This is a genomic window from Paraburkholderia sp. HD33-4 (genome assembly GCF_021390635.1).
GTDB lineage: Bacteria > Pseudomonadota > Gammaproteobacteria > Burkholderiales > Burkholderiaceae > Paraburkholderia.
Map to the genome: position 1 here is coordinate 2,349,820 of NZ_JAJEJS010000001.1, position 230,686 is coordinate 2,580,505.

The 230,686-nt window shown below is 64.1% G+C and carries 199 protein-coding genes, 3 tRNA genes, 1 other RNA gene and 5 pseudogenes (1 of these 208 cut by a window edge); 105 read left to right on the forward strand and 103 right to left on the reverse strand.

The window, feature by feature from the left end; genetic code table 11:
• Positions 1 to 70: 70 nt before the first annotated feature.
• Positions 71 to 1,033 (reverse strand): annotated as a pseudogene (locus L0U84_RS10385) (SOS response-associated peptidase family protein).
• A gap of 142 nt (positions 1,034 to 1,175) precedes the next feature.
• On the opposite strand from L0U84_RS10385, the gene L0U84_RS10390 reads away from it, so the two are divergent.
• Positions 1,176 to 1,565, forward strand: a complete 390-nt coding sequence (locus L0U84_RS10390) for a response regulator (protein ID WP_233849678.1) — start codon at positions 1,176 to 1,178, stop codon at positions 1,563 to 1,565.
• Positions 1,566 to 1,917: 352 nt separating this feature from the next.
• Entirely contained in the window at positions 1,918 to 2,169 is a 252-nt protein-coding gene (locus L0U84_RS10395) for a hypothetical protein (RefSeq protein WP_233849680.1), read from the forward strand.
• A gap of 66 nt (positions 2,170 to 2,235) precedes the next feature.
• Here L0U84_RS10395 and L0U84_RS10400 read toward each other — a convergent pair whose 3' ends face one another.
• From L0U84_RS10400 to L0U84_RS10415, 3 genes and pseudogenes are all read right to left on the reverse strand, one after another.
• Positions 2,236 to 2,496, reverse strand: coding sequence for a hypothetical protein (locus L0U84_RS10400; RefSeq protein ID WP_233849682.1), 261 nt, complete (start codon positions 2,494 to 2,496; stop codon positions 2,236 to 2,238).
• Between the two features lie 396 nt (positions 2,497 to 2,892).
• A pseudogene (locus tag L0U84_RS10405) lies at positions 2,893 to 3,161 on the reverse strand (DUF1269 domain-containing protein); the annotation flags it as partial.
• A gap of 610 nt (positions 3,162 to 3,771) precedes the next feature.
• Positions 3,772 to 4,536: a hypothetical protein gene (locus L0U84_RS10415; RefSeq protein ID WP_233849686.1), complete on the reverse strand. Its 765-nt coding sequence runs from the start codon at positions 4,534 to 4,536 to the stop codon at positions 3,772 to 3,774.
• A gap of 885 nt (positions 4,537 to 5,421) precedes the next feature.
• Between L0U84_RS10415 and L0U84_RS10420 the strand changes: the two genes are divergently transcribed.
• The 3 genes from L0U84_RS10420 (at position 5,422) to L0U84_RS10430 (ending at position 7,189) form a co-directional block, all read left to right on the forward strand.
• Positions 5,422 to 5,781 carry a hypothetical protein gene (locus L0U84_RS10420; RefSeq protein ID WP_233849688.1) on the forward strand — a complete coding sequence of 120 codons (360 nt, stop codon included), beginning with the start codon at positions 5,422 to 5,424 and terminating at the stop codon, positions 5,779 to 5,781.
• 11 nt (positions 5,782 to 5,792) lie between these two features.
• Positions 5,793 to 6,428, forward strand: coding sequence for a hypothetical protein (locus tag L0U84_RS10425; protein WP_233849690.1), 636 nt, complete (start codon positions 5,793 to 5,795; stop codon positions 6,426 to 6,428).
• Between the two features lie 341 nt (positions 6,429 to 6,769).
• The gene (locus L0U84_RS10430) at positions 6,770 to 7,189 is read left to right on the forward strand and encodes a hypothetical protein (RefSeq protein ID WP_233849692.1); all 420 of its coding nucleotides are present in this window, start codon (positions 6,770 to 6,772) and stop codon (positions 7,187 to 7,189) included.
• A gap of 90 nt (positions 7,190 to 7,279) precedes the next feature.
• On the opposite strand, the gene L0U84_RS10435 is transcribed toward L0U84_RS10430, so the two are convergent.
• Entirely contained in the window at positions 7,280 to 7,999 is a 720-nt protein-coding gene (locus L0U84_RS10435; protein ID WP_233849694.1) for a hypothetical protein, read from the reverse strand.
• A gap of 1,615 nt (positions 8,000 to 9,614) precedes the next feature.
• Here L0U84_RS10435 and L0U84_RS10440 point away from each other — a divergent pair.
• Complete coding sequence (locus L0U84_RS10440) at positions 9,615 to 9,944, forward strand: hypothetical protein (RefSeq protein WP_233849696.1); 330 nt, start codon at positions 9,615 to 9,617, stop codon at positions 9,942 to 9,944.
• Between the two features lie 636 nt (positions 9,945 to 10,580).
• On the opposite strand, the gene L0U84_RS10445 is transcribed toward L0U84_RS10440, so the two are convergent.
• Entirely contained in the window at positions 10,581 to 11,060 is a 480-nt protein-coding gene (locus L0U84_RS10445; protein ID WP_233849698.1) for a hypothetical protein, read from the reverse strand.
• 67 nt (positions 11,061 to 11,127) lie between these two features.
• Positions 11,128 to 11,426 (reverse strand): annotated as a pseudogene (locus tag L0U84_RS10450) (HU family DNA-binding protein).
• Between the two features lie 226 nt (positions 11,427 to 11,652).
• Between L0U84_RS10450 and L0U84_RS10455 the strand changes: the two are divergent.
• The 11 genes from L0U84_RS10455 to L0U84_RS10500 all read left to right on the forward strand — a co-directional run bounded on the left by L0U84_RS10455 (position 11,653) and on the right by L0U84_RS10500 (position 21,215).
• On the forward strand, positions 11,653 to 12,327 hold the full coding sequence (locus L0U84_RS10455) for a hypothetical protein (RefSeq protein ID WP_233849700.1): 675 nt from the start codon (positions 11,653 to 11,655) through the stop codon (positions 12,325 to 12,327).
• A 513-nt stretch (positions 12,328 to 12,840) separates the two neighbouring features.
• Complete coding sequence (locus tag L0U84_RS10460) at positions 12,841 to 13,575, forward strand: DUF3577 domain-containing protein (RefSeq protein WP_233849701.1); 735 nt, start codon at positions 12,841 to 12,843, stop codon at positions 13,573 to 13,575.
• Between the two features lie 836 nt (positions 13,576 to 14,411).
• Positions 14,412 to 14,879 (forward strand): hypothetical protein, encoded by a 468-nt coding sequence (locus tag L0U84_RS10465; RefSeq protein ID WP_233849702.1) that lies wholly within the window; start codon positions 14,412 to 14,414, stop codon positions 14,877 to 14,879.
• 142 nt (positions 14,880 to 15,021) lie between these two features.
• Positions 15,022 to 15,462 carry a DUF6573 family protein gene (locus L0U84_RS10470; RefSeq protein WP_233849703.1) on the forward strand — a complete coding sequence of 147 codons (441 nt, stop codon included), beginning with the start codon at positions 15,022 to 15,024 and terminating at the stop codon, positions 15,460 to 15,462.
• Between the two features lie 105 nt (positions 15,463 to 15,567).
• Entirely contained in the window at positions 15,568 to 15,999 is a 432-nt protein-coding gene (locus L0U84_RS10475; RefSeq protein ID WP_233849704.1) for an antirestriction protein, read from the forward strand.
• Positions 16,000 to 16,219: 220 nt separating this feature from the next.
• Positions 16,220 to 16,738: a DUF1643 domain-containing protein gene (locus L0U84_RS10480; RefSeq protein ID WP_233849705.1), complete on the forward strand. Its 519-nt coding sequence runs from the start codon at positions 16,220 to 16,222 to the stop codon at positions 16,736 to 16,738.
• Between the two features lie 52 nt (positions 16,739 to 16,790).
• Positions 16,791 to 17,771, forward strand: a complete 981-nt coding sequence (locus tag L0U84_RS44005; RefSeq protein ID WP_326491168.1) for a pyocin activator PrtN family protein — start codon at positions 16,791 to 16,793, stop codon at positions 17,769 to 17,771.
• Complete coding sequence (locus L0U84_RS44215) at positions 17,768 to 18,097, forward strand: helix-turn-helix domain-containing protein (protein ID WP_442793991.1); 330 nt, start codon at positions 17,768 to 17,770, stop codon at positions 18,095 to 18,097. Before L0U84_RS44005 ends, L0U84_RS44215 begins: the two co-directional genes overlap by 4 nt.
• On the forward strand, positions 18,013 to 19,023 hold the full coding sequence (locus L0U84_RS10490; protein WP_442794032.1) for a tyrosine-type recombinase/integrase: 1,011 nt from the start codon (positions 18,013 to 18,015) through the stop codon (positions 19,021 to 19,023). Before L0U84_RS44215 ends, L0U84_RS10490 begins: the two co-directional genes overlap by 85 nt.
• A gap of 111 nt (positions 19,024 to 19,134) precedes the next feature.
• Complete coding sequence (gene ygfZ, locus L0U84_RS10495; RefSeq protein WP_233849708.1) at positions 19,135 to 20,202, forward strand: CAF17-like 4Fe-4S cluster assembly/insertion protein YgfZ; 1,068 nt, start codon at positions 19,135 to 19,137, stop codon at positions 20,200 to 20,202.
• 146 nt (positions 20,203 to 20,348) lie between these two features.
• A complete protein-coding gene (locus tag L0U84_RS10500) occupies positions 20,349 to 21,215 on the forward strand; it encodes an NRDE family protein (protein ID WP_233849710.1) in 867 nt (288 codons plus the stop codon).
• Between the two features lie 65 nt (positions 21,216 to 21,280).
• On the opposite strand, the gene L0U84_RS10505 is transcribed toward L0U84_RS10500, so the two are convergent.
• From L0U84_RS10505 to L0U84_RS10520, 4 genes are all read right to left on the reverse strand, one after another.
• On the reverse strand, positions 21,281 to 22,240 hold the full coding sequence (locus L0U84_RS10505; RefSeq protein WP_233849712.1) for an alpha/beta hydrolase: 960 nt from the start codon (positions 22,238 to 22,240) through the stop codon (positions 21,281 to 21,283).
• A gap of 94 nt (positions 22,241 to 22,334) precedes the next feature.
• Positions 22,335 to 23,216 carry an SDR family oxidoreductase gene (locus L0U84_RS10510; RefSeq protein ID WP_233849714.1) on the reverse strand — a complete coding sequence of 294 codons (882 nt, stop codon included), beginning with the start codon at positions 23,214 to 23,216 and terminating at the stop codon, positions 22,335 to 22,337.
• A 52-nt stretch (positions 23,217 to 23,268) separates the two neighbouring features.
• Positions 23,269 to 24,267: an NADP-dependent oxidoreductase gene (locus tag L0U84_RS10515; protein WP_233849716.1), complete on the reverse strand. Its 999-nt coding sequence runs from the start codon at positions 24,265 to 24,267 to the stop codon at positions 23,269 to 23,271.
• 83 nt (positions 24,268 to 24,350) lie between these two features.
• Positions 24,351 to 24,830 carry a PaaI family thioesterase gene (locus L0U84_RS10520; protein ID WP_233849718.1) on the reverse strand — a complete coding sequence of 160 codons (480 nt, stop codon included), beginning with the start codon at positions 24,828 to 24,830 and terminating at the stop codon, positions 24,351 to 24,353.
• A gap of 247 nt (positions 24,831 to 25,077) precedes the next feature.
• Between L0U84_RS10520 and L0U84_RS10525 the strand changes: the two genes are divergently transcribed.
• The gene (locus L0U84_RS10525) at positions 25,078 to 25,602 is read left to right on the forward strand and encodes an LEA type 2 family protein (protein ID WP_233849720.1); all 525 of its coding nucleotides are present in this window, start codon (positions 25,078 to 25,080) and stop codon (positions 25,600 to 25,602) included.
• A gap of 95 nt (positions 25,603 to 25,697) precedes the next feature.
• Here L0U84_RS10525 and L0U84_RS10530 read toward each other — a convergent pair whose 3' ends face one another.
• The 3 genes from L0U84_RS10530 to L0U84_RS10540 form a co-directional block, all read right to left on the reverse strand.
• A complete protein-coding gene (locus tag L0U84_RS10530) occupies positions 25,698 to 26,876 on the reverse strand; it encodes an acetyl-CoA C-acyltransferase (protein ID WP_233849722.1) in 1,179 nt (392 codons plus the stop codon).
• Positions 26,877 to 27,023: 147 nt separating this feature from the next.
• Positions 27,024 to 29,114 carry a 3-hydroxyacyl-CoA dehydrogenase NAD-binding domain-containing protein gene (locus tag L0U84_RS10535; RefSeq protein ID WP_233849724.1) on the reverse strand — a complete coding sequence of 697 codons (2,091 nt, stop codon included), beginning with the start codon at positions 29,112 to 29,114 and terminating at the stop codon, positions 27,024 to 27,026.
• 169 nt (positions 29,115 to 29,283) lie between these two features.
• Complete coding sequence (locus tag L0U84_RS10540; protein WP_233849726.1) at positions 29,284 to 30,954, reverse strand: 3-(methylthio)propionyl-CoA ligase; 1,671 nt, start codon at positions 30,952 to 30,954, stop codon at positions 29,284 to 29,286.
• A 210-nt stretch (positions 30,955 to 31,164) separates the two neighbouring features.
• On the opposite strand from L0U84_RS10540, the gene L0U84_RS10545 reads away from it, so the two are divergent.
• From L0U84_RS10545 to L0U84_RS10565, 5 genes are all read left to right on the forward strand, one after another.
• Positions 31,165 to 32,721: a protein adenylyltransferase SelO gene (locus L0U84_RS10545; RefSeq protein ID WP_233849728.1), complete on the forward strand. Its 1,557-nt coding sequence runs from the start codon at positions 31,165 to 31,167 to the stop codon at positions 32,719 to 32,721.
• Between the two features lie 73 nt (positions 32,722 to 32,794).
• Positions 32,795 to 33,217 (forward strand): peptide-methionine (R)-S-oxide reductase MsrB, encoded by a 423-nt coding sequence (gene msrB / locus L0U84_RS10550; RefSeq protein WP_233849730.1) that lies wholly within the window; start codon positions 32,795 to 32,797, stop codon positions 33,215 to 33,217.
• A 178-nt stretch (positions 33,218 to 33,395) separates the two neighbouring features.
• The gene (locus L0U84_RS10555) at positions 33,396 to 33,926 is read left to right on the forward strand and encodes a septation protein A (RefSeq protein WP_085481354.1); all 531 of its coding nucleotides are present in this window, start codon (positions 33,396 to 33,398) and stop codon (positions 33,924 to 33,926) included.
• Position 33,927: 1 nt separating this feature from the next.
• Positions 33,928 to 34,239 (forward strand): BolA family protein, encoded by a 312-nt coding sequence (locus tag L0U84_RS10560; RefSeq protein ID WP_233849732.1) that lies wholly within the window; start codon positions 33,928 to 33,930, stop codon positions 34,237 to 34,239.
• Positions 34,240 to 34,249: 10 nt separating this feature from the next.
• Positions 34,250 to 35,029 (forward strand): peptidylprolyl isomerase, encoded by a 780-nt coding sequence (locus L0U84_RS10565; protein ID WP_233849733.1) that lies wholly within the window; start codon positions 34,250 to 34,252, stop codon positions 35,027 to 35,029.
• 176 nt (positions 35,030 to 35,205) lie between these two features.
• Here the strand turns inward: L0U84_RS10565 and purL are convergent, their stop codons facing one another.
• The gene (gene purL, locus L0U84_RS10570; protein WP_233849734.1) at positions 35,206 to 39,288 is read right to left on the reverse strand and encodes a phosphoribosylformylglycinamidine synthase; all 4,083 of its coding nucleotides are present in this window, start codon (positions 39,286 to 39,288) and stop codon (positions 35,206 to 35,208) included.
• A gap of 313 nt (positions 39,289 to 39,601) precedes the next feature.
• Here purL and L0U84_RS10575 point away from each other — a divergent pair, with 313 nt between their 5' ends.
• The 3 genes from L0U84_RS10575 to pgi all read left to right on the forward strand — a co-directional run bounded on the left by L0U84_RS10575 (position 39,602) and on the right by pgi (position 44,685).
• The gene (locus L0U84_RS10575) at positions 39,602 to 40,897 is read left to right on the forward strand and encodes an FAD-dependent oxidoreductase (RefSeq protein WP_233849735.1); all 1,296 of its coding nucleotides are present in this window, start codon (positions 39,602 to 39,604) and stop codon (positions 40,895 to 40,897) included.
• Positions 40,898 to 41,075: 178 nt separating this feature from the next.
• Complete coding sequence (locus L0U84_RS10580) at positions 41,076 to 42,716, forward strand: NAD(P)H-hydrate dehydratase (RefSeq protein WP_233849736.1); 1,641 nt, start codon at positions 41,076 to 41,078, stop codon at positions 42,714 to 42,716.
• Between the two features lie 346 nt (positions 42,717 to 43,062).
• Positions 43,063 to 44,685, forward strand: a complete 1,623-nt coding sequence (pgi, locus tag L0U84_RS10585) for a glucose-6-phosphate isomerase (RefSeq protein ID WP_233849737.1) — start codon at positions 43,063 to 43,065, stop codon at positions 44,683 to 44,685.
• A 131-nt stretch (positions 44,686 to 44,816) separates the two neighbouring features.
• On the opposite strand, the gene L0U84_RS10590 is transcribed toward pgi, so the two are convergent.
• A complete protein-coding gene (locus L0U84_RS10590; protein WP_233849738.1) occupies positions 44,817 to 45,503 on the reverse strand; it encodes an ABC transporter ATP-binding protein in 687 nt (228 codons plus the stop codon).
• Between L0U84_RS10590 and L0U84_RS10595 the strand changes: the two genes are divergently transcribed.
• Positions 45,502 to 46,206, forward strand: a complete 705-nt coding sequence (locus L0U84_RS10595) for an arylesterase (RefSeq protein ID WP_233849740.1) — start codon at positions 45,502 to 45,504, stop codon at positions 46,204 to 46,206. The two genes, L0U84_RS10590 and L0U84_RS10595, sit on opposite strands and share 2 nt — an antisense overlap.
• 118 nt (positions 46,207 to 46,324) lie before the next feature.
• The gene (locus L0U84_RS10600) at positions 46,325 to 46,666 is read left to right on the forward strand and encodes a hypothetical protein (protein ID WP_233849742.1); all 342 of its coding nucleotides are present in this window, start codon (positions 46,325 to 46,327) and stop codon (positions 46,664 to 46,666) included.
• Positions 46,667 to 46,750: 84 nt separating this feature from the next.
• Here the strand turns inward: L0U84_RS10600 and L0U84_RS10605 are convergent, their stop codons facing one another.
• From L0U84_RS10605 to tig, 8 genes are all read right to left on the reverse strand, one after another.
• Positions 46,751 to 48,685 (reverse strand): SurA N-terminal domain-containing protein, encoded by a 1,935-nt coding sequence (locus L0U84_RS10605; RefSeq protein WP_233849744.1) that lies wholly within the window; start codon positions 48,683 to 48,685, stop codon positions 46,751 to 46,753.
• Positions 48,686 to 48,771: 86 nt separating this feature from the next.
• Positions 48,772 to 48,848 (reverse strand) — tRNA-Asp (locus tag L0U84_RS10610).
• 56 nt (positions 48,849 to 48,904) lie between these two features.
• A tRNA-Val gene (locus tag L0U84_RS10615) sits at positions 48,905 to 48,980 on the reverse strand.
• Between the two features lie 101 nt (positions 48,981 to 49,081).
• Positions 49,082 to 49,354, reverse strand: coding sequence for an HU family DNA-binding protein (locus L0U84_RS10620; RefSeq protein ID WP_018418077.1), 273 nt, complete (start codon positions 49,352 to 49,354; stop codon positions 49,082 to 49,084).
• 388 nt (positions 49,355 to 49,742) lie between these two features.
• Positions 49,743 to 52,163: an endopeptidase La gene (gene lon, locus L0U84_RS10625; protein ID WP_233849746.1), complete on the reverse strand. Its 2,421-nt coding sequence runs from the start codon at positions 52,161 to 52,163 to the stop codon at positions 49,743 to 49,745.
• Positions 52,164 to 52,364: 201 nt separating this feature from the next.
• Positions 52,365 to 53,636, reverse strand: coding sequence for an ATP-dependent Clp protease ATP-binding subunit ClpX (gene clpX, locus L0U84_RS10630; protein ID WP_013089402.1), 1,272 nt, complete (start codon positions 53,634 to 53,636; stop codon positions 52,365 to 52,367).
• A 196-nt stretch (positions 53,637 to 53,832) separates the two neighbouring features.
• Positions 53,833 to 54,486: an ATP-dependent Clp endopeptidase proteolytic subunit ClpP gene (clpP, locus tag L0U84_RS10635; protein WP_013089401.1), complete on the reverse strand. Its 654-nt coding sequence runs from the start codon at positions 54,484 to 54,486 to the stop codon at positions 53,833 to 53,835.
• 195 nt (positions 54,487 to 54,681) lie between these two features.
• Positions 54,682 to 56,028, reverse strand: a complete 1,347-nt coding sequence (gene tig / locus L0U84_RS10640) for a trigger factor (RefSeq protein ID WP_233849748.1) — start codon at positions 56,026 to 56,028, stop codon at positions 54,682 to 54,684.
• Positions 56,029 to 56,587: 559 nt separating this feature from the next.
• Between tig and L0U84_RS10645 the strand changes: the two genes are divergently transcribed.
• The 3 genes from L0U84_RS10645 to L0U84_RS10655 all read left to right on the forward strand — a co-directional run bounded on the left by L0U84_RS10645 (position 56,588) and on the right by L0U84_RS10655 (position 58,653).
• Positions 56,588 to 57,733: a glycerate kinase gene (locus L0U84_RS10645; protein WP_233849750.1), complete on the forward strand. Its 1,146-nt coding sequence runs from the start codon at positions 56,588 to 56,590 to the stop codon at positions 57,731 to 57,733.
• A gap of 63 nt (positions 57,734 to 57,796) precedes the next feature.
• On the forward strand, positions 57,797 to 58,246 hold the full coding sequence (locus tag L0U84_RS10650) for a MarR family winged helix-turn-helix transcriptional regulator (protein WP_233849752.1): 450 nt from the start codon (positions 57,797 to 57,799) through the stop codon (positions 58,244 to 58,246).
• A gap of 119 nt (positions 58,247 to 58,365) precedes the next feature.
• Positions 58,366 to 58,653: a hypothetical protein gene (locus tag L0U84_RS10655; protein ID WP_129957308.1), complete on the forward strand. Its 288-nt coding sequence runs from the start codon at positions 58,366 to 58,368 to the stop codon at positions 58,651 to 58,653.
• 118 nt (positions 58,654 to 58,771) lie between these two features.
• Here L0U84_RS10655 and L0U84_RS10660 read toward each other — a convergent pair.
• Positions 58,772 to 58,858 (reverse strand) — tRNA-Leu (locus L0U84_RS10660).
• A gap of 230 nt (positions 58,859 to 59,088) precedes the next feature.
• Between L0U84_RS10660 and L0U84_RS10665 the strand changes: the two genes are divergently transcribed.
• Positions 59,089 to 59,925: a squalene/phytoene synthase family protein gene (locus tag L0U84_RS10665; RefSeq protein WP_233849754.1), complete on the forward strand. Its 837-nt coding sequence runs from the start codon at positions 59,089 to 59,091 to the stop codon at positions 59,923 to 59,925.
• A gap of 144 nt (positions 59,926 to 60,069) precedes the next feature.
• Here L0U84_RS10665 and L0U84_RS10670 read toward each other — a convergent pair whose 3' ends face one another.
• The 3 genes from L0U84_RS10670 to L0U84_RS10680 form a co-directional block, all read right to left on the reverse strand.
• On the reverse strand, positions 60,070 to 61,341 hold the full coding sequence (locus L0U84_RS10670; RefSeq protein ID WP_233849756.1) for a DUF1501 domain-containing protein: 1,272 nt from the start codon (positions 61,339 to 61,341) through the stop codon (positions 60,070 to 60,072).
• A 71-nt stretch (positions 61,342 to 61,412) separates the two neighbouring features.
• Positions 61,413 to 63,044 carry a DUF1800 domain-containing protein gene (locus L0U84_RS10675; protein ID WP_233849757.1) on the reverse strand — a complete coding sequence of 544 codons (1,632 nt, stop codon included), beginning with the start codon at positions 63,042 to 63,044 and terminating at the stop codon, positions 61,413 to 61,415.
• Positions 63,045 to 63,225: 181 nt separating this feature from the next.
• Complete coding sequence (locus L0U84_RS10680) at positions 63,226 to 63,552, reverse strand: hypothetical protein (protein WP_233849758.1); 327 nt, start codon at positions 63,550 to 63,552, stop codon at positions 63,226 to 63,228.
• 227 nt (positions 63,553 to 63,779) lie between these two features.
• Between L0U84_RS10680 and ompR the strand changes: the two genes are divergently transcribed.
• From ompR to L0U84_RS10695, 3 genes are all read left to right on the forward strand, one after another.
• Entirely contained in the window at positions 63,780 to 64,514 is a 735-nt protein-coding gene (ompR, locus tag L0U84_RS10685; RefSeq protein ID WP_006048917.1) for an osmolarity response regulator transcription factor OmpR, read from the forward strand.
• A gap of 101 nt (positions 64,515 to 64,615) precedes the next feature.
• Positions 64,616 to 65,965, forward strand: a complete 1,350-nt coding sequence (locus L0U84_RS10690; RefSeq protein ID WP_233849759.1) for an ATP-binding protein — start codon at positions 64,616 to 64,618, stop codon at positions 65,963 to 65,965.
• A 76-nt stretch (positions 65,966 to 66,041) separates the two neighbouring features.
• On the forward strand, positions 66,042 to 66,590 hold the full coding sequence (locus L0U84_RS10695; RefSeq protein ID WP_233849760.1) for a peroxiredoxin: 549 nt from the start codon (positions 66,042 to 66,044) through the stop codon (positions 66,588 to 66,590).
• 41 nt (positions 66,591 to 66,631) lie between these two features.
• On the opposite strand, the gene ispF is transcribed toward L0U84_RS10695, so the two are convergent.
• Positions 66,632 to 67,111 (reverse strand): 2-C-methyl-D-erythritol 2,4-cyclodiphosphate synthase, encoded by a 480-nt coding sequence (gene ispF / locus L0U84_RS10700; RefSeq protein WP_018432029.1) that lies wholly within the window; start codon positions 67,109 to 67,111, stop codon positions 66,632 to 66,634.
• An 86-nt stretch (positions 67,112 to 67,197) separates the two neighbouring features.
• Positions 67,198 to 67,911 (reverse strand): 2-C-methyl-D-erythritol 4-phosphate cytidylyltransferase, encoded by a 714-nt coding sequence (ispD, locus tag L0U84_RS10705; protein WP_233849761.1) that lies wholly within the window; start codon positions 67,909 to 67,911, stop codon positions 67,198 to 67,200.
• A 120-nt stretch (positions 67,912 to 68,031) separates the two neighbouring features.
• On the opposite strand from ispD, the gene mfd reads away from it, so the two are divergent.
• From mfd to mscL, 4 genes are all read left to right on the forward strand, one after another.
• Complete coding sequence (mfd, locus tag L0U84_RS10710) at positions 68,032 to 71,511, forward strand: transcription-repair coupling factor (protein WP_233849762.1); 3,480 nt, start codon at positions 68,032 to 68,034, stop codon at positions 71,509 to 71,511.
• Between the two features lie 170 nt (positions 71,512 to 71,681).
• Entirely contained in the window at positions 71,682 to 72,914 is a 1,233-nt protein-coding gene (gene argE, locus L0U84_RS10715) for an acetylornithine deacetylase (protein WP_233849764.1), read from the forward strand.
• A gap of 89 nt (positions 72,915 to 73,003) precedes the next feature.
• A complete protein-coding gene (locus tag L0U84_RS10720) occupies positions 73,004 to 74,038 on the forward strand; it encodes a threonine/serine dehydratase (protein WP_233849766.1) in 1,035 nt (344 codons plus the stop codon).
• A gap of 100 nt (positions 74,039 to 74,138) precedes the next feature.
• Positions 74,139 to 74,585 (forward strand): large conductance mechanosensitive channel protein MscL, encoded by a 447-nt coding sequence (mscL, locus tag L0U84_RS10725; RefSeq protein ID WP_233849768.1) that lies wholly within the window; start codon positions 74,139 to 74,141, stop codon positions 74,583 to 74,585.
• Between the two features lie 122 nt (positions 74,586 to 74,707).
• Here mscL and L0U84_RS10730 read toward each other — a convergent pair whose 3' ends face one another.
• From L0U84_RS10730 to L0U84_RS10740, 3 genes are all read right to left on the reverse strand, one after another.
• Positions 74,708 to 76,681, reverse strand: a complete 1,974-nt coding sequence (locus L0U84_RS10730; RefSeq protein ID WP_233849770.1) for a hybrid sensor histidine kinase/response regulator — start codon at positions 76,679 to 76,681, stop codon at positions 74,708 to 74,710.
• A gap of 59 nt (positions 76,682 to 76,740) precedes the next feature.
• Complete coding sequence (locus L0U84_RS10735) at positions 76,741 to 77,232, reverse strand: response regulator (protein WP_233849772.1); 492 nt, start codon at positions 77,230 to 77,232, stop codon at positions 76,741 to 76,743.
• Between the two features lie 80 nt (positions 77,233 to 77,312).
• Positions 77,313 to 78,923 (reverse strand): sensor histidine kinase, encoded by a 1,611-nt coding sequence (locus L0U84_RS10740; RefSeq protein WP_233849774.1) that lies wholly within the window; start codon positions 78,921 to 78,923, stop codon positions 77,313 to 77,315.
• Between the two features lie 384 nt (positions 78,924 to 79,307).
• On the opposite strand from L0U84_RS10740, the gene L0U84_RS10745 reads away from it, so the two are divergent.
• Positions 79,308 to 79,799, forward strand: coding sequence for a hypothetical protein (locus L0U84_RS10745; RefSeq protein ID WP_129957323.1), 492 nt, complete (start codon positions 79,308 to 79,310; stop codon positions 79,797 to 79,799).
• Between the two features lie 314 nt (positions 79,800 to 80,113).
• On the opposite strand, the gene L0U84_RS10750 is transcribed toward L0U84_RS10745, so the two are convergent.
• Positions 80,114 to 82,585, reverse strand: coding sequence for an AsmA family protein (locus L0U84_RS10750; RefSeq protein ID WP_233849776.1), 2,472 nt, complete (start codon positions 82,583 to 82,585; stop codon positions 80,114 to 80,116).
• A gap of 239 nt (positions 82,586 to 82,824) precedes the next feature.
• Here L0U84_RS10750 and L0U84_RS10755 point away from each other — a divergent pair, with 239 nt between their 5' ends.
• Positions 82,825 to 83,565 carry an ABC transporter ATP-binding protein gene (locus L0U84_RS10755; protein WP_233849778.1) on the forward strand — a complete coding sequence of 247 codons (741 nt, stop codon included), beginning with the start codon at positions 82,825 to 82,827 and terminating at the stop codon, positions 83,563 to 83,565.
• Complete coding sequence (locus L0U84_RS10760) at positions 83,562 to 84,368, forward strand: ABC transporter permease (protein WP_129957326.1); 807 nt, start codon at positions 83,562 to 83,564, stop codon at positions 84,366 to 84,368. The genes L0U84_RS10755 and L0U84_RS10760 overlap by 4 nt, the downstream gene beginning before the upstream one ends.
• A 58-nt stretch (positions 84,369 to 84,426) precedes the next feature.
• Here L0U84_RS10760 and L0U84_RS10765 read toward each other — a convergent pair whose 3' ends face one another.
• On the reverse strand, positions 84,427 to 84,975 hold the full coding sequence (locus L0U84_RS10765; RefSeq protein WP_233849779.1) for a DUF6013 family protein: 549 nt from the start codon (positions 84,973 to 84,975) through the stop codon (positions 84,427 to 84,429).
• Positions 84,976 to 85,208: 233 nt separating this feature from the next.
• Positions 85,209 to 86,225 (reverse strand): zinc-binding alcohol dehydrogenase family protein, encoded by a 1,017-nt coding sequence (locus L0U84_RS10770; protein ID WP_233849780.1) that lies wholly within the window; start codon positions 86,223 to 86,225, stop codon positions 85,209 to 85,211.
• 113 nt (positions 86,226 to 86,338) lie between these two features.
• Here L0U84_RS10770 and L0U84_RS10775 point away from each other — a divergent pair, with 113 nt between their 5' ends.
• Complete coding sequence (locus L0U84_RS10775) at positions 86,339 to 87,307, forward strand: LysR family transcriptional regulator (RefSeq protein WP_233849781.1); 969 nt, start codon at positions 86,339 to 86,341, stop codon at positions 87,305 to 87,307.
• A 22-nt stretch (positions 87,308 to 87,329) separates the two neighbouring features.
• Here L0U84_RS10775 and L0U84_RS10780 read toward each other — a convergent pair whose 3' ends face one another.
• The 4 genes from L0U84_RS10780 to L0U84_RS10795 form a co-directional block, all read right to left on the reverse strand.
• A complete protein-coding gene (locus L0U84_RS10780) occupies positions 87,330 to 87,644 on the reverse strand; it encodes a hypothetical protein (RefSeq protein ID WP_233849782.1) in 315 nt (104 codons plus the stop codon).
• Between the two features lie 87 nt (positions 87,645 to 87,731).
• Positions 87,732 to 90,548, reverse strand: a complete 2,817-nt coding sequence (gene ligD / locus L0U84_RS10785; protein ID WP_233849783.1) for a DNA ligase D — start codon at positions 90,546 to 90,548, stop codon at positions 87,732 to 87,734.
• Positions 90,549 to 90,640: 92 nt separating this feature from the next.
• Positions 90,641 to 91,654: a non-homologous end joining protein Ku gene (ku, locus tag L0U84_RS10790; protein WP_233849784.1), complete on the reverse strand. Its 1,014-nt coding sequence runs from the start codon at positions 91,652 to 91,654 to the stop codon at positions 90,641 to 90,643.
• Positions 91,655 to 91,853: 199 nt separating this feature from the next.
• Complete coding sequence (locus L0U84_RS10795; RefSeq protein WP_233849785.1) at positions 91,854 to 93,089, reverse strand: cytochrome P450; 1,236 nt, start codon at positions 93,087 to 93,089, stop codon at positions 91,854 to 91,856.
• Positions 93,090 to 93,369: 280 nt separating this feature from the next.
• On the opposite strand from L0U84_RS10795, the gene serB reads away from it, so the two are divergent.
• Positions 93,370 to 94,209: a phosphoserine phosphatase SerB gene (gene serB, locus L0U84_RS10800; protein ID WP_233849786.1), complete on the forward strand. Its 840-nt coding sequence runs from the start codon at positions 93,370 to 93,372 to the stop codon at positions 94,207 to 94,209.
• Positions 94,210 to 94,580: 371 nt separating this feature from the next.
• On the opposite strand, the gene L0U84_RS10805 is transcribed toward serB, so the two are convergent.
• The 12 genes from L0U84_RS10805 to L0U84_RS10860 form a co-directional block, all read right to left on the reverse strand.
• A complete protein-coding gene (locus L0U84_RS10805; RefSeq protein WP_233849787.1) occupies positions 94,581 to 95,765 on the reverse strand; it encodes a cystathionine beta-lyase in 1,185 nt (394 codons plus the stop codon).
• Positions 95,766 to 95,849: 84 nt separating this feature from the next.
• Entirely contained in the window at positions 95,850 to 96,521 is a 672-nt protein-coding gene (locus tag L0U84_RS10810; protein ID WP_233849788.1) for a hypothetical protein, read from the reverse strand.
• A 61-nt stretch (positions 96,522 to 96,582) separates the two neighbouring features.
• Positions 96,583 to 97,767, reverse strand: coding sequence for a beta-ketothiolase BktB (gene bktB, locus L0U84_RS10815; RefSeq protein WP_233849789.1), 1,185 nt, complete (start codon positions 97,765 to 97,767; stop codon positions 96,583 to 96,585).
• Between the two features lie 87 nt (positions 97,768 to 97,854).
• Entirely contained in the window at positions 97,855 to 98,805 is a 951-nt protein-coding gene (locus L0U84_RS10820) for a sugar kinase (RefSeq protein ID WP_233849790.1), read from the reverse strand.
• 3 nt (positions 98,806 to 98,808) lie between these two features.
• Positions 98,809 to 100,203 carry a 30S ribosomal protein S12 methylthiotransferase RimO gene (gene rimO, locus L0U84_RS10825; protein WP_233849791.1) on the reverse strand — a complete coding sequence of 465 codons (1,395 nt, stop codon included), beginning with the start codon at positions 100,201 to 100,203 and terminating at the stop codon, positions 98,809 to 98,811.
• Positions 100,204 to 100,284: 81 nt separating this feature from the next.
• Positions 100,285 to 101,340 (reverse strand): tRNA dihydrouridine synthase, encoded by a 1,056-nt coding sequence (locus L0U84_RS10830; protein WP_233849792.1) that lies wholly within the window; start codon positions 101,338 to 101,340, stop codon positions 100,285 to 100,287.
• 434 nt (positions 101,341 to 101,774) lie between these two features.
• The gene (phaR, locus tag L0U84_RS10835) at positions 101,775 to 102,392 is read right to left on the reverse strand and encodes a polyhydroxyalkanoate synthesis repressor PhaR (protein ID WP_018432058.1); all 618 of its coding nucleotides are present in this window, start codon (positions 102,390 to 102,392) and stop codon (positions 101,775 to 101,777) included.
• Positions 102,393 to 102,529: 137 nt separating this feature from the next.
• Positions 102,530 to 103,270 carry a 3-ketoacyl-ACP reductase gene (locus L0U84_RS10840; protein ID WP_233849793.1) on the reverse strand — a complete coding sequence of 247 codons (741 nt, stop codon included), beginning with the start codon at positions 103,268 to 103,270 and terminating at the stop codon, positions 102,530 to 102,532.
• 167 nt (positions 103,271 to 103,437) lie between these two features.
• Entirely contained in the window at positions 103,438 to 104,619 is a 1,182-nt protein-coding gene (locus L0U84_RS10845) for an acetyl-CoA C-acetyltransferase (RefSeq protein WP_233849794.1), read from the reverse strand.
• A 198-nt stretch (positions 104,620 to 104,817) separates the two neighbouring features.
• Complete coding sequence (phaC, locus tag L0U84_RS10850; protein WP_233849795.1) at positions 104,818 to 106,632, reverse strand: class I poly(R)-hydroxyalkanoic acid synthase; 1,815 nt, start codon at positions 106,630 to 106,632, stop codon at positions 104,818 to 104,820.
• Between the two features lie 606 nt (positions 106,633 to 107,238).
• Positions 107,239 to 108,102, reverse strand: a complete 864-nt coding sequence (gene pgeF, locus L0U84_RS10855; protein WP_233849796.1) for a peptidoglycan editing factor PgeF — start codon at positions 108,100 to 108,102, stop codon at positions 107,239 to 107,241.
• On the reverse strand, positions 108,099 to 109,367 hold the full coding sequence (locus L0U84_RS10860; RefSeq protein WP_233849797.1) for an RluA family pseudouridine synthase: 1,269 nt from the start codon (positions 109,365 to 109,367) through the stop codon (positions 108,099 to 108,101). Before L0U84_RS10860 ends, pgeF begins: the two co-directional genes overlap by 4 nt.
• A 38-nt stretch (positions 109,368 to 109,405) precedes the next feature.
• Between L0U84_RS10860 and L0U84_RS10865 the strand changes: the two genes are divergently transcribed.
• Complete coding sequence (locus tag L0U84_RS10865) at positions 109,406 to 110,266, forward strand: outer membrane protein assembly factor BamD (protein WP_233849798.1); 861 nt, start codon at positions 109,406 to 109,408, stop codon at positions 110,264 to 110,266.
• 93 nt (positions 110,267 to 110,359) lie between these two features.
• Here the strand turns inward: L0U84_RS10865 and rlmD are convergent, their stop codons facing one another.
• The 6 genes from rlmD to surE all read right to left on the reverse strand — a co-directional run bounded on the left by rlmD (position 110,360) and on the right by surE (position 116,741).
• Positions 110,360 to 111,790, reverse strand: a complete 1,431-nt coding sequence (gene rlmD / locus L0U84_RS10870; protein WP_233849800.1) for a 23S rRNA (uracil(1939)-C(5))-methyltransferase RlmD — start codon at positions 111,788 to 111,790, stop codon at positions 110,360 to 110,362.
• A 153-nt stretch (positions 111,791 to 111,943) separates the two neighbouring features.
• Entirely contained in the window at positions 111,944 to 112,720 is a 777-nt protein-coding gene (locus tag L0U84_RS10875) for a 3'-5' exonuclease (RefSeq protein WP_233849803.1), read from the reverse strand.
• A 4-nt stretch (positions 112,721 to 112,724) separates the two neighbouring features.
• Entirely contained in the window at positions 112,725 to 113,807 is a 1,083-nt protein-coding gene (gene rpoS, locus L0U84_RS10880) for an RNA polymerase sigma factor RpoS (protein WP_233849804.1), read from the reverse strand.
• An 11-nt stretch (positions 113,808 to 113,818) separates the two neighbouring features.
• A complete protein-coding gene (locus tag L0U84_RS10885; RefSeq protein WP_129957351.1) occupies positions 113,819 to 114,769 on the reverse strand; it encodes a peptidoglycan DD-metalloendopeptidase family protein in 951 nt (316 codons plus the stop codon).
• A 5-nt stretch (positions 114,770 to 114,774) separates the two neighbouring features.
• Complete coding sequence (locus tag L0U84_RS10890; RefSeq protein ID WP_233849806.1) at positions 114,775 to 115,986, reverse strand: protein-L-isoaspartate(D-aspartate) O-methyltransferase; 1,212 nt, start codon at positions 115,984 to 115,986, stop codon at positions 114,775 to 114,777.
• The gene (gene surE, locus L0U84_RS10895; RefSeq protein ID WP_233849808.1) at positions 115,983 to 116,741 is read right to left on the reverse strand and encodes a 5'/3'-nucleotidase SurE; all 759 of its coding nucleotides are present in this window, start codon (positions 116,739 to 116,741) and stop codon (positions 115,983 to 115,985) included. The genes L0U84_RS10890 and surE overlap by 4 nt, the downstream gene beginning before the upstream one ends.
• Positions 116,742 to 117,084: 343 nt before the next feature.
• Here surE and L0U84_RS10900 point away from each other — a divergent pair, with 343 nt between their 5' ends.
• Positions 117,085 to 118,059, forward strand: coding sequence for an NADPH:quinone oxidoreductase family protein (locus tag L0U84_RS10900; RefSeq protein WP_233849809.1), 975 nt, complete (start codon positions 117,085 to 117,087; stop codon positions 118,057 to 118,059).
• A gap of 78 nt (positions 118,060 to 118,137) precedes the next feature.
• On the opposite strand, the gene L0U84_RS10905 is transcribed toward L0U84_RS10900, so the two are convergent.
• From L0U84_RS10905 to ffs, 8 genes are all read right to left on the reverse strand, one after another.
• The gene (locus L0U84_RS10905; protein ID WP_129957355.1) at positions 118,138 to 118,962 is read right to left on the reverse strand and encodes an ABC transporter permease; all 825 of its coding nucleotides are present in this window, start codon (positions 118,960 to 118,962) and stop codon (positions 118,138 to 118,140) included.
• Between the two features lie 72 nt (positions 118,963 to 119,034).
• Positions 119,035 to 119,847: an ABC transporter ATP-binding protein gene (locus L0U84_RS10910; protein ID WP_233849810.1), complete on the reverse strand. Its 813-nt coding sequence runs from the start codon at positions 119,845 to 119,847 to the stop codon at positions 119,035 to 119,037.
• A gap of 130 nt (positions 119,848 to 119,977) precedes the next feature.
• Complete coding sequence (locus tag L0U84_RS10915; RefSeq protein ID WP_129957357.1) at positions 119,978 to 121,015, reverse strand: ABC transporter substrate-binding protein; 1,038 nt, start codon at positions 121,013 to 121,015, stop codon at positions 119,978 to 119,980.
• Between the two features lie 163 nt (positions 121,016 to 121,178).
• Positions 121,179 to 122,420 (reverse strand): CaiB/BaiF CoA transferase family protein, encoded by a 1,242-nt coding sequence (locus tag L0U84_RS10920; protein WP_233849811.1) that lies wholly within the window; start codon positions 122,418 to 122,420, stop codon positions 121,179 to 121,181.
• Positions 122,421 to 122,769: 349 nt separating this feature from the next.
• On the reverse strand, positions 122,770 to 123,366 hold the full coding sequence (recR, locus tag L0U84_RS10925) for a recombination mediator RecR (protein WP_018418135.1): 597 nt from the start codon (positions 123,364 to 123,366) through the stop codon (positions 122,770 to 122,772).
• Positions 123,367 to 123,595: 229 nt separating this feature from the next.
• Positions 123,596 to 123,922, reverse strand: coding sequence for a YbaB/EbfC family nucleoid-associated protein (locus L0U84_RS10930; protein ID WP_027197578.1), 327 nt, complete (start codon positions 123,920 to 123,922; stop codon positions 123,596 to 123,598).
• A gap of 73 nt (positions 123,923 to 123,995) precedes the next feature.
• Complete coding sequence (locus L0U84_RS10935; protein ID WP_233849812.1) at positions 123,996 to 126,539, reverse strand: DNA polymerase III subunit gamma/tau; 2,544 nt, start codon at positions 126,537 to 126,539, stop codon at positions 123,996 to 123,998.
• 181 nt (positions 126,540 to 126,720) lie between these two features.
• Positions 126,721 to 126,819: signal recognition particle sRNA small type (ffs, locus tag L0U84_RS10940), an RNA gene on the reverse strand.
• A 510-nt stretch (positions 126,820 to 127,329) separates the two neighbouring features.
• Between ffs and trxA the strand changes: the two genes are divergently transcribed.
• The 8 genes from trxA (at position 127,330) to L0U84_RS10980 (ending at position 136,224) form a co-directional block, all read left to right on the forward strand.
• Positions 127,330 to 127,656, forward strand: a complete 327-nt coding sequence (trxA, locus tag L0U84_RS10945) for a thioredoxin TrxA (RefSeq protein WP_013089343.1) — start codon at positions 127,330 to 127,332, stop codon at positions 127,654 to 127,656.
• Positions 127,657 to 127,935: 279 nt separating this feature from the next.
• On the forward strand, positions 127,936 to 129,204 hold the full coding sequence (rho, locus tag L0U84_RS10950; protein WP_008921615.1) for a transcription termination factor Rho: 1,269 nt from the start codon (positions 127,936 to 127,938) through the stop codon (positions 129,202 to 129,204).
• Between the two features lie 175 nt (positions 129,205 to 129,379).
• Positions 129,380 to 129,934, forward strand: a complete 555-nt coding sequence (locus L0U84_RS10955) for a MerR family transcriptional regulator (protein WP_233849813.1) — start codon at positions 129,380 to 129,382, stop codon at positions 129,932 to 129,934.
• Positions 129,931 to 131,487 carry an MFS transporter gene (locus L0U84_RS10960; RefSeq protein WP_233849814.1) on the forward strand — a complete coding sequence of 519 codons (1,557 nt, stop codon included), beginning with the start codon at positions 129,931 to 129,933 and terminating at the stop codon, positions 131,485 to 131,487. The genes L0U84_RS10955 and L0U84_RS10960 overlap by 4 nt, the downstream gene beginning before the upstream one ends.
• A 14-nt stretch (positions 131,488 to 131,501) precedes the next feature.
• Positions 131,502 to 132,335 carry a zinc-dependent peptidase gene (locus L0U84_RS10965; RefSeq protein ID WP_233849816.1) on the forward strand — a complete coding sequence of 278 codons (834 nt, stop codon included), beginning with the start codon at positions 131,502 to 131,504 and terminating at the stop codon, positions 132,333 to 132,335.
• Positions 132,336 to 132,514: 179 nt separating this feature from the next.
• Entirely contained in the window at positions 132,515 to 132,778 is a 264-nt protein-coding gene (locus L0U84_RS10970) for a type B 50S ribosomal protein L31 (protein ID WP_233849817.1), read from the forward strand.
• Between the two features lie 306 nt (positions 132,779 to 133,084).
• Positions 133,085 to 134,842, forward strand: a complete 1,758-nt coding sequence (locus L0U84_RS10975) for an ArnT family glycosyltransferase (RefSeq protein ID WP_233849818.1) — start codon at positions 133,085 to 133,087, stop codon at positions 134,840 to 134,842.
• Positions 134,843 to 134,844: 2 nt separating this feature from the next.
• Positions 134,845 to 136,224, forward strand: coding sequence for an MATE family efflux transporter (locus tag L0U84_RS10980; protein WP_233851998.1), 1,380 nt, complete (start codon positions 134,845 to 134,847; stop codon positions 136,222 to 136,224).
• A gap of 121 nt (positions 136,225 to 136,345) precedes the next feature.
• Here L0U84_RS10980 and L0U84_RS10985 read toward each other — a convergent pair whose 3' ends face one another.
• Both L0U84_RS10985 and L0U84_RS10990 read right to left on the reverse strand, forming a co-directional pair.
• A complete protein-coding gene (locus L0U84_RS10985; protein WP_233849819.1) occupies positions 136,346 to 136,756 on the reverse strand; it encodes a carboxymuconolactone decarboxylase family protein in 411 nt (136 codons plus the stop codon).
• Positions 136,675 to 137,202: a MerR family transcriptional regulator gene (locus tag L0U84_RS10990; RefSeq protein WP_233849820.1), complete on the reverse strand. Its 528-nt coding sequence runs from the start codon at positions 137,200 to 137,202 to the stop codon at positions 136,675 to 136,677. Before L0U84_RS10990 ends, L0U84_RS10985 begins: the two co-directional genes overlap by 82 nt.
• Before the next feature lie 319 nt (positions 137,203 to 137,521).
• Here L0U84_RS10990 and L0U84_RS10995 point away from each other — a divergent pair, with 319 nt between their 5' ends.
• Positions 137,522 to 138,112 carry a ComEA family DNA-binding protein gene (locus tag L0U84_RS10995; RefSeq protein ID WP_233849821.1) on the forward strand — a complete coding sequence of 197 codons (591 nt, stop codon included), beginning with the start codon at positions 137,522 to 137,524 and terminating at the stop codon, positions 138,110 to 138,112.
• Positions 138,112 to 138,648 (forward strand): YidB family protein, encoded by a 537-nt coding sequence (locus L0U84_RS11000; RefSeq protein WP_442793992.1) that lies wholly within the window; start codon positions 138,112 to 138,114, stop codon positions 138,646 to 138,648. Before L0U84_RS10995 ends, L0U84_RS11000 begins: the two co-directional genes overlap by 1 nt.
• Positions 138,649 to 138,829: 181 nt before the next feature.
• On the opposite strand, the gene clpB is transcribed toward L0U84_RS11000, so the two are convergent.
• Together clpB and L0U84_RS11010 are read right to left on the reverse strand one after the other, a co-directional pair.
• On the reverse strand, positions 138,830 to 141,427 hold the full coding sequence (clpB, locus tag L0U84_RS11005; protein WP_233849824.1) for an ATP-dependent chaperone ClpB: 2,598 nt from the start codon (positions 141,425 to 141,427) through the stop codon (positions 138,830 to 138,832).
• A gap of 169 nt (positions 141,428 to 141,596) precedes the next feature.
• Complete coding sequence (locus L0U84_RS11010; RefSeq protein WP_233849826.1) at positions 141,597 to 142,127, reverse strand: Rrf2 family transcriptional regulator; 531 nt, start codon at positions 142,125 to 142,127, stop codon at positions 141,597 to 141,599.
• A gap of 252 nt (positions 142,128 to 142,379) precedes the next feature.
• On the opposite strand from L0U84_RS11010, the gene L0U84_RS11015 reads away from it, so the two are divergent.
• The gene (locus L0U84_RS11015) at positions 142,380 to 142,934 is read left to right on the forward strand and encodes a group III truncated hemoglobin (RefSeq protein ID WP_233849828.1); all 555 of its coding nucleotides are present in this window, start codon (positions 142,380 to 142,382) and stop codon (positions 142,932 to 142,934) included.
• Positions 142,935 to 143,007: 73 nt separating this feature from the next.
• Here the strand turns inward: L0U84_RS11015 and moaE are convergent, their stop codons facing one another.
• From moaE to L0U84_RS11045, 6 genes are all read right to left on the reverse strand, one after another.
• Complete coding sequence (moaE, locus tag L0U84_RS11020) at positions 143,008 to 143,484, reverse strand: molybdopterin synthase catalytic subunit MoaE (protein ID WP_233849830.1); 477 nt, start codon at positions 143,482 to 143,484, stop codon at positions 143,008 to 143,010.
• Between the two features lie 50 nt (positions 143,485 to 143,534).
• On the reverse strand, positions 143,535 to 143,792 hold the full coding sequence (moaD, locus tag L0U84_RS11025) for a molybdopterin converting factor subunit 1 (RefSeq protein WP_027197565.1): 258 nt from the start codon (positions 143,790 to 143,792) through the stop codon (positions 143,535 to 143,537).
• Between the two features lie 45 nt (positions 143,793 to 143,837).
• Positions 143,838 to 145,073: a molybdopterin molybdotransferase MoeA gene (locus tag L0U84_RS11030; protein WP_233851999.1), complete on the reverse strand. Its 1,236-nt coding sequence runs from the start codon at positions 145,071 to 145,073 to the stop codon at positions 143,838 to 143,840.
• A gap of 251 nt (positions 145,074 to 145,324) precedes the next feature.
• Positions 145,325 to 146,776 carry a threonine synthase gene (thrC, locus tag L0U84_RS11035; protein WP_233849832.1) on the reverse strand — a complete coding sequence of 484 codons (1,452 nt, stop codon included), beginning with the start codon at positions 146,774 to 146,776 and terminating at the stop codon, positions 145,325 to 145,327.
• Between the two features lie 8 nt (positions 146,777 to 146,784).
• On the reverse strand, positions 146,785 to 148,116 hold the full coding sequence (locus tag L0U84_RS11040) for a homoserine dehydrogenase (protein WP_233849834.1): 1,332 nt from the start codon (positions 148,114 to 148,116) through the stop codon (positions 146,785 to 146,787).
• A gap of 101 nt (positions 148,117 to 148,217) precedes the next feature.
• Entirely contained in the window at positions 148,218 to 149,465 is a 1,248-nt protein-coding gene (locus tag L0U84_RS11045) for a pyridoxal phosphate-dependent aminotransferase (protein ID WP_326491169.1), read from the reverse strand.
• Positions 149,466 to 149,921: 456 nt separating this feature from the next.
• Here L0U84_RS11045 and L0U84_RS11050 point away from each other — a divergent pair, with 456 nt between their 5' ends.
• From L0U84_RS11050 to L0U84_RS11105, 12 genes are all read left to right on the forward strand, one after another.
• Positions 149,922 to 150,296 carry an Mth938-like domain-containing protein gene (locus L0U84_RS11050; RefSeq protein WP_233849838.1) on the forward strand — a complete coding sequence of 125 codons (375 nt, stop codon included), beginning with the start codon at positions 149,922 to 149,924 and terminating at the stop codon, positions 150,294 to 150,296.
• Between the two features lie 119 nt (positions 150,297 to 150,415).
• The gene (locus tag L0U84_RS11055) at positions 150,416 to 152,257 is read left to right on the forward strand and encodes an ArnT family glycosyltransferase (protein WP_233849840.1); all 1,842 of its coding nucleotides are present in this window, start codon (positions 150,416 to 150,418) and stop codon (positions 152,255 to 152,257) included.
• Between the two features lie 24 nt (positions 152,258 to 152,281).
• Positions 152,282 to 152,653, forward strand: coding sequence for an SMR family transporter (locus L0U84_RS11060; RefSeq protein ID WP_233849841.1), 372 nt, complete (start codon positions 152,282 to 152,284; stop codon positions 152,651 to 152,653).
• Positions 152,654 to 152,829: 176 nt separating this feature from the next.
• A complete protein-coding gene (locus L0U84_RS11065; protein ID WP_233849842.1) occupies positions 152,830 to 153,981 on the forward strand; it encodes a DegT/DnrJ/EryC1/StrS family aminotransferase in 1,152 nt (383 codons plus the stop codon).
• Positions 153,982 to 153,987: 6 nt separating this feature from the next.
• The gene (locus tag L0U84_RS11070; RefSeq protein ID WP_233849843.1) at positions 153,988 to 155,031 is read left to right on the forward strand and encodes a glycosyltransferase; all 1,044 of its coding nucleotides are present in this window, start codon (positions 153,988 to 153,990) and stop codon (positions 155,029 to 155,031) included.
• The gene (locus tag L0U84_RS11075) at positions 155,028 to 155,957 is read left to right on the forward strand and encodes a formyltransferase (RefSeq protein ID WP_233849844.1); all 930 of its coding nucleotides are present in this window, start codon (positions 155,028 to 155,030) and stop codon (positions 155,955 to 155,957) included. Before L0U84_RS11070 ends, L0U84_RS11075 begins: the two co-directional genes overlap by 4 nt.
• The gene (locus tag L0U84_RS11080) at positions 155,954 to 157,000 is read left to right on the forward strand and encodes a bifunctional UDP-4-keto-pentose/UDP-xylose synthase (protein WP_233849845.1); all 1,047 of its coding nucleotides are present in this window, start codon (positions 155,954 to 155,956) and stop codon (positions 156,998 to 157,000) included. The genes L0U84_RS11075 and L0U84_RS11080 overlap by 4 nt, the downstream gene beginning before the upstream one ends.
• Positions 157,001 to 157,010: 10 nt before the next feature.
• Positions 157,011 to 157,904 (forward strand): polysaccharide deacetylase family protein, encoded by an 894-nt coding sequence (locus L0U84_RS11085; protein WP_233849846.1) that lies wholly within the window; start codon positions 157,011 to 157,013, stop codon positions 157,902 to 157,904.
• 174 nt (positions 157,905 to 158,078) lie between these two features.
• Positions 158,079 to 158,540 carry a peroxiredoxin gene (locus tag L0U84_RS11090; protein WP_233849847.1) on the forward strand — a complete coding sequence of 154 codons (462 nt, stop codon included), beginning with the start codon at positions 158,079 to 158,081 and terminating at the stop codon, positions 158,538 to 158,540.
• 355 nt (positions 158,541 to 158,895) lie between these two features.
• Positions 158,896 to 160,740, forward strand: a complete 1,845-nt coding sequence (locus L0U84_RS11095; RefSeq protein ID WP_233849849.1) for a PhoH family protein — start codon at positions 158,896 to 158,898, stop codon at positions 160,738 to 160,740.
• A 211-nt stretch (positions 160,741 to 160,951) separates the two neighbouring features.
• Entirely contained in the window at positions 160,952 to 162,109 is a 1,158-nt protein-coding gene (locus tag L0U84_RS11100; RefSeq protein WP_233849851.1) for a C40 family peptidase, read from the forward strand.
• A 51-nt stretch (positions 162,110 to 162,160) separates the two neighbouring features.
• A complete protein-coding gene (locus L0U84_RS11105; protein ID WP_233849852.1) occupies positions 162,161 to 162,967 on the forward strand; it encodes an SDR family oxidoreductase in 807 nt (268 codons plus the stop codon).
• A gap of 168 nt (positions 162,968 to 163,135) precedes the next feature.
• Here the strand turns inward: L0U84_RS11105 and L0U84_RS11110 are convergent, their stop codons facing one another.
• From L0U84_RS11110 to L0U84_RS11155, 10 genes are all read right to left on the reverse strand, one after another.
• Positions 163,136 to 164,146: an inorganic phosphate transporter gene (locus L0U84_RS11110; protein WP_129957386.1), complete on the reverse strand. Its 1,011-nt coding sequence runs from the start codon at positions 164,144 to 164,146 to the stop codon at positions 163,136 to 163,138.
• Complete coding sequence (locus L0U84_RS11115) at positions 164,146 to 164,772, reverse strand: DUF47 domain-containing protein (RefSeq protein WP_233849853.1); 627 nt, start codon at positions 164,770 to 164,772, stop codon at positions 164,146 to 164,148. The genes L0U84_RS11110 and L0U84_RS11115 overlap by 1 nt, the downstream gene beginning before the upstream one ends.
• Before the next feature lie 115 nt (positions 164,773 to 164,887).
• Positions 164,888 to 166,276, reverse strand: coding sequence for a replicative DNA helicase (locus L0U84_RS11120; RefSeq protein ID WP_233849854.1), 1,389 nt, complete (start codon positions 166,274 to 166,276; stop codon positions 164,888 to 164,890).
• Positions 166,277 to 166,442: 166 nt separating this feature from the next.
• Entirely contained in the window at positions 166,443 to 166,895 is a 453-nt protein-coding gene (gene rplI / locus L0U84_RS11125) for a 50S ribosomal protein L9 (RefSeq protein ID WP_233849855.1), read from the reverse strand.
• Between the two features lie 27 nt (positions 166,896 to 166,922).
• The gene (rpsR, locus tag L0U84_RS11130) at positions 166,923 to 167,198 is read right to left on the reverse strand and encodes a 30S ribosomal protein S18 (protein ID WP_013588504.1); all 276 of its coding nucleotides are present in this window, start codon (positions 167,196 to 167,198) and stop codon (positions 166,923 to 166,925) included.
• A gap of 2 nt (positions 167,199 to 167,200) precedes the next feature.
• Complete coding sequence (gene priB, locus L0U84_RS11135) at positions 167,201 to 167,500, reverse strand: primosomal replication protein N (protein WP_233849856.1); 300 nt, start codon at positions 167,498 to 167,500, stop codon at positions 167,201 to 167,203.
• 67 nt (positions 167,501 to 167,567) lie between these two features.
• Positions 167,568 to 167,942 carry a 30S ribosomal protein S6 gene (gene rpsF, locus L0U84_RS11140; protein WP_233849858.1) on the reverse strand — a complete coding sequence of 125 codons (375 nt, stop codon included), beginning with the start codon at positions 167,940 to 167,942 and terminating at the stop codon, positions 167,568 to 167,570.
• A 193-nt stretch (positions 167,943 to 168,135) separates the two neighbouring features.
• On the reverse strand, positions 168,136 to 169,218 hold the full coding sequence (locus L0U84_RS11145; protein WP_233849860.1) for an anti-sigma factor family protein: 1,083 nt from the start codon (positions 169,216 to 169,218) through the stop codon (positions 168,136 to 168,138).
• Positions 169,208 to 170,143: an RNA polymerase sigma factor gene (locus L0U84_RS11150; RefSeq protein WP_233849862.1), complete on the reverse strand. Its 936-nt coding sequence runs from the start codon at positions 170,141 to 170,143 to the stop codon at positions 169,208 to 169,210. Before L0U84_RS11150 ends, L0U84_RS11145 begins: the two co-directional genes overlap by 11 nt.
• Before the next feature lie 178 nt (positions 170,144 to 170,321).
• Positions 170,322 to 171,236 (reverse strand): LysR family transcriptional regulator, encoded by a 915-nt coding sequence (locus L0U84_RS11155; RefSeq protein WP_233849864.1) that lies wholly within the window; start codon positions 171,234 to 171,236, stop codon positions 170,322 to 170,324.
• Between the two features lie 172 nt (positions 171,237 to 171,408).
• Here L0U84_RS11155 and gcl point away from each other — a divergent pair, with 172 nt between their 5' ends.
• The 3 genes from gcl (at position 171,409) to L0U84_RS11170 (ending at position 175,108) form a co-directional block, all read left to right on the forward strand.
• The gene (gcl, locus tag L0U84_RS11160; RefSeq protein ID WP_233849866.1) at positions 171,409 to 173,184 is read left to right on the forward strand and encodes a glyoxylate carboligase; all 1,776 of its coding nucleotides are present in this window, start codon (positions 171,409 to 171,411) and stop codon (positions 173,182 to 173,184) included.
• Positions 173,185 to 173,313: 129 nt separating this feature from the next.
• Positions 173,314 to 174,123 (forward strand): 2-oxo-tetronate isomerase, encoded by an 810-nt coding sequence (gene otnI / locus L0U84_RS11165; RefSeq protein WP_233849867.1) that lies wholly within the window; start codon positions 173,314 to 173,316, stop codon positions 174,121 to 174,123.
• A 73-nt stretch (positions 174,124 to 174,196) separates the two neighbouring features.
• On the forward strand, positions 174,197 to 175,108 hold the full coding sequence (locus L0U84_RS11170) for a 2-hydroxy-3-oxopropionate reductase (protein WP_233849868.1): 912 nt from the start codon (positions 174,197 to 174,199) through the stop codon (positions 175,106 to 175,108).
• Between the two features lie 259 nt (positions 175,109 to 175,367).
• On the opposite strand, the gene L0U84_RS11175 is transcribed toward L0U84_RS11170, so the two are convergent.
• Complete coding sequence (locus tag L0U84_RS11175) at positions 175,368 to 176,414, reverse strand: asparaginase (RefSeq protein ID WP_233849869.1); 1,047 nt, start codon at positions 176,412 to 176,414, stop codon at positions 175,368 to 175,370.
• A gap of 551 nt (positions 176,415 to 176,965) precedes the next feature.
• Between L0U84_RS11175 and L0U84_RS44220 the strand changes: the two are divergent.
• Positions 176,966 to 177,046: pseudogene (locus L0U84_RS44220) on the forward strand (ESPR domain-containing protein); the annotation flags it as partial.
• Positions 177,047 to 177,415: 369 nt separating this feature from the next.
• Positions 177,416 to 179,707 (forward strand): annotated as a pseudogene (locus tag L0U84_RS11185) (YadA family autotransporter adhesin); the annotation flags it as partial.
• Positions 179,708 to 179,823: 116 nt separating this feature from the next.
• Here L0U84_RS11185 and L0U84_RS11190 read toward each other — a convergent pair.
• The 5 genes from L0U84_RS11190 to L0U84_RS11210 form a co-directional block, all read right to left on the reverse strand.
• The gene (locus L0U84_RS11190) at positions 179,824 to 180,750 is read right to left on the reverse strand and encodes a CysB family HTH-type transcriptional regulator (RefSeq protein WP_233849872.1); all 927 of its coding nucleotides are present in this window, start codon (positions 180,748 to 180,750) and stop codon (positions 179,824 to 179,826) included.
• 114 nt (positions 180,751 to 180,864) lie between these two features.
• Positions 180,865 to 181,923 carry a sulfate/molybdate ABC transporter ATP-binding protein gene (locus L0U84_RS11195; protein WP_233849873.1) on the reverse strand — a complete coding sequence of 353 codons (1,059 nt, stop codon included), beginning with the start codon at positions 181,921 to 181,923 and terminating at the stop codon, positions 180,865 to 180,867.
• Complete coding sequence (gene cysW / locus L0U84_RS11200) at positions 181,924 to 182,928, reverse strand: sulfate ABC transporter permease subunit CysW (protein ID WP_233849874.1); 1,005 nt, start codon at positions 182,926 to 182,928, stop codon at positions 181,924 to 181,926. It abuts the gene before it with no gap.
• Positions 182,925 to 183,821, reverse strand: a complete 897-nt coding sequence (gene cysT, locus L0U84_RS11205; protein WP_233849875.1) for a sulfate ABC transporter permease subunit CysT — start codon at positions 183,819 to 183,821, stop codon at positions 182,925 to 182,927. The genes cysW and cysT overlap by 4 nt, the downstream gene beginning before the upstream one ends.
• A 102-nt stretch (positions 183,822 to 183,923) precedes the next feature.
• Complete coding sequence (locus L0U84_RS11210) at positions 183,924 to 184,970, reverse strand: sulfate ABC transporter substrate-binding protein (protein WP_233849876.1); 1,047 nt, start codon at positions 184,968 to 184,970, stop codon at positions 183,924 to 183,926.
• 312 nt (positions 184,971 to 185,282) lie between these two features.
• Here L0U84_RS11210 and lexA point away from each other — a divergent pair, with 312 nt between their 5' ends.
• The 3 genes from lexA to L0U84_RS11225 all read left to right on the forward strand — a co-directional run bounded on the left by lexA (position 185,283) and on the right by L0U84_RS11225 (position 187,131).
• The gene (gene lexA / locus L0U84_RS11215) at positions 185,283 to 185,933 is read left to right on the forward strand and encodes a transcriptional repressor LexA (RefSeq protein ID WP_233849877.1); all 651 of its coding nucleotides are present in this window, start codon (positions 185,283 to 185,285) and stop codon (positions 185,931 to 185,933) included.
• Between the two features lie 116 nt (positions 185,934 to 186,049).
• Positions 186,050 to 186,394, forward strand: a complete 345-nt coding sequence (locus L0U84_RS11220; RefSeq protein WP_233849878.1) for a hypothetical protein — start codon at positions 186,050 to 186,052, stop codon at positions 186,392 to 186,394.
• 119 nt (positions 186,395 to 186,513) lie between these two features.
• Positions 186,514 to 187,131, forward strand: coding sequence for a DUF2939 domain-containing protein (locus L0U84_RS11225; RefSeq protein ID WP_233849879.1), 618 nt, complete (start codon positions 186,514 to 186,516; stop codon positions 187,129 to 187,131).
• 118 nt (positions 187,132 to 187,249) lie between these two features.
• Here L0U84_RS11225 and L0U84_RS11230 read toward each other — a convergent pair whose 3' ends face one another.
• Positions 187,250 to 187,717 carry a universal stress protein gene (locus L0U84_RS11230; protein ID WP_062122949.1) on the reverse strand — a complete coding sequence of 156 codons (468 nt, stop codon included), beginning with the start codon at positions 187,715 to 187,717 and terminating at the stop codon, positions 187,250 to 187,252.
• Positions 187,718 to 188,138: 421 nt separating this feature from the next.
• On the opposite strand from L0U84_RS11230, the gene nodI reads away from it, so the two are divergent.
• Positions 188,139 to 189,053 carry a nodulation factor ABC transporter ATP-binding protein NodI gene (nodI, locus tag L0U84_RS11235; protein WP_233849880.1) on the forward strand — a complete coding sequence of 305 codons (915 nt, stop codon included), beginning with the start codon at positions 188,139 to 188,141 and terminating at the stop codon, positions 189,051 to 189,053.
• Between the two features lie 19 nt (positions 189,054 to 189,072).
• Positions 189,073 to 189,900, forward strand: a complete 828-nt coding sequence (locus L0U84_RS11240; RefSeq protein WP_233849881.1) for an ABC transporter permease — start codon at positions 189,073 to 189,075, stop codon at positions 189,898 to 189,900.
• A 102-nt stretch (positions 189,901 to 190,002) separates the two neighbouring features.
• Here the strand turns inward: L0U84_RS11240 and L0U84_RS11245 are convergent, their stop codons facing one another.
• Positions 190,003 to 190,425 carry a hypothetical protein gene (locus L0U84_RS11245; RefSeq protein ID WP_013089291.1) on the reverse strand — a complete coding sequence of 141 codons (423 nt, stop codon included), beginning with the start codon at positions 190,423 to 190,425 and terminating at the stop codon, positions 190,003 to 190,005.
• A gap of 284 nt (positions 190,426 to 190,709) precedes the next feature.
• Positions 190,710 to 191,711: a LysR family transcriptional regulator gene (locus L0U84_RS11250; protein ID WP_233849882.1), complete on the reverse strand. Its 1,002-nt coding sequence runs from the start codon at positions 191,709 to 191,711 to the stop codon at positions 190,710 to 190,712.
• Between the two features lie 252 nt (positions 191,712 to 191,963).
• Between L0U84_RS11250 and L0U84_RS11255 the strand changes: the two genes are divergently transcribed.
• Entirely contained in the window at positions 191,964 to 193,388 is a 1,425-nt protein-coding gene (locus L0U84_RS11255) for a M20 family metallopeptidase (protein ID WP_233849883.1), read from the forward strand.
• A 180-nt stretch (positions 193,389 to 193,568) separates the two neighbouring features.
• Here the strand turns inward: L0U84_RS11255 and L0U84_RS11260 are convergent, their stop codons facing one another.
• Positions 193,569 to 194,621 carry an NADP(H)-dependent aldo-keto reductase gene (locus L0U84_RS11260; protein WP_233849884.1) on the reverse strand — a complete coding sequence of 351 codons (1,053 nt, stop codon included), beginning with the start codon at positions 194,619 to 194,621 and terminating at the stop codon, positions 193,569 to 193,571.
• 172 nt (positions 194,622 to 194,793) lie between these two features.
• On the opposite strand from L0U84_RS11260, the gene L0U84_RS11265 reads away from it, so the two are divergent.
• Positions 194,794 to 195,021: a DUF3820 family protein gene (locus L0U84_RS11265; RefSeq protein ID WP_233849885.1), complete on the forward strand. Its 228-nt coding sequence runs from the start codon at positions 194,794 to 194,796 to the stop codon at positions 195,019 to 195,021.
• A 247-nt stretch (positions 195,022 to 195,268) separates the two neighbouring features.
• Positions 195,269 to 195,514 (forward strand): hypothetical protein, encoded by a 246-nt coding sequence (locus tag L0U84_RS11270; protein ID WP_233849886.1) that lies wholly within the window; start codon positions 195,269 to 195,271, stop codon positions 195,512 to 195,514.
• Here L0U84_RS11270 and L0U84_RS11275 read toward each other — a convergent pair.
• Entirely contained in the window at positions 195,490 to 197,025 is a 1,536-nt protein-coding gene (locus tag L0U84_RS11275) for a tetratricopeptide repeat-containing sulfotransferase family protein (RefSeq protein WP_233849888.1), read from the reverse strand. The genes L0U84_RS11270 and L0U84_RS11275 overlap by 25 nt on opposite strands.
• 483 nt (positions 197,026 to 197,508) lie before the next feature.
• A complete protein-coding gene (locus tag L0U84_RS11280; protein ID WP_233849890.1) occupies positions 197,509 to 198,471 on the reverse strand; it encodes a LysR family transcriptional regulator in 963 nt (320 codons plus the stop codon).
• An 88-nt stretch (positions 198,472 to 198,559) separates the two neighbouring features.
• On the opposite strand from L0U84_RS11280, the gene ilvD reads away from it, so the two are divergent.
• From ilvD to L0U84_RS11320, 8 genes are all read left to right on the forward strand, one after another.
• Entirely contained in the window at positions 198,560 to 200,275 is a 1,716-nt protein-coding gene (ilvD, locus tag L0U84_RS11285) for a dihydroxy-acid dehydratase (RefSeq protein ID WP_233849892.1), read from the forward strand.
• A gap of 1 nt (position 200,276) precedes the next feature.
• Positions 200,277 to 201,641: an MFS transporter gene (locus L0U84_RS11290; protein ID WP_233849893.1), complete on the forward strand. Its 1,365-nt coding sequence runs from the start codon at positions 200,277 to 200,279 to the stop codon at positions 201,639 to 201,641.
• On the forward strand, positions 201,631 to 202,530 hold the full coding sequence (locus tag L0U84_RS11295; protein ID WP_233849894.1) for a TauD/TfdA dioxygenase family protein: 900 nt from the start codon (positions 201,631 to 201,633) through the stop codon (positions 202,528 to 202,530). The genes L0U84_RS11290 and L0U84_RS11295 overlap by 11 nt, the downstream gene beginning before the upstream one ends.
• Complete coding sequence (locus L0U84_RS11300) at positions 202,531 to 203,817, forward strand: aconitase X (RefSeq protein ID WP_233849895.1); 1,287 nt, start codon at positions 202,531 to 202,533, stop codon at positions 203,815 to 203,817.
• The gene (locus tag L0U84_RS11305) at positions 203,814 to 204,266 is read left to right on the forward strand and encodes an aconitase X swivel domain-containing protein (RefSeq protein ID WP_233849896.1); all 453 of its coding nucleotides are present in this window, start codon (positions 203,814 to 203,816) and stop codon (positions 204,264 to 204,266) included. Before L0U84_RS11300 ends, L0U84_RS11305 begins: the two co-directional genes overlap by 4 nt.
• A gap of 73 nt (positions 204,267 to 204,339) precedes the next feature.
• Complete coding sequence (locus L0U84_RS11310; protein WP_442793993.1) at positions 204,340 to 205,641, forward strand: FAD-dependent oxidoreductase; 1,302 nt, start codon at positions 204,340 to 204,342, stop codon at positions 205,639 to 205,641.
• 102 nt (positions 205,642 to 205,743) lie between these two features.
• Positions 205,744 to 207,114: an MFS transporter gene (locus L0U84_RS11315; protein WP_233849898.1), complete on the forward strand. Its 1,371-nt coding sequence runs from the start codon at positions 205,744 to 205,746 to the stop codon at positions 207,112 to 207,114.
• A gap of 84 nt (positions 207,115 to 207,198) precedes the next feature.
• Complete coding sequence (locus L0U84_RS11320; protein ID WP_233849899.1) at positions 207,199 to 208,389, forward strand: porin; 1,191 nt, start codon at positions 207,199 to 207,201, stop codon at positions 208,387 to 208,389.
• Between the two features lie 66 nt (positions 208,390 to 208,455).
• Here the strand turns inward: L0U84_RS11320 and L0U84_RS11325 are convergent, their stop codons facing one another.
• The 4 genes from L0U84_RS11325 to L0U84_RS11340 all read right to left on the reverse strand — a co-directional run bounded on the left by L0U84_RS11325 (position 208,456) and on the right by L0U84_RS11340 (position 211,783).
• Positions 208,456 to 209,280: an HvfC/BufC family peptide modification chaperone gene (locus L0U84_RS11325; protein ID WP_233849902.1), complete on the reverse strand. Its 825-nt coding sequence runs from the start codon at positions 209,278 to 209,280 to the stop codon at positions 208,456 to 208,458.
• The gene (gene bufB / locus L0U84_RS11330; protein ID WP_233849903.1) at positions 209,264 to 210,160 is read right to left on the reverse strand and encodes an MNIO family bufferin maturase; all 897 of its coding nucleotides are present in this window, start codon (positions 210,158 to 210,160) and stop codon (positions 209,264 to 209,266) included. The genes L0U84_RS11325 and bufB overlap by 17 nt, the downstream gene beginning before the upstream one ends.
• A gap of 34 nt (positions 210,161 to 210,194) precedes the next feature.
• Positions 210,195 to 210,458: a BufA1 family periplasmic bufferin-type metallophore gene (locus L0U84_RS11335; protein WP_233849905.1), complete on the reverse strand. Its 264-nt coding sequence runs from the start codon at positions 210,456 to 210,458 to the stop codon at positions 210,195 to 210,197.
• Between the two features lie 425 nt (positions 210,459 to 210,883).
• Positions 210,884 to 211,783, reverse strand: coding sequence for a LysR substrate-binding domain-containing protein (locus L0U84_RS11340; RefSeq protein ID WP_233849907.1), 900 nt, complete (start codon positions 211,781 to 211,783; stop codon positions 210,884 to 210,886).
• A 140-nt stretch (positions 211,784 to 211,923) separates the two neighbouring features.
• Between L0U84_RS11340 and L0U84_RS11345 the strand changes: the two genes are divergently transcribed.
• The 14 genes from L0U84_RS11345 to L0U84_RS11410 all read left to right on the forward strand — a co-directional run bounded on the left by L0U84_RS11345 (position 211,924) and on the right by L0U84_RS11410 (position 229,130).
• Positions 211,924 to 212,952 (forward strand): ABC transporter substrate-binding protein, encoded by a 1,029-nt coding sequence (locus L0U84_RS11345; RefSeq protein WP_233849909.1) that lies wholly within the window; start codon positions 211,924 to 211,926, stop codon positions 212,950 to 212,952.
• A gap of 107 nt (positions 212,953 to 213,059) precedes the next feature.
• Positions 213,060 to 214,121, forward strand: a complete 1,062-nt coding sequence (locus tag L0U84_RS11350) for an ABC transporter ATP-binding protein (protein WP_233849911.1) — start codon at positions 213,060 to 213,062, stop codon at positions 214,119 to 214,121.
• Positions 214,118 to 215,035, forward strand: a complete 918-nt coding sequence (locus tag L0U84_RS11355) for an ABC transporter permease (RefSeq protein WP_233849913.1) — start codon at positions 214,118 to 214,120, stop codon at positions 215,033 to 215,035. Before L0U84_RS11350 ends, L0U84_RS11355 begins: the two co-directional genes overlap by 4 nt.
• Entirely contained in the window at positions 215,032 to 215,826 is a 795-nt protein-coding gene (locus L0U84_RS11360) for an ABC transporter permease (RefSeq protein WP_233849915.1), read from the forward strand. Before L0U84_RS11355 ends, L0U84_RS11360 begins: the two co-directional genes overlap by 4 nt.
• Complete coding sequence (locus L0U84_RS11365; protein WP_233849917.1) at positions 215,823 to 216,926, forward strand: NAD(P)/FAD-dependent oxidoreductase; 1,104 nt, start codon at positions 215,823 to 215,825, stop codon at positions 216,924 to 216,926. Before L0U84_RS11360 ends, L0U84_RS11365 begins: the two co-directional genes overlap by 4 nt.
• The gene (locus tag L0U84_RS11370; protein WP_233849918.1) at positions 216,904 to 217,212 is read left to right on the forward strand and encodes a (2Fe-2S)-binding protein; all 309 of its coding nucleotides are present in this window, start codon (positions 216,904 to 216,906) and stop codon (positions 217,210 to 217,212) included. Before L0U84_RS11365 ends, L0U84_RS11370 begins: the two co-directional genes overlap by 23 nt.
• Entirely contained in the window at positions 217,209 to 218,642 is a 1,434-nt protein-coding gene (locus tag L0U84_RS11375) for an NAD(P)/FAD-dependent oxidoreductase (protein WP_233849919.1), read from the forward strand. Before L0U84_RS11370 ends, L0U84_RS11375 begins: the two co-directional genes overlap by 4 nt.
• 38 nt (positions 218,643 to 218,680) lie before the next feature.
• Positions 218,681 to 219,001: a RidA family protein gene (locus L0U84_RS11380; RefSeq protein WP_233849920.1), complete on the forward strand. Its 321-nt coding sequence runs from the start codon at positions 218,681 to 218,683 to the stop codon at positions 218,999 to 219,001.
• 227 nt (positions 219,002 to 219,228) lie between these two features.
• Complete coding sequence (locus tag L0U84_RS11385) at positions 219,229 to 221,754, forward strand: penicillin acylase family protein (protein WP_233849921.1); 2,526 nt, start codon at positions 219,229 to 219,231, stop codon at positions 221,752 to 221,754.
• A 182-nt stretch (positions 221,755 to 221,936) separates the two neighbouring features.
• A complete protein-coding gene (locus L0U84_RS11390) occupies positions 221,937 to 222,932 on the forward strand; it encodes an NAD(P)H-dependent flavin oxidoreductase (protein ID WP_233849922.1) in 996 nt (331 codons plus the stop codon).
• 254 nt (positions 222,933 to 223,186) lie between these two features.
• A complete protein-coding gene (locus L0U84_RS11395) occupies positions 223,187 to 224,341 on the forward strand; it encodes a CaiB/BaiF CoA transferase family protein (RefSeq protein ID WP_233849923.1) in 1,155 nt (384 codons plus the stop codon).
• Between the two features lie 54 nt (positions 224,342 to 224,395).
• Positions 224,396 to 225,145, forward strand: coding sequence for an electron transfer flavoprotein subunit beta/FixA family protein (locus L0U84_RS11400; RefSeq protein WP_233849924.1), 750 nt, complete (start codon positions 224,396 to 224,398; stop codon positions 225,143 to 225,145).
• 9 nt (positions 225,146 to 225,154) lie between these two features.
• Positions 225,155 to 226,099: an electron transfer flavoprotein subunit alpha/FixB family protein gene (locus L0U84_RS11405; RefSeq protein WP_233852000.1), complete on the forward strand. Its 945-nt coding sequence runs from the start codon at positions 225,155 to 225,157 to the stop codon at positions 226,097 to 226,099.
• 217 nt (positions 226,100 to 226,316) lie between these two features.
• Positions 226,317 to 229,130 (forward strand): LuxR C-terminal-related transcriptional regulator, encoded by a 2,814-nt coding sequence (locus L0U84_RS11410; RefSeq protein WP_233849925.1) that lies wholly within the window; start codon positions 226,317 to 226,319, stop codon positions 229,128 to 229,130.
• 91 nt (positions 229,131 to 229,221) lie between these two features.
• Here the strand turns inward: L0U84_RS11410 and L0U84_RS11415 are convergent, their stop codons facing one another.
• A complete protein-coding gene (locus tag L0U84_RS11415; protein ID WP_233849928.1) occupies positions 229,222 to 230,052 on the reverse strand; it encodes an enoyl-CoA hydratase/isomerase family protein in 831 nt (276 codons plus the stop codon).
• A 265-nt stretch (positions 230,053 to 230,317) separates the two neighbouring features.
• Here L0U84_RS11415 and L0U84_RS11420 point away from each other — a divergent pair, with 265 nt between their 5' ends.
• Positions 230,318 to 230,686, forward strand: the beginning of a protein-coding gene (locus L0U84_RS11420; RefSeq protein ID WP_233849930.1) for an acetyl-CoA C-acetyltransferase. Its footprint extends 831 nt past the window's final position; 369 of the gene's 1,200 nt are visible here — the first part of the coding sequence; the start codon lies at positions 230,318 to 230,320; its stop codon lies off the right edge, out of view.

Consider the following 230,686-nt stretch of genomic DNA (forward strand, 5'->3'; position numbering starts at 1 on the left):
AAGCTCAGCGCAGGGCACACAGGGTTGAATCCAGAGGTCCATTCTTCATCTGCCGACAATCTGCGAGTTATCACGCGGCCAATCGATGCTCGTAGTATGGCCGGTCCCTGTCATCAAGTATCGCGTATATTGCGTCCAGATTCTTTGGGTCCGGGTTGAGCCACGCGCCTATGTTTTCTGGCCTGATAGGAATAATGCAGCGGTCGTGGCCGGCGGCCGCGACCTCCTCCGGGGGCTCGTCCGTTATCGCCGCAAACGACAGCAAGTCCGGCTCGCCGGGCGCCGACCAGCGTGACCAAAGACACGCGACCAACATCAATTGGCCGTTGCTCGGACGAAATTCCAACACGATGTTTTCGTCTCGCTCGTGTGTCTCAGATAGCGTTCCCTCAAACTTCGCTTTGCTCACGTTTTCGTAGAAGACGTCAACAAGCATTACGCCGTGCGTGTACCCAAAACATGGTCGCCAAAAACCCTCAAGGTTGTCGCGACGAGCGTTGTATGTCCGGGGATATTTGACATCGTAGGCAGCCGGTTTGCCAGCAATACGACACTGATAACGCATTGGTTTCAAGACGCGTTGGCCGTCTTCGATGACCATGACTGGCGCGTAGTGGCCGGCGAAAATCCGCGAGTCCCGCGGCTTGGATTCGGTCCATTGCATGTCATCGAGCTTGCCTCGGGTCCAAGCAATCTTGTCAGTGGCGATTCGCTGGTTTTCAGTTGCGGCCTTGGTTGTCTTTGTCTGCAGTGTCCGTTCAGCGTCCGCGAGCCGCTTGCGCTACTTGAACAACTCCTGCTCGAGCTTTGTCACCTGGTCAGCGTCGAACCGGTCGATCACGGTCTTGATTTCGCGTTCTGCTTCAGTTGCCGGGGAGCTAAACGCATCTTCCATCGCCTTGGGTATCTTAGCTTTGCTAACGCCTTCTGCTCGTTCGAAGAATAGGCGCGCGAACTCATGGATGTCCATCGTCGCGCCAAACATGCGTACGAACCTGCGATAGTCAGCTTGAATCTGGGCCGAGTAGCACATCCTTGCGTCCGTTGGGTCTCCCCATGATACGCATCCTCCAAAACGACGCGAGCACGACGGACGTGAGACTTCGACGAGATTGGTGTGAACTTTGGCCGGTCTCCAGTTGCCGAACACATATGTTGCGGCTCGGACAACTGACATGACAAGCGTATTGCTCGTTGATGATGAGGTGGAAGCTTTGGCTGCCTGGAGCGCCATTTGTGCCGCAGATGGATTTGAGGTCAGGAGCGCGCCCGATGGTCAATCAGCGCTCGCAATGTTCATCGAACGCCCTGTGGACATTGTGGTAGCCGACTGGCGTATGCCGAACATGTCAGGAAGCGAACTCTGCCACCAACTGCGTACGCTCCCCGGATTAGCCGATGTTGTCTTTATACTGGTTTCAGGAGAGCCAAGCCCACCCGCCTTCGTCAGCTACGATGGTTTCCTTCGCAAGCCCGTGGATGGGCAAATTTTACTCGCCACAATGCGGCGACTGCTGACAGAACACGCAACTCATCGAGAGCAACGCGGCAGCTGGAAGAAGTAGTCAGCCGGCCATCTGTTTCCGCGCAAGACGCGAGCGCCAAAATCGTTGCCGGCCTCATCAACTGCCGGGGCAGCAAGAATTTCTGCTCGCCGTAGTTCCCGCGCCCACTCGCGCGGCGCCTGTACGCGCCCACTGTTGCATGTCCGTCATTTAGGCTTGTCGAAAAGCGAACCTTCTGCGAGGCGCCAATCAGGTTGCTCCGGTCTGATTGGGCAGGTTTTCGGTCCTCGCTTGCAAGGAGCTCCTTTTGACATCATTCTCCGGAGAGTCCCTGGCACGTACGTTGCATCGATACGTGTAACGAGGGGCGATAAATCTGAATGCGCCTTTTCCCTGGACCGAGAGGACAAAAATGGCCAGCACCGGAGAGCAATCCTTACGTGTCGTGGTGGAGAAATGGCTTGATTTCAACGCCCTCAGCGCCGCAAGAATCACTGCGTTTGGCCGTACGCGCTCGGCGGGAACCCGCTACGTCTGCGTTGAGACCATACACGACAGTGAGAAGGTCGCACTGTTTTTCTTTCGTCATGACGACGGCTGCTGGAGGGTTTTTCCTCCCGCTCCGACGTTGCCAGCGATGACCCTGGAGCGCCTGGCTGCGTAGCATGACTTTTTTGTCGTCTGCACCGAATAACACAACTCGCTCCAATAGCGTCGAGTCTTCGCTGGACTAGACACGAACCAAGAGCTTGCCAAGGTTCCGTCCGTCGAAGAGACTGTTGAGCGCCGCCGGCAACTCATCAAATCCGTCGACGTATGTCTCATGGAAAGTCGTCTTGACGATGCGGCCCCGATGTTCTTCGATTTTCGGATCGACGAGCGCTTGCCGGTGCCCCTTCAATTGGGCGAGCGTGCCTTCCTCGTCTGTGCCCATCAGACGGCTGTAGCCGGCTACATCAGCAGCCAGAATTGCTGCAAGCCTGCGCTCCACGATGCATCCTCCAACAGGCGTCCTCCGGAAGAAGGAAATGGATATTCTCCGGATGACCAAGGATACGCGCCGCTCTAAGAAGTAGACCACCAAAAATTGTAAGGGCGGCGCTCGAACAAACGTCCCGATGATCGAAGTGCCATTCTGCTTTCAGGAGCGGCCCAAATGCCCAGCACCTTTAAACCATAAGGATAATAGGTTCCAAGTGTGAATGGCCGTCTTTAATCCGCTTCTCCCCGTCATTGACTTCGCGAATTGAATGGCCGGTTCCTAAGTGGAACCGACGCCTGAATGTCCGAGCAACGGTGCACGCGAATGGCCCCTCATGGCCGCCCTCTGCCTTTCCGCATTCGCTCGCCGCCGCCCAAAGCTGGCGCCGACGGCCTCGACTGCTTCTCAGGGGAAGATCGGTGTCGCGGGTCCGCGCCTTCGAGATCGGCCCTCGGAAAATGCTTCGCGACCATCTGCTCGATCTCTTATTCTTGCGATCCCACCACGTCGGCCAAGATCAAGAGCTGGCCTTCACGCATGGCGCCATAAAAGCGCTCGAATCGTGCGTTCGGTTCGTCGGCGCCGATCATCGCGGCCGTCCAGGCTGCGAAGCCCGCACCCGCCAACGTCAATGCGACGGCAGCTCCGCCGGAAATAGCGGGCTCCGCTGGAGGCTCCCGGGCGAACTGAGCCAGATCACCGCGTCGCACGATCGCTCGCTGCGGCATCCGCGCATCTCGGAAAAGCCTGCTTGTCTGGCCGTGCCCACAACAGGCACGCCGGCTGCGAAAGGTACCCGCAAACGTCGACCACCTCCTTATCGAACTCCATCAGTCGTTTGCCGCCGTTGTCGGGATGCGAATAACCTCGAAGTCGCGAAAACCGCGACGGCGCGCTTTGCGAGTGGTTGGGTCAACGTGAGTTATAAACGTTGCTTCAGCTAACTCTGAACTTTCCGGCGCTGTGGTTCGTTCAACCTTCCGCTGAGAGAATCTCAAAAGCACAGTCCCGTTGGATGCGGCCCGCCTGCCGTTGATGTCAGTGGCACGGCTAGCGCCGCGGGTTGCCTGAAGGGCGCGCGGTGGGCGCCATCGCAGGGAAGTACGCGGTCATAGGTGCGGTAGGATGTCGTATCGTCGGCTGCCACCTTGCGAAGGAAAAGGCACAGAGCTAGGCCGCGCAGCGAAACGCAGCCCCCGCGGCCGCTCACTGATCTGGACTTGGTTCGACAGCCGGGTGCATACAGTTGCACCCGGCTGTCGTCATTCTGAGCCCGGCGTGAGATTAGCTCTTGAGGGCAGAGAACAGGAAGTCGTGATCCCGCCCGGAGGTGACACCGGCCGCAAGCAACCCTGTGGTTCCGTTCGAGTTTTTCGCTGTGACTGCCTCAAACGGCACTGAGGCGCCCGGCAGCACACAGCCCGTCGCGGCGAACGTCACCGTCCCGTCGAACACACCTTTGCCGCTCGAGCGCGGTTTCAGGGAACCGGTAAAGTTGCAGGTCGAGGAAAACCCCGTAAATTGCCCGGTTGAGTCGACCGTGATGGTCGTAGACCCAACGGCGCCGCCTGGGTTCACGATCGACGACCCTGTCCACGTGCCAACGGCTTGCGACAGTGTTGCTGGCGCATCGTAAGCAGTGCTATAGGTTCCATTGAACGAGATCGAATTACCTGCTTCGACGATCGTCCCGGAAATCGACTGTCCGGCCGACACCGTTCCAGTGAGCGAGCCGGAGACCGGATTGAGGCCGTTCTGGAAGTCGCGCGCTGAACTGTCAGAAATCGTATTCCCATTTACTGTGAACGAGCCCTCGACCATGCCGTAGATCACATTGTTAGAGGAATACACCGTGTAGTACTGACCATTCTCCAGTACCAGAGCCTGGATGGTCCTGCCATTATTTGTCGAGCCTTGCCAGAAGCCTTGCGGGCTGACGGAAGGTACCGCGGTTTGCGATGACGCTCCGGGCGATGAACCGCCGCCACCGCCACCGCACGCGCTCAATAATGCTGCGACGGCCAGACATACTGCGCTTGCTTTTCTCATTATTGCCCCTTGAATATTTGCTTTTTATAAGGTTACGGCCCCTCGATGCGGGCGCACCGATCGTAAAAGAGGTGTAAGGGGGCGTCAATAAGGAAAAGACACGAAGGAGCCCCTGCACACAAAAAAGCAGCCCTGACAAACAGGGTTGCGGTGAGGGTGGTGATTTGTCTTGCTAACAGTTCGACGCGTGCAGCGCATCGTTTCGCAGCTTCATCATGCAGGCAGCGTCAGCACGGGAGGCCTGGCTGTCTGGACCCAAGAGCGCAAACGTTAAACCACTGCCATCTTCAGCTTCGAGCACGAACCAAGGTAACCGGCTCAGATCGACCCGAAGCGACCCTTCATAGCGTCGAACCGAATAGCCGTTGCCCGCCCGAACGGCGGCATTCATTTCATAACAACGATAACTCGCGCTGTGGTGCGGTGTACCCGGATGACATAAGACTCAAAAAATAACTATCAAATTCATCAGAGTCGCTATTAAGTTTGGCCCGCCGCAGCCGTAGATTGAAATGCGAGGCCAGATCGTACAAATCGAGACGACTCGCTGATCGCGTACGAACCGGCCGCAGCCGGTATCGGCAAGACGACAATCGACGTGCGCAGGTGTCGCTCTGAGCACCTCCCCGCATCGCGATCCAACATATAAATATGCATAGCAACGCAATAACAGGGGAACCATCGATGTTGAGTAGGACTGTTGTGTGCGCAGCGCTAAGCTGCGTTCTCACTGCATGCGCGTCAGTCGACGCGGCCAAATATGCGCCGTCTGTCGACAACCTTCAGACGCTGAAGTCGTCGGGTGCGGTTGAAGCACGCATCAAGCCGTTCGATGCGCCAGAGACTCACGACAACCCTTATCCCGTGCACCTACGCGCCGCACGCATGCACTCGCCGGTCGGCGACTCGTTTGGTACGTACTTGTCCAACGCGATGGAGCAAGAATTCGCAGTTGCAGGCGACTTGTCCCCGAACGCGAAGTTCGAAGTCAGCGGCGTGCTGCTCAAGAACGATATCGACGCATCGGGTCTGTCGCGCGGAGAAGGGACCATCTCGGCGCGGTTTGTCGTGCGTCGCGGCGCAGACACCGTCTACGACAGCGTTAAAACCGCAACAGGCAGCTGGGACTCCTCGTTTATGGGCGTCGTCGCCATCAACAACGCAACAGCGGCGTATCCGCAGATCGTGCAGACCTTGTTGGCGCAGCTCTACGCCGATCCGGTTTTCATGAAAGCCATTCACTAGAGGGGACGCACATGCAGATTCGCCGATATATCCGCCTTGCCGCCCTGTGGGTCGGCGTCAGCCTCTTCGCGGGCTGTGCGCACAACATCACGATCGCACCCGACGCGGCGTCACTGACGCCCGCGAAGAAACCCGATCAAATCAACGCAACCGTTGGTTTGGTCATTACGAATGCAATGCGCACACAGGAAGTCGTGACGCCCGGCGGTGGCGGCGACAAGGTCGCGTACAAACCGTATCACGATCTTGAATTTCCAGTCTATCTCGCACTTTCGCAGACATTCAGGGATGTCGTGAAGCTCGATGAAACGCCGAGCGAAGCGGCTGCGCGCGCGAGAGGTCTCACGTACGTAATCACACCGGAGATCACGACGACTTCGTCGTCGCCGAGCATAGTCACTTGGCCGCCGACCGACTTTGGTGTCACGTTGACATGCACGGTCTCCGATCCGTCCGGCAAGGTTATCGCGAAGCCACGAGTCACTGGCAGCGGCCATGCCGAGTTCGACGAGTTCAAGCATAACTTAGGGTTATCGGCAGATCGCGCAACGATTGAGGCGGTAAAGAAGTTGCCCGATGCGATCGAGCAGGCACTTGGGACGAGTACCGCGCAGAACGGAACCAGGGCGCAGCCGGCGGTGCATTGAACGAAAACACTAGGCGGACCTGAGCCGCAAGGAGATGTTCAAGAAGGCCCGAATGGAAGAACAGCACATTTGTGTTCTTCAGACGGGCTAGTCCAAGAGGATATGCGATCAAATACAGACGTTCCGGGTGAACTCTCGAACGTCTCTTTGCGGCCCGGTCAGCAAGTGGTCGCTGACCGGGCCAAGAAGCGACATTCGACTACATCATCAAGATCGTCGACAATCGAGGCAACTACAAGCGCGCGAATGGCTCGCGCTGTGGCCGAAACGATGAAAGAACACATTGGCCATTGTCTGTGGCAGCCTCTACTTTACTGCATCCGAACGATGGATTCACTAAAATGATAGTAAAAGAAAAAGGCTCTATCCCACTTCTGCAGCCGGAAGCGCCACGACTAGTCAAGATAGCGGCCCTGCTGTTTGCACTTGTCTGGCTCAGGCAGATGATTTTTCTAGTCCCCCTGCTTTTAGAAGACTTGCGCCAAGGCATCTATGCGTCGCGGGTACAGCAGCAGGCCATTGCAACCTTGGCCTTCTGGCTCGCCCTTAATGCCACGTTGATACTTGCAATGATCTATCAAAAGAACTGGGCCCGAATTACACAAACACTATCGACACTGGTTGGACTACTACTTATTGTATGGGACATTATTTTTGGAAACGACTTTAATCCTGGCGTCGTGTATTTCTCTAATGCAGTAGCAACTGTTCTGCTCTTTCTGCCTTCCGCTGATGCCTGGTTCAAGAAGCGTCAGTATTAGTCCACTGTGGATCGGTTTCGGGCGCCCGCGTCGCGCAGTAGTCGGTCGGAAACGTCGTACGACACTGAAGCGTGTGTCGGTGACAATCGATTAATTCTGATTGCCCACTAACGTATCGACGGCATGAATCGATTGTACGAAGGGTGCGCCGAGCAAGCCAGGATTGACGTCCACATCATACGATCGAGACACTGGGTCTTCCCTGTAATGCGCCTCGCCGCAGGTCAAGGGCAGCGTTATCACGGTCGTACCGGATGCGATCGTCGTCGATGGCGTATCAAGACGCAACCAGCACGACATATGCTTCCCACGCTTGATATGGACGGTTCCAGTCAGGCGAAACCGCTGTGCGGGCAAAAAGCGCTCACCTATAACAGTATTTGCGAGTATCGCGATTGACGGACCTACAAAAAGCGACGAAGTCAGTGCAGCCGTAACCGCTGTTGATGCGATGGCCCCGCCCAGCGCGTGTTTGCGCAATGACACCGGAATCACGTGCAGCAACATCGCGGCAGCCACCAGGAAACCAAGCGTCAACCCATATCTACCTACCAAGAATGGCTGAAGTGTCGGCTCGGCAAGGGCGAGGCATAAGCCAAACACGAAGCCTGAGACGGTCACTAGAAAAACATATGGCCTAGTCAGGCGGGCGTTGCCGAGCTCAGCATTGAGGGGCGCGTATGCGAGCTTTTCGAATCTGAGGGCAATGGCCCGGAGATAGAACGTCACAATCTCTTTCGATTCGCTCGCCAGTTTGTTGAAAACGACCGCGGTTAGACTTCCCTTTTGCAGCGATACCGTGGCTTTCAAGTCTAGCAACGCTCCTACGGCTTTCACCAGTTCGTCGTCGGCCCGTAGCCGAGAAACCATCGCTTCGCTTAATCCGTACACGAGTACACCGCTGCTGAACGGCACCGGCGGGATGAGTCTTAACCACCGGACGAGACGCAAGCCTTTCCCGGATTGGGACGCACGCACGAAACTGACGGCACCCTCGATATCGCACGAAGTCGTAAATGTTGTCGTGCTTTTACCACGACTCTCGCGCACGTCTCGGGGCGGCTCATTAGTGATCGCGTCCGTGCACGCACTCAAGTCGACTCTAGAATTGCCCAAGCGCATCGCTCGTTTTCCTCTGCAAAAGGAGATGCTCACCGGGTTTACGGCACCACGCCTTGAAAACCTGAATTTTTATGGCAGAGATTGTGTTTTCTGCGATTGCGGCATGCTGCGTCGCGATTCGCAAGGCACGGTGTGGTTCATGCGACCACGTTTACCCGAATGCAAACGTTTCAAGCAAGCGACGACTTGCTTGAGAAAGACCGTATTCGTATGATCACTTCACTCTGTTTAATCTGGCCTGATTACCTTCAGTTCTCACAGAAACAACAGGCCGATCGAACGTGAGAACGATGACGGCAGCCGCGTCGGCTAAACCCTTGGTGCATGCTTTACGAGATTACCCAGTCTGATCATATCGACGGTTTTCATAGCGATGAATTTCGCGGGTTCAATCTGATTTATGCCTACTGGTCGTCCGTTTCGTAGACGCCCGATTGTCAATAGCAACGGAGCTTGTGCTTATTGAATTCCGAACATGCAAAGACCCTTGTCAACTACCGCTGCGGCCGGCTTTACTATATCCGCTAACGTTACAGATCTGTTGCGCTTTGCTGGCAGCGGCGTTGAGGACGGAAGTTCTTTCTGGAGCATCTTGGGATTCGTCGAATCGGGCGCCGCGATCATGGACAGGATTGAAGACGTGTAATCAATAGTCGTCACCTTACGCTTAAAGATAGTTGTTGCCATGCAGTTATTGCGATCGCCATCAACCTCATTATTCGAAAATGTATACGACACCCCGCTCAGAAATGCCGCTGCAGGTGAAATATGTCTTGGCAATTGTATGGCTTCAGTTTTTGCTTGGCGGCATGGTTTCCATCTTTCTTTTCAGATCCGTTCATGTGGACAGCGTTCGCAACATTCTTGAGTTTTTTGTCGAATTTGCTCTTCTGTTTCAAATTTTCGTAAATTATCGGTTGGCGACGGGAACTCGTTGGGCTTGCAAATACGTGTTGATCTGCACCTCTATTAGCGTAGTCAAATTTGTTTGGGGTGTTGCAATGAATCAAAAAATCACCTATTTCTGGAGCTTCAATTTCGCTCTGAGTGTCAGTCTCGTCTTGCTACTTCTAACGCCTCAAAGCAAAGAGTTTTACAGGCCGCGCGGCTAACCCCCGTCTCCGGGCGTCACGTGTGACCGATCTCCCAACCGATGAACGGCCGCTCCAGGCAGGTCAGACTGTCTCTCCTGGGTCCGATCAGATCCGACCGCCTCGGGCAGATGTCGGCCAATTTCGGCATTCGGCATCGCGGCGTATATGGTTGACAATCGCCTTCGGGGTCCAATAATACTGAACATTCCATGATCAAATCGAGGCTTGAACAGATTCGGAACTATAGTCTCGCAGCCGTGTTTTCGATCATCTTGGCGTTCCCGCTCTCAGGTGTGACCATAGCCGTCTACATGCTCGTATCCGATCCCTCGGCTATGTTCCAGCGCCCCTTGGCGATTTTGATCACGGCACTGTTCGTCGCCGTCTGGTATGGCGTAGCTATCCCGGTTTCTGGTGGCTTCCCCGTAACCGACGAGGGAGGGGTAAATCGCATGAATGCGTATCCTTTCATCATCGCGACGGCGGCTATTCTGTTTTTCATCTTTTGCCGGGGATGGCGCTGGGTTCGGCGAGCCTAATCCGAGTCGGATATAGCAAACTGCGTATAGATTGTTGGGCGCTGTTCAAGCGACCGCTTTGGAGTAGATCGAACGTCGCTTTCGGGTCGTGAGTACGCGTTCGCTGACAACGACATCTGAGATTCGTGGCTACCGAGATGGGAACGGCAGGACAGTGCCTTGAAGCTGCCCCACGGGCAGCGGCACCTGAACGTCAACTATGGCCGATCAAAAGTCTCTCGTCGATGCGTGACCAGGCCCCACCAAGGAGCTGCAATCCAACGCACCATGGCCGTCAATCCACGGCAAGGTAGCGATACGGAGAGAGGGAATTACATATTGAGGGCCGGCATGGCAGTGGTGCGAGTTCGAACGGCGCTCCAGATCGATTGTCGCCCCAGGGGGCGTGCCAATTCTCCCGAGTGAAGGTGACGACCCATGCCTGTCGCACAAGCGATCCACAGATGCTTCCTTCAATAGACATGCAGGAAGCGGATAACATCATGCACGCCTTACGTTTGCGTGCGCGGGAAGCGCGTCACATCCTGCGACATTCATGCCGACGGTAAAAGCATCGAGAGATGGGTAGCGCGCCATCGCAGCATCAATTCCAGGCAGATGCGCGGCGAGTCCAGGTGGCGAGAAACAGCGGCGATGTCAATGGTTCTCGGCGGAACCCCGATCCCGCTCAGGTATGGGCGAAGGAGCCGTTCCCGCGAGAAAGTGTAGGAGCTGTCGCTCAGCCTCAAGCACCTTGTGAAGAGGCGCGGTTGCCAGTTGTGAGTCATGCAGCGCAAGCAGCCTCTCGAAGACCGGAATTACGTCCTCAGCAAGAATCCATTGGTTTAACCTGTCCGCAAGTTCAAGCGCCGCCTCTACCGCGTATTCCGCCATCTTGTAGCATTCAACCCGTTCGTTCCCGTAGCCTGCCTGCTGAAGAAACCATGCGACGTAGACGACGCGAATGAGCTCATTGAAAAGATGGCCGTTTCCGTGGCCACCCCGGCATACGGCAAGTGCAAGATGGTACGACAGGGACTGCTCCCGTGCGGACGCCTGATCCATTGGAAGAAGCATCGCCTTGGTGAGGGGTTGCCGGGGGCGCGATACGCCCCTGCCACTACGCTTCGAACTCATGTGCTGTCTCGCCGCGCTTACAAAAGTCTCATATCAGCCGCCACCTGGTTTCGTGACTGGCAATTCCTCAAGCATTGACGGCGTCCTTGAACGCCTTGGTCCCCGTCAACGTCACCGTTTTTGCCGCAGGAATTGTGACGGCTCCTCCGGTTAAGGGATTTCGGCCACTATGCTCGGCGATACCCCAGTCGAAAATGAACCGAAACCAATCAGTTATACCGCATCCCCTCGCGTCACCGCCTGTGCGACCATCTCGATGATGGCGTCAACCGCCGCACCCGTATCCGCCCTGGTATTCCCGGAAGACGCCGCAACGCCGTCAATCAGTTCAGTGACATGCGACCCAGCCGCAAATCGACGAGTCAGAACTCTGAGGCACACAGCAAGAATCCAGAAGTTACTCAAGCATTTCGACCTATCCTTCCGGTGCCGCCTAATACCCGATGCAACAACGCTGACGAAATCAATCTGTCAAGCGGCGCGCCCTCGTGAAAATGCCTATGTGGCGAAAAAGCTATCATTCCTGTTCGTTCGCAATCGGGCGCAAACGATTGCTTATACTCTACGCACCTCTTTCTCCGAGGCGCGTCATATGTGGCAGGAATGGTTTGAACTGGCCCAGCTTTTCCGCTGGAACTCCCCAATGGCTCAGGCACTCGCGTCGGCCGCAGTCGGCTCCATCATAACGCTCGCGTGGATTTCGGCAAAGGACGCGAGGGAACGAAGACGTCAGCGGCACGATACCGCGCTGGAAGTGGCGTTATCTCTGGAAGGCTATGCCCGGACATGCCGGACGATGATGCACAAGGCCGCCTGGGCAGCAGCGGAGCCGACTCGTTCTATAAGCCACGAAGTCGTCCACTCTGTTTCCGTCCCGGCTTTCGTCTACCCGGACAGTGTTCGCTGGAACGTCTTTAGCCGCAAGGTTATCTCCGAACTGCGTGAATATCCGGCTACGGTACACGCCGTCCGCGAACATGTAGCGGCGTTCCGGGAGTTCGGTGAGCCGATCGACCTTTGCAGTCAGGTTGAGTACGAATGTGCGAAGACAGCGAAGGCCGCCTTGACGCTGGCTCGGGGCACGCGCCGCCGACACGGCGCTGCGAGGTGGAAACCGGGCGTCAATGATTCGGCGATGGAGCGAGAACTGTCAGACTTCATTGCGAGCGCGGAAGAAAAGCGCAAGGTATCGCTCGATCGTCGGAAGGAGAGCATGATCGACCGGCGCGCGGGCACACGACCGTTCGAAAGCCCACTGAGCGCCTAGTACCTCGACAAAGGGAGCGGAGATCGCTCCAAACGTGCAGTCGGCGTCCACGCGTGGAGCAACGTATCTGCCTGGGACCATTGAAGCTTCCTGAACGGAAGTTCGCATGCGCCTGTGTACGGACACCACACTCCCGATTCACTTAAAGCTGTGGACGCGCGAGACATACATCAAGCCCTATCGTCGAAGCCCCAGAGCTCCCATTACAGTTCGACTGCAGGGTGAAAGAGATTTGCACTGACAGGAGCTTGCCCGCAATGCAATGAAAACCGCGGGGCGGCGCGCATCGCTTGATTTCTGGCAAAGCCTGACTATCATAAAGAACTGATGTAGCCCGCTGGAGCTTGTCCAGCGCCCTTTGCAGTTCAGCAGCATCCTTGCGGCTTCGCTCCGTCCCATGTCTGGATGGCCGCAGGTCTGACGAAGACCCGGAGTTTCCTGTCTGCCCGGTTGGGGAATCAACGATTCCCGGCCGGGGATCCGCGATTCCCCTTTTTCTTTAGGAGAATCGCCATGAACCAGACTGAGCAACCCAGAAAGTACTTTGACCTGCATCTGACCGGCCTCGGTTATCTCTCGCGCGTGCGCGAAGTCACTTCGGCCGGGCAGGGGCGCGCCCGGGCCAGGCCATTTCTGGCCTGTTCGATTGCCGCGTTCCACGGAGATCCCGAGGTTCAGAACGGAATCGTCTACCTGAATCTCGACCTGATCGTCTCGGGCGGAAAGGCCAAGGATGCGATCCTGTCGGTAATGAATGACGCCAATGATCGCGACGTCAAGGTGCTGGTCGGCTTTCGCGCTGGTGATCATTACATCAGCACCTATGAGATCCGGCAGGGCGACCGTGCCGGCCAGATGGGCACAGTCCTGAAAGGCCGGCTGCTCAAGGTCTTCTGGATCAAGGTCGATGGGGTGTTCGTGTTTCAGGACGAACGGCAGGACGATCGTCATGAAGACCGGGCCGAAGATCCAGCCGATAACCCTGACGACACTGTCTTACCTGACGGGCATCAGCAACTGGATGCGCCGGTAACGGGTGATGGAGGCTTCGACGACCCAGTCACCGAAGGCGAGACACCCGATGCCTCCGCAAGCCATACCGTCAGTCGCGACGTGGCAAAGGTTCAGCGGTCGGACCGTCGACAGGATAACGTCGACGATCAACGCTCCGCAGGAAACCCTGCCGGGTATCGACGCGGGACCGGCTTCCTTCGACGCGCTGTCCGACGGACAGGCGCTGCAGGTTGAAGTCGGGTTATTGGTCGCTACGTGTGCTAGCCGTTGAGCATTCACGTGAAACAGGAGAATACCTGTTGATTCGGTATCCTATCTATCCAGATTGAAATTTTTCACCAGTTTTCGGGCGTTTGCGTGTTCGCCCTTCTAAAACACGCCTCGATCCCTGGTTCGTCCGCTTTAGAAAGGCCAGGTGCGATACCGGTTTGTCGGCATCAACATGCGGTTTTTTGATCCCTGCCTCAGGCGCCTTTGCGCTTTTCTCTCCTGAGGACCCACAGGACGCCCGTCGCAGCCGCGAAACCGGCTGCGACTTCTCCCTTCCCTACCCCGGCCACCGCGGGGCAATCTGTGCAGAGCTGCGTCGTCAGTCAGCTTGCTGCAGCGCGACCTCCTGTCATGCTGCGGCAAGCTGACTTTCCGTAGCTTCCCTCTTCGCGTTCCGATTTCCCTGATCTCCCGGGCCGACGGCGGCCTCAAAACGCCGTGCCGTTTGCGCTCGCCGCGCTACCCCCCTGGTTGCCTGCCCGCGGCCAGGGGACATTGGCAGCCGCCCTGCTGTCCGGACGCCTGCCAATGGACGTTTTACCGTTGATCTGCCGGCTGCAGATCCGTCAGGTTGCGGCGTCACTGTGACCACTCTCGCTGTAACCGCAGTTCTTTTCCGGCGCGTTGTCTCGGCGCGGCTGCGTGCCAGTTGGATCGGCATTCGGAATGTTCTCTGACCCGGCTGGCTCAGATCGGTTCACCTGCAGACATCAGGTGGCCAGAAATCTGATCATCCAGTTTTTCCACCCTGAGGGGATGTTCCCCTCAGGGGGCGTCCTCTCATTTTCCGGAGTCTCAAAATGGGCATGGACGTCTTTGGAAACATGCCCCGTTCGGACAAGGGCACTTACTTCCGCAACAACGTCTGGTGGTGGCATCCACTCTGGCACTACTGCGAGACGGTCGCGGCCGACATCATTCCAACCGGTAACCTCGGTCATTCAAACAATGGCTGGGGTCTGGACGACGATGGGGCCAGCGCGCTTGCAGAACGACTGGAGCTTGCCCTCCGCTCGGGTCACACACATAAGTACGCCGAACTGTACCACCAGCGGCTGCGCTCCTTACCGTATCAACCGTGTACGGTGTGCGGCGCCGCCGGTCATCGCGCCGAGCCACCTGCAACCGGGCCCGGACCCTTGTTGTGTAACGCCTGCGATGGCAAGGGCGAGGTACCTGATTTTGAGACGCACTATCCATTCGACGAGGACAACGTCCGCGATTTCGCCGGATTCCTTCGACTGTGCGGTGGATTCCGCATCTGTTAGGCCACGTGTGATCAGCAGTTGACCTTCGCGGTTGACGTTATCTACACCGCGGAACAACGGCCGGCCATTCCGATATTTCCCCCTGGGGCATTGCATCCCCCTGGGGAGCACATGCCCCTTTCACCCGTTCAAGGAGCATGTCATGTCTGTCTACTACTACGATGTCCCGGCTTCAGCTACGCCGTCTCCGGCCCTCGGCCTGCCATCACGCGAGCAGCGTCTGCGTGATGGCAGGCTGGTGGACCTGTCGCGCATTGCCTGCGAGACCGGCTTCAGGGCACCGGTTGCGATTTCAAAAGAGGGATTGGGTGCGTGCCTCGCCGGTCTTCCCGACGGGGATCACGATGCCATTCACGGCCCGTATTCGTCATCCGTTGCAGCGCGGCGCATGTGGTCCGTTTTGTGGGCCGCGGCCGCCGAAGTCATGCATCGGCACGAAGACAGGACAGTCTATTTCAGTGCGCGCCTCGAGTCAGACGATGCCAATGCAGCAACGGCCTCCGAGGTTCATCTGAAACTCGTCATCGATGCGGGGACCAATGACCGGCCCGTCGCAACCATCCTGCTGCCCGACCAGGACTAGTCACATCTGCCTCGGCAACGGACCGACCGCTTGCCTTATTCACCCGTCGCGGGGATGCCTCCCCGCCAGGGAGCATGCTCCGCGAATTTCTTGCTGGAGAACATCATGCAACCTGACTCTGAAGTCCTGACCTCGAGCGCCGTCGTCAAAGCCGCGCGTGTCCCTGAATCAAAGCGTATGAACACGCTGCCACGGTATTTCGGGCGGCGGTTGATGACGGGTGAGGCACTGGTCTACCAGTCGCTGCAATCCATTTGCGAGGTCTATTCAGGCGGCTTCTGGGACTTCTTCGAACTGTCGAACGGAGGTTTCTACATGACTCCCCGCCTGGAGGGGCCACTGCGCATCCAGTGTGCAGGCAACGGCTTCGATGGCGAGATGTCATGCGAAGCCGCCGGCATCGTGGCCTGTCTGATGGCATTCAATGCCCTTGCCTGGCAGACCCGCGAGGCGCACTTTGGTGAGCTGTTCTACCAGTTGCGCGACTTCGCTGCACTGCACGCGGAGGCGGCATCGATATTCGCCGCCATCGATTGACGCATTGACCTTTGGCTATTTGCTCCAGTAGCTATTGAATAGGCGCCCCTTACTGGGGCGCCGAACCAACAAATTCAAGGAGAGGCCCACGAAGCTTGCGGGAGGCAAGACTACGATGAGGGCAACGATAGTCCACAACGTCACACAAGCGGCAACGGCGATGGTCGAACCACGCAGCGACGGACTCGGAAGTGAAAAAGGAGGTGGCAGGATGAAATGCATGACCGACACAGACCGCACAGTCGAACGCGGCGCGCATCTGAGCGACTGCGGCACGTATCGGTACCGTCTCTGGCGCGAGTGGGACAAGTCACGTCCGACATTAGTGTTCCTGATGCTGAACCCGTCGACCGCAGATCACCGCGTCGATGACCCAACTGTAACGCGGTGCTTCGCACGCGCAGTTGCGAACAACTTCGGTCGCCTTGAAGTTGCCAACCTGTTCCCGCTACGTGCGACCAATCCTGACGAGCTCCTCACGCATACAGACCCGCTTGGCCCTCGCAATGCGGCCAACGGTGCGATCCTTGATATGGTCGATCGTGCGTCGATGGTCATCTGCGCTTGGGGCTCGCACAAAGCCGTGTCGACCCGTGCGCCTGACGTACTGCACCTCCTTCGCATCACCCGCATGTACGGGAAGCTGTTCCATCTCGGCCTGAACCTGGACGGTAGCCCCAAGCACCCGCTCTATATGGCCGTCAGCACCCGGCCCAGCCCCTTCGAATTCAAAGCCTGACCGAGACAGCAGCGCGAGTCATCAATGTGACCCGCAACATATGAGGTGTCAGATGAATATGGTTTTTCTATTGATGGCTCTACACGACTCGGCGACAGTTGCTCGGATCGATGTTGCCTGCCGGGACTATTTCGCGCCGCTGACCTTGCCGACGCTGGTCCGCAAAATTTTGGCCGGTGAGATCGAACCTCCGCTCGTTCGCATGGAAACATCGCGGAAAGGTTGCAAGGACGTCCACATCAAGGATCTGGTTAAGTACGTTGACACTCGGCGCTCGGGTACCGTGACGAAATGTCAGCAACTATGCGGGACCGGATACATGCAAATTGGCGGCACCGTTGGCTTGCACTTCTGCGGTGGCGCGCACGTAGCGAAAGCGGTACATCACTGCTACATGCCTTGTACTGAATGGTCCCGTGGCTTATTGCCCGATTTTAGCGACACGGAGATTGGCGATCTGTTCACTTGCGGAGACCGTTATCCTGCCTCTGAGATTCGTGGCAGCGTCATAGCAGAATGTGAGGGGCATCGCGCATATCACTGCAGGGGACAGCGGGCGGTTGCAGAGTACTCCTCCTGCGGCCGGCCAAACGATCGGCTTTGGATGCGCAAGAGCATCGCACCGACGCGTGACGAAAGCCTGATTTTCGTTGACTGGCGCTACGCAGCTGATGGTGCCAAGGTGCCGGGCGCTCCGCACTTTCGCCCTGAATTCAGCGATGCGATGGCTTTCGCGCATCTGGCGCGCACGTCCGTTCCATTGATCCACATCTCGCGCTGGGCTTCGCACACCACGCTCGATGTCACCGACGTGCGGGTCGAGCGACTTCGTGACATCAGCGAGGCGGATGCGCGGGCTGAAGGCATCACGACCCAGGACGGTGACATGAACTGCTGCTGTGTGGGCGCGTACCGGCCGCCAAGCATCCACGCGTTCGCGGAGGTGTGGGAGAGTCTCAATGTCATGCGCGGGCATGGCTGGGACGTCACCCACCGGGTGCGGCTGGTTGAATTCAAAAGGAGTTCACTATGACGGCCAGCGAGCGAGCTCTCAGTCTGAAGGAAGCCGCCGAACTGCTCGGCGTCTCTTACTCGACCGTGTATGCGCACAAGAAGGAAATGGGATTTTTCCAGATTGGTTCTCAGTGGCGTGTCTGGCCCGAGAAGCTGAGATTCGCCACGGAGTACAATTCGACCCGACCGGCGCGGACGGAACGAAGGAGCAAAAAATGTCAATCCGAAGGCGCAACGGCTCGGACATCTGGCACATCGACATCCGCACGCCAGGCGGCGACCGAGTTAGACAATCTACTGGTACGACCAACCGGAAGGAGGCTCAGGAGTATCACGACAAACTGAAGCATGACCTGTGGCGTGTCGGCAGGATGGGCGAGCGCCCGGCCCACACGTGGGATGAAGCAGCCGTCAGGTTATTGAAGGAAAGCGCCCATCTCGCGGATCACGGAAACCGCGTCATCCACATCCGGCATTTCAGGCAGTTTTTCTCCGGTCGGCCGTTGGCATCGATCACGAGGGACGATGTCTACAAGGCATTGCCAGAGTGGGATCAGCGAAGGAAAGAACGCCACCCGCTCGGCCGCGCGACCAAGAACAAATATCTCGCGACGATGCGGATCTTGTTCAGGCTCGCAGCCGACAAGTGGGAATGGATCGACCGGGCGCCGCACCTGGAGGATCTGAAGGTCGCGAACCGGCGTGTGCGATGGATCACGCGAACGGAAGCGCAGCGGCTGCTTTCGGTCATGCGGTCAGACTGGATGCGTGATGTGGCAACTCTCGGTTTTGCCACTGGACTGCGCCGCGCCAACCTGCTCGGGCTCGAGTGGTCACAGGTGGACCTGGTGAATCGGCGGGCATGGATACACCCGGATCAAGCGAAGGCGAGAAAGCCAATCGGTGTACCCCTGAACGATGATGCAGTCGCTGCAATCCGGCGCTGGATCGGTAAACATGAAACTTACGTATTTGTCAGGTGCGGAAAGCCGATTCCGACAAATAGTTGGTGTAGCGCGCAATGGGACCGCCAATGCGCCCGGGCTGGGATCGAGAATTTCCGGTTCCACGACGTGCGCCACACCTGGGCGAGCTGGCACGTTCAGGCTGGAACGCCGCTGAACAGGCTGATGGAACTGGGGGGCTGGGCGAAGTATGAGCACGTCCTGCGGTATGCCCACCTTGCGCCCGACCATCTGGCAGAGCACGCCAACAGGGTCACAATCTGGGCACAGCCGGATCGTGACAGGCCGCAGATCCTTGCCGCATAAGCCTCGGCAGAGGCCTTATTCAAGTAGGGTCATGCGAAACGTGACAGGGTTGGACTGAATATAATAACTGTTTGCCTTAGCCAAAGTCAGAATTGACTGTTCCCGGAATCCATGAACACACCGCTCGTGAACGCCCCAGGTAACGCTTCCGGTCTCGCTCCCGCCGTGGCGGCGCCCGCCGCCCTGCCCATCCTGCCTCGCCCGTCGGCCGAAGAATTCGCCGCCGTGCTCGAGCATGGCGCGTACATGCCGCTGCCGCAGTTCGGCGTGATCGACACGACCGGCGACGACGCGGCGAGCTTCCTGCACGCCCAGTTGACCAACGACGTCCAGCATCTCGACGCCGCGAACGCGCGCCTAGCCGGCTACTGCTCGGCCAAGGGCCGGCTGCTCGCATCGTTCCTCAGCTGGCGCAGCGGCGACACGATCCGCCTGCTGGTATCGAAAGACGTGCAGGCCGCGGTGCAAAAACGTCTGTCGATGTTCGTGCTGCGCGCGAAGGCGAAGCTCGTGGACACGAGCGGCGAACTCGCGGTGGTCGGCCTCGCGGGCGACGTGCGCGGGGCGCTGTCCGGCGTGTTCGACGCGCTGCCCGACGGCGTGCACGTGCAGGTCGACGGCACGGCGGGCACGCTGATCCGCGTGCCGGACGCGTTGGAGCGGCTGCGCTATCTGTGGATCGGGCCGAAGGCGCAGGTCCAGGCGCTGCTGCCGTCACTCGACGGCAAGTTGAAGCGCGTGTCGCCGGCGGTGTGGGACTGGCTCGACATCCGCGCGGGCGAAGCGCGCATCACACAGCCGGTCGTCGAGCAGTTCGTGCCGCAAATGGTCAACTTCGACGTGCTCGGCGCGGTCAATTTCCGCAAGGGCTGCTATCCGGGCCAGGAAGTGGTCGCGCGCAGCCAGTATCGCGGCACGATCAAGCGGCGCACGTCGCTCGCCAACGTCGCCGGCGAGCTGGACGCGGTCCGCCCCGGCACCGAGCTGTTCCACTCGGACGACCCGGGCCAGCCGTGCGGCATGATCGTCAACGCGGCATCGGCACAAGGCGGCGGCGTCGATCTGCTGGTCGAGATCAAGCTCACGGCGCTCGACACCGGCAGCGTGCATCTCGGCGCGGCCGACGGCCCCGCGCTGCGATTCCTGACGCTGCCCTATGGGTTGCCGGCCGAGGTCTGATAGTCCGACATGACAAAAAGCGGCGCAATCGGGCGCCGTTTTTTATTGGCTGCTTTATTCTCGGCTGATTTTTGCCGCTCTCTTTAGCTGCCTGCCTTTGCTGCATCAGCCGGCCGCCCCATGCTCTGAACGGGAGATGCTCCCCGATGTGCCTGATCGTTTTCGACTGGCGACCCGATGCGCTCGATGGTCCGCTGTTCACGCTCGCCGCCAATCGCGACGAGTTCTTCCGCCGCACGGCCGAGCCGCTCGGCTGGTGGCGCGACGCGCCGGCCGTGCTGGCAGGCCGTGACCTCGTGGGCGGCGGCACGTGGCTCGGGCTCTCGCGCGACGGCCGCTTCGCCGCGCTGACCAACTACCGCGCGCCCGGCGAAATGCGCGCCGATGCGCCGACCCGCGGCACGCTCGTCAGCGACTGGCTCACGAGCGCCGCGCGCGACGCCGACGGCCATCCGCACGAAACACCGCTTGCGTATCTGCAGCACGTCGCGCAAACCGGCGACATCTACAACGGCTTCAATCTGCTGGTCGGCGACTGGACCCGTCGCGAACTCGCGTGGTACTGCAATCGCGGCGCCGTCGATACAAACAGTGGCCCCGCGCTGCTCGCGCCGGGCACGCACGGCATCTCGAACGCGGTGCTCGACACCGCCTGGCCAAAGCTGGTCAGAAAGCGCGGCGAGCTCGGCACGCTGCTCGCACGCGACGCGATGCCGCCGCTCGAACGCCTGATCGATCTGATGCGCGATCCGCGGCTCGCGCGCGACGACGAACTCCCGTCGACCGGCATTCCGCTCGAACGTGAACGCGTGCTGTCGGCGGCGTTCATCGAATCGCCCGAATACGGCACGCGCAGCACCACCGCGCTGCGCGTTGCCGCCCATGGCGACGTGATCGGCGTCGCGGTCGCCGAGCGCAGCGACGACAACGGCTCGCACCGGATCGTGCGGCCCGGCGATTACGAGCGCAGCTTCGCGTTCAATGTCGAGCGCGACCGGATCAGCGTCGCGTGATCGTTTGATCACCGCATCGCCGGCGCATTCGCCGCCGGCCGCTCGCCGCTTCGCGTCGACCGCCCTCACCCGATGCCAAACGCCGCGCGCAATGCCGCCGCGGCATCCGCATGCGCCCGCGCAACTTCGGGCACGAAGCCGCCCATCTTGAAGAATTCGTGGATCATGCCGGCGTAGCGTTCGAGCGTGACCGGATTGCCGAGCGCGCGCAGTTTCTGCGCATACGCATCGCCCTCGTCGCTGAGCGGATCGTATTCGGCGGTCGCGACCCACGCGGGCGCGACGCCGCGAAAATCGGGCGCGCCGCGCTCGCCGTCGAGCGGCGCGAAACGCCAGTCGTCGCGATCGCCGGGCTCACGCAGGTACTGTTCGAAGAACCACTGGATCGTGTCGCCCGACAGCAGGAAGCCGTCGGCGAGGCGCGAGTGCGAGTCGGTCTGCTGATGGCCGGTCGTGCCCGGATAGATCAGCAATTGCAGCGCGAGCGCGATGCCGGCGTCGCGCGCGAGCACCGCGCAGACTGTCGCGAGCGTGCCGCCCGCGCTATCGCCGCCCACCGCGAGCCGGGTGCCGTCGATGCCGAATTCGGCCGCGTGCGCGTGCAGCCAGCTGAGCGCGTCGAACGCATCGTCGACCGCGGTCGGAAACCTGTGTTCGGGCGCGAGCCGGTAGTCGACCGACAGCACCGCGCAGCGGCCGTCGCGCGCGAACATCCGGCACAGCGCATCGTGCGTATCGACGCTGCCGACCGTGAAGCCGCCGCCGTGGTAGTACACGAACGCCGGCAGCGGCTCGGCCCAGTTCGGCTCGACCGGGAAGCACAGGCGCGCACGGATCGTCGCGCCGTCGCGCGTCGGCACGCGCAGGTCTTCGACGGAGAACATCGGCGCGCTTGGGATCTCGAGGATCGGCGCGCTTTTCTCGTACGACGCGCGCGCCGCTTGCGCGCTCATCTGGTGATACTGCGGGCGTTTGGCCCGCGCGATCATGTCGAGCACCTGCTCGATGGTGGGATTCAGCGGCATGGTTTCGGTAACGTGGTGCGCTTCGCGCATCGGGTGGCACGGAGTGCGCCGAAGGTTGGACGGGTGCCGGCGTACCGATCAACTAGCCTGGCCGCTACTGCGCGTCCTTCACCTCGGGCTTCAGCGACATCGGATCGGACGGCTCGCGCAACTGCTCGATATCCTCGTGGCGCAGCTTCACGGTCGCCATGATGCCCGGATGCGTGATGATATAGAAACGCCGCGCGGCGATTGCCTCGAACGCGATGTCGGCGACATCGTCGGCGCTGAGCTTGCCCGACTGCACCGCGCGCTGCAACTGCTTTCCGGCCGCGATCTGCGAGCGCGTCGGCCGGCTCGCGTTGCGCAACTCGTCGGGACGCGCGCGCTCGGCGTCGGCGATGCCGGTCGGCACGAACGCGGGACACAGCAGCGAACAGCCGACTTCGCCGGCCGTGCCGGCCTGCGCGAGCTTCAGGTCGTGATACAGCGTCTCGGTCAGCGCCACCACCGCATGCTTCGACGCGTTGTAGATGCCCATCGCCGGCGGCGCCAGCAGCCCCGCCACCGACGCCGTGTTGACGATATGCGCGGGCTCGTTCTGCGCAAGCATGATCGGCGCGAACACGCGCACGCCGTGCGCGACGCCCATCACGTTGACGCCGAACACCCACGACCAGTCGTTGGCCGAGCTTTCCCACAGGAAGCCGCCGGTGCCGACGCCCGCGTTGTTGAACAGCACGTGCACACGGCCGTACGCGGCGAGCGCCGCCTGCGCGAGCGCCTCGACCTGCTCCGCATTCGAGACGTCGGTCGGCACACCAATTGCATCAGCGCCGGCTTCGCGCAATCCGTCGACGGTTTGCGCGAGCTGGCCGGCGTTGACATCGGCGAGCACGAGCTTCATGCCTAGCGCCGCGCCCTTGTGCGCGAACGCGCGGCCGAAGCCGCTGCCCGCGCCGGTGATCACCGCCACCTTGCCTGCGAATTCGAACATCCTGTGACTCCCTGGTTGAGTGGCGGCTTGCCGTTGCATGACGACGTCGTGCTCAGATCAGCTTGACCAGTTGCTTGCCGAAGTTGCGGCCCTTCAGCAAGCCGATGAACGCATCGGGCGCGGCCTCGATCCCTTGCGCGATCGACTCGCGATAATGCAGCTTCTTCTGCGCGACGAGCGTGCCGAGTTGCTTGAGCGCCTCGGGCCACACGTCCATATGTTCGCTGACGATGAAGCCCTGCACGAGCAGCCGCTGCGTGAGCATCAGCGACGGATTCTTCAGCGGAAGCGGCTGGCCGTCATAGCCCGCGATGAAGCCGCACAGCGCGATGCGCCCGAATGCGTTCATGCGCGCGAGCGTCGCGTCGAGGCCCTCGCCGCCGACGTTCTCGAAGCAGCCGTCGACACCGTCGGGCGTCACGGCCTTCAGGTCCTTGTACAGATTGCCGGCCTTGTAGTCGACGCAGGCGTCGAAGCCGAGCGTCTCGACCACGTAGCGGCACTTGTCCGCGCCGCCCGCGATGCCGATCGCACGCGCGCCCGCCGCCTTCGCGAGCTGGCCGACCACGCTGCCCACCGCGCCGCTCGCCGCGCTGACGACCACCGTCTCGCCCGCCTTCGGCGCGATGATGCGGTTCAGCCCGTACCACGCGGTGACGCCCGGCATGCCGACCGGGCCGAGATACGCCGACAGCGGCACGTGCGTGTCGTCGACCTTCTGCATGCCCGCGCCGTTCGAGGTGCCGTACTCCTGCCAGCCGAACATCGCGACGACCTTGTCGCCGACCGCGAACTTCGGATTGCGGGTCTCGACGACCTCGCCGACCGTGCCGCCGATCATCACCTCGTTCAGCGGCTGCGGCGCCGCGTACGACTTGCTGTCGTTCATGCGTCCGCGCATGTACGGATCGAGCGACAGGTAATGATTGCGCACTCGTACTTCGCCGTCGGCGAGCGGCGCGAGCGGCGTTTCGACGAGCTTGAAGTTATCGGGCGTGGCTTCGCCTTGCGGGCGCGAAACCAGCAGCAACTGGCGGTTGATCTGGGCCATGACGTCGTCTCCTTGGGTTGTTCGGCGTACCTGCATCCGGGCGGATCCAGGTTTGATGTGCAATGGTTGGCTGCGACGGGTGTTCAGTCGCTCGGACCGGGCTTCGCCGCCGGGTCGCTGCGCAGACGCTGCCGCGTGACGTCGCGACCCACCGCGAGGCGGCGCATGTACTTGAAGGTACCGAGCGCTTTCGCGACGAAGTGGCCTTCGCTGTCGCGGATCTCGCCTTCGCAATAGGCCATCGTGGTCGATCGATGCAGTACGCGGCCGGTCGCGCGCAACTCGCCGCGGCCCGGCTGCATGAAGTTGACCTTCATCTCGACGGTGACGACGCCGACGCCGGCGAGACTGCGCGCGGCCATCGCGAGCGCGACGTCGGCGAGCGTCATCGTGACGCCGCCGTGCGCGACGTCCCAGGTGTTCATATGTTCATGCTGCAAAGGCAGCACGACTTCGCTGACGCCGTCGGCGGCGCACAGCAGTTGTGCGCCGAGACGGTCGACGAAGGGGCTTTCCGGCAACGAAGGGTTGCCTGGGGTGGCGCAAGGGGTTGGGTCGGTCATGGCGGTAGTCGGCGTGCGTGCGAAGTGCGTGCGAAGTGCGTATTGATGCGGCTCGTGCGTTGTGCATCCTGCCGGTGCCCGGCTCAGGTCCGGGCGCGCAGGCGCAGTCCATCGAAGCGATGCATTTTATCTCCGACCCGCGTGCGGGCGCGTTCAATCTGCCACCACCGCCAGGTTCGCCCGCTAGAATGCAGAACGAAGCCCGCCCGTTTTTGCCTTATTCCCACCTTCTTGCGAGGTACCGGCCATGTCCTCGTTTGCGTCGTTCCGCCTTGCGCTACTGTTCGCTCGCCGCTCGGCCCTGTCGCGGCTGTTCCTGCTCACGTTCTGCGGCGTGCTCGCCGCGTCGACGCTCGACGGTTGCGCGGGCTTCGGCAGCGATGCGCTGCGCGTCAGCGTCGCCGGCATCGAGCCGCTGGCCGGCGAAGGCCTCGAGATGCGCTTCAATCTGAAGCTGCGCGTGCAGAACCCGAACAACAGCGACGTGAGCTTCAACGGTGTCTCGCTCGATCTCGAACTGAACGGCAAGCCGTTCGCTAGCGGTGTCAGCGACCAGAGCGGCACCGTGCCGCGCTTCGGCGAAACCGTCGTCAGCGTGCCGTTGACCGTGCCCGCGTTCGCCGCGGTTCGCCAGGCGCTCGGGCTGATGGGCACCGCGCAGTCAGGGCAAGTCCCGTACCGGCTGCAAGGCAAGCTGGCGGCCGGCCTGACCGGCACGACACGCTTTACCGATCAGGGCACGTTGACGCTGCCGGGCATGGCGTCGCAGTAAGCACGAGCGCGGCGGACAAAAACAGGCGCCGCCGGTCCGCCGTTGCCACTCACGAACCCGCGGCGCCCGCTATTTCACGCGCGTTCGGACCCGCGTCAGGCGATCTCGAAAAGACCCGCCGCGCCCTGCCCGCCGCCGATGCACATCGTCACGACGACGAACTTCACGCCGCGCCGCTTGCCTTCGATCAACGCATGGCCGACGAGCCGCGCACCCGACACGCCATACGGATGGCCCACCGCGATCGCGCCGCCGTTCACGTTCAGACGGTCGTGCGGAATGCCGAGCTTGTCGGCGCAATAGAGCACTTGAACCGCGAACGCCTCGTTCAGCTCCCACAGGCCGATGTCCTCGACCTTCAAGCCGGCCTTCTTCAACAGCTTCGGCACCGCGAACACCGGGCCGATGCCCATTTCGTCGGGCTCACAGCCGGCCACCGCGAAGCCGCGGAAGATGCCGAGCGGTTGCAGCCCTTCGCGTTCGGCCAGCGTCGCGTTCATCACGACGCTAGCCGATGCGCCGTCCGAGAACTGGCTCGCATTGCCCGCGGTGATCACGCCGCCCGGCAGCGCGGTGCGAATCTTCGACACGCCTTCGAGCGTCGTGTCGGCGCGAATGCCTTCGTCGCCGCTGACGGTCACTTCCTTCGTATAGAGACGGCCGGTGGCCTTGTCGGCGACGCCGGCGAGCACCGTCAACGGCACGATCTCGTCCTTGAACCTGCCGGCAACGAGCGCGGCCGCCGCGCGCTGCTGCGAGCGCGCACCGTATTCGTCCTGACGTTCCTTCGAGATCGAGTAGCGCTTCGCGACGTTCTCCGCGGTCTGCAGCATCGACCAGTAGATCTCCGGCTTGTGCTCGGTGAGCCAGCCGTCGGTCATCATGTGGCGGTTCATCTCGTTCTGCACGCACGAGATCGACTCGACGCCACCGGCGACGTACACGTCACCCTCACCGGCGATCACGCGTTGCGACGCGAGCGCGATCGTCTGCAATCCCGACGAACAGAAACGGTTCACGGTCATGCCCGGCACACTGACCGGCAGGCCCGCGCGCAACGCGATCTGCCGCGCGATATTGCCGCCGGTCGCGCCTTCCGGATTCGCGCAACCCATGATCACGTCTTCGACGCGCGCCGGGTCGAGCTTCGCGCGCTCGACCGCGGCCTGCGTCACGTGGCCGCCGAGCGTCGCGCCGTGCGTCATGTTGAAGCCGCCGCGCCACGATTTGGCGAGACCCGTGCGGGCGGTGGATACGATTACGGCGTCAGTCATGCGTGTCTCCAAATGCAATGTCGAGAGCGGCGCGCCGGCTCATTGCCGCGCGCTCAAAAGCGCGTCACCGCGCCGCCTCAGTCGTTTGATGCGAGCGGTGCGAGGACAACCCGCACCGCTCAGTCCGTGCGCTGAACCCAGCCGTGCTCAGCCGTTGAAGCCGCGGCCCTCGGCGGCCAGCTTCGCGATGCCCGGCGCGAGCTTCCACGCGTCGCCGTTGGGCCGCGCCGCATAACGGCGAATCGCACGCTCGACGTTGTAGAGCCCGACCGTGTCCGCGTACAGCATCGGGCCGCCGCGATGGAGCGGGAAGCCATAGCCGGTCAGATAGACCATGTCGATATCCGACGCCTTCGACGCGATGCCTTCCTCGAGAATCTTCGCGCCTTCGTTGACGAGCGCGAACACCAGACGTTCGACGATTTCCTCGTCGCTGATCTTGCGGCGCTCGGAGTTGGTTTCCTTCGAGTACTCGCCGATCATTTCGTTGACGACGCCCGACGGATACGCGGTGCGATCGCCCGCCTTGTAGTCGTACCAGCCGCCGCCGGTCTTCTGACCGAAGCGGCCCATCTCGCACAGACGGTCGGCGATCTTCGAGTAGTGCATGTCCGGGTGTTCGAGATAGCGACGCTTGCGGATCGCCCAGCCGATGTCGTTGCCGGCGAGGTCGCTCATGCGGAACGGGCCCATCGCGAAGCCGAACTTCTCGATCGCTTTGTCGACCTGCGCGGGCAAAGCGCCTTCTTCGAGCATGAAGAGCGCCTGGCGGACGTACTGCTCGATCATGCGGTTGCCGATGAAACCGTCGCATACGCCCGAGACCACCGCAGTCTTTTTGATCTTCTTCGCGAGCTTCATCACGGTGGCGAGCACGTCTTTCGCGGTCTCCTTGCCACGCACGACTTCGAGCAGCTTCATCACGTTGGCCGGGCTGAAGAAGTGCATGCCGACCACATCCTGCGGACGCTTCGTGAACGCGGCGATCTTGTCGACGTCGAGCGTCGACGTGTTCGACGCGAGGATCGCACCGGGCTTCGCGACTTCATCGAGCCGGCGGAACACCTGCTCCTTCACGCCGAGCTCTTCGAACACGGCCTCGACGATCATGTCGGCGTGCTTCAGGTCGTCGTAGGACAGCGTCGAGCTCAGCAGCGCGAGGCGTTGTTCCATCACCTCGGGCTTCAACTTGCCTTTCTTGACGGTCGCCTCGTAGTTCTTGCGGATCGTCGCGAGACCGCGCTCGAGCGCTTCCTGCTTCGTTTCCAGCAGCGTGACCGGAATGCCGGCGTTGAGGAAATTCATCGCGATGCCGCCGCCCATCGTGCCGGCGCCGATCACGGCTACCTGATTGATCTCGCGCACGGGCGTATCGGACGGTACGTCGGGAATCTTGCTCGCCGCGCGCTCGCCGAAGAACGCGTGACGCAGCGCGCGGCTCTCCGGCGTCTGCACGAGCGCGATGAAGCATTCGCGTTCGAAGGCGAGGCCCTTGTCGAAGCCGTCCTTCACACCGGCTTCGACCGCGTCGATGCATTTATGCGGCGCCGGATAGTCCTTCGCGATGGCCGCGACGCTATTGCGCGCGAACTGGATGAAACCGGCCGCGTTCGGATGTTCGATCTTGCGCTCGCGCACCTTGGGATGCGCGCCTGTTTGCGCGCCGACCTTGCGCGCGAATGCGAGCGCGGCTTCGGCCAGTTCGGCGGGGTTCGCGACGAGCTGGTCGAACAGCCCCGAGTCGGCGAGCTTTTCGGAAAGCACCGGCGCGCCCGACACGATCATGTTCAGCGACGCTTCGAGACCGATGGCGCGCGGCAGACGCTGCGTGCCACCCGCGCCCGGCAGGATGCCGAGCTTCACCTCGGGCAGCGCGATCTGCGCGCCGGCCGCGGCGACGCGGTAATGCGCGCCGAGCGCCAGCTCGAGGCCGCCGCCCATCGCGACGCTGTGGATCGCCGCGACGACCGGCTTCGCGCTGCCTTCGACCGCCTTGATGACGGTCGCGAGCGTCGGCTCCTGGGTCGCCTTCGGCGTATTGAATTCGGTGATGTCGGCGCCGCCCGAGAAGGCCTTGCCTGCGCCTGTCAGCACGATGGCCTTGATGGCCGGATCGTTCTGCGCGCGCTCGAGCCCTTCGACGATGCCCGCTCGCGTCGACAGCCCGAGCCCGTTGACGGGCGGATTGTTCAGCGTGAGGACGGCCACGCCGTCATGAGTTGTGTAGTCCACTGCCATCTGCGTGCCTCCGTGCGATCCATGCATTGAGGCGGCGCATGATGCGCCGCCTGTCCGGTCCGTCGAGCCTGCTTATTGTCAGGCTTTTTCAAACGACGGTTCCGGGGTTAGCAGGCAGAATACACTTAAAAAGCACGAACGTTCAATTTATTATCGAGCAGGGTTTGCCCTAGGCCTCGGGTGTCAGCGGACAGTTGCGGCTGTCTTCGAGCGCGGACGGCAACACGTGGTCGCGGAACTGGTCGCGCAGCTTCAGCTTCTGCAGCTTGCCGGTCGCCGTGTGCGGCAGTTCGTCGACGAACACGACGTCGTCGGGAATCCACCACTTCGCGACCTTGCCCTCGTAGAACGCGAGCAGTTCTTCGCGCGTGACGTCGAGCCCCGCGCGTTTGACGACGACGAGCAACGGCCGCTCGGTCCATTTCGGATGCGCGCACGCTATGCACGCGGCCTCCGCGACCGCCGGATGAGCGATCGCGACGTTCTCGACGTCGATCGAACTGATCCATTCGCCGCCCGACTTGATCACGTCTTTCGAGCGATCGGTGATGTGCAGGAAGCTGTCGGGGTCGATCGTCGCGACGTCGCCGGTTGGGAACCAGCCATCGACGAGCGGCGACTCTTCCTTGCGGAAATACCGGTCGATGACCCACGGTCCGCGCACGTGCAATTCGCCGAACGCGACGCCATCCCACGGCAGTTCGCGGCCATCGTCGCCGACGATCTTCATGTCGACGCCGAAGATCACATGGCCCTGCTTTTCGAGCAGCTTGCGCTGATCGGCAAGCGGCCGCTGACTCTGCTCCCAGTTCAGCTTCGACAGCGTGCCGAGCGGCGACATCTCTGTCATGCCCCATGCATGAATCACCTGCAGGCCGTAGTCGTCCTCGAGGATGCGCAGCATCGCGGGCGGACAGGCGGAGCCGCCGATCACCGTGCGTTCGAGCGACGAAAACTTCGCGCCCGTCTCGCGCAGATGGTTCAGCAGTCCGAGCCACACGGTCGGCACGCCCGCCGAGCACGTGACGCGTTCGCTCTCCATCAACTCGTAAAGCGACTTGCCGTCGAGGTCCTTGCCGGGGAACACCAGCTTCGCGCCGGTCAGCGGCGCCGCATGCGCGAGGCCCCATGCGTTGACATGAAACATCGGCACGACGGGCAGCGCCGAGTCGCGCGCCGACAGGCTCATCGCGTCGGGCAACGCCGCGCCGAACGCGTGCAGCACCGTCGAGCGATGCGTATAGAGCGCGCCCTTCGGATTGCCGGTCGTGCCCGACGTGTAGCAGAGATACGACGCCTGGCGCTCGTCGAGCGCGGGCCAGTCGAAGCGGCCGTCCTGCCCGTCCATCAACGTTTCGTAGCAGAGCACCGAGGTCTGCATCGGCGGCCGATGCGCTTCGTCGCACAGCGCGATCCAGCCGCGCACGCGCGGGCACTGCGGCGCGAGCGTGTCGATGAGCGCGGCGAACGTCGTGTCGAACAGCACGTATGCATCGTCGGCGTGATTGACGATGTAGGCGATCTGGTCGGGGAAAAGCCGCGGGTTGATCGTGTGACACACTGCGCCGAAGCCGGTGGTGCCGTAATACGCTTCGAGATGCCGGTAGCCGTTCCACGCCAGCGTCGCGACCCGTTCGCCCGGTTCGACGCCGAGCGCGATCAGCGCCTGTGCGAGCTGTTTCGCACGCTTTTCGCAATCGCGGTAGGTATAGCGATGCAGGTCGCCTTCGATGCGCCGCGACACGATCTCGGTGCTGCCGAAATGCCGCGCGGCATGCGCGAGCAGCGATGACACGGTGAGCGGCACGTCCATCATCTGGCCCAGCAGCGGCGTCGTCATAAGGCGGGGTCTCCTCGGCTTGTTAGTATCGTTGGGTTGCGGTCGGGTTGGCCAGAAACGTGGTCGTGAAACGGGTCACGCGCCGAACAGCGCGAGGCGGAAGATCGTGGCGGCGTCGAACGCAGCAGCATGGTCCGAACGATGAAGGCGGCCGCCCTGCAGCGCCGCGGGCGCGGACTTACAATATCGGCTAATCCAGAGGCGCTCAACATGTCGTTTTCCCCAAGCTTTGCAGGGCTATCCGCAGCTTTGACGGATCTTTCCAACACACTCGCCACTCCCCCAGCCAACGCGTTCGCGCGGCTCGGCGGCACGTTCTTTACGCGCCTGCCTGCCGCGCCGCTCGATGCGCCCTACCTCGTCGGCTTCTCGGCCGAGACCGCCGCGCGGCTCGGACTGCCCGAGGGCATCGAGCGCGATCCGGGCTTTATCGAGCTGTTCTGCGGCAACGCGACGCGCGACTGGCCGGCCGACTCTCTGCCCTATGCGTCGGTGTACTCGGGGCATCAGTTCGGCGTGTGGGCCGGCCAGCTCGGCGACGGGCGCGCGCTCACCGTTGGCGAGCTCGAACACGACGGCGAGCGCAACGAGCTGCAGCTCAAAGGCGCGGGCCGCACGCCCTACTCGCGCATGGGCGACGGCCGCGCGGTGCTGCGCTCGTCGATCCGCGAATATCTGTGCTCGGAGGCGATGCATCATCTCGGCATTCCGACCACCCGCGCGCTGTGCGTGATCGGCTCGGACCAGCCGGTGCGGCGCGAGACGATCGAAACCGCCGCGGTGGTCACGCGCGTCGCGCCGAGCTTCGTGCGCTTCGGCCACTTCGAGCACTTCTACGCGAACGATCGCGTCGACGCGTTGCGGGCATTGGCCGATCACGTGATCGAGCGTTTCTATCCGCATTGCAAGGAGGCCGACGATCCGTATCTGGCGCTGCTCGCCGAAGCGGTGCGCTCCACCGCGGATCTGATGGTCGACTGGCAGGCGGTCGGTTTCTGTCACGGCGTGATGAATACCGACAACATGTCGATCCTGGGCCTGACGATCGACTACGGCCCGTTCGGCTTCATGGATGGCTTCGATGCCGGCCACATCTGCAATCACTCCGATACGCAGGGCCGTTATGCCTACCGGCTGCAACCGCAGATTGGGTACTGGAATCTCTTCTGCCTCGCGCAGGGACTGCTGCCGCTGCTCGGCGAGAAGCACGACGAGAGCGTGCGCGCCGACAAGGCGGTCGAAGATGCGCAGCACGTGCTCGCCGGCTTCAAGGAACGCTTCGCGCCGGCGCTCGAAAACCGCATGCGCGCGAAGCTCGGCCTCGAACAGCCGCGCGACGGCGACGACGCGTTGGTGAACCGGCTGTTCGAAGCGATGCACGCGAACCGCGCCGATTTCACGCTGACCTTCCGAAACCTCGCGCGCCTGTCGAAACACGATGCGAGCGGCGACGCGCCGGTGCGCGATCTGTTCCTCGATCGCGCCGCCTTCGACGCATGGGCGAACGACTATCGCGCGCGGCTCGCCGACGAGTCACGCGACGATGCTGCGCGCGCCATTGCAATGAACCGCGTGAACCCCAAATTCGTACTTCGCAACCATCTGGCGGAAACGGCGATCCAACGCGCGAAAGAGAAGGATTTCTCCGAGGTGGAACGGCTCGCGGCCGTGCTGCGTCGCCCGTTCGACGAGCAGCCCGAATCCGCGGCATATGCGGGCCTGCCACCCGACTGGGCAAGCTCGCTGGAAGTGAGCTGTTCGTCGTGACGCGCGAGCGCCGCTGAAGCGCCCGACCGCCCCCCATAAAACACTGAGACAAACCCGAGACAGGAACCCGACCATGAGCAACCCCGACGATCTCAAGCATGACGCTCCCGCCGTGCAGAAAACCGACGCCGAGTGGCGCGCGCAGCTGTCCGATATCGAATATCAGGTGACGCGCCACGCGGCGACCGAGCGCCCGTTCACGGGGCGCTATAGCGATCACTGGGAACGCGGCGTCTACGACTGCGTGTGCTGCGGCACGCCGCTGTTCGAATCGGACACCAAGTTCGACGCCGGCTGCGGCTGGCCGAGCTACTTCCGGCCGATCAACGGCGAGGTGATCGCCGAGAAGACCGACCGCTCGCACGGCATGCTGCGCATCGAGGTGCAGTGCAAGAACTGCGGCGCGCATCTGGGCCACGTGTTCGAGGACGGACCGGCGCCGACCGGCCTGCGTTACTGCATCAATTCGGCTGCGTTACAATTCGAGCCCAAGTAACGCGGCGCGGCAGCGGCCCGGCCCGCGTCGGGCGCCGCGGCGCGAACCGCGCGCGGGGCGCCCTCCCCATGCGGAAGTCCCGCTCGCCAGCGGGCACCGCGCAGCTTGCACGCCAGGCGGGCGAGCTTCAATGTTCGACTCACCGTTCGACTCACTCTCCGACTTTCCCGACCAGATAATGAAATTCCTGTTCGATCTGTTCCCGATCATCCTGTTCTTCGTCGCCTTCAAGATCTGGGGCATTTTCACGGCGACGGCAGTGGCGATCGTCGCCACGCTGGTGCAGATCGCGTGGGTGGCGTTCCGCCACCGCAAGGTCGACCCGATGCTGTGGGTGAGCCTGGGCGTCGTCGTGGTATTCGGCGGCGCGACGCTCGTGTTGCACAACGATACCTTCATCAAATGGAAGCCGACCGTGCTGTACTGGGCATTTTCGGTCGCGCTGATCGTGTCGCAACTCGGCTTCAACAAGAACCTGATCGAAGCGATGATGGGCAAGCAGATCACGCTGCCGCACGCGATCTGGGGCAAGCTGAACCTGATCTGGGCGGTGTTTTTCGTGCTGCTCGGGCTTCTGAACCTGTTCGTCGCTTATCACTACACGACCGATCAGTGGGTCAATTTCAAGCTGTTCGGCGCGACCGGGTGCCTGCTCGTGTTCATCGTCGGACAGAGCCTGTGGCTGTCGAAGTACATGAAGGAGGAATGACATGAGCGAGCCGTTCATGCACGCCACCACCGCCGAGCGTGCGGGGCTGATCGAGGCGCGCCTCGCGGCCGCGCTCGCACCCGTCGAGTCGATCCGCATCACCGACGACAGCGCGCAGCACGCGGGCCATGCAGGTGCCTCCGCTGGCGGTCATTTCAGTGTCACGATCGTGGCCGTCGCGTTTGCCGGCAAGCCCCGCGTGGCGCGGCATCGCATGGTGTATGATGCGCTGGCCGATGCCATGCAGCGCGGCATTCATGCCCTTGCCATCACGGCGTATACGCCCGAAGAATTTGCTTTGTTGCCCCGCTAGGAACCTTTCGATGACCTTGAAGAAAACCCGCCTCTGGGTATTGCTGGCTGCGTTCGCAGCCGCACCTGCATTCGCACAGAACATCGCCGTCGTGAACGGTACGCCGATTCCGAAGTCGCGCGCCGATGCGTTGATCCAGCAACTGGTTCACCAGGGCCAGCAGGACACGCCGCAGCTGCAGCAGGCCGTGCGCGAAGAGCTCGTGAATCGCGAAATCCTGATGCAGGAAGCTATCCGTCGCGGTCTGCCGAACCAGCCGGACGTCAAGGCGCAAATCGCCGTCGCACAGCAAACCGTGGTGCTGCGCGCGCTAATCGAAGACTTCGTGAAGAACAACCAGCCGACCGACGCCGAAATCAACGCGCGCTACAACGCGCTCGTCAAGGATGCGGGCGGCAAGGAATATCACCTGCACCATATCCTCGTCGACAACGAGCAGCAGGCGAAGGACCTGATCGCGAAGATCAAGGCTGGCGCAAGCTTCGAAGATCTCGCGAAGCAGTACTCGAAGGACCCGGGATCGGGCAAGAACGGCGGCGACCTCGACTGGTCGGACCCGAAGGCCTACGTGCCTGAATTCGCTGACGCGGCCTCGCATCTGCAGAAAGGCCAGATGACCGATACGCCGGTGCATACGCAATTCGGCTGGCACATCATCCGTGTCGACGACATCCGCGCCGTCACGCCGCCGCCGCTCGAGCAGGTGCGCGCGCAGATCGTCCAGCAGATCCAGCAGGAAAAGCTGCAGGCGTTCGAAGAGAATCTGCGCAAGAACGCGAAGATTCAGTAAGCGTCAACGGGCGGATCGTCTTCGGATAGTCCGCCTCGCACTGAAGAACGCCTGAATGCAAAAAGCCGCCCGTGTGGGCGGCTTTTTTGTTGCCGCGAGGATTGCTCCGCGGCAGCGGGAACTGACACCGCGACGAAACAGAGGCCGCCGCACGCAGGCGACAGCCCCTCGCCTCATCAACCGAGCCAGCGGCGCGCGTTCTGGAACACGCGCATCCAGGGGCTCGCGTCCGTGCCGATCTCGCCCCAGCCTTGCGGATGCCAGCTCATCTGCACCGCGCGATGCACGCGCTCCGTATGCGGCATCAGCACCGTGAAGCGGCCGTCGGCCGTCGTGACCGACGTGATGCCTGCGGGGGAACCGTTCGGGTTGAACGGATACTGCTCGGTCGCCTGACCACGGTGATCGACGTAGCGCATCGCCACCGCCACCTTCGATTTGTCACCCTGCTGCGAGAAGTCCGCAAAGCCTTCGCCGTGCGCGACCGCGACCGGAATGCGCGAGCCTTCCATGCCGGTGAAGAAGATCGACGGCGATGCCTGCACCTCGACGAGCGAGAAGCGCGCCTCGAACTTCTCCGACTTGTTGCGCGTGAACTTCGGCCATGCTTCGGCGCCGGGGATCATCGACGCGAGGCTGCTCATCATCTGGCAGCCGTTGCAGATGCCGAGCGCGAACGTGTCTTCACGGCCGAAGAACGCGGCGAACATGTCGGCCAGTTGCGCGTTGAAGCGGATCGTCTTCGCCCAGCCCTCGCCGGCACCCAGCGTGTCACCGTACGAGAAGCCGCCGCAGGCGACCGCACCCGCGAAATCGGCGAGGTTCGCGCGACCCTCGAGCAGGTCGCTCATGTGCACGTCGTGCGCGTCGAAGCCGGCGCGATCGAATGCGTAGGCCGTCTCCAGATGCGAGTTCACGCCCTGCTCGCGCAGGATCGCGACGCGCGGACGCGCGCCCTTGCCGACAAAAGGCGCGGCGATGTCGTCAGCCGGATCGAAGCTCAGCACCGGCGTGATGCCGGGGTCTGCGGCGTCGAGCAGCGCGTCGTATTCGGCGTCGGCGCAGGCGGGGTTGTCGCGCAGACGCGCGATGCGCCAGCTCACCTCGCTCCACGTGCGATGCAGCTCGGCACGCGGCGCTTCGTACACCTTTTTCGCGTCGCGATAGATCTCGATCGTGTCGCGCTCATTGGCCTTGCCGATTACGTGCGAGCACGCCGACAGACCGTGCTCGCGCAGCGCGGCGAGCACCGCGTCGCGATCGGCCGCGCGCACCTGCACGACGGCGCCTAGCTCTTCGTTGAAGAGCGCGCGCAGCGTGCGGTCTTCGCGGCGGCCGCTGGTCTGCTTCGCCCAGTCCTTCGCGTCGCCGTAATCGGATTCGTGGTGTGCGTCGAGCACGAGCATGTCGACGTTCAGCGACACACCCGCGTGACCCGCGAACGCCATTTCGCAGACCGTCGCCCACAGGCCGCCGTCCGAGCGGTCGTGGTACGCGAGCAGCTTGCCGTCGCTGTTGAGCGCCTGGATCGCGTTGAAGAAACGCTTCAGATCTTCCGGATCGTCGACGTCCGGCACCGTGTCGCCGACCTGCTGCGTGACCTGCGCGAGAATGCTGCCGCCCAGACGGTGCTTGCCGCGGCCGAGGTCGATCGCGATCAGCACCGACTCGCCGACTTCGCTCACGCGCTGCAGTTGCGGTGTCAGATGACGGCGCACGTCTTCGACCGGCGCGAATGCGGAGATGATCAGCGACACCGGCGCGACCACTTCCTTTGCGACGCCGTTCTCTTCCCAGCGCGTGCGCATCGACAGCGAATCCTTGCCGACCGGAATACCGATACCGAGCGCCGGGCACAGTTCCATGCCGATCGCCTTGACGGTGTCGTAGAGCGCCGCGTCTTCGCCCGGCGCGCCGCAAGCGGCCATCCAGTTGGCCGACAGCTTCAGCTTGTCGAGCGACGCGATCGGCGCCGCGGCGATATTGGTAATCGCCTCGCCGACCGCCATGCGGCCCGAGGCCGGCGCGTTGATGACGGCGAGCGGCGTGCGCTCGGACATCGTCATCGCTTCGCCGCTGAAGCCCGCGTAATCCATCGTCGTGATCGCGACGTCGGCCACCGGCACCTGCCACGGACCGACCATCTGGTCGCGCGCGGTCGTGCCGCCGACCGAGCGGTCGCCGATCGTGATCAGGAACGACTTGCTCGCGACCGTCGGGTGACGCAGCACGCGCTGCGCGACGTCCTCCAGCGCGAGGCCGGTCACGTCGACCGGTTCGAGCTTGCGCTCGACGCGTTTGACGTCCCGGTGCATGCGCGGCGCCTTGCCGAGCAGCACTTCCATCGGCATGTCGACCGGCTGGTGCGCGGCTTCGTTCTGCTCGGAGTCGATCAGCTTCAGTTGACGTTCGGCGGTGGCCGTGCCGATCACCGCGAACGGGCAGCGCTCGCGCTTGCACATCGCCTCGAACACCGGCAGATCGGCCGGCGCGATCGCGAGCACGTAGCGCTCCTGCGCTTCGTTCGACCAGATTTCGCGCGGCGACAGGCCGCTTTCTTCAAGCTGGATCTTGCGCAGGTCGAACAGTGCGCCCTTGCCCGCGCCGTCCACCACTTCGGGGAACGCGTTCGACAGACCGCCCGCGCCGACGTCGTGAATGCTGAGGATCGGGTTCTTCTCGCCGAGTTGCCAGCACGCGTTGATCACTTCCTGCGCGCGACGCTCGATTTCCGGGTTGCCGCGCTGCACCGAGTCGAAGTCGAGTTCGGCGGTGTTGGTGCCGGTCGCCATCGAGCTCGCGGCGCCGCCGCCCATGCCGATGCGCATGCCTGGGCCGCCGATCTGGATCAGCAGCGAGCCTTCCGGCAGATCGTGCTTGTGCGTGTGCTGATCGGAGATATTGCCGATGCCGCCCGCGATCATGATCGGCTTGTGATAGCCGCGCACGAGGCCAGCGACGTTCTGCTCGTAAGCACGGAAGTAGCCGCCCAGGTTCGGCCGGCCGAATTCGTTGTTGAACGCGGCGCCGCCGAGCGGGCCGTCGATCATGATCTGCAGCGGCGACGCGATGCGGTCCGGACGGCCGTACGCGCCGTGCTGGTCGGCCGGATTGCGCTGCGCGAGCGGCTGCGCCGTGTCGCGCGCGTTTTCCCACGTCTCGACGCCGTCCGGCAGTTCGAGGTTCGACACCGTGAAGCCCGCGAGACCCGCCTTCGGACGCGCGCCGCGGCCGGTCGCGCCTTCGTCGCGGATTTCGCCGCCCGCGCCGGTCGCGGCGCCCGGGAACGGCGAGATCGCGGTCGGGTGGTTGTGGGTCTCGACCTTCATCAGCGTGTGCGTGAGCTCGACGCCGCGGCGATAGTGTTCGGGCAATTCGTTGGCGCCGAGCTCGGCCGGCGTGCGCGGGAACCAGCGCTCGGCCATGCCGCCGACCATGATCGCCGAGTTGTCCGAATACGCGACGATCGTGCCCTGCGGGTTCAGCTTCTCGGTATTGCGGATCATGTTGAACAGCGAAATGTCCTGCTTCTCGCCGTCGATCGTCCAGTCCGCGTTGAAGATCTTGTGGCGGCAGTGCTCGCTGTTCGCCTGCGCGAACATCATCAGCTCGACGTCGGTCGGATTGCGGCCGAGCTTCGTGAACGCGTCGACCAGGTAGTCGATCTCGTCGTCGGCGAGCGCGAGGCCGAGTTCCGTGTTGGCGGCTTCGAGCGCGGCGCGGCCGCTCGCGAGCACGTCGACGGTTTGCAGCGGCTTGGCCGGCAGTTCATCGAACAGATGCAACGCATGGTCGCGCGACGGCGCGACGCTCTCGGTCATGCGGTCGTGCAGTGCGGCGGCGACGGCCGCGCGCGCTTCGTCGGACAGCGTCTTCTTGCCGCCGAGCAGGCCGCTCTTCAGCGTGACCGAGTACTCGACGCCGCGCTCGATGCGGCGCACCTGCGTGAGACCGCAATGATGCGCGATGTCGGTTGCCTTGCTGGCCCACGGCGACACGGTGCCGAAGCGCGGCACGACGAGGAAGGTCTCGACCGCGCCACGTTCCTTGCCTTCTTCGAACGGATCGCCGTAGTGCATCAGCGCCTCGATCTTCGCGCTGTCTTCAGCGGACAGTTCGGTCTGGGCATTGACGAAGTGCAGATACTGCCCGCGCACGCCGGTGATGTTCGGGTCGATGCGCGTGAGCGTGTCGAGCAGGCGGGTTTGACGGAAATCGGAAAGGGCCGAAGCGCCGGGGAAACACGAGAAGTGGGCCATGGGACTTGACGTTGCGTCGCTGATCGATGCCGGAGAGCCGCGCATGCAGGCGACGTGAGGCGGAAAGGAAGTCCGAGATTATACCCCGGGAACGGGCTTCCAGCGGGCTCCGGGGTGCGCGGGCGGCGGCCTGCTCCCGCCCGCGCGAGGCGTCGCCGCGGTGCCCGTCACGTCGCCGCGCGGGTGTTTTGGCTGCTATCATTCGCGTTTCACCAGATCGGCGCACGTGGCCCGGGTTTCAACCGGCAGCGCGCCGCATGTCACAGCCAGCGGGAACGTGCGCGAGCCGCCCGTCGGCACATCGAATCAGAGCATGGATGTCATCGTCATTGGCGGCGGGATAGCGGGCGTCGCCACCGCTTATCACCTGCGCGCGGCCGGCCACCGGGTATGCGTCGTCGAGCGACACGCGACCGTCGCACAAGGCGCCACCTATGGACAAGGCGGCACCGTGCTGCCGACGCCGCTCGACGTGTGGTTCGGCCCGACCTTCATGGCGAGCCGCTACAACGCGAAAAATGGCGTGATCAGCAAGACCGGCTTCAACGGCGCCGCGCGGCAGTTCATCAAGCAGATCGCGGAGTGGCAGCCACCCGAGGCGTTCACGCGCCAGTACGCGCTGCTGCGGCCGCTGATCGAATCCTCGCGCGAGGCGATGGCCGACGTCGAAGCCCGCTTCGGCCTCGAATTCGAACAGGCGAGCGGCCTGCTGTACCTCGTGCGCAGCGCGCACGAATGGGAGCTGAGCTCGGCCGCGCTCGACCTGCTGCGCCGCTTCGAGGTGCCGCATCACGTGATGACCCCGGCGGAATGCGCGGCGTTCGAGCATGCGGTGCCCACGGATCCCGAATTCGCCGGCGGCGTGCTGTTCGAGCACGAGCGCACCGCGAACTGTCCGCTTTTCACCAAGCTCGTCAAACAGGTGCTCGATGCGCAGGGCGGCGTGCAGTTCATGCAGAACTGCGAGGTGACCGGCATCCGGCTCGAGAACCAGCGCGCGGCGGTCGAACTGGCGCCGCGCGACGGCGCGCCCCGCTCGCGCGAAATCGACGTGGTCCAGGGCGACGCGGTCGTGGTCGCGGCCGGTTACGGCAGCCTCGCGCTGCTCGAACGCGCCGGGCTCAGGCTGCCGTTGCATCCGCTGCGGCTGCATTCGCTGGTCGCGCCGATCGCGCACGAGGAATGCGCGCCGCACGTCGCGATCGTCGATGCGGTCAAGCGCATCGGCATCAGCCGCATGAACCATCGGCTGCGGATCGCGGGCGGCGCGGTGCTGCAAAGCGCCAGCCAGATCGACAAGCCGCTCGGCGAAGCGCTGACCAAGGAGGCGCTCGCGCTGCTCGGCCAGGCGACGCATGACTGGATTCCGGGCGCCGCGCGCATTTCGGCGGCTCTGCCATGGGAAGGCGTGAAACTGCTGTCACCGGACGGCTTGCCGGTGATCGGCAACGCGCTGCATCCGCGCCTCTTCGTCAACGTCGGGCATGGCCCGGCCGGCTGGGGCCTCGCCTGCGGCGCGGGCAAGCTCGTTGCTGATCTGATGTCGGGACAGACGCCGACGTTGCCGCAAGACACGCTCGCGGCATTGCGGCCAGAGCGGTTCCAGTAAGGTTTCGCGGTCAGGGCACGGGTATGGCGGGCTGTCAGCCCGCAGTCGACACCCCCGCGTCGATCGCACCACTCCCACCGCATGCACCGAAACAGCCGCACGCCGCGCGCCCATCGGCACTAACATAGCGATTCCCAAGTCTGCCCGCCGCGCCGTGGGCGCACCGCCAGGTTTCGCCATGACAGACGCAGAAAGCTCGCTACCCACCCTTTTCGATCCGCTGACGGACTCGCAGCCGCGCGCGCTGCCGCTGCTGACGCTGACCGACTTGCGGATCGCCGAATCCCAGGCCGCCGCGGCGTTGCCCGAGCACACGCTGATGGCGCGCGCCGGTCATGCCGCCGCGCGCTGGCTGCTCGAACGGATCGCCGCGGATACGTCGGTGACGAAATCGCAGCAGCGCGCATGGCTGATCGTCGGGCCCGGCAACAACGGCGGCGACACGCTGGTCGTCGCGACGGAACTGCATAAGGCCGGCATCGCCGTCGAGGTCTGCATGCCGGTCGAAGTGAAGCCCGCCGACGCGCGCTGGGCGCTCGACGCCGCGCGCGCCGCCGGTGTGTCGATCAGCGCGGCGCCGCCCGCCTCGCTCGACGGCCACAACTGGCTCGTCGACGGCATGTTCGGCATCGGCCTCGCGCGGCCGCTCGACGGCGTGTTCGCGACGATCGCGCGGCAACTGTCGCAGCGCACGAAGACGCGCGCGACACAAGGCGCCGTGCTCGCGCTCGATGTGCCCAGCGGGCTCGACAGTGACACCGGCGCGGTGGTCGGCGGCAACGGCGCGGCGGCAGTCCATGCGACGCACACGATCACGTTCATCGGCGCGAAGCCGGGACTTTTCACCGCGCAGGGCCGCGATCTCGCCGGCCGGGTGACGGTCGCGCCGATCGGGCTCGCCGCGGGGATCAACGGCGGCGCCAGCCAGGACGCCGCCACCGGTGCCCCTCGCGCGGCGATCCAGCTCAGCGCCCCCGACCTCTTCGGCCCCTTCCTGCCCGCGCGCGATTTCGCGACCAACAAGGGCACCTTCGGCAGCCTCGCGGTAGTCGGCGGCGACACCGGCATGTGCGGCGCGCCGATTCTCGCGGCGCGCGCGGCGCTCTACACGGGCGCGGGCAAGGTCCACGTCGCGTTGCTCGGCGAAGGCGCCCCGCCCTACGATCCGCCGCACCCCGAGCTGATGCTGCATCCGCTCGACACGCTGCCGCTCGATTCGATGGACGCGCTCGCGATCGGCTGCGGCATGGGGCACGGCGAACGCGCGACGCGCGTACTGCACGACGTGCTGCGTCTCGACGTGCCCAAGCTGTTCGACGCCGACGCACTGAACCTGATCGCCAAAGATCCCGCGCTCGCCGCCGAGGTCACCGCGCGCGGCGTGCAAGGCGATCCGTGTATCCTCACTCCGCATCCGCTCGAAGCGGCGCGTCTGCTGGGGAGCGATGCGGCGAGCGTGCAACGCGACCGTCTGGCGGCCGCCCGAGCGCTCGCTGCGCGTTTTGCGAGCGTCGTCGTGCTGAAGGGCGTCGGCACGATCGTCGCCGCGCCCGACGGCCGCCTCGCAGTGAACCCGACCGGCAACGCCGCACTCGCGACGGGCGGCACCGGCGATGTGCTCGGCGGCCTCATCGGCGCGCTGCTCGCGCAGCATCTGCCTCGCTTCGAGGCGGCGCTCGCCGGCGTCTATCTGCACGGCCTCGCCGCCGATACGCTGAGCGCGCAGGGCCATGGCCCCGCGGGTCTGACGGCCGGCGAGCTGGCACCGATGGTGCGTACCTTGCTGAACCGGCTGTTCTATTCGGCGACGCCCGCGTAACGCGCGCGATTGGTCCGACTGCGCGTCGCGCGCGGCGCCGCTTCACACCGATGACACATCGCCATCCCAATCATTGCGAGCGCGCGCAACGCACTGCTGCCCGCCGCGCATCCCCGCTATACTGGTTGCCTGCGCCGCGCGTCGGATCGATCGCGGGTCGCGGCGATACTCCAGCGGGCGCATGCGCAGCCCCGCGTTTTCGCGAAGCTCACCCGCTTCGCGAAGTATCGTCGGCACCCTCTCCCGAACCGGGCCGCGTGGCATCGCTCTGACTGCATCGCCGCATCATTCTCGGCCGCGCTTCATGCGCGCGCCTTCCTTCGTGCCCCTTGGTTAGACGGACGCTATGACCCAGAACTCGCTCCCCTCCTGGTCCTCGCTGCAAACGCATTACGACGCGATTCGCGATGCGCATCTGCGCGACTGGTTCGCCCCCGAGAACGATCCCGCTCCCACGCGCGCCGAACGCTTCACGTTCGCGGGCGGCGGTCTCGCAGCCGACTTCTCGAAACACCGCATCACCGACGAAACCCTGCAGCTGCTCGTGCAACTCGCGCGTGAAGCCGGCGTCGAAAAGCGCCGCGACGCGATGTTCGCGGGCGAGGTCGTCAACCCGACCGAAGGCCGCGCCGCGCTGCACACGGCATTGCGCGCAACCGACCCGAACGCGCCGTTCTTCGCCGACGTGCAGGCCGAGCGCAAGAAAATGGCCGCGTTCGCCGAGCAGGTTCGCAGCGGCGCATGGACCGGCTACAGCGGCAAGCGCATTCGTCATGTCGTGAACATCGGCATCGGCGGCTCGGATCTCGGGCCGAAGATGGTCGTGCACGCGCTGCATCATCTCGCGTCGCCCGAGATCTCGACGCACTTCGTGTCGAACGTCGACGGCGCCGATCTGTACAACGTGATGCAGCAGATCGACCCCGAAGAGACGCTCGCGATCATCGTGTCGAAGACCTTCACGACGCTGGAAACGATGACCAATGCGCGTTCGCTGCGCGACTTCTTCATCCAGAAAGGCTGCCCGGAAAGCGCGCTCGCGAAGCACTTCGTCGGCGTGTCGGCGAATACCGCCGAAGTCGTCAAGTTCGGCATCGCGAAAGAGAACGTGTTCTCGATGTGGGACTGGGTCGGCGGCCGCTATTCGCTATGGTCGGCCGTCGGTCTGTCGATCATGATCGCGGTCGGCCCCCAGCAGTTCGACGAGCTGCTCGCCGGCGCCAACGAGATGGACCAGCATTTCCGCACCGCGCCGCTCGACAAGAACCTGCCGGTGCTGCTCGGCATGATCGGCATCTGGTATCGCAACTTCTTCGGCTCGCAGAGCTACCTGGTCGCGCCGTATTCGCAGGCGCTGCATTTCCTGCCGTCGTATCTGCAGCAGCTTGAAATGGAGAGCAACGGCAAGTCGGCGCGGCTTGACGGCGCGTTCGTCGACTATGCGACTTCCGCGGTCACGTGGGGTGAACCGGGCACGAACGGTCAGCACGCGTTCTTCCAGATGCTGCACCAGGGCCCGACGATCGTGCCGATCGATTTCATCGCGGTAATGACGCCCGAGCATCCGCTCGCGAGCCACCATCCGAAGCTGCTCGCGAACTGCTTCGCGCAGAGCGAAGCGCTGATGCTCGGTCGCACGTTAGAGGAAGCAAAGAAGGTGGCCGGCCCGGACAAGCCGGAACTTGCGCCGCACCTCACGTTCCCCGGCAACCGGCCGACCGCGACGCTGCTGCTCGACGCGTTGACCGCGCGCACGCTCGGCGCGCTGATCGCGCTGTACGAGCACAAGGTGCTGGTGCAGGCGTCGGTGTGGGACATCAACCCGTTCGATCAGTGGGGCGTCGAGCTCGGCAAGATTCTCGGCAAGGTGGTCGAGGCCGATCTGGGCGCGGCGAGTGCCGACGTGAAGAAGCATGACTCGTCGACCTCGGCGTTGATCGCGCGGGCGCGCGCTGCGTTGAAGCGCTGAGTGGGAAGTTTGAAATGCGCAGCAGCGTGCGATAACGCGCAATGAACAAAGCGGGCTGCGGCCCGCTTTGTTTTTGCTTCGACGGCGACATGCTTGCGGTACCCGAGCGCAAGCCCCGCTTCGCTAGTTCATCAAGCGAGCCGCCCCGCTTCGATCGTGACCGTCGTATCGCAGCGGCGCGCGAGTTCGATGTCATGGGTCACGAGCACGAGCGTCGCGCCGTGCGCGCGATTCATCTCGAACATCAAATCGATGACCGCGTGGCCGGTGGCCGCATCGAGACTACCGGTGGGTTCATCGGCGAACAGGATCGACGGGCGGGTGACGAACGCGCGCGCGAGCGCCACGCGCTGCTGCTCGCCGCCTGACAGCAGCTTCGGGTAATGACCGGTTCGCTGCCCGAGCCCAACCTGTTCGAGCAGTTCACGCGCACGCGCAGCGGCCTCGCGTGTGCCGATGCCGCCTTGCAATTCGAGCGGCAACGTGACGTTTTCGAGCGCGGTCAGATGCGGCATCAATTGAAACGACTGAAACACGAAGCCGACCGAGCCGCTGCGCAACGCGGCGCGCCCGTCTTCGTCGAGTTCGCCGAGTTCGCGGCCGAGCAGCCGAACCGAGCCCGCGCTCGCGCTGTCCAATCCCGCGAGCAAGCCGAGCAGCGTAGACTTGCCCGAGCCGGATGCGCCGACGATCGCCACGCTGCTGCCGGCATCGATGGCAAGATCGATGTCGTCGAGAATCGTCAGTTCGCCCGCCGCATCCTTAACCCTCTTGCACAAACCCCGCACTTCAATGACTGGATCAGTTCTGTTTGGCATGGTGAAGCGTAGGTTGAAAGTGCGCGCCATCGCCCCTCGCGCCGCGGCGCTGACTGCGGCTTTGCGCGCGACCATGATGGCCGCCGCGCTGGTTTCGTTACCGTTGCGGGCTCACGCGGCGAATGCGCCCGAACCCGCGAAGCCGGTGATCGTCGTGCTCGGCGACAGCATCTCCGCCGAGTACGGGCTGCCCCGCGATACGGGCTGGGTCGCGTTGATGCGTCAGCGTCTGGCCGAAGAGCGCATCGATTATAGCGTCGCGAATGCGAGCATCAGCGGCGACACGACGAGCGGCGGACGCGCGCGTCTGCCCGCGCTGATGGAACGGCTCAAGCCCAGCATCGTGATCGTCGAACTGGGCGCCAACGACGCGTTGCGCGGCGTACCGCTCTCGACGACCGAGGACAACCTGCGCACGATCATCGAACAGGCGCAGCAAGGCCACGCGAAGGTCGTGCTCGTTGGCATGTACGTGCCGCCCAATTACGGCCCCGACTATACGCAAAAGTTCCACGGCCTCTACGGTCAGCTGTCGAAGGAATTCCATCTGCCGCTCGTGCCGTTCCTGCTCGCCGGCATCGCGGATAAACCCGAGATGTTCCAGGCCGATCAGATTCACCCGACGCAGCAGGCACAGCCGCTGCTACTCAACAACGTGTGGCCCGCTGTCCAGCCACTCCTTCGCACAAGTTCGCCGCACTGAAAGACCTGCTAACGACTTGTTTCCGGAACCTGGGGGAACACGGATCGCCGAGCCGTTCGATACATGGGCAACGCCGTGCCACCCGGCTCATTCTTGAGCGACTTCTGAGGAGATAACGTTGAAATATTTACCGTTAATCGCTTTGACCGTTGCCATCTCGGCCTGCGCGGCTCAACCGCCGGCCGGTGTTCAGTCGGTCGGTCAAAGCCAGCAGCCGCCTCGCGCCGTCGCTACCTGCATTGCGCAGAAGTGGGCGGATAGCTCGCAACAACAGGTGGTCTCGCAAAATATTCTCGCCAACGATCAGGCAATGGACGTCTACGTCCCGGGCCAGCAGCCGCCCAGCGGCGCGGCCGCGGTGGTCCGTCCGTCGTATAGCGGCAAGGGCACGTGGGTTGGCTTCCGCGCCGGCGGCGCTGGCGGCAGCAACGCCACCGGGGCGATCAGCGGCTGTCTGTGAAGCGCTTGCCCCCTGCCGTAGATAAAAAAAGCCCCGCATTCGCGGGGCTTTCTTTTTGGGCGGGCAGGTAATGCTGACTGCCGCTTACTGGTCTGCCGTCTGGGCGGCGCTATCGAGCGTACCGTAGAACTGCACCTTCGAGCGCTCGCGCAGCGCCTTCAGATAGGCTTCGGCCTGCGACTGCGCGTCCACCTGCGCGACCTGCTGCTGCGCGGCGGCGAGTTGCTGCGCGTTGGCGGCCGCGGGCGGCACGATCTGATTCACGCGATAGATCGCATAGCCGTCGTCGCCGAGATCGACGCCGACGTAGGCCGGCAACTTTTGCGCATCGACCTTGTAGATTGCACTCAGTGCGGCAGGCGGCACGCCTTGCGCGTCGTTGCGCGACACCTTCAGCGGCGACGAGAAACCGGCGGTCGCCTTCGACTTCTCGAATTCGGCCAGCTTCGCGACGCCATCCTTGTGCGCCGCTTCGTTCGACTGTTCGGCGATCACCTTCTGACGCACCGCGTCCTTCACCGTGTCGAATGCGGGCACGGCGGCGGGCTTGTAGTCGGTCACGCGCGCGGCGATCAGCGTGTTGTTGCCGACGTCGACGGCCTGCGTATTGTTGTGTGCCGATACCGAGTCGTTCGCGAATACGGCCGCGAGGAATTTCGGGTTGTTCAGCGGGCTGTCGGGCGGCAGCTTCGCATCCGGCTGCGGCGTGACCGTCGCGGTCTGGATCTGCAGCTTGAACTTGTCCGCGGCCGGCTGCAGGCTCTTCGCCTTTTCATACACGAGCGACGTGAAGCCTTCCGAGCTGTCGGTGAACGCCTTGCTCGCCAGTTGCGTCTTCAGCTCCTTCGTGATCTGGTCTTTCACTTCGTCGAACGACTTCGTGACCGTCGGCTTCACATCCGTGACCTTGACGATGTGGAAACCGAAGTCGGTCTGCACGATGCCGCTGATTTCGTCCTTCTTCAGCGCGAACACCGCGTCGTCGAACGCCGGGCCACCCGCAATCATGCCGCGGCCGAAGTAACCGAGATCGCCGCCCTTCGATGCCGAGCCCGGGTCCTGCGAATTCTGCTGCGCGATTTGGGCGAACTGGTCCGGATGCGCCTTGAGCTGCGCGAGCAACTCCTCGGCCTTCTGCTTCGCCTTCGCCTTGTCGGCCGCGCTCGCGTCCTTCGGTGCCGCGATCAGGATGTGGCTCGCGCGCACTTCGCCTTCGGTGCGGAAGTGCGCGATGTTGTCGTCGTAGAACTTCTTCAGGTCCGCGTCGCTCGGCTGCACCGATGCGCTCAGCGTGGCCGGCGACATCACCAGGTACTGGATCGTCGCGGTAGCGGGCGTCGCGAAGTCGTTGCGATGCGCGTCGTAGAACGCTTGCAGTTGCGCATCGGTCGGCTGGATCTTCGCCGCGTAGTCGTGCGGGTGGAACGCGATGCCCTGCACTTCGCGCTGCTGCTGGGCGAGCTCGGTCAGGTGCTGCGCGAGCGTCTTCGACGTGAACGCGCTCGCTTCGATGCTCGCGGGCAGTTGTTGCATCGCGAGGTTGTAGCGCATGCGCTCGTCGTACTGATCGGGCGTCATGCCTTGCATCGCGAGCAGCTGCTTGTAGCGTTCGAGGTCGATCGATCCGTCGGGATTCTTCAGCGACGAGATCACCGGATCGGACAGCAGCGCACGGCGCACTGCGTCGTCCGATGCGGTCAGATGCTGACGCTGCGTTTCGTCGGCGAGCACACGCTGCTCGATCATGCCGTCGAGCATCTGGCGACGGCGCTCCGGCGTGTCGAACGACTTCATGTCGAACTGCGCGCCGAGCATTTGACGACCGCGGTCGATCTGCTGGCGCATCGCGTCGTCGTATTCGACGCGGGTGATCTTGTGACCGTTGACACTTGCGACGTTTGCACTTTCGTCAAAGAAGCCGCGGAAGCCCTGAATACCCACGAAACCCAACCCCGGCAAAATGACGAGGATGAGCATGAACATCATCAGGCGTTGGTGATTGCGGAAAAAATCGAGCATGCGTGAGGGGTGCCAAAAACAGAACGCCCGATCTTACAACAGCGGGCAACAAAAAAGGCGAACCGGAGTTCGCCTTTCGTGGATACTGGCGGAGTGGACGGGACTCGAACCCGCGACCCCCGGCGTGACAGGCCGGTATTCTAACCGACTGAACTACCACTCCTTATACTGCGCTTTTGCTAAGTTCGCTGCTGAAAACACTGCTGCCGAATCTGAAACTGGTGGGTGCTGAGAGGCTCGAACTCCCGACCTACGCCTTGTAAGGGCGCCGCTCTACCAACTGAGCTAAGCACCCGTTTCGTGATTCAGTGCTTGATGTGTTTTCTGCCTTGCGGCTGCTCTCCCCGTGAATCGTTCATGCAATCGGGTTAAGCAATTCCTGAAGCAGCAAGCCCATTAGTTTAGCGCATCCTTCAGTGCTTTGCCAGGCCTAAATTTAGGAACTTTAGCTGCCTTGATTTTGATCGCTGCGCCCGTGCGCGGATTGCGTCCGGTGCGCGCGGTGCGCTTGCCGACCGCGAACGTGCCAAAGCCGACCAACGTGACCGATCCACCCTTCTTCAACGTGTTTTTGACACCCGCGATGACTGCATCGAGCGCACGGCCGGCCGCAGCCTTTGAAATGTCGGCTTGCTGTGCGATGTGATCGATCAATTCCGTCTTGTTCATTCAAACCCCCGTGAATGTTTATTGGCAATCGTGACAGTGCTTTCCAGCACCTCCCGCCACGCGGCCGGCGCGAACGCCAGGCCGCCCCATTAGAAGCGGCCGAAACCCTTGTGTCAACCGGGGTTGAGCCTGATCAGTGCGGTTTTAGAGGGGTGCCTTCATCACTGCATATTGCAGCGGAAAGACTGGCAATGCGACGCAACGATGCAAGGGGGATGCGCTGCCTGGAATGTGGGAATTTCGTCGAAGAGAGCACCATGCACAGTGCATGACAAGGTCGTACGGGCAATAAAAAACCCGCGGCCTTGACCGCGGGTTTTCTGGTTCAGCGAGCGACAGATCTGCTGGATGCTTTTGGCGTCAGCGCATTCTGATATGCGCTCCGACCTCAGTGCTTGACGACGTCCGTCGCAGCATCCTTGCCCGGCTCAGCCCCAACCGGCGCCGAGGGCTTCGGCTCTTCTTCCGGTAACGCCTGCGGCACACGTTCGAGCGCAAGTTCGAGCACCTTGTCGATCCAGCGGACCGGCACGATTTCGATCGCGTTCTTCACGTTGTCCGGAATTTCCGTCAAGTCCTTGACGTTCTCTTCCGGAATCAGCACCAGCTTGATGCCACCGCGATGCGCCGCGAGCAGCTTCTCCTTCAGGCCGCCGATCGGCAGGACTTCGCCACGCAACGTGATTTCGCCCGTCATCGCAACATCGGCGCGCACCGGAATACCGGTCAACACCGACACCAGCGCGGTCGTCATCGCGATACCGGCCGAAGGGCCATCTTTCGGCGTCGCGCCTTCCGGCACGTGGATGTGAATGTCCTGCTTCTCGAACGCTTCGTCCTTGATGCCAAGACGACGCGAACGCGAACGCACGACCGAGCGCGCCGCTTCGACGGATTCCTTCATCACGTCGCCGAGCGAACCCGTGCGGATCACATTGCCCTTGCCCGGCATCACCGCGGCTTCGATGGTCAGCAGATCGCCGCCCACTTCCGTCCACGCGAGACCCGTGACCTGGCCCACCTGATTTTCCTTCGCCGCCAGACCGAAGTCGTACTTGCGCACGCCGAGGAAGGTGTCGAGGTTGCTGCCGTCGACCTTCACCGCGCCTTCCGCCTTCTTCAGCAGAAGCATCTTCACGACCTTGCGGCAAATCTTCGACACTTCACGCTCGAGCGAACGCACGCCCGCTTCACGCGTGTAGTAGCGAATGATGTCGCGAATCGCGGTTTCCGTCACATCGACCTCGCCATCCTTGAGGCCGTTGTTCTTCTTCTGCTTCGGCAACAGATAACGCTGCGCGATGCTGACCTTCTCGTCTTCCGTATAGCCGGACAGGCGGATCACTTCCATCCGGTCGAGTAGCGGCGGCGGAATGTTCAGCGAGTTCGACGTCGCGACGAACATCACGTCCGACAGATCGAAGTCGACTTCGACGTAGTGATCGGCAAACGTATGGTTCTGTTCCGGATCGAGCACTTCGAGCAGCGCCGACGACGGATCGCCGCGGAAATCCTGGCCCATCTTGTCGACTTCGTCGAGCAGGAAGAGCGGATTGCGCACGCCGACCTTGGTCAGGCTCTGCAGGATCTTGCCCGGCATCGAACCGATGTACGTACGACGGTGGCCGCGAATCTCGGCTTCGTCGCGCACGCCGCCCAACGCCATGCGCACGAACTTCCGGTTCGTCGCGCGCGCGATCGACTGGCCGAGCGAAGTCTTACCGACACCCGGAGGCCCAACGAGGCACAGGATCGGCGCCTTGACCTTGTCGACACGTTGCTGGACCGCGAGATACTCGAGAATGCGTTCCTTCACCTTCTCGAGACCGAAGTGGTCTTCGTCGAGCACGCGCTCCGCATTCGACAGGTCGTTGTTGACCTTGCTCTTCTTGCGCCACGGCAAGCCGATCAGCGTGTCGATGTAGTTGCGCACGACCGTCGCTTCCGCTGACATCGGCGACATCAGCTTGAGCTTCTTCAGCTCGGCGTCGGCCTTCTTCTTTGCTTCCTTCGGCATGCGGGCAGCAGTGATGCGCTTCTCGAGTTCTTCGAGATCCGCACCTTCTTCGCCTTCACCGAGTTCCTTCTGGATCGCCTTGACCTGTTCGTTCAGGTAGTACTCGCGCTGGCTCTTCTCCATTTGACGCTTCACGCGCCCACGGATGCGCTTTTCGACCTGCAGGATATCGATCTCGGCTTCGAGTTGCGCGAGCAGATGCTCGAGCCGTTCGATCACCGGGAACATCTCGAGGATGTGCTGTTTCTGGTCGAGTTTGAGCGGCAGATGTGCCGCGATCGTGTCGGCGAGACGCCCGGCCTCGTCGATACCCGACAGCGACGTCAGAATCTCCGGCGGGATCTTCTTGTTCAGCTTCACATACTGGTCGAACTGCGACACGATCGCGCGACGCAGCGCTTCGGTTTCAGCGCTGTCGGCGTGGTCGGGTTCGAGCGGCATGACTTCGCACGAGAACTGCGTTTCCTGTTCTTCGATGGAAAGCGTCTTCGCGCGCTGCAAGCCTTCGACGAGCACCTTCACGGTACCGTCGGGCAGCTTCAGCATCTGCAGGATGTTGGCGATACACCCTACTTCGTACATGTCCTTTTCGGTCGGCTCATCTTTCGCAGCCGTTTTCTGGGCGACGAGCATGATGTGCTTGCCGCCTTCCATCGCTGCTTCGAGAGCCTTGATCGACTTCGGGCGGCCTACGAAGAGCGGAATCACCATGTGCGGGAAAACGACTACGTCGCGCAGCGGGAGCAGCGGCAGCGTAATGCGTTCCGGCGGGAGGAGTTGGGTTCCTGACATTTCATTTCCCCATGAGTGGAATCAGTTCGTTCGATAGGTGAGGCCAGCAGAAAATATTGCAAGCCTCCGCGTGTGGGAAAAGTTCAGTGACTCCGAAGGTTCAGTGACTCCATAGTTGAGAACAACCAGCCTGACCACACGATAAACGAAAAAGCCGTTCACGTCGCCATGAACGGCTTTTTTGCAGAACCCGAAAGCCGATCAGTTCGAACCCGCGACTTTCGGCGCGTCTTCGTAGATCAGCAGCGGTTTGCCGTCGCCGTCGATAACGTTGTCGTCGATGATGACCTTGCTTACACCTTTCATTTGCGGCAGGTCGTACATTACATCGAGCAACGCCTGTTCCAGAATCGAACGCAGACCCCGTGCCCCGGTCTTGCGACGAATCGCCTTGCGCGCCACGGCCTGCAACGCGGCGGGCCGGATTTCGAGCTCGACGCGCTCCATGCTGAAGAGCTTGTGATACTGCTTGACCAGCGCGTTCTTCGGTTCGACGAGAATCTTCATCAGCGCCGCTTCATCGAGCTTGCCGAGCGTGGCGACCACCGGCAGACGGCCGATCAGTTCCGGAATCAGGCCGAACTTGATCAGATCTTCCGGCTCCACCTCGCGAAGCACTTCGCCGGCATCGCGGTCCTGCTTGCTCTTCACGCTCGCGCCAAAACCGATGCCAGTCTTCTCAGTGCGATCGACAATGACCTTCTCGAGACCGTCGAATGCGCCGCCGCAGATGAACAGGATGTTGGTCGTATCGACCTGGATGAAGTCCTGGTTCGGATGCTTACGACCACCTTGCGGCGGCACCGACGCCATCGTGCCTTCGACCAGCTTCAGCAGAGCTTGCTGCACGCCTTCGCCCGATACGTCGCGCGTGATGGACGGGTTGTCGGACTTGCGGCTGATCTTGTCGATTTCGTCGATGTAGACGATGCCACGCTGGGCTTTGTCCACCTCGTAATTACAATTCTGCAGCAGCTTCTGAATGATGTTCTCGACGTCTTCGCCGACATAGCCGGCTTCCGTCAGTGTGGTCGCGTCGGCGATCACGAACGGCACGTTAAGAAGGCGCGCGAGCGTCTGCGCGAGCAGCGTCTTGCCGGAGCCGGTCGGGCCGATCAGCAGGATGTTGCTCTTCGACAGCTCGATTTCGTCCTTCTTGTCGAGATGCTTGAGGCGCTTGTAGTGGTTGTAGACCGCGACCGCGAGGATTTTCTTCGCGCGTTCCTGACCGATCACATACTGGTCGAGAATTTCGCGGATTTCCTGTGGAGTCGGCAGGTCGGACTTGGACAAGCCCGCCTCGATGCCCGCGCCTGCAGCCTCGTCGCGGATGATTTCGTTGCATAGGTCGATACATTCATCGCAGATGAATACCGACGGGCCAGCGATCAGTTTTTTGACCTCATGCTGGCTCTTGCCGCAAAACGAGCAATACAACAGCTTTTCGCTGTTAGAACCTTTCTTGTCCGCCATAGATGTGTGAGCCTCCGGACACCGGATTACATAATACGCCGTTTGCCCCCGCCACGCAGTTTGGGCGCAGCAGGGCTAGTGAGCACGATAACGGCGCTTGCCGCAGACGCCCGGACGGAAGTTGAACATTCACAACCGACCCGATGACGGTTTTGCCGCTACCGCGGGCAAAACAACAGGGCAAAACCGTACCAGATCAGGGACGCTTGTGCGCCACCTGGTCGACGAGGCCGTACGCCTGCGCGTCATCGCCGGACATGAAATTGTCGCGGTCGGTGTCGCGGGCGATACGCTCGACGGGCTGACCCGTGTGGTGCGCGAGCAGATGGTTCAGCCGATCCTTCAGGTACAGGATTTCACGCGCCTGGATTTCGATATCCGACGCCTGGCCGCGAGCGCCGCCAAGCGGCTGGTGAATCATCACGCGCGAATTCGGCAGCGCGAAACGCTTGCCCTTCGCACCTGCCGCGAGCAGGAACGCGCCCATGCTCGCCGCGAGCCCCATACACAGCGTCGAGACGTCCGGTTTGATGAACTGCATCGTATCGTAGATCGCCATACCCGCAGACACGGAGCCGCCCGGGCTGTTGATGTAGAAGTAGATGTCCTTGTCCGGATTCTCGCTTTCGAGAAACAGCATCTGCGCAACCACCAGATTGGCCGTCTGGTCGTTCACTTCGCCCACGAGGAACACGATGCGTTCCTTGAGCAGGCGCGAATAAATATCATACGAGCGCTCGCCCCGGCCGCTCGTTTCCACGACGATCGGCACCAGACCGAGTGCCTGCGCTTCGAGATCCCGGGACGACTGGGAGGTCAACGTGTCCAGCATTTGGGCGCGAAAGGTCATGCAATGGATCCTTGTCTGGAAATATTCTGAATATTAGCTGCAGGACACAGGTTGGTGCGGCGAGCCCCGTATTCAAGTGCCGTCTTTGTGTGCACTGCACGCCCCGATCCGGCGCATCACACATTTTCACGGCACAAAAAAACGGCGTGCGGGCCGTCGGTCGCTCCGACAGCCGGCACGCCGTTGCAGCGGCGCTTACGCTTGCGCCGTTGCGCTTGCCAGTTCTTCGAAGCTCACTTCCTTGTCCGTCACCTGGGCCTTGCTGAGGACGAAGTCGACGACGTTGGCTTCAACGACGTACGCTTCCATTTCAGCAAGACGTTGCTGGTTCGAATAATACCAGCGGACGACTTCCTTCGGGTCTTCGTAGCTTTTCGCGAATTCGTCGACTTCAGCACGGATCTGCTCCGGCTTCGCCTGCAGTTCGTTCGCCTTCACGAGCTCGGCCAGCACGAGGCCCAGCTTGACGCGGCGCTCGGCCTGCTCCTTGAACATCGCGGCCGGGATCGGCGCGTCCTTCGCGTTCGGCACGCCACGCTGCTCCAGATCCTGGCGAGCCATCGCGACGAGGCGTTCCTGATCCTGTTCGATCAGCGCGTTCGGCACGTCGAGTTCCGAGATCTTCAGCAGCGCGTCCATCACCTGGTTCTTGACGATGGCTTGCGTGCGGCGCTTCGCTTCGCGCTCGAGGTTGTCCTTGATTTCGCCGCGCATCTTGGTCAGATCGCCATCTTCGATGCCGAGCGATTTCGCGAATTCGCCGTCGACTTCCGGCAGATGCGGCCATTCGATCTTCTTCATCGTGATCGTGAATTGCGCCGTCTTGCCCGCCACTTCCTTGCCGTGGTAGTCGTCCGGGAACTTCAGATCGAATTCCTTCGCTTCGCCGACCTTCAGGCCGAGCGCCGCTTTTTCGAATTCCGGCAGCATGCGGCCTTCGCCGAGAACGAAGCCGAAGTCTTCGGCGCTACCGCCCTGGAATGCTTCACCGTCGAGCTTGCCGACGAAGTCGACCGTCACGCGGTCGCCGTCTTTGGCAGCCGTGTCCGCGCCGCCGTCGCCGTGCTCGCCGGCTTCGCCGCGAGCGTGGAAGTGCACGCGCTGCTTACGCAGGATGTCCAGCGTGCGGTCGATTTCCGCTTCGCTGATGCTGGTCGTGGTGCGCTCGATTTCAGCCGCGGCGACATCGCCCAGCTTCACTTCCGGGTACACCTCGAAAGTCGCGTCGAACGCGTAGCTGCCTTCAACGGCGTCGGCCTTCGGCGCGAAGCTCGGCTGGCCTGCGACACGCAGATTCTCAGCGCGGCTGATGTCGAAGAATTCCTTGCCGACCTTGTCGCTCAGCACTTCGGCTTCCACCTGGCCCGAATACTGTTGCGTCACCATCTTGAGCGGCACCTTGCCCGGGCGGAAACCCGGCATGCGCACGTTCTTCGCGAGTTGACGGATACGCGAATCCACTTCCTTCTGCACGGCATCCTTCGGCAGGGAAATCGTCACGCGGCGTTCGAGCTTGCCGAGGTTTTCAACAACGTTAGCCATGGCTTCAATCGTCCTAAAATTATTCGAGCGAATCAGTTATCTTCTCCGTGCCGCCTGTCGATGTCGCTTCGCATCGATTAGCGCCGATTGCATCGCTGCGTACATCGATCCAGGCGCCTGCGCCGCGGGCTAGCAGGCCGCCGGCAACACGGTTGAGTCCAAAGAGCCGAATATTTTAGCAAACTATTTGCGCGCCTAACCGGGATTCGATGATTGCATCGAGTTTTCCCTGCATTCCGGTCGTTTTGAGGGCCATTTTCGGGTAGTTTCGACACAGCGGGCGCGATTTGCCGCTGGCATCGCCATCCGGTTTGCGGCGTGCGTGATTCGGCGCTGTTTCGTCATGCAACACAAGGCTCGTGCGGATGCTCGCACGCGGCTGCGGCCGACGCTTCGTGGCGGCGATCCCCCCTATGCCGTTCGACATATTCAGCCGGCGTCCCCATGCTGATAAGCTAACGCACTCAGTCGGGCCACCGCCCGCAGCCGGTCGCCCGCAGCCGGTCGCTTCTTCCGCTCCAGCAACCGCTTACAACGACTCAAACCTATCAGAGACACCATGCCGAATTCGTCGCCCTCGCTTGTCGTCGTCATCGCTCCCGATTCATTCAAAGGCTCGCTCAGCGCCGAACAGGTCGCGCAGGCAATAGCAACGGGCATCCAGCGCGCACGCCCCGACGCCAGCGTGCGCATCTGTCCGATGGCCGACGGCGGCGAAGGCACGCTCGACGCCATGCTCACGAGTGGCGGCGAGCGCCGCACGCTTAGCGTGCGCGGCGCGGCCGGCCCAACGCGCGAAGCGCTGACGGGTCTGCTCGCGGACGGCAGCGCAATCATCGAAACGGCGGAAATCGTCGGCATCACGGACCCCGTCGGCATGGGCGTTCCGGTCGAGGCGCGCAGCACGCGCGGCATGGGCGAAGCGATTCGCGTGCTGCTCGACGCCGGCGTGCGGCGCTTTTTCGTCGCGCTAGGCGGCAGCAGTACGAACGACGGCGGCGCCGGCCTGCTGACCGGTCTCGGCCTGCAACTGTTCGACGCGCAAGGCAACGCGCTCGAAGGCACGCCCGAGCAGCTTGCGCGCGTGGCGCGAGTCGACGCATCGCTGCTCGACGCGCGGCTTGCCGATACGCAGTTCGTCGGCATGTCGGACGTCGACAATCCTCTGACCGGCGAGCACGGCGCGACCGCGATCTTCGGTCCGCAAAAAGGCGTGAAGCCCGAACAGGTCGCGCCAATCGACGCGGCGCTCGCGCGCTTCGCCGATCTGCTCGAAGCCGCGCTCGGCCGCACCGCGCGCGACCTGCCGGGCGCGGGCGCGGCAGGCGGCCTCGGCTTCGCGTTGCACATGCTCGGCGCGCAGTTCGAGCCGGGCGCGGAAACCGTCGCGCGGCAAATCGGTCTCGATGCCGCACTCGCCGGCGCCGACTGGTTGATCACCGGCGAAGGCCGCTCCGACGTGCAGACGCTGCACGGCAAGGCGCCGTTCATCGCGTGTGCGCATGCGCGAGCCGCGGGCGTGCCCGCCACGCTGCTGTCCGGCGCGGTCGACTCCGCCGCGCTGCCGCGTCTTGCCGAATACTTCAGCGGCTGCTTTTCTCCGGCGCCGGGGCCCATCACGCTCGACGTCGCGATTCGTGACGCGGCGCGCCTGCTCGCCAACGAGGCCGAGCAGTTGACGCGCCTGAAATACGGCGCGCGTTGACCCGCGAAACGGTTGCCGCAACAATCACAGCGCCACGACCGTTCCACTCATCACGGGGTGACCATGAAGGACTCTGCCAAAGCCGGGCTCGAGCAGTTCCTCACGTATCGTCTGCATGTGCTGAACAAACTGGCCGAGCGCGGCATCAGCGCGCGCTACGCGGCGAAGCTCGACGTGACGCTGCCTGAAGCGCGGGTGATCGCGTCGGTGGGATCGTTTGGACCGTTCTCGATCATGGAGCTGGCACGCCATGCCAATCTCGACAAAAGCCAGGCGAGTCGCGCAGCCGAAGCGCTGATCCGGCAAGGACTCGTGCAACGCGAGGCGAGCGCCGTGGACGGTCGCGTCGTGCTGGTCTCGCTGACGCAGGAAGGCCGCGCGCTGTATCGCAAGGTGATGCCGATCGCGCGCAAGTGGAACGGCGATATGTTCGACTGTCTCGACGAAGAAGAAAAGGCCGCGTTGGGCGCGGCGCTCGACAAGGTGATCAGCGCGATGAACGCGCGGGAGTGACGTCGCGCGGCGAACCGGCCGTGCTCGAAAGGCGCCGTTTCACGGCATTGGACGGTGCGTGTCAAAATTGAGGATCGGCCTACGCGCCGTCACCCGCTCTCTCATCCAGGAACGTTTCAGTGGACATCAACAAACAGCTCGCGGCACTCACCGCGTCGGAACTGCAGACCGCCGGCGCGAGCCAGGCGACCGCGATCGCGCTCAGCGTCGTGCTGCGTCATCTTCGTTCGCCGGAACTGGCGAAACTGCTGTCGTCGGCATTCGAAAATCATCAGGCGGTGATGCTGCAAACGCCGTGGCCGGACCAGATGCTGCAGGCGTTCGAGTCGACGCGCCGTTTCCTCGAAGGCGCCGCGCAAGCGGAATTGCCGGGCTCGCAGGAAGTGCCCGGAACTCCGGGCGCCTGAGTCGCGCACTCGCGATGAAAGGCCGCGGAGCACCACGGCGGCCTTCCGGAAACTGCGCATAAAAGAAAAACCCCGTCGGTCCAAAGACTTGACGGGGTTTTTCTTGACTACCAATAGATGGTGCGAGGGAGGGGACTCGAACCCCTACACCCTTGCGGGCGTCAGGACCTAAACCTGGTGCGTCTACCAATTTCGCCACCCTCGCAGCCGGGTACGCCGCGATGCGTCGCGCCCGATTGTCCTGTGCGCCACCAGCCGCGCGAAACACGCGCCCGAAAGCGTAAGCGCGAGATTCTAACCGATTGATTCGCGCTTGTCTGCACCCGTCGGTATCTGCTTGCGCGGCGCCGATGCTACAATTTTCGGCTCGTCGAGACGGGCGCCGCGACACACGCCAGCGCTCTTCTCGCCAGCCCTTCCCCACACTCTCATCCCGTGAATTTCGACGACTATTGCCAGCAAAAAGCGGCGCCCCCAGGTTCGAGCACCTACTATGCGCTTCGCCAGGCGCGCGCAGCCAGTCAGCCGCTATTGACCGCGCTCTTCGCATTGCGTCGCGAGTTCGAGGAAACGGTCAAGGAGACGAGCGACCCCGCGGTCGGCCGCACGAAGCTCGCGTGGTGGCAGAAAGAAATCGCCGCGCTCGCCGCAGGCTCGCCGTCGCATCCGGTGTCCAAGGCGCTCGCGGCGCATCTGCCCGACGCGCAAGCCGAGTATCCGGCTCTGCAGGAACTGCTCGCGGGCTTCGAGATGGATCTCGACCAGGCACGCTATCTCGACTATCCGAACCTGCGGCGCTATGTGCGTGGTGTCGGCGGCAATTTCGCGTCGCTGGTGTCGCGCGCCGCGACAACCGGATCGGCCGACGATGCCGCGCAAGCGTCGGCGTGGGCCGCACCGCTCGGCGAGGCGCTGATGCTCGCGCAGTTCGTCGCCGAAACGGGTAACGATGCGCGCCACGGCCGTATCTATGTCCCGATCGACGAGATGCAGCGCTACAACGTCACTGCCGCCGATCTGATCAACCGCAAATACACCGACGCGTTCACCGAGCTGATGCGCTTCGAGACACAGCGCGCGCGCGATGCGGTGCAGACCGCGCTAGCCGCGGTGCCTGCCAGCGCGCGTCGCGCCCAGCGCACGTTGCTCGCGCTCGCGGCGCTCGCGTTGGCATTGCTCGATGAAATCGAGCGCGACGGTTATCACGTGCTGCATCAACGCATCGCGTTGACGCCAATCCGCAAGCTCTGGATCGCGTGGCGCGCGAAGTAGGCACGGTGCATTAACGGACGGCCGCGTTGAGAGGCGCAGCACGTTCAGACGCGATGTCGATGACACCGTACGACGCCGCGCACGACTTCGGCGCTCAGATGCGGGGCCACGTACGAGCGCCCAGGCGCCCAGCCGCCCAGCCGCTCACGCCCGCAGCAACGGCAGCGGCTCGAACCGCTGCTGCAGGACCGCCGACGCGTCCAGCCCCCACCACGGCCCGAGCACCGTCGCATAGAGCTGGCGGAAATCGACGCCGACCGGCAGGTTGCCATTCCCATCGAGCCGCGCAAGCAGCGGCGGCACGCCATACAAACCGCCCTGCACGCGCCCGCCCGTCACGAAGTGCGGCGCCACCGTGCCGTGGTCGGTGCCGTTGCTCTGATTTTCGCGCGGACGGCGGCCGAACTCCGCATACGTCATCACGAGGGTATCGTTCCACCGGCCCAACTCGACGAGCGCGGCCTGCATCGCCACCATCCCTTCCGCGAACTGTTTGAGCAATGCGGCCTGCTGTCCCGGCTGGTTCTGGTGCGTATCGAAACCGTTCAGCGTTAGCCGGATCACGGCCACGCCCTGCGCGCTGATCGGTTGCTCTGGAGTCGCGCGGCCGGCGGCGCCCGCCTTCGGGCTGTCCGAAGCGGCCAGCACTTGCATCGCCGTTTTGATCGAGCTGCCGAACGCGCCGCCCGGAAACGCGGTCTTCAGTTGAGGCTGTCCTCGCGTCGAACGCAGACGATCAGCCGCCTTCACGATGTCGTTTTCGACGTCCAGAATATGCTCGAGCGCCGGATTGCGCTCATGCAAGGACACCGGCGTCGCGAGTCGCGAGGCTCTGACGAACTGCGCGGGATTGACCAGCGCGATCGCGCGCGCGCCGTTTGCGAGCGGTCCCATTTCGGCACTCCCGATCACGACGCCGTCGGCCGCGAAACCGGCGGGCACCGGCCTCATCGCGAACGCCCTGGTGAGCCAGCCGTCACGCAGATACTCATCGGAGCGCGACGCGGTATCCCAGATCTCGATCGAGCGGAAGTGCGACAGGTTCGGCTGCGCATAGCTAACGCCCTGCACGATCGCGAGCTGCCGGCTGCGCCACAACGGCACCAAAGGCTGCAACGCGGGGTGCAGCGCGGTGCGCTCGTCGAGCTGAATCATCTGTTCGCGTTTGATGCCGATGTTTTTGCGCAGCGCGTAGTAGGCGGGATCGGCGAACGGGATCACGGTGTTCAAACCGTCGTTGCCGCCTTTCAGTTCGATGAGGATCAGCAGGTTGTCGTAACCGCGCCCCGGCACAACCGGCGCATTCGACGCATCCCGCCACTGCGCAGCCATCGGGTCCCCCGCGCCGATCGCGCGAGGCAGCCACAGCGACGCGCCGGCGGCCGCGCCCATCGAAAGAAAGCTGCGTCGTTTCATGCTGCACCTCATCGTGATCATGCTGGCGCGTGTCGTGCCGCCGCCGGTTGCATCGACTGCCACTACGTGGATTATTTCAATTGGTAAGCCGGGTCCATCAGCAAGGCTTCGAGGTACGCGCTCGCGGTCGAATCGGTGGCGATCGCATCGACCGGCGTGAACGGCAGCACCGCGTGCTGCAACTGCAATTCAGCCGACAGCCCCGGTTTCGCAGCCGGCGAAGCGTTGTAATGCGCGAGCCAATTCGCGATGTCAAAGCGTACGCCACCCTGGCCGGTGCGTGCCATGACGCGCTGCAGCGGCGGGCTGGCCTGACTCGCGGCGAGCGAGGGCCGTGCGCCGCTCGCCGCGCCCTTGGCGCTGGCCGCACCGTTCATGCGGGGCGCCCCCGTGCTTTCGGTCGCGCGAAACAACTGCTCGACGAATTGCTTGCGCGCGAGCAGCGTCGAACTGTTGATCCATGACGCGCCGCCCGGCCATCCTTTGACGTTCGGCGGATAGAACAGGTTCTCGCCGAGCGCGCGAATCTGCGAGGCGAACGGCGCAGTGTCGTCGTAGCCGACATCGAATCCGCGCAGCGCGCCGATCACGAATTCGACCGGCGACTTCACCAGCACGCCGCGATTGTCGTCGCTCCAGAATGCATCGCTGAGGAAGAGCCCGCGCAGCGCTACCTTGATGTCATAGCCGCTCACCCGAAACTGCGAGGCGATCGGCTCGACGCGCGCCGGGTCCGGCGTGTCGGAGATGAACTCGCGCCAAAGCTTCGTCGTAACGAACGTCGCGGTCTCGGGACGCGCGAGCAGGATATCGAGCAGCTGGTCGCCATCGAACGCGCCGCGTTGGCCGAGCACGGTTTTCTCGCCGTCGTCGTGCTGGTTCGCGCGCCACACGTAGGCCTGCGTCTCGGGATCGAGACTCCAGCCGGTGTAGGCGCGCGCGGCCTCGGCGACATCGCGCTGCGTATAGCGCCCCTCGCCGAGCGTGAACAGTTCCATCACTTCGCGCGCGAAATTTTCGTTGGGCTTGCCCTTGCGATTGCTCGCGCCGTCGAGGTACAGCAGCATCGCGGGATCTTTCGCGACGGCGTGCAGCAACTCGCCGAAATTGCCGAGCGCATGCCGGCGCAACAACAGATTTTGCCGCGCCATCAGTTGCGGATAGGGGACCTTGTCCTGCCCCGACGTGAAGTGGTTATGCCAGAAAAGCGTCATGCGTTCGGTGAGCGCCGAAGGCGTGTTCAGCATCTCTCGCACCCACCATGCTCGTAATAGTTCGTAACGCTGTCCGAGCAGCTTTTGTTGCTCGCGACGCTGATCCGGTGTCCATACGCTGCGCTCGGTACGCGTTGGAATCGGCTCGAACACCCAATCGGGAGGCGGCGACACGGCTTCGCTGCGCGCGTTCGCGAGTGTCTTGTCGACCGCCTGCGCGCGCGTGAGTCCCGCATACTGGGCGAGCTCGGCGTTATCGGGCGCAAAGCCGATGCGGGTCAGGAAAAAGCGTGCGTCGTCGATGTCGAGCAGGCTTTGTTGGTCGCCCGTGTCGAGCGGTGCCGCGGGCGTCGCCGAGGCCGCGCGATGACCAGCGTGCGCGGCATGCGCCGCGCGCTGCTGCGCGAGTGCAGCAGATGAGGCGTAGCTCAACGCAGCCGCCACGCCAAGCCGAAGCTCACCATTCACACGTCGAAGTAGTTTCGTCATCGCCGATCCGTTTTGCGTGACATCGCGAGCCGAGGCGCCCATATGCACGAAGACGCGCACGAAGACGCACACGAACACGAGCACGAACACCCGCTGTTGCTGCCGACTCAACGGAACAGCGGATCAGGAAGTTGACGCTGAATATGCAACAGGATTTTTCAGGCGACGATGCGCGCTGAGATCAACGCTTGTACAACTCGCGCACGGCGTCTTCGATATGCTGCCGCAATAGCCGACGTTCTTCGGGTGTCATATGACCGTCGCGGCGACGCTGATCGAGATCGGGGGGAACTGCGGTACGCAGCATCACGTCAGAGGCAGGGTGATCGATGCTCGGGTTGTGGTGGCTGGCCTTGCCATTGCCCGAGTGGGACGCATGCTCGCTCGCCGCTCTGTCGGCGGAGGGCTGCGCATGGGCGAGCGTTGGGCCCAGTGTGCCTGCGAGCGTACCGGCAACCGCCAGTGCAATCACGCTTCGGCGCACATTTGGCCAAACCCCTCCCTTCATGTTGTTCCCTTCGTGGCGCGGCAACCGGCTACCTCAGATGCGTATACAAACCCCGGTAACAGCCGGGTACGAGAGTTTTGTCGAGTGAAGTATCCACCGAACAGCCGCATTCAGTAAAGGAGTCTAATCGCGCATACTTTACGTCGCGCCACACTGCGGGTAAATTTTGTAACCGACTGTAACCCCAGAAATGGTGTAACCGCGCACCACTTTCTAATCGCGCTAAGATGCCGACCATGGAAACCAAAAACCCTTCGAAAATCCTCGTCGTCGACGACGATCCACGCCTGCGCGATCTTCTGCGCCGCTACCTCGGTGAACAGGGCTTCAACGTCTACGTCGCCGAAAATGCGCCGTCAATGAACAAGCTCTGGGTGCGCGAGCGCTTCGATCTGCTGGTGCTCGATCTGATGCTGCCCGGAGAGGACGGCCTGTCGATCTGCCGACGTCTGCGCGGCAGCAACGACCGCACGCCGATCATCATGCTGACGGCCAAGGGTGAGGATGTCGATCGCATCGTCGGCCTCGAGATGGGTGCCGACGACTACCTGCCCAAGCCGTTCAATCCGCGCGAACTGGTCGCGCGGATTCACGCGGTGCTGCGTCGTCAGTCGCCGTCCGAATTGCCGGGCGCGCCGTCCGAGACCACCGAGGTGTTCGAGTTCGGTGAGTTCGCGCTGAATCTCGCTACCCGCACGCTGACCAAGGCCGGCCAGGAAATTCCGCTCACCACCGGTGAGTTCTCGGTGCTGAAGGTGTTCGCGCGCCATCCGCGTCAGCCGCTGTCACGTGAAAAGCTGATGGAGCTCGCACGTGGCCGCGAATACGAAGTCTTCGATCGCAGCCTCGACGTGCAGATCTCGCGGCTGCGCAAGCTGATCGAACCGGATCCGGGCAGCCCGCGCTTCATTCAGACCGTGTGGGGCCTCGGCTACGTGTTCATCCCCGACGGTGCAGCCTGAGTTTGCGCTCCACTTCAATGTCGACCAGAGTTGCCGCTTTAGCGGCTACTCTGGTCCCATGCAAAATAGTTTCTGTCTTTGACTTCACATAAGAAGGGCCCATGCGGATCGACCGGCGCCTCCTGACGCTCGCGTTCGGCGGCCTTTTCTGGCGGACCTTTCTGCTGATCGCGCTGTTGATCGCAGTCAGTCTCGCCGCGTGGTTCCAGAGCTTTCGCGTGATCGAGCGGGAGCCGCGCGCGCAGCGCGTGGCTCTGCAACTCGTCGCGATCGTCAAGCTCACGCGCACCGCACTCCTCTATTCCGATCCCGACCTGCGGCGCGCGCTGCTACAGGATCTGGAAAGCAATGAAGGGGTGCGCGTGTACCCGCGCGAAGCCACCGACAAATACAAACTCCAGCCCGACGAATCGCTGAATCGCCTGATCGAGCACGACATCCGCGGCCGTCTCGGCGACGACACCGTGATCGCGCAGAGCGTGAACGACATCAACGGCGTATGGATCAGCTTCAAGATCGACGACGACGATTACTGGGTCGCCCTCGACCGCGATCAGCTCGACAACGCGACCGGCCTGCAATGGGCCGGCTGGGGCGTGTTCGCGCTCGCGCTGTCGCTGTTCGGCGCGGCGTTCATCACAAGTCTGGTGAACCGGCCGTTCGCGCGTCTCGCGATGGCCGCGCGCCGGGTCGGCTCGGGGCAAGCGCCCGACGCGCTGCCCGAGCGCGGCATGGGCGTCGCCGCCGAAACGAATCGAAGCTTCAACCAGATGGTGCGCGACCTCGAACAGCTCGAGGCGGACCGCGCGCTGATGCTCGCGGGCATCTCGCACGATCTGCGCACGCCGCTCGCGCGGCTGCGGCTCGAAACCGAAATGAGCCCGTCCGACCAGGCCACCAAGGATGCGATGGTCGACGACATCGAGCAGATGGACATGATCATCGGCCGCTTCCTCGACTACGCGCGTCCGGTGCAGCGCGTGCCGGAACCGGTAGATCTCTCGGTGATCGCGAGCGAGCTTGCCGCGCGCATGCAAAGCGAGGACAGCATGCGGCTGATCACGCGGCTCGCGCCGTCGGCGGTGATCGAAGCCGATGAAACCGACATGCGGCGGGTGGTCGGCAATCTGCTCGAGAACGCGCGCAAATACGGCCTCAGCGACGGCGATGGTGTGCCCCACGTGATTCTCGAAACGCGCGTGTCGCATTCGCGCGTTGAACTGTCGGTGGTCGACGAAGGCCCCGGCATTCCCGAAGACCAGCTCGCGCTCGTCACGCGGCCGTTCTATCGCGTGAATTCGGCGCGCACCCAGGCTAACGGCACGGGCCTCGGCATGGCGATCGTGCAGCGGCTCGTCGCGCGCTATCGCGGCGCGCTGCGTCTGCGCAACCGCTCGCCCGGACCAGGGCTTGAAGTGACGATCGAGTTTCCGCTCGCGAAAAGCGCGTGAGCCGTCGGCGCGCGGCACGGCGCGCCGACGCTATTCGACACACGCCGCTGGTTGCGACTTCCGAAGGAGGCTTTGCATGAAAACCGTTGGCGATAAACTCGAAGCGTTCACCGTCATTGCTGCCAAGCCGGGCTTCAACCATCCCGAAGAACACGGCGTCTCGGCGTTCGAATACATCACCGATCAGTCGTTTCCAGGCAAGTGGAAAATCATCTACTTCTATCCGAAGGATTTCTCATTGGTCTGCCCGACGGAAATCGTCGATTTCAGCAGACTCGTCAAGGAGTTCGAGGACCGCGAGGCGGTGCTGCTCGGCGGCAGCGTCGACAATGAATACGTAAAGCTCGCGTGGCGCCGCGAGTACAAAGAGCTCGACAGGCTCAACCACTACTCGTTCGGCGATGTGAAAGGCGAGCTGATCGACCAGCTGGGCGTGCGCGATCTTGAAGCGGGCGTCGCGCTGCGCGCGACCTTTATCGTCGATCCGGACAACACGATCCAGCACGTGTCGGTCAACAATCTATACGTGGGCCGCAATCCCGCAGAAGTGCTGCGCGTCCTCGACGGCCTGCAAACGGAAGAGCTGTGTCCAAGCAATCGGACGATCGGCGGCGCAACACTGTAGGCGGCACCGTCAATCGCTCCAGCAAAACAGCAAAAGCCCGCTCAGCTCCTGACCAGCAACACCGCGGCCTGCGCCTCGATGCCCTCGCCGCGGCCCAGATAGCCGAGCTTCTCGTTCGTCTTCGCCTTGACGTTGACGCGCTCGATCGGCAGACCGAGGTCCGCCGCGATATTGGCGCGCATCCCTTCGATATGCGGCGCGAGCTTCGGCGCCTGCGCGATCACGCTGCTATCGACGTTGCCGATCGCAAAGCCCGCCGCCTTGACCCTCGCCACGCATTCGCGCAGCAGCACGCGGCTGTCAGCGCCGGCGAACTTCGCGTCGGTATCCGAGAAGTGGCGGCCGATGTCGCCCAACGCTGCCGCGCCGAACAGCGCGTCGGTGATCGCGTGCAGCAGCACGTCCGCGTCCGAGTGACCGAGCAGTCCGCGCTCGTACGGAATCGTCACGCCGCCAATGATCAACGCGCGTCCCGGCACCAGCGCATGCACGTCGTAGCCTTGCCCAATTCTGAAATCCATGTCCATCACATCCTCAAGTGCTGAAGCTTTTATAGCTTCATCAAAGCCTGTCTAAATCGTTTTGGTGTCCAACCAGAGGCGAAGCATCACGAACCGGCAGCGCGGCTCAAAATCGCCTCGGCCAGATCGAAATCTTCCGGATACGTGACCTTGAAGTTGCGCAGGCTGCCTTGCACGAGCTTCGGCGCATGCCCCGACCATTCGATCGCGCTCGCCTCGTCGGTCAGATCGTGGCCGTCGGCCTGCGCGCGCAGGATCGCCTCGCGCAGCATGCCGATGCGGAACATCTGCGGCGTCTGCGCCTGCCACAAGCCGTCGCGCGCCTCGGTGCGGGCGATCCGGCCGTCGTGGGAAGCGCGGTCGATCCGCTTCAACGTATCGGCGACCGGCAACGCCATGATGCCGCCGACCGCGTCGTCCTTCAGCGAGCCGATCAGCGTGCGGATCAGCGCTGGCGTGATGCCCGGGCGCGCCGCGTCGTGCACGAGCACCCAGTCGTCGTCGTGGGCGCCGAACTCGGCGAGCGCATGCAGACCGTTGAGCACCGACGCCTGGCGCGACGCGCCACCCGCGCGCCGCACCGCGAACCGCAGATTGCCGAAGCGGCGCGCGTCGAAGTGCTGGTCGTCGGGCGCGATTACGACGAGCGTCTGCGTGAATTCGCTGCACGCGTCGAACGCGGCGAGCGAGTAATGCAGCATGTCGCGGCCGGCGACGGTGCGGTATTGCTTGGGCATCGCGGCACCGGAACGGCTGCCGGTGCCCGCGCACGGGATCAGGGCGAAGAGACGGGAAGTCACGAGTGCGGATGCCGCCAGGTCAAAGTAAAGGACGGATTTTATAATAGGTCCTTCGCATCCACGCCCGTACACGCGTAAACTTGGCCGTCGTGTGAGCTCCGAGCCGCCCTTTTGATCCCTATGCCAGACATCGCCGCATCCTCGCAGTCCTCCTCGCCCGTCGCGCTCGTCAAGGCCGGCCAGCGTTTCGCCTTCGACGGCACGCGCGGTTCGTCCGACGCGCTGCTGATCGCCCGCTACCATCTCGCGTATCGCGAGAAGATGCCGCTGCTCGCGGTGGTCTGCGAAAGCGCGGTCGACGCGCAGCGGCTGTCGCAGGAAATCGGCTTCTTCGCGCCCGACGCGCGCGTGCGCCTGCTGCCCGACTGGGAGACGCTGCCTTACGATACGTTTTCGCCGCACCAGGACCTCGTGTCCGAGCGTCTCGCGACGCTGCACGATCTTGGCGAAGGCCGCTGCGACATCCTGCTGGTGCCGGCCACGACGGCCCTGTACCGGATGCCGCCCGCGTCGTTCCTGGCCGCCTACACTTTCTCGTTCTCGCAGGGCGAGCGGCTCGACGAAGCGAAGTTGAAGGCGCAACTGACGCTCGCCGGCTACGAGCACGTGAGCCAGGTCGTGCGTCCCGGCGAATACTGCGTGCGCGGCTCGCTGCTCGATCTGTTCCCGATGGGCTCGCCGCTGCCCTACCGGATCGACCTGTTCGACGACCAGGTCGACTCGATCCGCGCGTTCGACCCCGACACGCAGCGCAGCCTCTACCCGGTCAAGGACGTGCGTCTGCTCCCGGGCCGCGAATTCCCGTTCGACGAAGCCGCGCGCACCGCATTCCGCAGCCGCTGGCGCGAGACCTTCGAGGGCGATCCGAGCCGCGCGTCGATCTATAAAGACATCGGCAACGGCGTGCCGTCGGCGGGCATCGAATACTATCTGCCGCTGTTCTTCGAGGAGACGGCCACCCTCTTCCATTACCTGCCCGACGGTTCGCAACTCGCATTCGTCGGCGATCTGGATGCGGCGATCCGGCGCTTCAGCAACGACACGAAGCAGCGCTTCAACTTCCTGTCGCACGACCGCGACCGGCCGATTCTCGAACCGCAGAAGCTGTTCCTGTCGGACGAGGATTTCTTTACGTTCGCCAAGCCGTTCGCCCGGCTCGTGTTGCCCACGAACGGCGGCGGCGCCTGGTCGATCGCGCTGCCGAACCTCGCCATCGACCGGCACGCCGACGACCCCGTCTCGGCGCTGCGCGCCTATCTGAGCACGACGCCGAACCGCGTGCTGTTCGCCGCCGAATCGGCGGGCCGCCGCGAGACGCTGCTGCAACTGCTCGCCGACAACACGCTTAAGCCCGCCTCGGCCGACAGCTTCGCCGACTGGCTCAGGAGCGACGCGCGCTTCTCGCTCGGCGTCGCACCGCTCGCGAACGGCTTCGCGGTGCCCGGCGACGGCATCGCGATCATCACCGAGACCGAGCTGTACGGGCCGCTCGCGCGCCGCGCGGGACGCCGCCGCCAGGAACAGGCGAGCAACGTCGATTCGATGGTGCGCGATCTGTCCGAGCTGAAGGTCGGCGACCCGGTCGTGCATTCGCAGCACGGTATCGGCCGCTACATGGGTCTCGTGACGATGGACCTCGGCGAAGGCGAAACCGAGTTCCTGCACCTCGAATACGCGGGCGACAGCAAGCTCTACGTGCCGGTCGCGCAATTGCACGTGATCTCGCGCTATAGCGGCGCCGATCCGGAAAGCGCACCGCTGCATTCGCTCGGCTCGGGCCAGTGGGAAAAGGCCAAGCGCAAGGCCGCGCAGCAGATCCGCGACACCGCCGCCGAGCTGCTCAATCTGTACGCGCGCCGGGCCGCCCGCGAGGGCCACGCGTTCGCGCTCGAACCGAAGGACTACGTGAAGTTCGCCGAGAGCTTCGGCTTCGAGGAAACGCCGGACCAGGCCGCCGCGATCGCGGCCGTGATCGGCGACATGACGAGCGGCAAGCCGATGGACCGCCTCGTGTGCGGCGACGTCGGCTTCGGCAAGACCGAGGTCGCGCTGCGCGCGGCGTTCATCGCGGTGATGGGCGGCAAGCAGGTCGCGCTGCTGTCGCCGACCACGCTGCTCGCCGAACAGCACACGCAGACCTTCAGCGACCGCTTCTCCGACTGGCCGGTGCGCATCGCCGAGCTGTCGCGCTTCAAGTCGACCAAGGAAGTCAACGCGGCGATCCAGCAGATCAACGAAGGCTCGGTCGACATCGTGATCGGCACGCACAAGCTGCTGTCCTCCGATGTGCAGTTCAAGCGGCTCGGGCTCGTGATCATCGACGAGGAGCACCGCTTCGGCGTGCGTCAGAAGGAAGCGTTGAAGGCGCTGCGCGCCGAAGTCGACGTGCTGACGCTGACCGCGACGCCGATCCCGCGTACGCTCGGCATGGCGCTCGAAGGCCTGCGCGATTTCTCGGTGATCGCGACCGCGCCGCAAAAGCGCCTCGCGATCAAGACCTTCGTGCGGCGAGAGGAAGACGGCGTGATTCGCGAAGCGATGCTGCGCGAGCTGAAGCGCGGCGGCCAGGTCTACTTCCTGCACAACGAAGTCGAGACGATCGAGAATCGCCGGCAGATGCTCGAAGCGCTGGTGCCCGAAGCGCGCATCGCGGTCGCGCATGGACAGATGCACGAGCGCGAACTGGAGCGCGTGATGCGCGACTTCGTCGCACAACGCGCGAACGTGCTGCTGTGCACGACGATCATCGAAACCGGCATCGACGTGCCGAGCGCGAACACGATCCTGATCCATCGCTCCGACAAGTTCGGTCTCGCGCAATTGCATCAGCTGCGCGGCCGCGTCGGACGCTCGCATCACCAGGCGTACTCGTATCTGCTCGTGCACGATCCGCAAGGGCTCACCAAGCAGGCGCAACGGCGGCTCGAAGCGATCCAGCAGATGGAGGAACTCGGCTCGGGCTTCTATCTCGCGATGCACGACCTCGAGATTCGCGGCACCGGCGAGGTGCTCGGCGACAAGCAGTCGGGCGAGATTCAGGAGATCGGTTTCCAGCTCTATACCGACATGCTCAACGACGCGGTGAAGGCCCTCAAGAACGGCAAGGAGCCCGACCTCACCGCGCCGCTCGCCGCGACCACCGAGATCAATCTGCATTCGCCGGCGATCCTGCCGTCGGACTATTGCGGCGACGTGCAGGAGCGTCTGTCGCTGTATAAGCGCCTCGCGAACTGCGAACACAACGACTCGATCGACGGTATCCAGGAAGAGCTGATCGACCGCTTCGGCAAGCTCCCGCCGCAGGCGCATGCGCTGGTGGAAACGCATCGGCTGCGGCTCGCCGCGAAGCCGCTCGGCATTTCGAAGATCGATGCGGGCGAAGCGGTAATCGGCCTGCAGTTCATCCCGAATCCGCCGGTCGACGCGATGCGGATCATCGAGATGGTGCAGAAGCACAAGCACATCAAGCTCGCGGGTCAGGACAAGCTGCGCATCGAAACGCGCAGCCCGGATCTCGCGGTGCGTGTCGCGACCGTCAAGGAGACCTTGCGCGCGCTCGGTTCGCCCAGCCGCGGCACCGCGGCGGCGCCCGCGCGCTGAGCGCGGATCGCTGCGCGCGAAGGGTCCGGGAAACTGCAGAAAACAGGGGGACGTCCCCCGTTTTCTGCATCGATGCTGCGCTGCGCCAACGCCATCCCGACTTTTTGGAAGCCCTTACGAAAATGCGATTTGGGATATGATCGATAGATACAAAATGCTGGAGTCAAGTCATGTCTCACGTCGCTGAAACAGCGCCATCGTCGCAGTCGTCCGCCTCCTCCGCATCTCCCGCCTCTCCGCTATCTCTGCCCTGGGTCACCCGTCTCGTGTCGATGGATACGGTGAGCCGCAATCCCAACCTCGGCCTGATCGAAACCGTGCGCGACGAGCTGCGCGCGGCCGGTATCGACGCGACGCTGACGCATGGCAAGGGCGGCCAATGGGCGAACCTGTTCGCGACGATTCCCGCGCACGACGGCGAGACGAACGGCGGCGTCGTGCTGTCGGGCCATACGGACGTCGTGCCGGTGGACGGCCAGCAATGGGACAGCGATCCGTTCAAGCCCGAGATTCGCGGTGACAAGCTCTACGGCCGTGGCACCTGCGACATGAAGGGCTTCATCGGCGCCGCGCTCGCGCTCGTGCCAGACATGCAGCGCGCGAAGCTCGCGAAGCCGATCCACTTCGCGCTGTCGTACGACGAAGAAGTCGGCTGCGTCGGCGCGCCGCTTCTGATCGCCGATCTGATGAAGCGCGGCGTGAAGCCGGACGGCTGTATCGTCGGCGAGCCGACCAGCATGCGCCCGATCATCGCGCACAAGGGCATCAACGCGTATCAGTGCTGCGTGCGCGGCCAGGCCGCGCATTCGTCGCTGACGCCGAAGGGCTTGAACGCGATCGAGTACGCGGCGCGCCTGATCTGCTACATCCGCGACATGGCCGACCAGTTCCGCGCGCAAGGCCCGTTCGACGAACTGTACGACGTGCCGTTCAGCACCGCGCAGACCAGCACGATCACCGGCGGCAACGCGATCAACACGGTGCCGGCCGATTGCCAGTTCCAGTTCGAATTCCGCAATCTGCCGACGCTCGATCCCGAGCAGATCTTTGCGCGCATCGACGCTTACGCGCGCGACACGCTGCTGCCGAAAATGCTGCTCGAGCATCCGTCGGCCGCGATCGAGATCACGAAGATCGCCGCGGCACCCGGACTCGATTCGTCTGAACAGGCCGCGATCACGCAGCTCGTACGCGCGCTGACGGCCGACCAGGACAAGCGCAAGGTCGCGTACGGCACCGAGGCCGGCCTCTTTTCGAACGCGGGGATTCCGAGCATCGTCTGCGGCCCCGGCGATATCCAGCAGGCGCACAAAGCGAACGAATTCGTCGAGCTCGGGCAGCTCGTCGCGTGCGAGCGCTTCTTGCGCAAGTTCATTCACAGCATGTCGGTCGAGGCCGCTTAGCCCGTTTCGTTGCAGCGGCGCGCAATCGCAATGAACCTGCGCGCCGTGCCACGGGTCTCAGCGACATCGACGACTCCGGAGCGACCGCCATGTCCAGCGCCATGCCGCAGCACACGGATCACACGATCGACGGCGAGCCGATCCCCACGCTCGACGACATCGCCGCGCAGCACTTCACTTTGGCGCCGTGGGTCGCGCGCACACCGGTGTTCGACCGGCTCGACTTCTCGTCGCTGCAGGGCACCGTCGTCAATTTCAAGTTCGAACTGCTGCAGGTGGGCGGCAGCTTCAAGGCGCGTGGCGCCTTCACGAACCTGCTCGCGCTCGACGACGCGCAGAAGAGCGCGGGCGTCACCTGCGTGTCGGGCGGCAATCACGCGGTGGCGGTCGCCTATGCGGCGATGCGGCTCGGCGTCAGCGCGAAGGTCGTGCTGTTCAGCACGGCGAATCCGGCGCGCGTCGCGTTGTGCCGCGAATACGGCGCCGACATCGTCTATGCGGAAGATCTCGCCGAAGCGTTCGAACTGGTGCGCCGCGTCGAGGCCGAGGAAGGCCGCTATTTCGTGCATCCGTTCAACGGCTATCGCACGGTGCTCGGCTCGGCGACGCTCGGCTACGAATGGGCGACGCAAACGCCCGACCTCGAAGCGGTGATCGTGCCGATTGGCGGCGGCGGACTCGCGGCCGGCGTTTCCACTGCGCTGCGGCTCGCGAATCCGAACGTGCACGTGTATGGCGTCGAACCCGAAGGCTCGGACGTGATGAGCAAAAGCTTTGCCGCCAACCATACGATCAGAATGGGCCATATGCACAGCATCGCCGATTCGCTGATGTCGCCGCATTCCGAGCAATACAGCTACGAGTTGTGCCGCCGCCATATCGATCGGCTCGTCACGGTATCCGACGACCAGCTGCGCGAGGCGATGCTGATCCTGTTCAATCAGCTGAAGCTCGCGGTCGAGCCCGCTTGCGCGGCCGCCACCGCCGCACTGCTCGGACCGCTGCGCGATCAGTTGCAGGGCCAACGCGTGGGCGTGCTGCTGTGCGGCGCCAATATCGACCCGGTCAGTTTTGCCGCGCATCTGGAACGCGCGCGTCATAGCGAGTCACAGTTTCCTCATTAGCCGCGCGCAACGAATGCATCTGTTGCAATGCGGCTAAAGCACTGGCCTGTCCGCTTCAGATTGGTATTATTCGGCTATTCATTTCAGGGGAGGTGTTTCTATGAGCATGGTCCAGGAATTTAAAGAATTTGCCCTCAAAGGCAATGTGATGGATCTGGCGGTCGGTGTGATTATCGGCGGCGCATTTTCCACCATTGTCAATTCCGTGGTTAAAGACCTGATCATGCCGGTTGTCGGGGTCGCTACCGGCGGCCTCGACTTCTCCAATCTGTTCGTTCGCCTCGGCCATATTCCGGCCAGCTACAAAGGCAATCCCGAATCATATAAAGACCTGCAGACGGCTGGCGTGGCGGTGTTCGGCTACGGTTCGTTCATTACCGCGACGATCAACTTCATCATCCTCGCGTTCATCATCTTTCTGATGGTCAAGTTCATCAACAAACTGCGCAAGGAACCGCAAGCCGCGCCGGCGGAGCCGCCGCCCCCGCCGGAAGACGTGCTGCTGCTGCGCGAGATCCGCGATTCGCTGAAGAACCCGCCGCGTTAATTGTTAAATGAAGCTCGGGTTCAAATACCTGAGCCGGTGAAATAAAAAAGGCCTGGTGCGATCGACGTCGCAACAGGCCTTTGTCTTTTTCCGCCATTTTCAATGCGGCATGTTATCGAGCCTTACTTATCCTTTCGCGCCTTCAATTGCGCCGCGCTTTCGATCATCGCTTCGAGCTGGCCGAAATTGACAGGCTTCGTCAGATGCGACGTAAAGCCCGCGCTCAAACAACGGCGCACGTCCTCGTCGGTGCCGAAGCCGGTCAACGCGACGGCCGGCGCGTCGGAATACTCGCGAAACGCCTTGACGAAATCGAGGCCGGTGCCGTCGGGCAAACCGACATCGCTGACGATCAGTTCGAACGTCTCCAACTGCGTCGCCGCAAGCGCATCGTCGATGCGCCCGACCACCGTCACCTGATGGCCCAGGCTGCGCATCAATTGGGCCATCACGTCGGCGGTGTCGGCGTGATCCTCGATCAGCAGCACCGTCAGCGAGCTCGCCGGCAGCACGGTGCTCGGCGCGATGACCGGCTGCGCGGCGGCCGGCGCGGCCGCGGTCGGCAGCGTGATCGTGAAGGTCGCGCCGCAATGCGGACCGGGACTCTGCGCGGTCACGGTGCCGCCGTGCACGTCGGTCAACGCCTTCGTGATCGCGAGACCGAGGCCCAGCCCGCCGAACTGCCGCGTCATGTTCTGGTCACCCTGCTCGAACGCGTTGAACAGCTTGCCGATCTGCTCCGGCTCGATGCCGATGCCGGTATCTTCGACCGAGATCTGCACGTGCATGCGTTCGTCGCGCGTGCGCACATAGATATGGCCGCCGTCCGGCGTGAACTTCGCGGCGTTGCGAATCAGGTTCCACAGCATCTGTTGCAGACGCGCGCGATCGGCGAGCACGTAGTGATGCGTCGCGTGCTTGTCGACATGCACGTCCTGCTGCTTGACCTGGATTTCGCTGCGAAAGAGTTCGAGCACGCTGTCGATCACCTCGTGCACGTCGACGGTCTCCAGCGACAGCCGCAGCTTGCCGTTCGCGACGCGCGTCAGATCGAGCAGATCGTCGATCAGCCGCGCCTCCAGCTCGACGTTGCGGCGGATCATACGAACGCTCGCGCGCGCCTGTTCGGGCAGCTCGGGGATCATCTCGAGCACGCTCGCGCCCGCGAGCACCGGCGTGAGCGGCGTGCGCAATTCGTGCGACAGCATCGCGAGAAAACGGTCTTTCGCGCGATTCGCTTCCTCGGCGGCCTGGCGCGCGGCCTGCTCGGACTCGAGCAGCCGCTCGCGCTCCTCGATCGCCTCGCGCTGCGAGTGGATGTCGGTGCAGCTGCCGAACCATTTGCTGACGTTGCCCTCGGCGTCGCGCATCGCGACCACGCGCACGTCGAACCAGCGGTGATCGCCGTCGTGCCGGCGAATCCGCATTTCGTGCCGATAGTCGCCGCTGGGGCTCGCGACGGCCTTCAGCCAGCTTTGCCGGATCTGCTCGCGGTCGTCGGGATGCACGGCGTCGAGCCACGCGAGACCGTGCGACGCGTGTTCGGGCAAGCCGGTGTAGTCGTACCACTGCTTCGACAGAAAGTCGCAATCGCCGGCGGCGTCGCAGGTCAGCACGAGATGCGGCAACGCCTCCGACAGCGTCCGGTAATGCTGCTCGCGATCGCGCAGCAGCAGCGCTTCGTCGGACGCGCGTTGCAGCCGCACCTGCGACAGCACGCGCTCCACGGCCTCCGGCAGATAGTCGAGATAGTCGCCGGATTTCGGCACCACGTCGGACACACCCGCGCGCAGCGCTTCGATCACGCGCGACTCGTCGGTGAAGCCGGTCACGAGGATCGCCGGAATGCGCACGCCCTCCGCGCGCAGACGCCGGAAGAAATCGAGCCCGGTCTCCGGCCCGCTCAGCTGATAGTCGAGCACCAGCAGATCCGGGGCGCCGTTCGCGAGGCGCTCGCGGGCCGTCTCGACACCGGCGCAAATCGCCACCCGGCAGCCGGCGCGTTCGAGCGACTTGCGCGCGAGCCGCAAGATCCCCTCGTCGTCATCGACGACGAGCACATACGCGGCGTGCGGCGTGGACACTTCTTCGGTCATGCAGGGGCTCTCTGGCTGAGGTCAGTGCTTATGTTGTCATGAACGGCTTTCGGACAGCTTCAGGCCGGCGAGAGACGATGCCCCGGCGGCAGCTTGACCACTTGCAGGAAAAAGCCGAGCCGGCGCACGGCCTCGATGAACGCATCGTATTCGACCGGCTTGCAGATATACACGTTGCAACCGAGCTCGTAGCAGCGCGCGATTTCGCGCGGATCATCGGTCGTGGTCAGCACGATCACGGGCACGGCGGCGGTCTCGGGGGCTTCCTTCAGACGCCGCAACACCTCGAAGCCGTCGACGCGCGGCATCTTCAGATCGAGCAGCACGACGAAATTCGCCAGATTCTCGCGCGGCGGATAGGGATGGCCGTCGGCGTCGGTCAGCGGCTCCACGGGCGCGGGGCCGAAGAAGTAGTCGAGCGCCTGCTGGCCGTCCCGAAAGCGCAGGAAGCCGTTCGAAATGCCGGCGCGGCGCAGATTACGCTCGACGAGCGTCGCGTGGCCATCGTCGTCTTCGATCAGAACGATGCTGACCGTTTGCGCGTGATTCATAGGCTCTCCGTGCTAACGATTCGTGATCCAGGCCGCCGGGAGGCTGGTGGCGGCAGTGCCCGCGCCGGCATGCGCGGCGCTCAGAAGCGCACCGGCTGCTCGGGCAGCACCACGAAAAAGGTCGATCCGGCGCCTTCGGCCGATTCGACCCAGACACGCCCGCCGTGCCGCTCGACCGTGCGACGCACCACGGCGAGGCCGATCCCCTCGCCGCTCGCGACGTCCCCGTGCAGACGCTGGAACGCGCGAAACACCTTCGACAGATACGCGGCCGGAATGCCGAGCCCATTATCGCGGACGTAATAAGTGCGCATCCGGACCGCGCGCGGCTCGTTTTCGTCGACGGGTTCGGGCGCGAGCGCGCCGATCTCGATGCGCCCGCGGCGCGACGGGTCGAGGAAAGTCAGCGCATTGGCGATCAGGTTATTGAAGATCTGCTCGACCGCCGCCGGATCGCCCCATGCGGGCGGCAGCTCCCGCACCGTGACGCTCGCGGCGTGCTGGTCGATCGTGCCTTGCAGCCCATCGACGACCCGTGCCACCGCGCGCCCGACGCTGACCCGCTGCCACTGGTATTCGAGCCGTCCCGCGCGCGAGATGCGCAGCAGCGCGTCGATGATCGTCGCCGCGCGCGCGACCGCGGTGCGCAAATAGTGCAACGACTCGCGCACGTCGCCATCGAGGATCTGCGTCATGCGGCGCGCTTCGCTCTCGGGCAGGTGGGCCTGCCCGACGAGGCCGTCGAGTTCGTCGCACGACACGTGCAGCTCCTTCGAAAAACCCTGCAGATTGACGAGCGGCGAGCGCAGATCGTGCGACACGCTGTAGATGAACATCTCGTTGTCCTGCGTTTCCTGGCGCAACTCCTCATTGACGGCCGCCAGTTCGCCAGCGCGTGCTTCCAGCTCCGTCTTCAGGGCCTCCTGCCCGGCTTCCGCCTCGCGCAGACGCATATCGGTCTGATGCAGCACATTGTCGAGCGCGGCGATCTCATCGCTGCCCGACAACGGCGCCGCGAGCGGCCGACCGCTGCCGAGGCGCTCGGCGTTATCGGTCAACACTTCGAGGCGTTGGCCGATGCCGCGCGCGAACACGAAGGCGGTAGCTGCCCAGATCAGCATCGAGCCGAACACCGCGGCGATCAGCGCGCGCTGCTGAAGCTCGCGCCGCTCGCCGAGCGCAGTCGAGCGCTCGACGTCGAGCTCCGACGCCGCCGCGCCGAACTGGGCCAACTCCTCGCGGAACACGGCGACCTGCTCCGGCAACTCGCCGGTTTCGAGCGCGATATACGGGCGTAGACTGCGCCCTTCGTGCAACGCCTGCGAGATCGCGGAACTCTGCTCGCGATACGCGTCGATCGCGCGCCGCATGCTGCGCACGCGCTCGGCCTGAGCCGGCGTTTCGGCGACCAGCGTATCGAGCTTCGCGAGCCGGTCGTTCAGGTCGACCCACACCGCCTGGCGGTCGATCAGCGATGCATCGCCCGTCACCATTGCCGTGCGCACACGCGCGGCCTGACGCAGCAGCGGATCGACGATGGCCGACGACTCGTAGAGAATCTGCTTGCTGTTGTCGACCCATCGCGCGGCCTGCGCGGTCCGCTCCTGGGTGTCGAAGACGACCCCGAGCAGCGCGAGTTCGACCACGCTCGGTACCGCGATCAGCAGCAAACCTTTGGTGAATAGTTTCATGGTTCCGTCAGGGCGTTCAGGCTGTGATTCAGGCTGTCACTCGAACGGCGGGCTCGCGCACACCCGTCGCGCCCTGTAGGCGGGCGCAGCGCGGCCGGACGGGCCATTATCGACGTGAATCGGAGATATTTCAACGGCGCCCCGTGCAAGCGCTCGACCACACAAAAATGACTTTTTTATTGGGATGGGATGTTTTTTCCGCTCCGCCTGCGTCTATGATGGAGACAAGGTGTGCTGGGATGCGAATGCGCGCGGCGAGGCGGTTCGGCATGATTCGTGCGGGAGGTGGTGGGGCGATGCGATAGCGTCGAATCATCGTGAATCCGGCCTTGTCGTATGCTATAAAAGATCGACGTGCGGCGCGCGAAAGCCGGGAGTGGTCGCATGAGGACGCAGCGTTTCTTGCAATTCTTTTTCAGGCGAATTTTTATGTCCTTCCCGAAAAAGCGTAGACGCGCGAAGGTGGACGGCGACGAGTCGTTCCTCGCGGTTCTGCGGCATTTCAAGCCGTTCAGTCAACTCGACACCAAGATCGCGCGGGCTCGCGCGCAGGACGAACCGGTGCTCTATGCACACGTGCTGCCTGGACTCGACGTGCTTCTATGCAGTGTGCGCGGCGCGCAGCCGCCCTACCCGGCGCCGGCCGAATTGCGGCGTCGCTGCATCGAATCCATTACCAACGCGCTGGAGCAGCCGCTCGATGGTCTCGAGAACGGCGGTTACTGGTACGAGGCCGACGGCTTCGGCTTCCTCGTCTTCGCGAGCCGTGCGCGCGGCAAGATTCTGACGGAGTTCGGCGCGACGCGGATCGGTACCCGCCGCGGCGTGCGTCGCCAGGATGCGTCAGGTGATGCAACACCGCGCTCGCTCCGATAGCGCAAATCAGATGCCCTGAAGTTCAGGGTTACTGACGGGTCGTTCCGTCGTCATTCATCCGCAGTTTCGACAGCTGTTGTCATCACGCATCGCTGGCGTAGTCGTCAGAGCGGCGCCGCCTTCCTCTTCGCTCCATTGAAACGCTGGCCTTGACGGCAACCGCGCGCAGTTGCGAGCGCGGCATCATGTCATCCATCCGGTGTTCACATCGACGCGCTCGCGTGCAGTCGGCACGCTGGTCAGTGACAAGCAGACCAAGCACAGGCCGCCGCCGACGCTCCCATTCGACCAGTCCGCAGGCCAGCCTGGCAACATCAGCTGCCCTTGTATTCGGCCGCGCTCGCCGGCGACAGCGTCGCCGGCTTGCGATCCGCCGCGGCCGGCGACGACGCGCCGCCCGAGGACTTGTTGAGCGGCGCGCCGTCGAGCGAGATCGGCGCCTTCGGCTGTTGCTTGACGCCCGGCGGGGGCGCCTTCGGCATCTGCCGCACCTGCGCGAGCAACTCTGCGCACGGCAGCGGTTTGTTGTTGCTCGGTGCGAGCAGCGGGATCAGCGCCGCGAACGGATTGATCAGTCCGAGCCCGACCGCTGCGCCGCCACGCAATGCGAGCGCGGCCGCATTGACGCCGACGTGCGGACTCTTGAGCGTGCCCCTCACGTACAGCGGCGAGCGCAGTGAAAAGACCCGGAAGCCCTTCGTATGCGGATGCACGCCGAGGTCCATCGTTTCGTCGCGCAGATTGATGTGGCCGTCGATATTGATCACCGCGTCGTCGGTATCGAGCGCGAACACGCGCGCTTCGAGCACGCCGTCGGTCGCGACGAAATCCGCGGCCGCGCAGTTGATCTTCACGTCGCGATTACCGAACAGCTTTTCATAGACGACGTTCGCGACGTTCAGCCCGGCCGCCTCCATCAGCAGACGGCTGACGGTGCCGTCGGTCACGAGCGCCTTCACCTCGCCATTCGAACTCGCCGCGAGCGCCGCCGGCGAATTGCCGGTCGCGGACAGCGACGCATCGCCGTTGATTTCGCCGAGTGCGTTCTGCATCGTCTTGAAGTTCGGGAATAGCTGCTTCAGCTTCAGATGCCGGGCCGACATCGCAAAGCGTCCTTTCAACGGTGCCGCGGCGCCATCGAGATGAATGTCCGACGCTAGCGAGCCGCCCGCGACGCCGAACTTCAGCGGCACGAGCGACAGCACGCCGTCGGTCATCACGACGTGCGTGTACAGATCCGTGATCGGCAGGTTCGAGTTCTTGACGATGCGCTGGCCGGTGAACTTGACGTCGGCGTCGATCGCCTTCCAGCGGTCGGTGCGGAACTCCTCGACCGGCAGCACGCGATCGCTCGGCTGCGCAGTCGCGTCGCCGCGCTTCGCCTTGCTCGCGTTCGAATCGGCGCCGATCACCGGCGCGAGATCCGCGAACTGCAGCACGTGCGACTCGAGTTCGCCCTGCAGCAAAGGACGCGGCTCGCGCGCGGTATACGTCAACGACCCGTTGAGATCACTGCCGCCGACCCGGCCTGTAAAGTTTTCATACGTGAACACGTTGCCGCTCGACTTGAAGCGGCCGATCAGATGGCCCTCGGTCGCGTATGGCGGGGTTTCGGGCAAGGTCACGCCGGTCAGCGAATACAGGCGCGCCATGCTGTTGCCCTGCAGCCAGAGACGCAGATCGAGCGCCGCGAGATGCGCCGGATCGGTGATCGTGCCGACGAACGCGATATGCAGGTCGCCGCCTTTGACGTCGGCCTGTACCGGGAATGGCCGGTTCGCGTCCTGCAGCGCGAGTACGCCGCCGAGCTTGCCGCTGCCCGACACCGGCGTGCGGTTGTAGGTACCCTTGACGGTCCAGGCGATCGCATAGAGCGGTGTTGCGCGCGCCGCGCCTACGGTGCCGCTCGCGCCCGAGACGGCTGCGGCCGCGCTGGCGCTCTTGCTCTCGGCTTCAGCGGGCGCGGCGGCGCCGCTCGTCGCGAGCGAGCCTGAAGCCGCGGACGCGCCCGATGTGCCCGATGTGCCCGGCGTCTGCGCCGCCGTTTCAGAAGCCGCCGCCTCTGAAGCCGCCTTCGCCTCCGAGGCCGCCTGCGCCTCGGCCTGCGCGGCGAGCTTGCTCGCGCCGGCGCGGCCGATCGCCTGCGCCGACGCGCTGCGCGAGGCCGCCTCCTGCTGCTTCAGCGCGTCGCCGATCGGGATCGGCTGCCCGAGCGTATCGACGGCCATCTGCAACTCGACCTTCTTCTGCTGATCCGACAGCGCGATATTGCCCTTGGCGAACGCGATATCGTGCAGGACGAGCTTCCACTCGGACGGTCCGCTCGACGACGCCAGCTTGAAGGTCCAGTTATTGCGCCCGTCGACGAGACGTTCGAGATCGACCGACGGATTCACGAAGTTGATCGCCGGAATCACGATGTCGTGCGCGAGCAGCGGCAGCACCTCGACCTCGAAGTCGATTTCGTCGAGCGTCGCGAACTGCGGCTGTCTGGTCCAGTCGGGATTGCCGATCGTGACGTTGGCCGCCGAAAAGCGCGGCCAGGGCACCCAGCCGCGCCAGCCGGTTTCGCCGACCGCATGACGCCAGCCCACCTTCAGGTCGCCGTTGATCGCGAACGGCCGGCCGATGGCCTGGCTGACCTTGTCGTCGATGTAAGGCCGCGCGCGGTTCCAGTCGAAGCTCAGGATGAAGATGACGAGCGCGACGATCAGGATGATGAGCGTCGCTAGCAGCCATGCGAAGATTTTTCCTACCCGTCGTCCGATGCTGCTCGACCCTGCCATTGAAAAGCTCCGCGTGTTGTTCTACGTTGTGCACCGTGCAGCAGTTATCATGCCTGGCGCGAAACGATGAATCGCCGCACCTGTCGTGCGCTGTCGTGCGCTGACGTGCCTCGTCGTTTTATCATGGCGCACGCTTTGCCGACAAACCGACCGGCGCATTGACGCCGTCGCGCCGGCATCGAAGAATCATGGCCGATCAGGTACCGTCGACGGTACCCCCTCCCCACGACGTCCCAACCATGACCGATGTTCCCTTCGTCCTCGCCGACGGCATCGTGCGGCGCGATGCGCAGCGCGGCCAGACGCTGTTGCAGCCGACCACCTTCGCCCTGCGCGCCGGCGAGCGCGTCGCGATTACCGGGCCGTCCGGCTCCGGCAAGAGCGTGTTTCTGCGCGCGCTCGCGCTGCTCGATCCGATCGATGCGGGACGCCTCCTGTGGCATGGCGCGCCGCTCGAGCGCGCGGCGATTCCGCGCTACCGGCGCGGCGTCGCGTATATCCGGCAGCGGCCCGCGCTGATCGACGGCAGCGTCGAAGACAATCTGCGCTATCCATTCGAGCTGCACGCGTATCGCGACGTGCGCTTCGATCGCGCGCGCGCGGCCAGGCTTGCCATACAGGCGGGCCGCGGCGAGGACTTTCTTGGCAAGCGGGCAAGCGAACTGTCGGGCGGCGAAGCGCAGATCGCCGCGCTGATCCGCGTGCTGCAACTCGCGCCCGAAGTGCTGTTGCTCGACGAGCCGACCGCATCGCTGGATCCGGCGTCGTCGCGGGCGATCGAAGCGCTCGTGCAGGCATGGTTCGATGCCGCGCCGCAAGCTCACGCGTCGATGTGGGTGTCGCACGATCTCGAGCAGGCGGCACGCATGAGCAAACGTCATCTGACGATGCGCGCCGGCGTGCTGACCGAAGACACTCCCGCGCTGCGCGACACCGACCCACGCGATCGCGCGGACCAGCAGCGGGAGCGCCGTCAATGAGCCTGCAGAATCTGAGCTTGTGGGACGTCGCGATCGCGACGCTGCTGATCGTCGTGAATGGCGCGGTATCGGTCGCGCTGAAGCTCGATCTCGAGCGCAAGCTAGCATGGGCGGCGGTGCGCACCGTCGTCCAGTTGCTCGCGATCGGCTACGTGCTCGGCTGGGTGTTCAGTTTCGCTCGCTGGTACGTGGTGCTGCCGCTGATGATCGTGATGACGCTGATCGCCGGTTTCGCCGGCGCGCAGCGCGGCAGCCGCACCTATGCCGGACAACGCGTGGACAGTGTGCTGTCGATCTGGGTCAGCTCGTGGCTCGTGGCCGCGGTGGGCTTGTTCGTCGTGATCCGGATTCATCCGTGGTACGAGCCGCAATATGCGATTCCGATTCTCGGCATGATCCTCGGCAACACGCTGACCGGTGTATCGCTCGGCATCGAGCGGATGACCGAGGAGCTCACCGCGCGACGCGACCGCGTCGACATGGCGCTCGCGCTCGGCGCGACACGCTGGGAAGCCGCGCAGGCGCCGGCGCGCCAGGCGGTGCGCGCGGGCATGATGCCGACGTTGAACCAGATGGCGGTGGTCGGCGTGGTCAGTTTGCCGGGCATGATGACCGGTCAGGTGCTGGCCGGGCAATCGCCATTGCAGGCGGTGCGCTATCAGATCGTCATCATGTTTCTGATCGCGGCGGCCTCGGCGCTGGGGACCGTGGGCGCGGTGCTGCTCACGTACCGAAGGCTGTTTTCGGCCGAGCATCAGTTCTTGCCGGCGCGGCTCGTCGAACGTGAGGCACGCAAAGGATAATGCGCGAGCGAGTGGTGCCACGGGTCGCACGCGGCCATCACGCCGCGTGCCCAACCCTTCAGCGCTTCGCGGTGACAGCCACCTCGGTGCCGTCGCTCAGCTTCAGCGTTTTCGTGGTGCCATTGACCGGCATCGTGAAACGCACGATCTGGCTCATGCGCACGGCATTGGGACACTGGACCGTCTTGCCGCCGCTCGTCACGGCCTTCACGCCATGCGGCGTCTGCGCCTGGAAGCTCAACTGCACGGTCGCGGTGCCGTCGCTCGCCACCACCGGCGCGAAGCGGATCTGGGTCTGGCGGATCATCGCGCCATTCTCGTCGATCGGCAGCGACGCATAGTCCGGGCACGCGTCGGTGGCGGCCACCGGACCGCCGGGCGGCACGGTCTTCCACGTGAAGTCGTCCGATTCGCCTGAGCGGATCGTGCGGGTCTCCTGGGAATTGCCGAACTGCTTCGACGTGACCCGAACGGTGTAGCGGATCGGACCGTCGAGCGCGGCCTGGTTGGTCACCGTGATCGGCGTGGCTGCGCGAGCAGCCGGCACGAGCGCGCAGGCGAGAGAAGCGACAACGGAAACGGCGGAGAGTTTGAAGCTGAAGCTCATACTGTCACCTCGTTGTTGTGCCGCTGCGCGCTTGCGTCGACGAGACTGCCTGTGCACTGTTCGCGCACGGCCGAGGACCGGCCGGTTCATACCGGCTTGCCTCGCCGCAAGACACGCAACCGTTTTGGCATGCTGCGTCGTCAGTCTAACGCCAAGCGCGCTAACGCGCGTGCCATGTCGGCTCGGGTGTTAACCCGCTTGCGGCGACACGCGTTCTGCGCGTCGATTTCATCTCAGAAGCCGGTCAGTACCAGCTTGCCGATCGCGCGCCCCGCTTCGAGCAACCCATGCGCACGACGCAGATTCTCCGCGTTGATGCGGCCGAGGTCCTCTCCAAGCGTGGTGCGCAACGTACCCGCATCGACGAGCCGCGCGACCTCGGTCAGCAGCTTGTGCTGCTCGATCATGTCGGGCGTGCCGAACATCGAGCGCGTGAACATGAACTCCCAGTGAAACGCGGCGCTCTTCGCCTTCAGCAATTCGACGGGCAGCGCGGCGCTGTTCTCGACGATCGTGCAGATGCCGCCTTGCGGTTTGATCAGCTGCGCGGCTGCCGGGAAATTGCGGTCGGTGTCGTTGAAGATCAACACGTAGTCGACCTGCTCGATGCCGATCTGCTTCATCTGCGCGGGCAGATCGCCGAAGTGATCGACGACGTGATCCGCGCCGAGCTCCCGTGCCCATTTCGCCGATTCGGGCCGCGACGCGGTCGCGATCACCTTCAGCTTGCCGAGCTGCTTCGCGAGCTGGATGCCGATCGAGCCGACTCCGCCCGCGCCGCCGAAAATCAGCACCGTGCGGCCTGCGTCGGCGCCCTGCGGCGATACGCCGAGGCGATCGAACAAGGCTTCCCACGCAGTGATCGCGGTCAGCGGCAACGCGGCCGCGTGCGTGAAATCGAGCGACGCCGGCTTGTGTCCAACGATCCGTTCGTCGACCAGATGAAACTCGCTGTTGGCACCCGGCCGCGTGATGCTGCCCGCATAGAACACCGGATCGCCGACCTTGAACAGCGTGACCTCGGGGCCGGCCGCGACGACCGTGCCGGCCGCATCCCAGCCGAGCACGCGCGGGCTCTTCTCGACGGTGTCTTTCGGCGCACGCACCTTGGTGTCGACCGGGTTCACGGAGATGGCTTCGACCTTGACCAGCAGATCGCGGCCGGTCGCTACGGGTTTCGGGATCTCGACGTCGACGAGCGCTTCGGCGTGATCGATCGGCAGATAACGGTAGAGTCCGACGGCTTTCATGGCTGCTCCTTTGTTGGTTCGGTTGATGTGCACGTATGGATCACATCGTAAGACGGTTCTTATTCTGCTAAAACAGTCATAATCACTGAAACATTTTTTGGTTTTTCAGAATAATGAACCGTTCAGACCCGACCGGCTCGTCCCTGCCCAGCGAGCGCGAGCGGCTCGATCTGCTCGACGTCGCGCTATTCGTGCGTGCCGCGCTGCTCGCCAACGTGTCGGCGGCCGGGCGCGAGTTCGGGTTGTCGGCGGCGGTCGCGAGCGCGCGGATCGCCCAACTCGAAAAGCTGCTCGGCGCGCGTTTGCTGCATCGGACCACGCGCCGCATCAGCCTCACCCAGGACGGTGAAGTGTTCATGACGCGCGCCGAGGCGCTGCTCGACGCGGCCGCCGCCGCGCGCGCATCGGTCGGCCGCGCGCTGGCCGAGCCGCAGGGACGGCTGCGCGTGTCGATGCCGTCTTCGTTCGGGCGCCAGCATGTGTCGCCGGTGATCAGCGAGTTTCTGCGCCGCTATCCGGGCGTCAGCGTCGATCTGCGCCTGACCGACCAGCTAGTCGATCTGGTCGACGCGGGCATCGATGTCGCGATTCGCGTCGGCGTGCTGAAGGATTCGTCGCTGGTCGCTCGGCGGCTCGCGGTCAACCGCCGCGTGCTGTGCGCGTCGCCCGCCTATCTGGCCGCGCGCGGCACGCCGCATCATCCGTCGGATCTCGCGCGGCACGAGTGCATCATCCTGTCGGCGCAGCGCGACTGGCGCTTCCTGACGCCGGCCGGCCCGCTCGACGTGCGCGTGAGCGGGCGCCTCGTCACCGACAACGGCGAGGTGATTCGCGACGCGCTGCTCGCGGGCTTCGGCATCGCGCTGAAATCGACATGGGACGTGGCACCCTATCTACGCAGCGGCGAACTCGTCAGCGTGCTCGACAGCTATCCGCTGGCTGACGACGTCGCGATCTGGGCCGTGTACCCGAGCCGCGCGTTCGTGCCGCCGAAGACGCTCGCGTTCATCGACTTCGTCGCCGCGCATTTCGGCGATCCACCGTATTGGGATCGCGAGCCGGCTGCAATGGCGCACGTGTAGACGCCACGCCTGGTACGCGGCGTCAGCGCTTGCCGCCCTTCGCGCCGCCCTGCTTGCGATCCGAGTTCACATCGGTATGCGAGTCGTTCTGCGTGCGCTGCTGATACTCGTCGCCACCACGACGGTCGGTATCCTGCAGTCCATGCTCGAGATCCTCATGCGCCTGCTTGCCGACATGGCGCGGCTCGTCTTCGTGCTGCGACTCCGGATGCTGATCGGTTTCATGCGGCAGCGGCGCCCCTGCTTCCTGCAACGTCTTCGGATGCCTGTTCGTGCGCGAGTCGGCTAGCGGCTTCGCTGGCTGGTCGCCATCTGTCGATTGCGGTAGGGTCTTCATTCGATTACTCCTTCGCGAATCGCGTTCGCGCGCCGAGAGCGCACGGTGAATTCGCGGGTTGAATTCAACGATCTGAACGAGCGCTCATCACGCGACGCCCAGCCGTTTTTTCATCGCCGCGGTGATGCGCTGACGCGTCTTCGCATAGTCGGCCCACGGGTCGTTTTTGAGGCCGTCCACGCGCTCGTGGAGGTTGCGGATGTTCCATTGATCGCCGCTCGTCGTGCTGTCCAGTTCCTCCCACGCGAGCGGCACCGACACGCCGAGCCCAGGCCGCGCGCGCGCCGAGAATGCGGCCACCGTGCTCGAGCCGCGGTTGTTGCGCAGATAGTCGATGAAAATCTTCTTCTTGCGATTCTGCGCGCCCATCTTTGCGCTGAAGTACTTCGGCAACGTCGCCGCCATATGCTGCGCGACCGCCTGCGAGAAATCCTTCACTTCGTCCCAGCCGGCCTGCTTCGCGAGCGGCACGACCACGTGCAAGCCCTTGCCGCCGCTCGTCTTGCAGAACGACTTCAGGCCCAGTTCGTCGAGCAGCGAGCGGGTCAGTTGCGCGGCCTCGATCATGCGCTCCCAGCCAAGCGACGGGTCCGGGTCGAGATCGAACACCGCGCGATCGGGCTTTTCGATGTTCGACGCAACCGCATTCCACGTATGAAATTCGACGGTGCCCATCTGCGCGGCGCCGACCAGCGCGGCGAGCGTGTCGATCGTGAGCAGCGGCGGATGGCCCGGATCGAGTCCCTCGTGCTGCGTGACGTGCGGAATTGACAGCTTCTGGCTGTGCTTCTGGAAAAACAGTTCGCCGCCGATATCTTCGGGCGCGCGCACCAGCGCGACCGGCCGCTCACGCAGATGCGGCAGCATCCATTCGGCGATTGATTCGTAGTACTGCACCAGTTCGAGTTTGCTTGCGCCGCTGCTCTTGTCGATCACGCGATCGGGATGCGAGATGCGCACGCCGGCAATTTCGCTCTGCGCGCGCGCGCGTGTTGCCGTGGTACGGGCGGGCGCGCTATCCGCAGCGGCGCTCCTGGCGGTGCCGGCGGTCTTCCTTGCCGCGCGCTTTTTCGGCGCGCCCGTTTGCGGCGCATCGTCCGCGGCGGTTTCGGTTTGCTGTTGCACGTCGGCTCCTTGTCGGGCGGTTTCCCTGACGATCTGGCGCGCCGGCTTGTCGTCGCGCAGGCTGACGAACGATGCCTGACGCACGATGCCGTCGCTCGTCCATTCGGCGAAGTTGCATTCGGCGACGAGCACCGGCTCGACCCAATGCACGGGCGTGCGGCTGCGCTCGCGCGGCGCGCTCGCGAACGGCATGTGCTTGCTCGCGTGCGCGTCGAGCGCCTGTTTGACCGAGCGCAGCAGCGCGGCATCGAAGCCGGTGCCGACGCGCCCCGCGTACTGCAGCCGGCCGTCACCGTCGTAGACGCCGAGCAGCAGCGCGCCAAACGCCGCACGGCTACCGGCCGGCTCGGAGTAGCCGCCGATCACGAACTCCTGGCGGCGTCGGCACTTCAGCTTGATCCACAACGGCGAGCGGCCTGACACATAGCTGCTGTCACGCCGCTTGCCGATGATGCCTTCGAGTCCCATCTCGCACGCGCTGCTGAGAAGCTCGTCGGCGCTGAACGCGAAGTCGTTCGAAAAGCGCAGCACGCGATCGTCGACGCTTTCAAGCAGCGCGCGCAAGATCGCGCGGCGCTGTTCGAGCGGTACGCCGCGCAGGTCGTAGCCGTTCAGGAACGGCAGATCGAACAGATAGATCACGATGTCCTGCGGGCGATGCGCATCGAACGCGTTTTGCAGCGACTGGAAGTTCGGCACGTCGCGTTCATCGAGCACGACCGCTTCGCCGTCGAGCCACGCGCTTTGCAGCTCCAGGTCCGCGAACGCCTCGATCTGCTTGCTGAACTTCGTGGTCCAGTCGTTGCCGTTGCGGGTGAAAACGCTGACGGTACCGCCCTTCGCCTTCGACGCGTGGTCGATGCGCGCGAGCACGCGGTAGCCATCGAACTTGATTTCGTACAGCCAGTTCTCGCCAGGCGGCGCGGTATCGACGAGCGTCGCCAGCTCCGGCGTCAGGCTCGCTGGCAACGCGGCTTTGACCGCGCCTTCTATCGATGGCGATGCGGCGAGCTCGCGTAGCGACTGCGCGCTGCGCGTCGAGACGATGTCGGGGCGTTTGGGATCGGCGGCGCGGCGCGACGATGCGGATTTCGCCGGCTTGCCTGCGCTCGTGGAGTTGCCATCGCGCGACGCTTGGTTGTCCGCTTTCGATTGCTTCGTTTTCCCGCCTTTCGAAGCCGCGTCGGTCAGCACGCTTCCGGGCAGCTCTTTGAGCACGTCATAGTCGCTTTCGTCGCGCGCTTCTTCGTCGCGCTCCTTGATCAACAGCCATTGCTCCTTGTCGCCACTGCCGGGCATATGGCTGCGAACGAGCATCCAGCCGCCGTGCAGCTTCTGGCCGTGCAGATGAAACTTGAGCTTGCCGGCCGCGTACGATCGCGCGGCTTCGGCCGCGCCGCCCGCCGGCTCCCACGTGCCGCGATCCCACACGATCACGGTACCGGCGCCGTAGTTGCCAGGCGGAATCTCGCCCTCGAACGTACCGTATTCGAGCGGATGGTCCTCGACGTGCACCGCGAGCCGCTTGACCGACGGGTCGAGGCTCGGTCCCTTCGGAATCGCCCACGACAGCAGCGCGCCGTTCAGTTCGAGCCGGAAGTCGTAATGCAGACGCCGCGCGTCGTGCTCCTGGATCACGTAGGACAGCGTGGCCGGCGCGGCATGGGTCGCGCGCTTGCCGGTCCTGGCCGCGGCGCGCTTGCGGGCCGCCGCGCCGGCCGGCTCCGGCGTGTCCTCGAAGCGGCGCTTGCGATGATAGAGGTCGAGTCGCTCGTTCACGGCGATGACTCCGGTGCGTTGTGTGCGCGTTGTGTGCGCGTTGTGGGCGCGTTGTGTGCGCGTTGTGTGCGATAGGCGAGTCGTGCGTGCGCTCAAGCCGCCGCGCGCCGTTTGCGCAGTGTTGCCGTGGTTCTGGTTGCGGCGCGGCCGCTGCTGCCGCCACTACCGCTGCGACTGCGCGCCGTGCTTGCAGCGCGAGCCTTTTTGCGCGCGGGGGCGCTCGCCGCTGCAGCGGACTCGGCTTCGCCATCGGCCTTGCGCTCGTCCTCGTCGGCGGTGCGCTTGCGGCCTGTGGCCGCCTGCTTGCCCTTGCCGTGGCCGAGGCTGCGTTTGAGCAGATCCGACAGATCGAGAATGTCGGCGGACTTGCGCGACTCGTGCGGCGTTTCGACTTCGCTGACCTCCTCGGTCTTGCCTGCCTGGATCTTGCGCTCGACGAGCGCCATGATGTCGTCGCGAAACGTATCGTGATACTGCATCGGGTCCCACGCCTCGCTCATGTCGTCGATCAGCTTTTTCGCCATGTCGAGCTCTTTCGCCGACACGCCGGCGGCCTTCATGCCTTCGGGGGGCACCTTGAATTCGTCGAGACCGCGCACCTCGTTGGCCCAGCGCAGCGTGTTCAGCGCGAGCATCGGACCGAGCGGAATCAGCGCCGCCAGATGCTGCTTGTTGTGCAGCACGACACTCGCGACGCCGATCTTGCCCGCTGCCTTCATCGCCTCGCGCAATAGCGCATAGACCTTTTCGCCCTTGCGGTCGGGCGTCAGGAAATACGGTGTGTCGAGATAGAGAAAGGAGATGTCGGGGGCGTCGACGAACGCGAGGATCTCGACCGTCTGCGTCGATTCGGGGTTCGCGGAGCGGATTTCGTCGTCCGACAGCACGACGTAGCGGTCCTTCTCGTACTCGAAGCCGCGCACGATGTTCTCGCGGCTCACGTCCTTGCCGGTGCGCTTGTTGATCTGCTTGTAGCCGATCGGGTCGATCGTGCGCCTGTCGAGCAGATTGAAGCCGACCTTCTCCGACTGCGTCGCCGGATACAGTTGCACCGGCACATGGACGAGCCCGAAACTGATTGCGCCTTTCCAGATCATATGTGCCATCGCGCTCCCCTGTCCCCAAGGCCTGAGATATCCAGCGAAGCAGCAAGCGTGCCCGTGTTTTCAGCGCGCTTCATTCTGCTGCCGTATGTAAAGCATCGGCTGGTCGGCCCGGCGACGTGCCATCACGGGCTGTAAGTCTTGCGACGAGGCGGCAAAACCTACGGCTTGCTTGGTGCGCGCGGTCTACGCGGAGGTCGCATCAAGGCTCGAGCAGGACCGGGACCGACGCAAACCCGCGAAACCTCACGCGGCCCCCCCGCGTCGGCTCGCCATCGACGCGATACGCCGGGAAGCGCTGCACGAAGCGCCCGATCGCAATCCGCGCCTCCAGCCGCGCCAGCGACAAGCCCGCGCACTGATGGATCCCGAAGCCGAACGCGAGATGCCGGTTCGGATCGCGACGGATGTCGAAGCGGTCCGGATCGGCGAACTGCTCCGGATCGCGATTGGCCGCGCCGATGCACAACGTGACCGGCGTGCCGCGCGCGAGCGCGACGCCGCCGATCTCGGTATCGACGGTGGTCATGCGGTTGCCGAGCTGGTTCGAACTCTCGAAGCGCAAACACTCCTCGACCGCGCTGCCGATCAACTCGGGCTCCCGCAGCAGCGCGGCACGCTCGGCGGGCCATTCGCTCAGCGTGACGAGGCCGTTGCCGATCAGGTTGGTGGTCGTTTCATGCCCCGCGTTCAGGATGAAAATGCAGTTCTGCAGCAGTTCCGCTTCCGATAGCTGCTCGTCCGGCCCCTCCCCCTGAATCAGCCGTGTCAGCACGTCGTGCTGCGGATCGCCCGGTTCGCGGCGGCGGCGTGCGACGAGGCCGCGCAGATAGTCGACGAATTCGCTGACCGCGCGATTGCCGCGCTCGAACTGCGCGTCGGTCAACGACGGCTCGAGCGCGCCGAGTATCGCGAGCGACCAGTCGCGCAGCGGCGCGCGCTCCTCGTGCGGCACGTCGAGCAGATTGCCGATCACCTCGACCGGAATCGCCGACGCGAACTCGCCGATCAGATCGATACGCCCGCTGTGCGCAGCCGCATCGAGCAGGCCGTCGACGAGCCGGATCAGCGCGGGCTCCATCGCCGCGATCGCGCGCGCCGTCAGCGCGCCGGCGATCAGCTTGCGTACCCGCGTGTGGCGCGGCGGATCATTGAACACGAGGCTCGTCGTGTGATGCGCGTAGAGCGGCGAGTCGCCGTATTTCGGCCGGAACTCGACGGTCTTGTCGGAACTGAAGGTCTTCGGGTCGCGGTAGACCGCCTGCACATCGCGAAAGCGCGTCAGGAACAGCGACCCGTCCGGCATGCGCCTGATCGGCTCGTAGCTGCGCAGTGCGTGATAGACCGGATAGGGATCGGCGTAGAACGCCGGGCTCAGATGACGCAGATCGAAGTCGCGGACAAGAGAGGATGCGTCGCTGGCGGATGCCGGGGTCATGCGTTGTCTCCGTGGGGCGTCTTGTTGCGCCTGTTGGGGTGTTGGGTTCGTGTGACCGTATTGGTTTGGCCTGTTCTGTCACGGCGATGCGCCGAACGCCGGCTTCAGCCAACGCGACGGCTGCACCACACGCTGCGATGCGTCAGTATGAACCGCGCGCCGCCTGCTTGCACGGCAAAGCCGGCACAGCCGCCTGCGACGGGCCAACGCACAGAACCGATACAATAGCGGGATTTTCCGCGCGCCACGCGCCTCTTTCTTCCCGCGTCACTGGTCGTCCATGAACCTCGTCATTCAAAGCGTCGCCCCCCTTTCCGCCGACCACCACAAAACGCTCGTCGCGCTTGCGCGCGGCTCGCGCGCCGCCGTCATCGACGAGAACGCGATTCGCATCGCCGACGCGAATCGCGCGCAACGTGCCGACGTCGAAGCGTATTGCTACACGCATCAACTCGATTACGCGTTTGTCGAAGCCGGACGCCAGTTGCACGACTTCGGCCTCGTTGCGATGGACATGGATTCGACGCTGATCACGATCGAGTGCATCGACGAGATTGCCGATTTCTGCGGACTCAAAGCCGAAGTCGCGGCGATCACCGAGGCAGCGATGCGCGGCGAGATCAAGGACTTCAACGAGAGCCTGACGCGTCGCGTCGCACTGCTGAAAGGGCTCGACGCCAGCGCGCTCGAGCGCGTGTACGAAGAGCGGCTGCAGTTGTCGCCGGGCGCCGAACGCATGCTGGCCGGCGCGAAACAGGCGGGCCTGAAAACGCTGCTCGTGTCGGGCGGCTTCACGTTCTTCACCGCGAAGCTGAAGGCGCGCCTCGGCCTCGATTTCACGCATGCGAACACGCTTGAAATTGTTGACGGCAAGCTGACGGGCAACGTGATTGGCGAGATCGTCAATGCCGACGTGAAAGCGCGCACGCTGCGCGAAACCTGCGCGACGCTCGGCATGGAACCGTCGCGCGCGATTGCGATGGGCGACGGCTCGAACGACCTGAAAATGATGGCCGAAGCGGGACTTTCCGTTGCGTTCCGCGCGAAGCCGGTGGTGCGGGAAGCAGCCAGCGTGTCGTTCAATTTCGTTGGACTGGACGGCTTGCTGCGATTGGTTTGAGGCTGGCGATCGAGGGTTTCGTGATCGCGTCGGCAAGGCGACCGGCGCGCTAGCGACCCGCGCGAACCGCGGCGTTATTTTGGAACAGGCGAACACCAACCCGCAGCGGGCGCGATGAGCGCAAGCGTAAAGATCGGCCCGGCGATCGACACAGCGAGATTCAGCAACAGCCAGAAGAAAAGATTCATCGAAGCCCCTCCCCGAGCGCGGCAACGTTATTCGGCAAGCACACGATCGTAGTGTCGCGAAGCGGCATTGAACATTCGGCCAAACGGTCAGGTCTGCTTGATACTTCGGGCAAAGAAAAAGCCCGCCGGGAACACATCCCGGCGGGCTTCTCGAACCACCGAATCGAACAGGGCTTGCGCGCGTTAAGCGAGCGTCGCGAGGCTCTGCTCGATATCCGCGCGCAGATCCGCCTCGTCCTCGAGACCGATATAGAAGCGCACCAGCGTGCCCCGGTGCGGCCACTGCGCCGCGGTGCGCATCGACGCGATGTCGTAAGGCATTGCGAGGCTATGCGCGCCGCCCCAGCTCCAGCCGAGCGAAAACAGTTCGAGCGATTCGCAGAACGTGTCGATCTGCGCCGCGCTGTATCGCTCGTCGAACACGACCGAGAACAGTCCGCCCGCGCCGCTGAAATCGCGCTTGTACACTTCGTGCCCCGGACAGTCGGCGAACGCAGGATGCAGCACCGCGACGATTTCCGGCCGGCTCTTCAACCACGCCGCGAGCGACAGCGCCGCGCGATCGTGCTGCGCGAAACGCAGCTGCATGCTCGGCAGGCTGCGCAGGATCAACGAGCAGTCGTCCGAGGACACGCCGATGCCCATGCGCATGCGCGCCGCCTTCAGCTTCACATGCACGTCGCGGTCGACCGTGATGGTCGCACCCATCAGCACGTCGCCGCCGCCCGACTGGTATTTGGTCAGCGCCTGCACCGAGATGTCGACGCCGTGGTCGAACGGCCGGAACGCGAGGCCCGCGGACCATGTGTTGTCGATCGCGGTGACGACCTTGCGCGCGCGCGCCGCCGCCGTGATGGCCGGCACGTCGGGTACTTCCATCGTCACCGAACCGGGCGCCTCGATCCAGATCAGGCGCGTGTTCGGCTGGATCACATCGGCGATGCCCGCGCCGATCAGCGGATCGTAGTAGCGCGCCGTGACGCCGAAGTCGCGCGCGAGCCAGTCGCCGTGGTCGCGGTTGGGCGAATAGACGTTGTCGGGAATCAGTACGTCGTCGCCGGCCTTCACGAGGCCGAAGTAGACGTTCGAGATCGACGACAGCCCCGACGGTTGCAGCAGCGCATGATTGCCACCCTCGATCGCGGCGAGGCGCTGCGCGAGCGCGATCTGCGTCGGCGTCGCATGCAGGCCGTAGCGCCATTGCGCGTCGTTCTTCCAGTCGAGCGCGCGCATCGCGGCGAGGTCGGGGAACACCACCGTCGACGCACGCGTGACCGGCGTCGAGAACGATTCGAAGCCCGGCGTGATGTCGTCCTCGGCACGCACGATGCGGGTTTGCAGGCCGTGTTTGAATTTGGATTCAGTCATGTGAGGTTCGATGAAAAACTCAGTGAAGCGGACCGGAAGCGACGATCGCGCCGCGCGATTCCGGATGCGCGGCGGGCGTGCGCATCAGTCGCCCGTTTGCAGGTTGCTGACGCCGCCCACCGGGTGCCCGCCGGCAGCGGGCGCCGTCGTTGCGCCGTTGGTCGCGGCCGGTTGCGGAGTTGGGGTTGCAGCCTTCGCCGCCGCGGCGGCACCGGCCGAACCGGCCGCCGGCGCCGCCTGCCCCGCCGCCAGCGGCTTCAGGTTGAACTGCTGCGGGTTCGAATCGTCGACGTTCATGCGGTCGCCTTCGAGCGAGCCGTCCGCCGCGAACTTGCCGACCCAGTTGCCGGTGATATGCGTGCCGTCGTTCGATTCCTCGACTTCGAGCGTATCGCCGTCGCGGTCGCCCGCGATCAGGATCACCTCGCCGCTATCGGTGTACTGATACTCGCCGTGCACGCCGGACGGATCGTCGGTCTTGGGCCCGAGCCGCAGCACGATCGGCCGCGTGCCGAGCGTGCCCACGTAGCGCGGAAACTTCGCGAACTCGGCGCTTGGTTTCAGCGGCAGCTGGATCGGCGGCGGCGCGGCCAGCTCCTTGACCGCATCGCTTTCCGCCCAGGCCTGCGACGGCATCCACAGAACCGTGCCGGCGCACAACAGCGCGGCGGCGCTCGCCACCACGCCGGCATGCCGGCGCAACGCGCGCGTTGCCGTGCGCGTTGCCGAACCCTTCGTCACTTTCGCTTCCTGCATCCTGTCCGTCCTTGTTGCTGGTTCCTGCCTGCTACCTATGCCGAGCCGGCCTGCCGCGCGCTCACAGACGCTCGAAAACCGCCGCGATGCCCTGGCCGCCGCCGATGCACATCGTGACGAGCGCATAGCGCCCGCCGATGCGCTGCAGCTCGTACAGCGCCTTCACGGTGATCAGCGCGCCGGTCGCGCCGATCGGATGGCCGAGCGAAATGCCCGAGCCATTCGGATTGACCTTGGCCGGATCGAAACCGAGCTCCTTGCTGACCGCGCAGGCCTGCGCGGCGAATGCCTCGTTGGCCTCGATCACGTCGAGATCGGCGACCGTCAGACCAGCCCGTTCGAGCGCCTTGCGGCTCGCCGGCACCGGCCCGATGCCCATGTACGCCGGATCGACGCCCGCATGCGCGTACGACACGAGCCGCGCCAACGGCTTCACGCCGCGCCGCTCGGCGACGCTGCGCTCCATCAGCACGACGGCCGCGGCCGCGTCGTTGATGCCCGACGCGTTGCCCGCCGTCACCGTGCCGTTCTCCTTCTGGAACACCGGCTTCAGCTTCGCGAAGTCGTCCGCCGTCGCGTTCAGCCGCGCGTGCTCGTCGGTGTCGAACACGACGTCGCCCTTCTTCGAGGGGATCGTGATCGGCAGAATCTGTTCCTTGAAGTAGCCGCTCGTGATCGCGTGGGCCGCGCGGCGATGCGACTCGAGCGCGAGCGCGTCCTGCGCGTCGCGTGAGATGTCGTACTTGCGCGCGACGTTCTCTGCGGTCACGCCCATGTGGATCGACTGAAACGGATCGTTGAGCGCGCCGACCATCATGTCGACCAGACGCGCGTCGCCCATGCGCTGACCGAAGCGCCCGGCCGGCATCGAATACGGCGCGCGGCTCATGTTTTCCGCGCCGCCGCCGATTGCGATATCGGCGTCGCCCAACAGCACGCTTTGCGCGGCCGACACGATTGCCTGCAAGCCCGAGCCGCACAGCCGGTTCACCGTCAGCGCTGGCGTATGCTGCGCGACCCCGCCGTTGATCGCCGCGACGCGCGCGAGATACATGTCTTTCGGCTCGGTGTGCACGACGTTGCCGAACACGACGTGCCCGACTTCGTCGCCTGACACGCTCGCACGCTCGAGCACTTCGCGCACGACGCGCGCGCCGAGATCGGTCGGTGCGAAATCCTTCAGGCTGCCGCCGAAGGTACCAATTGCCGTGCGTACAGCGCTTACCACCACTACGTCCCGTTGCATCGCTTGCCCCTCCTGTTGTCTCTCCAGTTCGACTGGATGATTGCGCCAACGCGGGCCATACTGCGCCGCGCGCGGCTTAAGTAATAGTTAGCCCGCCAGCAGCCGCTCGACGCTCTCGCGCGACGGAATCGGCGCGACCGCGCCATAGCCTTGCGTCGACAGCGCGGCGGCGACGTTCGCGTAGCGCGCGGCGGCAAATGGATCGTCGCCCGCGACGATACGCGCGATGAATGCGCCGCCGAAGCAGTCGCCGGCGCCGGTCGCATCGACCGCATTGACGACGTGGCCCGGTACGACGCGCCGCTCGTTCGGTGTCGCGATATACGAGCCGTCCTTGCCGAGCTTCAGCGCGACCACGCTCGGCCCATGCGCCAGCAGAAAATCGACGATCTCGTCGCGGCCGGTCAGCCCCGTCAGTTCGGTGACGTCGTCCCAGCTGGGCAGGCAGATATCGGTCTGGCGGATCGCCTCGAGCATCACCGCGCGCGCTCGCGCGAGCGGCCACAGCTTCAGACGCAGATTGGTGTCGAAGCTCACGCGCACGCCGTTCGCGCGCGCATGCGCGATCGCTTCGAGCGCGGCGTCGCAGGCGCTGACGCTGATCGCGAGACTGATGCCCGACAGATGGATGACCTTCGCCGCCGCGAGCGCGTCGCGCGGCAGATCGGCCGGCGCGTAGCGGCTCGCCGCCGAGCCCGCGCGCAGATAGTCGAACGCGTGACCATTGGGGCCGTGGGACACGAAATAGACGCCGGTCGGCGCTTGCGCATCGACACGCACGAACGACGTGTCGACCTGCTCGCGCTCCCACAGATCGACGAGCAGGCGGCCGAAATGATCGGCGCCGACCGCCGACACGAAGCCGGTCTTCGCACCCTGGCGCGAGGCCGCGATGCAGAAGTTCGACGTGTCGCCGCCGAAGCCTTGCAGGTAATTCGGCTGATCCTTCGCCGACTGGTTGAATTCGATCATCGCCTCGCCAAGCGCGAGGATCTCCGGTGTTTGAGCTTCAGGCCGTGCGGCCGCGCTGAGCGTCATTGCTTAGACCTCGCCCCACAGATCGTGGCCGTCCGCGCCGGTGATTTTGACCGACACGAAATCGCCCACCTTGTAGCGCTTGGACGCCTTGGTGGACGGCGCAATGTAGACGACGCCGTCGATCTCCGGCGCATCCGCCGCGGTGCGGCCGATGCCGCCGTCAGCGTTGATTTCGTCGACCAGCACCTTCAGCGTCTTGCCGACCTTCTTCGCGATGCGCTTCGCCGACACCTGCTCGGCCACTTCCATGAAGCGCGCGCGACGTTCCTCACGCACTTCGTCGGGCAGCGCGCCGTCGAGCTCGTTCGCGCTCGCGCCTTCGACCGGCGAATACGCGAAGCAGCCGACGCGATCGAGCTCCGCCTCGCGGATGAAATCGAGCAGCGTTTCGAACTGTTCTTCGGTCTCGCCAGGAAAGCCGGCGATGAACGTGCTGCGAATGGTCAGATCCGGGCAGACCTCGCGCCACGCCTTCACGCGCTCCATCACCTTCTCGGCGTTGGCCGGGCGCTTCATGCGCTTGAGCACTTCCGGATGCGCGTGCTGGAACGGCACGTCGAGATACGGCAGCACGTGGCCCTTGAACGGACCCTCGGCCATCATCGGAATCACTTCGTCGACGCTCGGATACGGATACACGTAATGCAGACGCACCCACGCGCCGTATTGCGCGGCGAGCTCACCGAGCGCGGCGACCAGATCGGTCATGCGCGTCTTGATCGGCTTGCCGTTCCAGAAACCGGTGCGGTATTTGACGTCGACGCCGTAGGCGCTGGTGTCCTGCGAAATCACCAGCAGTTCCTTCACGCCCGACTTGAACAGATTCTCCGCTTCGAGCATCACCTCGGCGACCGGGCGCGACACGAGGTCGCCGCGCATCGACGGGATGATGCAGAACGTGCAGCGGTGATTGCAGCCTTCGGAGATCTTCAGGTACGCGTAGTGGCGCGGCGTGAGCTTGACGCCCGCGGCGGGCACCAGATCGACGAACGGATCGTGCGGCTTCGGCAAATGGCTGTGCACCGCCTGCATCACCTCGCCGACCGCGTGCGGGCCGGTCACGGCGAGCACCTTCGGATGCACTTCCTCGATCAGCCCCGTACCGCTCGCGCTCTTCTTCGCGCCGAGGCAGCCGGTGACGATCACCTTGCCGTTTTCGTTGAGCGCTTCGCCGATCGCGTCGAGGCTCTCCTGCACGGCTTCGTCGATGAAGCCGCAGGTGTTGACGACCACGAGGTCCGCACCGTCATAGGTGCCGGAGATTTCGTAGCCTTCGGCGCGCAGCTGGGTGATGATCTGCTCGGAATCGACGAGGGCCTTGGGGCAGCCGAGGGAAACGAAGCCGACTTTCGGCGTGGCGCCCGGCGCGGCCGGAGCGTTCGAGGGGGTGGAAGACATGGGGAACCGCTTGAAGACGTTAAACCCTGAATTGTAGCGGTTCGCCACCGCCACCGCTCGTAAGTCTTTGAATTCTAGTCTTCAAACGGCGATGAGTTCGGCGCGGTCAGGTTGAGCCAGCGCGCGGTTTTCGGCGCTGAAAAGGTCGTCGTTCTTCGGCAACGGCGCCGGCATCGGCGCGCCTGCGGCCGCGAGCGCCTCGCCGATCACCGTAAGAATTTCGTCAGAATCCTGCACTCGCCGGATCGCCGCATGCAGCTCTGCCGCTTGCGGCCAGGTCCGTTGCAGATAGCTGAGCCACTTCTTGACGCGGCCATGCTCATGGGTCAGCGAGCCGTGCGAGCGCAGCTTGTGCATGTAGCCGACGATCGAACCGAGCACGTGTTGCCATTCGTCGGGCGACGGACACGGGTCCATGAGCCCGCGGATTCGCTGCGCGAGGAACGGGTCGGATACTGCGCCGCGCCCGATCATCACGTCCGCGCAGCCGCTGATCGACCGGCAGCGCTGCCAGTCCGACACGGTCCAGACTTCGCCGTTCGCGATGACCGGCACGTCGACTGCGTCGTCGATGCGGGCGATCCACTCCCAGTGGGCAGGTGGCCGGTAGCGGTCGTCGCGGGTGCGCGCATGCACGACGAGCGAGGCCGCGCCGCCGTCCGCGAGCGCCTGCGCGCATTCGATCGCCCGCGACGTGTCGGACACGCCGAGGCGCATTTTTGCCGTGACCGCGATATCGGCCGGCACCGCGGCGCGCACGGCCGAGACGATCTGGTTCAGCAACTTCGGGTTCGCCAGCAGCATCGCGCCACCGCCATGCTGATTGACGACTTTGGCGGGACAGCCGAAGTTCAGGTCGATACCGTACGGCGACAGCGTAGCCGCATGCGCGGCATTGCGCGCCATCCATTCGGGATCGCTGCCGAGTAGCTGGATCACCATCGGCGTGCCGCCGGCGGTCACGCTCGCATGCAGGATTTCGGGCGCCTCGCGCTCGTAGACGCGCGTCGGCAGTAGCGAGCCCGTGATGCGGATGAACTCGGACACGCAGCCGTCGAAGGCGCCCGGGCTCGTCAGCACGTCGCGCAGCACGTAGTCCGCAAGCCCTTCCATTGGGGCGAGAAACAGCCGGCTCATGGGGATGTGGGTGAACGGCGGATCAGCGAAGAATGATCCGTACGGTCTGCGAAACGGAAGACACCGACGCGATCAGGGAAACGGTTTGAAACATAGGGCGGGTCCAGCGGAAGGAAAACGGTAACGGCGCAAGCGGCGATGTGCCGGCGGTGGACGCAACGGACATCGAGCCGCAGCCGGAATCCGGTTCCGAGGGAAAGCGTCCCGCACGCGCGGGCCGCCATTGTAGCGCGTCGGCGGCTGCGCACTCCCGCGAGCCATGCTGGGGGATTGGCAGCGGTGCTGAATGTCAACGGTAGGCCGACGACCAGTCCCCGGCTCAGCCGGTGTGCGAATCGCGTGGTCAAGTTGCAACGATGAAGGTCGGCTTCGCGTCCGCTGGCTACCCCGAAAGCCCTCGTCAACCCGAGCAGACCTCGCCGTCACTCATTCGCTCACTTCTTCTCCGGCTCCGGATTCCCCTGCGGCGTAGCTGGTGCATTGCTCGCGTTGCTCGCATTGACCGCCCCGCCCGGCGTGAATGGGAACGTGGCGAACATCGTCTTCGCCTGGTTCTGCATCTGCTCCTGCATTTGCACGAACATGTTCTTCGATTGCTCGATATAGCTGGTCATCATGCCCTGCATCATCGGCGCCTGCATGTTCATGAACTGCGACCAGACTTCCGGGTTCATCGCCTTGCCTTCATAGAGATTCTTCGACTGATCGGCGAGCTTCGCCTGAATGTCGATGAAGGCCTGGATGTTCTTTTCCAGATACGTGCCCATCATGCCCTGCATAGCATGACCGTAGAACCGGATGATCTGCGACAGCATCGACGACGAGAACATCGGCAGCCCGCCGCTCTCTTCTTCGAGAATGATCTGCAGCAGGATCGAGCGCGTCAGGTCCTCGTTGCTTTTGGCATCGATCACCTTGAAGTCTTCCTGATCGAGCACGAGCTGCTTCACATCGGTGAGCGTGATGTAGGTGCTCGTCTCGGTGTCGTAGAGCCGACGATTCGGATATTTCTTGATCAGTCGTTCGGCCGTTTTCTTTGTAGTAGTAGTCATGTAACGCCTTTAAGCTCGAGTTAAGCAAACGCGGAAACGGCGTCCGGGCTGTGCAATAGGATTCATTGCGCAGCCGGGACGCCGGCGAAACCATCTGAGCCGAAGCGCGCCGCCTTCCGGTCCGGCGCGCCGATGGCTCAGCCCATATGCAAGCCGCCATTCAGTGAAAAATCGGCGCCCGTGGAGAAGCCTGATTCTTCCGACGCGAGCCACGCGACGATCGAGCCGATTTCGTCCGGCTGACCGAGGCGGCGCACCGGAATCGTCGCAACGATTTTTTCCAGCACGTCCGGGCGGATCGCCTTGACCATGTCGGTGCCGATGTAGCCCGGCGACACGGTGTTGACCGTCACGCCCTTGGTCGCGACTTCCTGTGCGAGCGACATCGTGAAGCCGTGAATGCCGGCCTTCGCGGTCGAGTAATTGGTCTGGCCGAACTGGCCCTTCTGGCCGTTCACCGACGAAATGTTGATCACGCGGCCAAAGCCACGCTCGACCATGCCGTCGATCACCTGCTTGGTGACGTTGAACAGGCTGGTCAGGTTGGTGTCGATCACCGCCGTCCAGTCTTCGTGCGTCATCTTGCGGAACACGACGTCGCGCGTGATGCCCGCATTGTTCACCAGAATGTCGATCTCGCCGACTTCGGCCTTGACCTTGTCGAATGCGGCCTTGGTCGATTCCCAGTCGCCGACGTTGCCCTCGGAGGCGACGAAGTCGAAGCCGAGTGCCTTCTGCTCTTCGAGCCACTTCACACGGCGCGGCGAATTCGGGCCGCAGCCCGCGATCACCTTGTAGCCTTCCTTGTGCAGACGCTGGCAGATGCTTGTGCCGATACCGCCCATGCCGCCCGTTACGTACGCAATTCGCTGTGTCATAAATCACACTCCGTTATCGTTGTCGAGGCGCCTGCCGGCGGCCTCGTGCCTCGCCTGATGCTGGTTCACGTTGCCGCCGGGCGACCGTCTGGCAACGCGCACTGCCGGCACTCGTCATCTGGCCGCGCGCGAACGGTCGCGAAGGCGCGCGGCGTATCCAGCGTACTTCAAATGCGCTCGACCGCGAGCGCGACACCCATGCCGCCGCCGATACACAGCGAAGCCAGACCCTTCTTCGCATCGCGCTTCTGCATTTCGTGCAGCAGCGTGACGAGAATCCGGCAGCCGGACGCGCCGATCGGATGGCCGATCGCAATCGCGCCGCCGTTCACGTTGACCTTCGACGTGTCCCAGCCCATCTGCTGATGCACGGCGAGCGCCTGCGCGGCGAACGCTTCGTTGATTTCCATCAGGTCGAGGTCGGCCGGCGTCCAGCCCGCGCGCTCGAGGCAGCGGCGCGAAGCCGGCACCGGGCCCATGCCCATCACCTTCGGATCGACACCCGCGTTCGCGTACGCCTTGATGCGTGCAAGCGGCGTGAGACCGAGCGCTTCCGCTTTTTTCAGCGACATCACCAACACGGCGGCCGCGCCGTCGTTCAGACCCGATGCGTTCGCCGCCGTCACCGAGCCTTCCTTCGAAAACGCCGGCTTCAGGCTCGCGAGCGATTCGGCCGTTACGCCATGACGCACGAATTCGTCGGTGGCGAAGCGCAGCGGCTCGCCCTTGCGTTGCGGGATCTCGACCGGCACGATTTCGTCGTTGAAGCGTCCCGCCTTCTGCGCGGCTTCGGCCTTGTTCTGCGACAGCGCCGCGAACGCGTCCTGCTGTTCGCGCGTGATGCCGTATTCCTTGGCGACGTTTTCAGCCGTCACGCCCATGTGGTACTGGTTGTAGACGTCCCACAGGCCGTCGACGATCATCGAGTCGATCAGCTTCGCGTCGCCCATGCGGAAACCGTCGCGCGAACCCGGCAGCACGTGCGGTGCGGCGCTCATGTTTTCCTGGCCGCCTGCCACGACGATGTCCGCGTCGCCGGCGATGATCGCGTTGGCCGCGAGCATCACGGCCTTCAGACCGGAGCCGCACACCTTGTTGATCGTCATGCCCGGCACGGCCGACGGCAAACCCGCCTTGATCAGCGCCTGACGCGCGGGGTTCTGACCGGAGCCCGCCGTCAGCACCTGGCCCAGAATAACTTCGCTCACCTGTTCCGGCTTCACGCCAGCCCGTTCGAGTACGGCGCGCACCGCGACCGCGCCGAGTTCAGGTGCGGCAACCTTGGCCAGCGACCCACCAAACTTGCCCACTGCAGTACGAGCGGCCGATACGATCACAACATCAGTCATTTCCATATCCTCCGGGCACCTCGGCCAACTGCGCCGCAGCCCGTTACGTTAAAAATTGCGTTGCAACTTGCGTTGCTCACACGCCTTCATCAACCAGACGCTCATTCACCTGCCAAACATCGATACATCTGCCGACCGCGCACGCTAGCCAACGTCGACAGCTACGTCGGACGCGCGCGGCAAGCCTTTACGTTAAACCTATTCGCGTTGCCGCACGTAGCGGCCCGGCGCCGGCTCGATCACCGGGAATTCGTCGGAGCCCAGCGTGGCGTGCGGCTTCACTTTCTTGCCGCCGTACTGATCGAGCCACTCGGTCCATTCGGGCCACCAGCTGCCGGGCACCTCGGTCGCCGCGCCGAACCATTCGTCCGCGCTTGCGGGCAGCGTCTTCGCGTCGGTATCGAGCTTCCAGAAGCTGCGCTTTTTCTTCGCGGGCGGATTGATCACGCCGGCGATATGGCCCGACGCGCCGAGCACGAACTTCAGCGGTCCGGTGAGCAGCGGCGCCGACGCATACGCGGTTTGCCACGGCACGATATGGTCTTCGCGCGAACCGTAAATGAAGGTCGGCACGTCGATCTTCGACAGATCGATCGGCTCGCCGCAGGTGGTCAGCGCACCCGGCACGCGCAGCTTGTTCTCGAGATACGTGTTGCGCAGATACCAGACGTACATCGGGCCCGGCAGACTGGTCGAGTCGCTGTTCCAGTACAGCAGGTCGAACGGCACCGGCGTGCGGCCCTTCAGATAATTGTCGACGACGTAGTTCCACACGAGGTCGTTCGGACGCAGGAACGAGAACGTGTTCGCGAACTCGATGCCGCGCATCAGTCCCGGCGGCGCGCCGTTCTTGCCGCCGATGGTCTGCTCGCGCATCTGCACATGCGCCTCGTCGACGAACACGTCGAGCACGCCCGTGTCGGAGAAGTCCAGCATCGCGGTGAGCAGCGTCATCGACGCGGCCGGGTGTTCGCCGCGCGCCGCGGCCACCGCGAGCGCGGTGGCGAGCATCGTGCCGCCGACGCAAAAGCCGAGCGTATTGATCTGCTCGCGGCCGCTGATCTTGCGCACCGTGTCGATCGCGGTGAGCACGCCCTCGCCGATGTAGTCGTCCCACGTCTTGTGCGCGACCGACTGATCCGCGTTGCGCCACGAAATCAGGAACACCTGGTGGCCCGAATCAAGCCCGTGCGCGACGAGCGAGTTCTCCGGCTGCAGATCGAGGATGTAGAACTTGTTGATGCACGGCGGCACGATCAGGAGCGGCCGCTCGCGCACGGTCGGCGTACGCGGCTTGTACTGGATCAGCTGCAGCAGATCGTTCTCGAACACGACCGAGCCTTCGGTGTTCGCGAGGTTCTCGCCGACCGCGAAACGCGATTCGTCGGTTTGGGAAATCTTGCCGCGCTGCATGTCGCCGAGCAGGTTCATCACGCCCTGGCGCAGACTCTCGCCCTTGCTGTCAAGCAGCGTTTTCTGCGCTTCGGGATTCAGCGCGAAGAAGTTGCTCGGCGAGGCCGCCGCGGTCCACTGCTGGACCGCGAAGCGAATGCGCTCGCGGGTTTTCGGCGCGGTGTCGAGCGCGTCGACCATCTGCTGCAGATAGCGCGCGTTCAGCAGATACCATGCGGCGGTAAACGCGTAGGCCGGCGCCTGGCTCCACGCGTCCGCGCTAAAGCGCCGGTCCTTGAGCTCGGGCGGCTTGATCGCCGATGTGGTGGCCTGCTGGATCAGCTCGATTGCCTCGCGCGAGTAGTCGGTCTGCAGTTTCTGCAAACGCTCGGACGGAATCGCGGCGGTGGGAATGTTCAGTCCCTGCAACGACGGCAGCGCGCCGGCGGCCAGCTTGCTGAAGTCGGGCATGCCGGGGAACGCCGGTATTTGCGGAAAGCCCGCCGTGATCTGCGCGAGGTCCGGCATCTGCGGCATCGAGGGCATCTGGAACGCCGTGCCATCGGGCGGCGCGCCGAACGAACGCCAGGCGTTCATCCACGCGTCGAGAAATTGCTGCATGCCTGCGGCTGACGATGCACCGCTCGTACCGGCCTGCTGCGTCTGCTCCTTCGAGGAGTCCGTGCTGGGAGAAGCTGAGGAATGAGATGCTGCCATACCTGCTTTTGACCGGTAAGTCCTTGCGGACGGGTTGAGAGGCAGGTTCGTGCGCACGTACCGATTGCTCGTTACTTCGTCACGCCCTGTCCCATGAACGAGGAGGAGCTTGGGAGGAACATTCTTGCTCCCCATCACAAGGCATGTCAATGCTTGTTCCCGATTTTGCCGCAGTGCGATAGTTTTTTAATTATCGTTTTCCCTGTATGGCAAATCGCGCTTTTGCGAATCAAATGATCCATGCCGCGCGCAAAACAAAAAACTCCTGCGGCGCATAGCACTTAAGCATATTTATTGGTTCGGCCGCCCACATAACCGGAGGGCGATTCGCGCTATCGGCGGCCCTTCCGGCAGCGCAACAAAAAAGGCGCGTGAAGGCCGGGGGACAGGCCTTCAGCGCCGGATCCGCAGTGGGACTCCTCAATAACGAACCGGTGCGCATTCACGCGAAATAAAACCACCGTTCGATTTTAAAAAGTATGACGAGATTCGCACGGGCGCCACCCCGAATTAATCGGCAATTGATTGCGCCTGTTCGTCGATCCAGATCAACGCGGCCATCCGGCCGGTTTCGCGGTCACGGCGATACGAATAAAAACGCTCGCGCAGCGTCACCGTGCACAGATCGCCGCCGCTGATGCGCGTAAGGCCGAGCCGCTGCAGGCGCAGGCGCGCAAGCGCCGGCAGATCGGCGAGATATTTGCCGGCATTCTCGGGATGCGCGACGAACGCTTGCGCGGTCGCATCGCGTTGTGCGTCGTCGACACCAGTCATGAAGGCGTCACGCACGTCTGAGCCGACTTCGAATGCGCTGGGCCCGATCGACGGTCCGAGGTACGCGTGCAGTTCGCTCGCCTTCACACCCGCCAGCGCCGCGACCCGCGCGGCGGTCTGCTCGACGATGCCCGCCGCGAGTCCGCGCCAGCCGGCATGCGCGGCGCCGACCGCGCGCCCCGCTTCGTCGCACAACAGCACCGGCATGCAATCGGCGACCATCACCGCGCACGCGATGCCCGCGCGATCGGTGACGCTCGCGTCGGCGCGCGCCGGTGCGCCATGCTCGCGCGCGTACGCGAGCGCATCCTCGGCGCGGACGATGCCGGCGCCGTGGACCTGTTCGAGCCACGCCGTCTCGCGAACCTCGGTGAGCGCGACGAGCCGTGCACGATTGCTCGCGACCGCGGCGGGATCGTCGCCGCTCTTCATGCCCAGGTTCAAACCGCCGGGCTGGTCAGCGCCGTCGCGCCAGCGGCCGAACGGCGCGCCGCTGACGCCGCCGTCGCGCGTGGTCACGAGCGCGCGCACGCGCGGCGAGACGTTCCATGCGGGCTGCACGACATCGGCAAAACCCAGCTCTGGCAGATTCGTGCTCATGCGTGATCGTCCTCGTCGTGATCGTCGCGATCGTCGTGGCCGCTCTCTTCATCGTACGCGGCGGCGTCGGACGATGCATCGTAGTCCTCATCCTCGTCGTACCCGTCGTCGAACTCGCCCGCGTCGTCGCGACCCAGACCGAGCGCCGCTGACAACGCCTCGATATCGGCCGGCACGTCGGCGCGCCACTGCATCGAGCGGCCGGTTTTCGGATGGATCAGACCGAGCCGCCACGCGTGCAGCGCCTGGCGCGCGAAGCCGTCCGGCAACGGCGTGACCGAGCGCTTGCCGCGCGCGCGTCCGTACACGGGATCGCCGAGCAGCGGATGGCCGATATGCGCGCAGTGCACCCGAATCTGATGCGTGCGCCCCGTCTCCAGATCGCAATGAATCGCCGTGACCGGCTGACGCTGCCAGATCGCCGAGGTCACGCGCCGGAAATGGGTGCGCGCCGGCTTGCCGGCCGCGCCCGTCACCACGGCCATGCGCGTGCGCTCGCGCGGATCGCGGCCGATCGGCGCGTCGATCGTGCCTTCGTCGGGCATGTTGCCCCACACGAGCGCGAGATAGCGACGCTTGACCGTGCGCGCCTGCAACTGACGCACGAGGTCGGTCTGCGCCTCTAGCGTGCGCGCCACCACCATCAGGCCCGAAGTCTCCTTGTCGAGTCGATGCACGATGCCCGCGCGCGGCAGACCCGCCGCGGCCTCGCCATAGCGGTGCAGCAGACCGTTCAGCACGGTGCCGCTCCAGTTGCCGGCCGCCGGATGCACGACCATGCCGGCCGGCTTGTTGATGACGACGAGCGTGTCGTCCTCGTAGACGATGTCGAGCGGCACCGGCTCGGGCGTGAAGGCGAGCTGCTCGGGCAGCAGATCGGGCACCAGCTCGATCGTGGCGCCAAGCGGCACCGGCTGGCGGATCTTCGCCGGCTTGCCGTCGACGCGCACCCGCTGCGCCTCGATCCAGCTTTGCAGACGGCTGCGCGAGAACTCCGGAAATACCTTGGCGAGCACCTTGTCGAGGCGCTCGCCGGCCAGTTCGTCGGGTACCACGACGCTGCGCGGCGCTTCGTCGGCCGCACGAACGGGCACGGGCGCCGTCGTTGCCGCAAAGCCTTGCGGACTGCTTGCGGCGAGCGCCTCTGCGGCGAAATCATCGTCGAGGGAATCGACGCCCAACGCGTCGGCCGGGTCGGCGCTTACGCTATAATCTTCGTTGCTATTCCCGGCGCCTGCGGTGCCTGGAGTATTTGAGCGGGTCATTGAGTCTGGGTCACCTGGACGTAAAGCTAGACTGGAAAATGCGAGCCTTGAACACCATCACTGAAGCGGCGATCAATTTGGCGGCCATCAAGAAGGCGGCCCGGAAAGTGGCCGGATACGTTGCGTGCGCCGCGGCCGTCGTCGCTGTTGCGGCTTGCCACGGCCTGCCGGAGAAGACCGACGAAACGGCAACGTGGACCAACAACAAATTATATACGGAGGCGAACGACGCCCTGACCGGTGGTGACTGGGGCAAGTGCGCGAAGTATTTCGAGATGCTCGAAGGCCGCGACCCGTTCGGCCACTTCGCCCAGCAGGCGCAGATCAACGTCGCGTACTGCAACTGGAAAGACAACGAAAACGCCGCCGCCGACCAGGCCATCGACCGCTTCATCCAGCTGCACCCGGATCATCCGGACATTGCCTACGCGTACTACCTGAAGGGCATGATCCACTTCAACGACGACCTCGGTCTGTTCGGCCGCTTCTCGGGCCAGGATATGAGCGAGCGCGATCCGAAGTCGCTGCGCGAGTCGTATGACGCGTTCAAGGTCGTGGTGGACCGCTTCCCGAACAGCAAGTACGCACCGGACGCCGCGCAGCGCATGCGCTACATCGTCAACGCGCTCGCCTCGCACGAAGTCCACACGGCGGACTACTACTATCGCCGCGGCGCCTATGTCGCCGCGATCAACCGAGCGCAGCTCGCGTTGCGCGAGTACAAGAACGCGCCGGCCATCGAAGATGCGCTGCACATCATGATCCTGTCGTACGAGAAGCTGAACAACCAGCAACTCGCCGACGACACGCGTCGCGTGCTGGCCGGCACCTTCCCCGACAGCCCGTACGTCACTGGCAAAGCACGGCCCGGCACGGCGAAGTCGTGGTGGCAGTTCTGACGCCTCACGCGCCGACGGTACGCTGACCGTCGTCCGGAAACGAAAACGCCACGACCCAGGTCGTGGCGTTTTCGTTTATGCCGGCCGCAAAACTCAATCGCGCTCGAACAGCGCAATCGATTCCACGTGCGACGTATGCGGAAACATATTGACGACGCCCGCGCCCACCAGCCGATAGCCGGCCTCGTGCACGAGCAGCCCGGCATCGCGCGCGAGCGTGGCCGGCGCGCACGACACGTAGACGATGCGCTTCGGCAGCGGCCCGTCGCCGCTCTGCGCGATCTCCGCGAGCGCCTTCGCGATCGCGAGCGCGCCTTCGCGCGGCGGGTCCACCAGGAACTTGTCGAAGTGACCGAGCGCGCGCAGATCGTCGGCGGTGACTTCGAACAGGTTGCGGCATGCGAACGACGTATGCCCTGCGACGCCATTCAGCTCCGCGTTCGCGAGCGCGCGCTGGGTGAGCACTTCGCTGCCCTCGATGCCGACCACTTCCCGCGAGACTCGCGCGAGCGGCAGCGTGAAGTTGCCGATCCCGCAGAACAGGTCGAGCACGCGGTCCGTGCGCGCGGGCGCCAGCAGACGTAACGCGCGGCTCACCAGCACACGGTTGATCGCGTGATTGACCTGGGTGAAGTCAGTCGGCTTGAACGGCATGCGGATGCCATATTCCGGCAGCGTGTAGTCGAGCTGCACGTCGAGCGGATAAAGCGGCGTGACCGTGTCGGGACCACCCGGCTGGATCCAGAACTGGACGTTGTGCTCGTCGGCGAACTCGCGCAGCACCTGCTCGTCCCCCGCCGTCAGCGGCTCGAGGTTGCGCACGACGAGCGCCGTGACCGACGAGCCGACCGCGAGCTCGAGCTGCGGCATGCGGTCGTAGATCGACAGCTTGCGGACCATGAAGCGCAGCGGCATCAGCATCGCCGATACATGCGGGGGCAGCACCTCGCAGGTCTTCATGTCGGCGATATAGCTGCTCTTCTTCTCATGAAAGCCGATGCGCATGCCGCCGCGCTCGGGCAGAAAGCGCACCGCGAGGCGCGCGCGATAGCGATAACCCCAGGACGGTCCGTGAATCGGCCGGAACACCGTTTCTGGGCGCAGCTTCGCCAGATGCTGCAGGTTGTCCTCGAGCACGCGCTGCTTGACCGCCACCTGCGCGCGCATGTCGAGATGCTGCATCGAGCAGCCGCCGCAGACGTTGAAGTACGTGCATTTCGGCGTCGTGCGGATCACGCTTTCGCGGAACACCTGGACGACTTCGGCCTGCTCGAATTTCGGCTTGCTGCGATGCGTCGAGTAGCTGACGAGCTCACCGGGCAGTGCGCCTTCGACGAACACCACCTTGCCTGGCGTGCCGTCTTCGCTCGCGGTGCGGCCCACGCCGCGCGCTTCCATATCGAGCGAAACGATTTCGATGACCGGTTCGTTGCCGGTAATGACGGGCGCGGACGCCGGGGCGTGCGCCCTGGCATGCTTCGATGAGCGCCGCGGCGAGCGACGTTGGGGGGCAGTTCGGGACACCTGCGGACTTCCTGACAAGCTGTGGGGAAAGGCGAGATTGTAGACGAAGCGCAGGGCTTGCCCGCGATGCGCTGCGGACCATGCCCGCGGCGCGAGCGGATTGCGGCCTGGTTTGCGGCGCGGCGACCCGGGGGAGGCTCTGTTCGCGCGAGCTTACTGCTCGAACGCCGCCAGATACTCGGCCCACTGCGGCGCGGTTTCCAGCGCGAGCGCGTTCTTCACGAGATTGATTTCGTCAGCATACTCCGACGGCGAAAAGCCGCCACGCATCAGCTGGAAGCGGCAATACAGCAGGTACGTGTTGACGACGTCGGTCTCGCAGTAATTGCGGATTTCCTCGATGCGCCCTTGCTGGAACGCCTGCCACACCTGGCTGCCGTCCATGCCCATCTTGCCCGGGAAGCCGCACATCCTGGCGAGCGCGTCGAGCGGCGCGTTCGCGCGCGCCTGGTACATCGCGAGCACGTCCATCAGGTCGGTATGGCGCGCGTGGTAGCGGCTGATGTAGTTGTTCCACTTGAAGTCGCGGTCATCCTCGCCCAGATCCCAGAACCGGTAGGCGGGAATGCCGTTGACGAGCGCCCGGTAGTTGAGCACCGGCAGATCGAAACCGCCGCCGTTCCACGACACCAGCTGCGGCGTGTACTTTTCGATCACACGATAGAACGACTGCACGAGCGTCGCCTCGCCGTCCTCGGGCGTGCCGAGCGAGCGCACGCGAAAGCCGTTGTTGTCGCGGAACACGCAGGAAATCGCCGCCACCCGTTGCAGGTGATGCGGCAGAAAATCGCTGCCGGTTTTTTCGCGGCGCGCGGCGAACGCGTGCTCGGCGACTTCGGCGTCGCTCATCGACGCGGGCAAATCTTCAAGGCGGCGGATGCCGGCGACATCGGGAATCGTCTCGATGTCGAAAACAAGAATCGGTGTCATCAGGTCAGAGAACGGCGTCTTTGCGGACACCGTTTGAGGCGAAGAAGCGCTTCAGTCGTACCAGCGCTTCCTGTTGGATCTGGCGCACACGCTCGCGCGTGAGGCCCATTTCGTCGGCCAGTTCCTCGAGCGTGGCGGGCTCGATGTGATTCAGGCCAAAGCGCCGCTCGATCACGTGGCGGTGCTTGTCCGACAAACGCGCGAGCCACGCGCGTGTCAGCGTTTCAAGCTCGCGATGCTGCACCTCGGCGTCAGGCGACTGGCTCTGGTCGTCCGACAGCAGATCGAGCAGGCTGCTCGCCGGGTCGAGATCGAGCGGTGCGTCGAGCGACGCGGTGTGCTCGTTCAGCGCGAGGATGTCGGTGACTTCGTCGGTGGTCTTGCCGGTCAGATAGGCGATGTCGTCGATGCTCGCGTCGCGGCGCTCGGCCGCTTCTCCCGAATTCATCGAGTTCTTTTCCAGATGGCGCTTCGCGCGCAACACCTGGTTGAGCTCACGAATCACATGCACCGGTAGTCGCACGGTGCGCGCCTGGTTCATGATGGCGCGCTCGATGCTCTGGCGGATCCACCACGTTGCGTAAGTCGAAAAACGGAAGCCGCGCGTCGGATCGAACTTTTCGATCGCGTGCATCAGGCCGAGATTGCCCTCCTCGATCAGATCGAGCAGCGGCACGCCGCGATTCAGATAACCCTTGGCAATGCTGACGACCAGCCGCAGATTGCGCTCGATCATCACCTGCCGCGCTTCGAACTCGCCGGCCTTGGCGAGGCGCGAATATTTCTGCTCTTCCTCGACGGTGAGCAGCGGCTTCACGCTGATGCGATTTAGATAATGCTGAATTGTGTCGGCCGTGAGTTCGGCCTGCAGCAGCGCGCGGAAATCGTCGGCGTCGGGCACCGCGTCGCCGCTGCGCGCGTCAGCGCCCTCGCTGTCGTCGAGGCCGCTCTGGCGTTCGTCGAGATCGCGCTCCTCGACGACCTCTTCTTCCACTTCCGAAGCGCCGCTCTCGTCCACTGCGGCGGACGTGACTTCGCTGATCGTCTCAGACTCGGCTTGCGGCGGGCGGCGCTTCGATTTCGGCATGGTCGTATCGCTTATTGCGGCGGCAAATACTTCAGTGGGTCGACTGGTTTACCCTGTCGGCGAACTTCGAAATGCAACATCACACGGTCGGAATCGCTATTGCCCATCTCTGCGATCTTCTGCCCTTTCGTAACCGCGTCCCCCTCTTTTACCATCAAAGCGCGGTTATGTGCATACGCGGTGAGATAAGTTGCATCATGCTTGATGATAATGAGATTGCCGTAACCACGCAGCCCATTTCCGGCATAGACGACGCGACCATCGGCCGACGCTTTGACCGGCTCGCCCGCGGACCCGCCGATATTGACGCCCTTGTTGGTCGAGTCGTTGAACGTGTTGAGCAGCGGACCACGCACCGGCCACGCAAATGCTACGTTGCCTGCAGCGGCGCTGCCGGTATCGGCGCTCGCCGCAGAGGGATTGGCCGGAGGCGCAGCGACCGCGCCATTCGCGGGCGTGCCGTTGGTCGCACCGCCATAGAGCGGCGGCATCGCCGCGCCGACCACGGCCGGCGCGTTGTTGTTCAGCGGTGCGCTTTGCCCCGCGCCCGTGCTGCCGATCGGCGCGGTCGACACGCCCGGCGTGATGGCCGCGGTATTCGCACCCGGCGGCACGACGCGCAGCAGCTGGTCGACTTCGATCTGATTCGGGTTGGTCAGGTTGTTCCACGTCGAGATGTCGCGATAGTTCTGGCCGTTCTCGAGTGCAATGCGATACAGCGTATCGCCCGGCTTCACGCGATAGTAGCCGGGCGGCGGCGGCCCGAGCGGCGCGGCCGGTTGCGCCGCGCCTTGCGCGGTGGCGAGCGTGCCGCCGCCGGAGCGGTCGACGACGGGCGCCTGGTCGAGCCGGGATGCACAGGCCGTCATCAACAGGGACAAGGCGAGCACGCACACGCTGCGCTGGGTTACGGTCAGGGGGGTATTCGGGGTGGTTCTCTGCATCGCGCGCAACATACTCATCGGTGTCAAATCACTCCGGATTTTAAGGGTACAAAGAAAACGCGATCAAGCCGCGACTCGCGCCACTGCGCGGGCCCGAGGCGCTCGACCAGCGTCAGCACCTGGCTGTGTCCTTCCTGCGAGCCGACCGGCGCGACCAGACGTCCGCCGATCGCAAGCTGCTCGAGCAATGCTTGCGGCACGTCGAGCCCGGCCGCCGCGATCACGATCGCGTCGAACGGCGCCGCCGACGGCAAACCGAGCCGCCCGTCGCCGTAATGCAGCCGGATATTCGGAATGCGCAGCGGACGCAGATTCGTCTTCGCGCGCTCGGACAGCGGCTTGATGCGTTCAATCGAATAAACCTCGCGCGCGACCTGGCTCAGCACCGCCGCCTGATAGCCGCAACCGGTGCCAATTTCGAGCACGGTGTTCAGCGCGCGCCCAGCGGCCGCGAGTTCGATCATTCGCGCGACCACCGACGGCTTCGAGATAGTCTGGTGATGACCGATCGGCAGCGCCGCATCTTCGTACGCCTGGGCCGCCAGCCCCGGATCGACGAACATGTGGCGCGGCACCGCCGCCATCGCGTTCAGCACACGCTGATCGCTGACGCCATTGGCTCGCAGGCGTTCGACCATGCGTTCGCGAACCCGTTCCGAGGTCAGCGCGAGGGCGTTGTTCATCGCGCCGCTGCTTGCGCCGCCGAATGCGCCGCTCATTGCTCCGGCTAGCGCGGCGTTCGGCGTGGGTTTCGCGCTTTGCTGCGCTTGCGACTGAAGTGGCGATGGCGTCGCGCGTGCGCCGTGTCCAGTCGCATGCGACGCGGTTTTGCCTGGCTTGACCGACGACTTCGGTGCTTGCTTGACAGGCTGCCCCGCCAATGCGGCAGCCAACGAGTTCACCGTTGTCTTTGCGACCGGCGCGGCCTGCGGCTTTGGCGGCATCGCACCGCCGGTTCCGGCCGGCATGCCCGACGAAGCGCTTTGCGTCTTCGCCTGGGGAATCACCTGGGGTCGCGGCGCCGGCGTCGCTTGTGCAGCCGCGGAAGCTCTCGCTTGCGCACGCGCGGCCGCGCCGCCCTGGGTCGGTTTAACCGACTGCTGCCGCGCGTTCAGCGCCGCGCTCGCCGCGAGCGCCGCCGCGCGCATCTCACCCGGACGTCCCTCGGGCCGGCGCGGTTCGCGCACCAGGTCCTCGAGACCCAGCGGAAAGCGCTTCGCGCGCTCGCCGGTCATGAAGTGCCGCTCCCGGCGCGCAGCCAGTCGCGCGCCGCGGGCAGCATTTGCGTGTGGGTCAGATCGAGCTGCAGCGGCGTGATCGACACGGCGCCGTTCGCGACTGCATGGAAGTCCGTGCCTTCGCTCGCGTCGCGGGCCTGGCCCGAAGCGCCGATCCAGTAGATCGGTTCACCGCGCGGATTGGTTTGGCGTATCACTGGCTGCGACGGATGACGTTTGCCGAGTCGCGTGATCTGCCAGCCGCGCAGTTCGTCGTACGGCAGGTTAGGAATATTGACGTTCAGCAGCGGATGCCCCGGCAACGGCCGCTCGAGATAATGCGCGACGATTTCGGCGGCTACGCGCGCCGCGTCTTCGAGATGCACCCAGTCCTTGTCGACGAGCGAAAACGCGATGGCCGGCACGCCGAACATGATGCCTTCGGTGGCGGCCGCGACGGTGCCGGAATACAGCGTGTCGTCGCCCATGTTCTGGCCGTTGTTGATACCCGAGACTACGAGGTCCGGTGTATGGTCGAGCATGCCGGTCAGTGCGATGTGCACCGAGTCGGTCGGCGTACCGTTCACGTAGTAGAAACCGTTCGCCGAACGCAGAACGGAGAGCGGCCGCCACAGCGTCAGGGAATTCGACGCGGCGCTGCAGTTCTGTTCGGGAGCCATCACGGTGACGTCGGCGATCGGCTTCAGCGCTTCATAAAGCGCGGCAAGGCCCGGCGCCAGATAACCGTCGTCGTTGCTGAGTAGGATTCGCATCCGCCGATTGTAACCGAGGAAAGATGGCACGCGAACGACACGGTCGGCGTGTCCGCATGGCAGGCACGAGCGTCGCGCGAGCCGGTGTTTTTCCCGCGCGCGGATGCTTGTGTCGAACGCAAAGATGCTGCTTTGCATTGAACGCGCCGCCGTGTGCGCGCGTCGATGAATCGGCATCCGGTGCGTGTTTCGCTGTGCGATGCAATACGGTTTGCGCGACCACGCACGTGCACCGCATCAAAAGCGCGCTGCACGCTCTAACCTGCCGCGCAATAAATCGCACGGTCGTGCGCTTTGCTTTACACTCGAAAACGTTGCGAACCCTGAACGATACGGAGACACGATGCGCGCGATTCGCTGCAAGCAATATGGGCCGCCCGAAAGCCTGGCCGTCGACGACCTGCCGGATCTCGAACCGCCTCCCGGCCACGTGGTGATCGACGTGAAGGCCGCGGCCGTCAATTTTCCCGACGTGCTGATCATCGAGAACAAATACCAGTTCAAGCCGCCGCTGCCGTTCACGCCGGGCTCGGAGGCAGCGGGCATCGTGCGCGCGGTGGGCGAAGGCGTCACGCAATTCAGGCCGGGCTCGCGCGTGGCCGCGTTCACCGGCTCCGGCGGCTTCGCCGAGCAGGCGCTTGCCCCCGCCGCGGCCTGCGTGCCGCTCGACGACGAGGTGTCGTTCGAACTCGCGGCCGCGTTCACGCTCGCGTATGGCACCTCGCATCACGCGGTGGTCGATCGCGGCGCGCTACAGCCCGGCGAGACGATGCTCGTGCTCGGTGCGGCCGGCGGCGTCGGCCTTGCGGCGGTCGAAATCGGCAAGGCGCTCGGCGCGCGCGTGATCGCGGCGGCATCGAGCGATGAAAAGCTCGCGACCTGCGTGAAGCACGGCGCGGACGCGACGATCAACTACAGCAGCGAGGATCTGCGCGAACGCATCAAGGCGCTGACCGACGGCCAAGGTCCGGACGTGATCTACGACCCGGTCGGCGGCATGTATGCGGAGCCGGCGTTTCGCAGCATCGGCTGGAGGGGGCGTTATCTGGTGGTCGGCTTTGCCAACGGCGAGATCCCGATGCTGCCGCTGAACCTGATGTTGCTCAAGGGCGCGAGCGTGGTCGGCGTGTTCTGGGGCGACTTCGCCAGGCGTGAGCCGCAGCGCAATCGCGCGGCCTTCGAACAGATGACCGGCTGGATTCGCGAAGGCAAGCTCAAGCCCTACGTGTCCGCCCGCTATTCGCTCGACGACACCGGCCGCGCGTTGCGCGACATGGCCGAGCGCCGTGTGATCGGCAAGGTGGTGATCACGCCGTAGCGCAACCAGTCAAGCAGCATCAAAAACGGCGCGGCGCCCGAATGCGATTTCGGGCGCCGCGCCGCGTGCGATCAACTCTTACAGCTTCTCCGTCTCTCCGCTGCGCGGCTGCCACTTCATCAGGCGCCGCTCCGCCATTCCGACGATCGCATCGAGAACCAGCGCGAATGCGGTCAACACCAGAATCCCCGCGAACACGGTATTGATGTCGAAGGTGCCTTCGGCCTGCAGGATCAGATAGCCGACACCGCGCGCCGAGCCCAGATACTCGCCCACCACCGAGCCGACGAACGCGAGCCCCACCGACGTATGCAGGCTCGAAAACACCCAGCTCATCGCGCTCGGCAGATAGACGAAACGCAGCAGCTGTTTGCGGTTCGCGCCGAGCATGCGCGCGTTCGCGAGCACGACCGGGCTCACTTCCTTCACGCCCTGATAGACGTTGAAGAACACGATGAAGAACACCAGCGTGACGCCGAGCGCGACCTTAGACCAGATGCCGAGGCCGAACCACACGCCGAAGATCGGCGCGAGTATCACGCGCGGCATCGAGTTCGCAGCCTTCACGTACGGATCGAACAGCGCGCTCGCGGTCGGCGCGAGCGCGAGCCACAGGCCGACGCCGAGCCCGATCGCGGTGCCGAACACGAACGCGAGCACGGTCTCGACGAGCGTTATCCACAGATGCAGATAGATCTCGCCGCCCGTGAACCACTCCCAGATCCGCTGCAGCACTTTCTGCGGCTCGCCGAAGAAGAACGCAGCTTTATTCGGATCGTCGAAATAGAACGGCGGCAACAGCGTCGGGCTCGTCAGCACGTACCACAGCACGAAGCACAGCACGAGCAGCAGCCACTGCCAGATCACCAGATTCGCCCGGCTAGGGCGCAACGTCTTCCACATGACTTGGTTTGCCTTGGACGATTATTGAACACGTCTTCTTTTTTGATGCGCATGCAGGCATGCGCGGCACACTTAAACGGCGGCCAGTTGCTGCTGATATCCCTTGAGCACCTCATCGCGCAGCACACCCCAGATTTGCGCATGCAATTCGACGAAGCGCGGATGCGAGCGGATTTCGGCGACATCGCGCGGCCGCGGCAGATCGATCCGGAACTCGCCGATCGGATGCGTGGCCGGCCCGGCAGACAGTACCACCACGCGATCCGACATCGCGATCGCTTCATCGAGATCGTGCGTGATGAACAGCACTGCCTTGCGCTTCGCGGCCCATAAATCGAGCAGCTCGTTTTCCATCAGCTGCCGCGTTTGAATATCCAGCGCGGAAAACGGCTCATCCATCAGGATGATGTCGGGATCGAGTATCAGCGTCTGCGCCATCGCGACGCGCTTGCGCATGCCGCCGGACAGCTGATGCGGATAGCGGTCGCCGAAGCCGCCGAGACCGACGCGCTTCAACCACTCTTCGGCCTTCGCGCGCGCGTCCGAAGCCGGCACGCCGTGAAACGACAGGCCGGCCATCACGTTGTCGAGCGCCGAGCGCCACGGCATCAGCGCATCGGCCTGGAACATGTAGCCCGCGCGGCGATTCAGACCACTGAGCTTCTCGCCGAACACGCTGACTCCACCGGTCGACGGCTGTAGCAGCCCTGCGCCGATGTTCAGCAGCGTGGACTTGCCGCAGCCAGTCGGGCCGACCACCGACACGAACTCGCCCGGCTCGATACGCAGCGTCGTGTCCTTGACCGCCGTGTAGCGCTGCGCGCGGTTGTCGCGCGCAGCGAACGTGCAGGTGATGTTTTCGAGCGCCAGGGCAGCAACGGTCATCGTTTGGCTCGCTTCGGGGATCGGGTTTGCGGGGAGTTGTCGCGGCGTGACGCTGCGGGCGGCGGACGTGGACGAAGCGAATCGCCCTGTCCACGTCCTTTTCGGTAAGCCTATGCGCGCGCCGCCTGGCTTACGCCTTGACGGTCGTCAGCGCCTTCTTCACGAAGTCGTTGGTCCACGTCTTCGACAGATCGATCTGCGCGTTCTGGATCAACGGATCAAACGCCTTCAGCGTCTTCAGCGACGTCGCGGGACCGTCGGCGGGCATCAGGCCGTCGGGCGACATCGCTTCGCGCACGTGTGCCCACGCGTCGAGATAGAGCGCGCGGTCGCCGAGCAGATAGCTCTCCGGCACCGTGTTGATCAGCTCGCTGCCGCTCGCGTTCTGCAGCCACTTGAGCGCGCGCACCATCGCATTGGTCAATGCCTGCGTGGTGTTCGGGTTCTTCGTGATGAACGACTGCGACGCGTACAGGCAGCCCGCCGGCATGTCGCCGCCGAACACCGTGTGCGTATCGGCGAGCGTGCGCGTATCCGACACGACGCGCACGTCGCCGGCGCGCTCGAGGCGCGTGACGACCGGATCGAGATTGGCGATCGCGTCGATCTGCCCGGACTGCAGCGCGGCGATCGCACCGGCACCCGCGCCCACGCCGATGAACGCGACGTCCTTCGGACTGAGCCCCGCTTTGGCGAGCACGAAGCTCGCCATGATCGAGGTCGACGAACCCGGCGCGGTCACGCCGATCTTCTTGCCCTTCAGATCCGCGATCGACTTGAAGTTAGGCATCGTTTTCTTCGATACCGCGAGCACGATCTGCGGCGCGCGGCCTTGCAGCACGAATTCACGGAACATCTGCTTTTGCGCCTGCAACAGCAGCGTGTGTTCGAACGCGCCGGAGACCACGTCCGCGCTACCGCCGACCGCCGCCTTCAACGCCTGCGAGCCGCCCGCGAAGTCGGAAATCTCGACTTCGAGCCCTTCGTCCTTAAAGTAGTTGCGGCGCTCGGCGATGGTCAGCGGCAGGTAGTAGAACAGGTTCTTGCCGCCGACCGCGATGGCAACCTTGGTGGTCTCCGGTTTGCCCTGCGCGAATGCGAACGGTGTGGCCGCGAGCGAGGCGCCCGCGAGCGCCGCACCGCCGGCGAGGAAGGTTCTGCGTTGCATGGTCCGTTGTCTCCAGATTTTTTGTAGTCCGGCTTTTGTCCGCTCGGGTGCGCGCCGTTGCGCACGCGCCTGGGCGCGGTGTGTGGCTTACCGGTCGCGCAGCGCGAGTCGTGCTTCAGCGCCGCGCTTTTCGCGCTCTTCCCTATGCGTTGCGCCGTGCGGATCAGACGATCTGTTGCGCCCGCAACCTCGCGATGCCGTCAGCATCATAACCTAGCGATTGCAGGACTTCATCGGTATGTTCACCCAGTTCCGGCCCCAGCCAGCGGGTCTCGCCGGGCGTCGCCGACAGCTTCGGCGTGACCGTGGGCAGCGCGATTTCCTTGCCGTCCTGCCACTTGAAGCGCTGGATCATCTGACGCGCGATGAACTGCGGATCGGTGAACATATCGGCGACGCTGTAGATGCGGCCCACCGGTACATCGGCCGCGTTCAGCACCGCGAGCGCTTCTTCGATCGTGCGCGTGGACAGCCAGGCGGCGATCGCGGCGTCGATTTCCTGGGTGCGCGGCACGCGGCCGTCGTTATGCGCGAGCGCCGGATCGTTGGCGAGATCGTCGCGTTCGATCGCGAACATCAGGCGCCTGAAGATCGGATCGCTATTGCCGCCGATCACGATGCTGCCGTCGCGGCACGGATAGGTATTGGACGGCACGATGCCCGGCAGCGACGCGCCGGTGCGCTCGCGCACCATGCCGTAGACGCCGTACTCGGGCACCACGCTTTCCATCATGTTGAAGACGGCCTCGTACAGCGCGACGTCGACGACCTGCCCCTTGCCGCCGTTCACCTGCTTGTGATGCAGCGCCATCAGCGCGCCGATCACCCCGTGCAGCGCGGCGATCGAATCGCCGATCGAAATGCCGATACGCGGCGGCGGCAGATCCGGATAGCCGGTGATATGGCGCAGACCGCCCATCGACTCGGCGATCGCGCCGAAGCCGGGGCGGTCGCGATACGGGCCCGTCTGGCCGTAGCCCGACAGACGCACCATCACGAGGCCGGGGTTTTCGGCGGACAGCACGTCGTAGCCGAGTCCGAGCTTTTCGAGCAGACCGGGCCGGAAATTCTCGACGACGATATCGGCCTCTTTCGCGAGGCGCCGCACGATCCGCTTGCCCTCTTCGGCTTTCAGGTTGATCGTGACGGATTTCTTGTTGCGCGCCTGCACGGCCCACCACAGCGACGTTCCGCCGACTTCCGGATACAGCTTGCGCCATTTGCGCAGCGGGTCGCCGCCTTTGGGGTCTTCGATCTTGATCACGTCGGCACCGAATTCGCCTAGAAAACGGGCGGCGAACGGCCCGGCGATCAGCGTGCCGAGTTCCAGCACCTTGACGCCGGCGAGCGGACCGCGCGCGTCATGCGTTGCCGCACTCGCGGCTGATTCGGGGGTGGCGCTCATGAGTCTCCTTTGTCGACCGGAGTTAGCGCTTTAGCGCTTACTCCGGTCCCATGCAAAGCTGTCGATCGGAGTTAGCGCTTTAGCGCTTACTCCGATCCCATGCAAAGCTGTCGATCGGAGTTAGCGCTTTAGCGCCTACTCCGGTCCCATGCAAAGCTGTCGATCGGAGTTAGCGCTTTAGCGCCTACTCCGATCCCATGCAAAGTTGTCGGCCAGAGTTGGCGCAAAGCACTTACCCTGGTCCCCTGCAAGTTGGTTGCTTTGTTCTACATCGTCATGCGCACGGTCTGCGCCGCTTGCGACGACGCGTGCCTTGACGGTACCGCGGCGGCCAACGGCAGCCGCGTGGCTACATCGAACGACGGTCGAGCATCGCGCGCGCGATCGTGCCCGCGTCGACATACTCGAGCTCGCCGCCCACCGGCACGCCGCGCGCGAGACGCGTGACGGCAAGGCCGCGCGCCTTCAGCGTCTGCCCGAGGTAATGCGCGGTGGCCTCGCCTTCGTTGGTGAAGTTGGTGGCCAGCACGACTTCCTTGACGACGCCATCCGACGCGCGCTTTACCAGCCGGTCGAAATGGATTTCCTTCGGGCCGATGCCGTCGAGCGGACTCAACCGCCCCATCAGCACGAAATAGAGGCCGCGATAGGTCATCGTCTGTTCGAGCATGATCTGGTCGGCCGGCGTTTCGACTACGCACAGCAACGACGGATCGCGCTCCTCATCCAGGCAGACCTCGCAGATCTGCGCTTCGGTAAACGTGTTGCACTTTTCGCAGTGACGCAGATGCTCGGTCGCGAACAGTAGCGAGCGGCCGAGCTTTTCGGCGCCTTCGCGGTCGTGCTGCATCAGGTGATACGCCATGCGTTGCGCGGACTTCGGCCCGACACCGGGCAGCGCGCGCAGCGCTTCGACGAGCGCCGACAAGGCGGAAGGTTGTTTCATGCGGATCGGCGTCGACGTGGGTGTGGTGCCCGGGTGGGCGAATTGGGATGCGGGGTGATGCTCGAAACCGGCCGCGCTTTCGCGCCATGATCGCGCTTTCACACGCGGCCGTGGTTTCGATTTTTCCGGCCTGCGCGCGGCGCGCGCCGGCGAGCGTTTGCTTTCGCACCGCGGCAACCAACCGCTGCGACGCTCACCCGCTTTAGCCCGCTCCCAGCCAGGAGCAGGTTCAGAACGGCAGCTTGAAGCCCGGCGGCAGCGGCAGGCCGGCGGTCATGCCGCCCATCTTTTCCTGCGCGGTCGCCTCGGCCTTGCGCACGGCGTCGTTGAACGCGGCGGCGACCAGATCTTCCAGCATGTCCTTGTCGTCGGCGAGCAGGCTCGGGTCGATCGACACGCGGCGCACGTCGTTCTTGCAGGTCATCGTCACCTTGACGAGACCGGCACCCGACTGCCCCTCGACTTCGATCAGCGCGAGTTGCTCCTGCATCTTCTTCATGTTTTCCTGCATCTGCTGGGCTTGCTTCATCAGCCCGGCGAGTTGGCCTTTCATCATGGACGTGCTCCTTCTAGATAGCGTGGAATCTGACATTCCGGCGCCGCGCTCCGACGACGCCGCGAACGATGGATCAGTGGGCCGGCGACGCGCCGTTCGGGGCGGCGTCCGGGGTAATCGGGCGGATCGAGCCCGGCACGATGCTCGCACCGAACTCGCGAATCAGCGACTGCACGAACGGATCGGCGCTGATCTCGCGCTCGGCTTCCTGCTGGCGCTGCGCGCGCAGCTTCGCGTCGTGTGCGGCAGCGGTACGGCGCGCCGCGCCGACTTCGACCTGCACGTCGACGTTCTGGCCGAGCCGCTCGACCAGCGCTGCCTTCAGTTTAGCGACCTGCGACGCTTCCGCGTATTGCGGCACCGGTACGTTGAGCTTCAGCGTGCCGCCTTCGAGCGCCATCAGTTCGCTGTTGAACGCAAGCTGGTACGAGATGCCCTTCAGCGGCAGATCGACGGCGAGCGCGGGCCAGTCGCCGGTGAAACCGAGCGGATCGAGCGGCACCGCGGGTGGCAGCGGGCGCGTATCGACGACCGGCGCCGGCGCGGCGGCCTGTCCGGCCGGGGCGTCCATGCGGACGTCGTCGGGGCCGTGGTCGAACACCGGCACGAAGTTCTCGTCTGGCGGAATGAAGTAGGCGTCGTCCGCGGCCGATAGCGGCATGTAGTCGTCGGGCGGCATGTCGTCCCATGGTGGGATCGACGGGCTGTTCTGTTGCGCGTTGCCGCTGGCGCCGCTGTTTGCATTGCGAGCGGGCGCAGCCTGCGCGGCGGTGTCCTGCGACGCCTGGCGCGGCGCACCGGGCGTCGGCACTGGAACGACCACACGCGGCGCGGCCGGCTTCGGCGTGGCGGGCGCGGCGGGCTTCGCGGCCGCCGGCGTATTAGCGCGGCCACGGTCGGACGATACTTTCATGCCGGCGTTGCGCAACACGTCGAGCGCGGCGCGAGCGCCGCCCGCGCGACGCGGCGCGGAGTCGTCGGCTGCGGCGGGTGCCGCCGGTGAAGCGCGCGCCGCCAATTCCTGCCGGGCTTCCGGTTCCGGTGACGTCGCCTCTTCCGCGCGAGCAAGCGCGGCAGTTGCAAACGCGCTCGGTGCGGATGAAGGTTCGATGTCGGAAACTTCGTTCGAGACGGGCGCGCTCGACGGGGCGATCGTGGCGCCGGCATCCGCTGGCGCGTCGTCCCACGGCGCCAAAGGGCGGGCCGCCGCAACGGCTGCAGCAGGCGCGCCGGCAGCTTGGGCTTCAACCGATTGCGGCGCTGCTTCAGCTTGAGCGGCGTCGGCTGCGGGCTTCGCGATCGGCTTTGCAACGGACGCGGTGGCTTTCATCGGATCGCCCTGCTCCTCGCCAGCAACGTCAACCTGAGGTCCACGAGCCGGGGCAGCGGCTGCCATGGCCATCGCGGACGAAGGCGACAATGCGCGCAGCGCCGCGACCGTTGGTACGCCAGAACGCTTCGCACCGGCGCCCGCGCCGGGCGCAGCGGTTTGCGTACCAGCGGCTCCCGTCGCGCCGCCACCGCCGCCTGTCGGCGCCGGCTCGAACGCGAGCATGCGCAGCAGCGTCATCGTGAAGCCCGCGTATTCGTCGGGTGCGAGGCCCAGTTCGCTTCGGCCGATCGTCGCGATCTGATAGAACAGTTGCACCTGCTCGGCGCTCAACGCGTCGGCGAAGCGGCGCAGATCGGCGGCCTCCGGCCATTCGTCGAGCACCGACGAAGGCGCGAACTGCGCCCACGCGATCCGATGCAGCAGGCTCGCCAGATCCTGCAGCGCCGTCGAAAACGACAGGCTGCGCAAGGCCATCTCGTCGGCGACCGCTAGCACGGCCGCGCCGTCGCCCTGCGCGAGCGCGTCGAGCAGGCGGATCAGATAGCTTTGGTCGAGCGCGCCGAGCATGCCGCGCACCGCGTCTTCGCTGACCTGGTTCGCCGAATAGGCGATCGCCTGATCGGTCAGCGATAGCGCGTCGCGCATCGAACCGTCGGCCGCGCGCGCGAGCAGGCGCAACGCCTGCTCCTCGTGCGGCACATTCTCTTCGCCCAGAATGCGTTCGAGATGCGACACGATGTGACCGGCCGGCATCTGCTTCAGATTGAACTGCAGACAGCGCGACAACACGGTGACCGGAATCTTCTGCGGGTCGGTGGTCGCAAGAATGAACTTGACGTGCGACGGCGGCTCTTCGAGCGTCTTCAGCATTGCGTTGAACGCGTGGTTCGTCAGCATGTGCACTTCGTCGATCATATAGACCTTGAAGCGCGCATCGACGGGCGCGTACACCGCGCGCTCGAGCAGCGCGGCCATTTCATCGACGCCGCGATTACTCGCCGCGTCCATCTCGACGTAATCGACAAAGCGCCCTTCGTCGATCTCCCGACACGCACGGCACACGCCGCACGGTGTCGACGTCACGCCGGTCTCGCAATTGAGCGCCTTCGCGAAGATGCGCGACAGCGTGGTTTTGCCGACGCCGCGCGTACCTGTAAACAAATAGGCATGATGCAGACGGCCGCCGTCGAGCGCATGGGTGAGCGCGCGCACCACGTGCTCCTGTCCGACGAGCGAAGCGAAATCCTTCGGCCGCCATTTGCGTGCGAGAACTTGATAGGTCATCCGGAAATTGTATCAGTAACAATGGCGCGCAAAACCGATTCGGAACGGCCCTCGAACGCGCGACACGACCACGACGACGCTCCGTCCGAACACGGCGAACGATCAATACGGAAGCTGGGAATGACTGTGGAGATTCTGCGGAGAATCCGTGAAAACGGCCGCGGAGAAAAAAGCAAAGGAAGGTGACGAGCCCGACCCTCGGCACTGGTGGAAAACGGCTGTGGCTGCTTCGTTCCCGACCTGACCAGGTTGACCATCCCTCCATGCGAGGAGGCCCGTCACGAAAGATTCTATCATTGCCGCGCGCGTTGTGCGACTGTTGATACGAACAAAACGCGAACGACGCGTCGCTTCGAACGGCCTCACACTGTTTGCGTCCGCATCATGCACGCCGCCCGACGACCTCCCGGCCACCTCGGCGACGGGCCGCCACGCACGTCCCTTGAGTTCGCCGCGCCCGCCACCATTTAGATTGCAACGCGGTATCAGTGAGCCGCAGAAACCGGCCGACGCAGCAGCGGCGGCCCATTAGCCCCACTGCCCTAATGAGTACTATCGCCATCGGCAACGCATAGCGAATTAAGCTACACTGCCAGTTGAAAGACCCGCATACGCGACTCTTTCCGCGCATTCCGTGAAAATCCGGCGTTTTTTCAGACGGTTTTTCTGATTTTCACAGGCATGCGCGGCTAGTCTCCGGATGCGGCAAAGCGAACGGAAAATTTCCCGGTTTTTGACGTATCGTGGCGAGCAATTCAGGCGGGCCTCGAACCGATAGAGGTATTCATAAATGAGCGAACAAATCAAGCATATTAGCGACGCATCGTTCGAACAGGACGTCGTGAAATCCGATAAACCCGTGCTGCTCGATTTCTGGGCGGAATGGTGCGGTCCGTGCAAGATGATCGCGCCGATCCTCGACGAAGTCGCGAAGGATTACGCCGATCGCCTGCAAGTCGCGAAGATCAATGTCGACGAGCACCAGTCCACGCCGGTCAAGTTCGGCGTGCGCGGGATCCCCACGCTGATCCTGTTCAAGAACGGCGCTGTTGCCGCTCAGAAGGTGGGCGCCCTGTCGAAGTCGCAACTCACCGCGTTCCTCGACGGCAACCTGTAAAGCAGCAGCACGTCTCGGCGCTCGCGCGTTCATCGCGCGCTGCGAGCAGTTGAGAATCGGGCGCATCGGTGGAGCAAGCCGCCGCGCCCTTCAGTCGAGCGTGTTGTCAGCTGGCAACACGCTTTACGACAAAGATGCCACTCCGCCGCACTGGCGGAAACTGGCGTGTGCTATGCTAGAATCCACAAAACGTCGAAAAGACGTGTAAGTCTTTGAGCGGTTCCGCTCACCCTCCTCCCAGATTTCATTTCGTCGCACCTTCTCCTGCGGGTTCTCCGTATGCATTTATCCGAGCTTAAGACTCTGCACGTGTCCCAATTGATCGAGATGGCCAATGGCCTCGAGATCGAAAGCGCGAACCGCCTGCGCAAGCAGGAACTGATGTTCGCCATTCTAAAAAAACGAGCCAAAGCGGGCGACACGATCTTCGGCGACGGCACCCTCGAAGTGCTGCCGGACGGTTTCGGCTTCCTGCGTTCGCCGGAAACCTCCTACCTCGCCAGCACGGATGACATCTACATCAGCCCGTCGCAAATCCGCCGCTTCAATCTGCATACGGGCGACACGATCGAAGGCGAAGTGCGCACGCCCAAAGACGGCGAGCGCTATTTCGCGCTGGTGAAGGTGGACAAGGTCAACGGCCAGCCGCCGGAGGCCTCGAAGCACAAGATCATGTTCGAAAACCTGACGCCGCTGCACCCGAACAAGGTGCTGCTGCTCGAACGTGAAATGCGCGGCGAAGAGAACGTGACGGGCCGCATCATCGACATGATCGCGCCGATCGGCAAGGGCCAGCGCGGCCTGCTCGTCGCGTCGCCGAAGTCGGGCAAGACCGTGATGCTTCAGCACATCGCGCACGCGATCAAGCAGAACCACCCCGATGTCGTGCTGTTCGTGCTGCTGATCGACGAGCGCCCGGAAGAAGTGACGGAAATGCAGCGTTCGGTGGCCGGCGAAGTGATCGCCTCCACGTTCGACGAACCCGCCGCGCGTCACGTGCAGGTCGCCGAAATGGTGATCGAGAAGGCCAAGCGCCTCGTCGAAATGAAGAACGACGTCGTGATTCTGCTCGACTCGATCACGCGTCTCGCGCGCGCTTACAACACGGTGGTGCCGGCTTCGGGCAAGGTGCTGACGGGCGGTGTCGACGCGAATGCGCTGCAGCGACCGAAGCGCTTTTTCGGCGCGGCGCGCAACATCGAGGAAGGCGGATCGCTGACCATCATCGGCACGGCGCTGATCGAAACCGGCAGCCGCATGGACGACGTGATCTACGAAGAGTTCAAGGGCACCGGCAATATGGAAGTGCACCTCGAGCGCCGTCTTGCCGAGAAGCGCGTCTACCCGTCGATCAACCTGAACAAGTCGGGCACGCGCCGCGAAGAGTTGCTGATCAAGCCCGAAGTGCTGCAGAAGATCTGGGTGCTGCGCAAGTTCATTCACGACATGGACGAAGTCGAGTCGATGGAATTCCTGCTCGACAAGATCCGCCAGACGAAGAGCAACTCCGAGTTCTTCGACATGATGCGTCGTGGTGGCGGCAGCTAACGCCCGACCTTCGTGCTGGCTGAAGTAGCCGGCTACGGCAACGCATGAAAAACCGCTCGCAAATCGCGAGCGGTTTTTTTTCGCCCGTCGTCAGCTCATGCAATGCGCCCTCAACATGTACGTGAACGTTCACGTTGCAGTACAATGCCGACACACTGCCCTCCCCGTCACCACCATGCCGAAGGACTCCCCCGCGCTATTGACCGTGCGCGACGCCGCCGAACGTCTCGGCGTCACGCCGCGCACGCTGAAGTACTACGAGGAACGCGGCCTCGTATCGCCGACTCGCAGCGAAGGCCGCTACCGCCTGTACGACGAGGAAGACCTGAAGCGCTTCGCGCGCATTCTGCGTTTGCGCTCGCTCGGTTTCTCGCTGCACAGCATCACCGAAATGCTGAAGCGGCCGCTCGAACCGGTCGAAGGCGGTCATCGCTTCTCGACGGAATCGCTGCAGCAGATTCGCGATGCGATCGCCCACCAGGTCGAAGCGCTCGACGCCCGCATCGAAGCGGTGCGCCGCGAACTGAAGGAAGCCCAGGCCCTGCGCGCCGAGTTGGCCCCCGATCTCGACTACCTCGAGCGGCGCCTCGCCGGCGAAAACGCCGATCAGCTGCTCGAACAGCGTCGTCACGCGCAGGCCAAAGCGGCCGGGGCCGCTGAAAATCCCGGAACTGCGCCCGGCAAACGTACAGGCAAATCGCGCACCGGTACACCGTCCAGGTCGTCATGAGCCTCACCTCGTCCCGCGCCGCGAGGTTCGGCGTCGACAAATTGCCCGGCGATTTTTTCCCGTGGGTGCTCGCGGTCGTCACCGGTCTCGACTATTTCGACAACGCGATCTTCTCGTTTTTCGCCAGCTATATCGCCGGTGGTATCAATGCATCGCCAGATGAACTCGTGTGGGCGTCGAGCGCCTACGCAGTCGCCGCGGTGCTCGGCATCCTGCAGCAGGAATGGTGGGTCGAGCGCTTCGGCTACCGGCGCTACGTGGCCGGCTGCATGCTGCTCTATTCGGCGGGCGCGGCCGCCGCGGCGCTCAGCGAGTCGTCGATCGAGCTCGCGTTCGCGCGCGGCTTTCAGGGCTACTTCATCGGCCCGATGATGGGCACCTGCCGCATCCTGATCCAGATGAGCTTCACGCCGCAGCAGCGGCCCGCGGCCACGCGCGCGTTCTTGCTGCTGATCGTGCTCGCGAGCGCGCTTGCGCCGCTCGTCGGCGGACAACTGGTCGCGCATTTCGACTGGCGCGCATTGTTCGCATGCACGGTGCCGGCTGGCGTGCTGTTCGCCATGCTCGCGTTGCTCGCGCTGCCCGACGCGGGCAACCGCCTGCCCGAGGAACGCGGCTCCGCCCATTTCTGGCCGTATCTGATCTTCGCGTTCGCGCAGGGCGCGCTGCAGATCGTGATGCAGCAGGTGCGCTTCCAGCTGTTCAGCACGTCGCCGGCGTTGATCCTGCTGGCGGTCGCCGGCATCACGGCGCTCGGCTGGTTCGTGTATCACCAGTGGCATCACCCGGCGCCGCTCGTGCGCCTGCATGCACTGCGCGAAAAGGTCTTTCAGGTCGGCATCGTGCTGTACATGTTCTATTACTACATGTCGACGGTGTTCAGTTATCTGATTTCGCGCTTCCTCGAAGGCGGCCTCGGCTATCCGGTCGAGAACACCGGGCGGCTCGTCGGCGTCACGTCGCTGATTTCGGCGAGTGCGCTGTTCGTTTATCTACGTTATGCGAAGCTGCTGCCGCGCAAGAAGTGGATCATCGTGCCGGGCTTCGCCGTGGCCGCGTTCGCCGCCGTATGGATGACGCGCATGTCGCCCGACGTCGGCGAGGCGGCACTCGTCGTGCCGCTTCTGCTGCGCGGCCTGCTGTTGCTCTTCATCGTGCTGCCGGTCGCGAATCTGACGTTCCGCATCTTCGCGATCGAGGAGTTCACGCACGGCTACCGGTTGAAAAACATCGTGCGGCAATTGACGATCTCCTTCGCGACTGCCTCGGTGATCATCATCGAGCAGCATCGGCTTGCACTGCATCAAAGTCGCCTCGCGGAGTCCGTGAATCCGTACAATCCGGTCTACCAGAACACGCTCGCGACACTGACTCGCGGCTTCGCCGCCGCTGGCCATGCGGCGAGCGAGGCGCATGCGCTCGCGATCGCGTCGATCGGCCGGTCGGTCGCGCAGCAGGCCAGTTTCCTCGCGTCGCTCGACGGCTTCTATTTTCTGATCGGCGTCGCGATATGCGGCGGCCTGTTCGCCGCGTGGCAAAAACAGATCGACTGAAGGTGGGCTCAAGCATGCTGTCGAAACTCACGAACTGGCTGGGCACGCGACGTCGCGAGCGCGCGCTGCGCGATTATGCGATCGACGATTCCTTGTGGCAGGCGACGCTCGCCGGTCTGCCCTTTCTCGCGCACCTGAGCGCGCCCGATCTCGCGCGACTGCGCGAGCTGACGAGCCTGTTCATCGCGCAAAAGGAGTTCTCGACCGCGCACGAGCTCGAGCTGACCGATGCGATGACAGTCGGCATCGCCGTGCAGGCGTGCCTGCCGGTGCTGAATTTGAGCCTCGATCTGTATCGCGGCTGGGTCGGAGTGATCGTCTATCCGGGCGAATTCGTGATCCGCAAGACCGTCGAGGACGAAGACGGCGTCGTGCACGAGGTCGAACACGACGCCAGTGGCGAGGCGTGGGAAGGCGGCCCGGTGGTGTTGTCATGGGAAGACGCGCAGCTGACCGACAGCAGCGACGCATACAACGTTGTGATTCACGAGTTCGCGCACAAGATCGACATGCTGAACGGCGAAGCGGACGGCCACCCGCCGCTGATGCGCCGCTGGCACGCCCCGCTCGACACGCAGGCATGGGCCGACGTGTTCGACCACGCGTACGATCACTTCTGCGCGAAAGTCGACGCGGTGCCCGAGCGTCGCTGGGCGCGCTTCGAGCGCGAATCGCTGATCGATCCATATGCCGCGGACCATCCGTCGGAATTTTTTGCCGTGTGCAGCGAGGCGCTGTTCGTGCAGCCGCAGGCTTTCGAGGCGGAGTATCCGGAGCTGTACAGGCTGCTCGCGCGCTACTACCGGCAGGATCCGGCGCGCGTGGGATTGACGTTCACACCCAGTTGAAACGCCGCGAACGCGGCGACGCTTGCGCCGCAATAGAATCCGCTGGCAGAAAAATCGCCAAGCGACTGATTTTCTGGCATAATCGCGGTTTTTCGACCGTAGGCAAGTGGCTCGCGCCTGAAGGCAGTCCAAATCTAGGCTGCACGCGGGTTGGCTACCGCCAGATTAAAGGAAAGACCATGAAAGAAGGCATTCACCCGGATTACCGCGAAGTCCTGTTCGTCGACATGTCGAATGACTTCAGGTTCGTGACGCGCTCGACCATCAACACGCGCGAAACCGCCGAATTCAACGGCAAGACCTACCCGCTCGCGAAGATCGAAGTGTCGTCGGAATCGCATCCGTTCTACACCGGTCAGCAAAAGATCATGGACACGGCCGGCCGCGTCGAGAAGTTCAACAAGAAGTTCGGCGCACGCGCTTCGGGCAAGGCAACGAAGTAATACCGCAACGGTGCCGGCTTCCGGCCGGCAACGGAGCAAACAGAAGGGCAGCGCGAGCTGCCCTTTTTTGTCGCCTGTACTTGTGCGACCGCTGGCTCGCACGCCGCGCGAAGCGTTGGCCTGGAACCGGTACGCCGCGCTTTCGCGACATCGTGTTACAGCATGTCCATTGACGTTGCCGGGCGTTACCGGCCGTGACGCGCATCGCACGGCACGACTACAATGCCGGATGCTCGAAACTGACCCTGCCACCCTGACCCGCCGGCCCGCTCCGGCCGCATCGTTTATCCAGACTCCACACACCGCATGAGACCTGTCGTTCGCCTCACCGCCTCTGCGACCAGTGCGTTGCCGCGCTGGCTGCTGCTGGCCATCTGTATCGTCTACGCCTCTTTCGGTCTGTTCGGCCGCGATCCGTGGAAGAACGAGGACGCAGCCGGCTTCGGTGTCATGTGGACGATGGCCAACGGCGGCGCGCACGACTGGCTGCTGCCGAACCTCCTCGGCAAATATCTGACCGAGGACGGCCCGCTCGGATACTGGCTCGGCGCGAGCGCGATCCGCGTCCTTGCGCCATGGGTCGACGCGAGCAACGCGTCGCGCGTGTTCACGGGCCTGCTGTTCTGCGCGGGCTGTGCGTTCGTCTGGTACGCGGCATATCTGCTCGGCCGGCGCGCCGAAGTGCAACCTTTCAAATATGCGTTCGGCGGCGAGCCGGAACCGCGCGACTACGGCCGAACGCTCGCCGATGGCGCGCTGCTGATCCTGCTCGCGTGCTTCGGCCTCGCCGAGCGCGGCCACGAAACCACGCCGCAGCTCGCGCAGTTCGTCTGCGTCGCGATGCTCGTCTACGGCCTCGTGCGCATGATCGACAAGCCGATCCAGGGCGCACTGATCTGGGGCCTCGCGATCGGTCTCGTCACACTCGCGAGCAGCCCGGTGCTGGTCGGCGCGCTGCTGCTCGGCACGCTCGCGATGACGCTGATCGTGCGCGAAACGCGATCGCGCTGGCTACTGCTCGCGGGTCTGCCAGTCGCGCTCGTGCTCGCGGTGTCGTGGCCGATCATCGCGCTCGCCACCTTCCCCGATGACGCCGTCTGGTATCTGAACCAGTGGCTGCACGTAAGCCTGAGCTCGTTCGCGGGCCCGCCCGGCTCGGTCGCCGCGTATGCGCTGAAAAACCTGCCGCTCTTCACCTGGCCCGCCTGGCCGCTCGCGCTGTGGTCGTGGTTCAGCTGGAAGGGTCTGCGGCGCGCACCGCACGTGGCGATTCCGCTGTCGGTGATTGGGCCGCTGTTCGTGCTCGTCGTGCTGCAAAGCCATCAGTCGAACCGGCTCTACATGCTGCTGCTGCCGCCGCTCGCGGTGCTCGCGACTTTCGCGCTGCCGACGCTCAAGCGCGGCGCGATCAACGCGATCGACTGGTTCGCGCTGCTGAGCTTCACGATCCTCGGCAGCTTCGTGTGGCTCGTGTATGTGGCGGGTCTGACCGGCTTTCCGCATCCGCTCGCGCGCAACCTCGCGCGGCTCGCGCCGGGCTTCGTGCCGCAGTTCAAGATTCTGTCGTTCGTGTGCGCGGTCGCGGTGACCGTCTGCTGGTTTCTGCTGGTGCGCTGGCGCCTCGCCCGTCATCCGAAGGTGCTGTGGCGCAGCGTCGTGCTGTCGAGCGCCGGCACGACGCTGATGTGGGTGCTGCTGATGACGTTGTGGCTGCCGGTCGTCAACTACAGCCGGACCTATCGCGACGTCGCGCAGCAGATCGCCAACCACTTGCCCGATGACTACACGTGCATCTCGCCGGTGCGCCTCGGCAATGCGCAGATCGCGACGTTCGCGTATTTCGGCGACATGAATTTCTCGTTCGACCAGGACTGCGACGTGATCCTGCGTCAGGACTCGCAGGACTACAGCGACCCTAGCGCGCTGCCCGACTACATCTGGAAGCTCGTCTGGGAAGGCCGCCGCGCCGCCGACCGCGACGAGCACTTCCGCCTGTACGTGCGCATCGACCGTCCGAAGCCGCCGCCCGGCAAGAACCGTAACTGGCACAAGAAACTCAAGTGACCATGTTCGCCGACGTACGGAAAATCGCCGCGCTCGCGTGGCCCGTATTGATCGGCCAGTTGGCCATCATCGCGTTCGGCGTGATCGACACGGCGATGGTCGGGCGCTACTCCGCAGTCGATCTGGCCGCGCTAGGGCTCGGCTCGTCGATCTACGTCTCGGTCTATATCGGCCTGACCGGCATCCTGACCGCGCTGCAGCCGATCACCGCGCAGCTGTACGGCGCGCGCCGCTACGGCGAGATCGGTGAAGAGGTGCGCCAGTCATGGTGGCTCGCCGCCGCGCTGACGGTGATCGGCTTTCTGATCCTGTTCTTCCCCGGGCCGCTGCTCGCGGTGTCGCGCGTGCCCGACGCGCTGCACGAGCGCACGCTCGCGTATCTGCGGATTCTCGCGTTCGGGCTGCCTGCCGGCCTCGCGTTCCGGGTCTATAGCTCCGTTGCCAATGCGCTCGGCAAACCGCGGCTCGTGATGTTCCTGCAGATCGCCGCGCTACTGCTGAAAATTCCGCTCAATAGCTGGTTCATTTTCGGCGGCCTCGGTATGCCCGCGCTAGGCGGTCCTGGCTGCGCGCTCGCGAGCACGCTGCTCAACTGGGCACTCGCGGTACTTGGCATGCTGCTGCTTGCGCGCGTCGACGATTTCAAGGCGCTCGGTATCTTCAAGCACTTCTGCTGGCCGGTCTGGAAGCGCCAGGCGGCGCAATTGCGGCTTGGCATTCCGATGGGGCTGTCGTATCTGATCGAGGTCACGTCGTACACGTTCATGGCGCTTTTCATCGCGCGCTTCGGCACGACGACGCTTGCCGGGCATCAGATCGCCGGCAACATCGGCGCGGTGTTGTATATGACGCCGCTGTCGATCGGCATCGCATCGTCGACGCTGGTCGCGCAGGCGCTCGGCGCACATCGGCCGCAGGCGGCGCGTACGCTGTCGCGTCACGGCATCGCGATGGCGGTGGCGATCGCGTGCTGCTATGCCGCGCTCGTGCTCGCGCTGCGGCCGTTCATCGTCGACGGCTATACGACGAACGCGCAGGTCGCGGCGAAGGCGTTGCCACTGGTGCTGATCGTCGCCTGCTACCACCTGTTCGATGCGTTGCAGATCTCCACCGCGTTCGTGCTGCGCGCCTACAAGGTCGCGGTCGTGCCGACCGTCATCTATGCGGTGGCGCTGTGGGGCGTCGGGCTCGGCGGCGGCTATGCGCTCGGCTTCGATACGACCGGCCTCACGCCGCCCTGGCTGACGGGCGCGCGCGGGTTCTGGGTCGCGAACACCGTGAGTCTCGCGATTGCCGGGGTCGGCTTGCTCGTGTACTGGCGAATCGTGAGCCAGCGTTATTTGCGCGACGCCGTGGCGGTGCGGGTCGATACGCCTGTTTGAGGGGATCGCGCATCGGAACGGTCATGGGCAGAACGAATCTGACGGTTAGTTGCGCCCAAGCCGGGGCGAGAGACGACCTGCGCCGCATCCGCCTATCCTCTGCCCGCCCAGCTCAGTGCTCTCACGCCGCGTATGCGGCCTGCGCCTCCCGATCCTTGGCCTCGAATATTTCCCGCGCCGTGAACAGCGCATTGAGCGCGGCCGGAAAGCCCGCATAGAGCGCCATCTGCATGAACACCTCGACGATCTGCTCGCGCGTGCAGCCGACGTTCAGCGCCGCCTCGATATGCACCTTCAACTGCGGTTGCGCGCAGCCGAGTGTCGCGAGCGACGCGATCGTCGCAATCTCACGCGTGCGCAGATCGAGTTGCGGCCGGCTGTAGATGTCGCCAAAACCGAATTCGATCAGCAGGCGCCCGAATTCCGGCGCGACTGGCGCGAGCGCGGCGATTACCTGCTCGCCCGCCGAGCCGTCGATTTCCCTGAGCTTGTCCCAGCCGCGCGCGTAGCGGTCGTTGTGTGCGTAGTCCATTGCAAGTCCTTATTGGCGTGTGAAGACGACGAGGTTTCGTCGCCCTGTCGTGCCGCCTCGGGCTCAAGCGCGTCGTTCGTGGCCGCCTCGTAGTACGCGATCTTGTCGTCGATCGCGCCGAGGTTGCTCTGCAGATCGGCGATCCGCGCGAGCAACGCGGTGCGATGCGCAACCAGCAGGTCGCGGCGCGCACGCATGGTCGGATTGCCTTGCGCGCGCAACGCGGCGATCTGCTGCATGCCGGAGATCGACATGCCCGTCGCCTTCAGACGCATCACGAAGCGTAACCAGTCGAGGTCGGCCGGCGAGTACAGGCGGTGCCCCGCCTGCGTGCGCCCGACTGGCCGGATCAGGCCGGCCTGTTCGTAGTAGCGCAGCGTGTGCGTGGACACGCCGATCGTTTCGGCGACCTGACCGATGGTGAGCGCGGTTGAGTGTTTCGACATGACGGACTCAGGTTAGGACTTCGAGTGCACTCTAAGTCAAGCGTCGGACGCTGTCATTCGTCTGCGTTGCCCGCTTTTATCGCAGACGATTTATCGCGACCGATATCGACCGATATAACCGGTAAATTCACCGGCACTGCATGCCGCTAAAAGTTTTAAATATTGTCCGACCTGATTTACTTGTCATCAATCGATCGGTATAAATCGTCCGCTATCTCAAATCGGGCCTGCGATTTGTCCTATGCTTAAACGCAGCGCCCGCAGACAGGATGCGTCGTCCGTTCCCGGCTAACTTTTTGCCCTCAATGGAGTGTTTGCCATGCTGAAGAAGCTTTTCATGCTTTGCGTCGCTGTGGTTCTGTCGCTGTCGGCCGGCTTTGCCGCGGCCGTGGAAGTGAATACCGCCGATCAGGCCGCGCTCGAATCGGTCAAGGGCATCGGCCCCGTGCATGCGAAAGCGATCATCGACGAACGCGCCAAAAACGGCCCGTTCAAGAACGCCGACGATCTCGCCGCGCGCGTGAAGGGCCTCGGCCAGAAATCGGTCGAGAACCTCGAGGCGGCCGGGCTGACGGTCAACGGCTCGTCGGCGCCGCCGACCGGCGCGAAGACGTCGACCAAGTCGGCCACCAAGACGGCACCGGCGGCTCCCGCCGCAACCACCACTGCCGCGCCCGCAACGCCCGCGCCGGCTGCGACTACCGCGCCGGCCGCGGCTGCCCCTGCCTCGGCCGAGAAACCGTCGAAGTCGAAGAAGAAGGGCAAGGCCGCCGCATCCGACGCGGCAGCCGCTTCGGCGCCGGCCGCCGCGGCAGCCAGCGCACCGGCGGACGCGTCCGGCACCAAGGCTTCGAAGAAGAAAGCGAAGAAGAGCAAGGCGGCATCCGCCGCGGCTGCGTCCGGCGCCTGATGCCGGCGGAGTTGCCGCCGTCGCGTTTCACCGCGACGCGCAACCGCGCGTCGTCGTCACCCGCCCGGCCGTCGTGCACGCGCCGGCACTCAAGAGAGACCGTCATGAGCCTACTCGACACTATCGGTTCCCTGCTTGGCAAATCGCCAGAAGGCGGCGGCCAGCAAGCGCTGATCACAGCCGCGCTTGAATTCGTCAACAACCAGCCTGGCGGCCTGAACGGCCTGATCCAGCGGTTTCAGGAGAAGGGCCTCGGCGACGTCGTGTCGTCGTGGGTCGGCAACGGCGAAAACCAGCCGATCGCACCCGACGCTCTGCACAACGTGCTCGGCTCGGAAGCCGTGAGCGGCCTCGCCGCCAAGGCCGGTGTAGAGCCGGATCAGGTAACGGGGCTGCTGTCGCAGATCCTGCCGCACGTCGTCAACGCGGCCACCCCGGAAGGCGAAGTGCCGGCCGATGGCAAGCTGAACTCGACCACGGTGCTCGGCGCGCTCGGCGGTCTGTCGGCGCTCCTCGGCAACAAGGGCAACGCCTAAGCACGCCGTGTGCGATCCGCCGACGGCTGCTCCGGCTGCCGCTCGACGGCGACACCAACGCCCGGCTTGAAATCGGCGGACGAAAAAAACCGGCAACGAAGTCAGCTTCGTTGCCGGTTTTTTAACGTTGGCGGGAACGGCTCGACTGCCGCCGTCCCGTCGCCTCGCGAGGCCATCTCGTTTAGTGCACGACGCGCTCGAACAGCAGCTTGCCGTCCTCCACTTCGACCGGAATCACATCCTTCGGACCGAACTTGCCAGCCAGAATCAGCTTCGCGATCGGGTTCTCGATCTCCTGCTGAATCGCGCGCTTCAGCGGCCGCGCACCGAACAGCGGATCGTAGCCGACCTTGCCGATGTGCTCGAGCGCCGCGTCCGACACCACCAGTTGCATGTCGAGCTTCGCGAGCCGCTCGTGCAGACGCTGCAACTGGATCCGCGCGATCGACTGGATGTTCGAGCGATCGAGCGCATGGAACACGACGACGTCGTCGATCCGGTTCAGGAACTCGGGCCGGAAGTGTAGCTTCACCTCTTCCCACACCGCGTCCTTCACCGCGTCCTGCGACTCGCCAACCATCGACTGGATCACCTGCGAACCGAGGTTCGAGGTCATCACGATCACCGTGTTCTTGAAGTCGACGGTGCGGCCCTGGCCGTCGGTCATGCGGCCGTCGTCGAGCACCTGCAGCAGCACGTTGAACACGTCCGGATGCGCCTTCTCGATCTCGTCGAGCAGGATCACGCTATACGGCTTGCGGCGCACGGCCTCGGTCAGGTAACCGCCCTCCTCGTAGCCGACGTATCCCGGCGGCGCGCCGATCAGACGCGCGACGCTGTGCTTCTCCATGAACTCGCTCATGTCGATACGGATGAGATGCTCTTCCGAGTCGAACAGGAACGACGCCAACGCCTTGCACAATTCGGTCTTGCCGACGCCGGTCGGTCCGAGGAACAGGAACGAGCCATACGGACGGTTCGGGTCCGACAGACCCGCGCGTGAGCGGCGAATCGCATCGGCAACCGCGTTGATCGCCTCGTCCTGGCCGACCACGCGCTCGTGCAGCTTCGTCTCGATCTGCAGCAACTTTTCGCGCTCGCCCTGCATCATGCGCGACACCGGAATGCCGGTCGAACGCGACACGACCTCGGCGATTTCTTCGGCACCGACCTGCGTGCGCAACAGACGCGGACGCTTCGGGCTGTTCTGCTCCTCCGCTTCCGCGCGCGTGACTTCCTTCAGCTGCGCTTCGAGACCCGGCAGCTTGCCGTACTGCAATTCGGCGACTTTCTCGAGCTTGCCTTCACGTTGCAGACGCACGATTTCCGCGCGCGTCTTCTCGATCTCTTCCTTCAGTTGCGCGCTGCCCTGCACCGCCGCTTTTTCGGCGGTCCAGATTTCCTCGAGGTCCGAATATTCGCGATTAAGCCGCTCGATTTCCTCTTCGATCAGTTGCAGACGCTTCTGCGACGCTTCGTCCTTCTCCTTCTTGACCGCTTCGCGTTCGATCTTCAGCTGGATCAGACGACGGTCGAGCCGATCCATCTCCTCGGGCTTCGAGTCGATTTCCATCTTGATCTTCGACGCGGCTTCGTCGATCAGGTCGATCGCCTTGTCCGGCAGGAAGCGGTCCGTGATGTAGCGATGCGACAGCTCCGCCGCCGCGACGATCGCCGGGTCGGTGATGTCGACGCCATGGTGCAGTTCATAGCGCTCCTGCAGACCGCGCAGGATCGCGATGGTCGCCTCGACCGACGGTTCGTCCACCAGCACTTTCTGGAAGCGGCGCTCGAGCGCGGCATCCTTCTCGATGTACTTGCGGTATTCGTCGAGCGTGGTCGCGCCGACGCAATGCAGCTCGCCGCGCGACAGCGCCGGCTTCAGCATGTTGCCCGCGTCCATCGCGCCTTCGGCCTTGCCGGCACCGACCATCGTGTGGATTTCGTCGATGAAGACGATGGTTTGCCCTTCGTCCTTGGCGATGTCGTTGAGCACGGCCTTCAGGCGCTCCTCGAACTCGCCGCGATATTTGGCGCCCGCGAGCAGTGCGGCCATGTCGAGCGAGAGCACGCGCTTGTTTTTCAGCGTTTCCGGCACTTCGCCGTTGACGATGCGCTGCGCGAGCCCTTCGACGATCGCGGTCTTGCCGACCCCCGGCTCGCCGATCAGCACCGGGTTGTTCTTGGTGCGGCGTTGCAGGATCTGGATGGAACGGCGGATTTCGTCGTCGCGGCCGATCACGGGGTCGAGCTTGCCGGCGCGGGCGCGCTCGGTCAGGTCGATCGTGTATTTCTTCAGCGCTTCGCGCTGGCTTTCGGCGTCCTGGCTATGCACCTGCGAGCCGCCGCGCACCGCGGCGATCGCGGTTTCGAGCGCCTTGCGCGACAAGCCGTGCTCGCGTGCGAGACGGCCGGCCTCGCCCTTGTCGTCGGCGACCGCCAGCAGGAACATCTCGCTCGCGATGAACGTGTCGTTGAGCTTCTGCGCTTCCTTGTCGGCCTGGTTCAACAGACCGGTCAATTCGCGACCGATCTGCACGTTGCCGTCGGTACCCTGCACTTGCGGCAACCGCGTGACCGCGTCGTTCAGTGCGTTTTGCAGCGGCTGCACATGCACGCCGGCGCGCGACAGCAGCGAGCGAGCGGAACCGTCCTGCTGTGCGACGAGTGCCGCAAGCAGGTGGACCGGTTCGATGTACTGATTGTCGTGGCGAACCGCCAGACTCTGGGCGTCGGCGAGCGCTTCCTGGAATTTAGTGGTGAGTTTGTCGACTCTCATCAAGAGACCTCCAATTTCGATTACCACCAAAATGAGGCGTTTTATTGGGGTTTCAAGCGCTTTTTTGGCCTCGATCGCAACTATTTAACATTTGAACGCAAGAACTGCCGCGATCCTTCCCCAGCGCCGCTGCTGGGTGGGTTTCCGCACCCGGAGCCGGCCGGATGTTCTAGTTCTTGTGATCCAGCGCCGCCGGACTGCCGCTGCGCGTGCTATCCGATGCCGCCGGAATCGGCAGCGGCACCATCTGGATCGTGGGGCCTAATCCCAGCAATGCCGCGAGCGGACTTTGAGGTTGCGCGACGTCGCCGATCGTAAAGCGATCGAGTTCGGCGAGAAAAGCGAGGTTCGCTGCCTGCAACGCGCCACGCAGCCGACACTGCGTCGTGATGACGCAAGGCCGCTGCTGACCCTGCCGGTCCGGCAGACAGCCGACGAGAGCAAAGTCGCTTTCGGTGACTCGCACCACGTCGCCGACGGTCAGCGACAGCGATTGAGCCCCGAGCCGCAGCCCGCCGTTGCGGCCGCGCACGGTTTCGACCCAGCCGAGTTCCCCGAGTTGCTGCACGACCTTCATCAGATGGTTCTTCGAGATGCCGTAAGCTTGCGAAATGTCCTGAATCGTCGATAATCCGTCGCCCCGCACCGCGAGGTACAACAGCACGCGCAGCGCGTAATCCGTATAGTCGGTAAGTCTCATAGGTCCTGGTATAGCGTGAAAGGCCGCGAGCAAGCGCCTTGAACGTGCCGATAGCCGTGACGACGCAAGGGTTGCCGTGAACGAGCACCGCGCCCTAACATGACTGGCTGGCGGCGTCGTTGCTCGAGTCGCGTTGCAAATCTGTTTCGGATAGCAATAGTAGCTTTTTCCGCGTCAACCGTTTGTTAGAAATAGGGGGGGTTCGAGGCTCAGTTCAACCGCCACCGGCAACCGCACTTTTCTGGAATCCGCATGAATCCGTCTTTCCCCGCCGCGCCGTCGGTCGAGCGCGCGGCCGAACCCACCGAAGCGAATATCCGCGATCTCGTCTACGGATTTTACGATCGCGTGCGCGCCGACCCGCTGCTCGGCCCGGTCTTCGACGCGAAGCTCGCGGGCCGCTGGGACGACCATCTGCCGAAGATGTGCACGTTCTGGAGCAGCCTCGTGCTCGGCGCGAAACAGTATCGCGGCAACGTGCAGCAGGCGCATCAGCCGCTCGAAGGCGTCGAGCCGCAGCATTTCAGCCGCTGGTTGTATCTGTTCCTCGATACCGTCGAATCGCGCTATCAGCCGGCCGCGGCGGTCCGTTTCATGGAACCCGCGCTGCGGATCGCGCAGAGTCTGCAACTGAGCCGTTTCGGCTGGGATTACAAGATTCCGGCGGAGCAGCAGGCGCTGCTCGAGCGGGTGGCGCCGAAGCGTCGGCCGCGCGATGGCGATGCCGACGACGCTGGCGAGCATGGGTCGCGGCCGGCTGGGGAGCCGTTTCCGGTGCCGATCATCGGACGCTCACGGGACGAGTGAACGTCGCTCGGCGCCGACACGCCAACACAAGGACGCCGCACGCGCCCTCGCCGCTGCGCCACACGCCGCCCGCCTACTCCGCCGTCTGATTTCCCGATTCGATGCCCCAGCGCGCGAGCGCCGCATCGTCGGTCACGCGTGCGTCTACCCAGCGCTCGCCCGCATCGGTTTTCTCCTTCTTCCAGAACGGCGCTTCGGTCTTCAGATAGTCCATCACGAATTCGCACGACGCAAACGCGTCGCCACGATGCGCCGCCGTCGTCGCGACGAGCACGATCTGATCGAGCGGATACAGCTTGCCGACGCGATGCACGATCAGCACCTCGATGCCCGGCCAGCGTTCGCGCGCCCGCTCGACGATCGCCTCGAGCGACTTCTCGGTCATGCCCGGATAGTGCTCGAGCTCCATCGTCTCGACCGCGCTGCCCTCGTTCAGGTCGCGCACGGTGCCGACGAAGCATGCGACCGCGCCGACCTTCGGATTGCGCGCGCGCAGCGCGGCCACCTCGGCGCTGAGGTCGAAGTCTTCGGTCTGGACGCGAACGGGCATGGACGGCTCCTGAGGGCTTCTATTGCTGGCGCGATGCGCGTGAGCGCGGCTCAGCCGCCGGTGACGGGCGGAAAGAACGCGACCTCGCAGCCCTCGGTGATGCGGGTGCTCGCGTCGGTCATTACGTGGTTGCAGGCCATGCGCAGCGCGCGGCCTTCGGCGAGCGTCTCCGCCCAGATGCCGCCGCGCACGCGCAGCCACGCGCGCACGTCGCCGACGGTCGCGATGCCGTCGGGCACCTCGACGGTTTCGTCGGACGTATCGAGCGCTTCACGCACGCTCGCAAAGTATCGGAGTTCAATCTTCATCGGGATAGCACCGGTCCCGCCACGCACGTCGCGTGCTGACCGGCCTCAGTTCAGCAGTTCGGAAAACGGAATGAAACGCACGGTTTCGCCGGCGCTGATCGCGTGGTTCGGCGGATTGTCGATCAGGCCGTCGGCCCACACGGTCGACGTCAACACGGCCGAGCTCTGGTTAGCGAACAGATCGAGCCCCCCCGCCGCGTTGACGCGCGCACGCAGGAACTCGTTGCGGCGATCGGCCTTGCCCTGCGTGAAGTCCGCGCGCAGCGACAACGCGCGCGGCGCGACCGCCTGAGCGCCGGCCAGCCTCAGCACGAACGGACGCACGAACAGCAGGAACGTCACGAAGCTCGACACCGGATTGCCGGGCAGGCCGATGAAAAACGTTTCAGCCGGCTCGCCACCCTTGGCAGCACCCGCACCGGTCGCGCCACGGCGCACCGCGCCAAACGCGAGCGGCTTGCCCGGCTTCATGGCGATCTGCCACATCGACAGACGCCCTTCGGCCTCAACCGCCGGCTTCACGTGATCCTCCTCGCCGACCGACACGCCGCCGCAAGTGAGAATCAGGTCGTGCGCGCGAGCAGCTTCGCGCAGCGTCGCCCGGGTCGCGTCGAGTTGATCGGCGACGATGCCGTAGTCTGTCACGTCGCAACCGAGCTTTTCGAGCAGGCCGCGCAGCGTGAAGCGATTCGAGTTGTAGATCGCGCCGGGCTTCAGGGGCTCGCCGGGCATCGTCAATTCGTCGCCGGTAAAGAACACGGCGACCTTCACGCGCCGGCGCACCTCGAGCTGCGCGCATCCGACCGACGCGGCAAGCCCCAACGCCTGCGGCGTGAGTCGCGTGCCGGCCGGCAGGATCACCGAGCCCGCGCGAATGTCGGCGCCCTGCGCGGTGATCCACTCGCCCGCCTGCGGACGATGCACGATAGTCACTTCGTCGCCGGCCACCTCGGTCTGCTCCTGCATGACGACCGCGTCCGCGCCGGCGGGCACGGTCGCGCCGGTGAAGATGCGCGCCGCGCTGTTGGGCGCGAGCGGCGCCGGCGCATGGCCGGCCGGAATGCGTTGCGAGACCGGCAGGCGGCTACCGTGCGCGAGGTCGGCGATCCGGACCGCGTAGCCGTCCATCGCGCTCGTGTGCATCGGCGGCACGTCGAGCGGCGACGTGACGTCGGCGGCGAGCACGCGATTCAGCGCGTCGAGCGTCGGCAGCGTTTCGATTCCGTCGATCGGGCGCGCGGCGTCGAGCAGGATCGTCAGCGCATCGGCAGTGGCGAGCATCGGGGCGCGGGGCGTGGGTGTGGACATCGGGAGTGTCGAAGCCGCAGGTTAAAAGAACATTGTAGCGGCCGATGCCATTGGCCTGGGCGGCCGGGCGTTATGGGGAGTTTTTTGTGTTTTTCGACGCATGGCCGCGGAGGATGCGGCCAGCGGTTTTCCCGGTGCGGGCGTGGGTGTCGATTACCGTGAATCGACACCGCATCACGGGATGCCGCGTGAGCCGCAAAACGGCTCACGCGTCCCGGTCGCTCTTATTCGCCGGTATTTGCGACGATAAAGTCCTTCACCCGCTGCGCATCCGCGGGCACGACCTCGAAACGCTGCGGCAGCGACTCGAGCCCCGAGAACGCCGCCGGCCGCTCCGGTTCGCGCAGCAGCGCCTCGCGGATCGTCTCGCCGAACTTGATCGGCTGCGCGGTCTCGAGCACGATCATCGGAATACCCGGCTGCAGGTGCTCGCGCGCGACCTTCACGCCGTCGGCCGTATGGGTGTCGATCATCGTGTCGTAGCGCTGGAACACGTCGCGGATCGTCTCGACGCGGGTGTCGTGGTTGCTGCTGCCCGACACGAAACCGAACTCCTTCACGCGCGCGAAGTCGCCGCTGGCCGCGAGGTCGAAACCGCCCTTCTCCTCGACGTCGCGGAACAGTTGCAGCACGCGCGCCGGATCGCGGCCGAGCAGGTCGTACACGAAGCGCTCGAAGTTCGATGCCTTCGAGATGTCCATGCTCGGGCTGCTCGTGTGATACGTCTCGGCCGCCTTGCGCACGCGGTAGATGCCGGTGCGGAAGAACTCGTCGAGCACGTCGTTCTCGTTGGTCGCGACGACGAGCTTCTCGATCGGCAGACCCATCATGCGCGCGATATGACCCGCGCACACATTGCCGAAGTTGCCCGACGGCACCGTGAACGACACGCGCTCGTCGTTGGACTTCGTCGCGGCAAAGTAGCCCTTGAAGTAGTAAACGACCTGCGCGACGACCCGCGCCCAGTTGATCGAATTGACCGTGCCGATCTTGTACTTCGCCTTGAACGCGTGATCGTTCGACACCGCCTTTACGATGTCCTGCGCGTCGTCGAACACGCCTTCCACCGCGAGGTTGAAGATGTTCGGGTCTTGCAGGCTGTACATCTGCGCGGTCTGGAACGCGCTCATCTTCCTGTGCGGCGACAGCATGAACACCCGGATGCCCTGCTTGCCGCGCATCGCGTATTCGGCGGCGCTGCCAGTGTCGCCCGAGGTCGCGCCGAGAATGTTCAGCGTTTCGCCATGCCTCGCCAACGCGTACTCGAACAGGTTGCCGATCAGCTGCATCGCCATGTCCTTGAACGCGAGCGTCGGCCCGTTCGACAGTTCAAGCAGCGACAGCGGCGCGCCTCCTTCGACGCCGAGCGTCTTCAGCGGCGTGATCTGCGCGGCGCTTTCGTCGTCGCGCACGTTGCAGTAGGTCGCGGCCGTATAGGTCTTGCGCGTCAGCGCGCGCAGATCCTCGGCGGGGATGTCGTCGGAGAACTTCGACAGGATCTCGAAGGCGAGGTCCGCGTACGGCAGCGTGCGCCAGCGCGCGAGTTCGTCCGCGCTGACGCGCGGATACTCGGCCGGCAGATACAGGCCGCCGTCTTTCGCGAGACCGCCGAGCAGGATGTCGGAGAAGGTATGGCGCTCGCCGGCCCCGGCGCCGCGCGTGGAGAGGTAGTTCATAGTTCGGCCTAGTTCAGCGCTTCCATGCGCAGCTTCGTGACTTGCGAGACGACGGTCTTCAGCGCCTCGATCGACTTGATCGCGGCGTTCAGCTGCTTTTCGACCGTGATGTGCGTGATCAGGATGATGTCGGTTTCGCCCTTGCCATTGGAGTCGACCTGCTCCGATTCCTTCTGCAGCAGCGCGTCGATCGAGATGCCGCTGTCGGCCAGAATGCGCGTGATGTCGGCGAGCACGCCGGTCACGTCGGCGACGCGCAGGCGCAGGTAGTAGCCGCTCGTGACTTCGTCGATCGGCAGGATCGGCGTGTTCGACAGGCTGTCCGGCTGGAAGGCCAGATGCGGCACGCGGTGCTCGGGGTCGGCCGTGTGCAGGCGCGTCACGTCGACCAGATCGGCGACCACGGCGGAAGCCGTCGGCTCCGCGCCCGCGCCCTTGCCGTAGTACAGCGTCGCGCCGACCGCGTCGCCGTGCACGACGACCGCGTTCATCGCGCCTTCCACGTTTGCGAGCAGGCGCTTTTCCGGAATCAGCGTGGGATGCACGCGCAGCTCGATGCCTTTATCCGTGCGGCGAGTGATGCCGAGCAGCTTGATGCGGTAGCCGAGTTCCTCGGCGTATTTGATGTCGATCGCGGCGAGCTTGCTGATGCCTTCGACGTACGCGCGCTCGAACTGCACCGGCACGCCGAACGCGATCGCGCTCATGATCGTCGCCTTGTGCGCCGCGTCGACGCCTTCGATGTCGAAGGTCGGGTCGGCTTCCGCGTAGCCGAGCTCCTGCGCGGCCTTCAGCGCGGTCGCGAAGTCGAGGCCACGGTCACGCATCTCCGACAGGATGTAGTTCGTCGTACCGTTGATGATGCCCGCGATGTACTGGATACGGTTGGCCGTCAGGCCTTCGCGCAGCGCCTTGATGATCGGGATGCCGCCCGCCACCGCCGCCTCGAAAGCGACCATCACGCCGTTCGCGCGCGCCGCCTCGAAAATCTCCGTGCCATGCACCGCGAGCAGCGCCTTGTTGGCGGTGACCACGTGCTTGCCGTTGTTGATCGCGCGCAGCACGAGCTCGCGCGCGATGCCGGTGCCGCCGATCATTTCAGCGACGATCGCGATCGACGGATCGTCGACGACCGCGTTGAAGTCATCGGTCAGCGCGACGCTGCCGGCTTCGCCGCCGAGCGCCGCGGTCGCCTTGGCCGGGTTGCGCACGGCAATGCGCGCAATCTCGATGCCGCGGCCCGCGCGACGTTTGATTTCTTCCTGATTGCGGCGCAGTACCGTGAAGGTGCCGCTGCCTACCGTGCCGAAGCCCAGCAGTCCAACTTTGATCGGTTCCATGCAGCGTGTGTTTCTAGTAGAGGTTTGAAAAGGGTGTCGGGGTGGCAGGAGTGGCGCGCCTCTTTTGCCACATCACGCGCCACATCGTACGCGAGCCCGGCTCAGGCTGTGTGACGCTTGCGGTAGCCATCGAGGAAGCGCGCGATCCGGTTAATCGAATCCGCGAGGTCGTCGACGTTCGGCAGGAACACGACGCGGAAGTGATCCGGCGTTTTCCAGTTGAAGCCAGTGCCCTGCACGAGCAGCACGCGCTCTTCGAGCAGCAGGTCGAGGATGAACTGCTGGTCGTTCTGGATCGGATACACCTTCGGGTCGAGGCGCGGGAACATGTACAGCGCCGCTTCCGGCTTCACGCAGCTCACGCCGGGGATCGCCGTCAGCATGTCGTAGGCGAGTTCGCGCTGTTTGTACAGGCGCCCGCCCGGCACGATCAGGTCGTTGATGCTCTGGTAGCCGCCGAGCGCGGTCTGGATCGCATACTGGCCGGGCACGTTCGGGCACAGCCGCATCGAGGCGAGGATGCCGAGCCCTTCCAGGTAGTCTTTCGCGAGCCGGCGGTTCTCGCCAGTCAGGCCCGAAATCGCCATCCAGCCGGCGCGATAGCCGCACGAGCGGTAGCTCTTCGACAGGCTGTTGAAGGTGACGGTCAGCACGTCTTCGGACAGCGACGCCATCGACGTGTGCGTCTTGCCGTCGTAGACGATCTTGTCGTAGACCTCGTCGGCGAAGATCACGAGGCCATGCTGGCGCGCGATGTCGATCAGTCCGAGCAGCAGTTCGTCCGAATACAGTGCGCCGGTCGGGTTGTTCGGGTTGATCACGACGAGTGCGCGCGTGTTCGGGGTGATTTTCGCGCGGATGTCGTCGAGATCGGGCATCCAGCTATTCGACTCGTCGCAGATGTAGTGCACCGGCGTGCCCCCCGCGAGGCTCACGCCGGCGGTCCACAGCGGGTAGTCGGGCGCCGGCAGCAGCACTTCATCACCGTCGTTGACGAGGCCCTGCAGCGCCATCACGATCAGCTCGGACGCGCCGTTGCCGATGTAGATGTCGTCGAGCTCGACGCCGTGCACGCCCTTTTGCTGCGTGTAGTGCATGATCGCCTTGCGCGCGGCGAACACGCCCTTCGAATCGGAATAGCCCGACGAGTTGGGCAGGTTCAGGATCATGTCCTGAATGATCTCGTCCGGTGCCTCGAAGCCGAACGGCGCCAGATTGCCGATGTTCAGCTTGATGATGCGGTGGCCCTCTTCTTCGAGCCGCTTCGCATGTTCGAGGACGGGCCCGCGAATGTCGTAGCAGACATTCAACAATTTGTTGGATTTGAGAATCGGTTTCACGGCGGGCACTTCATCCTGGTTGATGGCTGGGGCAAACCTTGGGCAAACGGGGCCCGGCTGACGACGCCGGGCCGCTCAGATTCACCGCGACGGGGAATTCGGACGCGGCGGCACCGGCGAAGGCGGCCGTCCGCGAAATGGGGTCGAACTGTCGAGCGGCCGCAGCTTTCCGGGTTCCGGCGCGGGAAAAAACGCAGCGAAAGCGGGCGATGCCAACACAGGTAGCCGGTGGGCCACGCCGGTGCGCCCAGCGCGGCTTGTGGCGGCGCTTGAGCGAGGGGCGCCGCAAGGCGGCTAAAAAGTTATAATTTAGCGGATTTTGGCCGACTTCCGCAATGCACCACCCGCAACGGCAAGCCTTTTCGGCCTTTTCGTGTGTCATACGCGTCGAACCGGACGGTCTGTGCGACGTGCAGCCAGGCCGGCAACACGCATGACGTCTCACGACGACTTCGGAAAACCAATTTGAAATTACATCAGGATTCCAGCGGCGCGCTGAATACCGTTACCGGCTACGGCGCCGACTACGTCGAAATCAATCTGGTGCGTCACGCGGGCAGTATTCTCGTGCTGCCGGACGCGCCGGTCATTCCCTGGCCCGTCTCGTCGTTCGAGCAGTTGAGCGCCGAGCATTTCGCGATGCTGATCGACGCCGCCCCCGAGGTGGTCGTGTTCGGCAGCGGCGAGCGGCTGCGCTTTCCGCACCCGCGCCTGACCGCCGCGCTGACCGCGAAACGCATCGGCGTCGAAACGATGGACTTCAAGGCCGCCTGCCGCACCTACAACATTCTGATGGCCGAGGGCCGCAAGGTCGCGGCCGCGTTGCTGATCGAAGCCTGAGCGTGCCCGGCTCCGGCGCATCCCGCGCGGGCTCGCGCCGGGACGCCCGGCCGCCCTCCGTTCTTGCCCCCGCGCCGCGCCCGTGCGCTCGCCGTCGATAACAAAAAGGGTTGAAATTGATGAACGATACGCCGTCGAGGCTACCGCTCAACCGCACCGCGCTCCTGTTGCTGGTGCTGGTTCTCGCCGTGATCTGGTTCGTGCCGCTCGGCTGGCGCCATCTGCTGCCGAGCGACGAAGGCCGCTACGCCGAAATGGCGCGCGAAATGTTCCTGACCGGCGACTGGATCACGCCGCGTTACAACGCCTACAAGTACTTCGAGAAGCCGCCGCTGCAAACCTGGGCGAACGCGCTGACGTTCGCGTGGTTCGGCATCGGCGAATGGCAGGCGCGCCTCTACACCGCGCTGACGGGCTTCGCCGGCGTGCTGCTGATCGGTTTCACCGGCGCGCGCGTGTTCAACGCGGCGACCGGCGTGTTCGCGGCGCTCGTGCTCGCCTGCTCGCCGTACTGGAATCTGATGGGCCACTTCAACACGCTCGACATGGGCCTGTCGTTCTGGATGGCGCTCACGCTGTGCGCGCTGCTGCTCGCGCAGCGCCCCAACCTGCGTCCATCGTGCGCGCGCGGCTGGATGTGGGTCTGCTGGGCGTCGATGGCGCTGGCGGTGCTGTCCAAGGGCCTGGTCGGGCTGATCCTGCCGGGCGCGGTGCTGGTGCTCTACACGCTGATCGCGCGCGACTGGGCGCTGTGGAAGCGACTGCATCTGGTGAGCGGTCTGATCGTCTTTTTCGCGATCGTGACGCCGTGGTTCGTACTCGTTCAGCAGCGCAATCCGGAATTCCTGAACTTCTTCTTCATCGTCCAGCAGTTCCAGCGCTATCTGACGCCAGAGCAGAATCGTCCCGGCCCGTTCTACTACTTCGTGCCGGTGCTGCTGGTGGGCTTCCTGCCGTGGCTGTCGGTGACCGTGCAAAGCGTGCGACACGCGTGGCGCCAGCCGCGTCAGCCGAACGGTTTCGCGCCGGTCACGCTGATGCTCACGTGGATCGTCTTCATTTTCCTGTTCTTCAGCGCGTCGCACTCGAAGCTGCTGTCCTACACACTGCCGATCGCGCCGCCGATCGCGATGCTGATCGGCATGTATCTGCCGCTCGTCACGCGCGAGCAGTTCCGGCGCCATCTGGCGGGCTACGCGCTGTTTTTCGTGGTCGCCGCGTTCGCCGCGCTGTTCCTGCCGCGCTTCGGCACCGCGCGCAACCCGGCGGCGCTCTATGTCGCATTCCGCGTGTGGGTGCTCGCCGCGCTGGCCGTCGCGTTCGCGCTCACGCTGTTCGCGCTGTGGCTGAACCGCCGCGGCCACGGTGGCGTGGGCGCCAACGCGCGGGTCGGTCTCGGCAGCCTCGCCGCGTTCGGCGCGGGCTGGGTGCTGCTCGGTACGATCGCGGGCACCGGCCACGACGTGTTCGGGCGTCTGAGCTCCGGCGCGCCGCTCGCCCCCGCGATCAAGGCAGAACTCGCGCAGCTGCCGCCCGACACGCCGTTCTACTCGGTCGGCGTGCTCGACCACACGCTGCCGTTCTACATCGGCCACACGATGATCATGGTCGCGCACCCGGACGAGCTCGCGTTCGGCGTGTCCGTCGAGCCGCAAAAATGGGTGCCGACGGAAGACGCGTGGATCGAGCGCTGGAAGGCCGATCGCTATGCGCTCGCGCTGATCCCGCCGCCGACCTACGACCGCCTCGTCAAGCAAGGCGTGCCGATGCAGGTGATCGCGCGCGACCCGCGCCGCGTGGTGGTGATGAAGCCGCTTGCCGACGCGGCGCCGGCCGCCGCCGGCCCTGCCGACGCCGCAACGGCAGCGTCCGCTTCCGCCGCTACCGCCGCTTCGGCAGCCGCAGAGACGCCGCCCGCGGCGTCCGCCACGGCGGCTCCCGCCTCCGCGCCCAAGCCCTAACCCTTTCGAGAGCCTGACCGTTCGATGAACCCGATTTCCCTCTTCTGCATCCTCGCCGGCGTCACGCTGAACGCCGGCGCGCAGCTGCTGCTCAAGGCCGGCACGAATGCCGTTGGACACTTCGAATTCACCCGTGCGAACATCCTGCCCATCGGCTTCAGGCTGGCGACCCAGCCGCCGATCATCGGCGGGGTCGCCTGCTACGTGATCAGCCTGGTGGTGTGGATCATCGGGCTCTCGCGCGTGGACGTGTCGATCGCCTATCCGATGCTGTCGCTCGGCTACGTCGTCAACGCGATCGCCGCGTGGTATCTGTTCGGCGAAGTGATGTCGGTGCAGAAGCTGGTCGGCATCGGCATCATTCTCCTCGGCGTGGTCGTACTGACGCGCAGCTAGGCGCGGCGCCTCGCGCAGGAACCCGCGCGACATACGAGCCGCCTAAGCCTGCCGTAAGGTAGGCCGCGGTAAGCTGTGCGGTTGCGTTTTTTCAGCCGCGGGCTTGGGTTTGCGCGTAGTTTGTGGTTTACTTCGCGCCCGTCGGGCTGCGCCCCTTTCAATCGAGCGATGCATTCATGAGCCAGTCACAAGTCCCGTTTTTGCCGTTTGTCAAACCCGAGATCGATGAGGAAACGATCCAGGGCGTCGCCGACGTGCTGCGTTCCGGCTGGATCACCACCGGCCCGCAGAACCAGAAGTTCGAGGCCGCGCTGTCCGGGTTCTGCGGCGGCCGCCCGGTGCGCACGTTCAATTCCGGCACCGCGACGCTCGAAATCGGCCTGCGCATCGCCGGCGTCGGTCCCGGCGACGAAGTCATCACGACGCCGGCCACCTGGGTGTCGACCTGCAACGTGATCCTCGAAACCGGCGCGACGCCGGTGTTCGCCGACATCGACCCGGTCACGCGCAACATCGACCTCGACCTGCTCGAAAAAGCCATCACGCCGCGCACCAAGGCTTTGCTGCCGGTGTTCCTGTCGGGCCTGCCGGTCGACATGGACCGTCTGTACGCGATCGCCCGCGCGCACAAGCTGCGCGTGATCGAAGACGCCGCGCAGGCGTTCGGCTCCACCTGGAACGGCGAGCGCATCGGCAAGCTCGGCGACATCGTGTCGTTCAGCTTCCACGCGAACAAGAACCTGACCTCGATCGAAGGCGGCGCGCTCGTGCTGAACAACGAGGAAGAAGCGGTGCTCGCCCAGAAGTACCGGCTGCAGGGCATCACGCGCACCGGCTTCGACGGCATGGACTGCGACGTGCTCGGCGGCAAGTACAACCTGACCGACGTCGCCGCGCGCGTCGGCCTCGGCCAGCTGCCGCATCTCGAGCGCTTCATCGCGCAGCGCAGGAAGCTCGCGCGCGCGTACTTCGCGCACCTCGAGGGCGGCGCGGCCGTGAAGCTCGGCGTGGGCCTGCCGTTCGCGGACTTCGAAAACAGCAACTGGCACATGTTCCAGATCACGCTGCCGCTCGAAAAACTGTCGATCGACCGCGCCGGTTTCATGGGTGAACTGAAGGAGCGCGGCATCGGCTCGGGCGTGCACTACCCGGCGCTGCACCTGTTTTCCCTGTACCGCGCGCGCGGCTTCAAGGAAGGCATGTTCCCGCACGCGGAGCGCTTCGGCGCCACCACCGTCACGCTGCCGCTCTTCACGCTGATGAACGAAGGCGACGTCGAGCGCGTGTGCCGCGCGGTCAACGAAATTTGCGAACCCTACGGAAAGTAAGCCGACATGACTTATTCGGAACATCGCGCCGTCGCACCGGAAGTGTCGATCATCGTCCCGGTGTACAACGAGGAAGCCGGACTGGCCGCGCTGTTCGCGCGCCTGTATCCGGCGCTCGACGCGCTCGGCACCGGCTATGAAGTGATCTTCATCAACGACGGCAGCCGCGACAAATCCGCGGCGCTGCTCGCCGAGCAGTTTCGCGCGCGCCCCGACACGACGCGCGTGATCTTGCTGAACGGCAACTACGGCCAGCACATGGCGATCCTCGCGGGCTTCGAGCAGTCGCGCGGCGACATCGTCATCACGCTCGACGCCGACCTGCAGAATCCGCCCGAGGAAATCGGCAAGCTCGTCGCGAAGATGCGCGAGGGCTACGACTACGTCGGCACGATCCGCCTGCAGCGCCAGGACAGCCTGTGGCGCCGCAAGGCCTCGCGCGCGATGAACCATCTGCGCGAGCGCATCACGCGCATCAAGATGACCGACCAGGGCTGCATGCTGCGCGCGTACAGCCGTCATATCATCGATACGATCAATCGCTGCGGCGAGATCAACACGTTCATCCCGGCGCTCGCGTACACGTTCGCGCAGAATCCGGTGGAAATCGAGGTCGCGCACGAGGAACGCTTCGCCGGCGAATCGAAGTACTCGCTGTACTCGCTGATCCGCCTGAATTTCGACCTCGTCACCGGCTTCTCGGTGGTGCCGCTGCAATGGCTGTCGTTCATCGGCGTGATCCTGTCGATAGGGTCCGCGGCGCTGTTCGTCCTGCTGCTGATTCGCCGCTTCGTCATCGGCGCGGAAGTTCAGGGTGTGTTCACGCTGTTCGCTATCACATTCTTCATGCTCGGCGTGATCATCTTCGCGCTCGGCCTGCTCGGTGAATACATCGGCCGGATCTATCAGCAGGTGCGTGCGCGGCCGCGTTATCTGGTGCAAACCATTCTCGAAGAACGCGATGGCGCGGCCATTGCCGAAGCGCCGCGTCAGACTGTCGTGCAAGGCGTGCAGCCGGTGCCGGTCGGCGATCAGGGGCGCACGCAATGAAGCCGCGCGCCGTCGTATTCGCGTATCACAACGTCGGCGTGCGGTGCCTGCAGGTGCTGCTCGCGCGTGGCGTCGACGTCGCGCTCGTCGTCACGCACGAAGACAACCCGAACGAGAACATCTGGTTCGGCAGCGTGGCATCGGTGGCGGCCGAGCACGGCATCGAGGTCGTCACGCCGGCCGATCCGAAGAGCCCGGAACTGCGCGCCGCGGTGAGCGCCGCACGGCCGGACTTCATCTTCTCGTTCTACTACCGCCACATGTTGCCGCTCGAGCTGCTCGCGATGGCCGCTCGGGGCGCTTACAACATGCACGGCTCGCTGCTGCCGAAGTATCGCGGCCGGGTGCCGACCAACTGGGCGGTGCTCAACGGCGAAAGCGAAACCGGCGCGACGCTGCACGAAATGGCCGCCAAGCCCGACGCGGGCGCGATCATTGCGCAAACCCCCGTGCCGATCCTGCCCGATGACACCGCCGCTCAGGTCTTCGACAAGGTCACGGTCGCCGCCGAGCAGACGCTGTGGCGCGTGCTGCCGGCACTGCTCGCGGGCGAGGCGCCGCATCTGCCGAACGATCTCGCGCACGGCAGCTACTACGGCGGGCGCAAGCCGGAAGACGGCCGCATCGACTGGAGCCAGTCCGCGCAGCAGGTCTACAACCTGATCCGCGCGGTCGCGCCGCCGTATCCGGGCGCTTTCGCCGATCTGAACGGCCAGCGTTTCATCGTCGCGCGCGCGCGGCTCGCCGCGCCCGGCGCGCTCCGCTCGGATTTGCCCCCGGGCCTGCACGTAAGCGATAATGCCGTTTTCGCGATCTGCGGCGACGGCCGCGCGATCAACATCCACGAATTGCGGCACCAGCACGACGGCGGCGAGACTGCCGTCAGTCCGGCGAAATTCGCCCAGCTCATCCAATCTCATTCATGAAAAAAGTCCTGATTCTGGGTGTGAATGGCTTCATCGGCCATCACCTGTCCAAACGCATTCTCGAAACGACCGACTGGGAAGTGTTCGGGATGGACATGCAGACCGAACGTCTCGGCGACCTCGTCAATCATGAGCGGATGCACTTCTTCGAAGGCGACATCACGATCAACAAGGAGTGGGTCGAATACCACATCAAGAAGTGCGATGTGATTCTGCCGCTCGTCGCGATCGCCACACCCGCAACGTATGTGAAGCAGCCGCTGCGCGTGTTCGAACTCGACTTCGAGGCGAACCTGCCGATCGTGCGTTCGGCCGTCAAGTACGGCAAGCATCTCGTGTTTCCGTCGACCTCCGAGGTCTACGGCATGTGTACGGACGAGCAGTTCGATCCGGAAGAATCGCAGCTGTCGTACGGCCCGATCAACAAGCCGCGCTGGATCTACGCGTGCTCGAAGCAGCTGATGGACCGCGTGATCTGGGGCTACGGCATGGAAGGCCTGAACTTCACGCTGTTCCGTCCGTTCAACTGGATCGGCCCGGGCCTCGACTCGATCTACACGCCGAAGGAAGGTAGCTCGCGCGTGGTCACGCAGTTCCTCGGCCATATCGTGCGCGGCGAGAACATCAGCCTCGTCGACGGCGGCGCGCAGAAGCGCGCGTTCACGGATATCGACGACGGCATCGGCGCGCTGATGAAGATCATCGAGAACAAGAACGGCGTCGCCACCGGCAAGATCTACAACATCGGCAACCCGACCAACAACTTCTCGGTGCGTGAGCTCGCGCACAAGATGCTGGCGCTCGCGGCCGAATTCCCCGAATACGCGGACCAGGCCAAGCAGGTGCAACTGGTCGAAACTTCGTCGGGCGCCTACTACGGCAACGGCTATCAGGACGTGCAAAACCGCGTGCCGAAGATCGACAACACGAAGCAGGAACTCGGCTGGGCACCCACGTCGACCTTCGACGAAGCGCTGCGCAAGATTTTCGAGGCGTATCGCGGCCACGTCGCGGAAGCCCGCGCACTCGTCGAACAGCAGTAAGGGCCCGTCCTTGGCTCGCATCGTCCTGAAGATCGACGTCGACACGCTGCGCGGCACCCGCGAAGGCGTGCCGAACCTCGCGCGCATCTTCGACCGCTTCAAGGCGCGCGCCACCTTCCTGTTCAGCCTCGGGCCCGACCACACCGGCTGGGCGATGCGCCGCGTGCTGCGGCCGGGCTTTCTGAAGAAGGTGTCGCGCACGTCGGTGGTCGAGCATTACGGCGTGAAGCAACTGATGTACGGGGTGCTGCTGCCCGGTCCGGATATCGGCGCGAAGGCCGCGGCCGAGATGCGCGCGATCCACGAAGCCGGCTTCGAGTGCGGCATCCATACGTGGGATCACGTGTACTGGCAGGACAACGTGCGCGCCAAAGATCGCGCATGGACCGTCGCGCAGATGCAGCAGAGCCACGCGCGGTTCATCGAGGTATTCGGCGCGCCGCCCGTCACGCACGGCGCGGCGGGCTGGCAGATGAACGGCCACGCGTTCGAGCAGATCGACGCGTGGGGCATGCGCTACGCGTCCGACGGCCGCGGCCACTCGCCTTATCTGCCGGTGGTCGAAGGCAAGACGCTGACGCACGTGCAGATGCCGACCACGCTGCCGACGCTCGACGAAGTACTCGGCGTCGACGGTGTCGACACGCACAACGTCGCCGCCTGGATGCTGAAGCAAACCGAAAAAAATCCGCACGACCAGGTGTTCACGCTGCACGCGGAACTCGAAGGACAGAAGCTCGCGCCGGTATTCGAACAGTTGCTCGAAGGCTGGCGCGCGCAAGGCCACACGTTCGCAACGATGGGCGATTACTACGCCACGCTAGACCGCGACACGCTGCCATCGTACCCTGTTACGTGGGGCGAGATTCCCGGGCGCTCAGGCGAACTGATCGTCCAGCCCTGAAGGGCTGCGGCGCGGTGTTAGCGAGCACGCGGCTTGCTGTCTGCTTGCCGCCGCTGCTGCGCGAGAACCGCCAGGCCGCGCGCCGTCCGTGTCCCCGAACAACAACAACCTCGACGACAGACCGGCCGACGCCGCGGCACCTAGCGACGCCGGCCCCAACAACCGGAGAACCCCGTGTCCATCGCAGTCGACCAACCCATCCCCGACTTCACCGCCGCCGCGACGGGCGGCGAGATCACGCTGTCAAAGCTGCGGGGCAAGAAGGTGGTGCTGTATTTCTATCCGAAGGACAACACGCCGGGCTGCACGACCGAAGGGCTGCAGTTCCGCGATCTTTATCCGAAGTTCAAAAAGGCAGGCGCGGAGGTGCTCGGCGTGTCGCGCGACAGCCTGCGTTCGCATGACAACTTCAAGGCCAAGCTCGAACTGCCCTTCCCGCTGATTTCCGATCCGGAAGAAGCGCTGTGCGCCCTCTTCTCCGTCATCAAAATGAAGAAAATGTATGGCAAAGAGGTCCGGGGAATCGAGCGCTCCACGTTCCTCATCGACGCCGATGGCGTGCTGCGCCAGGAGTGGCGTGGCGTGAAAGTGCCGGGCCACGTCGACGACATTCTGGAGGCTGTACAAGCGCTTTGATGCGCGTTATATTGGGCCGCAATGAGTGCCTGTCCACCCCACATTTTTCTCCGCTGCGCCAGCCCTGACGGCCGCTTGACCGGATTCACCGGTGCCGTTCGGAGCGTGAGGCGCAATGAGAGCATCATCGTCGAGCCGCTTGCCCCGAATGCCGGGGCGGCGGCTTTTTTAATTGCGCGCGACCGCTCGTTCACTGGTTCGCGCGTTTCCGTCAAGGAGCCTATCGAAGACCAGGCGAACCGGCATCTCTAGACCGAATGCGCGCCTCCTCGCGCAAACTGGGTGTCCCATCAGGACATCGTCAGAATGCGACGGGCGGCGCACGATATGTGACCCGATCATTTCGAGGGAAACCATGCCTTTGCCTACTCCCCCCAGCAAGCTCGGCAATCTTTTGTCGCCTGACGAATACAAGGCCAAAGCCGTCACGCCCGGGCGCTCCACCGCGAAAAAACAGGCGCGTGAAGGGGAATCCGCAGAGTCGGCCGATTACGGCCGCGCCAATGTCGCCACCCCGATGGCGCATGCCGCCAACGCCGCCACTACTCTGCGGCCCGTGCGCGCCGTCGAGTCGCCGCCCGCCGCGCAACCCGCGCCGGCGCGCGGCCGCAAGACCAAACAGACCGCCGCGCTGCTACAGCCGGTTCCGTCCGCGCGCCCGCAGCTCGAAGCCGACGCGGCCGAAGCGCAGCCGGTCGTCGCACGCGCGCCTGCCGCGAAACGCCCCTCGGCCGAAACAGCGGCGCCCGCCGCGGCAGCCCCGGCCACCACGCGCAAGAAACGCGGCACGAGCGCCACGCCAGCCGAGGTGCAAAAACTTTTCGTGCTCGACACCAACGTGCTGATGCACGATCCGAGCTGCCTGTTCCGCTTCGAGGAGCACGACGTCTATCTGCCGATGATGACGTTGGAGGAGCTCGACAACCACAAGAAGGGAATGTCGGAAGTCGCGCGTAACGCGCGTCAGGTGAGCCGCACGCTCGACGCGCTCGTCGCGAACGCGGGTGACATAACCGACGGCATTTCGCTCGCGCGTCTGGGCAGCCGTGAGGCGTCCGGACGGCTGTTCTTCCAGACCAAGTTGACCGCGATCGAGCCAGTCGAAGGTCTACCCGAAGGCAAGGCCGACAACCAGATCCTCGGCGTCGTGCGCGCGTTGCAGCGCGATCGCGCGGATCGCCAGGTCGTGCTGGTGTCGAAAGACATCAACATGCGCATCAAGGCGCATGCGCTCGGTCTGCCCGCCGAAGACTACTTCAACGACCAGGTGCTCGAGGACAGCGATCTGCTGTACACGGGCGTCCGGATGCTGCCGCAGGACTTCTGGACCAGGCACGCGAAGGGCATGGAAAGCTGGCAGGACACGAAAACCGGCACCACGTACTACCGGGTGACGGGTCCGCTGTGCGCGTCGATGCTGGTCAACGAGTTCGTCTATCTGGAGCCGCAGAACGGCGAGCCCGCGTTCCATGCGCTTGTGCGCGAGCTGAACGGCAAGACCGCGCTGCTGCAAACGCTGCGTGACTACGGCCACCACAAGAACAACGTGTGGGGCATCACGGCACGCAATCGCGAGCAGAACTTCGCGCTGAACCTGCTGATGAATCCGGAAATCGACTTCGTCACGCTGCTCGGCCAGGCCGGCACCGGCAAGACGTTGGTCGCGCTTGCGGCGGGCCTCGCGCAGGTGCTCGACGACAAGCGCTACAACGAGATCATCGTGACGCGCGCGACGGTGCCGGTCGGCGAAGACATCGGCTTCCTTCCGGGCACCGAAGAGGAAAAGATGCAGCCGTGGATGGGTGCGTTCGACGACAACCTCGAAGTGCTGCAGAAAACCGACGACGCTGCCGGCGAATGGGGCCGCGCCGCGACCCAGGAGCTGATCCGCTCGCGCCTGAAGATCAAGAGCATGAACTTCATGCGAGGACGCACGTTCGTCGACAAGTATCTGATCATCGATGAGGCGCAGAACCTGACGCCGAAACAGATGAAGACACTCGTCACGCGCGCGGGTCCGGGCACGAAGATCATCTGCCTCGGCAACATCGCGCAGATCGACACGCCTTACCTGACCGAGGGCAGTTCGGGCCTGACCTACGTGGTCGACCGCTTCAAGGGCTGGGCGCACAGCGGACACGTGACGCTCGCGCGCGGCGAGCGCTCGCGCCTCGCTGACTACGCGTCGGAGATTCTCTAGGCGTTCGCCGGTTTTTCCGGCCGTTCCATCGCAAGCCGCGTCCGGTTCGTTCCGGACGCGGCTTTTTTATCGCCCTTGCGTTCCACGCCGGCAACACTTAGCGCACAAACTTCAAGTAATTTATCAACAATTCTTGCGGCAGCCTTGTTGGGCGGCTACCATCCCGACATCGTCAGTGAGTAAATGGGCGCTTACCGCCCGTGCCGTGTTCATGCGTCGACTCGCCCTATCGCTGCTGCCCGTCCTGTTGCTCGCCGCTTGCGCCGGCGCGCCGCAGAAGAGCTCGCGCGGCTCCGGCGGCATCGTCGTCGCGAACGGCGCCTATCACGCGCCGCCGCCCGGTTTCCCCCACTTCGTCGATCACAGTATCGGCCGCGAGGAAATCTCGATCCAGGCGATGAGCCTCGTCGGCGTGCCCTACCGCTGGGGCGGCAATACGCCCGACAGCGGCTTCGATTGCAGCGGGCTCGTGCGGTACGTAGTGCTGCGCGCGGCATCGGTGAACCTGCCGCGCACGACGGCCGAGATGAGCGGGCGCGGCGAGTCGATCGAACCGGACGAAATCGCGCCCGGCGATCTGATCTTTTTCAACACGACGGGGCGCGCGCATTCGCACGTCGGCATCTATGTGGGCAAGCTGCGCTTCGTCAACGCGCCATCGACGGGCGGCACCGTGCGGCTCGACTATCTGACCAATCCCTACTGGGCGAAGCGCTTCGACGGCATCCGCCGGATGGCGGGACCAGCGGCTACGCCGGCGCCGTTCGATACGCCGAGTTATCAGGCGGCGGCACCGCAGACCGAGCGGGGTGCTGCGGTGGCAGCGACGGCGACGGGCGCGGCAACCACCGTGGCGGTTCCGGCCGCGTCGACCTACGCAGGCACGACGGCGATGTCCAGCGCGCCGTCGATCGCACCAGCCCGGCCGGTCGCGAGCACGACCCCGGCGGGCAATGCAGGCGGCGGCACGCCCGTTGCGCAAACCGATCAATTCGAGCCGCCACCGGCGGGCCTGGGCGCCGCCCAACTGCAGGCACGTTCGGCAGGCGCCGTGACAGCGGCGGTGGTCCCGGCAACTCAGGCGAGCGCCTATGACAGCGGCGCTCCCTCACCCGCTCAACCAATGCAGTCCGCGACGACCGGCCGCTCCCTCCCGCAAACTGCACCTGACCCAATCGACGCCGCCGCCGACGCATTCGAACCGCCGCCGCCCGCTTCCATCGCGGAACGTCAGGCGCGGCAGATGCAGCCGACCGAAGGCACTGGCGCCGTGCAGCTGATGCGTGCGTCGGCGGCTTCACACGGCGTGCCCGCACCGACGCAAAGCAGCGACGACCCGATCGCCCGTTTCGCGAACGGCAACTTCTGACGCCGTGATCTGCTATCGTCATCGATATTCTTTCGACGGCGGGTAACGACCATGGAACTCGGGCTCAAAAATAAGGTGGTGCTCATCACCGGCGGCAGCAAAGGCATCGGCTTCGCCTGCGCGCGCGCCTTCGCACAGGAAGGCGCGAAGGTCGCGATCGTGTCGCGCGACCCCGCCAACCTGGCGCGCGCCTACGAACAGCTGAAACAGGAAGGTTTGCACGTGCACCGCACGCGCGCCGATCTGCACGAGCCGCACAGCGCCGCCGATATCGTCGAGGAAGTCAGCACCGCGGTGGGCCCGATCGACGTGCTGATCAATAGCGCCGGCGCCGCGCGCCGGTACGACCCCGAGACGCTCGACGCCGACGCATTCCGCGCGACGATGGAAGCGAAGTATTTCCCGTACATCTACCCGCAGCAGGAAGTGCTGCGCCGGATGGCCGAGCGCGCGAAAGCCAACGGCGGCGCCGAGCCGGGCACGATCGTCAATATCATCGGTATGGGCGGCAAGGTCGCGAGCGACATTCATATCGCGGGCGGCGCCGCCAACGCAGCGCTGATGCTCGCGACCGTCGGCCTCGCGCACTACTACGCGCGCTACGGCATCCGCATCAACGCGATCAATCCGGGTGCGACGCTGACCGAGCGGGTCGAGGAAGCGGTCCGGCTGGAGGCCGCGCAGCAAGGCATCGGCAATGAGGAAGCGCTCGCGCGTGGCCAGGCCAAGACGCCGCTCGGCCGCTATGCAAAGCCGGAGGAAATCGCCGACGTGGCGCTGTTTCTCGCGAGCCGACGCGCGAGCTATGTGACGGGCGCGATCATCCCGATGGACGGCGCAAACGCACCGCTGATCTGAACGGATCGAGCGACGCGACAGCCTGCGGGACCGCGCAAACGCGCCTTTGAGTCGAACTACCCGGGGGAAACCGGAGCGATGCAACGGGCGGCATGGAGCCGAAGCCCGCGCGTGCCATTCAGCCAGATTCAGCTAAATGCGGCAGCGCAGGCCTGCATCGCACGGTGATTACAGGAAGTGGTGACCCAGCCACCAGGCCCCGCCGGACAGCACCGCGGAAGCCGGAATGGTCAGAATCCACGCCCAGACAATGTTGCCGGCCACGCCCCAGCGCACCGCGCTCAACTTCTGCGTCGCGCCGACCCCGACGATCGCGCCGGTAATCGTATGCGTGGTGGACACCGGGATGCCGAGCGCCGACGCGGTAAATAGCGTGATCGCTCCGCCCGCCTCCGCGCAGAAGCCGCCAACCGGCTTCAACTTCGTGATCTTCTGCCCCATCGTGCGCACGATGCGCCAGCCGCCGAACAGCGTGCCGAGACCCATCGACAGATAGCAGCCGCCGATCACCCACAGCGGCGGCGCATCCGCTTTCATCGATGCAAAGCCGGTTGCGATCAGCAACATCCAGATGATGCCGATGGTCTTCTGCGCGTCGTTGCCGCCGTGACCGAGGCTGTACAGTCCGGCGGAGAGCAACTGCAGACGGCGGAAGCGCCGGTCGACCTTGCTAGGCGGCGTGCGGAAGTACAGCCACGACACCAGCAGCATGAAAAACGAGCCGAGTACGAAGCCGAGCAGCGGCGAAATGAAGATGAACGCGATGGTCTTCATCAGGCCATCCCAGTTCAGCGAGCCCCAGCCCGACTTGGCGAGCGCCGCGCCCACGAGCCCGCCGATCAGCGCGTGCGACGAGCTGGACGGAATGCCGTAGACCCAGGTAATCACGTTCCACGCGATCGCGCCGACCAGCGCGCCGAAGATCACATAGTGGTCGACGATGTCGGGATCGATCGTGCCCTTGCCGACGGTCGCGGCCACCTTCAGGTGGAACACGAAATACGCGATGACGTTGAACGCCGCCGCGAACGCCACCGCCTGCTGCGGCTTCAGCACGCCGGTCGACACGACCGTGGCGATCGAGTTCGCCGCGTCATGAAAGCCGTTCATGAAGTCGAACACGAGCGCAATGGCAACCAGGCCGGTGACGACCCAGATAGCGAGTTGTATCGATTGCATTATGCGTTTTCCAGCACGATGCCTTCGATGATGTTCGCCACATCCTCACACTTGTCCGTGATCGTTTCGAGCAGCTCGTAGATCGCCTTCAGCTTGATCAGGGTCTTGACGTCATCTTCCTCGCGGAACAGCTTCGACATCGCCGCGCGCAGCACACGGTCGGCTTCCGATTCGAGCCGGTCGATTTCCTCGCAGGCCTTCAGGATCTGGCTCGCCTGCTTCATGTCGGACAGCAGGCTGACCGCGAACTGCACACGCTCGCAGGTCGCCGTGCAGATATGTGCGAGCTGGCTCGCCTCCGACGTGACCGCTTGCACGTCGTACAGCGAGATCGCGGTGGCGACGTCCTCCATCAGGTCGAGGATGTCGTCCATCGTCGTGATCAGCTTGTGGATCTCGTCTCGGTCGAGCGGCGTGATGAAAGTCTTGTGCAGCAGGTCGATGGTTTCGTGCGTGAGCTTGTCGGCCGCTTTCTCGGCCTTTTGCACGTTTTGCTTGTGGGTTTCGGCGTCCTGCAGATTGTCGATCAGGAGCTCGAGTTCGCGGCTGGCCGAGATGATGCACGTTGCGTGCGCATTGAAGATTTCAAAGAACTTGCCCTCAGTGGGCATGAATCGACCGAACATTGGGATCCTGGAAATGGGTCACGTAATGGCTGACATAAAACCGCCATATTGTACCGTTCCGGATTCATTGCCGCACTCGTGACAGCGCCGTTACAACAGCCTGCGGCGCTTGCCGTCACTCTCCGCCGTAGAAGTTTTGCGCGCCGGCAAAATTATCGAACTTCGTGTATTGACCGTGGAACGTGAGCCGAACGGGACCGATCGGACCATTCCGCTGCTTACCAATGATGATCTCCGCGGTGCCCTTGTCGGGGCTGTCCGGGTTGTACACTTCGTCGCGGTAAATGAACAGGATCACGTCCGCATCCTGCTCGATAGCGCCCGATTCGCGCAGGTCCGACATGATCGGCCGCTTGTTCGGCCGCTGCTCGAGGCCGCGGTTCAGCTGCGACAACGCGATCACCGGCACGTCGAGCTCCTTCGCGAGGCTCTTCAGCGAACGCGAGATTTCCGAGATTTCGGTCGCGCGGTTTTCACCCGACGACGAGCCGCTCATCAGCTGCAGGTAGTCGATGATGATCAGCCCAAGCTTGCCGCACTGGCGCGACAGCCGGCGCGCGCGCGAGCGCAGTTCCATCGGGTTCAGACCGCCGGTTTCGTCGATGAAGATCTGCGCCTCGCTCATTTTCTGCACCGCGTGCGTGAGCTTCGGCCAATCCTCGTCGGTCAGGCGCCCGGTTCGCATGCGATGCTGATCGAGCCGGCCGACCGAGCCGAGCATACGCATCGTGAGCTGGGTGCCCGGCATTTCCATCGAGAACACCGCGACCGGCAATCCATACTCGACCGCGACGTATTCGCCGACGTTCATCGAAAACGCCGTCTTACCCATCGACGGACGGCCCGCGACAATGATCAGCTCGCCGCCGTGCATGCCCGAGGTCATGCGGTCCAGATCGACGAAGCCGGTCGGCGTGCCGGTCACGTCGCTCGGATTGGCGGTGTGGTAGAGCGTGTCGATCCGCTCGACCACTTCGGTCAGCAACGGCCCGATCTCGAGGAAGCCCTGGGTGCCGCGCGCGCCGTCTTCGGCGATCGAGAACACCTTCGATTCCGCTTCGTCCAGCAATTGCCGGACTTCCTTGCCTTGCGGGTTGAACGCGTCGGCGGAGATTTCATCGGCGACCGACACGAGCCGGCGCAGCACCGCACGGTCGCGCACGATTTCCGCGTAGCGGCGGATATTGGCCGCGCTCGGCGTGTTCTGCGCGAGCGCATTCAGGTAAGCGAGGCCGCCCACCTCTTCCGCCTTGCCCGAAGTGCCAAGCGCCTCATAGACGGTGACCACGTCGGCCGGTCGCGTGGCCGCGATCAGCTTGCCGATGTGCTCGAAGATGATGCGGTGGTCGTAGCGGTAGAAGTCGCTTTGCGCGAGGAAGTCGGCGATGCGGTCCCACGCCGCATTGTCGAGCAACAGGCCGCCCAGCACCGATTGCTCGGCTTCGATCGAATGCGGGGGGACTTTCAGCGACTCGAGTTGGGGATCTTTGGACGGTGCGTTCATGGGGTGGAATTATCGGGCAATCCGGCGACGGCTGCGAGCGGAAAAAACGCCAACACGGGCGTACACGATAGATAGTCGGGCACAAAAAAAGCAGGGGCCGGTTACCCGGCCCCTGCCCTTCACCAGCGCAATGCTGGCTGATCCTGCGTGATGCTCAGCGGTCGACTTAGGCGTGCTCGCCGATCACTGCCACCGTCACATCGACGAGAACGTCGGTGTGCAGCGAAATCTGAACCGGGTGCTCGCCAACCATCTTCAGCGGGCCTTCCGGCAGACGCACTTGCGACTTTTCGACTTCGAAGCCTTGCTTGCCGAGTGCTTCGGCGATGTCGGCGTTCGTCACCGAGCCGAACAGACGACCGTCGACACCAGCCTTCTGGTTGATCTGAACGGTTTGGCCTGCGAGCTTTTCGCCTTGTGCCTGAGCGGCTGCCAGCTTTTCAGCGGCGACCTTTTCGAGTTCTGCGCGGCGCACTTCGAATTCGGCCAGGGCTTCCTTCGTTGCACGGCGAGCTTGCTTGTTCGGGATCAGGAAGTTACGTGCGTAACCGTCCTTGACCTTCACGATGTCGCCCAGGTTACCCAGATTGACGACTTTTTCCAGAAGAATGATTTGCATTCGGATACTCCTTATCGCGTCGTCGGGTTAGGCCTTGTGCTGGTCGGTGTACGGCACCAGCGCGAGGAAACGCGCGCGCTTGATAGCCGTGTCCAGTTGGCGTTGATAATGCGCCTTGGTACCCGTGAGACGTGCCGGCGTGATCTTGCCGTTCTCGCCGATGAAGTCCTTCAGCGTTTCGATGTCTTTGTAGTCGATGTACTCGACGCCAGCGGCCGTGAAACGGCAGAACTTCTTGCGCTTGAAGAGCGGGTTCTGTTGCTGACGACGCTTGTCGAATTTCTTACCAGTCGGGCGGGGCATGATTAGTCCTTTCCAATGTCCTGCAATGCTGTGATGTGAAATACCAGAGTTCGCGCGTTACGGTGCTTTTTCGCCAGAAAACCTGTGAAGAGCGTTTCGACGCCCATCTGACAGTTTTCGAGCTTACCGCTCGCTTCGCCCGCGGCGACCGCCTGCATGGTTAGTTCGACCTGACGGGCAATGCCCGCCTCGACGACTTCCGTGCGGTGGTGCAACGTGCAGCTTGCAATCGGAACGCCGGCGGGGGTGTACCGCACCGGTTCGCGTTCGACGACGCTTGCCTTGAGTTGCAGCCGGTTCATGTACTTCAGATGCCTTCGTGTACGTGAGCGGAGCGACGCTGCGTGTCTGGCAGCTTAAATATGTGTCTTAAGCCTGCGCTTCGGTCGGCTGAGCGGCTGCCGACTTCTTGGCTTCTTCGCGCTGCACTTCCTTCATCATCGGCGACGGGCCGGTTTCGGCCTTCTTCATCTTGACGATGAGGTGACGCAGAACGGCGTCGTTGAACTTGAACGCGTGTTCCAGCTCGTCGAGCGTGGTCTGGTCGCATTCGATGTTCATGCAGACGTAGTGAGCCTTCGCGAGTTTCTCGATCATGTAGGCCAGTTGACGACGGCCCCAGTCTTCGACGCGGTGGATCTGACCAGCGTGCGACGTGATCGTGCTCTTGTAACGCTCGATCATGGCGGGCACCTGCTCGCTTTGATCGGGATGCACGATAAAGACGATTTCGTAATGACGCATTACACACTCCTTGTGCTGACTTTTGGATAGAAGCCGCCCGGGCGTCTGAACCGGTGCGGCAAGTGAGAAGCCCAAGAGTCTAACCCGAATGGGGACGGGTTGCAAGGCATTCCACCGATTCGGCGGCGGAATCGGATGTGTTTTCAAGAGCTTAGGGGCAATAGGACCCGTGAAGCCTGGCTGTTCTTGTTCCTCAGCCCGCTTCCGTGCGCTGGCTGCCGCTCTGCAAACGCGCTCTGAGCGCCGCTTCGAGGCCACTGAGCGCATCGGGCGCGGCGTCCGTGATTGCCCACCAGGTCATGCCCGCCGCGTCCCAGTGCGCGATCGAATAGCCGTCGTGACCGAGCGATGCGGGCGCCGCGCCGTCGATGCCACGCGCCGCGCCGCCCGCCGTCGACTGCGGGAACACGTACACGTCGATCACGTGCTTGCCGTAGCGGTACACGAGCACCGCGACCCGCTGATGCGCGAGGTAGTCGAGCCGACCGCCCTGCAGCGCGAAGCCGTTCGCCGCGAGATCCTCGACGGGCGGCGAATAGTCGAGCCGGCCGTTGAACCACGGCTTGACCGTGTGACGATCGGTCGAAATTACGTCGATGTCACGGCCGGAGACCTGCGCGCGCACGTGGCTTTCGACGAGTTCGTCGGTGAATGGCGAGAATTCGGCCGGGCGGTGCAGTGTCAGTGTCAGGACCGCGGCGGCCGCGCACAGCGCGATCACGAGCGCCGCGAAACCGCCGCGCGCGGTCGCCCGGTTTGCACCGCCCGCGGCGGCTGCGCCGCCGAAGCCGGCCCAGCCGCCCCCCTTGCCGGAGCCCGCTTGATGCCCGCGTGAATCGCCCGAGCCTCTCGATCCGCCCGAGCGGTCCGCGCCATCTGAACCACTGAAGCTCCTGAGCCACCCGTCGAGCCACGCGGGCCACCACGCGCCGCGACGCTGAGGCCGAGGCTCCAGCGCCGCCGGCTCCGTCATTCCCGCGGCAGCGTTGCCGGCAGACTCCGCCGGTACATCGTCAGTCGCGGCCGTCGCCGCCGACATTGCGGTCCCTTCGGCGAGGGCCTCGGGCAAGCCGGCCACGATCCGCGCCCGCAACGACTGCGGCGCCCGATGATACGGCGCCGCGCGCAGCGCACCGCTCAGCGCGCGCAGGTTGTCGCTCGCGCGCCGGCAGTCGTCGCAGCTCTCGATATGCTGCTGGACCCGGCGCGCATCGGGCGCCGGCAGTTCGTGATCGGCGTTCGCATCGAGGAGCGGCCGAGCTTCGTTACAGTCCATCCGGCGTCTCCTGAGCGGGACCGGCGGCAGCGCCGGGAATGTTGAGTGGCCGGCCGTCGGCAAACGCCCGGAGCTGTGTCACTGTGGCGGCGACGGGCGCACCCGCCGATGATGTCGGGCGGCCATCGCCGGGACTTCGCGGCGACCGGGCCGAAGGCCCGCAGGACGCGCCGGATCCAGCGGATGCGGCGGGTACGGCGGGTACGGCGGCCGCAGACTGCGCGAGCCGCCCGGATTGCGCGCCATGATCCGACGGCGCTTGCGTCGACCCGCGCCGTCCACCCTGCCCACCTTTGCGCCCCGTACCAGACGCTTCTCCCCCGCCTCGCTGCTGCGCCATCAAAATCTCCGCCAGCTTGCGCCGCCCACGCGCGAGCCGCGACATCACCGTACCGATCGGCACATCGGCCACCACCGCGATCTCCCGATATCCCATCTCTTCTAGCTCACGCAAAATCAGCACCTCGCGATACTCGACCGGCAAAAGTGCCAACGCGTCGTGCACCTGCCGTACGTCCTCGTCGCGAATCAGCAGTGCCTGCGGATCGTCGCCGCCCGCGCTCCAGCCGTCGAGGGTCGCGTCGTCCATCGTTTCGTCGAATTCGAGCATGTCGTGCGTCGGCGCGCGCCGCCGCCATTCCGTGTACCAGGTGCGGCGCACGATCGCGAGCAGCCACGGCCGCGCGGAGTCGCCGCGAAACGTATCGAAGAAGCGGAACGCGCGCATGAACGCTTCCTGCAAGACGTCCTCGGCATCGTTCGGATTGCCGCACAGCCAGCGCGCGAGGTTGTACGCGGCGTCCAGATGCGGCAGCGCCAGCTGCTGGAAGCGGCGACTTTTCGCTGCATCGGCATCGGCGTTGGCGCCGGTGCCGGCATTTGGCTCGCCGCGTGCGCGGGCGGCGTCTGAGTCGGTCTGGACCACGTGGGCCCCTCCAAGGGCATGGCGGCTGCGTCGTGCGGGTCGCTGCTGTCGAGCGCCCCGCGTGGTGTCGTTCCTGACGTGTCTTTCACAGCAGAACTGGCCATAGCCCCAGTTTATTCCCGACTGCGGCGAGGATTCCCAAAAAAGCTCGGGATCGCCGCCGCGCGCCGCTCGCCAGCTAGTACGACGGCTGGTTCCAGTACTCGTCGCTCGCGTACACGTCTTTCAGGTAGTCGATGAAATAGCGCACGCGCGCCGGCACGTAGCGCTGCTGCGGATAGACCGCGAGGATGTCGTAATCGGGCAGCGCATACTCGTCGAGCACGGTTTCGAGCTCACCGCGCGCGAGCTGCTGCTGGATTTCCCATGTCGAGCGCCAGCCGAGTCCGAGCCCCTCCGAGACCCAGCGATGCAGCAACTCGCCGTCGTTGCAGTCGAGCGTGCCGCCCACCCGCACCGTCGCGAGCTTGCCGTTGCGGCGGAAGTACCAGCCCCGGTTCTGGCCGCCTTGAAGATTGAACGCGAGGCAGTTGTGGGCCGGCAGATCCTCGAGCGTCTTCGGCTTGCCGTGACGGCGGAAATACTCGGGCGTGCCGCACACCACCCGCCGGTTCGACGCGAGCTTCACCGCGACGAAGTTCGGATCGACCGTGCCGCCGATGCGAATCGACAGGTCATAGCCCTCGCGCACCAGATCGACGACCCGGTCGGTCAGATTGAACGACATCTGCAATTCGGGTTTATCACGCAGAAACGCGGGCGCAAGCGGCGCGACGTGCTTGCGCCCGAACGCGGCCGGCGCCGACACGATCAGGTGGCCGTTCACCGCGCGGCGCCCCGCGCTCAGTTCGTTCTCCGCCTGATCCCATTCGCTGAGCAGCCCCCGGCAGCGTTCGAGAAACGCGGCGCCATCTTCGCTGACCACCAGCCGCCGTGTCGTGCGGTACATCAGCTTCACGCCGAGGCGCTTTTCGAGCGCGTCGATGCGCCGCCCGAGGATCACTGGCGACACCCCCTCCTCCAGCGCCGCTGCGGCAAGACTGCCCGCATCGGCGACCCGCACGAAGGTTTCGATCTGTTTGAAGCGGTCCATATTCGTCTCCCACCTGTCTCTTGCCCGGCCGCTCTCGGCCGCACGCGGGGCTTCCCGCGATTCAATACTTTTTGTTTCGGAATAAGCGACCCGGACTGATCTTATCAAACCTTTGGTGTAGGCCTACAGTGACCCTCAACCGCACTATTTCCCGACATTGAGGAGACATTCCATGGCCAAGATGAGAGCCGTAGACGCCGCAGTTCTGGTGCTCGAAAAAGAAGGCATCGATACCGCGTTCGGTGTTCCCGGCGCCGCGATCAACCCGTTCTACTCGGCGATGCGAAAAGCCGGCGGCATCAGCCACGTGCTCGCGCGTCACGTCGAGGGTGCGTCGCACATGGCCGAGGGCTACACCCGCGCCCAACCGGGCAACATCGGCGTGTGCATCGGCACGTCGGGCCCCGCCGGCACCGACATGATCACCGGTTTGTACTCCGCGCAGGCCGACTCGATTCCTATTCTGGCTATCACAGGCCAGGCGCCGCGCGCGCGTCTGTACAAGGAAGACTTCCAGGCCGTCGATATCGAATCGATCGCCAAGCCGGTCACCAAGTGGGCCGTGACCGTGCGCGAGCCGGCGCTGGTGCCGCGCGTGTTCCAGCAGGCGTTCCACCTGATGCGCTCGGGCCGTCCGGGCCCGGTGCTGGTCGATCTGCCGATCGATGTGCAGCTCGCCGAAATCGAGTTCGACATCGACACGTACGAGCCGCTGCCGGTCTATAAGCCGAAGGCGACCCGCAAGCAGATCGAGGCAGCGCTCACGCTGCTCAACGATGCCGACAAGCCGTTGATCGTGTCGGGCGGCGGCGTGCTGAACGCCGTGGCCGAAGACCTGCTCGTGAAGTTCGCCGAAACGGTCGGCGTGCCGGTGATCCCGACGCTGATGTCGTGGGGCGCGATTCCCGACGACCATCCGCTGATGGTCGGCATGGTCGGTCTGCAGACCTCGCATCGCTACGGCAACGCGACGATGCTCGAGTCGGACTTCGTGCTCGGCATCGGCAACCGCTGGGCCAACCGTCATACCGGCAGTGTCGAGGTCTATACGAAGGGCCGCAAGTTCGTGCACGTCGATATCGAACCGACGCAGATCGGCCGCGTGTTCGGCCCCGATCTCGGCATCGTGTCGGACGCGAAGGCCGCGCTCGAACTGTTCGTCGAAGTCGCCAGCGAATGGAAGGCCGCGGGCAAGCTGAAGGATCGCAGCGCGTGGGTCGCCGATTGCCAGGAACGCAAGCGCACGATGCTGCGCAAGACCCACTTCGACAACGTGCCGATGAAGCCGCAGCGCGTCTATGAAGAGATGAACCAGGTGTTCGGCCGCGATACCTGCTACGTGAGCACGATCGGCTTGTCGCAGATCGCCGCCGCGCAGTTCCTGCACGTCTACAAGGCGCGCAACTGGATCAATTGCGGCCAGGCCGGCCCCCTCGGCTGGACGATTCCGGCCGCGCTCGGCGTGCGGGCGGCTGATCCGCAACGGCCGATCGTCGCGCTGTCCGGCGACTACGACTTCCAGTTCATGATCGAGGAACTCGCGGCCGGCGCGCAATTCAAGCTGCCGTACGTGCATGTGGTGGTGAACAACTCGTACCTCGGGCTGATCCGCCAGGCGCAGCGCGCGTTCGAGATGGACTACTGCGTGCAGCTCGGCTTCGACAACATCAACTCGCCGGAGATGGAGGGCTATGGCGTCGATCACGTCGCGGTGGCCGAAGGTCTCGGCTGCAAGGCGATCCGTGTGTTCAAGCCGGAAGAGCTGAAGCCCGCGCTGCAAAAAGCGCAGTCGATGCTTTCCGAGTTCAACGTGCCGGTGATCGTCGAAGTGATTCTCGAGCGTGTGACGAACATCTCGATGGGCACCGAGATCAACGCGATCAACGAGTTCGAAGAACTCGCGGAAAAGCGCGAGGACGCGCCGACGGCTATCAGCCTGCTCGACTGAGCGTAGCCCGTTCGCGGCACCTGCAGCATTCAGCGCGCACGATGCGCGAGGGCCGAGCCTGTGCTCCGCGCCCTCGCCTCATCGCAACCAGCGCGCCGTTCCCTGACCGACCTGAGAGACCTACGCACCATGCCGAAATTCGCAGCGAATCTGACGATGCTGTTCAACGAAGTGCCGTTCCTCGACCGTTTCGCGGCCGCGGCCAATGCCGGCTTTCACGCCGTCGAATTCCTGTTCCCGTATCCGTATTCGATCGCCGAATTGAGAGAGCGTCTGCAGCAGAACCGCCTGAAGCTGGTGTTGCACAACCTGCCGGCGGGCAACTGGGAAGCCGGCGAACGCGGCATCGCGTGCCTGCCCGATCGCGTCGCCGAGTTTCAGGAAGGCGTCGGCCGCGCGATCGAATACGCGAGCGCACTGAAGGTGCCGCAGCTGAACTGCCTCGTGGGCATCCCGGGCGCGAACGTCGATGCCGACACCGCCCGCGCGACGATCGTCGACAACCTGCGCTTTGCCGCGGCAGAGCTGAAGAAGGCCGGCATCCGGCTGCTCGTCGAGCCGTGCAACTCGTACGACATTCCGGGCTTCGCGCTGAACCGTTCGCGCGACGGACTCGACGTGATCCGCGAGGTCGGCTCGGACAATCTGTTCCTGCAATACGACATCTATCACATGCAGCGGATGGAAGGTGAACTCGCGGCGACGATCGAAAAGAACCTCGCGCAGATCGCGCACATCCAGCTCGCGGACAACCCGGGCCGCCACGAACCGGGCACCGGCGAAATCAACTATCCGTATCTGTTCGCGCTGCTCGACTCGCTCGGGTACGACGGCTACGTCGGCTGCGAATACAAGCCGCGCACGACGACCGAGGCCGGCCTCGGCTGGGTGCAAAACGTGGCCGGTCAGGCTCGCGGCGCGGCGCATGCGGCGGCTTGAGGCCTCGTAGGGATCGTCACGACTCCCTGAAGCGCCTCACGCACGCCCCCTATAACCCTGGAGATTCACACACATGGCAAAGATCGGCTTCATCGGACTCGGCATCATGGGCGCGCACATGGCGCGCAACCTCATCAAGGGCGGTCACTCGCTGTTCGTGAACGGCGCGTATCCGGTGCCGGACGACATCGCGAAGAGCACGAGCGTAGCCGCCAGTTCGACCGCGGTCGCGCAGGCCGCCGATATCGTCATCATCATGGTGCCGGACACGCCGGACGTCGCCAACGTGCTGTTCGCCGATGACGGCGTCGCCGCGGGTCTGACGAAGGGCAAGCTCGTGATCGATATGAGCTCGATCTCGCCGCTCGACACGCAAGCGTTCGCGAAGAAGATCAACGCGCTCGGCGTCGACTATCTCGATGCACCGGTGTCCGGCGGCGAAATCGGCGCGCGCGACGCCTCGCTGACGATCATGGTCGGTGGTCCTGAGAAGGCGTTTGCGCTGGCCAAGCCGCTGTTCGAACTGATGGGCAAGAACATATCGCTGATCGGCGACAACGGCGCGGGCCAGACCTGCAAGGTCGCGAACCAGATCATCGTCGCGCTGAACATCGAAGCGGTCGCCGAAGCGCTGCTGTTCGCGGCGCGCTCGGGCGCCGATCCGGAGCGCGTACGGAAGGCCCTGATGGGCGGCTTCGCGGCTTCGCGGATTCTTGAAGTACACGGCGAGCGCATGACGAAGCGCACGTTCAATCCAGGCTTCCGGATCGAGCTGCATCAGAAGGACCTGAATCTCGCGCTCGATGGCGCACGCAAGCTCGGCATCGCACTGCCGCATACCGCGAGCGCGCAGCAGCTGTTCAGCGTCTGCGCCGCGAACGGCGGCAAGGCGTGGGATCACTCGGCGATGGTGCGCGCGCTCGAAATCATGGCGAATTTTGAAGTCGCGCAGACGCCGGATAGCAAGGAAGCGAAGGCGGCTTGAGGTCTTCGTGATTCCGCTTTAGTTCAGCTTGCCGTTGATTCCGCCGGTTGCCGCCTCGGCATCGGCGACGTCACGGTGAGCACAGGTGGGGCGCCCGTTCGTCGCCCGGCAACTTGGGTTGCCGGCGCGGCGCAACGGGCAAATCGCGCCGCTCTGGGCTGAGAGCGGCAAGTGGGGTCCGCAGCGGCACCCGTCGACGACGAGGAAGCCTTGGTCGGTCAGACGTCGTCGTCGGGTGTCCGGCTGTCGGATTCGCCAATCAATACGTATCGAACACCTTCTGCAGCGCAGCCGGCGCCGTATGGCCCGCGGCCAGCGCCAGCATCAACAGCACCCTCGCCTTGTACGGATTCAGCGAACCCGCGCTGACGAATCCGAGCGCATCGTCGGCGGCCGCGCCGTTGCGCATCACATGCCCCGAACCTACGCGCGACGAGCGCACTACCGCCACGCCGCGCGACGCGGCATCGGCCAGCGCCTGCTGCAACGACTGGTGGATCGAGCCATTGCCCGTACCCGCCACGACGATGCCGGCCACGCCTGCGGCGACCAGCGCATCGATGGCGATCCGCGACACACCCGCATAGCTCGTGACGATCTCCACCTGCGGCCACGCCGCATCGATCGCGAATTCGCTCTTGACGGTATGCGCGCGCACCACGCCGCGCTGGAATTCGACGCGGCCATCCTGGACCCAACCGAGCGCGCCAATCTCCGGCGACTGGAACGCATCGACCGCATAGGTGCTCGTCTTCACGACGTCGCGCGCGCTATGAATCCGGTTGTTGAACGCGACCAGCACGCCCTGCCCGCGCGCCGCCGCGTGCGCGGCGACCGTCACCGCATTCAGCAGGTTCAGCGGGCCATCGGCCGATAGCGCCGACGCGGGCCGCATCGCCGCAGTCAGCACGACCGGCTTGTCCGACTTGACGGTCAGATGCAGCAGGTAGGCGGTTTCTTCGAGCGTATCGGTGCCGTGCGTGACCACCACGCCGTCGACGTCGTCCGTCGCGAGCAGCGTGTTGATGCGTTGCGCGAGCGTGGTCCATAGCGGCATCGCCATGTCCTTGCTGTCGACGCTGGCGATCTGCTCGGGCGCGATCCGCGCGAGCGTGGACAACGCCGGCACCGCCGCGAGCAACTGATCGACGCCGACGACGCCCGCTTGATAGCCAGACGTATTGGCGGCATCCGGGGCCGCGCCGGCGATCGTGCCGCCGGTCGCGAGCACCGCGATGCGCGGCAGCGCCGGCGCGGTGCTATGGCCGGGGGGAATCGGGAGAGAGGGAAAAGTCGAGGTATTCATGGCGGCGATTGTAAGCGATGCGCTACGCGCCACCATGCGTGGAAAACCGGACGCAGGCTCGCCCCGCGTCCGCGTACGCAATATGTGGGCGGGCCTGAATCCCATGCGGCGTCCAACTGCACTCATCCGCACGAGGATTGACGACGGACATCGCTAAACGGCGGATATTTGATGAAACCCACGGGGCTCCCCCTTTCCATCATCTGTCCCCCTGCCAAGATTTCTTGCGTAGCCACTCTTTCCGCGATGACAGGCAGTACCGCCATCTCTCATGCGTTGCGGCGTTCAAATACCGGTCAGCCCCAATTCGGACAGGACCGATTTTCGTCCAATCTCAAAAATATAGACTGAACCCAGTTACAGAGATTTGCAAAAGACCAGCCTCCGGTTGACTCGACAGAATCTCGTCGGTGCTTACTGCGGCCATGAGATTGCGGGAACGCAATCACCCCTGCTTTTGCGCCTGATATTGAACAGCAAAGATTGGTAACGGCGATTTGAAAATAGTTCGCATAACTACCTTTTCTTTAAACATCGAAAGGAATGATGTCATGAACAAGTCGTATATCACTGTTTGGAATGAAACACTTGGTGCGTGGGTGGCAGCTTCTGAAATCGCTTCGGCGAACGGAAAGCGCAGCAAGTCTCGCCGCGTGTTGACTTCGGCGCTGGTAACGGCCGCTGGCATCGCTGCGCTGGCTAGCGCACCATCCGCAATCGCGGGAGGCGCGTTGCAATTGTGTGGCGGATCGGCCGGAGGAATGGCGGGCGGAACAGCCGGAAGCGGCTATTCCTATGGAGCCGGATCGGCAGGTGGCAATGCTCTGGTTTGCGCCGGCACTGATGCCCAGTTCAGCCTCAATAACGCTGGCCAAGCCGATGGCAGCAGTGGGCTTTTTGCAGCAACGGCACGCGTCACCGGTTATAGCGACGGGCTTCTTGAATTAAAGGGCGACGGCGGTATCTCGATGCTGGGACAGGTGCAGATGAACGGCAACACGCTGACCGGGCTTTCCGCAGGCGCGATAAGCGCAACTAGCACGGACGCGGTCAATGCCAGCCAGTTGTACGGCACGGCATCGAGCGTGGCCCACGCACTGGGTGGCGGCTCGACCGTGAACCAGGACGGTACGGTCAGCGCGCCGAGTTACAGCGTGGGCGGTACGATGGTGCATAGCATGAGCGATGCGGTCAGCAACATCGACGGCCGTACAACCCAGAACACGGGGGACATCGCACAAAACACGAGCGACATCACGAACGTGCAGAACCAGCTGGCGGATGGCTCGATCGGCCTGGTGCAGCAGGACTCGACCAGCAAGGCCATCACGGTGGCCAAGGGTCTGGACGGCACGACGGTGGACTTCAGTGGCACCGACGGCGTGCGCACGCTGAGCGGCGTGAAGGCCGGTGCGCTGAGCGACACCAGCAACGAAGCGGTGAATGGTTCGCAGCTGCACGCGACCAACCAGAACGTGACGACCAACACGGCCAGCATTGCAACCAACGCGACGAACATTGAGGCGAACACGACGAACATTTCGGCCAATTCGACGAACATCGCGGCCAACAAGACGGCGATCACCAGCATCGACGGCCGCGTGACCAACATGGAAGGCTCGGTCACGAACCTGACGCAGCAGCTGGACGGCGGCAGCGTCGGCCTAGTGCAGCAGGACTCGACCAGCAAGACCATCACGGTGGCCAAGGGTCTGGACGGCACGACGGTGGACTTCGGCGGCACCGACGGGGTGCGCTCGCTGAGCGGCGTGAAGGCCGGTGCGCTGAGCGACACCAGCACCGAAGCGGTGAACGGTTCGCAGCTGTACGCGACCAACCAGAACGTGACGACCAACACGTCCAGCATTGCAACCAACGCGACGAACATTGAGGCGAACACGACGAACATTTCGGCTAATTCGACGAACATCGCGGCCAACAAGACGGCGATCACCAGCATCGACGGCCGCGTGACCAACGTGGAAGGCTCGGTCACGAACCTGACGCAGCAGCTGGACGGCGGCGGCGTCGGCCTGGTGCAGCAGGACTCGACCAGCAAGACCATCACAGTGGCCAAGGGTCTGGACGGCACGACGGTGGACTTCGGCGGCACCGACGGCGTGCGCACGCTGAGCGGCGTCGCGGACGGCGCGGTTGCCCCGGGCAGCAAGGAAGCCGTCAACGGCAGCCAGCTGTACGCGCACTCGGCGAGCGTGGCTGCTGGTCTGGGTGGCGGTTCGACCGTGAATCCGGACGGCACGATCAGCGCACCGAGCTACAGCGTAGGCGGTACGACGGTGCATAGCGTAGGCGATGCCGTCACCAACCTGGATGACCGGGTGACGCAGAACACCACGGACATCACGAAGCTGCAGAACCAGGTTGGTGATGTCGGCACGCAACTGTCAGGCGCGGTGCAGTACGACCGTAACGTCGACGGTTCGGTGAACTTCGGTTCTGTGACGCTGGGTGGAGGCCTGAGCGCGGGTCCGGTGGTCCTGACCAATGTCGCGAACGGCACGAGCCAGTTCGACGCGGTGAACTACGGCCAGCTGTCCGCGTTGCAGGATCAGGTGACGGATCTCAACGGCCAGGTGAAGGACCTCGGCTCCCAGGTGTCTAACATCCAACCGGTCACCCCGGATGTTTCGTCCTCGGACAGCAACACTGCTGCAGTGGACAATGCAGCGACGCCGGGTACCGGTGTGGGTAGCACGGTCGTCGGGGCAAACGCCAGCGCCGTATCGGACAACGCGGTGGCAGTGGGCACCAATGCGGCGGCGACCGGCGCCAACTCGACGGCGATCGGCACGGGCTCGCAGGCTGGCAATGCGAACTCGGTGGCGTTGGGTCAGGGTTCGGTGACGGATCGCGATAACTCGGTGTCGGTTGGATCAGTGGGTAACGAACGCCAGATCACCAACGTCGCAGCGGGTACGGCGGAAACGGATGCAGTCAATGTGGGGCAGATGAACAGCTCGGTCGCACGGGGCGTTCAGCAGGCCAACGACTACACCGATCAGCGTTTCAACGCCACCACCCAGGCGATCAACGACGTCGCGAAGAACGCCTATGCCGGTATCGCAGCAGCGATGGCAATGCCGAACATGACGCCGTCGGGCCCGGGCAAAACGATCGTCGCCGCAGGTGGGGCGACGTATAAGGGTGGCAGTGCCGCAGCAGTAGGCGCCACGTACCGCTCACGTAACAGTAAGTGGCTGGTGAATGCTGCGGTGTCGGTCACGTCGACGGGCGACGCTGGCGTACGTGCGCAGGTTGGCTACGAGTTCTAAGAGCCATGTCACGTAAAAGCCAGAAAGTCCGTTGATCCAATAGTTGTATAGCGGGGTGTTTTGAAAGAGTCTTGCCAGGAACGGCAAGACTCTTTTTTTTGCCCATCTTGCGGGCTCTAAGCCGCCTCGCGCAACTGCGCCGCGATATCGGCTTCGTTCAACTGCGGCGCGAACATCTCGATCAACCGATACGCGTATGCGCGCAGGAACGCCCCCTTGCGCAACCCGACACGCGTCGTGCTCGCCTCGAACAGATGCTGCGTATCGAGCGCGACGAGTTCGGTGTCGCGCTTCGGATCGTAGGCCATCGCCGCGACCACGCCGATACCCATGCCGAGTTCGACGTAAGTCTTGATCACGTCGGCGTCGATCGCGGTCAGCACGACATCGGGCAACGCGCCCGCTTTCGCAAACGCCTGATCGATGTGCGAGCGGCCAGTGAAGTCCTGGTCATAAGTAACGATCGGGAATTCGGCGATCTCGTCGAGCGTCAGATTCACACGGCCGACGAGCGGATGATCCTTCGGCACCACCACCACGTGATGCCACGAATAGCACGGGAACGTCACGATGTCGGGGAAGCGGTCGAGCGCTTCGGTCGAGATGCCGATATCCGCCTCGCCGTTGATGATCATCTGCGCGATCTGCTGCGGGCTGCCCTGGCGAAGCGCCAGATGCACTTTCGGGAACACCGACGTGAACTGTCGGACCACCTTCGGCAGCGCGTAGCGCGCCTGCGTGTGGGTGGTCGCGACGACGAGGTGGCCGCTGTCCTGATCCGCGTACTGGCGGGCGACGCGGCGCAGATTCTCCGCATCGAGCAGCATCCGCTCGATCAACTGATGCACGGCCTTGCCCGGCTCGGTGAGGCCGGTCAGCCGCTTGCCACGGCGGATGAAAATATCGACCCCGAGTTCGTCCTCGAGATCCTTGATCTGCTTCGATACGCCCGACTGCGACGTGTACAGCACGTTCGCGACTTCAGTCAGGTTCATGTTCTGCCGCACTGCCTCGCGAACGAAGCGCAATTGCTGGAAATTCATCGTTATGTCTCCGGTTCTGCCAGAGTTGAGTTATTGGAGCCGCGAAGTGAAACCACCCAGTCCGGCTGATGCGATTCTCTCTTGTCTTGAGCGCTGTACGTCAGCGCCGCCCTCTCACTGCGCCGGAAACACGCGCAGCGCGCGCGGCACCGCGGTCACGCCGTCGCCGACCGCGAGTTGCAGATCGCGCCACGTTTCGCGATCGAGTTCGGCTTCGAGCAGATTGCCCTCGCGGCCCGCGAGCTCCACTCGCACCGAACCGCCGAGCGTCACCACGCGCCGCACGTCGACGACGATGCCCTCGCGATGCCCGGCCGCCTGCGGATACAGCTGCAGATCGTGCGGCCGCACGTAAGCGAACGCCGGGCCGTTGAAGCCCGCGGTGACAGCGACCGGCAGAGCGGCACCATCGACCACGAAGCCTTGCGCATCGACGCTGCCGTGCAGACGATTGGCCGCACCGAGAAACTCGTAGACGAACGGCGTCTGCGGATGGTCATACACCTCCTGCGGACTACCCACCTGCTCGACATGCCCGCGATTGAGCACGACGATCCGATCGGCCACTTCGAGCGCTTCTTCCTGATCGTGCGTAACGAAGATCGTCGAGATATGCAGATCGTCGTGCAGGCGGCGCAGCCAGCTGCGCAGTTCCTTGCGCACCTTCGCGTCGAGCGCGCCGAACGGCTCGTCGAGCAGCAGCACCTTCGGCTCCACGGCCAGTGCGCGCGCGAGCGCGATGCGCTGACGCTGGCCACCCGAAAGCTCCGACGGATAGCGCTGCGCGAGCCAGTCGAGCTGCACGAGCTTCAGCAGTTCGTGCACCTTCTCGCGAATCACCTGCTCCGACGGACGTTCCTTGCGCGGCTTCACACGCAGCCCGAACGCGACGTTCTCGAACACCGTCATATGACGGAACAGCGCGTAATGCTGGAATACGAAACCCACTTCGCGCTCGCGCGCGCCGACCGTCGCGACGTCCAGGCCTTGCAGTTCGACCTGGCCGCCGTCCGCGTATTCGAGGCCGGCGATCACCCGCAGCAAGGTCGTCTTGCCGCAACCCGACGGCCCGAGCAGCGCGACGAGTTCGCCCGGCGGAAAATCGAGCGAGACGTTGTCGAGCGCGACGAAATCGCCGAAGCGCTTTTGCAGGTTACGAACGGTGATACCCATTTACAGCTCTCCTTGCTTGAGCGGATGTCGCTGCGACGCAGGCGTGGCGTTGACGAAAATCGAACGGGAAACGGACTGCGCGCCACTGGCCTGTGAAACACCCGTCGGCACCGGTCCCGCATGCGCGGGCACCTCGCGCGCCGCCGACAGTTCCGCCGACATATGGCGCTCAGCCAGCAGCTTGAGCCCAAGCGTCACGAGCGCGAGCAGCGCGAGCAGCGACGCCACGGCGAACGCGGCCGAGAAGTTGTATTCGTTGTAGAGGATTTCGACGTGCAGCGGCATCGTGTCGGTCTGCCCGCGAATATGGCCCGACACGACCGACACCGCGCCGAACTCGCCCATCGCGCGCGCATTGCACAGAATCACGCCGTACAACAGACCCCATTTGACGTTCGGCAGCGTGACGCGGCGAAACGTCTGCCAGCCCGAGGCGCCGAGCACGTGCGCGGCTTCTTCCTCGTCGTTGCCCTGCGCCTGCATCAGCGGAATCAGTTCGCGCGCGACGAACGGGAACGTGACGAAGATCGTCGCGAGCACGATGCCAGGCACCGCGAAGATGATCTGCACGTTGTGATCCTCGAGCCACGGACCGAACCAGCCTTGCGCGCCGAACATCAGCACGTAGACCAGACCCGAGATCACCGGCGATACCGAGAACGGCAGATCGATCAGCGTGGTCAGTAGCGCCTTGCCGCGAAACTCGAACTTCGCGATACACCACGACGCCGCGAGGCCGAACAACAGGTTCAGCGGCACCGCGATCGCCGCGGTGATCAGCGTGAGCTTGATCGCCGACAGCGCATCCGGATCGGCGAGCGCTTCGAAGTAAAAACGCAGCCCCTTGTTCAGCGCCTGATAGAACACCGCGGCGAGCGGCACGACCAGAAACAGCGCGAGAAACAGCAGCGCGACGCTGATCAGCAGCCAGCGCACGACGGGCGACTCACTGACCGGATCGGGGCGACGCGCGACGCCCGCCGGATTCATCGGAACGCGGCTCATTGCACACCTCCACCGATTGCGGCGACGTTCGTGGCCACCGGCGCGGGCCCTGCGCTGCCGCGGCTCGTGCGCCGCTGCAGATACCACTGCAGCATGTTGATCAACAGCAGCATCAGGAACGACACGACCAACATCACGACCGCGAGTGCCGTGGCACCGGCATAGTCGTATTGCTCGAGCTTCGTGATGATCAGCAGCGACGTGATCTCCGACTTCATCGGCACATTGCCGGCGATGAAAATCACCGAACCGTATTCGCCGAGCGCGCGCGCGAACGCGAGTGCGAAGCCGGTCAGCAGCGCCGGGAACACAGCCGGCAGCACGACGCGGCGAAACGTAAGCCAGCGCGATGCGCCGAGGCACGCGGCCGCCTCCTCCTGCTCGCGCTCGAACTCCTCGAGCACCGGCTGCACGGTGCGCACGACGAACGGCAGGCCGATGAACGTCAGCGCGACCAGCACGCCGGCCGGCGTGAACGCGATCTTGATTCCGAGCGGCGCGAGGAACTGGCCGATCCAGCCGTTGCCCGCGTACACGGCCGCGAGCGAAATGCCCGCGACCGAGGTGGGCAGCGCGAACGGCAGATCGACGATCGCATCGACGATGCGCTTGAACGGGAACGTGTAGCGCACCAGCACCCACGCGACCAGAAAGCCGAACACCGCGTTGATCAGCGCGCCGCCGAGCGCCGAGAAAAACGTCAGCCGATACGACGCGAGCACGCGCGGCGACGCGACCGCGCGCACGAACTGGTTCCAGTCGAGCGTGGCGGTCTTCAGGAAGGTAGCCGCGAGCGGAATCAGCACCACGAGGCTCAGATACGCCACCGTGATGCCGAGTGTCAGGCCAAAGCCGGGCAATGCGCTCGGCTTGCGGAAGGTCAACGTGGTCATGCTGGATACTCGTTCATGGTTGATGCTCGCGTGGCTGTTGGGCGAAAACGCGCCCATTGGGGCGCGCCCTCTTGCCTCTGCCGATGATTCAGGCAGCGCTCGTTACTGCGGCTGATAGATCGAATCGAACACGCCGCCGTCCGCGAAATGGGTCTTCTGCGCGTTGGCCCAGCCGCCGAACGAATCGTCGATCGTGTACAGCTTCAGCTTCGGAAACTTCGCGGTCAGATCGGCGGGCACCTTGTTCGAACGCGGCCGATAAAAATTGCGCGCGGCGATCTCCTGGCCCTCCTCGCTATACAGGAAGTTCAGGTACGCCTCGGCGAGCTTGCGCGTGCCGTGTTTGTCGACGACCTTGTCCACCACCGCGACCGGCGGCTCGGCCAGAATGCTCACCGACGGCACGACGATCTCGAACTTGTCCGGACCGAACTCCTTCAGCGACAGGAACGCCTCGTTTTCCCACGCGATCAGCACGTCGCCGATACCGCGCTGCACGAAGCTCGTGGTCGCGCCGCGCGCGCCCGAATCGAGCACGCCGGCGTTCTTGTACAGCTTGCCGACGAACTCTCTCGCCTTCTGGTCGTTGCCGCCCGGCTGATGCGCGGCGTACGCCCACGCGGCCAGGTAGTTCCAGCGCGCGCCGCCCGAGGTCTTCGGATTCGGCGTCACGATCGACACGCCCGGCTTCACCAGATCGTCCCAATCCTTGATGTGCTTCGGGTTGCCCTTGCGCACCAGAAACACGATCGTCGACGTGTACGGCGCTGCGTTGTCCGGCAGGCGCTTCTGCCAATTCCTGTCGACGAGCCCCTTGTTCGTCAGCGCGTCGATGTCATAGGCGAGCGCGAGCGTCACGACGTCGGCCTGCAGACCGTCGAGCACCGAGCGCGCCTGCGCGCCCGAGCCGCCGTGCGACTGCTTGAAGGTGACGGTTTCGCCGGTCTTCGCTTTCCATTCTTTGGCGAACGCCTGATTGACGTCCTGATACAGCTCGCGCGTCGGATCGTAGGACACGTTCAGCAGCGTGGTGTCGGCGTGCGCGACGCTGCTTGCGCCGAACATGCCGAGCGCACTCGCCGCGCCGACGGCAAGCGCCGCGATCAGTTTTTGGGTTCGAGCCGCAAGCCCCGTATGCCGATGGTTCATCTCAGTTTTTCTCCGCGTGATGGTCCGCTGATAAGCGTCTGGTGTTGTTCTGCGTCGCGGTCACGTGCACATGAGCGCCAACTCGGAGGCCAGTCTATCGAAGGGCTTTCATCATTAAAAATAATGTTTCTTCATTTTTTAATGCTCAAAAGTGGTAACGGCAGAGGCGCCGCCTGTTCGAACGTCACAAACGCTGCGATGTAGCCGATCAGCGACGCCGCAGCGCACCCCTCGCGTCGAACTTAAAGTAAAGCTTGAAATGCGCCGAATACTGTATAAAAATACAGTCACCTGTTCATACATACAGTGGCCATGACAAAACTCACCGCACGACAGCAGCAGGTTTTCGATCTGATCCGCCGCGCGATCGAACGCACCGGTTTTCCGCCCACGCGCGCCGAAATCGCCGCCGAACTCGGCTTCAGCTCGGCCAATTCCGCGGAAGAACATCTGCGCGCGCTGGCGCGCAAGGGCGTGATCGAACTCGCAGCCGGCGCGTCGCGCGGCATTCGCCTGCTGTCCGGGCAGGACGATGCGCCACACCAGTTCACGCTGCCGCATGCGGGGCTGATGCAGTTGTCACTGCCGCTGATCGGCCGGGTCGCGGCGGGTAGCCCGATCCTTGCGCAGGAACATATCTCGCAGCACTACGCGTGCGATCCGGCGCTGTTCTCGAGCAAGCCCGACTACCTGCTGAAGGTGCGCGGCCTGTCGATGCGCGACGCGGGCATTCTCGACGGCGACCTGCTCGCTGTGCAAAAGCGCAGCGAAGCGAAGGACGGCCAGATCATCATTGCGCGGCTGGGCGACGACGTGACGGTCAAGCGTCTGAAGCGCCGGCCGAACGGCATCGAGCTGATCGCCGAAAACCCCGATTACGACAACATCTTCGTGGAAACCGGCAGCGCGGATTTCGCGCTCGAAGGAATCGCGGTCGGGCTGATCCGCCCCAGCGAGTTCTGATCTTTCGCTGTCGCCGGAACGCTCGCGCCGGATTGTTCAACCCAAGCCGCATTTTTGCCCGCATTTATTGCCCGCAAATAAGCCGCGCATTTAAGCCGCACCGTCTGGAGAGACTCATGGAACGCCTTGCCCGCCTGCTGCCTTTTCGCCAGTTCGGCCGTCTGCGCCATCTGCGCAAGCTCACGCCCTGCGCACTGCTCGAGGCGCCCGCGGCGCGCACGGCGTCGCTGTTCGACGCGCCTGCCGAAGCTTCTGGTCTGCCGTCGTCGTTGCCGGCGTTCGCGCGCGTGTCGCTGAATTCGGCGCTGAACATCGCCGAGCCCGCGCGTCGCGCACCGGTGCGGGTCTATCATGGACCGTCGCGACTGATCATGGTCGGCACGGTCGACGCCGTATGCCGTATGATCGATCGTTGCATAGCCGACGAAGCCAACGTGCACGGCGCGGTGTTCGAAGCCTGAGCGAATCCTGAGCACGCATGCAATAAGCACTTCGGATGTTCAGAAATTCGCGTGGAATGGGATCGTTTCGACCTCGCCGTGGTCGACGTTAGATCATCACTAACGTGGAGTCCCATTCAATGCCAATTCCGAAACGCATACAGGGTAGCGCCACCCGGCCGTTGCTGATCACGCTGATCGTGGTGATCGTGATTGCCGTGCTGGGGTTTATTTATGCGTCACCGTATCTCGCGGTGAACAATCTCAAACGCGCGGCGGATGCGCGCGACGTGCAAACCGTTAATCAGTACGTGGACTTTCCCGCGCTACGCGATAGCCTGAAGCAGCAGGTGGGCGCCATGCTGACGCGCCGGCTCGAGGCGGATGCCGGCAACAAGTTGGCCACGATCGGCGCGGTGATCGGCGTGACACTGATCGGCCCGCTCGTCGATGCCTATGCAACACCCGACGGCGTCGCGGCGTTGCTGAACGGGATGCCGCCGCGTGGCACGCCGGGCGAGCAACCAGCCGCGCCACCAGCCGCGGGTGGCGAAGCGCCAGCCGCACCCGCCGCGGGCGACACCACCACTCAGGCAAGTGCGCCGCCGCCCGGGCGTCAAAGCACGGCCGGCTATCGCAGTCTCAACGAATTTGTCGTCACGTACCGGCGTGGCGAAGGCAACGCGAACTATTCGGCCATCTTCCGTCGCGAAGGTCTGGTCACGTGGAAGCTCGCGGCGATCAATCTGAACGAGTGAGATTCAAGCCCTAAGCTGATCGGATACGCGGGCTGGCCATTGCGGCCAGCCGCGTGCCGGATTCATTCGCATGTCGACCACGGTGGGGACACTCGGGGACACACGGGGACACACGGCCTTACGCCGCGGCCGCCTGCTGCTGCTCCTGCGCGGACGAGCACGCCACCAGAATGCTGCACGACACGCGGTCGAGCAGCGGCGTGTTGCCCGCCCCCATCCACCATCGCGACAAACCCGTCCGGCAGCGATGACCGACCACCACGAGGTCGACCTGCAACTCGTTGGCGAGATTGGCGATCTCGTCGATCGGATGGCCGAATGCGAAATGCCCTTGCGCGTTCACGCCGCGCTCGGTCAGCCAGTTCACGCCCTCCTGCAGAATCTCGCGGGCCGTTTTTTCAAAGCTGCCGCAGGCCACGTCCGTCAACAGACCCGCGCTTTGCGCGATGCTGGAACGCATGTCCACGACCGACAGCAGGTGCGTTTCCGCCTTCAGGTCCAACGCCAGATCGGCACCGCAACGCAGGGCTTTGCGGCCTTCGCGCGAGCCGTCGTAGCACAACAGGATTTTCTGGTAGCTCGCCATCTGTTTTCTCCATTCGCGCGGAAAGCGCGGTCTGAATCAATCATGGTGCGCCGCAATTCGGCTTGCAAGGGATGGAAAACGCTAAGTGCATAGTCGGTGCATGCTGAAGCAGTCTGCACAAGCGTTGGGCCCCCTGCGACAACGTTTGCACACGTATGCCGCATCGCAAAACTTCGTATGCGAACGTTGCGTCGGCACGCGGCGGGCGGCGTGGCGCGCCGGTCGCGCCACTGCGGATCACGGGCACTGACCAACACCGACAGGCGCGTCGCACCCCACGCATTACGCGTTCCCGGACACCCGCTCGCATCGGCGACCGATACCCTAGAATAGGCGGCTTCGCGTGCGCAATGCGTGCGTCGCAGGTATGTTGTGTGTCTAGCGCGTAAGTTGTGTCTTCTTCCGGAGCCTTGCTCGACTCATGCCCGCCGCCCCCATCGAATTCCATCAGGTCAGGAAAAGCTACGGCGAAAAAACAGTCGTCGACGGATTGTCGTTTCATGTGAACACCGGCGAATGCTTCGGGCTGCTCGGCCCCAACGGCGCCGGCAAGACCACCACATTGCGCATGCTGCTCGGCATCGCGGCGCCCGACGCCGGCGCGATCCGCCTGTGCGGCGAGCCGATCCCGGGCCGCGCGCGCCTCGCGCGTTCGCGCGTCGGCGTGGTGCCGCAGTTCGACAATCTCGATCCCGATTTCACCGTGCGCGAGAATCTGCTCGTATTCGGCCGCTACTTCGGTCTGAGCGCCGCGCAGTGTCGCGCGGCGGTACCCGGCCTGCTCGAATTCGCGCGCCTCGAAAACAAGGCGGACGCGCGCGTGAGCGAACTGTCGGGTGGCATGAAGCGGCGCCTCACGCTCGCGCGTGCGCTGATCAACGATCCCGAGGTGCTGGTCATGGACGAGCCGACCACCGGTCTCGATCCGCAGGCGCGCCACCTGATCTGGGAGCGACTGCGCTCGCTGCTCGCGCGCGGCAAGACCATCCTGCTGACCACCCACTTCATGGAAGAAGCGGAACGGCTTTGTCATCGACTGTGCGTGATCGAGGAAGGACGCAAGATCGCCGAAGGCGCGCCGCGCGAGCTGATCGAGTCAGAGATCGGCTGTGACGTGATCGAAATCTATGGACCCGATCCGTTTGCGTTGCGCGACGAACTCGCGCCGCTCGCCGAGCGCACCGAGATCAGCGGGGAGACGCTGTTCTGTTATGTGAACGACGCGCAGCCCGTGCATATGCGCCTCAAGCAGCGCGCCGATCTGCGCTATCTGCATCGGCCGGCGAATCTCGAAGATGTGTTTCTGCGGCTCACCGGCCGCGAAATGCAGGACTGAATACGCAGCGAGGCATTGGATGGACGCACGCACTTACGAAACCCACGACGGCACGCCATCGGCACAGGAGCCGTTCGGCGCCTTCCCCGCCAACGCCACGAACTGGATCGCGGTGTGGCGCCGCAATTATCTGGTGTGGAAGAAGCTCGCGATCGCGTCGATGTTCGGCAACCTCGCCGATCCGATGATCTATCTGTTCGGTCTCGGCCTCGGGCTCGGGCTGATGGTCGGGCACGTCGACGGCGTGTCGTATATCTCGTTCCTCGCGGCGGGCACGGTGGCGTCGAGCGTGATGATGTCGGCGAGCTTCGAGTCGATGTATTCGGGCTTTTCGCGCATGCACGTGCAACGCACGTGGGAAGCGATCATGCATACGCCGCTCACGCTCGGCGATATCGTGCTCGGCGAGGTGGTGTGGGCCGCGAGCAAATCGGTGTTGTCGGGTGTGGCGATCATGCTGGTGGCGGGCGCGCTCGGCTACGCGAGTTTTCCGTCGATGCTGCTCGCGCTGCCGGTCATCGTGCTGGCCGGTCTCGCGTTCGCGAGCCTCGCGATGATCGTGACGGCGCTCGCGCCGTCGTACGACTTTTTCATGTTCTACCAGACGCTGGTGCTCACGCCGATGCTGCTGCTCTCCGGCGTGTTCTTTCCGATCTCGCAACTGCCCGGCGCCGCGCAAGCGGTGACCGCGGCGCTGCCGCTAGCCAGTGCGGTCGATCTGATGCGCCCGGCGATGCTCGGCCGGCCGACGGAGCACGCCGCTCTGCATGTGAGCGTGCTGGCCGCCTATGCGATCGGGGGCTTTATCGTGTCGGCGATTCTGTTTCGGCGCCGCATGATGAAGTAAGCCGAACGCGCGGGCGGCACGTGGTGCCGCGCTGTACCTGCGCCCGCGCGAGACGGCGCCGCGTTGGTCGTCGCTTTGGGCGTTTGCTATCGTCGCGTGCGCTCAGTCCTCGTCATCGGTCCATGGAATGTCGACGTCGGAGATGAACGCGACCGTCGCGAACGGTCCGCCCTCGTGACGCCCGATCTTGCCATCGGCGCGCTGCCATTCGACCCGGAACACGGTGGCCGGATCATCCGCGATCAGCCGCACCGTGCGCAATTCGTCGGGATCGGCGTCCTCGACCGGACCGTCGAGCGAGATCAGCAGCGCCTGCGGCCATAGGCCATCGGCGGGATCGTAGATCTTGTCGCCGTCGTGAATCAGCGTGAAAGCTTCCACGCCGATGGTCGCCGACGCATCGACGATCATCTTGGCGAGCGCACGCAACAACGCGGTCGCTCGCGCCGAGTTTGCCTGACGGATCGCGAGATCACCGCGCGTGAGCGCCTGCTCGAGTTTCGGATTGGTTTTCTGTTGCGCCATGGATGTGTTGGTCCTATCGCTCTGTTGTTGTGGGCGACGCGCCATTGGGACGACGCATCGCGTTTCTTTTTGGGTCCACCTGCCGCCGCTTGTGTGCATTGCAGCATCGCGGGCTGGGCGACATGTCTGCGGCTCGACTGTCATTGTTCCGCCGTTTTGCCTGATGGTTGCGCGCACCATCAGGGTCGTTTTCTCAAGGCCGCCCTTGCCGTCCACCACAGTTTAGGTCGTGATTCGGATTCCGGGAGAACATTTGCCGCTTAGTGCGTTGCATGTGTCGCATTTCATGCATCGCCTCGCGGGCGCCGCGGCGTGCGCTTGCCGCGGGCCCCGTCCGCCTTCGGCGTCTTCAACGCCTTCGCCGCCGGCTCCCCGACCGGCTTCGCAGCCGCGATCCGCGCGATCAGATGGTCGCGAAACGCGCGTACCGACGGCGGCAACTCGCGCCCGGCCATCGTCTGCACCTGGATGCTGCGCTGGCGCATCTGCGGGTCGGTCAGCGCGATCACGACGAAGCCGTCGTCGGCATAGCGGTCGCGCACCGACAGCAGCCCGGTGAACATGATCGCGCCGGACTTCTGCGCATAGCGATAGATCGCGCCGCTGTTGTTGCAGATCAGGTCCGGCTCGAGCAGGATGCCTTCGAGCGCGCACGTGATGTCGATCAGCTGGCGAATCGTGGTGCCCGCTTCCGACAGCGCGAGCGGAAACCGGCTCACCTCGGCGAGCGACAGTTTCGCGCGCGCCGCGAGCGGATGGTCGGCGCGCAACAGCACGAACACCGGCGCGCGTTCGGTGTGCTCGACCTTGACGCCCTTCTCGGGCGCGAGGCTGAACGACAACGCGATATCGACGTCGCCGTCGCGCACATGGCGGGTCGCGTCGGCCGGCGACATCACGGTCAGCGTGAAATCGATGCCGGGATGCTCGGCGCGGAAATCCGCGATCGCGGCGGGCAGGAAGTCGACCGCGAAGCCCTCGGCGGTCGCGATCTTGATCCGGCTGCCGTGCAGGCTCGCGAGACCGCTGATCTCCTTCATCACGTGCTCGGCTTCGAGCAGGCTGCGCTGCGCGTACGCGAGCAGCCGCTCGCCAGCCTCGGACAGCGCCATGCCGCGCGGACGCCGCTCGAACAGCGTCACGCCGAGTTCGCTCTCGAGCCGCACGATCTGCCGGCTGATCGCCGATACCGCGACGTGCAGCCGTTCGGACGCGTCGCTCAGCGAACCGCTGCGCGCGACTTCGACGAAATAACGCAACGCGATGCCATGCAGTGAACGTGCCATCCGGGACGCCTCCATTGAATCAGTTGCAACGATGCCGCGGGTGGCTGCCGCGCTTCGAGGCGACGCGCGACGCTTTGCCTTTCCGGCAACGCAAGCTTCGAAACATGATCATTGTGACAAAAATGGCGCGCTTCTAGAATCGGTCGCAACGACCTCGCATGCGATTCGCCTGAAGGCCGCGCCGGGCGTCCAGCCATCGTGCTCGCGGCCTTCTGCCCCACTCACCCGTTCCCCGCTATTGGAGATATCGAAATGAGCCGCAACCAGGCCATCGAGCTTGCCACCCGGCACTTCGAATCCGGCGCTTTTCTCGCCGACCTGAACCGCCGCGTCGGGATTCGCACCGAAAGCCAGGAAAGCGATCGTGGCGCGCTGCTGCTGTCCTATCTGACCGACGAGATCACGCCCGAAGCGCAACGCCTCGGCTTTAGCACGCGCATCGCCGATAACCCGGTCGATGGCTTCGGACCGTTCCTGATCGCCAACCGTCACGAAGGCGAGCATCTGCCGACCGTGCTGATCTACGGCCACGGCGACGTGGTGCGCGGCTACGACAGCCAGTGGCGCGCGCCGCTGACGCCGTGGGCGGTGACCGTCGAAGGCGAGCGCTGGTTCGGTCGCGGCACCGCCGACAACAAAGGCCAGCATTCGATCAATCTCGCCGCGCTCGCGAGCACGCTTGCCGCGCGCGACGGCAAACTGGGCTTCAACACGAAGCTGCTGATCGAGATGGGCGAGGAAACCGGCTCGCCGGGGCTCGACGCGATCTGTCATGCGTATCGCGACGAACTCGCCGCCGACGTGCTGATCGCCTCCGACGGTCCGCGTCTTGCCGCGCATCGTCCGACCGTGTTTCTCGGCTCGCGCGGCGCGGTCAATTTCAGGCTGTCGCTGAACCTGCGCGACGGCGCGCATCACTCGGGCAACTGGGGCGGCCTGCTGCGCAATCCGGCGACGGTGCTCGCCAACGCGCTCGCGAGTCTTGTCGATGCGCGCGGCGTGATCGCGGTCGAGGGCCTGCGTCCGCCGCCGATCCCCGAAGCCGTGCGCCGTGCGCTGGCCGACATCACGGTGGGCGGAGGCCCAGGTGACCCCACCGTCGACGACAACTGGGGCGAGCCGGGTCTGTCCGCGCCAGAGCGCGTGTTCGGCTGGAACAGCTTCGAGGTGCTGGCCTTCAAGGCCGGCAATCCGGAGAACCCCGTCAACGCGATTCCGCCGTCGGCGTTCGCGGTCTGCCAGTTGCGTTTCGTGGTCGGCACCGATTGGGAAAATCTCGGCAAGCATCTGCGCGCGCATCTCGATGCGCACGGCTTTCAGCTGGTCGAACTCGAGGTCGAGCGCGGCGCGCCAGCCACGCGGCTCGATCCCGACGATCCGTGGGTCACGTGGGCGCTCGCGTCGCTCGAAGCCACCACCGGCAAGAAGACCGCGCTGCTGCCGAATCTCGGCGGCACGCTGCCGAACGAGGTATTCGCCGACACGCTCGGTTTGCCGACGATCTGGGTGCCGCATTCTTATCCGGCCTGCTCGCAGCATGCGCCGAACGAGCATCTGCTCGGGCCCGTGGTGCGCGAAGGTCTGCAGATGATGGCGGGACTGTTCTGGGATCTCGGCGAGAATTCGCCGCTTGCGGCGATGCGCGTGGCGGAGGATACGGCAAAGGCCGCGGGTTGAATCCGGCTCACGCCGATTGATTTGAAGTGGCGCGCAGCGGGACCGGTCAAAGACCCGCTGCGCCTGTCCGACCAACGTATCTGAATCGGACGACTGGCCCAACACGCCAATCCGCTTGCCGCGGCCGCCCTGACGATCAGCCGGGGCCACCATGGCAGGCACATCGCAATTACATCGACATCACGGTGCCGGATTCGGCTGCAGCTCGTGCAGCCTGTCGATTTCCGCCAGCACCTCCGCCGACAGCTTCACTTCCGCGCTGCCGATGTTCTCCTTCAACTGCTCGAGCGACGTCGCGCCGATCAGATTGCTGGTCACGAACGGCCGGCTATTGACGAACGCGAGCGCGAATTGCGCGGGCGTCATGCCGTGGCGCTTCGCAAGTTCGACGTAACGCGTGGTCGCCTGCACGGCTTGCGGCTTGCTGTAGCGCGCAAAGCGCTCGAACAGCGTGATGCGAGCGCCGGCCGGACGCGCGCCGCCCTCGTATTTGCCCGACAGCCAGCCGAACGCGAGCGGCGAATACGCGAGCAGACCGATGTTGTCGCGATGCGCGTACTCGGAGAGACCCGCTTCGTACGTGCGGTTCAACAGGCTGTACGGATTCTGGATGCTGACGATGCGCGGCAAGCCGAGCTTTTCGGCCGCGCGCAGAAACTGCGCGACGCCCCACGGCGTTTCGTTCGACACGCCGACATGGCGCACCTTGCCGGCTTTCACGAATTCGGCGAGCACCGTCAGCGTTTCTTCGATCGGCACCGTATACGCGTCGTCGACCCACGGATACGACGGGCGACCGAACGTCATCGTGCTGCGATCGGGCCAGTGCAGCTGATACAGATCGACGTAGTCCGTTTGCAGACGCTTGAGGCTGTCGTTGAGCGCTTCGGTCAGGTTCTTGCGGTCGAACTGATTGCCCTCACCGCGAATATGACGCGGATTGTGCGGCTGACGCGCGGGGCCCGCGATCTTGCTGGCGAGCACGATCTTCTCGCGCGCGCTCTTGTGCTGCGCGAGCCACGTGCCGATGTAGCGCTCCGTCGAACCTTGCGTTTCGGCGCGCGGCGGCACCGGATACATTTCGGCGGTGTCGATCAGGTTGACGCCGTGATCGAGCGCATAGTCGATCTGCGCGTGCGCTTCCTGCTCGGTGTTCTGCTCGCCCCACGTCATCGTGCCGAGACCAATCAGGCTAACCTGCACGTCGGAGTCGCCGAGTCTGCGGTATTCCATCTAACTTGTCCTGTTGAAGAGGTGAACTGAAAGCGCAGACGTTACCACGCCGGCACATTACCTGCAGCAAGGCTAGAATGCGAAGCCCATGCGTTGCAGCGCGCCGCGTGACGACTCTTTCGCGGTACGCACTTTGCGCTCTCGATGCGCGTTTCATCACGACTTCGTTGCCATGAATCACGAACACCTCGAATTGCTGGTCACGCGCGTGATGCCCTACGGGAAATATAAAGGCCGCGTGATCGCCGACCTGCCCGGCCATTATCTGAACTGGTTCGCGAGCCAGGGCTTTCCACCCGGTGAGATCGGCCGCCTGCTCGCGTTGATGCACGAGATCGATCACAACGGTTTGAAACCGCTGCTCGCGCCGTTGCGCAAACCGAAGTTCCAGGCGCGCTGAAACCGCCGCCGTGAAAGCGTTGTCAAGCCGGCTGAAAGTCGCGAGACAGGCAAGCTGCAAGCAATGTAGGCCAGTACAAATTCATACAGGTTTTTTCTTGCGAATCGCGTTGGCGTGGCCTTTAATCGGCATAGGTCGTCGCGCCGTGAAACGTCGATAGTGAAGCGGTTCAGTCGTCGTTCACTGAACCGTTTCGATGTGTTCCGGCGCCGTGAGATCCCCCGCCTTCGTGAATGCCCGTGTGTCCATGTCGCAATTCAACCTGTCCGCGTTGCTCGAATTCATCGGCCACGATCTGTCGCCGGTGCGCGCGGTGATCCTGTTCTTCGTGATCGGCTACGTGGTGGTCGGACTGCCCGTGCACTTTCGCCAGGGCGCGGCCTCGCGCGACGTCTGGGGCACGGCTGCCGGCGTGACGATGGCCGCGCTCTACGCGGCGTTCCTTGTCGGCGTGTACCCGTGGCTGCATCACCTATCGACGCTCGCGCGCTGAGCTTCGGCCGCCGCCAGCTCCGGTCCGAGACCTTCCCATAGCGGTTCGAGCAATTCGCGGCGCGGCTGCCAGCGCCGTATCGAGGTTCGATACAGCGGTCGGCGCACCTGCGCCGAACTCGCGGTGCTCACGCGCCGCGTCGTTTCGTGAAACGCGAGGCAACGTTCGTCCCACTCGAGTCCGCAATGCGCGAGCATGCGACGCACGGTCGCCTCGAAACCGTCGACCAGTTCCTCGTACTCGATCTCGATCATCACGCCCGCGGGAAGAACGCGCCGCCAGTGCGCCATCAACGCATCGTACGCGCGGTAATAGCGGCCCAGCTCGCCGAGGTCATAGCCGAACGGCACGTCGTGAAAAATGCGCGAGAAAATCGACAGACACGTCTGCAATGGTGAACGGCGGCTGTGGATGATGCGCGCGTTCGGCAGCGCGAGATGGATGAGGCCGACGTTGATGAAGTTGAACGGATATTTGTCGGTAAAGCGCGCGAGCGGTCCGTCCAGTTCCGCGACCACGCGCCGCATGCGCCGCAGATAGTCCGCGCCGAGCGCGCTCCATTGCGCCGCGCCCGCTTGCTCCAAGGCCTCGATGTCGATCCGCAATGGATCGCCTGCGTCACGGCGAATGCATTGGACCAGTGCCTCGCCGAATTCGGTGCGTTCGCCCGCGCCGAACACGCGCGGATGACTCGCGAGAATCTGCTCGATCAACGTCGAGCCGGAACGCGGCATACCCACGATAAAAATCGGCGCCGCCGACGGATCGCCGATACCGCCTGCCGCCGCGAGCGTATCCACGTCGAACAGCTGCTGCAAGCGCGCGAACAGTCCAAGCGATTCCGCCTCGTTGTAGCGCATGCCCTCGCGATACAGCGCGTTGCCTTTGAGCAGATGATCGAACGACGCGTCATCGCGGCCCACGCCGGATAGTGCCGCACCGTACGCGAAGTGCAACTCGGCCTGGTCGGCGCGGCCAAGCGAGGCGGCGTCGCCGGCAAGCTGCTCCAGTTGCGCGAAGACCGGATCGTCGGCGTCGAGGCGCTTGGTCTGCACGAAGTTGCGGTAGTAGAGCGGCACGCGCGGCGCGCCGTGGATCGCGCGCCGGTACGCTTCGTGCGCTTCGTCGAAACGGCCGAGCGCCTGCAGACAGTTGCCCATGTTATTGCTCGAACCGTCGGCGCGCGGATTCAGACGCACTGCTTCGCGATAGGCGTCGACGGCCGCCTCGAGCCGATGCAATTGCTCGAGCGTCCAGCCGAGTCCGTGATGCAAATCGGCGTTGTGCGGATCGCAGGATATCGCCTCGCGATAACGGACCTCGGCTTCGGCAAAACGGCTCAGCACGGCAAGCGTCGCGGCGAGGCGCTCGTGATGGTTCGGGTCGGCGGGCTCGAGCACGCAGGCGGATTCGAAACATCGCAGCGCGGCTTCGACGTCGCCGCGCGCGATACAGGCGTCGCCTTTGGCGCGCCATTGCTCGGCTGTGTCCGGTTGGGAATCGGGTTTCATTGACGGCGGTGAATCGCTGGTGAGGACTGGCGACAGGCTGACGCAACGGCGAGCGGGCGGCGGCGTCGCGCGAATGGGTTGATTGCTTTCGTCGGGCTGAAGCGGGGATTTCCGCGCAGGCACGCGCATCGCTTCCGACTCAGGACGAATCGTTGAACGGACGTTAGCAGCCGTGCCCTTCAGTAGCGTTTCGAATCGTTAACGAAGTGTTACCGCAGCGCCACCCGGTAATGAACGGGAAGATTGGCGAAAGAATCGCTGCTAGCGGCAGCGGCAGCGGCAGCGGCAGCGGCAGCGGCAGCGAGCATCACTGGATGCGTCGTCGCGCCGCCAGCGGAATACGGCTATGCGCAGCCCTACTACGCATGCGTCAGTGCCCGGTGACGGTGGCCGTTCCCATGTTGTACGATAAATGTCCCAACCCGGATTGGGCCGAGGTAAGCCGAGCGCGGGTTGGTAACGTATATAGCATCTAACCGAACGCTACGACGCAGTGTTCATACGCATCCGCTTCGTGTTCGCCAGCGGCTCAAGCCGCATCGGTCCCTTAATGAGGTCGCTCATCGCGTCGCGGATCCAGCAGTTGGCCGGCTCGTGATGAAAACGCGGATGCCAGTGCAGATAGAAGTCATATGTCGGAGCGGGAAACGGTAAGGGCAGCAGCTTCACATTCACGAATTCCGCGAAGCGTCGCCCGACCGCCTGAGGGACCGCCGCGATCATGTCCGATCCGGCGACGATGAATGGCACCCCGATAAAGCGCGGCACGTTGAAACGCACGTTGATGCGGATCTTGAGCCGTTCGTGCGCGCGTTCGAGCACATCCTGCTCGCGGCCGTCGGCGTGGACCACCACGTGCGCGGCCTCCTTATACTGGTCGAGCGATAACGTGTCGCCAATCTGCGGATGGTCGTCGCGGGCGATGCACACGTACTCGTGCCGGTACAGCGCCTTGCGCTTGAGCGACTCGCTGTTCAACCCCGGAAAGTAGCCGATCGCGAGATCGACATCACCGCTCGCAAGCCCCTCCTCCAGATCCGGCATGCTGAGCGCTACTGTCTTAATCTGTATGTGCGGCGCTGCTTTCGCCAGAAAGCTCTGCAGGCGCGGCAGAAACACCATCTCGCCGATATCCGACATGCACAGGACGAAGGTACGCGACGACTCCGCCGGTCGGAACTCGGGGGCCGGCAGGATCTCGAGCTGCACGAGATCGAGCAGCCGCGCGACCGGATCGCCGAGCGCCTGCGCGCGCGGTGTAGGTTCCATCCCGCGCCCAGTGCGCACGAATAGCGGATCGCCGAACAGCTCACGCAACTTCGACAGCGCGTAGCTCATCGCCGGCTGGCTCAGCCCGATGCTCGCACCCGCCTGGGTCACGTGCCGCTTCTTCAGCAGCGCGTCGAAAACCTTTAACAGGTTCAGATCGACCTGACGAATATCCATAATTTGGATGATCCCTATCGACGTCACATAATTGACGGATTTTATCCCGATTCTTAACATCGTTTCCATACCAAAGGAGTGAGACGCCATGTCTGAAGGACAAAAGCCGCAACGCCCATTGCGCAGCAATTTCCCGCGCGGTTCCTACCTCGGCGCAGTGCGTGCCGCCCAGTGGCGCAATCTCGGCATCAGCGAAGAAGACCTGACCAAACCGAAGATCGCGATCGTCAATTCGTCATCCGAGCTCGCAACCTGCTTCAGCCACCTCGACGGCATCGCCGCCCAACTGAAGGACGCAATCCGCGCAGCGGGCGCGCTGCCGTTCGAAATCCGAACCGCGGCGCCGAGCGATTTCATCACCGGCGCAGGCGCGCGCGGCGCGTACATGCTGGCGGCGCGCGATCTCATCACGAACGACATCGAAGTTGCTGTTGAAGGCGCGCAGCTTGACGGTATGGTGTGCCTCGTATCCTGCGACAAGACGATCCCGGGTCAGCTGATGGCCGCAGCCCGCCTGAACGTGCCGACCATCGTTGTGGCCTGCGGCTACCAGCCGAGCGGCGAATACAAGGGCGAGCACGTCGACATCGAAGATGTGTTTGTCGGCGCGATGCATACGCTCACCGGCAAGCTGCCTGTCGAGGACCTGATCGGCATGAGCCAGAACGCCATTCGCGGCCCTGGTGTTTGCTCGGGTCTCGGCACGGCCAATTCGATGCATATCGTCTGCGAAGCATTGGGCATGGCCCTGCCGGGCAGCACGCCGGTTGCAGCCAACAGCGAAAAAATGTTCAACCATGTGCGTGAAGCCGGTGCGCGCATCGTTCAGATGGTCCTCGATGACCAGCGTCCGCGCGACATTCTCACGCCGGGTGCATTCGCCAACGCCGTGAAGGCGGTTCTTGCAGTCGGCGGCTCGATCAACTCCGTCAAGCACCTGCAGGCCGTTGCGACGGAAGGCCAGATCGACGTCGATATTTACAAGCTGTTCGAAGATTGCGCAGATCAAACGCCGGTCATCACCGGTGTTCGTCCAGTCGGCTCGCACACCATCGAGCAACTGGAAGCTGCCGGCGGCGCGCGCGGCGTGATGAAGCGCCTCGAATCCTTGCTGGACACGAGCGCAATGACGGTGACGGGCAAAACCGTTGCCGAAAATCTCGCTGACGTGACGATTGCTGACGCCGACGTTATCCGCCAAGTCGATAACCCGTTTGCCAATAGCGCGGCGATTATCCTGGTGCGAGGCAACCTCGCGCCGCAAACCGGCATCGTCAAGTTCGGCATATCGCCGACCAAGGCTCGCGTATTCAAGGGCGAAGCGATCTGCTTCTGGACTTCCGATGAAGCGATCGCGGCAATCAAGGACGGTCGCGTGAAGCCCGGCCGGGTGGTCGTCATGCGGGGCGCCGGTGCTTGCGGTGGTCCGGCAATGGGCGGCGGTGCATCGCGTGTCGTGTTCGCCATCGACGGCGCAGGCCTCGGCGAAGAAGTCGCCATGCTCACCGATGGCCACCTCTCGGGCCTCGTATGCAAGGGTCTCGTGGTCGCGGAAGTCTCACCGGAAGCTGCAACGGGCGGACCGCTGGCACTCGTGGAAGATGGCGACCTGATCGACATCGACCTGGATCGCCGCGTATGCGACCTGCTCGTTGATGAGGCCGTGCTTGAACAGCGCCGCGCCGTGTGGAAAAAACCCGCACCGGTCAACGACACGGGCTGGCTGAAGATTTACCGCGCTACGGTCAGCGAAACGCCGCAAGGCGTCGTTCTCGACGCATCGCGTACGCAAGAGGGTCGCTGACATGAACCGCTCATCCGTCGTCGATATTGATACGGTGATTGAGCGGGAGCAGACGCGCAGTTTCGGCGCTCTGCTCATCATCGCGATGGCTGTGGTGATGATGACCGAAGGCTATGACCTTGCCGCCATGGCTTTCGCAGCCCCTGCACTCGGTCGCGCCTGGCACCTGGATCACGGCGTGCTTGGGCCTGTGTTCAGCGCGTTTGTGTTCGGGACGATGATCGGCGCGTTTGCGCTCGGTTATCTCGGTGACGTGCTCGGTCGCAAACGGGTGATCATCCTCGGTAGCCTCGTGCTCGCGGTATTCACCCTCGCGGCATCGCAAGCAACGGATCTGACCCAACTGTTGTGGCTGCGATTCCTTGGGGGCCTCGGTATTGGCGGTGTGGTGCCGAATGCGATCGCCTATATGACCGATTTTGCACCGAAGCGTCAACGTGCAACGTGGGTCACGCTGATGTACTGCGGTTATATGGTTGGGACCAGCCTGGGCGGCATCATTGCAGCGCAATTCATTCCGGCGTATGGCTGGCAAGTCGTGTTCATGATCGGCGGTATCGCACCGATACTCGCTTCGATCATGCTGGCGCTCGTTGTCCCCGAGTCGATCCGGTTCCTTACGCTCAAGGGTCGCCACGCAGACGTTGCGAAAATCATTGCGCGTAGCGCGCCGGGCGTTTCGCTCACGTCAGACACGAAATTCGCGATTGCAGAAGAACCGGTTAAATCAGGGGCGTTTTCAGAATTGTTTGCGGGTTCGCTGCGCGCGATTACCCCGATTCTGTGGCTCGTGTATATCGCCAATTCGTTCGCGCTGTTCTTCATGAGTAGCTGGTTGCCGGTGCTGATCGAACGTGTTGGCCTTTCCCCGCACGACGCTGCCCTCGTTACCACGATGTTCCAGATTGGCGGCGCGGTCGGCGGCCTTGCACTGATGCGTTTCGTCGACACGCGCGGTGCGATCGTCATTACCGTGTTGCCGATCATTGGCATTCCCGTTGTCGCGTTGATCGGCACGGGGCTGCCGGTACCGCTGCTGTGGTGTTTCGCATTCCTGTCTGGTTTCACCGTGGTCGGCACGCAATCGGGTTTGAATGCAGTTGCATCGCTGATTTACCCAACTGCCCTTCGCGCAAAGGGAACCGGGACTGCAGTCAGTATCCAGAAGATCGGTGCGATCGCGGGGCCACTCATTGGCGGCGTGCTGATTTCCGCGCATGTTCCCATTGCACAGGTTTTCTATTGGGTTGCGGTGCCGGTTGCAATCGTCGCTGTCCTCGCATTTGTTTTAGGTCTATTGCAGCGCAGCCGTGAACGCGCCACGCCTGAGCCAATCTCTGAGAAAGGAATGAACCATGCCGTTTAACGTGACGCCCCTCGATTTAGCGCGTCCTGATTTTGCTGGCCTCGCAACCGGCATTGACCTGAGCGCGCCTGTCAACGAAGCGCTCGCATCCCAGATCGACGATGCGATGAATCGATACGGCGTTTTGGTGTTCCGCGGTCAACCGCTGACGCAGGATCAACAGCTTGACTTTGCGCGCGGCCTCGGTCCGCTCGATGTCGGCTTCAAGCGTGTGGCTTCGCCCCATGCCCGATTGAAATATCAGGAGCTCGCGGATATTTCGAACCTGAACGAAGAAGGCGAAATCGCCGAGCGCAATCACCGCCGTATCGTGGGCAATCTTGCGAACCAGCTCTGGCACAGCGATAGCTCGTTCCAGAAGCCGTCCGCGCGTTACTCGATGCTGCACTGTGTGGTCCCCGCAGCGAAGGGGGGCGAAACGGAATTCGCCGATATGCGCGCGGCGTACGACGCACTCGAAGACGACCGCAAAGCCGAACTCGACGGCCTGGAAGTCGAGCACTTCGCCCTACACTCGCGTTTCTTCCTCGGCGATACGGCATACGACGAATCCCAGCGCGCCGCACTTCCGCCGGTGCAATGGCCCATCGTGCGCGAGCACGCGGGTTCGCATCGCAAGCATCTGTACATCGGTGCACACGCAACGCATGTTCCGGGTCGCACCGTTGCCGAGGGACGCATGATGCTGGTTGACCTGCTGGAGCACGCCACGCAGCGCCAGTTCGTCTACAAGCATTCGTGGCAAGCCGGTGACCTCGTGATCTGGGATAACCGCTGCACGCTGCATCGTGGCCGTCACTACGATTTGTCGCAGCATCGCGAACTGCGCCGCGCGACGACCCTGGATATGGACCGCACGCGCGCTACTGCCGAACACGGAGCGAATTAAATGCGCTTGAATGACGATGAACGCGCCATGCTGGACGGCCGCGATGGTGAGGCCGTTCAGGCAGCAATGGATCTACTGGTGCGCTACGGCGACGCGCTCGGCGCCGAACGTCTCGTCGACACGAATAACGTGTGTGGGACCGTCGGCGCGACGATGCCGTTCCTGCGCGACTACGCACTGAAGGAAAGCGGCATGGATTCCGTCTTTTCGGAATTCAGCCTCGATACCCCGAACAAGATCGACATCCCGAAGGTCAAGGTATTCAGCACGCACCTGCAACAGGGCCTGGACCCTGAAAACGCACATCTTCAAGGCATTGATGAGCAAGTCGTCAAGGTCTACAAGATGGGCGAGGAATACAAGGCCAAACTCGGTATTCAGCCCATGAACACGTGTGCGCCCTACCTCACCGGCAACGTGCCGGTGCGTGGCGAACACTGCGCCTGGATGGAATCGTCGGCCGTAATTTATATCAATGCGGTGCTCGGCGCGCGCACGAATACCGAAGGACGTGAAAGCACAGGCGCTGCGATGCTCACGGGCAAGATTCCTTACTGGGGTCTGCACCTCGAAGAAAACCGCGCCGGCACGCACCTGATCGAGCTCGATATCGAGATCAAGACGGTGCAGGATTGGGGGCTGCTCGGCTACTACGTCGGTGAAGCCGTGCAGGACCAGATCCCTGTCATCGATGGCCTGAGAGGCGGCGCGAACCTCGCAAAATTGAAGCATTTCGGTGCCGCCGCCGCATCCTCTGGCGGCGTCGAGATGTATCACATCGTGGGTCAGACGCCTGAAGCTCGCACACGCGACGAAGCGCTGCGTGGCCGCAAGCCGGTCGAAGTGATTCGTTACGGTGCAGCGGAACGTCGTCTTGCGTACGAGCGCGTGAACACGACTGCACGCGATTCGAAGGTCGATTTCGTGATGCTCGGGTGTCCGCACTACTCCATCGAACAGATTTGGGAAGTCTGCGAACTGCTCGAAAGCCGCAAGGTGAACGCAAATAGCGCGTTGTGGATTTTCACGGCTCGTGCAACGCGCCAACTCGCCGACCAGGCCGGCTACACCGAACGTCTGAAAAACGCCGGTGCCGTGCTAATGACGGACACCTGTTCGGCAATCGGTCGCGTCATGCCCAAGGGCGCGCGTGTGGTTGCACTGGATTCCGCCAAGCAGGCGCACTACCTGCCCGCAATTATGGGCGTCGAAGCATGGTTCGGCACGACGGCTGAATGTGTGGAAGCCGCAGTCACCGGGCAATGGCAAGGAGGGCTCACAGCATGAGCGAGCGAACAGTTGAAGCGGCAGACGAAGTCAAGATCGTTCTGCACGGCCGCAAAGTAGTGGGCGGCGTGGTTGAAGGTGAAGCACTCGTGACGCGTGAACAGATTTCGGGTTGGGGTGGTATCGATCCGCGTACGGGCAGCGTCATCGAAACACGTCACGAACTTCGCGGCCAAAGCTTCGCGGGCAAGGTGCTCGTGTTTCCGGGTGCGAAGGGATCGTCGGGTTGGTCGAGTCAATTCCATATCGCGCGCCTCATGGGTACTGCGCCGGCTGCGATGTTGTTCAACCAGATGACGACCAAGATTGCATTAGGTGCCGTGGTGACGCATTCGCCGTCCATTACCGATTTCGACATCGATCCGCTCGACGTGATCGAAACGGGCGATTGGGTAAAGGTGGACGCGGATCGGGGCATTGTTGAAGTGACTCGGCGCAGGCGGGATTAGAAGCCAGACTAAAAACGGGATTGAATGCAGCGGGGGCTTCTCCCGCGCATGCCAGATTTTATGGAGAAGTATGGTGGCACGAGAAACCAAAATTGTTCAAAGCAACGGAAAGTCGAAAAGCTGGAAACTGCAAGCGGACATTTGTATCGTAGGAGCAGGAATTTCCGGCATTTCCGCAGCGCTCGAAGCAGCCAGACTCGGCCGCAAAGTCGTACTCGTCGATAGCCTCCCGGCGCTCGGCGGTCAAGCTGTCAATTCGGTTATCGGTACGTTCTGCGGTCTTTTTTCCAATGGTCCGAAGCGCTTCCAGGTAACGCACGGTATTGCCGATGACATTCTGAAGGACCTCGGCGCGCAAGGCGCGCTGACCTACAAGGAAGGCCCGCTCACGACCGTTGTTCTGTATGACGAAGTCGCGCTCGCGCGCTGGATCGACAAGCAAATTCTCGCCTCAGGCGTGACGCTCGTGCTCGGCGCGGTACTGCGTGAGGTGAAGCGCGAGGGCTCGCGTGTGCAAGAACTCGAAGTCGCAACGCGCTACGGTGACGTTCGCGTTGCAGCGAATGGCTTCGTTGACGCCAGCGGTGACGCCGCCCTCACCTACCTCGCGGGTTTCAATTGCCAGGAGCCGGTCACGCACGTCCAGGGTACGCAGATGTTCGTGGTCGAAGGACTGGACGAAACGAACCTGCCGACTTACCCGGAATTCCGTGAACGTGTCGAAGCGCGTGCCCACGTCTATGGCCTCAAACGCAAAGACGGTCTCATGTTCTACCTGCGCGGCACGGGCGTCGCCATGGCGAACATGACGCACATCGAAACGCCGCTCGACCCGATCGAAGCGTCACGTATCGCCCTGTCAGGCCGCGATCAAGCGGATGTTGCATATGAATTCCTGAAAGGCGAATACCCGGAAATCTACAAGAATTCCCGTATCCGCGCGTACGCACTGCCGGGTATCCGTCAAACGCGGTGGATCGTCGGCGAGCAACAACTGACTTCCGAAGACGTCATCAGGGCCGTCAAATTCGACGATGCCGTGACGCGTACCTCCTGGCCTATCGAGCTGCACGACCGCGCCGATGGTTACGTGTGGGAGCCGTTCGGCGATGATCACCTGCACACGGTCCCGTTCGGCAGCCTGATTGTCAAAGGTGCGGAAAACCTGCTCGCCGCTGGTCGCTGTATCGACGCGGATGCGACGGCGTTGTCGAGCGTTCGTGTGATGGGTCCGTGTATCGCAATGGGCGCGGCCGTAGCGCACGCCTTCGACCTCGCGGACGGCAAGGCCATTTCGGCGGTGGATCGCAAGGCGCTACGCGAACGCCTGTTCGACAACGTGGATCGCATTAATCCTCCACATTTGAAGGACTAGAGCAGGAAAGAGCCGATGACTCCGGGTCACCGGCATGAAGAGACACTGCGCGGCGTACTGGAGATGGCTGGTACCTGACGCGGTGTTCAAACGGAGGAGACAATGACTCAAGCATCAAACGCTGGGCGCACAATCGACGTGTCGCGTCTCATCGAGGAGCAAAAGGTCGGTTGGTTCGCAGTTATCGTGATCTTCACGGCATGGCTCATCATGCTCACGGATGGTTACGAACTCGGCGCACTCGCCTACGCTGCGCCTTCGCTCATCAAGTCATGGGGCATTCAACGAAGCGCACTGGGTCCGGTATTCGGTGCGAACATCTTCGGCATCATGGTGGGTTCGATCCTGTTCGGCTGGATCGGCGACAAGATCGGTCGCAAGCGTGCCATTTTGTTCGGTGCGGTGTTTTACGGTCTTGTCACGCTTTCGACCGTATGGGCAACCACGGTTGACCATCTTCTGTGGCTGCGATTTACCGCGGGCATCGGCATTGGCGGTGCGGTGCCCAATGCGTTCGTGCTCGTGTCGGAATTTGCCCCGAAACGTCTGCGCGCCACCTGGGTGACGACGATGTTCACCGGCTATACGCTGGGTGCGGGTTTCGGCGGCGGTGTTGCTGTCTGGCTCGTGCCTGAATTCGGTTGGACCGCCGTATTCGTGGTTGGCGGTCTGGCACCGATCATCGCGGCGTGCATTCTGTCCTTCGTCATGCACGAATCGCTTCGCTATCGGGTGCTCAACAACTGGCCGCAAGCGGGTATCAGGAGAACGCTCAAGCGCCTTGCGCCCGGTCTGTCGGTTCCCGCCGATGCAAAATTCATCGTCAGCGATGAACGCAGCGTGACCAGGTTCAAGGTAAGTATGCTGTTCCAGGGCAACCTGCTCCGTATCACCACGACCCTTTGGCTCGCCTACATCGCGAATTCGATGGCGCTGTTTTTCTTGCAGAACTGGCTCCCCGTCTTGATCGAAGCAACCGGTATCGACGCGCACCATGCCGCGCTTATTTCCACGCTGTTCTCTGTCGGTGGTACGGTGGGTAGTCTGGTGCTGATGCGTTTCATCGATACGCACGGTGTCAGGCTCGTTACGATCCTTCCGCTTATCGGCTTCCCGCTCGTTGCGGCACTCGGCATGGGCTTCAGTGCAGGTGTGCTGACCGCGATTGTGTTCGGTGTGGGCTTCTGCGTGTCCGGCACGCAATCGGGCTTGAATGCTGTGGCATCGATGGTCTACCCCACCAGCTTTCGCGCGAAGGGGACGGGTACAGCAATCGGTATCGCGAAGATCGGTTCGATTTCAGGCCCGATGATTGGTGGCGCGTTGCTTGCCGGTCATCTTCCTGTCGCGCAATTGTTCCAGTTCGCGGCGATCCCGGTCGCGGCGGTGACCGCGCTGATTTTTATTCTCGGACGCGCATACCGTGGCTCAGATGACATTTCTGAAGAAGTCATAGCGGAAGCTGCTCATTAACGCTCTTTTTGTAATTTTTATTATTTAGTTTTACTGATTCAATATCAATTAAATAAAACAACTATTCCATCTAGAGGAAAGACAATGAAGGTTGCAATCTGTGCCGCTGCGGTCCTGGCCGCGTGCGCGACGCCGATGATGGCTCAAGCGCAAAGCTCGGTGACTTTGTACGGCATTATCGACACTGGTATTGCCTATACAAACTCAGTCGCCTCCTCGATCACGGCGCAAGGTGCATCGCGCTGGTCGATGCAAACCGGCTGGGGTAGCGGTGACCGCGTTGGCTTCACCGGTCGTGAAGACCTCGGCGGTGGCCTCGCCGCAGTTTTCACGCTCGAAATGGGCTTCAGTGCCGTGAACGGCACTTCGTCGCAAGGAGGCCGTCTGTTCGGTCGTCAGGCGTTCGTCGGCCTGGATTCGAGTACGTATGGGCGTTTCACGATGGGCCGCCAATACGACTTCACGTTCGACTACATCGCCCCGATGCTCTCGTGGCTTCAGTTCGGCAGTATCTACGGCGCGCACGTCGGCGACGTGGATAACACGTTCCAGACGGTACGTCTGAACAACACGGTCAAGTATGAAGTCAGCCCGCTGCAAGGCTTGAAGCTCGGCGCGATCTACGCTTTCAGTAATCAGGCGGGCGGCCCAGACGGTCAAGGTTTCGCCAATAACCGCGCATTCGGCTTTGGTGCCACGTACAAGCGCGGCGGCTTGCACGCGGCAGCAACTTTCCTGCAACTGGATCAGCCTTCGGCGGGTCAACCCGGCGGCAACAACCCGAACGGCGCGAACGGCGGTGAGTACACTTTCTCGACGGCTATCTTCTACAACGCGGGTTTTGTGGAGCGTCAACGCGTCGCGGCTATCGGCGGCGGTTATGACTTCGGCCAACTGTCGGTCAATGCTGTTTTTACCGATACACATCTGAACTACACGGGTGATCACTCCACGCGCGTGGACAATTACGAAGTCAATACGAGGTACATGTTCACACCGGCGATTTCGGCGGGTATTGGCTACATCTTCACCGATGCCTCGGGCTATACAGGCGAGGGGGCAACGTCGTACGCGAGTGGCAGTCATCCGCGCTGGCATCAGATCGATGCTGGGGCTTCCTATCTTCTGTCCAAACGCACCGATCTGCACGCGTCCGTCGTTTTCCAGCGCCAGGCCGGTGACGCGGAGGCAACCGCCATCAACTTCTTCGGTCCGGCTGGTACGAACCAGAAAAACCAGATCGCGATTTTGGCGGGACTCCGTCACCGGTTCTGATACGACGCGTCGCGAGGTTTGCGTCCGCAATGACATTTTGCGGACGCAACCGATACCGCCGAAGCGTTATCGCTTCAAATCGTTGGTCGATTGGGGTTCATCAACGCGAGGCGCAAGGCCTGTGATTGCGGCGGCCTCTATCCATGCCCGCCACTGTGACGTGAAATCGAACCCGGCATTGATAGTAAAGGCCGCGTCGAGCGCTTCGTTGAGCGTCGCCCGGCGTTGCAATGCGCCGAAGGCCGCATGCGCGGCGGCGCATTGGCCGAGTATGGCCGGCCGCCAGCCTGGACGCACAATGAGCGCCCAGGTTGGTGAGTCGATCTCTGCCGGAAGGGCGGCGTTCGTCTGATGGGCGGCCCAGATGTCGGTAATCGTGTAGGGCGAGCAGATCAGCGCGCATGCGGGATGCACCGTGAATTTCGCATCGAGCAGATCCTCTGGGCACATGGCCAGCCATGCCTCGCGCGCGAGCACCTCTGTGTCCGCGGCGAAGTACGCGACATGCAGGGACCATTCAAGACGCGCGAGGTCCCCGAAATAGCGCGAATGCGGGTTGGTATCGTAGGTTTCTATGAACGCAGGCAGCGCCGCACCGAAACGATTGAGATCACCGCTTTGCGACGGGTAGGCTTGTGCGTAAGCGATGGCCAGCTCGTCGAAATAGCCTTCGCCGACCTGCGCCAGCAGGACGGGATAGGCAGCGGCGAGCGCGGCGCGCCAATGGGCGCGGATACCGGACCGGTAATATTCAATGCGTTGGCTCAGCAAGTCTGTCTGCCCGGCCGCATCACGGCACGGTGGGGCTTGCAGAAACGGCAGAATCAATCGCTGTTCCGCGTCCAGTGACTGCGCAAAGATACGCTGCAGCGCCTCAATCGGTTTGGGCATTGTCGCCACCCCCGTTTAGCGCCTGGATACTCGCCGCGCGTTCAGACAGTACAGCTTGCTGAATCTGATGAGCGCTGCGAGCTTCCTCGAGCAGCACTTCCAGCGGCGGCAAGGCGGTATCCCATTCGATCAGCGCTGGTACGGTGCGGAAGCGTCGCAGCGCATATCGATACAGCGCCCAGACTTCGCTGACCACGCGCGAGCCGTGATCGTCGATCACGGCGATGTCGGTGACACGGTGGCCGGCCAGATGGATCTCCCCGACTGTACCGATTGGAAGCGCGTCGATCGCCTCAATGGCGTCCTCCGCGTGATTGCACTGGTTGACATACAGGTTGTTCACATCGAGCAGTACACCGCAACCAGTGCGTGAAGCGAGTTCAGCCAGAAATTGTGTCTCACCGTACTGGTCGTCGCGAAAGCGAACGTAGGTAGAGACATTTTCGAGCAGGACCGGCCGCCCCAGCACGTCCTGTAACTCGTCGACACGCGAACTCAGATGGGCGAGCGCCGCGTGGGTCAGGGGCATCGGCAAGAGCTCGTTCAGATGCCCCGCTGCCGTCGCGCCCCAGCAAAGGTGTTCGGAAACGACCGCAGGTTCGATGCGCTGAACCAGGCGTTTGAGCTTCGCAACGTGTGCCCGGTCGAGCGGCCTATACGAGCCGAGACCAAGACCGACGCCATGCAGGCTGACCGGCAGATCGCGCCGCACCGTGTCGAGTACATGCAGGTCGAACCCGCCGTCGCCAAAATAGTTTTCACTGTGCACTTCGACCCAGTCAACGGCGGGCGTACCGTTGAGGAAGTCGCGGTAGTGGGCGTGGCGCAAGCCAATGCCGATGCCCAGGTGCCCTGGGGCGGGAAGGTCGAGAGGATTCATTCGGTCGACGACCTGGCTTCGACGGTCTGATCGTTCAGGATTGCTCCTCGTCGAGCGTGCCACCCATCTTTTTGCAGGCTTTTTTCGACACGTTCTTGAAGTCGCCTTTATCGTTATCGACCTTGGCCTCCCCGGCGCAGCCATGCACGCCGGTTTTGCTCGCGCAGTCGTTCTGGCCAGCCTTGGCGACACCAAAACACTGCACCTTCTGTTCGGCATGCACCGAACCGATGCCGCTGGCAGCAAGACCCGCCAGCGCGGCGGCCACCAAAGCGGGCCGACTGAGCTTCGACTTCATATTGATTCTCCCAGGTAAGAGGTCCCTGTCGCCAAGATTCGACGGTCATACTGCATTCCTTCAACTTGCACAGCTACCGACTCGCGGTCAGCCCCTCGAAGTGAAACCTGCAAGCAAATATCAAGGTCTGGGCTTTTCAACTGCCCGACATGCAAACATTACTCCTGCCTGACAAAAGCGGTGCGCGACGTCATGTATGGCATACCGATTTTTGCATACCGTATCGAGGACCTGGCGCAGTCATGATCCCGGCGTCTGGGGGTGTGCGGCCTTCGACGCGGCCTGGCTGCTACGCGAATGCAGCATCGAGCGCTTGTAACGGGGCTTTTCATCAGTCCGGGGAGCGCCCGTGCGGTGCAGCCCGAAGCGGTGGCGACGGCGTGCTCCCTTCCCAAACACGTTGCCGCTGAACCTGCCGGTGCAAATCAGGCACGCGGGCGAGCTGTCCGCTCCCTGGCCCTCTCCCGGACAAACTCCAGGAATGCGGTCGTGAGACGCGACGGCGGCTGCCTGTCGGATGTGACGACACCGTATTCAAACGGGATTGCCGGTGCAAAGTCATGAACGGAAACGCGTTCCGTCAGATAGTCGGTGGACACCGGATCAATGATCGACACACCAGCGCCACGCGCGACGAATGTCGCGATGGCGGCCGACAACTGACACTCCGCGCTCATCACACGTTCTATTTGCCGCTCGGCGAAGATCTCGTCGACGATACGGCGCGTATCGTACTCACGCGGCATGGAAACGAATTTCTCACCGGCCAGGTCCTCGGGGGTAATGACCCGCTTGCGCGCGAGCCGGTGTCCCTTGGGCAGAATGCACTTCATATCGGCACTGAAAAGCGTCTCGAGTCGCACGCCAGGCTGCCATGTCGTGTAAGTCACGAATCCGATGTCGCATTGCTCGCTTGCCACCAGTTCGCCGACCAGCTTCGTGCCGTGAATCAATAACGACACTGTCACCCCTTCGTGCGCCCGCGTGAAATCGGTAATCCACTCCGGCAGCAGGTTCAACGCCAATGCGGGTGCCGCGGCGACGTTCAGCGATCCTTTCGTGAGCGAGCGGATCTGCTGCGCCGCATGCGCGATGCGTTCCACGCCGACAAATGAGCGCTCCACTTCCTGATAGAGCAGCAAGGCGTCCGAAGTCGGGAAAAGTCTGCCCTTCTCGCGAGTGAACAAGCTGAAGCCGATCTCGGTCTCCAGATCGAGGATCAGACGTGTCACCGCTGGCTGCGTGATGTGCAGCATTTCGGCTGCCCGCGTAATCGACTGCCGCAGGATCACCGCCCGGAACGCTTCAAGCTGCCGGCTCTTCATCCCCTACTCCATAACATTTATGCATTGATCGTCATTAATTCCTGATTTGACGATGCCGATTTGGCGCACAAAACTGTGTAGCAGCCGGGCAAACACCCGATAACTCGCAGCATAACATTTCGATATCGATGGAGACTTCAATGCGCAAACGTATCGTCCCGATCATGCTCGCCGGCGTTTTGGCCGCCGCGCAGGCCCACGCTGAAACGACGCTCTACGTCGGCGCCTTCGGCGGCTCCTTCGAACAGCTCCTGCGAGAGAAGATCATTCCGCCGTTCGAGAAGGCCAACAACGTCAAGGTCGTCGTCGTTCCCGGCGATTCCACGACGACGATGGCGCGCCTTCAGGCGCAAAAAGGCAAAGAAAGCCTCGATGTCGTGTTTCTCGACGACGGCCCGATGTATCAGGCAATCCAGCTCGGCTATTGCGACACCCTCACCGATGCGCCCGTCTACCAGAACCTGTTCGACGTAGCCCGCTTCAGGAGCAACAAGGCTGTGACGATCGGGCTGAACGCCACCGGTCTCGTGTACAACGAGCGCCTCTTTGCCGCCAGGGGCTGGGCGCCCCCGACTTCGTGGCACGACCTGGCCGACCCGCGCTACAAGGGCAAGGTCGCATTTCCCACCATTAGCAACGGCTACGGCCTGCAATCGCTGATCGTGCTCGCGCGACTCAATGGCGGCAGCGAGAAAAACATCCAGCCTGGTTTCGACATGGTGAAAACCTCGATCGCGCCGAACGTGCTGTCGTTCGATCCATCGCCGGGAAAAATCTCCGAGCTGTTCCAGACCGACAGCATTGCGCTGGCCGCATGGGGTGACGGCCGCACCCAGGCATTGCGCAACCAGGGCGTGCCGGTCAAGTTCGTCGCGCCAAAGGAAGGCGCGGTGGTGCTAGGTCTGAGCATGTGTCCGGTCAAGCACGATGCGCCGAACGAGCTCGCCCAGAAGTTCGTCCAGTTCTCGTTGTCGCCGGAAATCCAGGCGCTGTACGCGGAGGAGGAAGGCGTCGCTCCGGTCAACAAACTGACCCGGTTATCGCCAGTGGTGGCCGCGCGCGTGGCGAGCCCGGATGCCGTCGCGAAGATGCTCAAGGTCGACTGGGATGTGGTCAACGACAAGCGCGCTACGTGGACGCAGCAATGGAATCGTGACGTGGAGCGCTGAGCGGCTGCCGGCACCTGAAGGTGTTCGACGCAAGCCCGTAATTGGCGCGAACGGGTCTCAGGTGCCGTTCCGTCATCGCCAGAAAAATCGCAAGGTCTACCCAAGTCATGACTTATTTACGGATTGAACGCCTGAACAAGCAGTACGGCGAGACTGTCGTCGTCGACGGCCTCAGCATCGATGTCGCGCGCGGGGAATTCGTCTCGCTGCTCGGGCCATCGGGCTGTGGCAAGACGACGACGCTGCAGATGATCGCCGGATTCGTCGAGCCGACCTCGGGCGACATTAGCCTCGAAGGTCGATCGCTGATCGGCACACCGCCCGCGCAACGCGGCCTCGGTATCGTGTTTCAGAGTTATGCGTTGTTTGCTCACATGACAGTTGCGGAGAACGTTGAGTTCGGGCTGCAGATGCGGCGCGTCGACCGGGCAGCGCGCAAGCGCCGCTGTCTCGCCGCGCTGGAGCTGGTTCAGCTCGGCCGCCATGCATCGAAGTATCCGCGCGAACTGTCGGGCGGGCAGCGTCAGCGCGTTGCGCTCGCGCGCGCCTTGGTCATCGAGCCGCCGTTGCTGCTGCTGGACGAACCGCTGTCCAACCTCGACGCGAAACTGCGTCACGACATGCAGGCCGAGTTACGCGTGATCCAGCAGAAGGTTGGCACCACCACCATCATGGTCACGCACGATCAGGCCGAGGCGTTGGCTATTAGCGACCGCGTCGCGCTGCTCAATCAGGGCACGGTGGTCCGTTTCGATACGCCGACCGGCGTCTATGACGACCCGGGCAGCCTGTTCGCCGCAGATTTCATCGGGCGTGCCAATGTGCTGCATGGACGCGTGAGCTTCGACGGCGCGGAGCGGGTGCTCAAGGTGGGCACCTCGAGCCTGCCGCTCGACGCGCCGCACGCGTGTGGCGAACACGCGTTCTCGCTGCGTCCCGAGCGCATCGAGCTGGTCGCGAGCGGCGCAGGGCACGTGGATGGGCGGGTCAAGGCGCGCGCGTTTCACGGCAACTGCTGGTCGGTCAACGTCATCACCGCGATCGGCGAGTTGCAGGTACAGCTAGCGAACGGTGGCGGGCACGTCGCGCAGATCGGAGACGCGGTCGGCCTCGACTGGTCCGGCGCTGCACTGCGGTTGCTCGCGCCGCACGCGGGGGCGTCCCGATGAGCGCCGCCCGCCCCCTGCTCCAACCGTTGCCGCCCGACGCAGCGCGCCGCCGGCGGCCGAATGGTCCGTTGCTCGTCGCCCCCGTGACGCTGCTGTTCACGCTGCTGCTCATCATTCCGATGGCGCTCGTCGGCGTGCTGAGCCTGCAGGCCTTCGACGCGGCCTCCGGCGGCGTGCTCGATGTCTATTCCTGGCACAACTACGCGCAGATCGTCGTCGATCCGTACTACCACGAGATTTTCCTGCGCACGTTCGCACTCGCCATCAGCGTGACGCTTGGAACGATCGTGCTAGGTGTGCCCGAGGCCTGGTTCATCTTCCGCATGTCGGCTCGCTGGCGTGCGTTCTTCCTGATTCTTACGCTCGGGCCGCTGTTCATCTCGGCCGTCGTACGCACACTCGGCTGGTCGATCCTGCTGGACGGCCAGGGCGTCGTCGCGCAAACGCTCGTACGCCTGCATCTGGTCGACGCGCCGCCGCAGATGCTGTTCTCGTTTGCGGCCGTGGTGGTCGTGCTCGTGCATGCGCTCGTGCCATTGATGGTGCTGTCCGTCTGGACCTCGTTGCAAAGCCTCGACCCGCAGATGGCCAACGCGGCCATCTCGCTCGGCGCTGGCCCGCTGACGGTATGGCGCCGCATCGTCCTGCCGCAGACTGCGCCGGGCATTCTGTCCGGAAGCCTGATCGTCTTCGCACTGAGCGCGAGCGCATTCGCGACACCTGCGCTGATCGGCGGACGGCGCCTCAAGGTGGTCGCAACGGCGGCCTACGACGAGTTCCTGCACAGCATGAACTGGCCGATGGGTGCCGCGATCGCGGTGTGCCTGCTGGTGCTGAATCTCGGCACCGTCGCGCTCTACAGCCGAATGGTGGAGCGACGCCTGAAGCGCCGCCTCGGGGAGAGCACATCATGAATCGAAACGGTCCTTTCGCGCTCGGCTTCCACGCCGTGTTCACCGTGTTTCTGATCGCGCCGCTCGCGATCGTCTGTCTCGTTGCCTTCACGCCCGGCAATCTGCTCAGTGTGCCGACCGTTCATTTCTCGACGCGCTGGTTCAGAGCGCTCGTCGGCAATCCGGATTTCACTCAGGCGTTTTCGAACAGCCTGTGGCTCGCGACGCTCTCCGCCACGCTCGCGGCGACGCTAGGTGTGCCGGCCGCGCTCGGTCTCACGCGCTACCGCTTTGCCGGCCGCGACGCGATCAACTCGCTGCTGCTCTCGCCGCTGATGATTCCGCCCGTCGTGCTGGGGGTCGCATTGCTGCAACTGTTCACGCGCGTTGGTGTGTCCGGATCGTTCGTCTCGCTCGTGATGGCTCATGTGATGCTGGTGTTCCCGTATTGCCTGCGGCTCATCATGGCGTCGCTGATCACGACGACGCGCGACGCCGAGCACGCCGCCGTCTCGCTCGGGGCGAACGCATGGACCACCTTTCGGCGCATCACGTTGCCCGCGCTGGTGCCGGGTATCGCCGCCGGCTGGGTGCTCGGTTTTGCCAGCAGCTTCGACGAGCTGACCGCCACGATCTTCATCGCCGCGCCCACCACGATCACGCTGCCGGTACGCATCTACATGAGCATGAGCGAAACGGTCGACCCGCAGGTCGCGGCCGTCGCCACGGTGATCATGGCGGTCACGCTCGGTCTGATGTTCGCGCTCGACCGGCTCGTAGGGCTCGACAAGGTTCTGACGGGGAAACATTGATGAAACAGGAATACGATTTCGCGATCGCAGGCGGCGGCCTGGTGGGAATGGCGATCGCCTACGGCCTCGCGAGGCGCGGCCAGAAAACGATCGTGCTCGACGGAGAAGACTCCAGCGTGCGAGCCGCACGCGGCAACTTCGGCCTGATCTGGGTATCCGGCAAGGGCAAGAAGCATGTCGATTACGGCCGCTGGTCGCTCGAATCGGCGCTGCTGTGGCCGGGCTTCGCCGCGGAGCTCGAAGCCGCATCGTCGCTCAGTCTCGGCTACTCGCGCCCCGGCGGCGTCAGCATCGCGATGAGCGACGACGCGCTGGCGGGCAGTGTCGATACGCTGCGCCAGTTGCACGCCCGCGATGCGCGCCTCACCTACGACATCCTCGATCGCCGGCAACTGGCTGAGCGCATTCCGGAGGTCGGCCAGAACGTGGCCGGCGCGGTCTATTCGGAAAACGACGGTCATGTGAGCCCGCTATACACGCTGCGTGCGCTGTTCCTCGCCTTCGAGCGAGCGAACGGCGCATACGTGCCGGAGGCTCGCGTGAAGTCGATCGAACGCGCGCACGGCGGCTATCGCATCGACACCGGCAAGCGCACGTTCGAAGCCGGGCGCGTGGTCCTGTGCGCTGGGCTCGGCAATCGCGAGCTCGCGCCGATGGTGGGACTGAGCGCGCCGGTCGTCCCGCTGCGCGGCCAGATCCTCGTGACGGAACGCGTGCGTCCGTTCCTCAAGTACCCGACCCTCTCCGTGCGACAGACCGCCGAAGGGTCGGTATTGCTCGGCGAATCCGCGGAAGACGTCGGCATGGACGACGGCGTGACACCCGAGATCGTCGCGCACATCGCCCGCAAGGCCGTGACCCAGTTCCCGCTGCTGAAAAACGTGCGCGTCGTGCGCGCATGGGGCGCACTGCGCGTGATGACACCGGACAGCATGCCTGTCTACGAGGAATCTCCGACGCATCCCGGTGCGTTCATCGCGACCTGCCACAGCGGCGTGACGCTCGCGGCCGCGCATTGCGAGTTGCTCGCGGGCTGGCTGCTCGGCGGCCCGCGCCCTTCTCTTCTGGACTACTTCTATGCAAAACGTTTCGCTGTTTAGTCGGATCGACGGTGCTTCGTCACGCACCGTGCGGATCGTCGTCGATGGTTGCCCGGTGGAAGTGCCGGAAGACGCCAACGTGGCCGCGGCGCTCCTATGCGCCGGGCTCACCGTGTTCCGTCACACGCCGGTGGGCGCTGCGCCGCGCGCGCCGTATTGCATGATGGGCGTGTGCTTCGATTGCCTCGTCGAAATCGACGGCTTGCCGAACCAGCAGGCCTGCATGGTGCGCGTGCGCGACGGGATGCAGGTCAAGGCCATGGCCGGCGCGAGGGCACTCGTATGACGATCGTAACGGTGGACCTCGTTATCGTCGGCGCCGGACCCGCCGGTATGGCGTGCGCGCTCGACGCGGCGCGCGCGGGCCTCGACGTGCTGGTGCTCGACGAAAACCCGCTGCCGGGCGGACAGATCTATCGCAACGTGGGGCGCTCGCCGCTGCCCGACGCGGCGCTACTCGGCAATGACTACACCGCCGGCGCGGAGCTCGTCGCACGCTTCGCCCGGGCCGGCGTGCGCTACTGGCCCGACACGCTCGTGTGGCAGATCACGCGCGCGCTGGAGGTCAGCTTCACACGCCGCAGCGGCACGGCGGCGAGCGGCCAGATCCGTGCACGAGCCGTGGTGATCGCCAATGGCGCCTACGAACGGCCCTGCCCGGTTCCGGGCTGGACGCTGCCAGGGGTCATGGGCGTGGGCGCGGCCCAGACGCTTCTGAAGTCGTCGGCCATGCTGCCCGACGGACCTGTCGTGCTGGCGGGAAGCGGACCGTTGATGTATCTGTTCGCATGGCAACTGATTCAGGCCGGCAGGGCACCGGCAGCGATCCTCGATACGACGCCTGCGCGCAACTACTGGCGCGCGCTCGCGCAACTGCCTGGTGCGTTGCGTACGCCGGCGTATCTGGCAAAAGGCAGGCGTCTGCTGAAGGCGATCCGGCGCAGCGGCATTCCACACATTCGCCAGGTGACGCGGTTCTCGGTGGAGGGAGACGGCCGCGCGGAATCAGTGCAATACACGGCCAGGGGGCGAGCGTCGAGGATCGCCGCGAGCGTCGTCCTGCTGCATCAGGGCGTGGTGCCCAACGTGCAACTCACGCGTTCGATCGGCTGCGAGCATCGCTGGGACGAGGCGCAGCTCTGCTGGCATCCGCGCACCGACGCATGGGGCGAGACGACGGTGCCGAACCTCTTCGTCGCGGGTGACGGGAGCGGCATCCACGGCGCGATTGCGGCGCAGGCAGCGGGCGCGCTGAGCGCGCTGAGCGTATCGCATCGGCTGGGCGCGCTGAGCGACGAGTCGCGTGACGAGCGCGCGGCACCGTTGCGGCGGCAACTCGAACGGCACCGTACCGTGCGCCCTTTCCTCGACACGCTTTATCGTCCCGCGGACGCGTTTCGCCGTCCCGCCGACGACACCATCGTCTGCCGCTGCGAGGAAGTCAGCGCCGGCGATATCAGGGCGATGGCACGTCTTGGCTGCACCGGGCCCAATCAGAGCAAGTCGTTTTCCCGTTGCGGCATGGGTCCCTGCCAGGGGCGGCTCTGCGGCCTGACGGTCGCCGAACTGCTTGCCGAAGCGCATGCGAAACCCGTGGCGGAAGTCGGTTACTACCGGATCCGCCCGCCCATCAAACCGGTGAGCCTCGGCGAACTCGCCGAATCCCATATCCCGGACCTCAACGCAGCAAAACCGACGGAGTTCGTTCCCAAATGAATGCGCCAACTATCGTAAGAACCGCGGGCAATGCACGCATGAGCAAGACGGTTCGGGCAGGCAGCCTGCTTTTCCTGGCGGGACAAACGTCGTCCGGGGCGCCGCATGCACGTACGATCGAGGAGCAGGCGAGCGAAGCGCTCGCGCGCATCGATGCCTTGCTGGAACAGGCAGGCAGCAGCAAACAGCAAGTTCTGTCGGTGACGATCTACCTGAAGGATATTGCGCTGTTCGACCGCATGAACGCCGTCTGGCAAGGCTGGATCGATCCGGAGCACCTGCCCGCACGCTGCACCGTGCAGGCGACGCTCGGACTCCCCGAACTGCTGGTGGAATTCAGCGTGATCGCAGCGGCTTGAGGAACGACTGGCGCCTCCCGGTGATGGGCGCCGGTCACCGTTACTTGCTCTTCAACGAAACCAATCTTCACCTCCCGAGAAATAATCCATGCCATCCGGAGCGCGACGATGATCATTGTCCGGCTCCGCTGACGTCCACGCATATTGTCTCCACCCGACCATGCTATGGTCGTAAGGCATTTCGACGATCAGATTGCCGTTGCAGCAAGCATGGGACGACCGCCTGCATGATCCACAATGATCCGTTCGAGCCATTCCCGCAAAAGCGGCGCCGCGCGTGGCCGCTGATTCTGCTGTGCGCCGTAGTCATCGCTTTGGCCGCGTTGGTGGTGACAGCGGGGTTGACTCTGCGGGCGAGCCTGCCGCAACTCGACGGCACGCGCGACGCGCCGGTATCCGCAACGGTGACGATCGCGCGCGACGCGCTCGGCGTGCCGACGGTACAAGGCAGCACGCGTGACGACGTCGCGTATGCGACCGGTTTCGTTCACGCACAGGACCGTTTCTTTCAGATGGATTTGCTGCGCCGGGTCGCCGCCGGCGAGATGGCCGCGCTGATTGGTCCGGCTGCGCTGGCGCTGGACCGGCGCGGCCGGCCCATGCGTTTTCGCGAACACGCGCGGGCGGCGCTCGCCGCGTTGCCCGCAGAGCAGCGGCAACTGATCGAACGCTATGCGGCGGGCGTCAACGACGGACTGCGCTCGCTTCGCGCGCGGCCGTTCGAATACTGGCTGCTGCGCACGCGACCGGTCCCGTGGCGCCCTGAGGACACGTTGCTCGCCGTCTATGCCATGTATATCGACCTGCAGTATGGCCAGGTCACGCACGTGCTGTCACGCGCGGCGCTGCGCGAGCGAGTGCCTGCGGACCTGCTTGCGTTCCTGCTGCCCGCAACGAGCCGCTGGGATGCTCCGCTCGACGGGATGCGCGCATTCACGCCGTCGCCCAACGCCCTGCCTGTGACGCCACCGCCGTGGCTGCCCGCAACGCGGTCCGCCGCGGACTTCGACACGGAAGCCACTGGGTTATTGAGCGGCGTGCCCGGATTCATCGGAGCTGGCGCATCTGTCAATTCGATGATCGGCAGCAATGGATTCGCGGTCGACGGTGCGCACGGCGTGAACGGGCGCGCGCTGCTCGCGAACGACATGCACCTCGGCTTGTCGCTGCCGAACATCTGGTACCGGCTATCGCTGATCTATCCCGCGCCAGACGGCGGCGCGCGGCGCATCACGGGGGTGAGCTTGCCAGGAACGCCACTCGTCGTGGCCGGCAGCAACGGCCATATTGCCTGGGGGTTCACGAACAGCTACGGGCGGTTCATCGATCTCATCGAACTGCTGCGCGACCCGGGCGATCCCCTTCGCTATCGCGTGCCCGACGGCGGCTGGCAGACGGCGCAGGTGATCCATGAGCGCCTCGAGGTGAACGGCGGCGCGAGCGTCGATCTTCCGGTCGTGCAAACCCGCTGGGGACCCCAGATCGTTGTTGGCCCGCATGCGTATGCGTTGCATTGGGTTGCGCAGGATCCGCAGGCGATCAACGTGAACCTCATGCAGCTCGAAAGCGTGTCGAACGTGGCCGCCGCGTTGCACTCAGCGCAGACCTTCGGCGTGCCAACGCAGAACTTCATGGCGGCCGATGCACAGGGCCATATCGGCTGGACGCTCGCCGGTCCCCTGCCACGCTTTGTCGATACGGATGCCACGGCGCTCCCCAGCTTTCCGTTTCGCTCCGACACGTACAGCGGTTGGCAGGGGTATCTGCCACCCGAAGCGTATCCGTTGCGCATCGATCCGCCGGCGGGCCGCATCTGGACTGCGAACAACCGGACGTTGCCGCCGGGTGAGGCAGCACGCATCGGCGATGCGGGCGCCGATCTCGGCGCACGTGCGACGCAGATTCGCGACGATCTGCTCGCGTTGCCGCATGCGACCGAGCGCGACATGCTGGCGGTGCAGACCGACGACCGGGCTTTCTGGATTGAACACTGGCGACGCACTGCGCTCGACGCGCTCGACGCGAGCGCACTCAACGGCCATCCCGAACGCGCGGCATTCCGCCGGCTCGTCGAAACCTGGGATGGTCACGCGGATGTGACTGCGCTCGGCTACCGGCTGGTGCGCGCGTTCTACTACTCGCTGTACGACGCCTGGTTCGGTGCGCTCGACAAGCAAATGACCACGATCGCACCCGAGCTCAGCTATCGCGCCGCAAACTCGCGTTACGAGGCGACCATGGAGACACTCGCCGGCCAGCACGCGTGGATACCCGAGGGCTTCGCGGACTGGCGCGCGTTCGTGCTGGATCGGGTCGACCGCTCGATCGCGCAATTGCCGAAAGGCACGAAGCTTGACGATGCACGCTGGGGCGAGCGCAACCGCTCGGCAATCGCGCATCCGTTCGCGCGGATCGTGCCGTCGTGGCTGCCGTGGGTGCGCAGCTGGCTCAGCACGCCGGGCGATCCGCTGCCGGGCGACATCAATATGCCGCGCGTGCAGTCACCTGTGTTCGGGGCATCCGAGCGTTTTGCGGTGTCGCCAGGGCATGAGCAGGACGGCATCTTCGAGATGCCCGGCGGACAGTCCGGCAATCCACTGTCGCCGTATTTTCTCGCGGGACATGAAACGTGGGTGCGCGGCGATGCGGCGCCGTTCCTGCCCGGCCCAGCCGTGCATACGCTTAGGCTCAACGTGGCTGATACGCATCAGGCATCCGTTATGGGCGGACCGGCGGCACGCAGTGGGCTGTGAGCGGTGGATCGTGGCGCCAGACAGTTGCCGAAAGTGGCGTCGAACCGGAACGGCGTCGCAGGATGCGCTACCACCGCTTACGGGTGGGCGCAAGGCAGGAGACGGCTGCCACACTCAGTTCGATGAAGGGGCGCACGCGCGGTGTGTCCCGCCGCCTCGTTCGCGAATTGGGGAAACATGAGATGAAGACCAGAATATCGGACCTGCTTGGGATCGAGTATCCGATCGTACAGGGCGGGATGCAGTGGGTCGGACGTGCGGAACTCGCCGCCGCCGTCTCCAATGCGGGTGCGCTTGGAATGGTCACTGCGCGCACGCAAGCAACGCCGGGCCAGTTACGCGGTGAAATCGAGCGCACCCGTCAATTGACCGACAAGCCGTTTGGCGTGAATCTCACGCTATCCATGATGGTCCAGGATATTTCGTACGATGACTGGCTCGAGGCGATAATCGACAGCGGTGTGAAAATCGTGGAAACCGCGGGAAACAAGCCTCACGCGGTTATCAGTCGACTGGAGGCACATGGCATTACGATCATTCACAAGTGCACGTCGATCCGTCACGCCATCTCTGCGGAAAACGCGGGCGTCGATGTCGTCTCCATGGATTCGTTCGAGGCCGCGGGTCACCCAGGCGAGGACGACGTTCCTGGCATGATCATGTTCCCGGCTGCACGACGCCGGCTGAGTATCCCCATGCTCGCCTCTGGCGGAATTGCCGATGGCAAGGGCATCGCGGCAGCGCTCCTGCTTGGCGCGGACGGCGTGAACCTGGGCACACGCTTCATGCTGACGCAGGAAAGTCCGATACACGCCGACATCAAACAGGCGCTGCTGGCAGCCGACGAACTGCAAACCCTGCTGATCAAGCGCACGCTCAAGCGCACCGGCCGCTTCTATTCCAACGCCGTATCACGTGAGATCGTCAAACTGGAGCGGCGCCCCGGAGGCGCGACCTTCAACGATCTGCACCACCTACTGTCCGGTGAGCGCGGCCGCGCGGCGATGTTGGCCGGCGACATCGATGGAGGGTTGATCTGTGCGAGCCAGGTCATTGGTCTCATCGAAGACATTCCGTGCTGCGCCGAGTTGGTCTCGCGCATGATCGCGGATTGCCGCGACAGCTTGCAGTGCACTCTCGGCATCTTCGCCGCCCAGGTAGCTGCACCTATCAGCTGATGGCGAGACGAACGCGGTCGCCGTCCCGAACGTAAGGGACGAGACTTGCGGGTTTGCCGCGCCACCGCGGCTGCTTCAATGCAATCCAGGACGTTCCCGGTCAGGCTCGACAGGAAATCCCCCACCCACCGCTCACGGGTGGGTACATCACCGCCCCGCCTGCGTATCTTCGACCCCACCACCGCCAGATCACGGCGGACGAACCTGAAGCGCCGCGCAGCCGCGCGTGCGTATCGCAATCGATGGGAGAAGACATGGGCGTACTGGACGGTATCCGGGTACTGGAATTCGAGGCGATCGGACCGGCTCCGTTCGCCGCAATGTTGCTCGCGGACATGGGCGCCGACGTGCTGCGCATCGACCGCCCGGTCGCGCCCGACGACCTGGGGCCAAAGCGCACCGGCAAGCACGTCGATGTGACCGGGCGCGGCCGCCGGTCGGTGACGCTCGATCTGAAGCGCCCCGAGGCCGTCGATGCCGCGCTCGAGTTGATGGCACACGCGGACGTGATCATCGAAGGCTTCCGGCCGGGAACGATGGAGCGACTCGGACTCGGGCCGGACGTGGCGTTCGCGCGCAATCCGAAGCTGGTGTACGGCCGCATGACGGGCTGGGGACAGACGGGGCCGCTGGCGCAGCGCGCGGGCCATGACCTGAACTACATCTCGCTGGCGGGCGTGCTGTCCGGCATCGGACGCGCGGGCGAGGCCCCCGTGCCGCCGTTGAATCTCGTCGGCGACTACGGCGGCGGCGGCATGCTGCTGGCACTGGGCGTCACCGCTGCGCTGTGTCACGCGCAGCGCAGCGGCACGGGCCAGGTGGTCGATGCCGCGATGATCGACGGCGCCGCGCAGCTCGCCTCGATCGTCTGGGGACAACTGGCCTGCGGGCATTGGCGCGAAACGCGCGCCAGCAATCTGCTCGACGGCGGCACACCGTGGTACGACAGCTACGAGACCAGCGACGGTCAATACATGGCGGTCGGCGCCGTCGAAGCACGCTTTTACGCGCAGCTGCTCGACAAGCTCGGCCTCGCGCACAGCGAGCTTCCGCCACAGCATGACCGCGCCGGCTGGCCCGTGCTGCGCGAGCGGTTCGCCGCCGTGTTCCTCACCCGCACGCGCGATGAATGGTGCGAGGTATTCGAAGGCAGCGATGCGTGCGTCGCGCCCGTGCTGAGCTTTTCCGAAGCGCCGTCGCATCCGCATCACGTGACGCGCGGCAGCTTCGTCGAAGCGAATGGCTTCGTTCAACCCGCCCCCGCCCCACGCTTTTCAGCGACGCCGTCGGCCATTGGCAAGCCCGCGCCCGCGCGCGGCGAACGTGGTCAGTCCGCATTGCGCGATTGGGGTTTCGACGATGCGGCGCTCGCGCGGATGCGCGAACAGGGCCTCGGCTACGAGGCATGATTCGGCCAGCCGGCAGCAACGGCTGGCATCAGGACATTGAAGGAGGAGATTCCGATGAAGGTATTGGTGGCAATAAAGCGTGTGGTTGATGCAAACGTGAAGATCCGGGCGAAAGCAGATGGAACGGGTGTCGACCTGGCAAACGTCAAGATGAGCCTCAACCCGTTCGACGAGATCGCCGTCGAGGAAGCCGTGCGCCTGAAGGAAAGGGGCTTGGTCAGTGAAGTGATCGCCGTTTCGTGCGGCGTGCAGGCATGTCAGGAGACACTGCGCACCGCGCTGGCGATTGGCGCCGACCGGGGCATTCTCGTCGAGACGAATGCCGAGCTTCAACCGCTCGCCGTCGCGAAACTGCTCAACGTGCTGGTCGAGCGCGAACAGCCGCAACTGGTGATTCTTGGCAAGCAGGCCATCGATGACGACTGCAACCAGACCGGCCAGATGCTCGCCGCGCTTGCGCGGATGCCGCAGGCGACTTTCGCGAGCAAGGTCGAAATCGCCGATCAGCATATCGACGTGACGCGTGAAATCGACGGCGGCCTCGAAACCGTTCGCCTTTCGCTGCCGGCCATCGTCACGACCGATCTGCGTCTGAACGAGCCGCGTTACGCGACGCTGCCCAACATCATGAAGGCGAAGAAAAAGCCGCTGGCAACCGTGACGCCGGATGAACTCGGCGTCGACGTCACGCCGCGCCTGAAGACGCTGAAGACGGCCGAGCCCGCCGCCCGCCCGGCCGGTATCAAGGTGCCCGATGTCGCGACGCTCGTCGCAAAACTGAAGAACGAAGCCAAGGTGATCTGAGGAATGAACATGACTGCAGGCAACAAGGTTCTGGTGATAGCCGAACACGATCACGGCTCGATCCGCTGCGCAACGCTCAACACCGTGACCGCCGCGCTGCTATGTGGGGCCGAGGTACATGTGCTGGTGGCCGGTCATCGCGCCGAGCCCGCGGCCAGCGCGGCCGCTCGCATTACCGGCGTCGCGAAGGTGCTGCACGCCGATGCTCCGCAACTGGCCGAGGGGCTGGCCGAGAACCTCGCGGCTCAGGTCGTCGCGCTCGCCGGCCCATACGGCCACCTGCTCTTTGCCGCGACGAGCGCCGGAAAAAACGTCGCGCCCCGCGTTGCGGCATTGCTCGATGTCGCGCAGATTTCGGATATGACGCACGTGGTCAGCCCGGATACGTTCGAGCGTCCCATCTATGCCGGCAATGTGATCGTCGCGGTGCAGAGCAGCGACCCGATCAAGGTGCTCACCGTGCGCACAACGGCCTTCGATCCGGCCGCGCCGGAAGGCGGCTCGGCGCAGATCGAATGCGTTGCAGCCGTCGCGGACAGCGGACTGTCGTCGTTCGTCGAGCGGATCGTGGCGAAGAGCGAGCGGCCGGAGCTGGGCGAGGCGCAGATCATCGTGAGCGGTGGACGCGCGCTCGGCAGCAGCGAGTCCTTCAACACCGTGCTGACGCCGCTCGCCGACAAGCTCGGCGCCGCGCTCGGAGCGAGCCGCGCGGCCGTCGACGCAGGCTATGCACCGAACGACTGGCAGGTCGGACAGACCGGCAAGATCGTCGCGCCGCAGGTGTACTTCGCGTGCGGCATCTCGGGGGCGATCCAGCACCTTGCCGGCATGAAGGACTCGAAGATCATCGTCGCGATCAACAAGGATGCCGAGGCGCCGATTTTCAGCGTCGCGGACTACGGGCTCGAAGCGGACCTGTTTCAGGCGGTGCCGGAGCTGATCGCGGCGCTCTGAGCAGCGAACCATGATGAAGCCGGTCCCTGCGCCACAGACGCGACGGACCGGCTGTGAGACGGCCCTGCCCTTCACGCGGAGCCGGCTGTGGGCCGGTTGCGCCGCGTATCCGTGATGCGCGCCAGCGAGCGACGATGATGTAGTATTTTCGAAGCTCAAGTCCCTGTTCCGGACTTTCAGGGGGCAATCCACCAGCATGTCAGATAGCTCAGAAAACTTGCCCGAAAGCTTGAACGCCGCCGCGCTCAAGCCGCTCGTCAGCAGCAAGCTGGCCGTACCGCGCAGCACCCGGCGAAGCCTCGCGCGCGAGCCGCTGCTGTCGCGAATGCTGGCCGAGCGCCGACGCCGCTGCATGGTGTTGCAGAGTCCGGCGGGCTACGGCAAGACGACGTCGCTGGCGGCGTGGTGCCGCGCGCTGGCTCCGTTCGGCTATGACCTCGCGTGGCTGTCGCTCGATGCCGAAGACAACGACCCGGCTGTCTGGCTCGACTACCTGCTCACGAGCGTCGCCAAGGTCGATCCGGCGATCTCGCGCGAAGCGATGCTGCTGCAAGGGTTCGGCACCGGCCAGGACGACGTCGAGCGCACGGTGATCGCGCTGGTGCGCGGCATCGTCAGCCATCGGCGCGAGCTTGTCATTGCGCTCGACGACCTGCAGCATCTGAGCGATCCACGCATTCTCGAAGCACTGCAATGGCTGCTCGACTACGCGCCGGCGAATCTGCATCTGGCGTTCGCTTCGCGCGGCCCCATTCCGCTTGAGCTGGACCGACTGCGCGCGCAGGAAGAAACCCTTGAACTGAGCCTCGGCGACCTGCGCTTCTCGCCCGAAGAGGCGGAATCTTTTCTGCGCTCGCAGTTGGGCGACGTGGATACGGCGAGCGCCAGGCGCCTGAACGAACTGACGGACGGCTGGGTATCCGGGCTGCAACTGTTTTCGCTGAGCCTGAAGAAAAAACGCCGCACCGCTACTTCGGGCGCGGTCGACCTGGCGATACGCGAACAAGTGCGCGACGCGCGCACGTTCGCGCTTTACTTCGAGCGTGAGGTGTTGTCAAAGCTCGCCCCGGCGGAAATCGACCTGCTGACGCGGGCCGCCGCATGCGACCGGTTCTGCGTGTCGTTGTGCACGGCGCTGTTCGCGCCCGATGCGGCGGATCGCGCAACGATCTCGCAACTGCTCGAACGTCTGGAGAACGACAACCTCTTCATCGTGCCGCTTAACCAGAGCGGCCGGGAAACCTGGTACCGGTTGCACCCGCTGTTGCAGCAGACCCTGCTCGAACGCTTCGAAAGCTGGAGCGAGGGCGCCCGCCGCGACGTGCACGCATGCGCCCGGCAATGGTTCCTCGACCATGGGCACCTGGGCGAGGCCGTGCAACATGCGTTGAAGGCGGGCGACCCGGCGCGCGCCGCCGCCTTGATCGAACAATGCGCGCAATCGCTCTTTATGAGCGGGCAAATGCGAACGCTTGCATCGCTCGTACGACAGCTGCCGCTCGAGCAGGTGCATTCCAGTGTGTACCTGCGTATCTGGATGGCGCGGCAGCAACTCTTTCACATGGAATCCGCCGCATGCGCGGCAAGCCTCGACGCGCTCGACGCCGACCTGCCCGCGCAAGCCGCGTCGGACCGCTTCACGGTCGTCGTGCTGCGCGCTGCGCTCGCGATCCAGCGCGACGATGCCAATGGCGCAATGGCGCTGTTGCCCACGTTGCTGAATCCACCGTCCTCGGCGGATGGCGTCACGCTGGCCGGACGCAACAACGTGCTGTCGTGGATCTACATGCAGCGCGGCGAATATGAACAGGCGCGCGCGCTCCAGAGTGCCGAGGCGCCACCGCGCACCAACGACGGCACACCGTTGATCGGCACCGGCGCGGGAAGCCTGATGGGACGCTGCTTCGTCGGTCTGAGCTACTCGCTCGAAGGACAGATGACGCAAGCCGAACGCATCTACCGCACGGTGCTGCGCGAGGCCGAGCGGCACGGGCGCTCGTGCAACCAGCCGGCCTGCGTGGCGGCGGCATTGCTCAGCGAAGTGCTGTACGAGCAGAACCATCACGAAGCGGCGCGCGGGCTGCTCGAAGGGCGCGCGGAGATGCTCGAACGCGTCGCCATCGCGGATGTCGTGCTGCGCGGCATGCTCGTGCTGTCTGGCGCGCGATGGCTCGCGGGGCATCGTCTCGAAGCATTCGCGTGGCTCGAGCGACTCGAAGACTACGGCGTGACTCACGGGCTCTCGCGCGTAATCGGCGCGAGTCTGGCGACGCAGGTTTTCCGGCGACTGAGCCAGGGCGAAGTCAACGTCGCACAGGACTGTCTCGAACGTCTGCGGGCGCTCGATTCCGCCGCCCCTGACAGCGCCGAACCAGGCTTCGACGGTCTGCGGTTCGCGGCGCTCGCCGCGACCATCCGCTACGACATCGCAACCGGCGATCTGGAACGGGCCGCGCTGCTGCTCGACCAGTTGATTGCCTTGTGCGAGACGAATGGCCGACAAGGCCGCGTCGCGCCGCTACGTCTGCAGCGCGGCCTCGTCGATATGAGGCTTGGACGGCATGCGGCCGCACGCGCGAATATCGTGAGTGCGCTGAGCATGGGTCACCGGCTGGGCCTGTTGCGCAGTCTGCTCGATGCCGACGGGTCGGCGCTCGACCTGATCGGCGAGGCCGCTCGCCAGGAGCCGCTCGATCCCCTGCTGGCCTTCTATGTTGAGCGCCTGCAGGCGGCCCAGCCGCGCCAGCCAGAGGCGAACGCAGCGGGTAGCACGCGCACGCGCGCGCCCATGGCGGGCATCAAGACGCTAAGCGAGCGGGAGATCGACGTGGTGAGGCTGCTGAGCGAAGCGCTCAGCACCAAGAAGATTGCGCGCACGCTAGGCCTGTCGCCAGAAACGGTGAAGTGGCATCTCACCAATATCTACGGCAAGCTCGGCGTCAGCGGGCGCGACGAAGCCGTCGAGCGCATGCGCGATAGGGATTGGACCGGGGAACGCGAGGCCGGCACGCGCGACGGCGCCGGCGGCTAACCCCGGGAGGCGGCCGAGCGCACCATCTGAGCGCGCGCCGGGCGCTTCATTTCCATCATGCGATGCGTGGGCGCGCAACGCTCGCGCCGGCTCATCGCGCCGCTTCGCGCTCCCAGTCATAAGGCGCGGGCTGGCCGTCCAGAAAAGCCGTGACCGCGGCGGTGTGATACGGCACGCTGGACGCGACGGCTTGCGCCGCGCATTCCAGTTCCGCAAGCGCCGCGTAGTGCGATTCGAAACTCTGGTTCAGCAGACGTTTGCTCAACCCCATCGCTTCGCGCGGGCCCGCGAGGAAGCGGCGCGCGAAGCCGCGGGCCTGCTGTGCGAGCGCCTCGGGTGCATGGACCGCATGCACGATGCCGAGTTGCTTCGCCTCTTGCGCATCGATCCGGCGCGCAGTCAACGCGAGTTCCTTCGCCATGGCGAGCCCGACCACACGTGGCAGCAGATAGGCGGCGCCGAGATCCGGCACAAGGCCGACCTTGACGAACGACATGCAGAAGAACGCACGCGATGACGCGAGCACGAAGTCCGCCGCGAGCGCCAGCGAGAAACCCGCGCCCGCCGCTGCGCCGTCGACGGCCGCGATCACCGGTATCTCCAGATTGCGCAGCCGCTGCATCCACACATGGCCGTCCGCCAACCTGCGACGAATGGCGTCGGGAGACCCCGCCTCGGGATTCTCACGGGCCTGCCTGAGCGAGCGCAAATCGCCGCCGGCACAAAAACTGCCACCCGAGCCGGTCAGGATCAACGCCCGAATGCCGCGATCGCGTTCGACCCTGTCGAGCATGTCGGCATAGTCTTCGCGCAGATCGAGCGACAGCGGGTTGCGCGCCTCGTGCCGCTGATGGGTGAATTCGGCGACGCCGTCCTCGATGGCGAGCGTCGCGTCGCGAAACTGGATCTGTTCTGCAGGCATAGGTAGTCCTAGGGAAAGAATCGTTCAATGCAGCGTCGTGCTGTCCCCAATGGCGGGACGCTGACAGTTTCGCGGCCGAGTCCCTGCATCCACCCACCGCCAATGGGGGGCGTCGATACAGGCCCCTTCGCACGCCCCGCGCGTACCGCCCCACCGCCCCAGCGCGGCTCCCCCCCAAGGGCGGTGGCTTTTTGCATCGCCCTGACGGGTCTACTGGTTGCAATCGCGCGCCGCCCTCTTTCCGCGCTCACTACCCGGACCCGCCATGTCAGATGCCTATATCGTTTCCCCGCTTCGAACACCTGTCGGCAAGTTCGGCGGTTCGCTCGCCGCCCTGAATGCCGCCGATCTCGCGGCGCACGTGATACGCGCCGTTCTGCAACGCTCGGGCGCCCCCGACGATTCGATCGACGAAGTCATCGTCGCGCAGTCGTACCAGTCCAGCGAGGCGCCGTGCATCGGCCGCTACGCGGCGTCGCTTGCCGGGCTGCCGGAACAGGTGTCCGGCTACGCGGTCGACCGGCGCTGCGGCTCCGGCCTGCAAGCGGTGATCGACGCGGCGATGCAGGTGCAGACCGGCGTGTCCGACTGCGTGCTGGTAGCGGGCGTCGAAAGCATGAGCAACATCGAGTAC

Coding starts and splice junctions, on each gene's coding strand:
- L0U84_RS10390 (WP_233849678.1), top strand. CDS start 1,176: ATGACAAGCGTATTGCTCGTTGATGATGAGGTGGAAGCTTTGGCTGCC.
- L0U84_RS10395 (WP_233849680.1), top strand. CDS start 1,918: ATGGCCAGCACCGGAGAGCAATCCTTACGTGTCGTGGTGGAGAAATGG.
- L0U84_RS10415 (WP_233849686.1), bottom strand. CDS start 4,536: ATGAGAAAAGCAAGCGCAGTATGTCTGGCCGTCGCAGCATTATTGAGC.
- L0U84_RS10420 (WP_233849688.1), top strand. CDS start 5,422: ATGCACTCGCCGGTCGGCGACTCGTTTGGTACGTACTTGTCCAACGCG.
- L0U84_RS10425 (WP_233849690.1), top strand. CDS start 5,793: ATGCAGATTCGCCGATATATCCGCCTTGCCGCCCTGTGGGTCGGCGTC.
- L0U84_RS10430 (WP_233849692.1), top strand. CDS start 6,770: ATGATAGTAAAAGAAAAAGGCTCTATCCCACTTCTGCAGCCGGAAGCG.
- L0U84_RS10440 (WP_233849696.1), top strand. CDS start 9,615: ATGATCAAATCGAGGCTTGAACAGATTCGGAACTATAGTCTCGCAGCC.
- L0U84_RS10445 (WP_233849698.1), bottom strand. CDS start 11,060: ATGAGTTCGAAGCGTAGTGGCAGGGGCGTATCGCGCCCCCGGCAACCC.
- L0U84_RS10455 (WP_233849700.1), top strand. CDS start 11,653: ATGTGGCAGGAATGGTTTGAACTGGCCCAGCTTTTCCGCTGGAACTCC.
- L0U84_RS10460 (WP_233849701.1), top strand. CDS start 12,841: ATGAACCAGACTGAGCAACCCAGAAAGTACTTTGACCTGCATCTGACC.
- L0U84_RS10465 (WP_233849702.1), top strand. CDS start 14,412: ATGGGCATGGACGTCTTTGGAAACATGCCCCGTTCGGACAAGGGCACT.
- L0U84_RS10470 (WP_233849703.1), top strand. CDS start 15,022: ATGTCTGTCTACTACTACGATGTCCCGGCTTCAGCTACGCCGTCTCCG.
- L0U84_RS10475 (WP_233849704.1), top strand. CDS start 15,568: ATGCAACCTGACTCTGAAGTCCTGACCTCGAGCGCCGTCGTCAAAGCC.
- L0U84_RS10480 (WP_233849705.1), top strand. CDS start 16,220: ATGACCGACACAGACCGCACAGTCGAACGCGGCGCGCATCTGAGCGAC.
- L0U84_RS44005 (WP_326491168.1), top strand. CDS start 16,791: ATGAATATGGTTTTTCTATTGATGGCTCTACACGACTCGGCGACAGTT.
- L0U84_RS44215 (WP_442793991.1), top strand. CDS start 17,768: ATGACGGCCAGCGAGCGAGCTCTCAGTCTGAAGGAAGCCGCCGAACTG.
- ygfZ (WP_233849708.1), top strand. CDS start 19,135: ATGAACACACCGCTCGTGAACGCCCCAGGTAACGCTTCCGGTCTCGCT.
- L0U84_RS10500 (WP_233849710.1), top strand. CDS start 20,349: ATGTGCCTGATCGTTTTCGACTGGCGACCCGATGCGCTCGATGGTCCG.
- L0U84_RS10505 (WP_233849712.1), bottom strand. CDS start 22,240: ATGCCGCTGAATCCCACCATCGAGCAGGTGCTCGACATGATCGCGCGG.
- L0U84_RS10510 (WP_233849714.1), bottom strand. CDS start 23,216: ATGTTCGAATTCGCAGGCAAGGTGGCGGTGATCACCGGCGCGGGCAGC.
- L0U84_RS10515 (WP_233849716.1), bottom strand. CDS start 24,267: ATGGCCCAGATCAACCGCCAGTTGCTGCTGGTTTCGCGCCCGCAAGGC.
- L0U84_RS10520 (WP_233849718.1), bottom strand. CDS start 24,830: ATGACCGACCCAACCCCTTGCGCCACCCCAGGCAACCCTTCGTTGCCG.
- L0U84_RS10525 (WP_233849720.1), top strand. CDS start 25,078: ATGTCCTCGTTTGCGTCGTTCCGCCTTGCGCTACTGTTCGCTCGCCGC.
- L0U84_RS10530 (WP_233849722.1), bottom strand. CDS start 26,876: ATGACTGACGCCGTAATCGTATCCACCGCCCGCACGGGTCTCGCCAAA.
- L0U84_RS10535 (WP_233849724.1), bottom strand. CDS start 29,114: ATGGCAGTGGACTACACAACTCATGACGGCGTGGCCGTCCTCACGCTG.
- L0U84_RS10540 (WP_233849726.1), bottom strand. CDS start 30,954: ATGACGACGCCGCTGCTGGGCCAGATGATGGACGTGCCGCTCACCGTG.
- L0U84_RS10545 (WP_233849728.1), top strand. CDS start 31,165: ATGTCGTTTTCCCCAAGCTTTGCAGGGCTATCCGCAGCTTTGACGGAT.
- msrB (WP_233849730.1), top strand. CDS start 32,795: ATGAGCAACCCCGACGATCTCAAGCATGACGCTCCCGCCGTGCAGAAA.
- L0U84_RS10555 (WP_085481354.1), top strand. CDS start 33,396: ATGAAATTCCTGTTCGATCTGTTCCCGATCATCCTGTTCTTCGTCGCC.
- L0U84_RS10560 (WP_233849732.1), top strand. CDS start 33,928: ATGAGCGAGCCGTTCATGCACGCCACCACCGCCGAGCGTGCGGGGCTG.
- L0U84_RS10565 (WP_233849733.1), top strand. CDS start 34,250: ATGACCTTGAAGAAAACCCGCCTCTGGGTATTGCTGGCTGCGTTCGCA.
- purL (WP_233849734.1), bottom strand. CDS start 39,288: ATGGCCCACTTCTCGTGTTTCCCCGGCGCTTCGGCCCTTTCCGATTTC.
- L0U84_RS10575 (WP_233849735.1), top strand. CDS start 39,602: ATGGATGTCATCGTCATTGGCGGCGGGATAGCGGGCGTCGCCACCGCT.
- L0U84_RS10580 (WP_233849736.1), top strand. CDS start 41,076: ATGACAGACGCAGAAAGCTCGCTACCCACCCTTTTCGATCCGCTGACG.
- pgi (WP_233849737.1), top strand. CDS start 43,063: ATGACCCAGAACTCGCTCCCCTCCTGGTCCTCGCTGCAAACGCATTAC.
- L0U84_RS10595 (WP_233849740.1), top strand. CDS start 45,502: ATGGTGAAGCGTAGGTTGAAAGTGCGCGCCATCGCCCCTCGCGCCGCG.
- L0U84_RS10590 (WP_233849738.1), bottom strand. CDS start 45,503: ATGCCAAACAGAACTGATCCAGTCATTGAAGTGCGGGGTTTGTGCAAG.
- L0U84_RS10605 (WP_233849744.1), bottom strand. CDS start 48,685: ATGCTCGATTTTTTCCGCAATCACCAACGCCTGATGATGTTCATGCTC.
- L0U84_RS10620 (WP_018418077.1), bottom strand. CDS start 49,354: ATGAACAAGACGGAATTGATCGATCACATCGCACAGCAAGCCGACATT.
- lon (WP_233849746.1), bottom strand. CDS start 52,163: ATGTCAGGAACCCAACTCCTCCCGCCGGAACGCATTACGCTGCCGCTG.
- clpX (WP_013089402.1), bottom strand. CDS start 53,636: ATGGCGGACAAGAAAGGTTCTAACAGCGAAAAGCTGTTGTATTGCTCG.
- clpP (WP_013089401.1), bottom strand. CDS start 54,486: ATGACCTTTCGCGCCCAAATGCTGGACACGTTGACCTCCCAGTCGTCC.
- tig (WP_233849748.1), bottom strand. CDS start 56,028: ATGGCTAACGTTGTTGAAAACCTCGGCAAGCTCGAACGCCGCGTGACG.
- L0U84_RS10645 (WP_233849750.1), top strand. CDS start 56,588: ATGCCGAATTCGTCGCCCTCGCTTGTCGTCGTCATCGCTCCCGATTCA.
- L0U84_RS10650 (WP_233849752.1), top strand. CDS start 57,797: ATGAAGGACTCTGCCAAAGCCGGGCTCGAGCAGTTCCTCACGTATCGT.
- L0U84_RS10670 (WP_233849756.1), bottom strand. CDS start 61,341: ATGAAACGACGCAGCTTTCTTTCGATGGGCGCGGCCGCCGGCGCGTCG.
- L0U84_RS10675 (WP_233849757.1), bottom strand. CDS start 63,044: ATGACGAAACTACTTCGACGTGTGAATGGTGAGCTTCGGCTTGGCGTG.
- L0U84_RS10680 (WP_233849758.1), bottom strand. CDS start 63,552: ATGAAGGGAGGGGTTTGGCCAAATGTGCGCCGAAGCGTGATTGCACTG.
- ompR (WP_006048917.1), top strand. CDS start 63,780: ATGCCGACCATGGAAACCAAAAACCCTTCGAAAATCCTCGTCGTCGAC.
- L0U84_RS10690 (WP_233849759.1), top strand. CDS start 64,616: ATGCGGATCGACCGGCGCCTCCTGACGCTCGCGTTCGGCGGCCTTTTC.
- L0U84_RS10695 (WP_233849760.1), top strand. CDS start 66,042: ATGAAAACCGTTGGCGATAAACTCGAAGCGTTCACCGTCATTGCTGCC.
- ispF (WP_018432029.1), bottom strand. CDS start 67,111: ATGGATTTCAGAATTGGGCAAGGCTACGACGTGCATGCGCTGGTGCCG.
- mfd (WP_233849762.1), top strand. CDS start 68,032: ATGCCAGACATCGCCGCATCCTCGCAGTCCTCCTCGCCCGTCGCGCTC.
- argE (WP_233849764.1), top strand. CDS start 71,682: ATGTCTCACGTCGCTGAAACAGCGCCATCGTCGCAGTCGTCCGCCTCC.
- L0U84_RS10720 (WP_233849766.1), top strand. CDS start 73,004: ATGTCCAGCGCCATGCCGCAGCACACGGATCACACGATCGACGGCGAG.
- mscL (WP_233849768.1), top strand. CDS start 74,139: ATGAGCATGGTCCAGGAATTTAAAGAATTTGCCCTCAAAGGCAATGTG.
- L0U84_RS10730 (WP_233849770.1), bottom strand. CDS start 76,681: ATGACCGAAGAAGTGTCCACGCCGCACGCCGCGTATGTGCTCGTCGTC.
- L0U84_RS10735 (WP_233849772.1), bottom strand. CDS start 77,232: ATGAATCACGCGCAAACGGTCAGCATCGTTCTGATCGAAGACGACGAT.
- L0U84_RS10740 (WP_233849774.1), bottom strand. CDS start 78,923: ATGAAACTATTCACCAAAGGTTTGCTGCTGATCGCGGTACCGAGCGTG.
- L0U84_RS10745 (WP_129957323.1), top strand. CDS start 79,308: ATGAGGACGCAGCGTTTCTTGCAATTCTTTTTCAGGCGAATTTTTATG.
- L0U84_RS10750 (WP_233849776.1), bottom strand. CDS start 82,585: ATGGCAGGGTCGAGCAGCATCGGACGACGGGTAGGAAAAATCTTCGCA.
- L0U84_RS10755 (WP_233849778.1), top strand. CDS start 82,825: ATGACCGATGTTCCCTTCGTCCTCGCCGACGGCATCGTGCGGCGCGAT.
- L0U84_RS10760 (WP_129957326.1), top strand. CDS start 83,562: ATGAGCCTGCAGAATCTGAGCTTGTGGGACGTCGCGATCGCGACGCTG.
- L0U84_RS10765 (WP_233849779.1), bottom strand. CDS start 84,975: ATGAGCTTCAGCTTCAAACTCTCCGCCGTTTCCGTTGTCGCTTCTCTC.
- L0U84_RS10770 (WP_233849780.1), bottom strand. CDS start 86,225: ATGAAAGCCGTCGGACTCTACCGTTATCTGCCGATCGATCACGCCGAA.
- L0U84_RS10775 (WP_233849781.1), top strand. CDS start 86,339: ATGAACCGTTCAGACCCGACCGGCTCGTCCCTGCCCAGCGAGCGCGAG.
- L0U84_RS10780 (WP_233849782.1), bottom strand. CDS start 87,644: ATGAAGACCCTACCGCAATCGACAGATGGCGACCAGCCAGCGAAGCCG.
- ku (WP_233849784.1), bottom strand. CDS start 91,654: ATGGCACATATGATCTGGAAAGGCGCAATCAGTTTCGGGCTCGTCCAT.
- L0U84_RS10795 (WP_233849785.1), bottom strand. CDS start 93,089: ATGACCCCGGCATCCGCCAGCGACGCATCCTCTCTTGTCCGCGACTTC.
- serB (WP_233849786.1), top strand. CDS start 93,370: ATGAACCTCGTCATTCAAAGCGTCGCCCCCCTTTCCGCCGACCACCAC.
- L0U84_RS10805 (WP_233849787.1), bottom strand. CDS start 95,765: ATGACTGAATCCAAATTCAAACACGGCCTGCAAACCCGCATCGTGCGT.
- L0U84_RS10810 (WP_233849788.1), bottom strand. CDS start 96,521: ATGCAGGAAGCGAAAGTGACGAAGGGTTCGGCAACGCGCACGGCAACG.
- bktB (WP_233849789.1), bottom strand. CDS start 97,767: ATGCAACGGGACGTAGTGGTGGTAAGCGCTGTACGCACGGCAATTGGT.
- L0U84_RS10820 (WP_233849790.1), bottom strand. CDS start 98,805: ATGACGCTCAGCGCGGCCGCACGGCCTGAAGCTCAAACACCGGAGATC.
- rimO (WP_233849791.1), bottom strand. CDS start 100,203: ATGTCTTCCACCCCCTCGAACGCTCCGGCCGCGCCGGGCGCCACGCCG.
- L0U84_RS10830 (WP_233849792.1), bottom strand. CDS start 101,340: ATGAGCCGGCTGTTTCTCGCCCCAATGGAAGGGCTTGCGGACTACGTG.
- phaR (WP_018432058.1), bottom strand. CDS start 102,392: ATGACTACTACTACAAAGAAAACGGCCGAACGACTGATCAAGAAATAT.
- L0U84_RS10840 (WP_233849793.1), bottom strand. CDS start 103,270: ATGACACAGCGAATTGCGTACGTAACGGGCGGCATGGGCGGTATCGGC.
- L0U84_RS10845 (WP_233849794.1), bottom strand. CDS start 104,619: ATGACTGATGTTGTGATCGTATCGGCCGCTCGTACTGCAGTGGGCAAG.
- phaC (WP_233849795.1), bottom strand. CDS start 106,632: ATGCAGCAATTTCTCGACGCGTGGATGAACGCCTGGCGTTCGTTCGGC.
- pgeF (WP_233849796.1), bottom strand. CDS start 108,102: ATGAGCACGAATCTGCCAGAGCTGGGTTTTGCCGATGTCGTGCAGCCC.
- L0U84_RS10860 (WP_233849797.1), bottom strand. CDS start 109,367: ATGACCCGCTCAAATACTCCAGGCACCGCAGGCGCCGGGAATAGCAAC.
- L0U84_RS10865 (WP_233849798.1), top strand. CDS start 109,406: ATGCGAGCCTTGAACACCATCACTGAAGCGGCGATCAATTTGGCGGCC.
- L0U84_RS10875 (WP_233849803.1), bottom strand. CDS start 112,720: ATGACACCGATTCTTGTTTTCGACATCGAGACGATTCCCGATGTCGCC.
- rpoS (WP_233849804.1), bottom strand. CDS start 113,807: ATGCCGAAATCGAAGCGCCGCCCGCCGCAAGCCGAGTCTGAGACGATC.
- L0U84_RS10885 (WP_129957351.1), bottom strand. CDS start 114,769: ATGAGTATGTTGCGCGCGATGCAGAGAACCACCCCGAATACCCCCCTG.
- L0U84_RS10890 (WP_233849806.1), bottom strand. CDS start 115,986: ATGACCGGCGAGCGCGCGAAGCGCTTTCCGCTGGGTCTCGAGGACCTG.
- surE (WP_233849808.1), bottom strand. CDS start 116,741: ATGCGAATCCTACTCAGCAACGACGACGGTTATCTGGCGCCGGGCCTT.
- L0U84_RS10900 (WP_233849809.1), top strand. CDS start 117,085: ATGCGCGCGATTCGCTGCAAGCAATATGGGCCGCCCGAAAGCCTGGCC.
- L0U84_RS10905 (WP_129957355.1), bottom strand. CDS start 118,962: ATGTGGAAGACGTTGCGCCCTAGCCGGGCGAATCTGGTGATCTGGCAG.
- L0U84_RS10910 (WP_233849810.1), bottom strand. CDS start 119,847: ATGACCGTTGCTGCCCTGGCGCTCGAAAACATCACCTGCACGTTCGCT.
- L0U84_RS10915 (WP_129957357.1), bottom strand. CDS start 121,015: ATGCAACGCAGAACCTTCCTCGCCGGCGGTGCGGCGCTCGCGGGCGCC.
- L0U84_RS10920 (WP_233849811.1), bottom strand. CDS start 122,420: ATGAGCGCCACCCCCGAATCAGCCGCGAGTGCGGCAACGCATGACGCG.
- recR (WP_018418135.1), bottom strand. CDS start 123,366: ATGAAACAACCTTCCGCCTTGTCGGCGCTCGTCGAAGCGCTGCGCGCG.
- L0U84_RS10930 (WP_027197578.1), bottom strand. CDS start 123,922: ATGATGAAAGGCCAACTCGCCGGGCTGATGAAGCAAGCCCAGCAGATG.
- L0U84_RS10935 (WP_233849812.1), bottom strand. CDS start 126,539: ATGACCTATCAAGTTCTCGCACGCAAATGGCGGCCGAAGGATTTCGCT.
- trxA (WP_013089343.1), top strand. CDS start 127,330: ATGAGCGAACAAATCAAGCATATTAGCGACGCATCGTTCGAACAGGAC.
- rho (WP_008921615.1), top strand. CDS start 127,936: ATGCATTTATCCGAGCTTAAGACTCTGCACGTGTCCCAATTGATCGAG.
- L0U84_RS10955 (WP_233849813.1), top strand. CDS start 129,380: ATGCCGAAGGACTCCCCCGCGCTATTGACCGTGCGCGACGCCGCCGAA.
- L0U84_RS10960 (WP_233849814.1), top strand. CDS start 129,931: ATGAGCCTCACCTCGTCCCGCGCCGCGAGGTTCGGCGTCGACAAATTG.
- L0U84_RS10965 (WP_233849816.1), top strand. CDS start 131,502: ATGCTGTCGAAACTCACGAACTGGCTGGGCACGCGACGTCGCGAGCGC.
- L0U84_RS10970 (WP_233849817.1), top strand. CDS start 132,515: ATGAAAGAAGGCATTCACCCGGATTACCGCGAAGTCCTGTTCGTCGAC.
- L0U84_RS10975 (WP_233849818.1), top strand. CDS start 133,085: ATGAGACCTGTCGTTCGCCTCACCGCCTCTGCGACCAGTGCGTTGCCG.
- L0U84_RS10980 (WP_233851998.1), top strand. CDS start 134,845: ATGTTCGCCGACGTACGGAAAATCGCCGCGCTCGCGTGGCCCGTATTG.
- L0U84_RS10985 (WP_233849819.1), bottom strand. CDS start 136,756: ATGGACTACGCACACAACGACCGCTACGCGCGCGGCTGGGACAAGCTC.
- L0U84_RS10990 (WP_233849820.1), bottom strand. CDS start 137,202: ATGTCGAAACACTCAACCGCGCTCACCATCGGTCAGGTCGCCGAAACG.
- L0U84_RS10995 (WP_233849821.1), top strand. CDS start 137,522: ATGCTGAAGAAGCTTTTCATGCTTTGCGTCGCTGTGGTTCTGTCGCTG.
- L0U84_RS11000 (WP_442793992.1), top strand. CDS start 138,112: ATGCCGGCGGAGTTGCCGCCGTCGCGTTTCACCGCGACGCGCAACCGC.
- clpB (WP_233849824.1), bottom strand. CDS start 141,427: ATGAGAGTCGACAAACTCACCACTAAATTCCAGGAAGCGCTCGCCGAC.
- L0U84_RS11010 (WP_233849826.1), bottom strand. CDS start 142,127: ATGAGACTTACCGACTATACGGATTACGCGCTGCGCGTGCTGTTGTAC.
- L0U84_RS11015 (WP_233849828.1), top strand. CDS start 142,380: ATGAATCCGTCTTTCCCCGCCGCGCCGTCGGTCGAGCGCGCGGCCGAA.
- moaE (WP_233849830.1), bottom strand. CDS start 143,484: ATGCCCGTTCGCGTCCAGACCGAAGACTTCGACCTCAGCGCCGAGGTG.
- moaD (WP_027197565.1), bottom strand. CDS start 143,792: ATGAAGATTGAACTCCGATACTTTGCGAGCGTGCGTGAAGCGCTCGAT.
- L0U84_RS11030 (WP_233851999.1), bottom strand. CDS start 145,073: ATGCTCGCCACTGCCGATGCGCTGACGATCCTGCTCGACGCCGCGCGC.
- thrC (WP_233849832.1), bottom strand. CDS start 146,776: ATGAACTACCTCTCCACGCGCGGCGCCGGGGCCGGCGAGCGCCATACC.
- L0U84_RS11040 (WP_233849834.1), bottom strand. CDS start 148,116: ATGGAACCGATCAAAGTTGGACTGCTGGGCTTCGGCACGGTAGGCAGC.
- L0U84_RS11055 (WP_233849840.1), top strand. CDS start 150,416: ATGAACGATACGCCGTCGAGGCTACCGCTCAACCGCACCGCGCTCCTG.
- L0U84_RS11060 (WP_233849841.1), top strand. CDS start 152,282: ATGAACCCGATTTCCCTCTTCTGCATCCTCGCCGGCGTCACGCTGAAC.
- L0U84_RS11065 (WP_233849842.1), top strand. CDS start 152,830: ATGAGCCAGTCACAAGTCCCGTTTTTGCCGTTTGTCAAACCCGAGATC.
- L0U84_RS11070 (WP_233849843.1), top strand. CDS start 153,988: ATGACTTATTCGGAACATCGCGCCGTCGCACCGGAAGTGTCGATCATC.
- L0U84_RS11075 (WP_233849844.1), top strand. CDS start 155,028: ATGAAGCCGCGCGCCGTCGTATTCGCGTATCACAACGTCGGCGTGCGG.
- L0U84_RS11080 (WP_233849845.1), top strand. CDS start 155,954: ATGAAAAAAGTCCTGATTCTGGGTGTGAATGGCTTCATCGGCCATCAC.
- L0U84_RS11095 (WP_233849849.1), top strand. CDS start 158,896: ATGCCTTTGCCTACTCCCCCCAGCAAGCTCGGCAATCTTTTGTCGCCT.
- L0U84_RS11100 (WP_233849851.1), top strand. CDS start 160,952: ATGCGTCGACTCGCCCTATCGCTGCTGCCCGTCCTGTTGCTCGCCGCT.
- L0U84_RS11105 (WP_233849852.1), top strand. CDS start 162,161: ATGGAACTCGGGCTCAAAAATAAGGTGGTGCTCATCACCGGCGGCAGC.
- L0U84_RS11110 (WP_129957386.1), bottom strand. CDS start 164,146: ATGCAATCGATACAACTCGCTATCTGGGTCGTCACCGGCCTGGTTGCC.
- L0U84_RS11115 (WP_233849853.1), bottom strand. CDS start 164,772: ATGTTCGGTCGATTCATGCCCACTGAGGGCAAGTTCTTTGAAATCTTC.
- L0U84_RS11120 (WP_233849854.1), bottom strand. CDS start 166,276: ATGAACGCACCGTCCAAAGATCCCCAACTCGAGTCGCTGAAAGTCCCC.
- rplI (WP_233849855.1), bottom strand. CDS start 166,895: ATGCAAATCATTCTTCTGGAAAAAGTCGTCAATCTGGGTAACCTGGGC.
- rpsR (WP_013588504.1), bottom strand. CDS start 167,198: ATGCCCCGCCCGACTGGTAAGAAATTCGACAAGCGTCGTCAGCAACAG.
- priB (WP_233849856.1), bottom strand. CDS start 167,500: ATGAACCGGCTGCAACTCAAGGCAAGCGTCGTCGAACGCGAACCGGTG.
- rpsF (WP_233849858.1), bottom strand. CDS start 167,942: ATGCGTCATTACGAAATCGTCTTTATCGTGCATCCCGATCAAAGCGAG.
- L0U84_RS11145 (WP_233849860.1), bottom strand. CDS start 169,218: ATGGACTGTAACGAAGCTCGGCCGCTCCTCGATGCGAACGCCGATCAC.
- L0U84_RS11155 (WP_233849864.1), bottom strand. CDS start 171,236: ATGGACCGCTTCAAACAGATCGAAACCTTCGTGCGGGTCGCCGATGCG.
- gcl (WP_233849866.1), top strand. CDS start 171,409: ATGGCCAAGATGAGAGCCGTAGACGCCGCAGTTCTGGTGCTCGAAAAA.
- otnI (WP_233849867.1), top strand. CDS start 173,314: ATGCCGAAATTCGCAGCGAATCTGACGATGCTGTTCAACGAAGTGCCG.
- L0U84_RS11170 (WP_233849868.1), top strand. CDS start 174,197: ATGGCAAAGATCGGCTTCATCGGACTCGGCATCATGGGCGCGCACATG.
- L0U84_RS11175 (WP_233849869.1), bottom strand. CDS start 176,414: ATGAATACCTCGACTTTTCCCTCTCTCCCGATTCCCCCCGGCCATAGC.
- L0U84_RS11190 (WP_233849872.1), bottom strand. CDS start 180,750: ATGAATTTCCAGCAATTGCGCTTCGTTCGCGAGGCAGTGCGGCAGAAC.
- L0U84_RS11195 (WP_233849873.1), bottom strand. CDS start 181,923: ATGGGTATCACCGTTCGTAACCTGCAAAAGCGCTTCGGCGATTTCGTC.
- cysW (WP_233849874.1), bottom strand. CDS start 182,928: ATGAGCCGCGTTCCGATGAATCCGGCGGGCGTCGCGCGTCGCCCCGAT.
- cysT (WP_233849875.1), bottom strand. CDS start 183,821: ATGACCACGTTGACCTTCCGCAAGCCGAGCGCATTGCCCGGCTTTGGC.
- L0U84_RS11210 (WP_233849876.1), bottom strand. CDS start 184,970: ATGAACCATCGGCATACGGGGCTTGCGGCTCGAACCCAAAAACTGATC.
- lexA (WP_233849877.1), top strand. CDS start 185,283: ATGACAAAACTCACCGCACGACAGCAGCAGGTTTTCGATCTGATCCGC.
- L0U84_RS11220 (WP_233849878.1), top strand. CDS start 186,050: ATGGAACGCCTTGCCCGCCTGCTGCCTTTTCGCCAGTTCGGCCGTCTG.
- L0U84_RS11225 (WP_233849879.1), top strand. CDS start 186,514: ATGCCAATTCCGAAACGCATACAGGGTAGCGCCACCCGGCCGTTGCTG.
- L0U84_RS11230 (WP_062122949.1), bottom strand. CDS start 187,717: ATGGCGAGCTACCAGAAAATCCTGTTGTGCTACGACGGCTCGCGCGAA.
- nodI (WP_233849880.1), top strand. CDS start 188,139: ATGCCCGCCGCCCCCATCGAATTCCATCAGGTCAGGAAAAGCTACGGC.
- L0U84_RS11240 (WP_233849881.1), top strand. CDS start 189,073: ATGGACGCACGCACTTACGAAACCCACGACGGCACGCCATCGGCACAG.
- L0U84_RS11245 (WP_013089291.1), bottom strand. CDS start 190,425: ATGGCGCAACAGAAAACCAATCCGAAACTCGAGCAGGCGCTCACGCGC.
- L0U84_RS11250 (WP_233849882.1), bottom strand. CDS start 191,711: ATGGCACGTTCACTGCATGGCATCGCGTTGCGTTATTTCGTCGAAGTC.
- L0U84_RS11255 (WP_233849883.1), top strand. CDS start 191,964: ATGAGCCGCAACCAGGCCATCGAGCTTGCCACCCGGCACTTCGAATCC.
- L0U84_RS11260 (WP_233849884.1), bottom strand. CDS start 194,621: ATGGAATACCGCAGACTCGGCGACTCCGACGTGCAGGTTAGCCTGATT.
- L0U84_RS11265 (WP_233849885.1), top strand. CDS start 194,794: ATGAATCACGAACACCTCGAATTGCTGGTCACGCGCGTGATGCCCTAC.
- L0U84_RS11270 (WP_233849886.1), top strand. CDS start 195,269: ATGTCGCAATTCAACCTGTCCGCGTTGCTCGAATTCATCGGCCACGAT.
- L0U84_RS11275 (WP_233849888.1), bottom strand. CDS start 197,025: ATGAAACCCGATTCCCAACCGGACACAGCCGAGCAATGGCGCGCCAAA.
- L0U84_RS11280 (WP_233849890.1), bottom strand. CDS start 198,471: ATGGATATTCGTCAGGTCGATCTGAACCTGTTAAAGGTTTTCGACGCG.
- ilvD (WP_233849892.1), top strand. CDS start 198,560: ATGTCTGAAGGACAAAAGCCGCAACGCCCATTGCGCAGCAATTTCCCG.
- L0U84_RS11290 (WP_233849893.1), top strand. CDS start 200,277: ATGAACCGCTCATCCGTCGTCGATATTGATACGGTGATTGAGCGGGAG.
- L0U84_RS11295 (WP_233849894.1), top strand. CDS start 201,631: ATGCCGTTTAACGTGACGCCCCTCGATTTAGCGCGTCCTGATTTTGCT.
- L0U84_RS11300 (WP_233849895.1), top strand. CDS start 202,531: ATGCGCTTGAATGACGATGAACGCGCCATGCTGGACGGCCGCGATGGT.
- L0U84_RS11305 (WP_233849896.1), top strand. CDS start 203,814: ATGAGCGAGCGAACAGTTGAAGCGGCAGACGAAGTCAAGATCGTTCTG.
- L0U84_RS11315 (WP_233849898.1), top strand. CDS start 205,744: ATGACTCAAGCATCAAACGCTGGGCGCACAATCGACGTGTCGCGTCTC.
- L0U84_RS11320 (WP_233849899.1), top strand. CDS start 207,199: ATGAAGGTTGCAATCTGTGCCGCTGCGGTCCTGGCCGCGTGCGCGACG.
- L0U84_RS11325 (WP_233849902.1), bottom strand. CDS start 209,280: ATGCCCAAACCGATTGAGGCGCTGCAGCGTATCTTTGCGCAGTCACTG.
- bufB (WP_233849903.1), bottom strand. CDS start 210,160: ATGAATCCTCTCGACCTTCCCGCCCCAGGGCACCTGGGCATCGGCATT.
- L0U84_RS11335 (WP_233849905.1), bottom strand. CDS start 210,458: ATGAAGTCGAAGCTCAGTCGGCCCGCTTTGGTGGCCGCCGCGCTGGCG.
- L0U84_RS11340 (WP_233849907.1), bottom strand. CDS start 211,783: ATGAAGAGCCGGCAGCTTGAAGCGTTCCGGGCGGTGATCCTGCGGCAG.
- L0U84_RS11345 (WP_233849909.1), top strand. CDS start 211,924: ATGCGCAAACGTATCGTCCCGATCATGCTCGCCGGCGTTTTGGCCGCC.
- L0U84_RS11350 (WP_233849911.1), top strand. CDS start 213,060: ATGACTTATTTACGGATTGAACGCCTGAACAAGCAGTACGGCGAGACT.
- L0U84_RS11355 (WP_233849913.1), top strand. CDS start 214,118: ATGAGCGCCGCCCGCCCCCTGCTCCAACCGTTGCCGCCCGACGCAGCG.
- L0U84_RS11360 (WP_233849915.1), top strand. CDS start 215,032: ATGAATCGAAACGGTCCTTTCGCGCTCGGCTTCCACGCCGTGTTCACC.
- L0U84_RS11370 (WP_233849918.1), top strand. CDS start 216,904: ATGCAAAACGTTTCGCTGTTTAGTCGGATCGACGGTGCTTCGTCACGC.
- L0U84_RS11375 (WP_233849919.1), top strand. CDS start 217,209: ATGACGATCGTAACGGTGGACCTCGTTATCGTCGGCGCCGGACCCGCC.
- L0U84_RS11380 (WP_233849920.1), top strand. CDS start 218,681: ATGAGCAAGACGGTTCGGGCAGGCAGCCTGCTTTTCCTGGCGGGACAA.
- L0U84_RS11385 (WP_233849921.1), top strand. CDS start 219,229: ATGATCCACAATGATCCGTTCGAGCCATTCCCGCAAAAGCGGCGCCGC.
- L0U84_RS11390 (WP_233849922.1), top strand. CDS start 221,937: ATGAAGACCAGAATATCGGACCTGCTTGGGATCGAGTATCCGATCGTA.
- L0U84_RS11395 (WP_233849923.1), top strand. CDS start 223,187: ATGGGCGTACTGGACGGTATCCGGGTACTGGAATTCGAGGCGATCGGA.
- L0U84_RS11400 (WP_233849924.1), top strand. CDS start 224,396: ATGAAGGTATTGGTGGCAATAAAGCGTGTGGTTGATGCAAACGTGAAG.
- L0U84_RS11405 (WP_233852000.1), top strand. CDS start 225,155: ATGACTGCAGGCAACAAGGTTCTGGTGATAGCCGAACACGATCACGGC.
- L0U84_RS11415 (WP_233849928.1), bottom strand. CDS start 230,052: ATGCCTGCAGAACAGATCCAGTTTCGCGACGCGACGCTCGCCATCGAG.